Here is a 230,686-nt window from a genome sequence, read left to right on the forward strand (position 1 = left end):
CATCAGAAATGAATGTATATGTCTTGTGAGCCATCCAATCACCAAAACGTTCAACTAAAAAACGTTCAGCAATAGCAGCACCAACGGCCATCGTATGACCTTGTCCTAACGGACCAGATGTGTTTTCAACGCCTCGTTCAACATCAACTTCAGGATGCCCGGGAGTTACACTTCCCCATTGGCGAAAATTGGATAAATCATCCATGCTGTATTTTCCGGTTAACGAAAGAATGGAATACAACATTGGCGACATGTGACCTGGATCCAAAAAGAAACGATCTCTGTTTGCCCAGCTCATGTCTGAGGGGTCATAGTTTAAAAACTCTGAATACAATACGCTTACAAAATCAGCTCCGCCCATGGCACCACCAGGATGGCCAGATTTTGCTTTTTCAACCATTGCAGCCGAAAGTATACGAACATTATCTGCTGCTTTTTCAATCAACTTGTTACTCATGATTTAATTTTTTGCCAGAATTTAAATTTCAAGTTTTATGTGTTTTTTCAAACGTACGCAAAAATAAAATTATTTGCGAGCTGTAAGGAATAAAAACAAGGATACCGGTTTAGGAAAGCGAAAGCTTAACATGAACCGGTATCCCTTTTTCTCATTGTTAATGGGTTTATTGAATCATTCGAACCATAATTACTCCGTCTATTGCTGCAATTTTATCAGCTAATGCAGGATCTGCTTCTTTACGATCGACATCAATAATATTGTAGGCTATTTCAGCTTTATTACGATTTAGCATGTTTGCAATGTTGTAACCTTCGGATGCCAATAAGGTTGCGATTTGGCTTACCATATTTGGCACATTTTTATTGGCAACAACAATTCGCGCTCCACCGGTACGTTCCATCTCTGCTGGTGGAAAGTTTACCGAATTGATAATGTTTCCATTTTCTAAAAACTCTTGTATCTGATCAACAGCCATGACCGCACAATTCGTTTCTGATTCGGCAGTTGATGCTCCCAGGTGAGGAATTGAAATGACGTTTTTCATTTTCAATGTTTCTTCATCAGGGAAGTCGGTGATGTAACGAGCTACTTTGCCAGATTCAATGGCGTCTGCTAAATCTGCATGATTAACCAGACCTCCACGGGCAAAGTTCATCAATCGAGCTCCGTCTTTCATCATCTTAAATTTATCTTTGTTGATGAATCCTTTGGTGTCTTCAGTTAATGGAATTTGGAGTGTTATGTAGTCTGCATTTGCCAACAACGATTCCATCCCTTCTGCCTGCTTAACATTGCGGCTCAGTTTCCACGCGTGTTTTACAGAAATAAACGGGTCATACCCCAATACGTTCATTCCCAGAGCTTGAGCTGCATTGGCAACCAAAACACCAATTGCGCCTAGCCCAATAACTGCCAGCGTTTTACCGCGAATTTCCTGACCAGCAAAGTTTTTCTTTCCGGCTTCAACCAGCGCTGGAACTTCGTCGCCTTTACCAATGAGCGATTTTGCCCATTCGATAGAACCGGCAATGTCTCGGGAAGTAAGCATTAGACCTGCTATTGTCAGTTCTTTCACAGCATGAGCATTTGCTCCCGGTGTGTTAAATACGACAATCCCCTGGTTTGTACACTTGTCAATTGGAATATTATTAACCCCGGCTCCAGCTCGAGCGATAGCTTTCAAGCTCGACGGAAATTCCATATCGTGCATTTTCATACTTCTTACGATAATTCCATCGGGATTCGCAAACTCGCTGGCGATTTCATATTGATCTAAGGGGAAATTTTTCAACCCAACTGGATCAATCTTATTCAAGGTCTGAATCTTAAACATAGATATATATTTTCAATAATTGATTTTGCCTTTATGTAGTAGCTTTAAAAAGTGTGACAAAGATCAGAATTTTATTTAAGAATTGATATTTTTCAGTTCGCTTTTTTGAAGGATGTTAACTTTTAGATAGCTTATTGTATTAGATTATTTTTGTGTTCTGATTTGAAATTAAGTTTGCTACTTTCCTTTTCGCCAGCGTTGGCTCGGTTGCACAAAACCGGGCGCTCCTTTGCTAATCATTTTAATATCTTCGATGGAATAAAAGGCATTCGGATTATAGGTAAGCATGATCTCAGTTACCTTTTTTATTTCGTTACGTTTAATGATGGTGTAAATTACGGCCACTTTTTCGTTGGCTCCCTGAGCTTCGTGATAGGTGACTCCATAACCACTTGCTTTCAATTTCGCAATCAGGTTATCGGCACTTTTGCGTGTAATAATCTGTAATTGAACAATTCCAACGGCTAATTTTTCTTCAATAATTAAACCAACTAAATTTCCTGTAGCAAAGCCGGCACCATAAGCTACGTAAGCTACCCAATTGTCAATATTCTGAATGATCTTACTCATGGTAACCAGCCAGATGATCACCTCGAAAAAACCGAGCAAAGGAGCGATATACTTTTGTCCTTTAGAGACCATGACAATGCGAAGCGTTCCAACTGTTACATCGCTTATGCGAGCCAGAAAGATCAGAAGAGGTAATACAACGTATGAAAAAAGGTTGCCTTCGAAAAAATTTATGCTTAGGATTTCCATACCTGGTTTTTTCTAAAAATAGAAAAATATCGATTCAATACAAAAGCCAAAAAGAAAGCGAAAGTTAGAATTCGCTGGTGAAATGGAACTTAACGTCTTTAAATTCATCTTGTGCCATTTGCAAAATAAAACCTGAATCAGCCATGAAAACATCTCTTCCGCGTTTGTCAACAGCCATTTTCTGGTGTTTTCGTTTTTTGAACTCACTCAACACTTTCGGATCATCGCATTCAATCCAGCAAGCTTTGTGCATATTTAAATGTTCGAACCGGCACTTGGCTCCATATTCGTGCAACAAACGATATTCAATTACTTCGAACTGAAGCTGCCCCACTGTTCCAATTATTTTACGGCCATTGAATTGGCTGGTAAATAATTGGGCAACACCTTCGTCCATAAGCTGGTCAATGCCTTTGGCAAGCTGTTTCGATTTCATGGGGTCGGCATTTTCAATAAAGCGGAACAATTCGGGAGAGAAGCTCGGTAGTCCTTTGAAGTGGATTTCTTCACCTTCGGTTATTGAATCGCCAATGACCAGGTTGCCAGAGTCGGGAACTCCGATAATATCACCCGGATAGGCTTCCTCAATAATTTCTTTTTGCGAAGCCATAAATGCTGTTGGGCTCGAAATTCGAAGTGATTTGCCAGTTCGAACGTGCTTGTAAGGTTTGTTTCGCTCAAATTTGCCTGAGCATATTTTTACAAAGGCAATTCGGCTGCGGTGATTGGGGTCGATATTAGCGTGGATCTTAAAAATAAAGCCGGTAAAACCATCTTCCTCCGGCTTAATTTCGCGCTCTTCCGTTATGCTGGGACGTGGTGACGGTGCAATTTCAACAAAGGCATCAAGCAACTCTTGAACTCCGAAGTTATATAATGCACTACCAAAAAACACGGGTGCTAAATTTCCCTTCAAATATTCCTGATGATCAAATTCAGGATAGACTCCTTCTACCAATTCCAATTCTTCCCTCAACACGTCGGCATCGTCGCCGATATATTCTTCCAATTCGGGACTGCTGACGTCTTTAAAGTCAATACCTTCTTCAATCTGCTGTACATTGGCATCAAACAACCTCAAGCTACGATTGTAGATATTGTAAACCCCTTTAAAATCGGGCCCACTATTAATAGGCCAACTGAGTGGGCGTGTACTAATCTGGAGTTGGTTTTCAATTTCATCCAGCAGGTCAAACGTGTCTTGCGAAGGCCGGTCGAGCTTGTTAACAAAAACAATAACCGGTGTTTTTCGCATCCGGCATACATTCATCAATTTTTCGGTTTGTGGCTCAACACCTTTGGCTGCGTCAATCACAATAATAACGCTGTCAACAGCAGTTAGCGTGCGGAACGTATCTTCCTGAAAGTCCTGGTGGCCGGGCGTATCCAGAATGTTCACTTTGTAGTTGCGATATTCAAACCCCATGACGGAAGTTGCTACCGAGATACCTCTTTGGCGTTCAATCTCCATGAAGTCGGAAGTTGCACCTTTTTTGATTTTATTGCTTTTTACAGCACCCGCGACCCTGATTGCTCCTCCAAAAAGCAAAAGCTTCTCCGTTAACGTCGTTTTCCCGGCATCGGGGTGACTAACAATTCCAAAAGTTCTTCTTCGTTTGATCTCTTCTTTAAAGCCCATAAAATATATTTGAGCTGCAAAAATAGAATTTTTAAAGAATAAATGGTGACTAACTATTGGATTGATTTTGATATAAAACGCCAGAGCTTTTTGTGAAATTTTTGTCCATCGCTTCCGATACGATCAAAGTAGGATTTTGGCTGATCTGACGGAGAGAAAATTAAGGAGTCGGCAGGGTAGTATAATTCCGGGATCTCAGGATGGAACTGAACCCCAAAAACATTTGGATATTTTTTGTGGTGAATTCCTTCAATTACCTTTTTATCCATTGACCAAGCTGTAACTTCCCAACATTCATTGAGGTCTTTAATTGCTTGGTGATGGGCACTTAAAACAGGTGGAGAAACGTCATTTCTCCACTTGACTTCTTCGGCAAAAAAGCCACCTTCGGGAAGCCTTAATTGATGAAAGTTTACATTCATCAACTTATCGTTGGTAAATATTTCCTGCCAATAATTCCGATGTATTTTGTCTCTGTCAAATTCAACAATTTCTGACGGATCATCTGTGTCATAAATTTCGGCCGGGATATCTTGTACCATTTTTCCACCTGTAGCAACATTCATGGTCTGCATACCTAAACAGAAACCACAAATAAAATATTTAGGATTCTTCTCAAGTAAAGGTGTATAATCCGGGCTTTGCGAGCCTCCAAGTAAATGGAAAGCGAGAGAAAGCTCGAATAAATGCCGATAGGGGTCGGTGACTACCGCATACCGATTTTCCTCGCCATAGGTAATTGGTTGTATATCGGGGCCACCAAAAAAGAAAATCCCGAGAGTTTGTTCAAACAACACTTCAAAATTATGTGTAAAATCATTCTCAGTGTAGATGTTTTCAGGGGTCAGCAGTCCAGTCAGATGTTGTAAGTGAAATTTGCTGAGCTCGTTGTCCCGAATATAATTGATTGATTGGTTGTAATTGTAGTTTTCAAAACTGTAATAAATACCAACAATCTCAGATTCTCCAACAAAAAGAAAGTGGTTGTCAATCAAGTATTTCATCCGCTCGATATTTTGTACCGTTGGATGAGCCATCAAAATATAGGTTTTTCCTGCTTCACCGCCGTCCTTAAAATAGTCTTGAGCAACAGTCGGGAAACTGGTAAAAAGGCATGCAACGACAAGAAAAAAGAGTGTAATTTTTCTCATTCTTATAGGTTGGGTTTGTGTTGTTACAAAGGTTGAAATTAATATTTTTCCACCAGATGATGAAAAAATGTTATTAACTTACCTTTTTATTGTTATTTTTAATTCCATAAACCAGGAAAAAACGAATCCTCATGTCTTTAAAATTGTTTATGCTGAATACCTTTGGAGGTATAAAAGCCACGTCAAAAGTCGAGTCTGAGAAAGAATCTCTTTTGAAAGATTACCGCGTATTTAAAGAAGTTCAGCAGTCGGACGAGTTGAAAGAATTCTTAGAACTACAGGAAAAAGTCACTGCCGAGTCGTTTAAAAAGCTAAAAGCCGAATTAAAATCATTGAAGTTTAAAGGGAGTCCCGAAGAGCGTCAGTTAAAGCAGTTTGAAAAGCTAAGAGGAAATAAACGCCTAAAAAGGTATTATGAAACATTGGAGTCCTCCGATTTGAAACGGTTTCAGAAATTGAAAAACGGAGATAGTCTTGATCGTTATTTTGAGCTCGAAAAACAAATTTCGCGGGGCGCTGATAAGGAACAGAAAGCTGAATTCAATGAGCTGAAATCTTCTAATGATGTTAGCTTTTTTATGAAATATCCTAAAACATCTGCCTATAAAAATTTCCTTCGAATGGATCAATCGAAGGAAAAGGCAACTTATGAAGGATTGAAGGAAATTATTGAAAGTGAAGACTACCAGAAGCACAGAGCGTATTTGGAGGATCCGAAAAAATGGGAAAATACTGATGAGTATCGCGATGAACAGCGGTATGAAGCGCTGAAAAACAAACAGGAGATTGTCCTTTATTTGAAGTACGAGGACTCGAACGCTTTTGAATTTTTTGAAAACTGGAACCTTGCTTTTGAGGATCGATTTGAGAATGGAATATTGGATGAGACCAAATGGAAAACCATAAACTACTGGGCTGAAAAAACTGTAGGGCAGAATTTTTCACAGGCTGGCGATTTACAGGCTTTTGATAGTGGGAAAAATATTCATCTAAACGATCGGTGTTTAAAAATTCAGGTAAAAAAGGATAAAGTAAATTCGTTGGTCTGGAATCCAGCTTTCGGATTTGTTGAAAATGAATTTGATTACTCCTCTGATAATTTAACTACCGGAGGCTTGTTCGAGTCGAAATACGGAATATTTGAAGCAAAGATTAGATACAATCCGGGTAAAAGCTTTCAAGATGTCTGCTATCTTGCCGGTGAAGAAAATTCATTGCGATTAAACTTACTTGAAACAGGAGTAAAAAGTCAGTTTGGTGTGAGCAAGAATTCAAATGGAAGATTAGAAGATGCCTCTTTTTCTTTGTCAGGATTATCTGCTGGCAAGTTCTACATTTTTACATTGGTGTGGGAAAATAATAAGTTGACCTGGAAAATCAATGATAAGGAAATTTATACCAGCTCAATAAATGTGCCTGATTATCCGATGTTTATAAATTTGGCTGCCCTTGTTGTTCGGGAGAATGCAGATCTTCCGCATAATTTTGAGATTGATTGGGTGAAGTTTTATCAAAGAGCAAATTAAGATCAAGGTATTTTATTAATATCCCTTTTTGTTAAACAATACATATCCAAAGCTAAAAACGACATAAAACTTAGTGTCTTCTTTATCGAAATAATTGAGCGTTAAACTTACCGGACCAAGCCCGGTGTGGTAAACAACTCCACCAAGCCCCATTAATTTCAAAGTCGAAAATTGATCGGGATCGTAAAAACCTTTGTAATTGTCGCCTTCGTTAATTCTACGGTAGGGTAAAAAAGCATAACCTTCAAGCCTTAAATGCATTTGATTGGTCAGATGAAAAACCGATTTTAAGCCGGCTGCAATATATTTGTTGGCGCGATATTTCTTTAAAAACACGGTTTGACTAAACGGGGTAGGTGCAAAAGTATTTGCTGCTAGCAGTGTCGCTGTGTAATTGCTAAATACGCTTTTGTTACTATAAACTCCTTCGCCATATAGTCCTAGCCTGAAATGCCGCGAAAGCGAAAAGTAATTATCATATTTCCCCTTTAAAGTAAGAAATTCGTGGTTGGCAATAAATCCTTGGTTGAATGGAGAATTTGTGCCTGTTTTATACTTTTCAGTTCCTGTGGTATAGGTAATTCCTATTTCCGAAGAAATGCCCTCTGTGGCAAATTGTTTGTAGTTTTGTGAATTTTTTTCGAGTCTAATATTTGCCGAAAAAGCATCAAAGTTAGTTTGTTCAGCAATGTCATCTTTTTTTATTGATTCGTTGATGTAATAGGTGTCTGAAGCTACCGAATAACTTGTTCCGAGAGTGAATTTTCCGTGTGTATTTACAGGCAGTCCAATTTCAAACCGAACGTTATTTTCGTCTTGAATAACGAAGGGTGAACTAACATCTTCGAAAAAGAATTCGCTGCTGCTGGAGAAATAATCCCATCGGTTTAGGGAGAAATACCCAGACAAGTAGAATGGAGTTTTCGTTGGAAAATCAATTCGTCCGCCGGTTTTTATTGAACTGTAAAAACGACCAAAATAGATGTTGCTACTCAGGGTATAAGCTCGGTCATCAAAAAACAGGTAATCGAGAGTTAAGAATCCCTGATTGATTGGTTTTGTTGATACGTTTCCTCCAAATTTTATCTCGAGAGCCTTGGCTTTTTTTACTTTTAAGTGGACGTCAAAATAGCCGGTTTCTTTGTTGTATATGGAAACCGGACGGATTGATCTTAACTGTGGATCAGCTACCAACTTGAAATATTCTTTGCGTAGCTCATCTAATCCGATCACGTCGTTTTTGTGTTTTATACTTTGAATAATGTACTTGCGTTGCATGGGATCAGAAACTCCTTCAACTTGTACGTTTTGAAATTTGAGCCTTGGTTTACGAATATTAAAAGCTGTCCTCTTACTGTCTAATTTCTGTTGCGAAACTCTTCTTTTTACCAACATTTTAATGCTGTCCATTCGTGTTGTTGCCGTTTGGTAACCAGCTTTTTCAATGCTCAGTATTTTTCCAAAGTCCAACAAGTTTATGTTTGAAAATTTTGTTTCAAGCAAGATGCCTCTGCTTGGCGGTATGTAATAGTCCGTTTTTTGCATGATCAAATTTTCCAACTGAGCCATCACGTCATCTTCATTAGGGCGGCGTGCATTATTGGCTACTTTGTGACCAATGATGATGTCAGGATTAAACGTTTCGATGGTGTTTTTCACCGGAAAATTATTGACAATTCCACCGTCAAAAGCTAATGCTCCATCAATTAAAATGGGTTTAAAATATAAAGGGAAAGTCATTGAAGCACGAACAGCTTCTCCTAAGTCTCCACTTCGCAGCTCAATTTCTTTATTTTCGTATACATCGGTTGCAATGCAGAGGAAAGGAACCATTAGGTTATCAAAATTATAATCGCAAACAGCATTGGTCGATGAAAATAATTCCATAAATGCAAAGTCCATCTGTTCCTCGGGAATGATGTTGGTGGGAAGCAGGAGTTTTAATTTATCGTCGGTTCTTTGCAAATCCAGATTTAACCATGATGGACTCTCCTCCAGTTTGCGAAAGAAGTATCGGTATTCTTCCTGTATTTTTCCTGTCGACCAAAATTTGAATTTGTCAGAGAGAAAAAGCTTTTCCATTTCTTCGGGGGAGTATCCAGCAGCATATAAACCTGCGACAATTGCACCCATAGAGGTTCCTGCAATATAATCGATAGGAATATTATCTTCTTCCAGAGCCTTAATAACACCAATATGTGCTAACCCTTTTGCGCCACCACCACTTAGAACTAGTCCAACTGATTGTGCATTCGTTAGATGAACGAATAAAAATAGACAGAGAATGGTGAAGATCTGTTTCATGGCATTACAGGACTGAGACTAGAAGTTTTAAGGAACTTCGAATTTAAAAAAAACAAATGCTAACTAAAAGACTTGTTTCTTTAAATCATTATTATGAATCGGTCTTCATTTTTATCGACTGAAATCCTTCACCCAAAATTTCGCGGGTGTCCATTACCGTTATAAATGCATTGGGGTCTATTTGGCTGATGTATTGCTCCAGGATGGCTACTTCGCGGCGGCTTACTACGGTATAAATGATGTTTTTATCTTCGCCGCTGTACATTCCTGTTCCCTTTAAATAGGTGCCTCCGCGCTCTATGTCAACCAATATTTTATTTTTAATTTCTTCATGTTTGTCTGAGATGATCAGGAGGGCTTTATTGTAATTTGAGCCTTCAAGTATGAAGTCAATTGCCCGGCCGGTGATGTAAATGGCGAGCCACGAATAAAGTGGGATTTGCCATTCGCGGAAGGCAACAAGTCCAAATAGCACAATTACCGAATCGACATAAATCATCAATTGGCCAAGTTGTAAGCTGGTATACTTAGCAATAATCATAGCTATAATATCTGATCCTCCTGATGTCGCTCTTGACTTAAAAATCAGTCCTAGTCCAACGCCAAGCAGCACGCCTCCAAATACGCAGGAGAGCAATACATCTTCTACAAGAGGAGCGTCGCCAACTTCTCTGAAATATGTTATCATGTCCATAAAAACAGAGGTTAGGACAAATCCAATGATTGTCTTGACTCCAAAGCGGGGACCTAAAATCTTAATTCCTGCAATGGTCAGTGGGATGTTAACCAGCAAGCCGAACAACCCAATTGGGAACCCTTTTGGCCAAAACGGAAATAGTCCTTCCGTTAGGTAATGTACAACAATGGCAATACCGTACACTCCGCCCGGTACTATTTTATGCGGAGTCATAAAATAGACAAATCCCACTGCAATTAAGAGTGCTCCAATTGTAATAAAAGTGTATTCTTTAAACCATTTCAGGCTAAATATTTTTTCTTTCTGTAGAAATGCCATAATGAACTATTTTAGGTGCAAAATAACGAGTTGGAGAGCTGATAAGCTGTGATATTTATCAACAAATATAAAATAGGCAGAATTAATTTCTTCTTTGTTGGAGCTACAAAAAAGAGCAAAAAAAAGGCCTTCGATTCGAAGGCCTTTTTCTTATAATGAGTTCTGATTTTAGAATCTTCTTTCTTTGATTCGGGCTTTTTTACCAGTACGTTCACGTTGGTAAAAGATACGTGCGCGACGTACACTACCAGTTTTGTTAACGTCAATACCTTCAATAAATGGAGAGGTCATTGGGAAAATACGCTCAACGCCAATGTTTCCTGACATTTTACGCACTGTGAATGTTTTGTTTGTCCCGGCACCTTTTACCTGAATAACTACACCACGGAAATCCTGGATACGCTCTTTGCTTCCCTCTCTAATTTTGTAGTGTACCGTAATGGTGTCACCGGCGCTAAATTTTTGAAGGTTGTTTACAACCTCAAATGCTTGTTCGGCTACTTTTATTAAATCCATCGTTTTTTAGTTTTACGCAATATTACACAGCTACAGTGTAAGAGATTGCTGAATTTGGCGCAAAATTAGCATTATTTATTGGCGTACAAAACTATTTATCTCTTTTTTAGTGCCCGGCACCACCAATTACTTTAAAATGGTCACCAGTACTTTTCGTAATTGCCTTGTACCACCATTCAGGATATCCCGGTTGGTCTGGAAATGCAGGAAGTCCGTGTTCATTCGTTTCGAATTTTCCATTCTTTTCTTTTTTGATGTTTCCATCAATGTATTTTACAAGTAGGTAATGATAGAGGTCACGCCAGTCGTCTGTCATGTTATTTGCCTCGTTAGTCGAATATTCGGTTAAAAATGCACGGGCTTTGTCAGCTCCTTCTGTTTCATAAAGCAATTTTGCTGCTTGATCTATGGCAGGAGTGTAAGCTATAAATTTCCCTTCAATTTCGGATTGTAGTTCTCTGACATGCTCAATCATGGAGTCGTAACGCAGGTAGGCAAAGTTGGATACCGTATTGAAAACCCAAAAAGCAGAAGTTTCAGAGTAAGTCAGCAGATCTCCATTGCCTACAGCAAAACATTCCGGCGTTTCTGTTATTCCGCAGTACATGGGAGCGTAGCAGGTACTGTAAGTGTCGTCTACTCCAAACCAAAGGATGCCGCCAATCGGATTTGGCAGCCACGAACGACTTTGTGAGACGAATGAAAATCCGGTTTGCTGTGTCGATACAGCGCGCTCATTGCAATACTCAACCGAATCAACTTCCCAGGTTAGTCCGCGCCAGCGGTATGGTAATTTATAGGGACCTGCGCCAATGTCTTGAGTCATGTCCAGCTCGGTACCTTCAAAGTGATCACGCATCATTTCCATTACATCTTTCACGCTAAGTTTTTCATCTGGTTTTATCCACAGTGGTAAACGGTTTGAAGCGTAATTAGTAATGGTATCGTGCTCAATTATTCCTTTTGCATAGTCCGTGTATTTATCCATGCCTGAAGTTACCTGGTTGAAGCCTGCCCACACACGAGCTTCGCAAAAACGAGCTCCACCAAAGTCAACGGGAGCATAAACATCAGAAAAACTGAAATCTTTATTTTTGCCATCAAACCATCCTTTTTCACGGGCAAAAGAAATAACATCTTTGGAGTACATGCAATTTTGGGTGTCATTCAATGGGAAGCTTGTGATGCGAGCCTGGTTCGCATGTCCGCTAATGTATCCATCGGGTATCCGACGGGCTACCCATACCGCTCCTTTTTCGCCTTCGCCTTTACCAATCATTTCCATTATCCAGACTTCGTTAGGATCGGAAATTGAAAAAGATTCTCCACTGCTATAATATCCAAATTGATCGACCAATTCGGTCATGACCTTGATGGCTTCACGTGCACTTTTCGAACGCTGCAGAGCTACATACATCAAACTGCCGTAATCCATAATGGCATCAGACTGATGGTGTAATTCTTCCCTGCCGCCATAGGTGGTTTCACCAATAGCAACCTGAAATTCGTTCATATTACCAACCACACTGTAGGTATGCTCAACTTCGGGGATAACACCAAGAAATTTTCCGGTATCCCACTCGTAGATATTTCTGGTAGCTCCTTCGGGATGATCAGCTGCCGGAAAATAATATAACTCACCAAACAAAGTGTGAGAGTCCGCCGCGTAGGTAATCATGGTCGATCCATCGGTCGACGCACCTTTAGTGACTAAGAAATTTGTACAAGCCCAGCTATATGCTGAACCAATGAAAACGAGAAAAGCAATAAAACTTGTCCTTCTTATCATTCTTTTTACTTTTTATAATCTGGTTGATATTCTGCGCAAAAGGCTTCAAAAATGTAAAAAAATTACCGAACAGAAAATGAGATTACTCAAATAATTAACAATCATTTTGAAAAAGCCGTTTGAAACTAAAAGCCTACTTCTATTAATTATGATTTATAAAACTATCATTTCTTATGGGAGTCTGCTAAATTAATCCCAAATTTATAGTTTTAAAGGAAACGAAGAAAATCACTGGGGCATAAAGCGCTATATTTAAAAGTTATTTTGAATCATAAAATTGATACACGCGAAATAAGCATGTAACAATTTTTACACACTGGTGGGGTATTGCAAGGCAGTTTCATCGAAATGAGTTTGCAAATTCTATTAATTTAGAATAAACGATACAATGAAATAAAGGCCTTTTAAAATTTAAAATTATAAGTGAGATCGAAACGACCATGATCAAAATTTTGCTCACCCAAGAGGATTGTTATTTGGTAGTTCCCTGCGTTGGTGTACGATATGAAAGTACTACAGTGGAGCACGGAAATTGTACGAACTTAAAATAAAAAATATAAACACATGAAATACAAAGCTTTTCATAAAATGTCATACGGAATGTATCTGGTAGCCTCAGAGTTAGGTGGTAAAAAATCGGGATACATTGCAAACACCGCTTTTCAGGTTACTAATTCGCCGGAACAGGTTGCAATTTCGTGCCATAAGGATAACCTCACAACGGATGTAATTCGGGAGGCGGGTGCCTTTTCTGTTTCAATATTGAAAAAGGAACTGAATGTAAAGTTGATCGGTGAATTTGGGTTTAACTCGGGTGATGCTGTAGATAAGTTTAAAGATGTAGAAGTAAAAACGGCTCAAACAGGGATGCCAATTGTAATTGATGAGTGTGTGGCATGGTTAGATTGTAAAGTAACTCACACCGTTGATGTTGGATCACACTGGCTGATTATCGGCGAAGTTGTAGAAAGTGATGTGGTGCTGGATGAAGAGCCTTTGACTTATGCTTATTATCGTGAGAAATATAAAATGTTTTCACCAAAAAATTCTCCAACGTACATTGAGCAGGACACGCTAAAGAAGGAGGAAGAGGAGCGTAAACCTGAAGGAGCAGAAGAAAACACGGAGCAGGGGGACGAAGCTTCTCCCCATGTTTGTGTAATTTGTGGCTATACTTACGATCCTGAGGTTGGTGATCCAACGATGGGAATTGAGCCAGGTACTCCGTTTGAAGATTTACCGGAGGACTATAAATGTCCGATTTGTAATGCACCGAAAGACTATTTCAAAAAAGCGTAGCCTTTGCTAATGGATTGCATTTTTGGCTCCTTCAATAGCCCATTCGGGGTATTCAAAAAGGTCGATTGGTAACACTGCTGTTCCCCAAAATATCGTTAGCAAGGTTATTAGTATGATGGCGATGAGGTTCAGGAAGAATCCAGTTTTCATCATTTCCATCATAGATAACTTTCCCGTGCTGAAAATGATTGCATTGGGAGGAGTGGCCACTGGAAACATAAAGGCCATTGATGCGGCTAAGGTGACCGGAATCATCAGCAAAAGCGGATTGACCTGAATCTCAACCGCCATTCCTGAAATAATGGGGAGCATCATTTCTGTGGTAGCAGTATTGGACGTAAATTCGGTAAGCCCGGTCATTATTGACGTAACTAGCGCCACCAATTCTATGTTGGATAAAGATTTTGCTTCAGTAAGTTGGTTGCCAATGTATGCTGAAAGTCCTGAATCAATAAAACCTCTAGCCAGTGCAAAACCACCACCAAATAACAGTACAATTTGCCAGGGGATTTTTTTGGTGATTTCCCAGTTTACCAAACCTTCTCTTTTTTTTGATGAAGGAATTACAAAAAGCAGTACTGCTACGAAAATGGCTATCGTTCCATCGTTGATAAATTCAGGATGTTCGAAAACCTTACTCCATCCGGGAATTATGAAAACTCCCAGATCAATATTCTTACGAAAAAACCAAAGAAATATTAAAAGACAGAATAAAACCAGAACTCTTTTTTCGTTAACTGAAATAGGGCCAAGCTCTTTGTATTTTTGTTGAAAAAAGTCTTTTTTTAGAACAGACATTTCTTTTCCGGGTTTGTACCTGAAGTAAAGGAAGGACAGCGTCACCAGAAACATGGAAATTGTTAACGGAAGAGCAAAGACAGCCCACTGCCCGAATGAAATCTCTGGACCGGCAGGAAAAATAATTTCGAAAATCCGGACAAAAGATAAGTTCGGAGGTGTCCCCACCAATGTGCTGATGCCGCCAATTGAACAAGCGTAAGCAATACTAAGAAGTAGGCCTGTTCTGAATTTTAGAATGTGCTTTTCTCCAACAACATCAGCCAATGCTGTTACAACCGAAAAGGCGATAGGTAACATCATCATTGCCGTTGCGGTATTTGACATCCACATGGATAGGAATGCTGCAGCAAACATGAATCCAAACAAAATCATGATGGGTTTGCTGCCAGCCAGCGATAATATTTTCAGGGCTATTCGCTTATGGAGATTCCATTTTTCAAGAGCAAGTGCCATAATAAACCCACCGATGTACAAAAATATGATGTAGTTGATGTAGGAGTTCGATATGGCTTTCCCATCGAGAACACCCAGCATCGGAAAAAGAAGTATGGGTAGGAGTGAGGTTACACCTATTGGAAGTGCTTCGGTTACCCACCAGAGAGCAACGAGAACCGCAATTGCTGCCGTGTAAGTAACCTCAGGGAAGCCGGGCTTTAAATCGACAAAAAATAAGATGCTGAAGAAAATAAGTAGACCAGCAAAAAGGATCTTGAAATTAATGGATGATTTAGTTGCAGGTGCTGCCATAAGACTTAAAGATCAATATCGTTTCATTAAATTTCCAACTAATTTATGATTTTAATATTGATCTCTAAATGTTTGGATATAAAAAATCCCAACCGGATAAGGTCGGGATTTTTTATGTCATGCTTGTGTTTTTACATGTTGGTATCTTTCAGAATAACATCGTGTGCGCCGCCTTCAACAATACTTGTAGCCGAAACCAAGGTGATTTTAGCCTCTTCTTTTAGTTGTTGAATAGAGATTGAACCACAGCTGCACATTGTTGATTTCATTTTCCCTATAGTAATATCCAGGTTGTCTTTTAATTTACCTGCGTAAGGAACATAGCTGTCAACACCTTCTTCAAACTTCAGCCCTGTGCTTCCACCCATGTCGTACCGCTGCCAGTTACGTGCACGGTTCGATCCTTCGCCCCAGTATTCTTTTACGTAGCGGTTATTCACCATCATTTTGCGAGTAGGGCTTTCATCAAAACGAGCAAAGTAACGTCCCATCATCAGGAAATCGGCACCCATGGCCAATGCCAATACCATGTGGTAATCCTGCACAATTCCGCCATCAGAACAAATTGGAATGTAAGTACCTGTTTGTTCAAAGTATTCGTCGCGTGCCGCTGCCACTTCAATAATAGAGGTGGCTTGTCCACGGCCAATTCCTTTTTGCTCGCGAGTGATACAAATTGAACCTCCACCAATACCAACTTTTATAAAATCGGCACCAGCTTCAGCTAAGAAAAGGAATCCTTCTTTGTCAACAACATTGCCCGCTCCGATTTTTACTTTGCCGTTGAATTCTTGTTTAACCCATTCCACGGTTTCGCGTTGCCAAGATGAAAAGCCGTCTGAGGAATCAACACACAATACGTCGGCTCCTGCTGCCACCAATTCCGGCACACGCTCTTTATAGTCGCGGCTGTTAATACCGGCTCCAACCATTAGCTTTTTATTTCCATCCGATAATTCGTTTGGGTGTTCTTTATGGCTTTCGTAATCTTTCCTGAAAACGAAATATTGTAGGTTTTGATTTTTATCGACGATCGGGAGACTGTTTAATTTGTTGTCCCAAATAATATCGTTAGCCTCATTCAATGCAATTCCGAGTTCCCCTTTGATGATTTTATCATAAGGAGTCATGAAGTCTTTTACTTTTTTATCCAAAGAATCGCGGCTGACACGGTAGTCTCGTCCGGTAACAATACCCAATAATTTTCCGTTGGTCGTTCCGTCTGCTGTAATTCCTACAGTTGAATGACCTGTTTTCTCAATCAATTCAATTACATCGGCTAACGTGTCCTCAGGAGTCAGGTTCGAATCACTTTCAACAAATCCAGATTTGAATTTTTTTACTTTACGCACCATTTCGGCCTGCGTGTCAATTGGCTGAGATCCGTATATGAAAGATAGTCCGCCATTTCGCGCTAAGGCAATTGCCATATTATGATCGGAAACCGATTGCATGATTGCCGAGACAAATGGGACATTTAATTCCATACTAGGCTTTTCGCCTTTTTTAAAGCTTACCAATGGAGCTTTTAACGAAACGTTGTCAGGTAAACAGTCCTTGTCAGTAAGGCCGGGAATCAGCAAATATTCGCTAAAGGTTCTTGAGACTTCATTTGAGTACTTTGCCATAATATATCAGCTTTTGGATTGAAAAATTGCGCAAAACTACAATATTTTTACAAAGTTATAGGATTTTTAGTTTAAAAAGATTTAGCAATTGGGTGAATCTTTACAGAGCAGGTGACTCAAAGTCACCTGCTCTGCAGGCTGGCTTAGGCTTATTGATAAACCAAACCAAATTCATTTGCTCGCTCTTTGTTAATTATTTTTCCACTACGAAGTGCTGAATAATCACGTGCCGATGAAAATTCCGAATCAGGTGGTTTTCTGGTTAACCCATCTTTAACCGGATTACCATGGATATAATTAAAACATACTTGTGTATATTCTCTTTCTGGAAAAGAGGTGTTGATTATTGCTCCATAATTTGACTGAAACCAGGCAGGAGCTATTTTGTCGATTTGCGTGAGGCAGGTGGCTTTGGTTCGCTTTTGAAAAAGGCTGCCGGTTTTGTTTTCTTGTTTTTGGATTGCTCTGGTGTATGAACGAAGCAAGATTGCAGTTTTTATCTGGAAAGAACATGTAGTTTTTACGGTTGAAAAATATTTTTTGTGAATTGTTTTCCCGGTTATATATGTGATAAAGGAGACTCTTTTGCATGGAATAAAATTTTGCGTTGAATAATGCAAATTGCGATAACTTGATGAAAAGTCAATCGCTGGCGTGGGGGGTATTGATCCGATGACTTGGAGTGATCAGACCAATATTCAACCTTCAAAAGAAAAAGCTGCTTTCCAATATATGAGAAGCAGCTTTAATAATATGAATTTGTTATTTTTAACTTACACTATACATCATAAGTTGATGATGCGGTATCACCCCCGCGACCAGTCCAGTTGGTGTGGAAAAATTCGCCACGTGGTTTGTCTAAACGTTCGTAGGTGTGTGCTCCAAAGTAATCACGCTGAGCTTGCAGCAAGTTTGCAGGCAAGCGTTCGCTGCGTATTCCATCAAAATAGCACAATGCTGAAGTTAAAGATGGAACCGGAACTCCATGAGAAAGTGCTGTTGCACAAACTCGTCTCCAACCAGCCTGTGCTTTTTCAACTTTATCTTTAAAGTAAGGATCAAGTAGCAAATTGGCCAGATTTGGATTGTTGTCGAATGCAGATTTGATATCAGCTAAGAAAACCGAACGAATGATACAACCGCCACGCCACATCAGGGCAATGCCGCCGTAGTTCAGGTTCCAGTTATGTTCCTTGGCTGCTTCCATCATGAGGTTGTACCCCTGAGCATACGAAATGATTTTTGCACCAAATAAAGCATCTTTCAAGTCGTTAATCATTTGAGCTTTGTCGCCATCAAACTTTGTCTTTGGGCCTTCAATTACTTTTGAGGCTTCGACACGCAAATCTTTTTGCGCTGACAAACAACGTGCAAATACAGATTCGCCAATCAGGGTCAATGGAATGCCGAGATCTAGTGCTGCAACGCCAGTCCATTTTCCGGTCCCCTTTTGTCCGGCGGTGTCCAGGATTTTTTCAACCAGTGGTTCGCCATCTTCATCTTTAAAACCGAGAATATCGCGAGTAATCTCAATTAGGTAAGAGTCCAATACATCGTTGTTCCATTCTTTGAAAACCTCGTGCATTTCATCGGCATTCATGCCAAGTAGTTCTTTCATCATTTGGTAGGCTTCGCAAATAATTTGCATGTCGCCGTACTCAATCCCGTTGTGAACCATCTTTACAAAATGACCGGCGCCATCTTCACCAACCCAGTCGCAACAAGGCTCGTTGTCTTCCACTTTGGCTGCCACTGCCTGAAAAATTTCTTTCACGTGTGGCCAAGCTGCGGGCGACCCGCCCGGCATCATTGATGGCCCTTTTAAAGCGCCTTCTTCGCCACCCGAAACACCAGTTCCAATATAAAGTAGCCCCTTGCTTTCTACGTACTTTGTTCTTCTAATCGTATCGGGGAAGTGAGAGTTACCACCATCGATAATAATATCACCTTCTTCCAGATGAGGAATCAGTAATTCAATGAAGTCATCAACCGGTTTCCCAGCTTTTACAAGCATCATTACTTTTCGGGGTTTTTCTAAAGAAGCTACTAAATCTTTAATAGAGTGAGCGCCTATGAAATTCTTTCCGGCACCTCGTCCGTTTACAAATTTGTCTACTTTTTCTACCGTACGGTTGTATACCGCAACCGTGTAGCCTTTACTTTCCATGTTTAAAACCAGGTTTTCGCCCATTACAGCTAACCCAATCAAACCGATGTCTGCTAATTTTGCCATTTTTTATAATTTATTTTCTTTTTCTGTTAGTTATATTGAATGTCAAATTGAAATATTGAACCCAAGTTGTTTTAGTTTGTCAACTGTTACGTTATTTATATTTTTAGGTTTAATTGTAAAAACAGGATACTCTCTTCGTACAGGATAATCGCCGCGTAGCTTCTCAAACAGTTCAGGATTATTTCGCAATTGTTGGTCATCGTTCCTGATATCGTAAGTGAACCGAATTGCTTCACCAATGATCTCTTCCTCTGTACGATTTAAACCATCCAGATTGATTATTGTTTGATCCGGAAGATCGACTCCCTGCGGTTGCCAGTCGTCTATTCCAAGGTTGAAAAACTGACTGATTGCCTGAATGCTCATCCTAGTTCCATTGGCCTTCCCATCCTTCGAGTAGCCTGCTATGTGGGGGGTCGCCAGATCAACCAGCTGTAACAGGTTTCGGTCGATGTCGGGTTCGCGCTCCCAGCAATCCAGTACCATGCCTGAAATTTGTCCTCGTTCAATAGCCGACTCGCCGGCAAATGTGTCGACTACCTCGCCCCGGCATGTGTTAAAAATGATTGGGCAATGTTCTAACGAGTTAAAAAAAAGCGAGTCTGCCATATGAAAAGTTGCATCTTCTCCATGCATGGTCAATGGTACATGGAAGGTGATAATGTCTGAATTTGAGATTATTTCCTGAAAGTTGACAAACTGATCCGGTCCTTCTGCACGTTCCCTGGGAGGGTCGTTTAGCAGAACTTTCATACCTAGTAGCTCGCATACTTTGGCCACTTTAGAACCCACCTGACCAACACCGACAATGCCGATGGTTTTATCTTTTAGCCGAAAGCCTTTTTTTTCAGCCAGAACAAATAGGGCAGAGGCAATGTATTGTTCCACCGACTTGCTGTTACAACCAGGCGCATTCGTCCATTCTATTCCGGCTTGTTTACAGAAATCAGTATCAATGTGATCAAAGCCAATGGTTGCAGTAGCAATAAAACTGACAGTTGAATTCTTCAATAGCGTTTCATTGCAAATTGTGCGAGTTCGTGTAATCAGGGCATCAGCATTTTTTACAATTTCAGGAGTCGTTTTTGCTCCCGGTAAATAAACCACTTCTCCGAAAGGTTCTAATGCTCCTTTTATGTAGGGTATTTTATCGTCGATTACAAATTTCATTTTTTATTATAATAATCTTTTACAATTTCTTCCATCACCCAACTGGTTCGGGCTGCTGATTTTCCGGTGCTCGGACATTTTCCAACTCCTCGCAATTCATCAATTACCAGTTGAATATGATTTCCACCAACATGTTCTGGTTGGTCGAAATCGTAAAATAGCTCTCCTTGTTCTGTTTGCAAATTGAGTTTTATCGGATTGAAACAGGAAAACCACAGTTTACCCTTTGTTCCCAGAATTTCAATGGTATCTTCTTCGGATGAAGGATCAACAACGAAGCTCCAGCTTCCCGTTCCCAAAACGCCATTTTCAAATTCAAAAGATGCGGTAACAGTATCTTCAGCCGGATAATATCCAGCTCTATTTTGGGCTTGACCGCTTACTTTTGCAATTGGCCCGAAAATGAAATCCAGGAAATCCAGTTCATGAGATCCCATGTCATAAAACAAACCGGCACCTGCAATTTCTGGTTTTATGCGCCATGGAAGCTGCTCTGTGCTTAAGTTTTGTTCTTTTGAAGATGCAAAGAAACGGATGTTTACCGTTAGCGCTTTGCCAACAATATCATTATCCAGAAGTTCTTTGACTTTCATAAATAATGGTAATGCACGTCGATAGTAGGCTACAAAAATGGGCACCCCCGTTTCTTCTGAAACCTGGATCATTCTCTTACACTCCGCATAGGTTTTTGCCATCGGTTTTTCAATATAAACCGGTTTGCCTGCTCGCATGGCTTTTATAGCATATTCAGCATGCATATTTGGTGGAGTTGCCACGTATACCGCATTTACCTCAGCATCGTTTATCAGCTGGTCAGCACTGTCGTACCAACGCGATACCTGATGACGTTTGGCATAATCTTCAGCCAGTTTGCCATTTCTTCGCATCACAGCAACCAAACTCGAGTTTTCTAATTTGTAGAGTGGGGGGCCATTCTTCTTTTCTGTGACATCGCCACATCCAATAATTCCCCATTTAATTTTATCTAGATCTAGCTTCATGAAGTATGAGAAGATTTTCCGGTAACTGATAAATTAATAGTTGAATCGATCTTTAAAAGCCCACAAGCCAATTGCAGGGTTTGAGATGTAAAAGATTTCTTCTCCATTCGGTAGGCTATTGAATCCATCTTTCAGTGTTTCCGGATTGTAACGGGCAGTGATTTCATCGTAATCGCCATATTTGAATCCAACACTTTCTATTTCTTCGCGGGTTAAATTACCGGTTTTCTTGCCCGGACAGTAAGTAATACTGAAACGCCCTTCGGAAGAACCATGAATTAGGTGAGCCGCAGCACTTAAATTGTTCCGAAGCTCTTCATTTTCATCACACGATTTAAGAGTTGCCGGAGTTCCAAAGTAACCATATTTACGAATTAACCTGTCAATCTCTTTATCTTCTCCAAACTCTTTTAATGCTGGAGCTAAAACAATTAACTCGCCGTCATCATCAATAGCCATGCGTGTTCGGTATACAGATTTATTGCCCAGCCAGGTTGATTTGAATTCAGTGGGATCGAGCCAAACGACTACTTTTTTCAGTGGTTTATCCAGCATTTCAAAATTAACCTGTAACGAAAGCTTGGCTGCTTTGTCAAACACTTCATAATCGTCGCCAATAAATAAGCCGCGGGTTTTTACTTTTCCGTCCGTTTTATCGAGACCTACAACCGTTTGAACATATAAAATAGGCAGGTTTTGTGTGAAATTATCGGATGCGTAATTGAAGATTCTGCGCACTGGTGTATCAGCGTGTCCCATCATTCGTTCCATACCGTAGGCAGCACCTACGAAATGGCTCTTGTTGATTCCTTCAACACCTCCGGTTCCAACAAATACATTTTTGTTATAATTAGCCATGCCGACCACTTCGTGAGGGACAACCTGCCCAATTGACAAAATCAGGTCGAACTTTCCTTCCAACAAAAGTTTATTAACCTGAGCTGGCCAAGGAAAATCAACAGCACCTTCCGAGACTTTTTTTACAAACTCGGCGGGTACTTCGCCAACAGTTACAACATCATTTCTCCAATCATGCTCGCGAATCAATGATTTAGGTAAGCTGCCAAACATATGGCTAATTTGTCCTTCAGTCATGGGAGAGTGGGTTCCCAGTGCCGGTAAAACATCGGTCAATTTGTCGCCATAAAATTTCCACGCCAATTCAGTAAGTTCTCCTGAACGACTTGGCAGTCTGGTGTAGTCTGGTGGAATAGCCAATACTTTGTCGACCCCCTGTATTTGTTCTAACGCCTGATAAAGCCCTTTCTTCAGGTCTTCATTGGTTAGTTCGTGTTCTGTTGATCCTATTTCGTAGTATAGCATTGTAATTCAGTTTTGATTTCGAGGTATTAAGGTTCCAGTTTAAGTATGTATCAACTTGGAACCTTAAACTGATTATCTTTTTACGCGTGCATTTCCTTCCCAGATGCTCCAAACCATATCTTCATCGGCTGGTTGAGCGTAGTCGGTAAGGAATGTGGTTGCCATGGCTCCGGTTGCCCATCCAAATTGTGGCCATTTTTCAGGATTCCAATCTTTTAAAATTCCGTAAAGCAGTCCGCCAACAAATCCGTCACCACCTCCAATACGATCTAATACATTGATGGTGCGAGGCATTATTACTTGCCAGTTGTCGTCTCCTTCCAACATGATAGCTCCCCAAAGATGCTCGTTTACGTTGACTACTTCACGCAATGTCGTAGCAAAAACGGAGGCATTTGGAAATGCTTTCTTTACTCGCCCAATCATTCCTTTAAATCCCTCAATTTCTTCCTCAATGCCTTTACCTCCGGCTTCAGGTCCTTTTATGCCTAAGCATAATTGGAAATCTTCTTCATTGCCAATCAGTATATCTGAAACAGAAGCTATTTCCGTAAAGTTTTCGCGCAATTCTTTGTCACGACCTTTCCAAAACGATGCTCGGTAGTTCAGGTCAAATGAAATACGTGTTCCATATTTTTTTGCTGCTCGAGCAATTTCCAAACAGAATGTACTGGTTTCTGGCGACAGGGCTGCAATCAAGCCGGACAGGTGCACGATTTGTACGCCTTCTTGCCCGAAAATACGCTCCAAGTCAAAATCTTTTACATTCAATGTTCTTCCAACTTCTCCGGCACGATCATTTTGTACTCGAGGACCGCGAGATCCGTATCCGCTGTCGGCAATATTAAACTGGTGTCTATATCCCCAAGGGTCTCCCTGCTCCACTTCGGGTCCTTCGTAGTCCATGTGGCGGCTTTTCAGGTTGCTTTTTATGAATTTCGCAACCGGGCTTCCTTTCACAAAAGTTGTAAGCACTTTTACCGGAAGTCCGAGAAAAGAAGCAATACTTGCCACATTTGTTTCGGCACTGGTTGCCTGCATTTTAAACATATCGCTACTATGTACCGGCTGTCCGTTAACAGGAGTAATACGCACCCCCATACTCGTGGGCACAACCAGTGAATATTTGCAGTCTTTCTTTAATTCTAAGCTCATCTTTATTTTGATTTTAAATTTTGAATAACTGATTTGACAGATTGTTTGACATTCAAATAGACACCCAATATTGGGTGTTTACCTGAAATGACAGTGACTTGTTACGGAAAGCGATAAGATTATACGCCACCAAAGGCGTTGTAACCTCCATCGACCGGAATGGTAATACCCGTAATGAACCCTGAAATATCTGAGATCAGAAATAAGGTAGCACCTTGTAAGTCTTGCGGATCTCCAAATTTTCCCATCGGCGTGTTGTTTACAATCTTTTGGCCGCGAGGCGAAAAGTTTCCGGTTTTTTCATCCATTACTAAAAAGCGGTTTTGGCTGGTAATGAAAAAGCCTGGAGCAACGCCATTTACCCGAATACCTATTTTTGCAAAGTGAACGGCCAGCCATTCGGTGAAATTATTAATGGACGCTTTTGCAGCAGAATAAGCTGGAATTTTAGTCAATGGCTTGTAAGCATTCATTGAAGAGACATTCAGAATTACTCCTTTTTTATTTTTTAACATGTCTTTTGTGAAAACCATCGATGGCAATATCGTACCCTTAAAGTTTAAATCGAATACTTTGTCAAAACCGTCCAAGTCTAACCCATAAAAGGTGTCTTCCAGTTTATCCATATTTTCCTCAGTCATTTCTTCCACTTTGGTTGTGGCTCCCGGATTATTTCCTCCTGCACAGTTAATCAGGATGTCAATAGGACCAAGCTTTTCACGAATAATCTCATTGGCCTTTTCAAGCGAAGCTTTATCCAGAACATTGGCCTCTACACCAATAATTTTTGTATCGAATTCAGCAGCAAGTTTTGCTGCAGCTTTTTCAGCTGAGGCCGTACTGCTTCCACCAACAGCTATTTTTACACCAACCGAAGCCATTGCTTTTACCATTTCGCTGCCAATAACTCCCGATCCACCTGTTATTACACACACTTTACCCTTGAGGTCTTTAAAACTAATTGGTTCCATAATTATTTGTATTAAATTCCTGGTAGAAATCCAGATTTTCTTTAGTTAAAATATCAATCGAAGTGTAATTTTCCGGAGAAACTTCTTTCTTCAGAATAATATGTTGAAATAGGGTGTTTATGGCTTGATAGCCCTGTTCTTCGGGGCGCTGGCAAATTAGGAAATCTACCAGATTTTTCCGGACACTTTCTTTGTTGCCCGGAATAAGATCGTGACCTACAAGCCTGATGTTTTTGATTTTTCTTTTTTCGAGGTATTCGGCTACTTTATATACCTGAGAATTGGTTACAAAGATGCCTCGGATATTCTGGTCATTTTTTAGTTCTTTTTCAATTTGAGCAAAGTAGTTTTTTGATGAGGTATCGTTGATTTCAATGGTAATAATTTTTTTGCTTGTACCTCCATTTTGTTTGAAATAGTCGTAAAAACCTTTTTCGCGTTGAACCAAATGGTTTTGATTGTCCATTTCGGTTGCAAAGTGTATAATTAGTATTGTTGAAGCAGCTGGTACCGAAAAGTCAAGGAGCTTTGCAGCTAGCGTCCCACTTTGGAATGAATTCTGTCCGATATAACTTAGTTTTTTACTTTCCTTAATATTTGAGTCAATAAAAACGAAAGGAATCTTTTTTGATTCAAGTTCTTTTATAAAAGCCTTGGCTTCCCTAGAGAAAAAAGGAGCTAGTACAACGCCGTCATGATGGTTTTTTATAAGTTCGTTGGCTTTGTCTACGAAGGAGTTGGCATCATCCTGAGCAAATTTATAAATCTTGATCGCAATTCCGTATTGTTGAATTTCGTCGTAAGCGCGTCGCATTCCGTTTAAAGGTTTATTCCAGTATGCTTCTTCCACAGACGAATCTGGAATAAGAACAGCTAGCGAATGTGTCTTTTTTGAAGCAAGAGCACTCGCCAGAATATTCGGATGGTAGTCGAGTTCTTCAATTATTTTCATGATTTTCTCTCTCGTAGCTTTCGATACTTCGCCACGCTTATGAAGAACACGGTCTACGGTTCCAATCGAAACATTTGCTTTTTCTGCAATGTCTTTTATTCGTATTCTTTTTATTGGTTTGATGACATTTTGTGTTAAGTTATTGAACTCTCTAAAGCAAAACTATGCAATTTTTTTAAATATCGTGTGCGAACACGGAAAAAACTATTGTATAACATTTTTTGGCTGATTTTTGTTTTTTTATATGGCCAAGAAGAATAAAAATTCTAATTTCGTGTGCGAACACGGGGTGGAAGCATGTTTGTCATGTTTTGGTGAGATTGATTGATAACTAAATAAATATATACCATGGAATTAAGTAAGTACAGTTTTGGAGTGGGTGATCGTTTTTCCCACCAAGGAGAAGCTCAGTTAAGAGCAATTGTTAAAGCTAATCAGGCTGGTGTTAATGTTAGTCCGGTATGGAATAAATCCAATCGGGAGCACAGTAATGTGAAGACCAAGCCAGACGATGTGCGCACCGAAGCTGATGCAGCGGTGAAAGCATTAGGGTATGAATTACCTTATTATGTCGACGCTGATCATATTAACTTAACCACTGTAGCTCCATTCGTTAAAGGTGCTGACTTTTTTACTCTTGATGTGGCTGCTTATATTGGCAACGAAAGCTCAAAAGAGTCAGTTGATGCTTTTTTGTCTTCGTGTGAAAAGTATAAAGGAGCGCTGAAGATTCCGGGTATCAAAGATGACATTCAGGTAGATGATAGTTTGCTGGCAAAGGTTGTTGAGAACTTTTTGGCCGCAACTGAAGAAGCGGCAGCTATTTATAAATATTTAGTTGAAAAGAAAGGACAGGGAAATTTCATTGCTGAGGTGTCGATGGATGAAGTTGAAAATCCACAAACTCCGGTTGAGTTATTCTTTATTCTGAAAATGTTGGCTGATAAAGGTGTGCCTGTTCAAACAATTGCGCCGAAATTTACCGGTCGCTTCAACAAAGGAGTCGACTATGTTGGCGATTTAGACCAGTTTGCCAAAGAGTTTGAAGAAGACTTAATGGTGATTGCATATGCAGTTAAGGAATTCGGACTTCCTTCAGATCTTAAGTTGAGTGTGCACTCAGGTAGCGATAAGTTTTCAATTTATCCGATTATGGCCGACATTATCAAGAAGCATGATAAAGGCCTACACATAAAAACAGCAGGAACAACTTGGTTAGAAGAAGTTATTGGGTTAGCCCTGTCTGGTGGAGAGGCATTGGAGGCTGCGAAAGAAGTTTATGCGACAGCACTTGGACGTAAAGAGGAATTGTGCGCGCCCTACGCTGATGTGATTGATATTAAAGACAATGAGTTGCCAACGGTTGATGAAGTAAATGGTTGGGATAGCGAAAAATTTGCCAATACGTTACGTCATATTCCCGGACATGCCGATTACAATCCTAATTTCCGTCAGTTGATTCATGTCGGATATAAAGTGGCAGCAGAAATGGGAGAGCGTTACTACACTTTATTGGAAAATAATGCGGAGGTAATTGGAAACTGCGTAGAAGAAAATATTTTTGATCGTCATTTAAAACGATTATTCAATTTGTAAATTCATAGAAAATAAAAAACCGAGTATTGATGAAGAAGTTTATGGATGAGAACTTTCTGTTGCAAACAGAAACAGCTCAGAAACTGTATCACGAACATGCGGCAAAAATGCCGATTTTTGACTATCACTGTCACATTTCGCCCAAAGAAATCGCCGAAGATAAAACATTTGATAACATAACTCAGATCTGGTTGTATGGCGATCATTATAAGTGGCGCGCTATGCGAACGAATGGTGTTGACGAACGCTATTGTACCGGAGATGCCAGCGACTGGGAGAAATTTGAAAAATGGGCAGAGACGGTGCCTCACACCTTGAGAAATCCTTTGTACCACTGGACTCATTTAGAGTTGAAGAAGTTTTTTGGAATAGACAAGGTTCTTAGTCCTGACACCGCTAAGGAGATTTGGGATGAGTGTAATGCCAAATTAACGTCTGGTAGTTACTCCTGCCGCGATATTATCCGTATGGCGAATGTCGACACAATTTGCACAACTGATGATCCTGTTGATAATCTGGAGCATCACCGTGCTATTAAAGAAAGTGGATTCGAAGTAAAAGTATTACCAGCTTGGCGTCCTGATAAAGCGATGATGGTTGAAGATAAAGATTTCTTTAACGATTACGTCGACCAGTTAGCTGAAGCTGCAAATGTGGAGATTGATAGTTTCGATGCTTTTATGGTTGCCCTGGATAAGCGTCATCAATTTTTTCATGATAACGGTTGTCGATTGTCAGACCACGGCTTGGATACTGCTTTTGCAGAAGATTATTCAGAGGCTGAGATTAATGCAATTTTTGATAAAATTCGTTCACTGAAAAATTTGTCGGCGACTGAAATCCTGAAGTTTAAATCGTGCATGTTATACGAATTTGGAATCATGGATAATTCGCGCGGATGGACCCAGCAATTCCATATAGGAGCGCAACGTAACAACAATACACGCTTGTTTAACAAGCTAGGGCCAGATACAGGATTCGACTCGATAGGTGATGTTCCGGTAGCTGCTCCGTTGGCTAAATTATTGAATCGCTTAGATTTGGAAGACAAACTAAGCAAAACAATTCTATACAATCTGAATCCTCGCGATAATGAACTGTATGCCACAATGATTGGAAACTTCCAGGATGGATCGGTTCCGGGAAAAATGCAATATGGCTCAGGATGGTGGTTTTTGGATCAGAAAGATGGTATGGAAAAACAAATGAATGCGCTATCTAATCTTGGACTATTGAGCCGCTTCGTTGGAATGTTAACAGATTCACGTAGTTTCTTGTCGTATACACGTCACGAATATTTCCGCCGAACACTGTGTAACCTACTTGGTAACGACGTTGAGAATGGTGAAATTCCAGCGAATATGGAGCTATTGGGTGAGATGGTTGAGAATATTTGTTACAACAATGCAAAAAGCTATTTTAATTTTTAGTGAAATTCATACATTTCGGAACAAGAAAGATACTATTTGTATTGATTCTTTTCGAAATGTGTTTTATTTTTGCAATCGATTGCACACAGAAATTAAAGTTAATTAAAAGATGAATAAAAAAGTTGTAACGTTTGGAGAGATCATGTTGCGCTTAGCAACTCCAGGGTATTTAAGATTTAATCAGGCTGACAGTCTGAACGCCACTTTTGGTGGTGGAGAAGCTAATGTAGCCGTTTCGTTGGCCAACTACGGTATTCCTGTAGATTTTGTAACACGTCTTCCTAAAAATGACATAGCCCGCGCCTGTAAAATGGATTTGAGAGGATATGGAGTAGGAGTAGACAAGATTATTGAAGGTGGAGACCGTGTAGGTATTTATTTCCTTGAAACCGGTGCGGTAAGCCGAGGTAGTAAAGTCGTTTATGACCGCGCCCATTCTGCGATTTCTGAAATTAAGCCAGGAATGATTGATTGGGATGAAGTATTTGAAGGAGCAGGCTGGTTTCACTGGACTGGTATTACTCCTGCAATCTCACAAGGTGCAGCCGATGCTTGTTTGGAAGCAATTCAAAAAGCAAATGAAAAGGGGATCACGGTATCCTGTGATTTGAACTACCGCAAAAACTTGTGGAAATATGGTAAATCATGTGGCGAAGTAATGCCAGCGTTGGTTGCCGGAACCGATGTGGTTTTAGGTAACGAAGAAGATGCTGCTATGGCTTTGGACATCCATCCTGAAGGAGTGGATGTAACGGGTGGTCATGTTGAAGGAGCTGCTTATGAATCGGTTTCGAAACAAATTATGGCTAAATTCCCTCGCTGTAAAAAGGTAATTACAACTTTGCGTGGTTCAATCAATGCTAATCACAACAGCTGGGCCGGTGTCCTTTGGGATGGCAAGAAGCTATTCGAATCTCGTCAGTACCAGATTACTCACATTGTTGATCGTGTTGGTGGTGGTGATTCTTTTATGGGCGGTTTAATCTACGGATTATTAACCTATCCGGACGACGATCAGAAGGCACTGGAATTTGCAGTAGCTGCTTCTTGTTTGAAGCACACGATTTACGGCGATTACAACCAGGCTACTCTGGAAGAAGTAGAGAAATTAATGGGTGGTGATGCGTCAGGACGTGTTGCTCGATAAATTATTAAATAGTTGATAATGAATGATGGGGTTCAGAAGTTATTATACTTCTGGATTCCATAATTCTTTTTAATACAGAGATAAAAAAATGGCTAGATTTTCGAGAATACAAGTAGCGCAAGTGATGAAAGAAACGGGTATTGTCCCAGTATTTTATCACGCTGATGTTGAATTGTGTAAACAAGTTATTAAAGCGTGTTACGATGGTGGAATTCGGGTATTCGAATTTACAAACCGTGGTGATTTTGCTGCTGAGGTTTTTGGTGAATTAACAAAATGGTCGGCTAAAGAATGCCCTGATATGATCATGGGAGTTGGTTCAATTATCGATGAGGCAACTACCGCATTATATATTTCTATTGGTGCAAACTTTATTGTTTCTCCGTTGATTGACGAAGGAATGGCGAAAGTTTGTAACAAACGTAAAATTGCCTGGAGTCCAGGTTGTGGATCAGTAACTGAAATTGGTCGAGCACACGAGCTCGGTTGCGAAGTCGTAAAAATATTCCCTGGTTCTTCGGTTGGCGGACCTGACTTTGTAAAAGGAGTAATGGGACCAATGCCATATGCAAGCATCATGCCTACTGGAGGGGTTTCTCCGGATGAAGAAAACCTGACTAGCTGGTTCAAAGCTGGTGTGCATTGTGTAGGAATGGGATCACAGTTATTTCCTAAAGATGTGCTGGCAAAAAAAGATTTTTCCTATATTTCGACGAAATGTAAAGAAGCTCTTAGTATCGTGGAAAAATTACGCTAAGTTGGCTGGAAATTAATTAAACCAATAAATAAAAGTTTTTTATTATGTCGTTAAATCAAGTTACAGAGAAAGTGTCCAAATACCGGTGGACAATTGTGGCTATGTTGTTTATGGCAACTACTGTAAACTACTTAGACCGCCAGGTACTATCGCTAACCTGGAAAGATTTTATTGCTCCGGAGTTCCACTGGACAGACAATGATTATGGAACAATCACTGCATGGTTCTCTGCATTCTATGCTATTGGCCTTTTGTTTGCAGGTCGATTTGTCGATTGGTTAGATACCAAAAAAGGATATATGTGGGCCATCGGCGTTTGGTCGGTTGGAGCTGTTTTACACGCATTTTGTGGTATTGCTACCTCCGGAATAGTTTCTGGCCATTGGTTGGTAGGCTTTGGAGAAGCGCGTGAACACATTGAACAATTTATTAATACAACTGGTGATATTGCGAGAGTATTAAATGTGAGTGTTGTACTCTTTATTTTCGCTCGTTTAGTATTGGCAATCGGAGAGGCAGGTAACTTCCCTGCAGCGATTAAGACAACTGCTGAATATTTCCCCAAAAAGGACCGTGCTTATGCGACATCTATTTTTAACGCTGGAGCAACAGTCGGTGCGTTAGCTGCGCCTGTTACGATCCCATTATTGGCGAAACATTTTGGATGGGAAGCTGCTTTCATTGTGATTGGTGGTCTCGGTTTTATTTGGATGGGATGGTGGCAGTTTGGTTATGCTAAGCCGGATAAGCATCCTAAAGTGAATAAAGCTGAGTTGAATTATATTAACCTGGATGATGATGATCCGGATGCAGGAAAAACAGATGAAGAGATTGCTGCTAAAGGTAAGAAGATGAGCATGATTAAACTGTTGAAATACAGACAAACATGGGCTTTTGCTTTTGGTAAATTCATGACTGATGGTGTGTGGTGGTTCTATTTGTTTTGGACTCCGGCATACTTGAGCTCGGTATATGGAATGGAAACCTCTGATACGGCAGCACAATTAGCACTGTTTGTTCTATATGCAATTACACTATTTTCAATTATTGGTGGTTGGTTACCCACTTATTTTGTCGAAAACAAAGGAATGCATCCTTACGCAGGCCGAATGAAAGCAATGTTGATTTTTGCCTTTTTCCCATTGTTAGCTGTATTTGCGCAGCCGTTGGGACACTTAACATACTGGTTCCCGGTTATTATTATTGGTATAGCAGGTGCTGCACACCAAGCGTGGTCTGCAAATATCTTTACCACCGTGAGTGATATGTTTCCTAAGGCCGCAGTAGCAACAGTTACTGGTATTGGAGGGTTAGCTGGTGGTTTAGGATCAGTATTAATCAATAAAGGTTCGGGTTTATTATTCGACTTTTCGAGAGGATCAACTATGGTGCTCGATCTGGAAGTACCAATGACCAGAGATTTATTTGAGAGTGGTTCTCAATTTGTCAGAGAACCAATGAACTTCCTCGGATATGTGGGTATTGAAGCTGGTTATTTTATTATTTTCGGAATATGTGCTATTGCTTACCTCATTGGCTGGGTCGTAATGAAATCTTTGGTACCAAAATACAAACCTATTACAGATTTGGATTAGTTCTAAATTTATAAAATTTTGAAAGGTTCTTAATAAAAGCTTGCAAAGTTTATAAGAATAGAAAGAGAGTGGCTACTTGTAGTTGCTCTCTTTTTGTTTTGTGCTTGTCCGTCGCCGAAATAGGGTTGCAAAAAAAAGTTATCAAGAGGATTTCTGTTACCTTTGCACCTTCAAAAAACAAGTCGTTGGTTTACGATATATTGAAGGTAGAGTTAGGTATGCGAAATAGAATTACAGAACTGTTCGGGATAAAATATCCTGTTATATCTGGTGGAATGGTTTGGTGCAGTGGATGGAAACTGGCAGCGGCTGTCAGTAATAACGGTGGACTTGGATTGATTGGTTCCGGTTCAATGCACCCAGAAGCATTATTAGAACACATTCAGAAGATCAAAAAAGCCACCAATAAGCCTTTCGGGGTAAATGTTCCTCTGTTATATCCGCAGGTCGATGAGATTATCAGAATCATTGTTGCGGAGAAAGTACCTATCGTTTTCACCTCGGCAGGAAGTCCAAAAAAATGGACCGGATTTTTGAAGGAACAAGGCATAATTGTAGCTCACGTTATCGCCAGTTCGTACTTCGCAAAAAAGTGCGAAGAGGCCGGTGTTGATGCTGTTGTAGCCGAAGGATTTGAAGCTGGCGGACATAATGGTCGCGAGGAAACAACCACCATGACTCTAATCCCGTCGGTGCGAAAAGCAACTTCACTACCCGTAATGGCCGCCGGAGGTATTGGCAGTGGTAAAGCGATGTTAGCAGCGATGGCACTTGGAGCAGATGGAGTTCAGGTTGGAAGTCGGTTCGCCCTGACTCAGGAGTCGTCGGCTCACGATAACTTTAAAAAGTTAGTTGCCGAACTGGGCGAAGGGGCGACAAAACTATCGCTTAAAAAACTGGCGCCTGTTCGACTGATCAAAAATGAGTTTTTCAAGCAGGTTGCTGAAGCCGAGTTGCGAGGTGCCGATGCCAGCGAGCTTAAGACTTTACTTGGCAAAGGACGTGCAAAACGGGGAATGTTTGAAGGCGACCTGGAGCAAGGTGAGCTCGAAATAGGGCAGGTTGTAGCACAATTTGAAGATATTCCATCGGCCGCAGATGTGATGACCCGCTTGATTGCCGAATATGAACAAGTACGAAAAGAACTTGTTGAAGGTGCGAGCTTCAATTTTTAAAAATCAATTCAAAAAAATACGAGTTAATTTATATGGTAAAATTTTACCGCGAACAGCTTGAAAATGGGCTGCAGTTAATTATTTATCCAGATTACTCAACACCAATGGTTGCGCTGGATGTGTGTTATCATGTTGGAGCTAAAAATGAATCTCCGGAACGAACGGGATTTGCTCACTTGTTTGAGCACCTCATGTTTGGTGGCACTAAAAATATTCCGAATTACGACGATGCTTTGCAGCAAGCAGGAGGCGAGAATAATGCCTATACAACGAATGATTTGACGAATTACTATTTGACAGTCCCTAAAGAAAATTTAGAGATTGGCTTTTGGTTGGAATCAGACCGCATGTTGGAACTGGATTTTTCTCAGGAAAAGCTTGATATTCAGAAAAACGTGGTGATCGAAGAGTTTAAGCAACGCAATCTCAATCAACCGTATGGTGATGTTTGGCCATTACTACGCGAATTGGCTTACAAAGTTCATCCTTATCAGTGGCAAACCATCGGAAAAGATATTAGCCACATTGAAGATGCCAGTCTGCAAGAAGTTGAAGATTTCTTCTATCGCTTTTATGCGCCCGATAATGCCGCTTTGATTTTAAGTGGAAATGTGGATCGTGAGGAATGTCTGCATTTGGCGAACAAGTGGTTTGGCTCAATTCCGAGCCGAAATGTAAAAAAGGCGGCCATTCCATTGGAGCCGGAACAAGCAAATTTCCGGGAAATGACTGTTGAACGAGACGTGCCGGACACTGCTTTGTATATGGCCTTTCATATGGCTGGCAGGACTCAGCGCGAATATTATATTTGCGATTTGATCTCAGATGTGCTGTCCAACGGAAACAGCTCGCGCATGTATCAGCGATTAATCAAAGAGCAAAAATTATTTATTGAACTTGATGCTTATCTTTCTGGAGATCACGATCCGGGCTTGTTCATTGTTTCTGGTAAGTTAGCTAAAGGCGTTACGATTGAGCAAGCGAAAAAAGCAGTTTGGACCGAATTGGAAAATATGCAACAAGAGTTGGTGCCAACTATTGAGCTTGAAAAAGTGAAAAATAAGTTGGAGGCCAATTTAGTTTATTCCCAGATGAATTACCTGCATATGGCTCAGGAACTGGCAAATTTTGAAAACATTGATCGGGCTGAACGAATTAACGAGCAAATTGATATTTATCGTTCGGTGGCCAGTGCCGACTTGATGATAACTGCCCAGAAGATCTTTTCAGAATCCAATTGCTCACAACTCAATTATCTAGCAAAAAAATGATAGATCGTACGATACAACCAACCATTTACGAAACAAAGAAACCGATCATTATTAAGCCCGTATCTTCGCAGCTTAATAATGATATTCCAGTGCATTTTCTTCAGGCCGGAACGCAGGAAGTAACCCGCTTAGAGTTTATTTTTGAGGCTGGCCTTTGGAACGAAGATAAGCCCTTGCAAGCCGTACTTACAAATGCTATGTTGCAAGAGGGAAGTGCGAATTATTCAGGGGCACAAATTGCTGAAATCTTCGATTTTAGAGGAGCCTACATTCAGTTTGTTGCCGATCATCATTTGGGAACAATTAGCTTGATCAGCCTGAATAAGCATTTGCCTTATTTGTTGCCCATTGTCGAAGATTTAATCAAGCGACCATCGTTTGATGCAAATGAATTTGAAACGTTGGCGAAACGAAGAAAGCAACGCTTTTTGCTAGAAAATGAGAAGGTAAAAGTACTTTGCCAAAAGAAGTTTTCTGAAGTGTTGTTTGGTAAGAGTCATCCCTATTCACATACTGTTTCTGCTGATGATTTTGACCGTTTGACATGTTCTGATTTGGCGGATTTCTACCAGAGATCTTATCATGCCGAGAATTGTCAGATTATGGCTTCTGGAAATATGGATGTCAGTTTGCTGAAACTTCTAAATAAGCATTTTGGTGATTTGAATTGGAGAGGAGTGAAGCAGCTTCAACAAAAAAGAACGATTCAACAATTACAGGAAAAGCAACTTCGTGTGGTTAAAAATGACGCCATTCAATCAGCAATTCGGGTTGGGCGTTTGATGGTAAAAAAGGATCATCCGGATTATATCGGGTTACAGGTTTTGAATACTGTTTTGGGCGGATATTTCAGCTCTCGGCTCATGATGAATATTCGCGAGGAAAAAGGCTATACTTATGGAATTGGTTCTTCGGTGATGAGTTTGAATGAAGCCGGCTATTTTGTAATTGCTACCGAAACGGATAAAAAATATGTGGAGGCGACGGTTACAGAAATATTCCTGGAACTGAAAAAGCTTCGCGAAGAATTAATCCCTGAAGCTGAGTTGAGTCGGGTTTGCCAATATTTATTGGGCGAATTTGTTCGCGATTTTGATGGACCGTTTGCACAGGCTCAGTCTTTCAGAGCTGTGAATGATTTTGGTTTGGGCTACGAATTTTACGAGCAGTATTATCAGCTTTTGAGAGCTATTAAACCGGAAGATTTGCAGTTGCTAGCACAAAAATATTTCGACGAGGACGATTTTTACACCGTAATTGCAGGCGCTTAATAACAACGATTCGTGAAGAACCTTTTTTCAAATACTATTTTTTTGGCTATCGTAGCTTGTTTGTTGTGGTCTTCGGCTTTTGTCGGCGTGAAAATCGGTTTGCAATATCACACGCCATTTCAGTTTGCAGGAGTTCGGTTTACACTTTCCGGTTTGATGCTGTTTTTCTTTTTCAACAATTACCGTAATTACGTAGCACAGATTAAGGAGCATTGGCGGTTTATTTCCCTGATCGGATTGCTTCAAACGGTTATTCAATACATGTTTTTTTATTCGGGAATTAACTTGCTCCCCGCTTCTATAGCAGCACTAATTATAGGCTCTTCGCCGTTATTTATCTCGGTGGTTTCACACTTTAGTTTCCAGAATGATAAAATGAATTGGCTGAAAACCATGAGCATTTTGTTGGGAGTTGTGGGTGTAGCAATCATCAGTCTTGGACGAAGCGAATTGCCTTCTGGAATAAAAATAAGCCTGTTGGGAATTGCATTACTTTTGGCTAATAATTTTGTTTCTGGTTTCTCGAATGTCTTGGTTGCTAAAAAACCGGCACGGTTAGCTCCAATTGTTTTAAGTTCATCGTCGCTGTTTTTTGGTGGAATTGGGTTGATCATTATTTCAATTCCAGTTGAAGGTTACGGCGTAAAATCATTTGCCCCCGAGTATTTTATTGCTTTGGCGTGGTTGAGCTTCTTATCGGCAGCTGCTTTTACCATTTGGTTTGGTTTGTTGCAACGCCCGGGAGTCAAAGTCTCGGTTCTGAATACCTGGAAGTTTTTAGTTCCGGTAGCCGGTGCAATCTTAAGTTGGATGATCATACCCGACGAATCCCCCGATTTGGTTTCTATTGCAGGTATGTCGGTCATTGCGTCGTCTTTGTTGCTTTTGAATTATTCGAACCGAAAAGGCGCAAGATTGGAACGCGAAAATGCCAAGCCAATTTGATTTTGCAGTTAATCTTCTTTTTCAGCTTCTAGTTTCAGCTCGTACAGGTTTTTTGCCAACCCATCGGCTAAAGTCTTTTGCAGCATTCCTGCTAAAAAGCCTTCCATGCTTTCTTGAACAACCACTAACGTTGATTCTCTTTCCGGTTTTAGTTGCCAGTTATGAACAGCTTTTATCCACATTATTTTGCCTGTCCATCCAAGTTCCGAAGGGGAATTAGCCGTGTGGATTTCCGATTTGATTTTCAAGCCTCCAGCTTTCCAAACAAACTTTTTACCGGCAGCAGCCCGCCCATCTATCGAAGCCTTGGAAACCTCGCTTTGCCAGGTTGGCCAGTCATTGATTGACGATAATACTTTGTAGACTTTATATGCCGACGCATGAACGAGTAGTTCTGCTTCGTGAAATGCCGGTGCTTTTTTGTTGACTTCAATATTCATTTCGATCCCTTTTCAATATTAACGACTATTATTTAACAACGTTGTTTTGAGCTTGTTTTGTATCGGGTTATTCAGTTACAATCATCTCCTAAGTTTAGCAATTCTACTTTTCTGAAATCAATAGGATGGCTTTCGCCTTGCAAGGAGATTGAGCCGTTTTTCAATAAATTATTTCCATCAGGAGGTAACAGTTTTTGGTAGCTTGGATCGCGTTCGTCGAGCTGAGGTTTCGTGTACTGCATCACAACTTTACCATCAATAATATGCTTGACGATTGAGTCACCTCTGACTTCTATTTCGGCCGTAACCCACTGATTATCCAGGTAGGTTTTTGAATTCGAACTAATGCAGTGATCCAATACGAGTTTTTTGTCCATTACGACATTGGTTCCGGGAGTACAAAGGTTTAAGTTTGATCGCTCTTCTGTTTTAGTGCCTCCAAGTAGTTGAACTTCGATGCAAATGGGAAATTGCTGGTCTTTTCCCATGCTTTCAGGACTTTGTCCGTGTATCATGATTCCACTGTTTCTATTGGCCCATTGTGGTCCTCCAGGAGCCTGTTTACCAACAAACCGATACTCAACACGCATTTTATAATGCGAAAAATTGTGCTTGTAAAATAGATGCCCAAATTCGCCATCAAAGGTTTCGTACTCATCGTATCTAACCTTCAGCAGGCCATTTTCAACCCGAAACGTATGTTTGTAATTTTCTCCTAACTCATGCTTTGTTATTTTTACTTGCCAGTCATTTAAATTTTCTCCATTGAAAAGTTGAATCCATCCCTTTTCTTCTTTGGGGTGAAAAGAACAAAACAGCAGAATAGCGATAAAGGACATCGCGAAGATTTTTAGTTTGAATTGAACGTTTTTCATAATAAGTGTTTTCGTGGCCTGTTAAATTAGTGTTTTTTTCGAAATTGAATAATTCTATGTGTGCGTTATTAGAATTAACATTTTTTTCTCTCTATTATTTGCCTAATCATCGAGAATAGATTCGACATTAACCAATTGGTTAAATTTTTTGGTTGATTTATTTGGATATTGGTTTAGGTTGCCATATTTTTACCAACTGATTTAACCAAATAGTTAAACCGAAAGATTAAATGAATAAACAAAAAGATAATACGGAAGAAAGAATTTTAGACGCAGCGACTGACATCTTTATGGTAAAAGGAATGGAAGGAGCACGAATGCAGGAAATTGCAGATAAAGCAAGTATCAACAAGGCATTATTGCATTACTATTTTCGAAGTAAGGATAAGTTATTTGACGCGATACTAACCAAGATTCTGAACTTCGCGTTTCCGCAAATCGGAAAGGTTCTCTTTTCTGATCTTCCCTTTTTAGAGCGGGTTGAGCAAGTCATTGATATTTACATGACCCTCTTGTTGAAACATCAACAGCTGCCGGCATTTTTAATTAAGGAAATGAATCGGGAAGGATCCGTTCTATTTAAATTCATAGAAAAGCAGCATTTTGCGATTCAACCAATATTAAAAGAAATCCAGGATGCAATGGATCGCGGAGAAATCATTCAAATGAAGCCGGAGCATTTGGTGGTAAATGTGCTTGGGATGTGTGTTTTTCCCTTTGCAGCGAGGCCGATGATTAAAAATGTAGCCTTGAACGGTCGAGATGATTTGCTGAATGGGTTTTTAGAACAGCGCAGATTTGAGGTAAAGACATTTATAATAAGAGCTATTCAACCACAATAAACAGGTGTGTCATGAGAATTAGGAAATTAGTTATTTTACTTTGTTTTTTATTGCCGGCTCAATTACTATTGGCACAGGAACCTGTGACCATCGAGCAATGTCAGCGGTGGGCGAGAGATTATCATCCGTTGTTGAAGCAACAGGAGATTTACCAAAAAATGTCGGCATTGAAATTAGAAAACAATGCAACCAATTATTTGCCACAAATTGATCTGAAAGCACAAGCAACATATCAATCAGAGGTGACAAAAATAGGTATTTCTTTACCCAATATGAACATTCCGGAGATTTCGAAAGATCAGTATAAAATGTACCTTGATGTGAAGCAGACGATTTGGGATGGCGGTTTAACTAAAGCGAATGAAATTTTGGAACATGCGAAGGAAGAATCGAATCTTCAAGGGGTTGAAGTGGAGCTCTATAAAGTAAAAGAGCAAGTCAATCGTTTGTTCTTTACCAGCTTCCTGATTCAGCAAAACCTGGAGTTGCTGCTCAAAAAGCAAGAAACGCTGGATTCGCGTAAAAGCCAAATGGAAACTGCTGTGGAACAGGGTATGTTGTTGGCTTCTGAGTTAGACCAGATTTTGGCTGAACAAATCAAAGTAAAGCAGCAGCAAATCGAATTGCAGTCAAATCGTGAAACGGTACTTTCAACCCTATCAATTTTAACGGGAAAACCGTTGGATGATTTACAAAATCTTACGATTGAAACCGTTGAATTTACTCCTGATAATGACTTGCATCGACCGGAACTGAAGCTGTTTGAAACGCAAACGGATTTATTGGCTGCATCATCCGATTTGCTTCAAAAAAAACGCAATCCCAAGTTATTTGGTTTCGGACAAGCAGGTTACGGGCGACCGGGATTAAACATGCTTAATAATGATTTTGGTGCTTATGGCTTAGTTGGTGTTGGCCTGAACTGGACGGTGTTTGATTGGAAAAATACGAATCGTGAACGAGAAGTTATCCAGTTGCAACAGCAGTTGGTAAATACACAACAGCAACAATTTGAGCGTAATATAAATGTTGCATTAGATGGCGAATATCGCAAGATCAAACAATTAGAGAGTATTCTTAAAAGTGATCGGGAGCTCATTGAACTGCAGGAACGCATTACGCAAAGTTCTGCCTCAAAGCTCGAAAACGGAACAATAACATCATCAGATTATATCCAGGACTTGAATGCAGAAATAGCTGCCCGAATCACTTTAGAAACGCATAAAATACAAGTGGAAGCAGCGAAAATCAATTACCAAACAATTAAAGGGAATAACAATAGAAACAGATAATATGAAACGAACATGAATTTTAAGATGCATAGTTCGCAAACAAGTATATTAAAATTCATCGTGAGTTCAGTCGAATGCAATTGAAAACTAAAAACTTTTATGAGATGAAACTTCAATACTTATTCATATTGGCATTAATTGCGTTAATGTCGTGTAACGGAAACGATGATCAATCGGATGCTTTTGGAAATTTCGAAATCGAGGAAGTCATTATTTCGTCAGAAATTGCCGGAAAGCTTATCAATTTTGATCTAGAGCTGGGAGATGAGGTAAAACAAGGGCAACTGTTGGCCTTGGTGGATACCACGCAGCTGAGTCTGCAAATCAAACAACTGAAAGCTCAGAAGAAAGCTGTAGCCAGTAAAAAGGTGACTTTGAATGCTCAGGTTGACGTGCAAAAAGAACAGATTGAAACGTTGAAGACTGAACAGGAACGGATACATCAGATGTTTGCCGGTAAAGCAGCTACACAGCAGCAGGTAGATGATCTTGATGGGAAGGTGCGGATTTTGGAAAAGCAAATGGCAAGTATTCAAAGCCAGTTTGTATCGATAAACAGCGAATTGGATGTACTGGAAGCTCAGCTGGCTATTGCAAAAGATAAATTAGGTAAATGTTTTATTTCTAGCTTGATGGATGGAGTGGTTCTTGAAAAATATCTGGAATTGGGCGAGTTGGCTGCACCGGGGAAAGCTCTTGTGAAATTGGGGGATTTGTCAATGCTCGATTTGAGAGTTTTCGTTAGTGGCGCACAATTGCCAAACATCAAACTCGGGCAGCAAGTAGAGGTGTTGATTGATAAAGATAAAACCGAAAATCAGTCATTAACAGGGAAGGTATCCTGGATTTCATCAGAAGCTGAGTTTACTCCAAAAATCATTCAAACCAAAGAAGAGCGGGTGAAATTAGTTTATGCCGTGAAAGTTCAGGTGAAAAACGATGGCCGACTAAAAATTGGGATGCCTGGAGAAGTGAACTTTTAGTGATCAGTGAATAGTTTTCAGTCACAGTCACAGTCACAGTTACAGTGAACAGTTAAGCGGAATAATAAAGGACAAGTTAAATATAAAGACTATGGATTTTAAAAAATTACCAGCTTATCAAAAAGCTTTTCAGTTAGCGATGGAGATTTTTAAGATATCAAAGTCGCTTCTAAAAGAGGAAAAGTATTCTCTAACAGATCAAATTCGCAGGTCATCTCGCTCAACTTGTGCCAATCTTGCTGAAGCGTATCGCAAACGAATTTACTCTAACCATTTTATTGCCAAGTTGACTGATTCTGATGGAGAAAATAGTGAGACTGACGTTTGGCTGGATTTCGCGAAATGATGTGGGGATTTGATTGAAAATCAACACCAACTACTTCATGAAAAATGCATTGAAATTGGAAAGCTGATTAACCACATGATTAGCAATCCTGGTAAATTTGGCTCAGGTCTACCGGGTTAAATAATTACAGTAATCTGTCTTGACAACTGTCAACTTGAATTGAACGAAACTCTAAAAACTGTGATTGCGACTGAAAACTTAAAATAATAGAGCGATGATTAAAATAACCAACATATGCAAGTCTTATAACAATACCCAAGCTCTACAAGGCATCTCACTAGAGGTAAATGATGGCGAGTTGTTTGGGCTGATCGGTCCGGATGGAGCAGGGAAGACGACCTTGATGCGAATTCTGATGACTTTGTTAATTCAGGATGAAGGACAGGCGGAAATGAATGGACTGGATGTCGTTAAAGATTACAAAAGGATCCGTCAACTGGTGGGCTACATGCCCGGGCGTTTTTCGCTGTATCAGGATTTGACTGTGGAGGAGAACCTCTCGTTTTTTGCAACGGTGTTCGGAACAACGATTGAAGAGAACTACGAGCTCATTCGGGATATTTACGTTCAGATTGAGCCTTTCAAAAATCGACTGGCCGGAAAGCTTTCTGGAGGAATGAAACAAAAACTGGCACTGTCGTGTGCTTTGATTCATAAACCAGAAATTTTGGTTTTGGATGAGCCAACTACCGGAGTTGATGCTGTGTCGCGCAAAGAGTTCTGGGACATGCTGAAAAAACTTCAGAAGCAGGGAATCACAATTCTGGTTTCTACTCCTTATATGGATGAAGCAGGCCTTTGCGATCGCGTGGCGCTGATGCAGGAAGGTGAGGTGTTGAGCATCGATACCCCTGCGAGAATTGTCGAAAATTACTCAAGTACCTTATTGGCTGCCCGCTCCGACGAAATGCACCGATTAATCGAGGACTTGCGTCATTGGGAGAAGATTGACTCGGCGTATGCCTTCGGACAGTTTGCTCACGTGACTCCCAAAGATGATGAGATGGAAGCTGTGGAGTTGGAGCAATATCTGATGCATAAAAAGCATAATAACCTGCAGGTACACGAAATTGCACCCGGCATCGAAGATGTTTTTATGGCGTTGATGAGCGGGGATCGGTCGTATTGAACAGCTCAGTAAACAGTGTTAAAAGTTTACCTACGGATGTCAATGAATTATTGGTTTATAAAAAGGCGTTCAGGTATAGATTCAACATTCCGCAAAATTTGGTTGTAAAGGAGAAGATTGATGAAACAAGGAAAAATTGAGAATAGCGAACCGGATACTATGACTGCGACTGAAAACTTGTCCGCAGAGCGCACTCCTGTCATATCAGTTAAAAACTTAGTCAAAAAGTTTGGAAACTTTGTTGCGAATGACCACCTGACTTTCGATGTGTTTAAAGGAGAGATCTTTGGGTTTCTGGGAGCCAATGGTGCCGGAAAGACGACTGCGATGCGCATTCTTTGCGGGTTGAGTAGCCCCACATCGGGAGAATTGATGGTTAGTGGTTACGATGTTTATAAACAAGCTGAGCTCATCAAACGAAACATTGGCTATATGAGCCAGAAATTTTCGTTGTACGAGGACATGACTGTCGCAGAAAATATTCGATTTTATGCCGGCATTTATGGGCTCTCGGTCAGGCAACGCAAAGAAAAAGAACAAGTGATGCTTCAGAAACTAAATCTGGAATCGGTACGAGATAAACTGATTGCTTCCCTGCCATTGGGTTGGAAGCAGAAATTAGCTTTTTCAATTGCGCTGCTCCATGATCCAAAGATTATTTTTCTCGATGAGCCAACGGGTGGTGTCGACCCAATTACCCGCCGCCAATTCTGGGACTTGATTTACGAAGCCGCTGCCGAAGGGAAAACCATTTTTGTAACCACACACTATATGGATGAAGCAGAATATTGTAGTCGGGTTTCAATTATGGTGGATGGTCGGATTGCTGCGTTGGATACTCCAGACGTCTTGAAAAAACAGTTCGGTGCAGACAATATGAACGGGGTGTTTTTACAATTGGCTCGTTCAGCGACTCGAACCGATTGATTTAACCACAGAGTTGCACTGTGATAAACTTCGTGTGACTCTGTGGTTAATTATTTTAAAAGGAAAGATATAAAAAGTTAAAATTATGGATCGCTTCCTCGGGTTTGTTAAAAAAGAATTCTTTCACATTTTTCGCGATAGGCGGACAATGATTATCCTATTCGGAATACCGATCATTCAATTGATGTTGTTTGGAACGGTGATTACCAACGAGATAAAAGATGCGCGTATCGCTATTTACGACCAGTCGAAAGATGAGATGACGCAGGAAATCACCTCCAAGTTGTTGTCATCAGGTTATTTCTTGCTCGACCGGAACTTACAAACGACCAACGATATTGAAGCCATTCTCAAAAAGGGAAGAGTGAAGGAAGTTCTGGTATTTGGTCGTGATTTCAGTCGCAAGCTGAAGCGGGAAGGAAAGGCTGATATTCAGATTATTGCCGATGCTTCGGATCCAAACCTGGCAAAAATGTTGACTTCGTACACCACGGGAATTATCAACGATTATATTTTTAAGGAAATGGGCGATTTGCACCTTCCTATGCAAGTTGAGCCGGAAGTACGGATGGTTTACAATGAAAATTTACAATCTGTTTACATGTTTGTACCGGGTATTATGGCCATGATCCTGATGTTGATCTCAGCCATGATGACCTCTATCTCTATCACCCGCGAAAAAGAACTCGGTACCATGGAGATTTTGCTGGTATCGCCACTACGCCCGGTTCAGATTATCCTTGGAAAAGTAACACCTTATCTGCTGTTGTCGATTATCAATGCCGTTTTGATTTTGGGGATTGGGCATTTCATTTTTGGAGTGCCAATAAAGGGGAGCTGGGTTTTACTGATGGGTGAAAGTGTCCTGTTTATCCTGATGGCACTGTGTTTAGGAATCATGATTTCGTCGTTGTCGAAAACACAAATGGTGGCTATGTTTATTTCTGTCATCGCCTTGATGTTGCCGACTATCTTGCTGTCGGGCTTTATTTTTTCCATCGAGAATATGCCGCTGCCTTTGCAAGTGGTTTCGCACATCATTCCGCCACGTTGGTTTATCGTTATCCTGCGAAATATTATGCTGAAAGGCGTGGGTATGGCATATGTGTGGAAAGAAACACTGGTACTGGTTTTTATGGCACTACTGTTTGTTACTATTGCGGTTAAGAAATTTAAAACGAGATTAGAATAGCGTATTCAGTTGTAGTCACAGTCTCAGTTAGCTATAACTGAAACTGCTTTGACAACTGAAACTAAAACTTGAGACGATCAAATGAGAACAATAAAATATATCCTTCAGAAAGAATTCATTCAGGTTTTGCGGAACAAAACCATGTTACGGATGATTATCATGCTGCCATTGATGCAGATGTTGGTGCTGGTGTTTGCCGCAACCTACGATCTGAAGAACGTTGATGTTTATGTGGTCGATCAGGATCTGTCAGATGCAAGTCGCGGATTGGTTAACCATTTCGAGGCATCGCCTTTCTTTAATATTCATGATGCATCATTCGATCTGGAAGATGGCATGAATCAACTCAAAAAGGAAGAATCGGATTTTATTCTTGTTATACCACCTGATTTTGAGCGTTCACTGGTTCGGGATGACAAAGTTGGTGTACAATTATTAATTAATGCAATTGACGGGAATAAGGCTTCGCTGATTTATCAGTACACCCGCAGTATTATTTCGGGCTACAACAAGGAAGTTATTATGAAATGGAAAAGCCTGCCCGAATTTAACCCGCCCATGCGTGTTGAATTTTCCGATAGCTACTGGTTTAATCCCGAGCTGGATTACAAATGGTACATGGCTCCCGGAATTCTTTCGATATTGGTCACGATTATTGGCATGTTCCTGTCGGGAATGAACTTGGTGCGTGAGAAGGAGATGGGAACCATTGAGCAGTTGAATGTTACGCCAATCAAAAAATGGCAATTCATGGTTGGTAAGTTGTTGCCTTTCCTCGTTATTGCACTGCTCGATCTGGCTTTTGGCTTGGTGATTGCCCGGGTGGTTTTCAATTTACCGATTGAAGGAAGTTTGGTATTGCTGTTCGGTTTTGGAGCTCTTTACCTTGTTGGAGTACTCGGACTTGGGCTGTTTATTTCTACCGTAACCGAAACCCAACAACAGGTCATGTTTATTACCTTCTTTTTTATGATGGTTTTTATTTTGATGGGGGGAGTATTTACACCAGTTGAAAGTATGCCACATTGGGCACAGCAACTCAATCGGATCAACCCGATCTATTATTTTATCCGCATCATGCGCATGGTTTCCCTCAAAGGTTCTGGTTTTGGCGACCTGATTCAAGAATTTTTTTCGCTTACTGTAATCGGAATCTCATTCCTGAGTTTGGCGATTTGGCGCTACCGGAAAACAAGCTGACGAATTTTTGGATTTTGTCTTTTAGTGATCTGTAGACCGTTTATTGTTGCTAGTTTTTATTGGCAGAGGCAATCAAACTATCCACTATAAAATAATGACCCCTTCAATTTCATTAACCTTTTCGGTAATCTGTATGATTTGATCTGCATTTTCCATTTCGGCAATGCAGGTAATGGAAACATGCTTTAAGTTGGCCGTGTGTTTATAGGTTATTTCCCCATTGTCGGGCAATAGAGCTGTAATCTCGTCTACTTTGCCGCCATTGTTTGGTGTAATGAACTTAAACATGTATTTCAATGGCCATGTCTCGGTCTCCATGAGCCGGTAACGTAAATTCTTAAACTTATCTATTTTCATAAAAATCCTTCAACTACTAGTAACGCATCAAAATTGCGATTGTTTCTGGGATAAGTATCCCTTTATGTGCGCAAAGCTAATCAGAAAAAATATTCTACGTTTTAAAAAATCCTATTACAAGCTGAAAATATCAGAATTAACGAATCAATAAGACAAACCAACAATTCAGCACTATTATACGTTAGAATTTTAGAAATGGGTTTTAATAGGTTTTGTAATAATTCATTGAAAAAGGGGTGAAAAATTGTCTGTCACTACAACTGATAACTCATTCACAAATAGACATGGTCAAATGAATGCATAAATAGTATCTATAAAATACATCAAATCCTAACCTGATAAAATAACTATACATGGAAAATAAGAAACATTCAAGCTCCTCAGTTTACGATACCAATAAAGAGGGAAAATGTCCGTTCACAGGGCATAGTGCACAACATGGTGCGGGTGGTGGCCATTCAAATAGTGATTGGTGGCCAAAACAATTAAATTTAAATATTCTGCGTCAGCATTCTTCTTTATCTGACCCGATGGGAGAAGCATTTAACTACGCTGAGGAATTTAAGTCGCTTGACTTGAAAGCCGTTAAGGAAGATCTTTACGATTTAATGACTGACTCACAAGACTGGTGGCCGGCAGACTTTGGACATTACGGTCCATTTTTTATTCGAATGGCTTGGCATAGTGCTGGTACTTATCGCGTTGCCGATGGACGCGGAGGAGGCGGTTCTGGTTCGCAGCGATTTGCACCGCTGAACAGTTGGCCTGATAATGTAAACCTGGATAAGGCTCGTCTGTTGCTCTGGCCAATCAAACAAAAATATGGCAGAAAGATCTCCTGGGCTGACCTGATGATCCTTGCCGGTAATTGTGCGTTGGACTCTATGGGACATAAAACCTTTGGTTTTGGCGGAGGTCGAGATGATATTTGGGAGCCGGAGCAAGATATATATTGGGGGTCGGAAGGAGAGTGGCTAGCTGATAAACGTTACAAAGACGATCGTGATTTGGAAAATCCGCTGGCAGCTGTTCAAATGGGGTTGATTTATGTAAATCCGGAAGGTCCTGATGGAAATCCTGATCCAATAGCTGCAGCCAAAGATATTCGGGAGACATTCGGGCGCATGGCAATGAATGATTATGAAACAGTTGCTCTAATCGCCGGCGGACATACTTTTGGAAAGACTCACGGCGCAGCTGATCCAGACAAGTATGTCGGTCCGGAACCAGCAGGTGCAAGTATTGAAGAGCAAGGCTTGGGCTGGAAAAATTCTTATGGAACCGGCAAAGGAGGAGATACGATTGGTAGTGGATTGGAAGTTACCTGGACTAAGTCGCCTACGAAGTGGAGCAATAACTTTTTCGAGAATTTGTTTGATTATGAGTGGGAGCTGACCAAAAGCCCAGCTGGCGCTAACCAATGGAAACCCAGAGGGCAAGCCGGTGCTGGTAGCGTTCCTCATGCCCACGATCCCGAAAAACGTATCCAGCCGAGTATGCTGACAACTGACCTTTCCTTGCGATTCGATCCTGAATATGAAAAGATTTCGCGTCACTTCTATGAAAATCCGGATGAATTTGCGGAAGCCTTCTCAAAGGCTTGGTTTAAGCTTACTCACCGTGATATGGGGCCGCTTAGTCGCTACCTTGGACCTGAAGTGCCAAAAGAAGAATTGATTTGGCAAGATCCGGTTCCAGCGGTTACACATGAGTTGATTGATGATCAGGATATCGGGGAATTGAAGCGTAAGGTTTTGGATTCTGGATTGTCAGTTTCCCAGCTGGTATCTACTGCTTGGGCTTCAGCATCAACATTCCGAGGTTCTGATAAACGTGGAGGAGCTAATGGTGCACGGATTCGGTTGGCACCTCAAAAAGATTGGGAGGTAAACAATCCGGAAGAACTGGCCCAAGTGCTCGGAAAACTCGAAGCGCTCCAAAAAGATTTTAACAACGCACAGTCTGATGATAAGAAAGTGTCACTAGCCGACTTGATCGTACTGGCAGGATGCGCCGGTGTTGAAAAGGCTGCTATGAATGCTGGTCATGATGTGAAAGTACCTTTTACACCTGGACGCACTGATGCCTCGCAGGAGCAAACAGATGTGGAAGGCTTCACTTACCTTGAGCCGGAAGCTGATGGTTTTCGCAATTATCTGAAGAAAAAGTATACGGTAGCAGCAGAAGAAATGCTGGTTGACCGGGCACAGTTACTCACACTAACTGCACCTGAGATGACCGTTCTCGTTGGAGGTATGCGTGTGCTGAATACCAATTCCGATCGGTCTAATCACGGCGTATTCACCAAAGAGCATGAAGCACTCTCCAATGATTTTTTTGTGAATCTACTCGATTTAAGTACAAAGTGGAAAGCAATTTCGAAAGAGGAAGACTTGTTTGAAGGTCATGATCGCTCATCTGGTGAAGTTAAGTGGACCGGAACTCGTGTTGACCTTATTTTTGGATCGAATGCGGAGCTAAGGGCGCTTGCTGAAGTCTACGCTTGTGCAGACGCTCAGGAGAAGTTCGTGAATGACTTTGTTGCAGCGTGGGACAAGGTGATGAACCTGGATCGATTTGATTTGGACTGAATTCAATATTATCAGAATAGACTAGCAAACAAACTAACTCGTCAATTTTGCTGCGAGGTAGTTTAATACAGCATTGGGCGAAGTTCAATTATTCATCAATCAGAATATGTCTGTGCTTGTTATCTGGTAGTTTCCGTGGATCGAGCCTGTTGAATTTCACTGACTTTTAAGTTTGACAACAAAAGAGGCTTTTTCAGGAACCGGATAAGGTGAATATTTATACAAAAAAAAGGGTTATCACCGTCGTGATAACCCGTTGTCCATAATTTAGTTTAGTTAGACCAGAAAATAAATATTGGTTTAAAAAGAGAAAAGGTATCGATAATTATTTCATTATAAAGCGTTTGTTTTTCAAAAGCACTGCTAATATAGTGCATATTTCCATCCAATATTAAAAAAACCTTAAAAAATCTTAATGAATAGAAATAACACCGCTTTTTTATAAATGTAAATAATTGTTAATCAGTATATAGAAAATCAAGATATGTTATAGAATATGTTCGAATTTGATGGGATTTTATTCGAAAATCCTTCAATTTGATAGTTGCATTTCGTAATCTACTATCTTTTATGAAGATATTGACATCTTCTATTCTTATTATTTGTTATTTTTTATCTTTGCACAAAAATATTACGATGCAGTTGTACAACCGATTGAGCAAGGATGAATTAAAGAAAAATCTCATGGCTGAGACTTTTAAGCGTAAAACAATATCCTTCTACCGATATGTAAATCTGGATGAGCCCAATGAGTTTCGAGATTCTCTTTACCAAAAGTGGTTTGAATTAAATTGTTTTGGCCGAATCTATGTTGCACGAGAAGGCATAAATGCTCAAATGAGTGTTCCAGAGCAGAATCTGGCAACCTTTCTGAAACAACTGGATGAAATGCCGGAATTAAAAGATATGCCAATCAAATATGCTATTGAAGATGATGGCAAATCATTTTACAAACTAACAATAAAAGTACGTCCTAAAATTGTTGCCGATGGATTAAATGATAATGCTTTTGATGTAACCAACGTTGGCAATCACTTATCAGCAAGAGAATTTCACGATTTGGTTGATATCCCTGAAACCTTGGTGATTGATATGCGCAACCACTATGAAAGTGAAATCGGTCATTTCAAAGGCGCCATTTGTCCTGAAGCTGATACTTTTCGCGAAGAAATTGAAATGGTGGTTGATGATCTGAAAGATCAGAAGGACCGTAAAATCCTACTTTATTGTACCGGGGGAATACGTTGCGAAAAAGCCAGTGCTTATTTGAAGCATCACGGATTTATGGATGTCAACCAACTGCATGGAGGCATTATTGAATACGCACAACAGATTAAGCAATTGAAATTGGACTCTAAATTTGTTGGGAAAAATTTCGTTTTCGACCAGCGGTTGGGCGAAACAGTTAACGGCGAAGTTATTTCGAACTGCCACCAGTGCGGACGACGATGTGATACACATACTAATTGTGCGAACGATTTATGTCACATTCTTTTTATTCAATGTAACGAGTGCGCTGAACAATACGATGGATGCTGTACCGCTGAATGCAAAACGGTACTCCATGCGCCCGAGGAAGATCGCCTGTTGTATATTCAGGATTTCAAGCGTAAATTTGGCAACCGGAAAAGTTTCAGAAAGGGAATAGACAACAAACTGAATATTGATAAACGGGAATTAGAAGTTTAAGATGAGTAATTTTTGGACGGAAATAGCAACACCAATAATGGCATTGGCTCCAATGGAAGATGTGACCGACACTTCTTTTCGTGAGTTGGTGGCTCAAATATCGGAGCCCGGATGTTTGCACTTGCTGTTTACTGAGTTTACAGCAGTTGATGGAATGAATCATCCGGTAGGGAAGAAGCGGGTGTCAGAACGGTTAATTGTAAGCGAGTCTGAACGTAAATTACTTAAAGAAAAAGGCATCAAGTTGATTGCTCAAATTTGGGGCAATAAGCCGGAGGTATTTCATCGAATTACCCGAGAGATTGCCGAAGAATTTGATTTTGACGGAGTCGATATTAACATGGGCTGCCCTGTTAAAAACGTGGTAAAGCAAGGTTCGTGCAGTGCGCTGATTGATCAGCCGAAACTAGCTCAAGAAATCATACTAGCTTCGAAAGAGGCCACTCATTTGCCTGTTTCTGTAAAAACAAGAACCGGAATCCGACAGCACGAAACGGAGCGATGGATAACTCAGCTGCTTGAAACAAAACCGGCTGCCATTACGCTGCACGGTCGAATTCAGAAACAACAGTCGGATGGTGAAGCCGATTGGAATGAAATTGCCAAAGCTGTGGCTCTCAGAAATGACTTGAACCCGTCAATTCCTATTTTAGGAAATGGTGATATTCTGTCGTATGCTCAATCAGTCGAGTATTGCGATAAATATGGTGTTGACGGTGTAATGATCGGGCGCGGCATTTTTCACGACCCCTGGTTTTTCAATTCGGCAAAAAAAGTACCCGGGAAAGATGAAAAACTAAAACAGCTGGTAAATCACACCAAGCTATTTGAACGAAATTGGAGAGGCGTTAAGAATTTTAATATTTTAAAACGCTTTTATAAAATATATGCCAGTGGGTTTGAAGGGGCAGCGCAGTTAAGGGCAAAATTAATGGGTGCCAATTCATATGACGATGTATATCAAATAGTCAGCACCCATTCTCAGTTTGTAGGTAACACAGAGTATTAATTTTCGCAATCGTGATGATCGGTACAAATGGGAATATCCAAAAAGAAATTGTTGTTTTTCCAGTTTTCAATGGCTTCTTCAACCGATCCTTTGAATCCCGCTAATACTTGAATATTTTGACCTTTTAATTTATTGATGGCACCTTGTCCAATTCCTCCTGCTAAAAGGATGCTGACACCGGCTTTTGCTAAGTCTTCGGCTAAGTTGGTTTTGCAGCCGCAGGTTTTCGACGATTCCATATTTGTTCTTGAAACTACTCTTTTTGAACTGTCTACCTGAATAATAGTGAAGAAATCACAGTGTCCGAAATGATCATCAACCTTGTTGTCTTTTGTTGGTATTGCAATTATATTCATTGTTTTGATATTTAAATTACAATACAAATATAGTGAACAAATGATCACATTTTGCGGATTGAGAAGAAAATGTAGTAATTCGTATCATTTCTTAATAGAAACGATATGAAATAGCTTTAAAAAGAATTCTTCCATTCGTATGAGTTTCAATAGATTTGTGTGCTATTTTTCTTCCGGATCGAAATTTAATGACACCGAGTTCACGCAATGCCTGGTATTTTTATCGGTTAATCCTTCGCCAATAAACACATGCCCTAAATGGCCACCACAATTGGCACAGGTAATTTCAGTTCGTCGACCATCAGCATCTGTTGTTCGTTTTACCGCACCTTTAATTTCATCATCAAAACTAGGCCAGCCGCAGCCGGAATCAAACTTGTCGGACGACCGATAGAGTGGGGCATTGCAACGTTTACAATGGTATGTTCCTTTTTCTTTATTCTGATAATACTTACCGGAAAATGCCGGCTCAGTTCCTTTATTCAGAATAACATATTCTTCAAATTGATCTAACGGATTGAATTTCATCGCCTCTTATTTTTAATTGTTTTCTATTATTAAATGCCTGTATTTTTAAAGACAACCAGTAAGGAGATTTGTTTGAAAAGAACTGTATCTTGCGAACATTATTATTTTCAGAAATTATGGACATACCAACAATATATAAAGATGAACATTTGATTGTGGTTAACAAGCCTGTTGACCTGCCAGTGCATAAAAACGACTTCATGCCTAATGATGCACCGTACCTGACCAAATTGATTGGTAATGAGTATGATCAATGGGTGCACAATGTTCATCGGCTGGACTCCAAAACTTCGGGAGTGATTGTGTTAGCTTTTTCAAAGGAAGTGGCTCACGAACTTGCCCTTCAGTTCGAGCGAAAAGAAGTTGACAAGCAATACGCAGCCATTGTACTGGGCGAACTTCCTGAAGAAGGAGTATTTGACGAAAAAGTAGTCGTGAAAAAGAAAAGCAAGTTTAAAAAGAATGCCCTGACTCGGTACAAAAGAGAACGGCTTGTTCAAACAAACATATCGTATAAAGAGCATACCAATGTTTGCCTGAGCCTGGCTCAGGTTTTTCCGGAAACCGGACGTTGGCATCAAATTCGCCAGCACTTTGCCAAAAACAGACACGATATTGTTGGCGATTCACATCACGGCGACTTTACTTTAAATAAATTGATAACAGCCGAATGGGGATTTAGACGATTGATGTTGCATGCTTCAAAACTATCTTTCACACATCCCGTAAGTGGGGAGCGACTAACATTTGAGGCTGACTTACCCGGCGACTTTGACCAATTGCTGCAAGTTGTTGCTGCTAAATAGGCAGCAAGTACAAAAATGCAAAAAAGTGGCAAACTGATCCGCCCAAAATGAAAAGGTGAAAAACCAAATGAAAAAATGGCACTTTAGGAAATAGATAAAACACTGCACCGGCAGTGTAACTTAGTCCTCCAGCCAATAAAAACCAAAGCGAAGTATTGGGTACTCGCTGAATGACAGGTACAATAGCCAATAAAACCAGCCATCCCATGGCGATGTAAAGCCAGGCCGAAAGCTTTCGCCACTTCGAACGGTAAAACCAAACTTTGAAGACAATACCGGCAATGGCGAGTGTCCAGATCAAGCCAAAAATAGTCCACCCAATCCACCCCCGAAGCGAAATTAAGGAGATGGGCGTGTATGAACCAGCAATCAAAATATAGATGGCCGAGTGGTCGAACTTATTTAATTTGATTTTTAAACGTGGGTTTTTAGCACTGTGATAAAGGGTAGAGGCCAGGTAAAGAATAACCATACTCACTCCAAATACGCCAAAACTTACAATGTGCCAGGCATTTCCATAAATAGCTCCAAATACGGTTAAAAGCGTCACTCCGGCAACTGCTAAGGCAATACCAATTCCATGAGAAATGGTGTTTGCTATTTCTTCTGCGCGTACTAATTTTTTACTTCTCAATGTGTTTGTTTTAAAGAGGCGAAGTTACACAGATATTTTGCACCCCCTCAAAAAAATGAAACTTATTTGGTTGGTAATTGTATCCCAAAAGTAGACCCAACACCAGGTTCTGACTCCATGAAAACTTCACCTCCCATGAGCTGTGCTAAGTTTTTTGAAATTGCTAATCCAAGGCCGGTTCCTCCGTATAATTTAACTAGATCTTGATTTGCCTGATGGAATCGCTTGAATACTTTATGATGAAATTCTTTTGGAATTCCTATACCGGTATCTTTTACATGAAAATAAAGCATTTGATTTTGTAGTCTGGTTCGAATTTCGATGCTTCCACTATCTGTGAATTTGATAGCATTGCTTATGAAATTGCTTAAAACTTGTTTGGTACGTACATAATCTATTGAGGCTTCGAACTTGTCCGGAAGTTCATTGTAAATATGAAGAGTCAGGGATTTATTTTCAATCTCAGGTTTAAACGTTAGCCTAATTTCCTCCAATATGTGTTGGATAACAAACAGTTTCTTCGTAATTACTATTTGGCCGGATTCAATTTTCGAAATATCCAGAACGTCGTTGATCAATGCTAATAGCTGTTTTCCTGATTTCAATACCATATTTAAATAAACCCTCCTCATGTCTTCAGAAAGCTGCTCGTCCTGAAGAAGTTCTGAGAAACCGAGAATACTATTCATCGGAGTCCGTATTTCATGGCTCATGTTGGCTAAAAATGCCGATTTCAGCTGGTCACTCTCTTCTGCCTTTATTTTGGATTTGTTTAATTCTTCGTTCGTTTGGTTTAGTTGGTTGTTTATTTCCGTTAATTTTAAGTTCAAATGAGAAAGCTCAATATTCTGTCGGCTTAATTTCTCGCGGCTTTCTTTTAATTGCCGGGCATTCTTCGAGCGTTCTTCAATTTCCTTTTTCAATGCTGAATTTGCAGTTACAAGGTCGGCCGTTCGCTCTAAAACTCTCTCTTCCAACACCAAGTTAGCATTTCTCAATTGCTCTTCTTTAGCAATAAGTCTATCTTGATTTCTTTTACTTTCTAAAATAAGTTCAGTGAGCTGTGTTTGGTCTTCAATGCAAAAAATGGCGTATGGCTCTTGTGAGTCTTCCATTGGAAGAAAATTGACCGTTGTGTGGAGATATCTATCAATCTTTCTTTCACCCGTGTAAAGATTTCGATGTAGATGTGATGAGAAAATAGCCGTTGTGCCAAATTTGAGGACTGTATTGATTTGGTGCTGGTAGATAAACTGAATAAAGGATGGAAAAATTTCATCCAGCTTTTTGGTATAAACATCTTCTAAACCATAGCCGGTCCAATCTTTCATTGTTTTATTCCAAAAAACTATTTTTTGTTTTTTATCAACAATGAATATGCCGTTGAATAGATAATTAAAAGCATCAAAATTTAAAAGCTTTTTACGAGTCATTTAGCTTTTATTTTTTTTGAAATAAGTTGGCGTAGTATTGATCAATCATGGATAATAGTTCATTAAACGTTTTGATTGAAAAGACTAATAATAAATTGCCACTAATGTCAAGTTCAATTACCTTAAAGCTAGTTTTGCATAACAAGACGACCTTACCATACTCACCAGGTTCAAACTTTATAATATCGTCAATCACACCATGCCGATATTCCGGAACGGCATATTTCAATTCAATTTCAAACTGTTCGCTTAAAGTAGAAAAAACAGAATTAATAATGATGTTACTAATTTCAGTAAGAGCACTGATATTTAGGATGTCACTGCTGTTGTTTATGTGAAGATCCCGAACAAATAACTCAACTAATTTATTGGCCTTTTCGGAGGGGAAAATAAGCAATCCCGAACCTGAAAATGTTGATGAAAAACCCATCTCTACAGCAGCATAGTCTTTATCGGTCCATGTTGCTAAAAATTTCATCAAGCTTTTTTCATCGAATATATCTAAAGTGGGTGTTTCTAGAGTTACATGGTGTTCAACAATCTGATTCAACACATTCGCGCCTCTCCCAATTCCAATATTGATGATTTCAAGCAGAGCATCCCTGTGCTTTTCGCTAACTTCCATAAGCTAATTTTTAGTTGACAGTTGAAAAATCGTTGATGCTGATTTTAGAAAATCCTGATTGCTAAAAGGCTTATGCATCACGTGGCTTACCCCCAGATCAATGTATTTCTGTCTGGTTGTGGGCTGGATATCAGCAGTTAATAGAATTACGGGGATGTGTTTGTTGGTGAGTTTCAGTTTTTCCATAACGCCATAGCCATCCAGTTTAGGCATTAGTGAATCTAAGACCATACCATCGGGCTGCTCTTTCTCAATCATCAAAAGTGCCTCCTCTCCATCTTTCGCTTGAATAACATCGACGTTGGGAAAATCATTTAAAATATCTTCAATTTTCAGACGCATAACAAAAGAATCGTCCACAACCAAAATTATTTTCTTTTCCATAATGAGTTATTTCTATTCGTTAGAATGAATATTATTGATATTGATGCATTAACGCATCTTTTGAGTGAATTAAAATATTCAAACTTTTATTGTAGCCCACAATATAGTAAATAATACTCTTTTATTTAAGAAAGAATTTGTGTTGTTCAATTCTAATACGAATCGCAGTCAGACTCATTTGGAAAATCTATTTTCTGGAGTGTGTTAAACAGCTTGAATTGCTTTTTCAAGCCTGTTTTTAATATCAGTGGCGATACCACCCAAATCCTTATTTTCAATTGCCATCATCGAGGCTATTGGATTTACCGCTGCAACTTCAACTCTATTATTGCTGGTTTCCTGAACGATAACATTACACGGTAGCATTGTTCCAATTTTGTTTTCGGCTTGCAGTGCTTGATATGCGGCAGGAGGGTTGCAAGCTCCGAGTATCGTGTATTTTCGAAAGTCAACATCCAGTTTTTCCTTCAGCTTTTCTTGGATATTAATTGTGGTCAGTACGCCAAAACCTTCTTTTTTGAGTTCTTCTGTTACTTTTTCAATGGCTTCGTCAAAGGTGTAGTCGGTTACTTTTTCAATGTAGTACTTCATGATTTTTTTTATTATTAATGGTTATTTATATTCAGTTTTTTCTTTAGTAGTTGAGCATTAATGGCAACGACAATGGTGCTGAAAGTCATTAATACAGCACCAAGCGCAGGGCTGATAATAATTCCGGATTGATAAAGCACACCGGCAGCCAACGGAATCGCAACCACATTATACGCTGTTGCCCATATGAAATTCTGAATCATCTTTTTGTATGTCTCTTTCCCAAATAAAATTAAAGACGCGATATCTTTCGGATTACTGTTGACCAAAATAATATCTGCGGTTTCTGCTGCCACATCGGTACCAGAGCCGACAGCAATCCCAACATCGGCAGTTGCCAGAGCCGGTGCATCGTTAATACCATCACCAGTCATGGCTACAAATTCTCCACTTTCCTGAAATTCTTTCACTTTCGCCTGCTTTTCATCGGGTAAAATATTTGCAAAGTAACCATCAAGCTTTAGTTCTTCACTTACGCTCTTTGCTACTTTTTCATTATCCCCGGTCATCATATAGAGTTTCAATCCGCTTTCTTTCAGTGTTTTTACTGCCTCGTATGATTCTTCTCTAATTTCATCTGCCATAGCAATAAAACCAATCAAATGTTCATTAATGACAACAAAAACAACGGTTTCCTGTTCATTTTTGTTTGCCTCTTCCGGTATTTCTATATCGTTTTCTTTTAAATATCCGGGGCTCACCACTTTCACCTGTTTGTCTTCTACTTTTGCTTCAATACCTTTTCCGGTTATCGCATTGAAGTCTTTTATTTCAGGCAGATCAATTTTTTCCTGATTTACCTTCTTCATAATTCCGGCTGCCAATGGGTGTTCCGATTCTGATTCAACTGCTCCTGCAAGTCTTAAAACAGCCTCGTCATCATAATCCTTCGTTACCGATTGATAGCGTGTTACCCCGAAGTTTCCTTTGGTGAGTGTGCCGGTTTTGTCAAATGCAAGTAAAGTCACTTTACGTGAGTTTTCAAAAGCAGTTCTGTTGCGAATCAGTAACCCGTTTTGTGCCGAAATGGAGGTTGAAATTGCAACAACTAAAGGTACCGCTAATCCTAACGCATGAGGACAGGTGATTACCATGACGCTCGCCATTCGTTCCAGTGCAAAGGCAAAATCTTTTCCGGCAGCCAACCATGCACCCAGGGTGCCAAAACCAATGGTTAAGGCAATAACCGTTAACCATAAAGCAATGCGATCGGCCAAATGTTGCGTTTTTGATTTTTTATTTTGAGCTTCACGCACCATGTTCACGACCTTATTTAAATATGCATTTTCGCCAACTTCTTTCACTTTAAGTTTTAGCGAACTGTTGCCGTTAATGGTACCGCCGATAACTTCATCATTCTTTGACTTTTTAACGGGCTGCGATTCTCCTGTTACCATCGATTGGTTAATGTTGCTTTCTCCTTCAACAATAAAACCATCAACCGGAATTTTCTCTCCCGGGCGAACCAATACAAGATCGTCTTTTTCAAGTTGATCAACTTTCACATCTTCCACATCACCATCAGTCAGGCGGTGCGCTTCAGATGGCATGAGGGCAACCAATTCCTGCAGCGAATTGGATGCACCCATAACTGACTTCATCTCAATCCAATGTCCTAAAAGCATAACGTCAATCAGGGTAGCGAGCTCCCAGAAAAATGTTTTCCCTTCTAAACCGAATGTCGTTGCAGAACTGTATCCCCAGGCAACAGTGATCGCCACTGCAATCAGGGTCATCATTCCGGGCTGCTTTTTCTTAAGCTCTTTGGCTAAGCCAGTTAAAAATGGCCAGCCTCCATAGAAAAAAATAACTGTTGAAAGACCAAATAGCAAGTAGTTCGCTTGTCCAAAGGAAAAATTATAACTCAGCAGGTTTTGAATCATAGGTGACAAAACCAGAACTGGTAATGTCAACACCATGGAAATCCAAAAACGCTTTCGGAAATCCCTGATCATCATCGCATGATGACCGGAGTGATCATGTGAGCCATGGTCATGCTCGTGATGATGGCTTACATTTTTTTTATTTTGGGAATGAGAATGAACGTGTTGCTTCTCTTCTTCCGGTTGTTTCTCCTTGTGATTGGCAGATCTAGATGTTTGTTGCTGATGATCATGCTTGGGATGATGATCGTCGTGTTTTTGCGGTGATTCTTTTGAAGAATTGGACTGTTTTCCATGCTTGGCATGTTGCTGTTTCTGGGGTAACTTTTCATGCTGCTGATGTTTTTTTTGATCGACTTTATTTTTATTTGTTGAATTTCCTTGATTAGTCATGACAGGTAGATTTTACACCTAGCTAGCTAAAAAACCATGCCACAATACCTGTTCGATTCAAATCCCCTTTAATCAGCTGAATTGCCGACATACTCATTCATTAATAACGGGAGTTTGCTCCACACTTTTGTTGTTTTAGCTCCACAGGATCCCTAACTTGGATTGTTACAGCTGCCGGAACTATTCCGGCGTATGTTAACTCTGGATTTTCTCTTATTCCGAAAGCTGTTTGATTCGATAATAATGGACAACTTTTAGATATTTTTGTAAAAAACCACATCGAAAATGAAATACCTGAAAGCCTCCATAGAACTCAAAAAGCTGATAGAACAAACAAACGAGTTGTGTCTGAAGAAAAATTGCCCTGTTCTGAAAGAACGAAATTTTATCGTGTTGAAATCAGATGGTGGTGAACAGCACGAAATTAAAATGAAGGAGTTCTCAAACGAATTTCTTCAAACGACACTGGAAGAAAATAAGAATTCAAAGGCTTTTGTTTTTACTGATTTGGCTGCCACGATGGTCAAAGATCAAAAACTGACTTATTTCTTGTACAAAGGCTATCATTGCGAAATTGAAAAAGGATTGGTTTGGTTTCAGCCTATTAACGAAGAGACTTCAGAACCCTATGGTGAATTACAGTTCAGCAACCTCGAGGAAAATGTTTTTTATTCGGTTTTGGCTCCCGACTTTGAAGAAAGCACCAGCAATGCCATGGAAACCGATGAGCAAATTGAAGGTGGTAAAAGCATTGTTTTTATTATTGGTAACCTGAATGAAGAGCGTTTGTTGCACGATATTCAGCGATTGATTTTTGATACTGTTAATAATGTTCAGAAACACCAAGGGTTGAGATTTAAGATTGTTCTGAATATCACCAAATTTAACGGGGAACCAACCGCTGATTTTCTGAAGAAGCTCGACCTTATCAAAGAATATACCCACACGAGTATTCAATCAGAATATTCAAATTGCGAGTTTGTTTTTGACCTGGAAATGTAATCCGGGCTTAATCATTTCCGGATTCAAATTGCAAGAGGAGAAATATTACACTAATCTTCTAGATCAAACTATTTGCAGTCTTTCAAAGCATTTTTTCGTTTATAAAACACTCATTTTTCCGAATAAGAGTTCGTTCTACCATTAATAATTTTAATAAATTAGCGATCTATGGAACGAATTCATGCTACTTATCTTATCGAAAGCCCCTATGAGATTGAAAAAGCTGCTGCCGTGCTGGCCGGCGAACAATCCAGCGGTACTTTTGTGTCGGTGCCTGGCGAAACAGATGAACTAAAGACCCGGTTTGCAGCTCGTGTTGAAAATATTGAGTTGCTCGACCACGTGTCAGAACCAAGTATGCCGGGTGAAGTTATTGAGAATAAAACCTACCAACGAGCCAAAGTCAAGGTTTCGTGGTCTATCGAAAATTTTGGATATAATATTCCAGCAATGATTTCAACATTGCAAGGGAACCTCTATGAATTAAGGCAGTTTACCGGACTTAAACTAGATGATTTTGAAGTGCCAGAGTCATTTGCCAGTCATTTTAGAGGACCGCAGTTCGGAATGAAAGGGACCAAACAACTTGCAGGCGTTGAAGCTGAACGCCCAATGATTGGAACAATTATAAAGCCGAGTGTTGGTTTGACTCCCGAATACACAGCAAACTTAGTAAAATCATTAGCCGAAGCTGGAATTGATTTTGTAAAAGACGATGAGCTATTGGGCTCAGCAGCAAATTCTCCGTTCGATATTCGTGTTGAAAAGATCATGAAAGAGATCAATGAATTTGCAGATAAAACCGGTAAAAAAATTATGTATGCGTTCAATATCACCGGTGACTTGGAAACCATGAAAGCAAATTATGAAATCGTTGTAAAAGCCGGTGGAACTTGCGCCATGGTTAGTATTAACAGCGTGGGATGGACTGGAGTAAAACAAGTTTGCGATTGGGGCGAACTCTCCATTCATGGACACCGAAATGGTTGGGGAATGCTCAATCGTCATCCGTTATTGGGAATCAATTTCCCGGCGTACAATAAAATATGGCGGTTAGCTGGTGTTGATCAAATGCACGTAAACGGCATCAAAAATAAATTCTGGGAATCCGACGATTCTGTGGTACGCTCAATTAAATCGTGTCATACTCCATTTCTTAATAATGAATCGGTTATTCCGGTGGTGTCCTCCGGGCAGTGGGGAGGTCAGGCCTTTGAAACGTACCGGCGAACACAAACGACCGACTTGCTGTATATGGCAGGTGGCGGAATTATGGCACACCCTTCCGGCCCGCAAGGTGGTGTTAAAGCACTTCATCAGGCCTGGAAAGGTGCAGTGGACGGAATGACGCTGGAAGAGGCGGCAAAACAATACAAAGAGTTTAGTGAGTCGGTTGTAAAGTTTGGGAGCTAAGTAACGATGAAGCACACAAACAAAACATTGATTGCTTTTTATGGCGATGATTTCACTGGGTCAACCGATGCGCTGGAGTTTTTAAGTCGTGCCGGAGCTAAAACGGTTCTTTTTTTAGAAAATCCCAGCGCTGACTTACTGGATCAATTTAGAGATCTGGATGCAGTTGGAGTTGCTGGAATGACCCGTGCAATGGAGCCGGAGGAGATGGCTCAAACCTTGCAGGAGGCCTTTAACTCATTAAACGTGTTGTCGCCACGTCATGTCCATTACAAAGTATGCTCAACCTTCGACTCGTCACCCGAAATTGGAAATATTGGCACAGCAATAGTTACTGGTCGCCAGTCGTTTCAAAATAATTTTACTCCAATACTGGTTGCTGCGCCTAACTTGGGACGGTATTCGGCCTTTGGAAATCTTTATGCCCGAATGGGAATCGGAAGCGCAGGGTCCATTTATCGGCTGGACAGACATCCTTCGATGATGACACATCCAATCACACCGTCTGCCGAAAGTGATTTGCGCCATCATTTGACCAAACAGATTGACGAGCCTATGGGGTTGGTTGATCTGTTGGACATAAATAAATCAAGCAATGAATTAAGCGACAAATTGAATAGCGAAATTGCCAGAGGACATAAAATAATCTTTATCGATGCGATGTACGAAAACCAAATGGTTCGTATCGGTGAATTGTTGGACTCAAAAGCACATACTCAAAAGCCGCTTTTCTCGGTGGGCTCATCAGGCATTGAGAAAGCGCTGGGCGATTTTTGGACATCGACTGGTGTGCTTCAAACCAGAGACCAGTGGACCGGGCTGGAAGAATGTAGCCCAATGTTGGTGCTCTCGGGGAGTGTGTCGCCAATAACAGGAGCTCAAATCGATTGGGCCGTTCAAAACGGCTTTGAGGAAATAGCGATTTCTCCTGAAGTATTGGAGGGGGGAGATCAGGAGTCAAAACTAATTGCTGAATATCAGCAACAAATTGTTCTATTTCTGAAAGAAGGAAAGAATGTAATTTTACATACCTCCAAGGGACCGACTGATCCACGCTATCAGGAAACAAAAAATTTCTTTGAGCAAAAAGGATGGGACGAATTGATGATTCGTTCGCAAACAGCAAAACGTTTTGGTCGACTATTGGGACAATCAGCCAACGCAGCATTGAAGCAAGTACCTGTAAAACGATTGATTATTGCAGGGGGAGATACGTCCAGCTATGTGGCTCGCGAGTTAGGCATTAAAGCGGTAGAAATGATTGCTCCAGTATTTCCGGGAGCACCGATGTGTCGGGCTTTTGCTCCCGGTTTTCCGGTCGACCAGATTGAAGTGAATTTAAAAGGTGGGCAGGTTGGTGACGAAACTTACTTTGGCGCTTTACAAAAGGGCAGGATATAGATTAAGCAGAAAGAAAATCTAACGACAATAACGAAAAACGATTATGGGAAAAAAATTAGGTTTAGTACATACTTCAGCAACACTGGTTCCGGTATTTCAGGAATTAATCGATCAATATCTCAAAGGAAAAGATATTCAAGTGTTCAACATCGTGGATGATAGTTTAATCAAAAACACAATTGAACGTGGCGAGCTTACTGCTGACACTTCGCGCAGAGTAGTTGATTACGTAGGTTCTGCCGAAGCTGCGGGTGCCGATTATATTTTGGTAACCTGCTCTTCAATCGGACCTGCAGTTGAAACATCTGCATCGCTTACCAAAGTTCCGGTATTACGAGTTGATCAACCAATGGCAGACCAGGCAGTGCAAATGGGGAGTAAGATTGGAGTTGTCGCCACACTTTCTACAACGTTGGATCCAACAAGCGACCTGGTGCTGCGAAGAGCCCAAGCTGCGGGAAAGAAAATCGAATTGACTGCGAAACTCTGCGAAGGAGCATTTGATGCGTTGATGGGAGGAAAACCTGAAGTACATGACGAAATGGTAGCTTCGGCCTTGAAAGAATTGTCAAGTCAGGTCGATGTTATTTTATTGGCTCAGGCCTCCATGGCAAGAGTCGTGAGCCAACTTTCAGAAGAAGATAAAAAGGTGCCAATTTTGGCAAGTCCGAAAATAGCCATGGAATATTTAGCCAAAAATCTGTAACCAATGCAAAAACTGCAAAGGTATACTCTTTGGTTGGGGGTGCTTGCAGCGCTTTTATTGGTTGTCTCGTTGAGCGCAGGATATGGGAACTTGATTTCTCCATTGACCGTAATCGCGGCTGTTAGCATTACAATTGGCCTTGGTTCTATTCCGCTTTTAAAAAGTTATCAATATACAGCCTGGATCATGCTTGCCTTTGTTTGTGGCATGATTTATCCTTCGGCCTTTTTGCAGTGGGGTAGCTTCGATTTAAGAAACAAATGGCTAATCCTGATCGTGGTTCAACTGGTCATGTTCGGAATGGGAACTCAAATGAGCCTTAAAGATTTTGCAGGACTGCGCACAATGGGGCGAGGTGTGTTGGTCGGAATCATTTGTCAGTTTTCAATTATGCCCTTGACGGGCTATATTCTAACACGCATTTTTGATTTTGACCCGGAAATAGCGGCAGGAATTATTTTAATCGGGTCGTGTTCCAGTGGCTTGGCTTCTAATGTAATGGTTTACATCGCTAAAGCGAATCTTGCTTTGTCGGTAACACTAACCACTTTGGCAACTCTTGTTGCTCCAATAATGACTCCGTTTTTGATGAAAATGCTAGCCAGTACCTACGTGCAAATCAATTTCTTGGAAATGTGCATGCAGATCATAAAAATAGTGATTGTACCGGTTGGCGCCGCATTGCTGTTTGATGCCTATAAAAACTATTCGTCTTCAATCCGCAGGAAAATAAACTGGGCTTTTTACATTTCTATTGGATGGCTATTGGCTTGCTACATCTTTCTTTGGGACTTTCTGGCTAGCTTGCTATCCAACGATTCTTTGTTGGTACTCGAGTTGATGAACTTCTTGTTAGGGGCTGTCGTTGTTGGCAAATTGTATTTTCACTTGACTGAAATACTTCCCCGGGTACAGGGGTTTATGCCAAAAATATCAATGTTCGGCATTGTGTACTTCACAACAGTTACAACAGCTGCCAGCCGCGAAAATATTCTTACGGTCGGAATCTTTATTTTAATGGCTTCGATCATTCACAATTCACTGGGATATACATTTGGTTATTCGATCAGTCGTTTGTTAGGACTCGATAAAGATTCGTGCCGCACGGTGGCGTTGGAAGTTGGTCTCCAAAATGGAGGAATGGCTTCCGGATTAGCCGGTGTTATGGGAAAATTGGCTACAATTGGTTTAGCATCAGCTGTCTTTAGTCCCTGGATGAATATTTCAGGTTCGATACTGGCCAATTACTGGAAACGAAAAAAGATTTCAGAAACAATCCAATAACTCCCTATTTATCTTCCATTCACTCTAAGGGTGGGGCTTAGGTGAAACTTATTTCCTACTTTTGCGCTCCTAAGAATTGCCTATTAAAGGGTGTTCTGAAAAGCTTTTTAATGTTGAATATAGATTTTGAAACTATTGATTTGCCGGTTGTTTCCATCCTTGAGGATATTAAAAAGCAACTGGTTCTTCAAAACACACTTATAATACAGGCGCCTCCGGGAGCCGGAAAAAGTACCTTGGTTCCTCTGGCATTGCTGGATGAAAGTAGCACCGGGAAGATTATTGTGCTGGAACCACGGCGATTGGCAGCACGTTCTATTGCTGAACGAATGGCTTCGTTGCTTGGCGAAAAAGTAGGAGAGACGGTTGGCTATCGTATCCGCTTCGAAAACAGGGTGAGCGAAAAGACACGGATTGAAGTGGTCACCGAAGGAATTCTGACGCGAATGCTGCACTCCGACAATTCGCTGGAGGGAATATCCACAGTCATTTTTGATGAATTTCACGAGCGTAGCATTCATGCCGATGTGGCCTTGGCTTTATGTCGCGAAGCCCAGCAAATTCTCCGTCCTGATTTACGCATTTTGGTGATGTCGGCTACCTTAAATTTGCCTCAGCTGGTTGACTTATTGCAGGCTCCTTCTGTTACATGCAGTGGGCGCCAGTATCCGGTAGATATTCAATATACGGGAGGAAATGATGTTCGCATGCTTCCCGATTTAACCGCTCAAACCGTATTACGGGCGATAAAGGAAACAAAGGGCGACATCCTTGCTTTTCTTCCGGGTGAAGGCGAAATTCGAAAATGTGAGGGTTTGCTGAAGAAGGAAAACTTACCTGTTGAGATTCACCCGCTGTTTGGGATGCTTCCTAAAAACAAGCAATTAGCAGCCATCTTACCAAATCCTAAAGGCAAACGAAAAATCATTTTGGCCACTTCAATTGCCGAAACCAGCTTAACGATTGAAGGAGTGCAGGTGGTGATTGATTGTGGCTATGCGCGCACCTCCCGGTTCGATCCGGGCAATGGACTATCGCGTTTGGAAACAGTGCAGATATCAATCGACTCGGCTGATCAGCGAGCCGGTCGCGCCGGACGTTTGGGGCCCGGAACCTGCTTTCGGATGTGGACCCGGGCAACGCAGGATCAATTGGCCGAGCATCGCGTACCAGAAATTATGGAGGCCGATCTTGCCGATCTGGTGCTGGATTTAGCGCAGTGGGGAATTACTGATCCAAGTCAACTCTCCTGGCTCACGCCACCCCCAAAGGGTGCTTATTCGCAGGCTACAGAACTCTTACATCAATTGGAAGCGCTGGACTGTGGCCGGATTACGGAACATGGGAAAGCCATGCATCGGTTGCCCTGCCACCCGCGCATTGCACACATGCTTTTGATGGCAAAGCAACATGGCAATTTGCAACTGGCTACCGACCTGGCAGCCATGCTTGAAGAGCGTGACCCACTCGGACGTGAGGCCGGTATCGATATAAATCTTCGGATTGAAGCCTTGCGAAAGCAGCGTGCTGAAAACCGGATGAGTAAAAAAATGAGTCGCATCGATAAAGTTGCCGAGTCGTACCGCCGACTGGTCGGCTGCAACGAAAGCAATGAAGTTATTGACCCATACGAAACAGGGCTGTTATTGGTATTTGCTTACCCCGAGCGCATTGGACATGCCCGTGTTGGTAACAACGCCCAATTTCAGTTGTCAAATGGTAGTTTGGTCATGGCAGGGCATCAGGATGATTTGGCACATGAAGCCTGGTTAGCAGTTGCTCACCTAAATGCACGCGAAGGAATGGGAAAGATTTTTTTAGCTTCGCCTTTAAACCCGCGAGATTTGGCCCCTTTGGTAAAAGAACGAGACCTGATTACCTGGGACACCCGAAATGGCGGGCTAAATGCAGTGCGTGAATTGCGTGTTGGCTCCATTGTTTTACAATCGAAACCACTACCTAACCCCGATCAAAGTCATTTGCAGCAAGCTATTGTTGATGCTGTTCAAAAAGAAGGCGAGCACTTGCTTGACTTTAACAAACAGGTTGAGCAGTGGCAAAACAGGGTGCTGAGTATGCGAAAATGGCACCCGACGGGAAATTGGCCTGATGTTTCAACAGGCAATCTATTGATGACCAATAACGAGTGGCTCGTTCCTTATTTGCAGGGCGTTCGAAAGCCTGCCGATCTGAAAAAAATCGACTTAAAGTCAGCTCTTCATTATCATTTGAGTGCGGAGCAACAAACTCAACTAAACCGTTTCGCTCCCGAAAAGATCGATGTGCCCAGCGGTTCCTCAATCCGTTTGGAGTATCAACCCAACGGTGCTCCTCCCGTGTTGGCTGTTCGTTTACAAGAAGTTTTTGGAATGACTGATACGCCAACTGTAGATGATGGACAAGTGAATGTGCTGATGCATTTACTGTCGCCGGGTTTTAAGCCGGTACAAATTACTTCTGACCTGCGAAGTTTTTGGGACAATATCTATTTTGAAGTTAAAAAAGAACTGAAGCGTCGTTACCCGAAACACGCCTGGCCCGATGATCCCTGGGCTGAGAAAGCAGTTCGTGGAGTAAACAGAAAAAAGAAATAGCAGAATGAGTAACCAAAATATATTAATTGTGAGCCCGGGAAAAAACGGACAAGTGACCGGCGAGTATGGTGAGCCTCTTACGCCACCTAAAGACTGGGAATTCCTGCCGGCTGGAGATGCTGGAATTACTCGTAAAGTAACGGCACAAGGGAAGTACTGGCGGGTTCAGGTAAAGAAAGGCCGACGAACAATGTCGAAAGGAGTATGGGCGCCGGCAGCTACAATTGCAAATGCAAAGGAAACGGTTACTGCCGTTCGACAAACAGATAGTTATCAGAAGAAGAGGAAGTCGGAAATTATTCGCCGGGAGAAAAAGCAAGTGGTTTACCAGGGTGAGTTTTTTGAAGCCGTGGTTCGCTATCTCAATTTTCATTCAACTTACCGGGAAGTAGAGCAAAAAATGGCTCAGGCTATTACTAATCATGCCACTCCGGTTGGCAGTGGCACTGTTGCCCGCACGCAGCGCATTCCGGTTGAAGAGCGTGCTGCCCGCGCTGTTATTGCATGGATGCGCCATCAAACGACAGCTTACGACAATATGAAAATTGCCCGTATAAAAGGGGAGCGGCGTGCAGTACGACGAGAGCTTGCTCAGCGGTCAGTTCAGTTGCTTAACAGTTATCGGAAAGGGCAGATCATCTCAATAGATTGTCCGCTATGGAACGCCATTCATCGAAACAAATAAACAAGCAAAACCAAGCAATATGAATCGTTTATGCCCTTGTGGATCGAAGAAAGAAACCAGCACATGTTGTGAAGCCATTCTTTCAGGTAGGCGACAAGCTGCAACGGCAATCGAGCTGATGCGTTCGCGATATGTGGCGTTTACGAAAGCGGATGGTGCTTACCTGATGAGTAGTCATCATAGCCAGACACGCCCCGTAAAAGAGCGCATTGCTATCGAGAAGTGGGCTCGGTCAGTAAACTGGGTGAGCCTAACGATCCTGTCGGCCGAAGCCGGCGAAGCCACAGACGAGACCGGGAAAGTTGAGTTTCGTGCCCTTTACCTTGAAAATGGGAAACTGGAACAAATACACGAAAATTCACTTTTCAAGCGAGAAAGAGGGAAATGGGTTTATCACTCGGGCATTCATTTTTAAGAATTGCTGAAATTTGGTAGCCGGACTAGCAGCGCATACTCACACGTTGGCACATGATTGTATTTCGTATTCTTCTCCTCATGTATCTACATAACAATTCGCAGGCTGTTGTTTAGGCAGTAAATACCAAATGATCAACGAATTGATAACCGCACATTTTCGGCACAAATTACATGAATCCGTAATTTCTATAAAACTTGTTTTTCAATGTTTCGGTGAGTTTTCGTACGATTCTCCCTATCAATTTTTTATCCGTCGAAATTATTTCGATCCTTCTTCGTTTAATTCGTGTGTTGCTAAGTTTTTTATATTTTTGGGTTCCTAAAAATTTTACTATGCTGAATCGATTGCAGACGCTTTTCATACTGGTTTTTATACTGAGTTCATTTCCAGTTTTTTCGCAACAAATTCCTGTTAATCAATCCGACCAGACTCGATTGGTTGTGGTCATTAATGTGGAGCAAATGCGTACCGATTACATCAGTCGGTTTTGGAATCAGTTTCAGCAAGGCGGATTTCGCAGGTTGATGAACGAAGGAACGGTTTGTAGTAATACATCGATGGACCTGCACATCAAAAAGAACATTACCGGGGTGCCAACACTTTTTACCGGCGTTTACCCGGCTCGCCATGGAATTGTAAACGATAGCTGGTACGACCGCTTGCGCGAAAAGGAAGTGAGTGCCCTTGAAGATAACTATTACATTACCGTAGGAAGTGACTCGGAAGAAGGTCAGATTTCGTCGGCTAACCTGTTAATGCCAACCATTGGAGATGTACTCAAACTCAATTCGCAAAATGAAGCTAAGGTGTTTTCGGTTGCGCTTAATGCCAGCAGCGCTGTTCTTTCAGCCGGCCATGCTGCCGACGGTGCTTACTGGATGGATGAGTTAACCGGCCACATGATCAGTACGTCTTATTTTGTTGATCAATTTCCGGACTGGGCACGTACATTCAATGATAAGCGATTTGCCGACCTCTATCTGGATCGCGATTGGACAACTTTGCTTCCGGCAACGAGCTACACCGAAAGCCTGGAAGATGATTACATTCTGGAGCCCGGGTATTATCAAAAGTGGAACACGTTCCCGTATAACCTCAAGAAATTAAAAGATCGTGCAGGGAGTTATAAGGTGTTGAAGACAACACCATTCGGAAATACCATGGTGAAAGATTTTGCCTTAGCATTGATTGAAGCAGAACGACTGGGGCAAGACTATGTTCCGGATTTGCTGGCTCTTAATTTTTCATCGATGGACTATGAACAGGGTTCGTTTAGCCCTAACTCCGTTGAAATAGAAGACTTGTACTTACGCTTGGATCGAAACCTGGAACACCTGTTAAACTTTCTCGATCAAAAAGTAGGAAGAAACCGATATCTGGTTGTATTGAGTTCGGCGTGTTCAACAAATTATCCGGTTGCTTATTTAAAAGAAGAATTTAATATGCCGGTTGGTTTTGTTGCTCCCGAAAGCATGATCGCTCTCTTGAAATCATTTTTAAATATTAGCTATGGACAGGGCGAATGGGTCGAATTTGTTACCGATCAGCAAATCTACCTGAATCGTGAGCTGATTGAGAAAAACGGACTCGAGCTGGGTGATGTTCAGCGAAAAGCAGCCTCCTTTATTAACCAGTTCGAAGGAATAAAACTTTCGCTGCCCTCGGTTGATTTTGAGCGGGGTGACTACTTGAAAAGTCAGCTGGCAACGATTGCCGATTCATATAACTTGAAACGATCGGGCGATGTGCTTTTTATGCTGGAAGATGGTTGGCAGCCAGAATATAAATTCAAACGAACGATTTATACTGACAATGCCCGTGTTCCACTGATTTGGTTTGGTAAAGGAATTCAAAAGCGAACAACCATTAAGCCGGTTGACGGAGTGGATGTTGTGCCAACCCTGCTAAATCTATTGGGATTCGATATTCCCGACTACTGCATTGGTAAGGTTATACCGGAAGTTTCTCAATAACGGGTCGAAAAATACAGCGCCAAGGTGAACGTGATGGTTTGCCTTCTTAAATTGTACCACTGATAAGGATCTTCGGTAGTGCGTTCTTCCAACGGCTTCCATTGCCATTGCCATTCGTTGTTTTTGTAGTTGTGGTAGCCAACCTTAAAAACCAGAAAGCTATTCCATTTGATGCGGTAACGAAATCCGAGTCCATATTCGTATAGAAAACCTTTATCTTGTGTATCGTCATTAAATCGGAATCCATAGCCTCCTTCCACATAAGCAAAAGGTGTGTTTGAGCCTTTGCTCAGATAAGCATGGGTGTTGACTACCATTGGCAGCGTGTACATTCTTGGACCTTGATACTGAAGAAACCCCAGCCCTGCGCCGGCAGAAAGATGATAATTGATAAACCAATTGACGGTTGATTTTAAGCCAAAGGACGATGGACTGTAAGCGTCCGTATCAATTAAGTAGTTGGTCGTTAGCTTGTAGTTAGTCCCGTAAATTCCTTCAATGCTGTAAAAGAAACCTTGGTTTCTCACAAGGTGTGCTCGTTTAGCCTGTGCTGATTCACTCAGTAACCCAATAAACGTAAACAATAAGGCAAAAAGCAGAAGGTGCTTAATTCGTTTTTCTTTCATAGTAACAGGGTTTCAACTAAATCTATTCCGGATAATCTGGTTGCACGGTGCAAGATATTAAAAGATCGCTTCAAAAGGAATAGGTTTAAGGATTTGCAATTGTTTTTGTAAATTTGTGTTCCTGATTGATTGCTTGCGTGGTAACAAAAATAGCACAGCGAGCAGCAAGTAAAAACAGGGTGGGGCCTTCTGCAATCCTCCGGATTATGTGGAAGTAAAGAAGACAAAACAATCCAGTATCCCGTCCAAAATATCCCAAAAATTATGATTGAACAGAAAGAAATACAATTACCTGAATTTAGAAGAGGCTTTCACTTGATAACAGACCTGGTTACCCGTGAATTGCCCGATTTACCCGATAAAGGATTGCTACATGTTTTAATCAAGCATACCTCGGCGGGAATTACCTTAAATGAAAATGCTGATCCATCAGTCCGGACCGATTTTGAGTCGTTCGTGAATAAACTCATTCCCGAAAATCATCCTGTGTACACCCACACTTACGAAGGCGCTGATGATATGCCGGCGCACCTGAAATCCTCAATTATTGGTGCTGAACTGACGATTCCGATTACCAACGGCCGGTTGAATCTTGGGACCTGGCAAGGCATTTACCTGGGTGAATACCGCAACCATGGAGGCTCTCGTAAATTGGTATTGACGGTTTATAGTTAGCTGGGCTGGTAGGTTAAAATGATCAGTATTTTTTACCACCACTCCGCCAACAACATTAAGGTTGCCACATCTCCTCCTTGAAAAAGACGGAGAGGTGGTAGTTTCGGTACTCATTTTTTTGTCTGGAGCCTGCAACTAAATTAAATCCGTTGTAACTTGCAGTTTCTCGTCAGAATGTCAATACAGACCCAGAAAATGAAGAAAGTACTTATTAACGCTCTAAAAGTAGTCTTAGCTCTTTATGTTTTAGTATGTGGGTTTTTATACATTGCCCAAGAGAGATTAATTTTTTTTCCTCAGAAATTAGAGAAGACATATCAATTTCAGTTTCGTCAGAAATATGAAGAAAAAAATATTGAGACTGCAGATGGAACGATCTTAAATGGCCTGTTGTTTAAAGCGGATAGTACGAAAGGACTGATTTTTTATCTACACGGAAATGCAGGTTCTTTAAAGTCATGGGGTGGTGTTGCAAAAACGTATACCGATTTAAATTATGACATTTTTATCATTGATTATCGTGGATACGGTAAAAGTGAAGGAAAGATAAACGGACAAGAACAACTTTTTGAGGATGTACAGGAAGTTTACAGTGAACTTACAAAGCAATATACTGAAGACAAAATAATTGTGTTAGGATATTCGATTGGAACAGGTCTTGCATCCAAGATTGCTTCGACAAACAATCCCAGACTTTTAATTTTACAAGCTCCTTATTATAGCCTGACAGATCTGATGAAGCATACTTATCCGATTATTCCCGGGTTTCTTTTAAAATATAAGCTTGAAACCAACAAATATTTAAAAGATTGTCAAATGCCTGTTGTTATTTTTCATGGAAATCAAGACCGGGTTATTTATTATGGCTCTTCACTGAAACTTAAACAAGAATTTAAGGAATCAGACACTTTAATTACATTAAACGGGCAGGGGCATAATGGCATGACAGATAATGAAATATATAAGTCAGAAATAAGAAGAATATTGTCTCGTTAGTAAATAACGAACGGACAAAAGAACGATAGGCATGCGGGGTTAACAAATTGTCTTACAATATCTGTTTGCCGTTTATGAAGCATGCAATACTCAAACAATTAATCTGCCCGGGTGTTGGATAAGAAGCAATAACATCGGAAGAAATTCAGATGAAAAGTGTGGGGAAACCGGAAAAATTCTCCAGATTCAAATAACCTTAAAAGAAAAAATGATGCCTTTTGTTGAAACCGTATCCAAAATAGATTTCCCCCATAAAGTTGATCAGCAAAAAGTGAAAGGATATGCAAAAGAGTTTTTCTTGCCTCACTTCCCTCAGGCTGAACGTTTGATGAGTGTTTTCGATAATACAGAGATCAAGTTCCGAAATTTTTGCAAACCCTTAGAAACCTATGTGTCACACAATACTTTTCAGAAAAGGAACACGGAATTTGTTCGTTGTGCATTGGAATATTCGATCCAGGCTATTGAAGAATGCCTGACAAAAGCACAGCTAAAGAAAGAAGAGCTTACCGATATCATTTTCGTTTCTTCTACCGGACTTGCCACTCCAAGTATCGATGCATTAATCGTTAATCAGTTAAGGCTCAATCCTCACATCAACCGCATGTCTGTTTTCGGATTAGGTTGTGCCGGAGGAGTATCAGGGATGGCTAAAGCAAGTGCTCTGGCAACGGCAAATCCTGATGCCAGCGTGCTGCTTGTTGCGGTTGAGTTGTGCTCTTTAACTTTTCTGAGCACTGACTTCAGTAAAAGTAATTTTGTGGCGTCGAGCCTTTTTTCTGACGGGATTGCGGCTTGCATCATAAAAGGCGACAATCATAAAACGGAGCAGCAGATTAAATTCGTCGGATCAGGAAGTAAATTGTATTACGATTCGTTGGATGTGATGGGCTGGGAATTCCTGGACTCTGGGTTCAAGGTTCTTTTTTCTTCTGATATTCCGACCATCATCCACCAAAATGTAAAAGAAGATGTATCGGCTTTTTTAGCAAAATATGACCTGGAATTGAGTGATATCAAGAATTTCATTTTTCATCCGGGGGGTAAAAAAGTGTTGACCGCATATAAAGAAGCATTAGCTGTAGAAGGCGATTTTCTGAAAAATACCCGCGAAACAATGAACGATTGTGGCAATATGTCGAGCACGACCGTTTTGTATGTCCTGGATAAATTTATTAACGATGGTTTTAAAGACGGCTATGGGCTCATGCTGGCATTGGGGCCGGGTTTCTCAAGCGAAATGGTATTGTTTGAAATGAATAATCCTTAAGCCATGGCCTTCGTCCTTTTCATCTCTTTTCTGATCCTGTTGCGCCTGAGTGAGTTACTGATAGCCAGGAGGAATGAAATCTGGCTTCGGGCAAATGGAGCGGTTGAATACGGTAAAAAGCATTATCCGTTTATTGTGCTGCTTCACCTTGCGTTTATGCTGTCGTTGGTCATCGAATATCTGCTAAAACCCACAGAAACGCCTGATTACTTCTTGCTAGCTTTATTGCTGGCACTAATAGCGGTTAAAATGCACATCATCTATTCTCTGGGGAGGTACTGGAATACCAAAATACTTCATATAGCCGGCGTTCCGTTGGTCAGAAAAGGACTTTATAAATATTTTAAACACCCAAACTACTTCATTGTAATCAGCGAGATTGCTGTTATTCCTTTGATTTTTCATTTATATGTGACTGCAATTGTTTTTTCGGTGCTGAATGCAATTATGCTGTTCATTAGAATTAAAGCAGAGAATAAAATATTGAAGCAAGCGTAGTTGCACGATTCCCATTTATTCTCTTTTTCAAGAAGGAATACGCACGATTAGTTTGGGAAGCTGTTGTTGGTCAGGCTTTATTATTTTTGCAGCTCAAAAAGAGAGTTTATGAAACTTTTTGTATTCGATTTAGATTATACGCTTTGGAATGCCGGCGATACCTGGTGCGACTGTACCAACCCACCGTATTATTGGAGCAACGGTAATTTGTTGGATCAGGCAGGGCGCAGGCTGCGTTTGTATGACGATGTGCCTGACATTTTGGATAAGCTAAAAGGTAGCGGAAAGATGATTGCCGCTGCATCGAGAACAGAAGCGCCGGATTGGGCAGCGCAACTACTTCAGTTGTTCCGTATTGACCACTATTTTGATGCACAGGAGATTTACCCCGGAGATAAATTCAAACATCTCTCCCGGATTTTGAAACAAACGAATACGCACAAGAAAGAGGTCGTGTTTTTTGATGATGAATATCGCAATGTCAGCGATATCCGGTCCATGGGAATTGAAGCCGTATTTGTTGACGACGGCCTGAACTGGGAACTGGTAAAGCCTTATTTATAAACCCCAGCCAGACCTCAAAGCCAATGAGAGTTATTGATTTAATGACATGCGAAACCACATTGCCGTCTGCATCAAACGGTTGGCTTCTTCTTCAAACTGGCATTTCACATGCATCATGTTTACTGATTCCTCAAACTCTTCGACGTCAAACTCGTAGCCAAACTCAGTTAATTGCTGAATCAATTCATTTCCGGGAGTTTTGTTAACCACTTTTCGAAGCTCCGGATCAACCTGCGATTCGCGGATAAATTTCATTGCGTCATTAATAGCCATGGTGTTTTCGTTTTTTGTTTCTTAAAAATCCAATATTTCCACGAAATATAAAATCATTTTCTGCCTGAAAGGTGAAAATTTATTCAAACTTTAATGTTTGCCCCTTGATGAATGAAGATTACCATGGCCACAAACCAGTCAAAATTGGATAAAACCATTATCTTCGTTAGCCAAAATTTCAGGACATGAATGCACAACTCATACAGCGGATTGCTGATCAATTTCAAATTCGGCTTAATCAAGTAGAAAACACCATCAAATTATTGGATGAAGGGGCAACTGTGCCTTTTATTTCGCGCTACCGGAAAGAGATGACGGGAAGTTTGGATGAAGTGCAGATTGGTGATATTAAAGACGAGAAAGCTCGGCTGGAAGAGCTGATCAAACGTAAAGAGACGATTCTGAAAACGATTGATGAGCAGGATTTGCTGACCCCGGAATTGAAGGATCGGATTGACAATTGCTTTGATGCAACCGAGTTGGAAGATATTTACCTGCCCTACAAACCCAAGCGGAAAACGAAGGCTTCGGTGGCTCGCGAAAAAGGGTTGGAACCACTGGCAAAAATCATCATGAAACAACAGGAGCGGGACATTGAGAGTCGGGCAAATGCTTTTGTTAATGATGAAGTTGATTCGGCAGACGATGCGCTGGCCGGTGCCCGCGATATTATTGCCGAGTGGGTGAATGAAAATGAAAAGGCCCGGAATATGGTGCGCCGGGCTTTCGAATTGGGGGCAACAATCAGGAGCAAACTGGTTAAAGGCAAAGAGCTTGAAGGTGAAAAATACCGTGATTATTTTGATTGGGAAGAACCACTGAGAAGATGTCCTTCGCACCGGCTGCTCGCTATGCGAAGAGGCGAACACGAGGGCTTTTTACGCATTTCGATTGCTCCAAATGAAGAGGAGCTATTAGAGCGTTTGAACCGTTTTTTTGTGCGGTCGCAAAATGACTGTGGAGAGCAAATTCAGCTCGCTGTAAAAGATAGCTACAAGCGCTTGCTATCATCAGCCATTGAAACCGAATTTGCACAAGCCTCCAGGCTGAAAGCCGATCAGGACGCTATTCAGGTGTTTGCAGAAAACTTACGCCAATTGCTGTTGGCTGCACCGCTTGGCCAAAAACGGGTATTGGCCGTCGATCCGGGATATCGTACCGGTTGTAAAGTGGTGTGCCTGGATGAACAGGGAAACCTGTTGCACAACGAAACCATCTATCCGCATAAACCGCAGGAGCAAACCAAGCAAGCAGCCCGTAAAATTACTTCGCTGGTGGGTGCTTACCAAATAGAGGCGGTTGCCATCGGCAATGGAACGGCTAGTCGCGAGACCGAGCACTTCATTAAAAAGCTGCGTTATGATCGCGATATCAAAGTATTTGTTGTTTCCGAAGATGGAGCATCGGTTTATTCTGCTTCAAAAGTTGCTCGCGAAGAGTTTCCGAGTTACGATGTCACCGTGCGCGGGTCGGTTTCTATTGGCCGTCGTTTAATGGATCCGCTGGCCGAACTGGTTAAGATTGACCCGAAGTCGATTGGAGTGGGGCAGTACCAGCATGATGTTGATCAGAAGTTACTCAAAAATAGTTTGGATGCGGTTGTTGAATCGGCCGTTAACTCGGTTGGGGTAAATGTCAATACAGCGTCCAAACATTTACTGACCTATATTTCGGGCCTGGGACCGCAATTGGCGCAGAACGTAGTTGATTACCGGAAAGAAAATGGTGCGTTCAATTCCCGAAAAGAGTTGATGAAAGTTCCACGAATGGGAGCAAAAGCATTTGAACAAGCTGCCGGTTTTCTGCGTATTTCTGATGCAAAAAACCCGCTGGATAACACCGCTGTACACCCCGAATCATACCACGTAGTTAAGCAAATGGCTAAAGATTTGAACTGTTCGGTAGCCGAATTAATAACAACCGAAGAGAAGCAAAAAGAGATTGTGCTTGAAAAATATATTTCAGAATCGGTTGGTTTACCTACTTTGAAAGATATTCAGAAAGAACTGGCTAAGCCGGGACGTGATCCTCGTAAAAATATCAAAGTGTTCGAATTTGCCCCGGGGATTTATAAAATGGAAGACCTGCAGGAGGGCATGGTGCTTCCCGGAATTGTGACCAATATTACCAAGTTTGGGGCTTTTGTTGATGTGGGCGTTAAACAAGACGGATTGGTTCATATTTCGCAATTAGCCAATCGTTTTGTGAGCGACCCCAATGAGGTTGTTAAACTACACGAGCATGTTAAGGTGAAGGTAACAGAGGTTGATATCGCTCGCAAACGAATTCAGTTGAGCTTGAAAGATGTTGAGTAGGCTGAAGTGGGATTCGTTTAACCGGAAAACGAATACAGGTTTTGTCGTACTTTTCTCAATCTTCTTTATTTAGAGGCGTTTCAGCGTTCTTTTTGTTTGGCGCCGAAGCCTGATACCATCGTGCCGAAGCCTCATTTCATAAGGAATAAGCTTGCTGCCATTGTGCCGAAAGACAATTCCATTGTGCTGAAGAGCAATTCCATTCAGGATAATAGATATTCTCTATGGAATTGGGACTATCCCATAGGGGATTACTATGATTCCAAAGAGAATGGTCTTGCTGACCTTTGGAATGGTCTTGCTGACCTGTGTCAGAAAGCCTCTGCGCTATGGAATAAGAGCAATTTCTAACGATTCAATATTAGTGGTGAAGACCAGGATAAAAACAATATCCGGAATTTGTTTCCGGGCTTGTATTTTAATCGGAGTACGTGGCAGGCAGATTCTAAAGCGAGTCCGGAATGACCGCGTGACAGTGCATAACCATTCGGGGCCCCGGCTTTGAAGTAGTTGAAACAGCTGATAAGAACTGCTCCATCAAAAAACAAGTAAAGGGAACCGCAGAGGCACGAAAACGGAGAATCGTTACGTCAACATCAGACTCTTTCTTCGGGAATAACGGCCCAGCAAATAAGATAGATAAGAAGCCCCGGAAAACCAGCACTAACAACAGATAGTACCACATAAATAACCCTCAAAAGAGTGGTGTCCATGTTGAAGTACTCAGCAAATCCGGCAATAATTCCCGCAATCATCTTATTGGATGACCTCGTTAATCGCTTTTTTGTAGATGGCAAATTTTCCATTAGTCGTTCTCTTCGTCGTCAAACAAATTTTCCTGATTTTCAAATTCAGCTTCCAGGTATTCTTCAGCATCTTCTAATAGTTGCTTAATTAACGCCTCAGAATCTGGTTTGTCGCTGTACCAGTGAACAACCTGGTTCGACCAGAAATCTTCAATATCGCTTTCAACAATAAATTTTGGTTCTTCATTGTGAACGACAAAAATGGTGTCCGGTGTTTCTTGAGAATTGTCGGCAAGTAAGAATTTTGGTAACATAGCTTTTCCTGTTAAATTGTTTCATGACAAATTTATGGAAAAAACTGATTTAAATGCTGAATCCCAATAGTATTTGCAATTAAATTATTTGAAAGGAATTCTGGCATTCTGCTGTCAGTTTGAAAAATATACTGCAATTCTGCTTTTTAATTTTAACAAAAGGATTTGAAGTGCTATTTTAGCTTGCTCATAATAAACAGCTAAAATGAATAAACTAAACGAGATTCTAACTCAGATTGATGGGTATATTGGGGGTAGTCAATGGTTTGTGTTTTTATTATTAGGCACAGGACTCTTTTTTACCATTTATTTACGGTTTCCACAATTTAGGTATTTAAAACCTGCTTTACGCATTGTTCGCGGAAAATTTGATCGCGAAGGAGATGTTGGCGACACTTCCCACTTTCAGGCGCTGATGACTGCTTTGTCGGGAACGGTTGGAACGGGCAATATTGCCGGTGTAGCTTTGGCGATTCACCTTGGTGGGCCTGCTGCTCTTTTCTGGATGTGGGTAACGGCCTTGCTCGGAATGACGCTTAAGTTTGTAGAAGTCAGTATTTCGCACAAATACAGAGAGAAAGCCGAAGATGGCACAATTGCCGGCGGCCCGATGTATTATATGAAAAACCGCTTAAATATGAAGTGGTTGGCTGTCATTTTTGCGGTTGCTACCATCTTTTCATCGTTCGGAACAGGAAACCTGCCTCAGATAAATTCAATTTCAAATTCTATTTTCGCTACGTTTGGAATTAACAAGATACTTACCGGAGCTGTTTTATCTATTTTGCTGGGCTTTGTAATTATTGGCGGCATAAAACGAATTGCAAAAGTAACATCCCGTTTGGTGCCTTTAATGGCCATCATTTATTTTCTGGGTGCCATGGCTGTTATTCTTTTCAACTACGAAAACATTATCCCTTCATTTGTTTCAATCTTTAGCGATTTGTTTACAGGTACGTCTGCCGCCGGAGGATTTTTGGGTGCAGGTTTCTCGTTTGCATTTAATCGCGGAGTAAATCGAGGCTTATTTTCCAATGAAGCAGGGCAGGGGTCGGCACCTATTGCTCATGCTACAGCACGTGCTCACGAACCGATTTCCGAAGGACTCGTTGCTTTGTTGGGACCTTTTATTGATACCATTATTATTTGCACACTGACCGGCTTGGTCATTCTTTCGTCAGGCGTTTGGAGCAAGAAAATCGATAATCAATTTCAGAATGCCGATATTCAGATATTAGCTGGTCAGTACAATGAACATGACACAGCCGATCGTGAAAAACTGGCTGACTTTCTTCAGGAGAAAGCTGACCTGCCATTGTATTCAGGAAGTATTGAGGTAACTGATGGTGTTATTCAAAGCGATGTTACCGTTTTGCATTCCCGTTCGGTTGCCGATGATGTTCTGGTGTCAAAGGATGGTAGTCAGTTTACAGGAACTGTTGCGGTTGTTAACGGAAATATTGCGAACGCTGAAGAGGTTGTGCTCAACGGGAAATCACTTATTCACAGTGCGCCACTAACCACTGAAGCTTTTACTAAAAGTTGGTTCGGATCGTATGGACGTTATATCGTGTCCATTGGACTATTGCTTTTTGCTTTTTCTACGGCAATTTCCTGGTCATATTACGGAGACCGGGCCGTCAACTTTCTGTTTGGAATGAAAGGCGAAATTTATTTTCGAATCATCTATGTTATTGGGTTTTTCTTCGCTTCGTTTACTGATACCACACTTATTTGGACAATCTCAGGGATCACGATTGTTATTATGACTGTTCCTAACCTGATCGGAATTTTGCTGTTGCGCAAAGAGATGAAGTCTGAAGTAAAAAGCTTCTGGAAAGAGTATGCTGAATTTTTTAATGAAGATAAGAAGTATTCTTGATTAAAACTTATTTATATTTGTTACTGTTTAAATGAAATATGGAAACTGACCTTAAAAAAATATCACTCCTGGTTGTTGATGACAGTTCAATTAATCAACGGGTTGTCGCGATGTCATTACGAAATACCATCGAAGATATTGATGTTGCAAGTGATGGATTGGAAGCATTCAAAAAATATTGTGCAAAGCAATACGATGTCATCATAATGGATGGCCGTATGCCGGTAATGGATGGATATGAATCAACCCGAAAGATCAGACAATTTGAACTTGAAAAAGGTATTGACAAGAAATCTACAATCATTGCTTTAACAGGGAGTGATACTGATGAAGAATCACAAAATTGTTTGAATTCAGGAATGAACGCTTCACTATTGAAACCTTTTCGGTTGACCCAATTTTTGGATATTCTGAAAGAATTTAGTTGATCGTTGTTATTTCACCCCGCAACTTTCTATTTTTGCCGAACAATTGAAAAATGATGGTGAAAATATATCCTCAAAATTTTGAATCGAAGATTGGATTTGATCGGGTTCGGGCTTTATTAAAAAGCAATTGTTTAGGCGAACTAGGAAAAGCTCGTGTAGATGAAGTCTCATTCTTAACTGATTTTAAAGCGATTCAGTTAGAACTGGCCTATGCTGATGAGTTTGCCAAATTAACTCAGGAGAATGATGCCTTTCCTACCAATTATTATTTCGATTTACGCCAGTCACTATCAAAAATAAAAACCGAAGGTCGTTTTTTAGAGGTGCTTGAACTATTTGACCTGAAACGATCTTTGGAAACCATTACCGCTATCGTTCGGTTTTTGGGCAATCAAAAGGAAGAACTTTATCCCAAGCTGAAAGAACTCGTGCAACCCGTTCAGGTATTTCCGTATATCAAAGAACGTATCGATCAGATTATTTCGCAACATGGAAAGATCAAAGATCAGGCTTCGCCGGAGCTTGGGCGGATCAGGCGTGAGTTGCTCAATAAGCAAAATAATGTTTCAAAACGGCTGCACAGTATTTTAAGACAAGCGCAACGAGATGGTTTGGTTGATGAAGATACGACTGTTTCAATTCGCGATGGAAGACCTGTAATTCCGGTATCTTCGGCAATGAAACGGCGATTGAATGGGATTGTGCACGATGAGTCGGCAACCGGAAAGACTGCTTATGTTGAACCCTCCGAAGTTGTCGAAATCAACAATGAAATTAGAGAGCTGGAGTATGCCGAAAAGCGTGAAGTTGTCCGCATATTGATCGAGTTTTCCGATGATATTCGTCCTTATCTGGATGAGCTTTTTGGTTTGTATGATTTTCTGGGGACGATTGATTTTATACGGGCCAAAGCGCGCCTTGCTATTCAGATGGAGGCAATCAAACCTGCGATGGAAGGAAAACCACAGCTATTTTGGGAAAAAGCTGTGCACCCACTGTTGAAAATTGCGCTGGATCGGGAAAAAAGAAAAGTCACTCCACTCAACATTGAATTGAGCGAGGAAAAACACCTCTTGCTAATTTCGGGGCCAAATGCAGGTGGTAAATCGGTTTGTTTAAAGACCGTGGGACTGTTGCAGTATATGCTTCAGTGCGGATTACTGATTCCGATTGACGAAACCAGCCGGGTAGGTATTTTCGATCAGCTGTTTATCGATATTGGTGATGAACAGTCGATTGAAAATGATTTAAGTACTTACAGTTCACACCTGATGAACATGAAGCACTTTTTGAAATTTACCAACGATAAAACGCTAGTGCTGATTGATGAATTCGGAACCGGAACTGAACCCATGATTGGCGGGGCAATTGCGGAAGCCATTTTGGATCAGTTAAATCAGGAACGAACTTTTGGAGTGATTACAACGCACTACACCAACCTGAAGCACTTTGCCTCGTCAGCCGATGGCATTGAAAACGGAGCGATGCTGTATGATAATCACCGGATGGAGCCCCTGTTTCAGTTACAGATTGGGAAACCCGGTAGCTCTTTTGCTTTCGAAATAGCCCGTAAGATTGGCATGCCCGAATCCATTTTGGAGGAGGCAACGAATAAGGTTGGTAAGGATCATATCAACTTCGACAAACACTTGCGCGATATTGTTCGTGATAAACGTTACTGGGAGTCGAAACGGCAGCGAATTCGTAAGGTAGAGCGCAGCCTGGATGAGCTGGCTGAAAAGTATGAACATGATTTGGGCGATTTGTCGAAACAGCGCAAGAAGATCATGGACGAAGCCAAAGAAGAAGCTGCCCGTGTTTTAGCAGAAGCCAACAAGAAGGTGGAGAATACGATTCGGGAAATTCGTGAAAGTCAAGCTGAAAAGGAAAAGACGAAGGAAATCCGGAAGCAACTTTCAACCTACATAGAGCAAGTTGAAGAGGTTGAAAAGGCGGACGACGAATGGATCAATAAGAAGATTCAAAAGCTAAAGGAAAAAGAACAGCGCCGTGATAAGCGTCGCCCGGAGAAACCCGAAAAGCAAAAAGCCACTCCCAAAAAGAAGAAGGAAGAACTGGAACCGGGAGATAAAGTGAAAATAGACGGACAAAGTACGATTGGTGAGGTTTTGGAGTTGGGAGATAAAAATGCGGTTGTGGCATTTGGCCAGCTACGCACCTCCATTAGCCGCAAAAAGCTACAAAAAGTAAGCAACAATGAGGCGAAAAAGGAATTGCGCGGAACGAACCGGACATTGCCCAATGTACATCGAAAGCTATTTGAAAAGAGAAATACATTTAAATCGGAGATTGATGTTCGGGGACAGCGTGCAGAAGAGGCGATCACCAATATTCAAGCATTTCTGGATGAAGCTATAATGCTTGATGTGCGGGAGCTTCGCATACTTCACGGCAAAGGAAATGGTATTTTACGCGAGATGATCCGTAGTTTTTTGGGAGCCGATCCGGTAGTAGCATCGTACCGCGATGAGCATGTTCAATTTGGTGGAGCCGGCATTACCATTGTTGAACTGAGTTAAGCGCCGAGTAGCAAGTTTGACGTTTCAAGTTCTAATTTGGAGTTGGAGAGTTGCTCACTAGGCATTCAATTTCTTTTCCGGAATTGAAAGAATAAGCCCGTTGATGATAAACGCTAAAATAATCAGCCAGTTGGCGAAATTCGCTCCACTGTAACTGGCCCATATTTTGCCTCCCAAAGCTACGAATCCACCAACCAACATCGCTAAAATACTAAGTCGCTTATTTACTCTCAGGTTGGTTAGTGCGGCGATTAGCGGAACAATAAACGCTCCGGAGTAAAAGGCCAAAGCCAAAAGTAATGTACCAATTATCGATGTAACTTTCAGTGCGAGAAGCACACTGACTATTCCGCAAGCCATAATGAAATAGCGGGTGTTTTTCAGCGATCGATCGTTATTAATATCCGGAGTGATTAGTTCGCTTAAAATCATCGATGAAGTAAGCAGCGTGGTGTCGGCTGATGATAAAACGGCCGATAAAAGTGCAGCCGCCATAATTCCGGAAATCCATTCAGGCAAATAGAAATTGATGACTTCGATTAATGCAGCCGAACCGTCCAAATTCTCTTTTGGCAAATGACTATATGCGAAGGCCCCGACGTACGCCAAAAGAAAGGCAAAGGGGATCAGAATTGAGGCGACCAACTGCACACTTTTCTTAGCTGTCTTTTCATTCTTGGCACAAAATACGCGTGAATAAATATCCGGTCCAACCACAAACGTGCTGGAAAAAGTCAGGATTAATACAAATAAGTCGGTTCCTGAAAAATGGTCGTTGAACGGGAAACTATTACTGAATTCAGGAACGTGCTCCGGCGTTTCCCATAAAAACAGGGCAGTTAGAATAACTCCCAACAAGATGATAAACGACTGAAAAAAATCAGTTTTAATGATTGACATCTGCCCGCCAAGCAAGGTGTATAAAATGAAAACAGCACCCGAAATCAGTACTCCTGATTCGTAAGGAAGGTCGAAGAAACTAAACAAGATTTTGGCTGAGGCGATTATTTGGGCGGCAACAATACCAATCCAGGCTAATGGAATAATTACCGAAGCGGTCTTTCGTGCTGCTTCGCCGTAAAATTGCCCGATTAGGTTTGTCAGTGTAAACTTTCCCATTCGGTTCACTTTCCCCACCAGCGGAACCAATAACCACAAGCCCAGCGAGGCCGCCAAAATATACCAGGCAGCAGCCCACCCCTGATCTTTTGTGAGGTTTACGGTTCCCAAAATTGCTGATCCTCCAAGGATTGTGGCCATCAAGCTGCCGGCAACCTGCCAAAAGCCTGTTTGCTTGCCGGCGATAAAATAATCGATCGGTTTTTTTATTTTCCTCCAAGAGTAAATTCCCAACCCTATAATGAAAGTAAAATAGATGAGCAGTATGACAATTTGCATAGAATTATTCGACCTTAATGAGTTCAAAAGACAAATCAGTTTTGTTAATACCATCGACTTTGAAAAGGGCTTTAAAATCTTCTGATTCGACTTCCTGAAGCTGTTCTTTCTGGAAATCTTTCAGGTATGCAGGATTCGTCATCTGATTAACAATTGAAATATTGCCAATATCCATAGCTGATAAAAATAGTAAGATATGATTTCCTGAAAACTCTTTGGTTTTGATCATCAGCGCATAATCTTTCTGCTTCGTGTTATCACTTTCGGGTCGAAATATTTCGGTACACGGATCAGAAGAATAAATTAACTGATTGGAAGCACTTGAAACTCCAAAAGAAAAAGTCATTTCCTTGACCAGATTTTCGAACAAGCCCATATTCTTATAATTTCCGATAAAAATAATGTTATTGTTTTTCAAATCATCAGGTTGAAGATCAGATGATAATTTCACATCGATCGAGGCTCCGGTTTGGGCAAATACTTTGTAAATTTCGCTTTGACAAAATACCGCCATTTTCGATAAATAGGTCAGGCTCGACTTCGAGATCGTTTTAACTAAGTCCGGATTTTTATCCAATAAATGTTCGTAATCAACTTCGGAGTTAATACTGAAATCCCGAAATATTCCGTTTTCTCCGGTTGGGATTTGCCCATTAAACACAAAATAATCTCCTAAAACCAGCAGGGTGGACTTTTCGTTCTCAGCAAATTCTTGCCATACAGGAAGGTCTTTCCAAGGATTTTCGGTTCGTTTCGTGTCCGATAACAACAAATAAACTACGGCAACTAAGGCGATCAAAGAAATAATAAAAGGGATTAAATACGGCTTTGGTTTTGGTTTTCGATGATCTTTAGCAGAATCAAAACGGACTTTATATTTGCCCTTTTCGACGACAAAAACAACCGGATCTTTACTTCCTTCATTTTCGTAGTACTCGGTCAGTTTTTTTCGAACATTGTGGATATATACCCGGATATTCGAATCTTGCTTTTCTGTATCGGAATACTTTTTGCCAAACAATTCAACTCCAATCGTATATTCTTTCGGATTTTTTCCTTCTAAAGAAGCATTAACCAAGTAGCTTAAAAGGTCGCAGCTTATTTTCGACTTAGAGAATTGCTTACTCGAAATGACCTTGCGTAAGTATTTGTCGATTAAGGTTTTATTTGTATTCATTTTAGGTTTTATAGCGAGCTTATAACAGTTATAAAACGAGTTTGGCTCTGGCAAATATACCTAAATATGTGTAATTTGATAACTTCGTTAGGAGAACGAACAAATTTAAATTATTAATCCTAATTGAATAATAGAACCATGAAAATTCTAACTTCTTTTCTTTTTTTATTTATTTCTACTTTTTTATTTGCCAATGAAGCGGATGGATGGAACGATCTCTTTAACGGGAAAGATTTGTCGGGCTGGAAACAACTTAATGGCAAAGCCAAGTACGAAGTAGTCGATGGCGAGATTGTGGGAACCACAGTTGCCAATACTCCAAATTCCTTTTTAACCACTGACAGAGCGTATGGTGACTTTATTTTTGAAGTTGATCTGCTCGTTGACAACGAGATGAATTCGGGTATTCAGTTTCGTAGTTTAAGTGATCCGAACTATATGGATGGCCGTGTTCATGGTTATCAGTGTGAAGTGGATCCTTCAGCCAGAGCCTGGAGTGGCGGTATTTATGATGAGGCTCGCCGTGGTTGGCTTTATCCATTAGAAATGAATCCTAAGGGGCGGGAAGCTTTTCGCCGTGGAGAATGGAATCATTATCATATTGAAGCGATTGGAAACTCAATTCGCACATGGGTAAATGGTGTTCCTTGTGCTGATTTGATTGATGATGAGACAGCAAGAGGTTTCATTGCCTTGCAAGTCCATAGCATTCATGATGAGTCAGAAGCTGGCAAGCAAATTAAATGGCGCAATGTTCGAATTAAAACGGAGAATTTGCAACGCAGGCCGTGGACAGATATTCCTGTTGTTAATTTAATCCCCAATTACCTGTCGCCGCAAGAACGCGCTCAGGGGTGGAGACTTTTGTTCAATGGTGAAACAACCAATGGTTGGCGTGGTGTTGGAAAAGAAGCTTTCCCCGAAAAAGGATGGCATGTTGAAAATGGCGAATTGGTTGTGGAATCAGCGGATGGAGCGGAGTCAGGCAATGGTGGAGATATTGTTACCTTAGATGAATACAGTACCTTCGAGTTCAAAGTTGATTTCAAAATAACAGAAGGAGCAAACAGCGGAATTAAATATTTCATCACTGAAAAATATGGCTCCGATATGTCAGCTATCGGCCTGGAATATCAAATATTGGATGACGAAAGGCATCCCGACGCCAAAAAAGGAACAGATGGCAACCGGACAATCGGTTCATTGTACGATTTAATTCCCGCCCACAAAAATAAAATTGTTCATAAGCCCGGCGAATGGAATCAGGCTAGATTAGTTGTAAAAGGAACACGCCATGAAGAATGGTTGAAGGGTAACAATTTTGTTACAACCGATTTTGTTGGTGCGAGTGTTGAGCATTGGTTGAATAATAGAAAAGTGCTCGAATATGAGCGGGGAACACAAGCCTTTTATGCCTTGGTTGCCCGCAGTAAATATGCAAAATGGGATGGTTTTGGAGGATGGGAATCCGGTCATATCCTGTTGCAAGATCATGGAAATGAAGTTCATTTCAGAAGTATAAAAATCCGCAAGCTTTAAAGCTTATGAAACTAATTGGGAAATTAATAGCCGGATTTGTTTTGGTTAGCATTTTTTGTGCTTGCCAAACTGAGCAGAAACCCCTTGTTCCTGTTCAGAAAAAGGAGGTGAAGTTTAAACTTGGCGTTGCATCCTATTCGCTACGAAAGTTTAACTTAGACACGACCTTGGAATTTACCAAACAGTTAGGGGCTGATTACATTGCATTTAAAAGCTTTCATTTGAAATTAGACGCCAGCGATAGTGAGATTGCAGAAGCGATCAAAATGACAAAAGAAGCTGGTCTCGACTTATACGCCGGAGGTGTGATTTATATGCGAACTAAGGCAGAGGTTGATCAGGCTTTCGATTATGCACAAAAAGCAGGCATGGATATCATTGTTGGTGTTCCGGATCACGAGTTGCTTCCTTATGTCGAGAGCAAAGTGAAAGAATATGATATCAAATTGGCGATCCACAATCATGGTCCCGGCGATAAGCTATATCCCAGTGCCGAGAGTGCCTATGTTCTAATTAAAGAAATGGATCCCCGAATGGGATTATGCATCGATATTGGTCACACCAAACGAATTGGAAGAAGTCCGTCTGAAGACGTTCAGAATTATTTCGAGCGGATATTTGATATTCACATAAAAGATGTCACTAAAGCAGCCCCTGATGGATCGACCTGTGAAATAGGCCGTGGTGTAATCAATTTCAATCAGTTTTTAAATGACTTAGTTGAGCTGGGGTATGATGGTGTGTTAGCTTTTGAATTCGAAAAAGACGGAGATAATCCTTTTGTCGGAATGGCGGAGTCGATGGGATATGTAAAAGGTATATTATCAACAATTGAATAAACCAACAAACTAAATGATATGAGTACAAGTAGAAGAGATTTTTTAAGAAAAGCCGCAGTAGGTACTGCAGGAATAACATTGGGCGGATCAGCAATGGGAATGTCAGCAAAAAGTTATTCGCGGATTATTGGAGCAAACGACCGTTTAAATGTAGCGATTATGGGCTGCGGACGGCGTGTTGGAGCCTACTATAACGCAATAAAAGATAAAAACAATAATGTGGATCTGGCCTACATTTGCGATGTGATGAAAAGTCAGCGTGAAAAAGTTGCGAAAGATTTAGCCGGCGAAGTAACAGGAAAAGCAGAGCTGATTAATGATATTCGTGAAGTATTTGCAGATCAGAAAGTAGATGCTGTTTTCAATGCAACACCAGACCACTGGCATGCACCCGGAACCTGGATGGCGATGGACGCTGGCAAACACGTATACATTGAAAAACCATGTAGTCACAGCCCGCGTGAGGGAGAGTTGCTTGTTGCCTTTCAACAAAAATATGGCAAGGTGGTGCAAATGGGAAACCAGCAACGCTCATCAGCCGAATCAATCGAAATTATAAAGGATATTCATGAAGGTGCGATTGGCGATGTTTATCGTGCAGTTGCTTTTTATTCGAATACACGTGGCGTAGTTCCAGTGCCTAAAATTGCTCCGGTACCCGAAGGGCTGGATTGGAACTTGTGGCAGGGGCCTGCTCCTCATGAAGAATATCGTCATGATACCTGGGATTATAACTGGCACTGGTATGGTTGGAAATGGGGAACAGCCGAAACCGGTAATAATGCGACTCACGAACTGGATATTGCTCGTTGGGCCTTACAGGTTGATTATCCGGAGCATGTGGAAGTACAAGCAGCTAAGCGTCATTATCTGGATGATGGTTGGGAAATGTATGATACGATGGACGCCAGTTTTCGATTTCCTGACAATAAAGTAATTGTTTGGGATGGGAAAAGTCGTAATGGATATAACACTTATGGCTCGGGACGCGGAACAATTATTTACGGTACCGAAGGTTCTGTGTTCGTTGATCGTGGAGGTTATAAACTATTCGATCGCGGAGGAAAGCTAGTCCGCGACAGCAAATCAGCTAGCAACGAAGCCGGAACTGCACTTGGTGGTGGTGGCGATATGACTGATGCGCACATTGTTAACTTCTTTGATAATATTCGCGGAAAATCGAGCCTGCTGAATTCACCAATTGATATGGGGGCCAAAAGCCAGATGTTGACTCATTATGCCAACATCGGTTACCGTATAGGAAAATCGTATGACGTGGATACTAAAAGTGGAAGAATCTACGACCGGGATGCCATGAAACTTTGGGATCGCGAGTACGAACCAGGTTGGGAGCCCAAATTGTAAGTTTAGTTTTTGACTAAATAGAAAGAGCTAACCCCTTCATGGAGTTAGCTCTTTTGCATTTGTGTTAGCACAAATGCGTTTCACTTCTAATTGCAATTATTCAACCAATGAGATTTTGAATTTGACGTTCGAGTAAGGATTCTCCGCAATTTTATAGCTGTCGCCATCACGTTTTAATGCTATTGTTTTTATTGAATCTCCATTCGGCAAGTATACTTTAGTTTGAATACGCTCCGCTGATTTGCCAAACACCTTCAATTCGACGGTGCTCCAATCCATGTCCTTTGTTGATTGGGCTAATTTAATGTGCGGAACAACAGTCCCTTTTTTTACGAGCATAATAACGGGTAGTTCTCCCGGAGTAATGGAGTGCCAGCCTTTTGTATACGTTTCTCCGGTTTGGTAATCGATCCATTCGCCGTCAGGCAAATAAACATCGCGAGGAGCAATTTCTTCAAAAAGCGGTGCCACAAGGATATCGGAGCCAAAGAGGTATTCATTGTCAATCAACCACGATCCGGCATCATCCGGGTACTCCACAAACAATGCCCGCATCATGGGTAGTCCCTTTTCAGTGCATTCTTTTGCCTGAGCAATAATATATGGCATCAAGGTGTATTTCAAATTCACACTCTTTCGGAATTCATCCTGAAAATCCTTGCCATATTCCCAAGGCTCTTTTGGAGGCGCTCCGTGCGTGCGAGAATGAGAAGTTAACATGCCGAATGGAGTCCATCGGCGATAAAGTTCTTCCGGAGTTTTGAGCACAAAACCGCCAATATCGTGACTCCAAAACGAAAAGCCGGACAACCCCATGCTTAAGCCGGCGCGAAGCGTTCCGGCCATGGCTGTGTTCGTGTTGGCAGCGTCGCCACCCCAGTGGAGTGGGTAACGCTGGCTGCCTGCCCAGGTCGAACGTGCCCAGATAATTGCATCTCCCGTCACTTCCTTGGTGATTTCAGCCACCGCTTTATTGTAGCGCAAAGGGTAAAGGTTATGCTCGTAGAAGCCCGTTTTTCCCGATGCGTATATCCCGCTGGCAGGAGCAGCTTCGCCAAAATCAACTTTAATTACACTAACACCCTGCTTGAGCAGACCGGCAATTTTCTCCTGATACCAGTCAACTGTTGCCTGGTTTGAGAAGTCAAGAACAGCATCTTCGTAGGGTAAGTTGCCTTTTGCATTTTTTACATACAGTTCTTTATCCAAAATTTCCTGAAACAATTCATTTTTTGGAACAAAGTAGGGCAGTTGCCACAAGCAAGTTTGAAAGCCCTGTTCTTTTAAATCAGAAATCATATCAACAGGGTCGTCAAAGCGCGATTTTGAAAATTGGTAATCACAACGCCAATCATTTTCAAACCAGCCGGTGTCGAAATGAATTACATCGCTTGGGATTTTATTTTCGCGCAGTTGATTGGCTACTTGTCGGCCGTCTTCTTCCGAGAAATAGGTAATCCGGCTCATCCACAATCCAAACGACCAAAGTGGAGGCATACTGGGTTTCCCGGTGAGGTTCGTATATTCATCTAAAATATCTTTTGGTTCTCCCAAGAACACAAACAGATCCAGTTTTTCGTCGCCGATCATCAGGTTGGTGGCGGCGTTGTAATATTTCCCAAAATCGCAGGTGATTGGGGTTGACGTGTGCATAAACATACCATATCCGCGGCTACTCATAAAAAACGGAATGGGTTTGTACATGCTTTCGTTTTGTACGCCGTTAGCATCATCGGTCCACAAAACCACTTTTTGTCCGCGCTTGTTTAGTCCTTTAAATGATTCGCCACAACCAAATATTTTTTCTCCGGGCGAAAGACTAAAAGTTGCTGACATGCTTCTGGAATAATCAGAAGAACGGCGAACATACGAGAAGGGCATGATGGGGGTGTAGGTTACATTGTTGTCTTCCCGGTTTAGCGTTTTGGTCAGCAGTTTCCCATCAGCATCGTAAATTTCAAGATGCCAGGGATTCTCACGAATAATAACCGCCCCAAATTCACTTTTATACTGGTGACCACCTTCCATTTTCGAATACTCCCATGAATCGTCTTTTGGAGCAAAGCCATCAACCAGCATCAACGACGGTTCGTCTTCGTTTAATTCTTTACCTGTCTTCATTTGAATGCGGAATGCTTTGGGTGAAACAAACTCAATACTGAATGGGAGTGTTGGATCCGCTTCATATTCAACCCCGGGAAACTCATTGCCATCGACAGGTTGTAAAAAAGCCAGCATATTGTTGAAAGCCTGACGAGTTTGATAGACATGACGTTTCCAGGTTACTTGGCCTGATCCTGTTTGCGGATCGAATGAGTTCAGCTGGTCAGCAACAAAATACGTGTTGGTAAAATTCATGAAATCCTCACTAATGTCAATGGGCTGGTTCAGTAAATACTGGTTGGAAGCTCCACTGGCATAAGGCATCTGTGCATTGGATTGCCAACTTCCGGTTAAGAAAATCAGCATTGCCGTTATTTTTAAAGTTTGTCTGAAAAGTTGTTGGTGCATCATTCAATATTTATTGGTTTACGGTAATTGTTTGAGATAACTGGTTGTCGGCAGATGAACTGTTGACTAACAGGTTGAATTTTCCAGGTTCGACCACCCAATTTTGTTCTTCTTCGGAATAAAAGGCGAAGCTATTCACCGGAACTGTGATTGATACTTTTGTAGACTCGCCAGCTTGCAGAAATACTTTTTTGAACCCTTTGAGCTCTTTTGCTGGACGCATGACCGAGCTTTTAGGATCGGATACATATAGCTGAGCAACTTCAGCTCCACTTGTGTTTCCTGTATTTTTTAAACTGAATGTAAGCGTGATCTTGTCCGTTTGCATGTAGGATTTCTGGTCGGTTGTCAAATCGCTGTATTCAAACGTTGTATAAGACAATCCGTAGCCAAAAGGAAATAGAGGTTTTATATTTTTTGTGTCGTGCCAGCGGTAACCTACCAAAATTCCTTCTTTGTAATATTGATTAATGCTATCTCCGGGGTAGGATAGTTCTCCAAAATGATGTGCCGCATTGTCTTTCAATTTAGCGGGAAAACTGAATGGCAACTTGCCGGATGGGTTTGCCTCTCCACTAATTACATCCGCCAGCGCATAACCGGCATCACTGCCCAAATACCAGGCTTGCATCAATCCTTTAATGTCTTTCAGCCAGGGCATGGCAACGGCATTGCCACTTACCAAAATTACTCCAGTGTTTGGGTTTGCTTCTGTTAAGTCTAGTAGTAATTCATTCTGGTTGTAAGGCAGGTTAAACGACAGGCGGTCTCCACCCTCGCAATCCTGATGATGGTTTTTGTTTAACCCACCAATAAATAATACGACGTCAGCTTTCCTCGCAGTTTCCACGGCAGCTTGGTGCAGACTGTCCTGATCCAATGTTGATGGAACTACTCGTCCGTAGGTTGACGGGCCGGAGGCATATCCCATGGAATGCAGAATTGTGGCGTTTGTAAAACGATTTTGGATGCCTTTTAATGGTGAAATTTCGTACTGTGCTTTCAGTTCTGACGAACCTCCTCCGATAGTCATTTGCTTGGTGGCATTTTCTCCAATCACGGCAATGGTAATTTTCTTCTCCGGATCGATCGGGAAGAAGCTTTCCTCGTTCTTTAGCAGTACAATTCCTTCTGCCGCTACTTTGCGGGCTACATCATGGTGCTCCTTATTATTCATTCGGCCCATTGGACGCTCAGGGTTCATGTTGGTCCGGAACATCAGCCTAAGGATGCGACGAACTTTATCATCGACAACCGATTCGTCAATTTCACCGCTTTTCAATTTATTGTAAAAGGCATTGGCCAGGTAATATTCATCGTAGGCAAAGTCGCGTGATGCAGTTAATCCGTTGGTCCAGCTACCCATTTCAATATCAAGTCCGTTCAGTGCCGATTCATCGGTGTCGTGGGCGCTTCCCCAATCGCTAACCACAACACCGTCAAAACCCCAGTCACCTTTTAAAATGTCATTCATTAAAACCTTATTCGTTGTGGCGTGCTGTCCATTGTACTTGTTGTAGGCTCCCATTAATGCCCACACTTCACCTTCTTGAACGGCCGCTTTAAAGGCAGGCAGGTAAATCTCATGCAGTGTCCGGTCGTCAACATTCACATTGATATGACCACGCCATTTTTCCTGATTGTTTAATGCATAATGCTTTACGCAGGCAGCTACTCCGTTTTCTTGAACACCTTTGATGTATGGAACAACAATTGTGGAAGCCAGGTAAGGATCTTCGCCCATGTACTCAAAATTCCGACCATTCATTGGCGTGCGATAAATGTTTACCCCAGGTCCGAGAAGGATTTCCTTTTTACGGTAGCGAGCTTCTTCGCCCAGTGCAAATCCGTATTCGTAAGCCAACTCCGGGTTGAAACTGGCTGCCAAAGCGGTTAGGGCAGGGAAGGCGGTAATCGAATCGTTTGTCCATCCGGCATAGCCCCAGTTGTCCCAATTGATTTCGCCACGAACCCCGTGAGGCCCGTCTGACATCCAGATTTCTGGAATTCCCAATCGTGGAACCCCGGGAGAGCTAAATTTAGATTGAGCATGACACATGCTGACTTTTTCTTTTAAAGTCAACTGCTTTATGATTTTGTCAATTTTACGTTCTGTTGCAGCATCTGTTTGCTGTTGTGCAGGCACTATCTGGCTAACGACAGCCAGCATCAAAAAAAATAAGATCTTCTTCATTTTAATGAGTTTGTTTAATCCGTATGATTTGTAAGCTGCAAAAGCTTACTTAATTAGTTGAATTTGTATTGATGAAGAGATTAATCCCTCCGATTTAGCAATTAAAGAAATGGTCTCAGCATGTTCGCTCGCCTGAATAACTGCCAGGCATTTGCCGTGGAAAGCATTCATTTGGGAGCCTTTAAACGATAAATGGCTTGTTTGGTCACCGTTGTCAACACCTGCAAGTGTTGCATTCCCTTCCAATTCAAAATGAACCAGATTATCCGCATTGGGAACTAAATTTCCATCCTTGTCGAGAACTTCGACAGTTACGAAAGAGAGGTCGTATTCATCTGCTTTTATTTGTGAACGATCAGCAGTTAGTTTGATTTTAGCGGGTTCCCCGGCTGTTCTAACTTCTGTTTCCAACACAACATGACCGTTTGTGCGGGAGACTGCCTTGAGCGTGCCCGATTCAAAAGGAACCCGCCACATCAGATGAAGGTTCTCTGCGCTTTTTTGTTTTGTTCCTAATGATTTTCCATTCATAAATAGTTCAACCTCTTCGGCATTGGTGTAAGCCCAGATATCGACGTTTTGACCTTCTTCCCAATTCCAGTGTGGCAAAATGTGCAACACATCTTTATCGGTCCATTCGCTTTGGTACATGTAGTAAACATCCTTTGGAAAACCCGCTAAGTCGATAATGCCGAAGTACGAACTGCGCGACGGCCACCAATAGGGCGTTGGTTCTCCCAGGTAATCAAACCCGGTCCAAACAAAAAGCCCTGAAATAAAGTCGCGGTCTCTGACTATTTTCCAGCTTTTTTCGTGGGTGGTTCCCCAGGGAACATGGCAGTTGTCGTAGGAGGAACAGGCCTGCGATTCGTCGTGGAAGGGAATGTCCCAGCGAACAGGCCAGATAAACATGCTATCGCTCGGCATCCGGTAATAGCCGCGAGTCATTAATCCCGAAGTACTCTCTGTGACGATGAAAGGCTTGCCGGGAAAGTTTTTTGAGACATCGTCGAACCACTGATCATGATAATTGTAGCCAATCAAATCCAACGTGTTTGCTTTATAAATATGATTGTTTGGATCAGGTTCATTATTGCCCGTTGTAACTGGCCGTGTAGGATCGAGATTTCGAACTATGCGGGCTAATTTTTGCGTAAGCAGAGAGTTCACACTTAATTCGTTCCCACTTTGCGCCAATGCACTGGAATCTCGTTTAAAGTTGAGAAGTAGGTTTGCCGCTTTCAAATCCAAGGTGTCGGCATTCGCATCTGTCCATTGTTCCAACACTTCGTTACCAATGCTCCACATAAAGACGGAGGCGTGGTTCCGGTCTCGTTTGATGTGGTCTGTCAGGTCTCTTTCGTGCCAATCCGGAAAATAGCGAGCATAATCGTAAGGAGATTTCTTTTTTCGCCACATGTCAAATGTTTCATCCTGAACGATGAAGCCCATTTGATCGCACAATTGCAAAAGTTCAGGAGCAGGCGGATTGTGCGAGGTGCGGATAGCATTGCAGCCCATCTTTTTGAGTATTTCCAATTGACGTTCCAGCGCTCGTTTGTTTACTGCAGTTCCCAAACAACCTAAGTCGTGATGATTGCAGACTCCCAGTATCTTTGTCGGTTTTCCATTCAGGAAAAAACCTTTGTCGGCAGTGAACTCAAAAGAGCGGATTCCGAAGTTTGTTTCATACTGGTCGATCAGTATTCCATCTTGCGTAATTTCGGAAATTGCTTTATACAGATATGGTTCCTCCGTTGACCAAAGGTTGGGATTTTTAATGTCTAGCTTTTGGATATGCTGGTTTGTATCTCCTGCATGAATTTCGATCTCTCGTGATTCCCGAAGAACCTCTTTGTTATGCTGATCAATAATTCGGGTAATAAGAATGATGGAGGCGTCGGATTTGCTCTTGTTTTCTAGGGTCGTTTCGATATTTATGGTAGCCTCGGTTTTTGTTACAGCTGGGGTTGTAATATAGGTTCCCCATTGAGCAACATGAATGGCATTGGTTTTGACCAACCATACATTTCGATAGATTCCGGAACCCGAATACCACCGTGAATTGGGCTGTTCGCTATTGTCAACCCGAACTGCCAAGGTGTTTTTTGTGCCAAAATTAAGGAAGGGCGTCAAATCATATCGAAACGAAATATAGCCATTCGGGCGTTTGCCTAGCAGGTTTCCGTTCAAATAAACTTCGCTGTTCATGTACACGCCATCGAAATCGATATAAAACTTTTTAGTGCTATCGGCAGCATCTGCATCAAATGTTTTTCGGTACCAGGCTATTCCTCCTGGCAGTGCTCCACCTCCGGGAGTTGCCGGATTATCTTCGCTAAATTCACCTTCAATACTCCAGTCGTGAGGTAAGTTTAGAGACCGCCACTGGTTGTCAATGTAATCGGGGCTTTTATAGATTTGATTATCCGAAAGTGTGAATTTCCAGTCTGTTGTAAATCGGATGATTTCCCTTGGTTTTTTGTTCACTGATTGACACGAAATAAAAAGAAATAGTAGTATCAGGCCGTTAAAGTAGTATCTGAATTTTTTCATTGTTGGTTTAGTTTTTCCATTCGATTCGATGAAAGCAAAATTACTTCAAATTGAAGTTATTAGTATGATATTTGATTACTAAGTTAGGAGCGATTTGTTAAATGAATGGGTGGTTTGTTAAAAATAACGGGCTCATTTGTTAATCCTGTTTTAGGACTCATGCTATGCAGCTCAGTTTCTATTTATTGAAGTTCTGGCAAAGGCTCATCGTATTTGAATTCTTTATAAATTAGCCATCCATTCTTAATGTTATCATCACTCTCATTAAGAAATTACAAACGCTCACATTTCTACTTAAGTGTCAGATGTGTTGGTGTTTAGCTTTTGGGGGGCTTTTTTTCGATTCAATTGTATTTGTTATTATTAACTAATTTTAACAGGCTGGTTGACGATCATCACTTAACAGTAAATTGATCTTTTATTATCTTTGAAAACCATTATAGATCATATTTTAAAATACTTATGAATAGAATTAGATTGAATGTGGTGCTGACACTAGTTGTTGTACTTTTTGCAGAGATGGTTAGCGCCCAGGAGAAGGAGAAGAAAGAAGGTTATCATTTTTCTATAGTAAAAGAAATTCCAACGACGTCAGTGAAGGATCAATTCAGATCCGGTACATGTTGGTCGTTTTCAGGTTTAGGTTTTCTCGAAGCTGAAATGATAAGAAAAGGCGTTCCAAGTGTTGATCTTTCCGAGATGTTTATCGTGTGGCATACCTACGATGAAAAGGCCATGAAATATGTTCGTCTGCATGGGAATTTAAATTTTTCTGCAGGGGGCGCGTTTCATGATGTTACTCACGTGATTAAGAAATATGGGATTGTACCTGAAACAGTTTACGATGGCTTGAATTATGGCGAGCCCAAGCATGTACACGGCGAGATGGATCGGCTATTGAAAAGCCAGGTTGAGGGTGTTATTGAAAATCAAAATAAGAAATTAAGTATGGCCTGGCGAGAATCAATCCGAGGAACATTGGATTCATATCTGGGTGAAATTCCAACAACTTTTGAATACGAAGGAAATACTTATACACCCATGAGTTTTGCTCAGGAGTATGTCGGTCTTGATATGGATGACTATGTTGAAATCAGCTCATATTCTCACCATCCTTACTATTCTGAATTTATTATTGAGGTTCCTGATAATTGGATGTGGGATGAGGTATACAACGTTCCTTTGAATGACTTGCAAGCCATTATTGATAATGCCATTGAAATTGGATATACTGTTGCCTGGGCAGCCGATGTAAGTGAAAAAGGATTTAGTACTTCCAAGAAGGGAGTGGCTGTTGTTCCCGATGTAGATTGGATTGAAACGAGAGAGCAAGAGTTGGTAGCGTCTGCAGATACAGCGGTCAGTAATTTGTCGAAGAACAGGCAGAGCGGCAATATGACTCCTGAGAAAGATGTATACTTTGATGATGCTGAAATTGCGAAGTGGGAAAATCTATCGGAAAAAGAGAAAGTTGAAGAAATATATAAGTTAGAAAAACCAGGTCCTGAGAAGGAAATAACTCAGGAAATTCGGCAAGAGGCTTTCGACAACTATTCCACTACTGATGATCATGGGATGCTAATTGTTGGTAAGGCAAAAGATCAAAACGGAACCATATATTATAAGGTAAAGAACTCGTGGGGAGAATACAATGACTACGATGGTTTCTTTTTTGCATCGAAACCTTATATCGGTTATAAGACCATGAGCATTATGGTGCACAAGGATGCGATTCCTAAAAATATAAGAAAGAAGTTAAATTTATAATAATTTAAAAAACTCCCGCTCAAGGAGTTTTTTTTTTGTCTTTTACTTATCGATTCGATTTGCCTGTTTATCTTTGGCATCATAAATAAACGTTGGGCTTTCATTTTTAGCTTCTCGTTGATTCAATGCGAATGAAACGACTAATTTTTTGTTTTATATTGTTATTTAGTTACAGCTTATCTCATGCTCAGGAAGATTGGGGATGGTGGAACGATTTGCATGACTGGGAGGCCGGAATGCCTAATTGGCGTAGCTTTATTACAGTCAGTCCTGGGTTTTTGGGTCCCAATGCATTGCCGGTTCCGGAGGTTGCAAAAGGCATAGTCGAACAAAACAAAACCATTGAGTTTAGCAGTGATTTTCATATCAGAACCGGAGATCAAACGCAAAACCTCTCAGGACGATTTTATTATCCATTTTCAGATAAAATTGCGATAGAACTGTATGGCGTTATAGTGGAACACTATTCCATGTCTGACTCGATTAGAGATGAGCGTGCAGCCCGTGATCGGGATGGGGAAGGACTTGCTGTTGGAGATCTGTATTTTGCGACCTATGTGCAGTTGGTGAAAGGACGGAAGTTCCCGAATACGATGCTTCGCATGGCCGGAAAAACAGCTTCCGGTGGTCGGTTCGATGCCGCGCGCTACTCCGATAGCCCGGGCTACTATTTTGATCTGAGTTTTTCAAAGGAAATTCCTGAATTCATTGGAAATATTCAGGGATTACCTTTTGGGAGCTTTGGATTTTATTCGTGGCAAACCAATGATTTAGATAACTTACAGAATGATGCATTTATGTATAGCCTGGGGATAGAACTGGAAAATGATAATTGGGATCTTACCAATTCCTTAAGCGGGTACTCGGGTTATAAGAATGAACGAGATCAGCCGATGATTTATACGCTGTCGTTAAAACGAAATATCAAAAAAAATGCCATCAAATTTGAATATATTACAGGAATTCAGGATTACGAATATCAAACCATAAAACTGGCTTACTTATGGCGATGGAAGTAAAAAGATCATTTAAAAATCTGTTTACAAATTCAGGAATTGTTTCGTTTTTATGGGCATGTGTCGGATTTTTACTAATTGGCATTTGGGTGCTTGCAAGTACGAAACATGGCGATGTCGTATTATTTGTTAATCGGTATTCGAAAGAGGAGTTTGATCGTTTAGTTGGCGTAATAACCGACTTGGGATCAGGTGTTTTTGCGGCTCCGTTAATGGTTGCGTTGCTATTCTGGAAGGTTCGTGCCGGGCTGACCGGTTTAGTTAGTCTCGGATTTGTCGGAATTTTCACCAATGTTTTAAAGAGACAAGTATTTTCCGAACGGATGCGTCCATTCAACTACTTCTATTATGACGATTTTCAACGCTTCATTTATACTGCCGAGTTGAATTACCACTTTAGCTTTCCTTCGGGTCACACCATGACAATTTTTTCGGTTATGAGCGTCTTAGCAATTCTGTTTGGAAAAAGGACAGTAGGAATACTATTTTTTCTGATTGCGCTGGTGGTCGGTTTTTCGCGCATTTATCTTCTTCAGCACTTTTTCCTTGATGTTTACGTAGGATCTGTTTTTGGTATAATTAGCACTTTTTTAGCTATTTTAGTCCTAAATGGATTGTTTCGTTTGCAAAGATTCTCCTGGTTTGACAAACCAGTCTATCAGATTCAATTTAAGTAGAGGGTAGTCGGTTTATTGATCGTGATTGCCGCATCAGTATTTACTTCTTCAAAGCCGTCAATTGTTTCATCGTATTGTCATTCATCGTTTCACAACAACTAAATGACATTGAATAAACTTACGGATATTCTAGTTGTTTTTTCGTGTAATTAAAACCGTTGTAGGTGTTTCGAAAATATCTCTCGCCGAGAAGGAAATTTCAGCATTCGAGGGAAGTTGCACATCTTCAAGCCTTCTTTTTGTTGAAATAATTACTCCTTCCGGATTCTCTTCCAAAAAACGCTTGAATTGGTCGGGTTTAATTTCCGTTAGTTCTTTTTGCAAATAGAACGAATAGGAAGGATTGAATTTTTCGAAATAACGAACTTCCTTTCCTGCTAGCAAATGAAGGCTTTGGGCTACCGGATTTTCCTCATCAATTCTCGGGAAAACGAAAACCATAAAACACAAGCTGCCTAAAATAGTTGCAAGGCCAATGGTTTGAAGCGATTGCCTCAATTTACCTTTGTAGTATAAAATATAGGCAATAATAAAACCGATAGGGATGGGGAGAAAATACCAAGCCAAATAGTTAAGATGAGCGAGTGCCGGATCGAACTTAATACCAAAATACAGCGCTGGAATCAGAATAACTCCGATCGCCAGAAGTACAATTAGACTGACTTTTGGCTTTGCTTTTTGCAAATCAATATTGCTTAACCAAAGCCCAATTAAAATTGCAAAGTAAGGATATGCCGGAACAGTATAGTTGGGAAGCTTAGTTCTCGATATGGCAAAGAAAGTTACGACTGTTAGCCCTGCAACCAGGTTAATCAATACGAAGTCATCTTTTCGATTGTTAAATGCGTTTTTTAATGCTTGAACAATAAATACTGAAAAGGGGAAAAGACCAATTAAAACAAATAAAATGGTGATTAAAAAAATACCTCCATGACCTTCCATTTCGCTTGAGAAACGTCCCAGGTTGTGTTTGAAAAAGAACCCCTCAGTCCATTGTCCGTTCGTTTTTAGATGAACCAGAATATACCAGGGCAAAGCAATAGCCACAACAATTAAAGCACCTAAAAAAGGTTTCAGTTGTTTAATCGCTTTCCAGTTAAAACGTTTACTGAAAATCAGGAATAAAAGAAAGATTAAACCGGGTAACCCAATAGCAACCGGTCCTTTTGACAAAGTGCCTAATCCGACAGAAACATAGAGCAGAATCATATAAATTGTTCTTTTCTCCTTAATAGCGGCATAAAAACTGAAGATACTAGCCGTAAAGAAAAAGATGAGGTATGGGTCAGGAACGGCCAAATGAAATTGAATGCTGAGGTGAATAGAGGCCAGCAAGATAACGCTGCTCCATAGGGCAAGTTTTTCAGAATGAAATCTCCGAACAAATAAAAAACTGATTAAAATAGTGAGTGTGCCAAACAGCGCAGAAAAAAAACGGGCAGCAAATGCATTTACTCCGAAAACAGAATAACTCAGCATCATAAAAAAGTAGTGTAGGGGAGGCTTGTCTGTTCGCAATTCTTGATTAAAAGTTGGTACAATCCAATCGCCACGTTCAAACATTTCGGACGCACAGGTGGCATTTTTGGCTTCATCTAAAATATAGATACTGCTGCCTCCCAGATTGATGGTATAAATACCCATCGCAAAAATAAAGATGAACCATGGGTAAAGGGTGGGATTATTTAATCGTTTGAGCATGAGCTAAAATTGCTATTTAATGATAATTGTATTAGATTACTTTCAGCCTTTTTCTTAATTTCGCACCGCTAAATAACGAAATTTTAGGCAAAATATCCTTAAACAGAGAATCATGAAGCAATTAAGTTTGGTCATTTGTGTATACAACGAAGAGTTGAACATCAAACCACTTAGCGTACAAATAAAAGCCGCCCTCAAAGATATTGATTTCGAAGCCATTTTTGTAGATGATGGATCAACCGACCGAACACGGGAAGAAATTAAAGCGATTAATGATGAGCGTTTTCTGCTTTTGGAGTTGAAGAAGAATTATGGCCAAAGTTCGGCATTGCAGGCTGGCATTGATGCCGCTTCTGGTGAGTATGTGGCGTTAATTGATGGTGATTTGCAAAATGATCCGGCAGATATTCCGATGATGATGAAAATGGCAAAAGACGAAGCGTGGGACATGGTTGCCGGTGTTCGAGCCAACCGTAAAGATGGCGCGTTCTTGCGAAAAATACCAAGTAAAATTGCTAACTATTTAATTCGCGAGGCTACAGGGCTCCGAATGAAAGATCTTGGCTGTACGTTGAAGGTGTTTACAAACGAAGCGATTAAAAACATACACATTTACGGTGAACTTCATCGTTTTATTCCGGCATTATTGGCTTTGGAAGGTTCGACAAAACTAACTCAGGTTGATGTCAACCACCGGGCTCGCGAGTTCGGAAAATCAAAATATAACTTGAGTCGCACAACCCGAGTATTTAGTGATTTGATTTTGATGGTTTTCTTAAAGAAATACATGCAACGACCGATGCACTTCTTTGGAGGAATTGGTATTGTAACTTTAGGACTGGGTTTTCTGATCAATTTTTATTTGCTGATGTTAAAAATTTTTGGTCACGACATTTGGGGGAAACCAATCCTTATTCTTGGAATGATCCTGGTAATGGGAGGTATTCAGTTTATTACCATTGGTATTATGGCTGAAATATTGATGCGGACTTATTACGAAGGACAGGATAAAAAGCCTTATCGTGTTAAAAAGATAAAACCAACCAACGAGTACTAATTTGACGTAATTTCGGGATCAGCTGTAAAAGCCAAACTCAATGATTCAATGTGTTTCCTGAAATAAGAAATGTATGAAAACAATTGAAGACGGTTGAATACAATCGTTTTTCATTAGTATTTCATAGCGCTCAAATGTTTTCTGTACGATCCAATTTAATAAAAATCTGGAAGCCGGAAGAATATCATTTTACTCATTTCGAACTCAGGTTCTTTTACAGTTCAAGCTGGTTGTTTTCAGCCGGAATAGTGAAGTAGAAACGCGAACCCTGACCTGGTTCGGACATCACCCAAATATGACCACCCAATTTTTCGACCAGCGATTTGGTGATTGACAACCCAAGACCATTTCCTCCATAGGTGCGTGACGAATACTCTTCAACTTGCTTAAAGGCTGAAAAGATGTCTTTTTGTTTATCAGGATGGATTCCGATCCCGGAATCCTTTACAAAAAATTGCAAGATACTGTCCTCACGATATTTGTAGCCAAATTCAATGTATCCTGATTCTGTGAATTTTATGGCGTTGCTTAGTAGGTTGATTAAGATTTGCTTCAGCCGGACTTCATCAGTCTTGATATGGAAGCTATTGTCTTCAATTCCTTTGTCAAGTTTCAGTTGTATATCTTTTCCAACACGTTCCAATTGACTTTTAATCATGACCTGCAAATCATCCATCATGAAGTTGATTTTGCAGTTGGTTTTATAAATTTTCAGTTGGTTGGCCTCAATCTTACTCAAGTCAATAATATCGTTGATTAGTGTCAATAAGTGCTCTCCGCTATTGTTAATATGCCGGATATACTCTTTGCGTGTGGACAATTCTATATTATCTATCTCCAATAGTGACGAAAAGCCCAGAATGCTATTCATTGGAGTTCTGATTTCATGACTCATATTCGCTAAAAATGAAGATTTCAGTCGATCGCTTTCCTCTGCTCTCCTTTTTGCGTCAATCAATTCTTGTTCAGCTTTTATTCGTTTCGAAATATCATGTACAATTGCATAAATGTAAATACCTTTATCGATGTTAATCTTTCCACTATGAATCTCAACATTTTTTATTTGTCCGCTTTTTAGCAGATGTTTTTGTTCAAAATGACTATTCTGCTTTTCTGACTGAATAAAAAATGCATCAAGATCGATTTGTGGTAACTGACACAATTCGCTAAAATGCAGTCCTTTTAATTGGGGTTGCGAATAGCCGTAAAATCTGGCAGCTGCCTTATTCGCATTTTTTATTATCTGCGATTTGGCATCAATGAGCAGCATCATTGAATGGTTCTCATTAAAAATATTTAAGTAATTTTCTGCAAAAATTCGATAGCGTTTCTCTTGTTTGCGTTTAAAATTGAGAAAAAAGATAGCAAGAGAAAGAATAACGAACACCCCGGCAATAACGCTGGATATTTCATAGAATTTATCCTTCGAGATTTCGATTTCTCGATTAGGATCATTTAAGATAATCGCAGATTCAGGAATTAGCTCTGGATTGATGTGAAACTTTTTAACCAAATTATAATCAACAAAACTGTTTGACGACACATCTAATCTTACTCTTATAGATTGAGGAGGGGTGCCGCTCAGTATTTGTTTTGCGATTAAACAAGCTGAATACATTTGTTCATAATAACAGATTGTAGTTCCTGCGATGTATCCACTTCCAACCCCAATATCATAGGCATAGTAAATTGGACTATCTGAATTGGTTGATAATATTTCTGCGATCTGGTCAAGAGCTAGGTAGTCGTCTTTAAGTCGATAAGAGGCCAGTAAAAAGATTATTTGATTGGAAGGAATTTGTTGTATTTTTTGTCGGTATTCCTCTCGTGTGTAATTGCTGGCATTTAATGTTTCGTAATTCAGGTTCGGAAATAAGGAAATCGTTTTTTTAAAAACTTTAAAATCGGCAATAGCTGTTGTCGTATTATCTGTAATCACGTGAAGATAATTTCTTTCTGGATGTAGTTTCTGCACTAATCGCAAGGTTTTTTCGAGAGAAATATTTTGAGCAATGCCTGTTACCCATTCGTTTTGATCTTGGTTGAATGCTTTCTCTAAATCATTTACACCCCAAAAAACAATGGGTATTTCCGGGAATAACGTTGTTTGATACTCCAAACAAAATTCGAAAGCGTTGTCGTTACAGGCAATTACAACGTCGTAATTACGATGTTCTTGTTGCTTTATCTGAATCCGTTCATAGGTGCTGGTATTTAGTTGTCTATTGGGATAGCGCTTTGAATCGAGAAATTCAATATCAATAATATTGTCTGACTGCGGAAATACATCATATATAGCTTTTTCTGATTTTTGATAAATATGAAAAGTGGCATCGTATGAATAGATGACTAAAATTTTTTTTGAAGAAGCTTGACCTAGCGCATAACTAACTGTGAATAAAAAGCAACTCAAAATAAAATATGTCTTGATATTTCGCACCGTATAATTTTAGGGTAAGATTATTTAGTCAAATGGCAGGTAAAAATAGTTTTTTTAGAACAAAACTAAAATGGAAATTCAGCTTATTTTTCATTCTTTTATACCAAACGTATTCTTGGCTCCACTGAAGATCGATTTCCACCAATAATTCACAATCGATTTTTTTTGATCACGATTAAAACTAATTTCATCGGGTAGTAAAATTCGGGTTCGTGGATGTTTTGATTTTAGCATCAAACTGTTGGCAATAAAACTGGCAAATTTGGCTTCTCTGGTGTCTCCGTCTTTTGTTGCGAGTATTGATACTTTTAAGTTGTCATAGGCAAATCGGAGCATCCCTTGTGCGTGTATCTGATTTGCTTCAAATTCAAATTCGAAACGATCTAATTGTCCCGATCTCACTGAAACTCCTGCGGTGTTCTCCACAACTGGGTTTAAAATTGTTAAATCAAAAGGAGAGAGCTTTCCGGTTACTGAAAATCTATTTTCAGCTGACCGCATGTTGTATTTCATAGTGGTTTCCAACAATGCTTTTCCCATTAGCAGGCCGTTTGCATTTATGGTTAATGTTGAATTGGAATTCAGCATATCGGGTAGGTTGGTAACCGGATGAGCACTGATGTTTAGCTTTTCAAATTCAACCTTCCCGGGTAAAGGCATTTCTTCTGCTTGTTCGGTATAATATATGTTGTAGTCCTCTAGTTTTATCGAATCAATATAAAAAGGCAAGCCAATGTTCTTAATCATTTCCTGCGGGAGTTTCGATTTACTGTTTGGATTATCTGCAGTTGTTTTATCCCTATAAATTGAAAGTTGTCCTCCGCGGGCTATAATTGATGAAGCCACTAATTCCCCTTGGTTATACCATCTTTTCAGATCAATGTTTCGCATGGTTAACCGGTCAATATCCCCTTGGTAATGATCTGCCTCAAAAGAAATGGTCTTCTGAAATTGTGCTTTCGAGTATCGCGGAATAATTTGAATGTCAGATATCGTCAAATGATTATCTTGATTGTCAAAATTGATGTCTCCCAAATGAAAATTATAGTATTTGTCAGGACCTGTGAATGCGTAATTCTGTAGATTTAGCCGAACCGATTTTGCTCCCAGTAGATCGTTGGAAGCCACTGTGTCTAATTCAAAATTAGTTAGTTTTACCAGCGCTTTGGGATAGTTTTTTATTTTTCCGTCAATCAGTCGAATGAGTTGTGCTTGGTTTAGTTTGATATCTTGCGCCGAAATTCGGTTAATCAAAGGGGAGATTGTTTCCGGAATTTTAAGTTGATAAAGATTGAGTTTATCCTGATTGGTTTTATCTGAATTGATTGTCATAACCGGATTTTCAGCCACAATAGATTTAAAATGAAGAATTTTGTTGTTTATAACTTGCTCAATATCCAGTTGCTCGAATACCAGTTTGGGAACGAGTAGTTGCTGAAACCCTTGATTTTTTAGTGCAGATCTGTTTCGTAATAACAAACTTAAAACTTCCAGTTCTTGGCTGTGAGTCGAGAATTTTATTTGTTCTGCGGAAAAGTTAACGGTTCCTTTTTGTGGCTTAAATGTAATTTGATTTAGCGTTGTTGAAATATTATCAGAATTGAAGTTCGCAGGCTTGTTGGCTCCCGGACTGATTAAGCTATTGTTGGTTCCCTGCATCGATATGCTGGCTGTGAGTATTTTCTTTTCGGAAAACTGATCAGTTTCAATGACATTGATTTGACCATTACTTAAATCAAACTTTTTGATGATAAGTGTGTGCATTTCTTTTGGTAGTGGAACAGCTACTTTTTCAAAATTCACCTGACTCTTAGCTCCCCTTGTACGGTATAAATCAATTACTGGCTTTTGTATTACAAATTGGTCGACAGCTAGCCGCTGTTTAAAATAGGCTTCTTCTAAATCAACTCCTCGAAGCTTAATTTCGGGGATGTTGATATGAAAATGTACCGGAAGATCTCCTTTGGTTTTGCTCGTTATGTCGGGGTAGAGGATCGCATTTCGAATAAATATTTCTGATTGTTTTGAAGATATGCCGATTTCTTTGGCTTGCAGGTAGTGCACATCGTCAGACAATTGAAAAAGATGATCTTCAATTTTCAATTCAAAGTCGTCGGCAAATAACAGTTTATGCTTTTCGATCTCGACTTCACTTAAAGCAAAGTTGTCAAGCTCAAGACTAAATTTATTATTGAATGAAATCGTCTTTCCTTTCTTGCTATGTGTAATTAGTTGAATATTGCCGTTGGTAGTGGTGATTTTTTTTATTGAAATATTCTCAATATAGTTACTTAGCAGATCGTAGAATTCTCGAGACGAGTATTTGTTTTCGTTCTGTTTTTCAGGTTGGGAAAAAACTTCAAGGTAAATGTTGGGCTCAACAATAGAGAACCGATTGATTCGTAGTTTTTTATTGAAAAATGCCTGGTGAATATTCGTGTTATTCAAGCGCATGTAGGGGACACGAATATCATAAATCTGTGAGCGGTTTAGTTTTTTGAGTAATCGGGCGTTCATCTTAGGTTTGTCGGGCGACAATTCCAGATTTCGTATAGTTGCTCTGTTTTGATAGGTTGACACATTGATTTGCTCAATTTTTAATCGGTGGATTTGATCAACCAGCTTCATTTCGTAGTTCGAAAAATTTAAATCAATGTTCGTTGCGAAAAATAGTTTGTCGGTTCTGTTTGCACTTGTTGAATCCAGCGAGAAATCGGTTAACCTAAACGAAAAATCTGATGAGATTACGCCGGACTGCTGCGGATTGTCTTCGGCGTTAATGGTGAATTTTCCCTGATCGAATTCAACCAAGTTGGCATAGATTCCCTTAATGTAGTTACGAATGAAAAAATAAAGCAGGCTGTTTGTTTCTTTTTGAGTCTTGGGTTTGGTATCGCCCTTGTTAATTATTAATGTTGGCCGATAGGCCAAAATCGATTGCAGTGGCATTTCCCGCTTGTGAAATAATTTTTTCAGGTCGATGTCAATTAGTCGGATGCTATCACATTCCATGTCAACGGTCGTCATTTTGGTTGACGGATTTTGGTTTGGTTTTAGCTGGAGGTGGTCGGCACTTAAAAAGCTATTTTCGCTGCACACGATGATACTTGTTGCGTCGAATCGATGGATCTCATCATTCATCAACAAATAGTAATTATCAATCTCTAAGTATAGGTTTGTGGAATATAGAATTCTGTTCGGATCGGTATACGAATCTTCGCTAAGCAGCAAGCTGTCCAATTGAACGTCAAGGTCATAGAATTCCTGAATTCCGGTTTTGTTTTCCTTCTTTCGCTCAATTTTAAGCTTTTCGGCATTCATCGACAAGTGCTTTATCTTCAGTTGCCCGATTTCGCCTTTTACGAGTTGATACAAATCAAACTCTTTAATTTTCTTCAGGTTAATCCCTGGTGCATCTTCTAATGGAAATACTTGTATTTGTGCATCCATCAAGAATAACGAGTCAATCTGTACACTGTCGTTCTGAAAAATCTCTCGTAATTGATTAGACTTGATTTTGATCTCTGGAACTTCAACATAATAGCGTGTTCCTTTTACCTGGCTTGAATCAACCGGGGTAAGTTGGATATCAGTTCCAACGATATCTTTATTTTTTAGCGAATATTGTATCTTTTGAATAGACAGTTCGTGAATGCTATCGGGCAGCGATTTTTGGTAATTGTCAATACCAAAGTAGACATCATCAGCTTTAAAAAAATCCTTCTCACTATTAATGCGAACAGAATCAGTGTAAAATTTTGAAATTCCGATATTAAAATTCAGGCTAGTCAACCTGTTTGCCGAGTTTATGGGAAGTTGATCGGAGAGGAATCCTGCATTCGAAAGCTCAATTTCTTCAATCGAAATTGTTCTTAAGTACCTGTTAAAAAGCGGTGATATTTTTCGGATAAATGCAAATGGATCTTCTGACGTTTCTCGTTGAAGCGTATCTGTTTTTAGTTCCCACGAAGGCGATTCAATCTTTAGTTTTCTAATGTTCAGTTTTCTTTTAGCTAATAATTTATAAAGCCCCACCTGATTTATTTTTATTAAATCAGCCTTTATTAAATATTCAGCTTTCGACGAATTATTATCATGAATACCGATATGTGAAATCGACAGGCTTTGGCTGAAGATGTCAACAGACAAATCTTCAAAACTCAGTGAGTATGCGCCATTCGTTTTTTTTGTGAATTGCTTTTCTAATTCATCTTTTATCAATGTTTCAGCAAAGAAGAACGAGAGTGTAATAAACACAACAATTAAAGCGAACAAAGCAAGTAGTGTCCATTTAATCAGGTGTTTCACTATCTGTTTCCTTTCTTTTGTCATTCAATGTAGATTCTGATTTCAGGTATTAACAATATTAGAGACCAATTTTGTCAAAATAGTTGCGTAATCAAAGTAAAATCTGATGGAAATTGAAAACCCGCGTTCTCAGAGCATGGTCAGAGTGGCTCCGCATTCTGCTTTTCTGAATTTGATAAGAATTATAGGTTGGAAAATAATGTATGTTTTTAAGTCTGTTTTTATCATGTAAATACCCTGTGGACGTGGCTTTTCCCTTTTGATTCATTTCATAGTGGATAAGAACGAAAAGTGTTTAATAACGTATTGATTAGAATAATCCTAAAACTCATTTTTTTTACTTTTGAATCCTGATAAATTAAAACTAATGATGAAACGGATCGAAAAATTAAATTTAAAAACCGCGGATTTTGTGTGTGGTGTTCTGTTTCATTCTCTTTCGCTTATTTTTTGTGCTTTCAGGTTTCATCCTAATTCTTTTTCGAGCCCCATGAAAAAAATAGTAATGGGTGGTGTGCTTTTGCTGATTAGTTTGACTGGTTTTAATCAGAAAATTCAAGTTTTGATGGTGACCGGAGGTCATGATTTTGATAGGGAGGCTTTTGCGGAACTTTTTGATTCGATGGAGCAAATCGCTTGGGAGGAACTTGCTCAGCCCAAAGCGAATCAGGTGATGCTAGAAAATGGTCTGGAAAAATATGACGTATTGGTATTTTATGATATGTTTCAGGAAATCTCGAAAAACGAGCAGATCGCATTTTTACAACTACTTGAGAAGGGTAAACCGATGCTCTTCCTACATCATGCGCTTGTTTCTTATCAAGCTTGGGACGAGTTTCAAAATATCTTGGGCGGCCGGTATTATGACTCTAAAAGATACACGAAAACGCCGGCAAATGGTTTTTCCACTTATTTACACGACACCGACATTTCCGTTCAGTTGCTAGCCTCTGCGCATCCGATTACTGCTGGGTTGACAGATTTTTCCTTGTTTGATGAAGTATACGGAAACACCTGGGTGTCGTCCGAAGTAACCCCACTATTAGGAACCAATCATCCAGAGAGTGCACAAATCATAGGCTGGGAGCATACGTATCGATCATCAAGAATTATTTATATACAACCTGGGCACGGCAAATCAAGTTATGAAAATCCCAATTATCGAAAGCTGTTGCTCAACGCCTTGTTGTATCTGGCAAATTGAGATTCAAATTTGACCTTTACTGTTTTTGTTTGCAATTCCTTCTTCCGAGTTTGGGAAAAGCTGCTCGGTGTGTGTATTTGTGTGCTAGTTGATCGCAAATCGTGCAAAAACTTTGTAAGTCAGTTTTATTTTCTGAAAAGATATTGCCGGTTCTGATGCTTCGGTTGCAGCTACATCCTGTAGTTCAGCCATTCCTCTCACTCTGATGTTTTTTGCATAGGGTTGTCCATAATTCTCCCGTTCCTGAATGAATAAAGCAGGTCCTACATTTTGCCCTACGGCCTCCAGCAAATAGCTGGCCTTGTCTTTCGCTGCTTGTATTGCTTTTATTTTTACTTCTTTTTTGAATGCTTCCATTTTAGTGTGGTCAACACGCTCGATGTATGCATTCAAGACATCAATTTCATCCAAAATCTCCCACGTGTCGGCTAATTCGTTGGTTGTGCCTACTTCAAGTACGTAGTCTTTCGAAGCGAGTACGTCTTTGTTTTTCCGCTTGATTGTTACATAATCAGCGTCAGCATCAGCCAGCGACAGCTTGCTCAAGTCAAAATCATTCACCTTCAGGTGTTGTTTCATTTTCTTTTCCAAATCCTCGATGTTGAGTTTTTTCTTGCCATCATACCGTTCTTTTAACGTGAAATGCAGGAAAATTTGATCAGGAATAACTTCCATTTCACCTTCTCCGGTAACTTCAATATACGGGGTCGAATTTAGTGGGTTTAGCTCGCTTTGTGCTATGCCTGATGTTGAGATCAGTGCCAGGGTAAAGAATAAAAAAAATGTTTTCATCGGATTAATTTTTGTATGTATTGTTTTCATTTTTTATTGATTTATTTTGAACGTTGATAACTCTTTTTATAAGGCCTCAATTTAAGTATTATCTTTATCAAAAATATTTTTCATGACTCCTTTTTTAACGCAAGTTGCTCAATATTTGTATCGTACTTTTGGCGATGAATTAAATCGCATTGCGTTGGTTTTTCCAAGTCGGCGCGCCAGTGTGTTTTTTAATGCCTATTTAAACGAACTGGTAAAATCACCCATTATTGGCCCCGAAACAATTACCATCGACGAACTAGTTGCACGGATGTCGGGAATGCAAATATCAGACCAGATTAGCTTGATTTTGCATTTGCATCAGGTTTATGTCAGCGAAACAGGGCATGATGAGTCCTTGGATGATTTTTTCTTTTGGGGTGAAATTCTACTTAACGACTTCAATGATATCGACAAATATCAATTGGATGCCAGTGATCTGTTTCAGAATATAAAAGATATAAAAGAAGTTGAGACGCGGTTTGATTATTTAAGTGCAGAGCAAAAGAAAGCGATTGAAGCATTTTGGGGAAATATTGGGAAAGCAGACGGATCGGAAAACAAGGATAAGTTTATGGCTATGTGGAATAAGCTGCCGGCTATTTATCACCGTTTTCGAAGTGAGTTATTGATGGAAAATGCCGGTTACACAGGCTTGGTTTATCGTAAGTTGATTGAAGGCTTGACAGCGGAAAAAGTAGAAAAACTGGATGCCGATCAATTTGTGTTTGTAGGTTTCAACGCCCTGAATAAATGTGAAAATAAGCTGTTTAAGTTTTTTCAGTCAGCAGAAAAAGGTTTATTCTTTTGGGATTATGACGAACAGTTCTTAAACGATCCGATCATGGAAGCCGGGCTTTTTATCCGTCGCAATCGGATTGAATTCCCAGCCCCCAAGCACTTTGAACTGGATGCCGGAAAGCAAAAAGAGCAGAAAATAACCTTGGTTTCTGTTCCCGGTCAGGTGGCTCAAGCGCAGGTGATTAATTATAAGGAGTTGTTTGAAAATGAAATTGAAGCTGATCGTTTTGACGATACAGCCTTGGTTTTATCAGACGAAAGCTTACTGGTGCCCGTTATTTCTGCCGCCGGCTCACAGTTTAAGCAAATCAATATCACCATGGGGTACGCTTTACAGGACACACCTGTTTACAGTTTAATCTCTTTACTGATCGATTTACAAAAAAATATCCGAAAGCTTGATGGTCATACTGCTTTCTATCATCGGCCGGTATTGGCTTTGTTGAAACATCAATTAATATCCAGTGCCGAAACCAAAAACTTGGTTGTTGAAATCTTAAGCAAAAACAAGATCCATGTTCGTCAAAGTGATTTGGTACAGAATGAATTGCTTCGCTTAATATTCACACCTCAGCCGGATTGGAAGTCTTGTGCTGAATATGCGATGGCTGTTATTCGGCAACTCGGATTGCAATTTGCCAGCCACGAAGATGCTCCTGTAAACCTGGAAGGGGAGTATTTGTATCAGGCCTACCTGGCTATTCAGCGGCTGAGCGACACTTTGGAAAAGCTGAGCACTGGCAAGTTGTCTCTTGCATTATTTTTTCGGCTGCTTATTCTGCATTTGCAGCGGGTGTCAATTCCTTTTGAAGGCGAACCCTTAACCGGATTGCAGGTGATGGGTTTTCTGGAGACTCGGATTTTGGATTTTAAGAAAGTGGTGCTTTTTTCGGTCAACGAAGGAAAAATGCCCAAGTCTACGCCCGTTCATTCGTTTATCCCATATCATTTGCGAAAAGCATTTGGTTTGCCCGCCTACGAAGAACACGATGCCATGTATGCCTATTATTTCTATCGGTTGTTGCATCGTGCTAAAGAAGTGGTGCTGGTTTATAATTCCGCTAGCGATGGGTTAAACTCGGGAGAAATGAGCCGCTATTTATTTCAACTAAAATATGATTCAGAAGTTCGCCCTAAAGAGTTTTATTTCGACTTTAATTTTAAATCGTCTGAAAATGCGCCGATATCGGTTTCTGCCACTAAAGAACACCAACAAAAACTATTGGACAATTACAGTTCGAGAAAATTAAGTCCCAGTGCGCTAAACACCTATTTGGATTGCAAGTTGAAGTTCTATTTCAAACACATTGCATTTATTAAGGAATCGGAAGAAGTGTCGGAAGACGTTGATCCCCGGCTGTTTGGAAATTTGTTTCACTATGCCATGGAGTTGCTGTACGCCGATTTTGTTGGCGCTGAAGTGCAAAAAGATCATATAAGAGCCCTGCTGCTAAATAAACATAAGTTGGAGCAGGTTGTAAAAGCTGCTTTTGCAAAGGAATATTATAAAGACAAAGACCTTAATGAAATTAAAATATCGGGCAAAAATATTTTGGTGAAAGACCATCTGGAAACATACTTGACACAATTATTGAAGAACGATTTGGCGTTTGCTCCTTTTAAGGTTGTTGCGTTGGAGGGACAGTACGAAGCCCCCTTTAACATTGACTTGCCTGAGGGTGAAAAGCAAATTCTGCTTGGTGGAACAATCGACCGGATTGATGAAACGGATGGCGGAGTACGTATCATCGACTATAAAACCGGTCGCAATTTGAAATTAAATTTCAAAGGTGTTGAACAGTTTTATCAGCGCGATAAATCAGGCCGTCCGAAGGAGATTTTTCAAACACTGATTTATTCTGAAATTTTTCAACGATCGACAGGAAAAAATAATTTATTGCCTACCATTTATAAGATTGATGATTTCTTTGATGACGAATTTCATCCAGAAGTGATTTATGGCTCCGAACGCCTGAGTTATAAGCTGATTGCAGAGCCCTTTCAGCAAAGTTTAAATGAACTATTAAGTGAGATGTTCGGCGCTGATAATGTTTATGAACAAACAGAAGATGATCGAAAATGCCGAACCTGCCCGTATGACGTCATTTGCCGACGGGGTTAATTCTTTTCATCGAGTAAGTCCGGACGTAGCTTTTTGGTGCGGTCATAAGCTTGTTTCTCTTTCCACTCGTTTATTTTTTTGTCATTGCCACTCAAAAGTACGTCAGGAACTTTCAGTCCTTTATAATCTGCCGGTCGGGTATAAACCGGAGGGCTGAGCAAATTATCCTGGAATGAGTCGGTGAGGGCAGAGGTTTCATCCGAAATAACCCCCGGAATTAAGCGCACGATGCTGTCCGTCATAACAGCGGCGGCCAGTTCTCCTCCTGTGAGCACATAATCACCAATTGAAATTTCCCGGGTAATAAAATGATCGCGAATGCGCTGGTCAACTCCCTTGTAGTGCCCACAAAGAATCATGATGTTATTTTTAAGTGACAGTTGATTCGCGATTCCTTGCGCAAATTGCTCTCCATCAGGGCTCGTGTAAATAATCTCATCGTACTCCCGTTGAGATTTTAAATGTTCAATCGCAGCTTCGATGGGTTGAATGGTCATCACCATGCCAGCACCACCGCTGAAAGCATAGTCGTCAGTTTTTTTGTGCTTGTCGGTTGAGAAATCACGAATGTTGTGCACGTAAATTTCTACCATTCCTTTGTCTCGACCTCTTTTGATGATGGAGTGGTTAAACGGACTTTCCAATAATTCGGGAACAACTGTTAAAATATCGATGCGCATGGTTGTGAAATTGGTGCTGCAAAAGTAACAAGTTTTTGCAATTTGAATAGGAATAAAAAGCCAGAAACATATCCATTAACCCAGATAAGATGCCAATACGACATTAAAATGTGGCCTAATTCGGAAATAATGACATGTTTAATGACTATTCAATGGCTTTTTTGTCTTATTTCTTTTCTTGGAATAAAAGTTGAAAATGGAGGAGCAGAAACAATAATCTTAAAAACAATTAAAAATACAAACAATTAAATTTTAGGAGGAAATAAATTATGAAACTTGTAAATGTTAATCGTCCGGCTTATTACAACAATCCAGTTGATGCACTGTTAAAAGATTTTTTCAATCCAAAAACAGTGACTGATCGTTACGAAAAAGAAGAGTTAAAATACACTCCTTCAGCGAACGTTTTTGAAACCGACACTGATATTACGCTGGAGCTTTTAGTTCCGGGTTATTCAAAAGATCAGATTAAGCTATCGGTAGAGAATAATATCTTGTTGATAGAAAGCGAAGGGGTTGAGCCAAAGCCTGACGAAAAAGAAGCTGAAGAATTAAGGTATTCTCGTATTGAGTTTGAAAAGAAGAATTTTGAGAAGAAATTTAGACTCTCTGAAAAACTCAATCAAGACCAAATTAAAGCTGAAGCGAACAATGGGGTGCTTCGAATTACGATTGCGAAGAAAGAAGAAGCGGTTCCTGTAAAACGCCAAATTGAAATCGGATAAAACTGATTTTCAGGAGATAATAAACAAATGCCGTTGATTTCAACGGCATTTGTTGTTTCTGACGGTTTGTTTTTCTTACTTTATTGCTGTTTTCTTTGAGTATTCGTACTTAATATTATATTTTCGTACATCTACAGGGAGCCTAAATCTCTGATAATTACTTTGTAATTTAAATTTTGAACACATGAAACCCGAAGACCTGAAAAACTCAAATGATGAGTTAAAAGCAACATCTGACAGTTCAGATGCTGCTAATACGCCTGACAAGACCCCGGAGACCAACACTGAAAAACCGCAACCATCAGAGAAAAAAGCTGATGTTGAGGACAAAAAAGAGGAGTTTCCCGTTACTGAAGGAAAGGAAAGTGATAAAAAGGAAGAAGCTTCAGATGAAAAGCCCGATCAAACTGCACCAGATGAAAATGATCAGGATGAAGAAGCGAAGAAGGCAGAGTCTCCTGTAGAGGATGAAGTCATTCAGCCCAAAGAAGACCCCGAACCTGTAGAGGCAGAAGTTGAAGAAAAAGATGTTGTTTCGGCAGATGAGGTCACTCCGGAAGTTAAAGAGGAGCCAGTTGCTAGCGAAAAAGAGGATCAGGGAGTTCAACATGTAGACGAAACTTCTGAAGAACAAAAAGAAGAGCTTGCTGAAAAACCGGCTGTTGAAGATAAGCCATCTCGTGAGTCGGTTGATTATACCACTCTCAATGAAGTTGAATTGATTAATGCCCTTCGTGATTTACTGGAAAATCATGCAGATGAAAATATCAAAGCTGATGTGGATAGCATTAAAGTCAACTTTTATAAACAACACCGGGCAGTTGCTGACGAAGAGAAAAAGAAATTTATAGAAGAGGGTGGTGTCGAAGATGATTTTGAGCCATCAAATGCGCTTTATGAAGATGACTTACGGAATTTGATGAAAGAATTCCGTACCGCCCGGAGCAAACAACATCGAGAGCTGGAAGACGAAAAAGAGGAAAACCTTCAGCGTAAATATGAAATTATAGACGAAATAAAGAACCTTGTCAATCGCAAGGAGTCCATCAATAAAACCTTTCACGAATTTAGGGAATTGCAACAGGAATGGCGTGAGATTGGTCTAGTGCCGCAGTCAAAGTTGAAAGATTTATGGGAAAACTACCATCACCATGTTGAAAATTTCTACGATTACATCAAGATCAACCGCGAACTGCGTGATTTGGATTTGAAAAAGAACCTGGAAGCTAAAATTATCCTTTGCGAAAAAGCAGAAGAGCTGTTGGTGGAACCTTCAGTAATTAAGGCTTTCAATATTTTGCAAAAATACCACGAGCAATGGCGTGAGATTGGCCCGGTGCCGAGGGAGAAAAAAGAAGAATTGTGGGAGCGGTTTAAAGCTGCTACTTCAAAAATAAACAAAAAACACCAAGCGTATTTCGAAGACCGTAAACAGGATCAAAAGAAAAACCTGGAAGCCAAAACTGTACTTTGCGAAAAAGCAGAGGAAATTGCCAATCAGGAAATTTTGAACCACAAAGATTGGGATAAAAAATCCAGAGAGCTGATTGAATTGCAGAAGGTTTGGCGAACTATAGGTTTCGCACCAAAAAGAGACAATAATCGAATTTATGAGCGCTTCCGCAGTGCTTGCGACAAGTTTTTTGACGCTAAGCGTGAGTTTTATGCCCAAAACAAAGAGCTGCAAATGAATAACCTGCAAATGAAAACGGATTTATGTGTGCAGGCTGAATCTTTGAAAGATAGTACTGATTGGCGTAAAACAACCGAAGAATTTATTCATATTCAGAAAAAATGGAAAGAAATTGGTCCGGTTCCACGCAAACACTCTGATGCTATCTGGAAACGTTTTCGTGCTGCCTGCGATTTCTTTTTCGATAATAAATCCAAACACTTTAATCATGTTGATGAAGAACAGGTTGAAAATCTGAAACTGAAGAAAGATTTAGTCGCAGAAGTTGAAGGTTATAAATTGACGAAGGATGAAGATACCGATTTAGCTGCCATTAAAGAGTTTCAACGTCGCTGGACGGATATTGGACATGTGCCATTCAAGGATAAAGATGTTGTTCAGGATGAATTTAGAGATGCGATTAACAAGCATTTCGATAGCTTGAAAATTGACGACCACAAACGTAATTTACTGAAATTTAAGACAAAAATGTCTAACATTTCGGGGACAACGCGCGGGAATAATAAAATGCGTTACGAGCGCGACAAGTACGTTAGCAAGCTAAAGCAGATGGAAAGTGACTTAATCTTGCTGAATAACAACATTGGATTTTTTGCCAATACTAAAAATGCGGAGTCGCTTATTGAAGATGTAAATAAGAAGATAGCCGATACACAGGAAAAAATAGAATTTCTAAAAGAGAAGATACGAATTATCGACTCGATGGAAGATGATGATTAACTTCAAAATAAAAAGCCCGCTAATTAATAGCGGGTTTTTTAATGATTAATCAAATTATAATTGATGGTTTTAAAGCCCAATAATTTTTATTGATTAACTTTGTGCGTTTTTAGGAACTTATAAAAATATACGATTTTGTCAGCAACGAAGTACATCTTTGTCACCGGAGGTGTGACCTCCTCATTAGGAAAAGGAATCTTAGCCAGCTCATTGGCTAAATTATTGCAAGCCAGAGGTTACTCGGTTACCATTCAAAAGTTAGACCCCTACATCAATGTTGATCCCGGAACTCTGAATCCGTACGAACATGGCGAGTGTTTTGTAACGGACGATGGTGCTGAAACAGACTTGGATCTAGGCCATTATGAGCGTTTCTTGAACGTTCCGACCTCACAAGCCAATAATGTAACCACCGGAAGAATTTATCAATCGGTTATCAATAAAGAGCGTCGTGGCGATTATCTGGGAAAAACCGTTCAGATTATTCCTCACATTACTGATGAAATTAAGCGAAAAATAAAATTCCTCGGAAACAAGCGTAACTACGACATCGTTGTAACTGAGATTGGCGGAACTGTTGGTGATATTGAGTCGCTGCCATACATTGAAGCTGTGCGCCAGTTGAAGTGGGAGCTTGGATCGAACGCATTGGTAATTCACTTAACACTGGTGCCATTTTTAGCGGCTTCAGGTGAGTTGAAAACCAAACCAACACAGCACTCGGTAAAAGCCCTTTTAGAAAACGGAGTTCAGCCTGATGTTTTGGTATTGCGCACTGAGCATGACCTTGGAATTGGTATTCGAAAGAAAGTAGCATTATTTTGCAACGTCGATATTGATGCAGTTGTGCAGTCAATTGATGTTCCTACGATCTATGAAGTTCCGAATAAAATGTTGGAAGAAAAGCTTGATTTAACTGTACTCAAGAAATTGAAGCTTCCTTCGAAAAACGAACCAGATTTAAAAGAGTGGAACGAGTTTCTGCGAAAACATAAAAATCCGGAGCAGGAAGTTGAAATTGGGTTGGTTGGAAAGTATGTTGAATTGCAAGATGCTTATAAATCAATTGCTGAGGCTTTGGTACATGCTGGCGCATCTAACCGGGCAAAGGTTAAATTGCGCTGGATTCACTCCGAAGAATTAACTCCGGAAAACGTTGAAGAGCAGTTAAAAGATTTGGATGGAGTCATTATTGCTCCAGGTTTCGGACATCGTGGTATTGAAGGTAAAATCAAGGCCACTCAATATGTTAGGGAAAATAACATTCCATTCCTTGGAATCTGTCTTGGGATGCAAATTGCAGTCATCGAGTATGCCCGAAATGTGTTGGGTCTGACGGGGGCTGATTCAACAGAAATGAATGATAAAACAACTGCCCGGGTTATCGACCTGATGGAAGATCAAAAAGGAATTACAGAGAAAGGTGGAACAATGCGACTTGGCGCTTACGATTGCCATATTATAAATAAGCGTTCCAATTTTTATAAAGCTTATGGAAAGACAGATATCCGAGAGCGACATCGTCATCGATATGAGTTTAACAATGACTATCTGGAAGCTTTCAAACAGTCGGATATGAAACCAGTTGGTGTTAACCCTGATACTGACCTTGTTGAAGTTATGGAGATTAAAAATCACAAATGGTTTATTGGGGTTCAATTTCACCCGGAGTACAGTAGTACCGTTTTAAAACCGCATCCGCTATTTGTTGCCTTTATCAAAGCAACATTGAAAAAATAAAGAAAAAATATTTATATGGACAGAAATACGGTCATCGGGATTGTTCTTATTTTCACGATCCTGATAGGATTTAGTTACTTGAACAAGCCTTCGGAAGAAGAAATTGCAGCCGCTAAACGACGTCAGGATTCCATTGCTCAGGTCGAAGCAATGAGAGCCCAAGAGGCTGAAGCGCAAACAGAAAATGCCAAAGTTCAACAATCATCGCTTCCTGCTTCTGAAAATGGAGAAGCAACGGATTCAACGGCAGTCGCTCAAAATGTGAAAGACCAATTTGGTGCATTTGCTGAAGCTGCTATTGGTAATGAAGAATTTATCACCCTGGAGAATAACCTGATGAAAATTCAGATTTCGACTAAAGGTGGTAAAATTTACTCTGTCGAATTAAAAGACTATCAAACGTACGATTCTTTACCGTTGATGTTATTTGAAGGAGAAGATAATCTCTTCGGATTAAATTTCTTTGCACAAAACCGCAGCATTCGTACGGATGATTTATACTTTGTTCCTTCGGTAAGTAAAAAGGATATTGTCGTTAGCGGACCCGAAGTTCCGAAAGGAAAAGAAGGACGTGAAAGCTTTAATGAAGAAAGTGCTGGTGAAAATCAAACGATTGCCATGCGTTTAGATGCCGGCAACGGTCGCTACATGGAATATCAGTATACCATCGATTATAATTCCTACTTGATCGGGTTTGACGTAAAAACTGTTGGTTTTGATCAGTTGGTGTCTAAAAATACCAACTACCTGAATTTTAACTGGGCTTTTTCAGCTCCTCGCCAGGAACGTAAATCAAAATACGGTGAAGATCGCTATACAACAATTACGTATAAGTATTTTGAGGATGAAGTGGATAAATTGAGTGCTAGCGAGACATCAGAAGAAACATTAAAAACTAAAGTAAAGTGGATCAGTTTAAAACAGCTGTTTTTTAACTCATCAATTATCGCTGACACGTCTTTCCCAACAGCAGATGTGAGATTTGAGTATTTGGAAGATGATCCGAAATACCTTGCTAATTTTTATACCGACATTGCTTTACCGTTCGAAAGTAAGCCCAATGAGGACTATAGCATGCAGTTCTACTTTGGACCCAATCATTACACAACGCTTAAGCAATATGATATTTCATTGGAGCGCTTGGTTGATCTGGGATATGCAATTGTTCGCCCCGTAAATAAGTGGCTTATTATTCCGGTGTTTAACTTTCTGGGGAAATACATCAATAATTTTGGAATCATCATTTTATTGTTGACTATTTTCATCAAGCTTATTGTTTTCCCGTTTACCTATAAATCGTACATTTCGCAAGCAAAAATGCGTTCGTTGAAACCAGAAATTGACGAACTGGGCGAGAAGTTTGGGAAAGATAAGGCGATGGAAAAGCAACAGGCGACGATGGCCTTGTATAAAAAGGCGGGGGTTAATCCAATGGGAGGATGTTTGCCAATGGTGCTGCAAATGCCAATCTTATTTGCCATGTTCTTTTTCTTCCCAACTTCAATTGAGTTGAGACAAGAAAGTTTCCTTTGGGCAAACGACTTATCGTCTTTTGATTCTATTCTGAAATTACCATTCGAAATTCCGGTATATGGCGATCATGTAAGTTTGTTTTGCTTGTTAATGACCGTAACAACGATTTTTTCAACAAAATTAAACTCTCAGGCAACCAGTAGTCAGGCAATGCCGGGGATGCAGACCATGATGTATATTATGCCACTCATGTTCCTGTTTATCTTGAATAGTTATCCTGCGGGCTTAAGCTATTATTACTTTTTGGCTAACTTAATTACGATTGGTCAAATGTATTTATTCCGCACTCTCATTGACGAGGATAAAATACGGGTTCAACTTCAGGCGAATAAAAAGAAGGCAGGACCAGCTAAGAAATCTAATTTTCAGAAACGGTTAGAAAAAATGGCAAAAGAAAAGGGAATGCAACTTCCAAAATAATATTTTAAAAATGCTGTCAGTTTTGGCAGCATTTTTTGTATTTTATCATTCGTAATCAAAATAAACGAATGATGTTTCAATATCAATCTGAAATACAAAAAGTCATTGATGGCGACACTTATGTCATCGATATTGATCTTGGCCTTGGTGTTTGGGTACGCGGCGAACGAATCAGACTGTACGGTGTAGATACCCCCGAAGTTTATGGAGTAAAGAAAACCTCCGAAGAATATCAGCTTGGCAAAGCATCCTCCGATTTTGCCAAATCGTTAGTAAAAAAAGGAACTTTGGCAATTGTCGAAACCATTAAGGACGAAAAAGGCAAGTATGGTCGTTACCTGGCCGTTTTGTACATAAGAGTTCCTGAAGATATTTTGGCCGGGCATGATCAAATTCGGGCAATTGCCGATTTCTATTGCCTCAATGATTTGCTGATTGCTAAAGGATTAGCCGAACCATACATGCTATAAATTAATCCATCTATCGGTATTTATTGTTGGTTCGGATTAATTGGATTGGAATTTGTTAGACGAAAAGAATGATTGCAGAAACTCCAAAGCCTCCTTATTACGCCGTTATTTTTACATCTGTCCGTATACCGGAAGATGAGTCTCGCTATGCAAAAATGGCAAACAAACTGGAAGAAATGGCTAAACAGCAGAACGGCTTTCTGGGAATAGAATCTGTCCGTAATGATTTGGGGATAACTGTGTCTTATTGGAGTGACTTGGATTCAATCAGAAAACGGAAGTCACAGGCCGACCATTTGCTTGCACAGAAGATGGGACGCGAGAAATGGTATAAATGTTACAAAATCAGAATTGCATTAGTAGAACGGGACTACAACTTTGAAAATTAAATAGTGAATATAACAATGAAGAGAATTATTTTATCGATGGTGATTGGTGCAGGTTTGCTCGCCGGAGCATGCACCAATAAAACCAATGAACAGAAAGAAATGAAAAGTGAAATTGCTCAAAAAGCTGATGAGTTTATTGCTGTAAAACTGACCACTGATTTATCGGTTTTAAGCGAAAAGGAAAAGCAAATGCTGCCTTTATTATTTAAGGCTGCTAAAATCATGAATGAGATTTTCTGGATTGAAGCTTTTGGAGATAAAGAAGAAATACTATCCAAAGCGACAAGTCCGGCGATGGAGAAATTCATTAAGGTGAATTATGGTCCTTGGGAACGCTTGAATAATAACGAACCATTTATTGAAGGTTATGGCATAAAGCCTGCCGGAGCAAATTTCTACCCCAGAGATATGACAAAGGCGGAGTTTGAGGCCTGGGAGGAACCATCGAAAACGAGTTTGTATACACTCATTCGACGTGACGATGATGGAAGCTTGAAAGCAATTCCTTATCATGATGCATTTAAAGCGAAAATAGAAGAAGCTGTCGTCTATATTCGCCAGGCTTCCGAATTGGCGGAGGATCCGGGTTTGAAAAAATATCTGAAATTACGAGCCGATGCATTGTTGACAGATGATTATTACGAAAGTGACCTTGCCTGGTTGGATATGAAAGACAACACCATCGATTTTGTAGTTGGCCCCATCGAAAATTACGAAGACCAATTGTATGGTTACAAGGCAGCACATGAAGCTTTTATTTTGGTGAAAGACAAAGAGTGGAGCCAGAAGCTGGAGAAATTCGCGGCTTTATTGCCCGACCTTCAGAAAGCCCTGCCAACCAGCGAAGCCAATAAAAGTGAAATGCCTGGATCTGATTCTGATTTGAATGCCTATGACGTGGTATATTACGCCGGCGATTGCAATGCCGGAAGTAAAACGATCGCTATCAACTTGCCTAACGACGAGCGGGTGCGAGCCAATAAAGGTAGTCGCAAATTGCAGTTGAAGAATTCGATGAAAGCCAAGTTTGATAAAATACTGATGCCAATTACGGATCTGTTAATTGCTGAAGATCAGCGAGGACATGTAAAGTTTGACGCATTCTTTGAAAATACCATGTTTCACGAGGCTGCACATGGATTGGGCATGGGAAATACCATCGATGGAAATCAAACAGTTCGTGGAGCCTTAAAAGAAACCTATAGCTCGTTGGAAGAAAGTAAGGCTGATATTTTAGGACTTTGGGTTGTTTACAAGCTGACCGAAATGGGCGAGTTTTCCGATAAAGATCTGATGGATAATTTCGTCACCTTTATGGCTGGTATTTTTCGTTCAGTACGCTTTGGAGCGGCTAGCGCTCACGGAAAAGCCAATATGATCCGCTTTTACTATTTTCAGGAAAAAGGTGCTTTTGAACGCGATGCAACAACAGGAACTTACCGGGTAAACTTCGAAAAGATGAAGCAAGCAATGATTGATCTTTCTGATTTAGTTTTAACTGTTCAGGCTGAAGGTGATTACGATGCAGCAAAAGCCATGATTGAAAAAAAGGGCTTTATTCGAGACGAGCTTCAGAAAGATCTGGAGCGGATTTCAGAAGCCGGAATTCCGGTGGACATTGTATTTAATCAAGGTCCCGAAGCTCTTGGATTGTGACCGGAATTAAAACATTCAATAATAAGGGCGATGGAAGTTAACTTCCATCGCCCTTATTAAGTTCTTTGCGTTTATTGAATTAAAAATTGATTCATTTGGTTGTTTCAGTTAAACTTTGTTTTTCCTTTTTAAACCACATCCGATCACCAACTCGATAATACTTAAGTTCCAATTCAGGATTATTGGCTAATTCTTCTTTTGTATACGGATAGTGCATCATCAGTAAATCATCACCTTTCTCCCAATTCGCAGGGGTTAGCATTTTTCTTTCATCAGCAGTTTGTAGGGCAACAATGGTACGTTCAATTTCCAAAATATTCCTGCCTACTTCAATGGGATAAAAATTAATTGATCTTACAATATTATTTGGATCGATGATGTAAACTCCTCTTATGTCACGACTTGTGCTTGTTGGTGCATGAAGCATGCCATACATAATTGACGCTTTTTTGTTGGAATCCTCAAGTATCGGAAAAAGTATTTGTTGTTGTCCTCTTCCTTTATAATCCAGTTCTTCCAAGTGTGCTTTCCACATATTGTGTTGGGAAACATTGTCGGTAGAAATAACGGCAAATTGGACGTTCAAACTTTTTAGGTCATCTTGTAAATAGGCAAGTTCTAATAGTTCTGACGAGCATACCGGAGTGAAGTCTTTCGGATGGCTAAATAGGATTTTCCAGCTTTTTTCAAAATCATTTGGAAACGTAAATTCTCCATTAGTCGATTGTGTAGTGAATGATGGAGCCTGGGATCCAATCAAAGGGATTTGCTTATTTTGCGAATGAAGTGTTCCGACGAAAAGAATAGCAATTAATAGGGTATAAGTTCTCATGGTATGTGGTGTTAGTAATGTGGTTAAATACTGGATAAAAGTTAATATGATATTTGTTTTCAAAAGAGTGTTGTTATTGAAAAGAATAGACCGATAACGGTTCGTTTATTTTCAATAAAAGAAGATAGCGCTAATAAGATCCTTATATCTTGATTGTTGACAACGTTGCAAGTGTACGACGATGCATAATCCGAAGTCAATACGTGATTTCCACACCTTTTTGTCAATCAAATTGATTGCCGATAATCTGCACGTGTTCAACTGTTTGTTTGTGAGTTGTTTGTGCTGTTGTTTGTGTCGCTGAAAATTGAAAATTAGAAGATTGATCTTTTTTGAAAAAACAGAGTGTAAAACATATTAATAGGGTTATTGAATTAACCATTCTAATAGTCGGATGTTTTGATAAAGAATGATTTGATAACTTTATCGATTTATTATTGCCACTTTTCCTTAAAAATGTAATTTTGCGTTAAAAATAAATTAATCATGATTCAACGTATTCAAACACTTTATATACTTATCTCAACCAGTTTGATTGGTTTGCTATTTGCATTGCCATTTGCCGAAATTGCAGTAAGCGATAAGTTTTACTTGTTTAATATACAAGGGATACTACACAATGGACAAGTCATTGAAAATGGATTGCCAATCACAATTTTTACAGGCATTATTTTAGTTCTGCACGTTACAGCTATCTTTTTGTTTAAAAAGCGTATTCTTCAAATACGAATATTGGTATTCTCCATTCTGTTGATGCTGGGCTTATTTGGTATGTTTTATTTCTTTACATACTACAGCTTTAAAGGAGCTGATGTTAGCTTTAAAATTGCCGTTGTTTTCCCATTAATAGCTATTATTCTCGATTATTTAGCTATTCGAAATATTGGTAAAGATGAAGCTTTAGTTCGTTCCATTGACCGGATACGATAACTGAAGGAACTTATCGTATTAAAAATGGCATCTTCGTTTTGAGGATGCCATTTTTGTTGTACCGAAGTCTTATTTCTAATCTTGTTTCCTGTAGATGTTTTCCTGATGTGAGAAAATTGTCATTTATATCTTCTTTTCTGCTGGTCTGGATTTGCAATTCCAGCCTTTAAAATATTGAATTTGAAATCCGGAAGGAATATTGAAGGGATAGATTAGAAAAATATTGACTCGCATATATACACACGCAATAGGTCATTTCTTGGCAATATGGAAAATGCAAACCTTGTCATCCATAGCAGAGTGACAAATCTATGATAGAACGGAACAATACTGGGTAAGTCGTGAAATGACTAATTCTACAAAAAATTAAGTTGTTTTATATTTATTAAATTTGGGAGCTATATGAAGCAACATCACATATCTGTTATCGTTTCGCGTAAGCGATTTGCAAATAATATCAGAATATTAAAAGAATACGTTTACCCGGCTAAGTTGTCGGTGGTTATGAAAGCAGACGCATATGGTCATGGCCTTGCAGGTTTGGTAGAAACGGCCATTACGGCAGGAGCTGACTCGATTGGGATCTCTACCAACCCAGAGGCACATATGGTTCGTGCCGTGTCGCAAGATTTTCCGTTAATAAGGCTGCGAATGGCCTTGCCTGAAGAACTAAAGGAGTCGGTGGCGGAACTGAATATCGAGGAACAGGTTGGAACCTGGGAAGCTTCGGAATACCTTAGTTGTGAAGGAATACGGCGCGGCTTACCGGTTTCTGTGCACCTTACGCTCGATACGGGAATGGGGCGAGGCGGTTTCGGTATTAACGAGATCGACACGATCAGGCGGGTCATAGCGCTACCTGGGCTACGCATTGTTGGTGTAATGGCCCATTATGCCAATGCCGATGCCACAACGATGGATTATAGTCTTGCTCAAAATCAGAAATTTGATCGTTTTGTTGAAGCGTTGGCTTTGGAGCTACCAGACGATGTTCTTTTTCATACCCACAACTCTGCGGCAACGATGCGCCTACCAAACTTGCGACGCGATATGGTTCGTGTCGGTGCTGCTTGCTATGGGGTAAAAACATCGCACAATTTCAGTAACCTACCCGATCTGAAGCCCTGTATGATGGTAAAAACCAGGATTACGCAAGTTCGAAACATCCCGGCTGCAACAAAAATTGGCTATGGAAGCCTTTACACCACGAAGCGACCTTCGCGAATTGCCGCAATACCGGTTGGCTTTGGAGAAGGCTATCCACGTGCATTGTTCAACAAGGGTATCGTATTAATCGGTGGACATCGATGCCCGGTAGTCGGTCGGGTTTCTCTAAATATCACAACGATTGATGTTACCGATCTGCCACATGTTCCAAAATGGGGCGACGAAGTGGTGTTGATCGGCGATCAGGAAAATGAAACCATCACCTTCGAGGAAATGGCTGACAAGTTTCAAAGTGTACACACAGAAATCAATTTGATGGCGGGAAGCATGAATGAAATCAAGTACTTGTAAGTCCTCGAGTCCTGATATTGCAAATATGTCTGGTAGCTAAAAAAACACTTTATCCTCGCTAGTCGAAATTCGCAATCCCGACCTTTTGAAAAATAGAATTAATATTTGGAAGGAATCTTGGTTCAGCCGATGGGGATTCGGGTTATCTGCAGATTTGTACTATCATCGGATTCGATAGTCAAAGCGATATGATACTAAATGAAATAGTGCCATTGTGCTGAGGATACCATTTTTAGAATAGCAACTTTCTGTCAAAGTTGACCAACTTTTTTTTCCAGTTTCCTGATGGCTGTTAGTATTGTTTCCATTTCTGGTCGTGCTTCCGGGAACTCCCTGCTGGTATAAGCATAAAATCGCCAGATTTCCATGATGTTACCAGACTCAACGGTGTAAGGTTTATACTCCGGATTGAGCGATTTTAGCAGGATGGTTCCATCTGAGTTGACAGTCACCATTTTAAATACAAAGTCCTGTTGACCTTCCAGAATAACAATGCAGGGCGTATCTGTTTTCAGGGTTGACCAATCGGCCACATACTGTGCGATAATATCACTCCCTTCAGGAACCGGAAGCATAGAATCCCCTGTTGATGGGAAGATTCGAAATGTTCCCTGATTGGGCAGGTTCGGAACCGAATATTTTGGCAGGGCTGCAATAAACTCAGGATCGTTGTAGCCAGCCATGTATCCTGCTTTTGCCTTTATTGGCACATACTCCACATTTTCATTATTCGACTTGTCTACTGAAATGGCTAATACTCGCAGGTTACCCCCGCGGATGTAAACATCGTTTCCTGCTTCCAGATCCCTCACCTTCAGTTCACCCAATTTTGAAAGGTCAATTTTCAATAAAGTATCAATACTTATTTTGAAAAATTCAGAGAATTTCAGGTAGTCTCCCGGTTGCGGCGACTTGGTATTGCCGGCCTCAATGGCAGCAATCTTTGCCCGCGTTAATCCCAGCGTTGATGCAAGTGCTTCCTGGCTTATTTTCTTTCGTTCCCGAAGGAATTTGATATTTCCAGCAAAGAAAATTTTTTGTGAATTATTTTTCATTTGTTATATTTAGAGACATCTGGTTGTTATTATTAATAACAAAATTAAGGTTTTTTTTTAATTATGCAAGAGTTGGCCGGGAAAAAGGAAATTATCAAACAACTGAGAGACAGGATACTTTCGATGGAAGGATTCAGTACGGGAAAGGATAGTCAGCAGCTTGATTTTGGACTGGGAAAAATGAATGCGGCATTTCCCGGAGGAACTTTCCCTGTTGCTGCAATGCATGAGTTTGTGAGTCACACCGAAGCTTGTGCGGCTGCTTCAAATGGTTTCTTGGCGGGCTTGCTGGCTACACTCATGAAAAAAGGAGGCTTTTGCTTGTGGATAAGTACCGGACGTAAATTATTTCCTCCTGCCTTGAAATTCTTTGGCATCGAACCAGAGCAGCTTATTTTTATTGATGTCAGGCGGCAAAAAGATGCCCTTTGGGTGATGGAGCAGGGCGTAAAATGCAATGCGTTGACGGCTGTTGTGGGGGAATTTCGGGATATCAGTTTTGCCGACTCCCGTCGCTTGCAATTGGCAATAGAAGCGAGTCGGGTAACCGGGTTTTTGCACCGGCTACATCCACGTTTCGAGAATACGCTGACGTGTGTATCCCGTTGGAAAATCAGACCGATAGCCAGCAGGGAAAACGATGGTTTGCCAGGAGTGGGCTTTTCTTGTGTGGAAGTTGAATTAGAAAAAATAAGAAACGGGCGACCAGGGATTTGGCAGTTTGAGTGGCAAAACGGATCATTCAACCAGGTGGCTCCTCAAAGATCGGTTGTTTCAAAATCCGGAGAAGCTAAAAAGAAGCAAAGTTATGCCTAAGCGTTATTTATACATCTGGTTTCATTATTTGGCAACCGATCGGTTGGCAAAAATTAATCCAGAGCTGCAGAGGACACAATTTTTGTTGTATGCTTCCGAGAAGGGGCAGATGCTTGTTCGTGCAGCAAGCCAGGCATTATTGAAAGAAGGCATGGTCCCGGGTATGTTGGTGGCTGATGTCCGTGCAATACTCCCTTCGGTGGAAGTATTCCCTGAAGACCTGCAGGCAATGCAGAAATTGCTGAATGATTTGGCTGAATGGTGTTTTCGTTATACCCCAACAGTAGCGACAGATGCTCCGGATGGACTAATACTGGACATCTCCGGCTGCCCGCATTTGTGGGAAGGGGAAGTCCCTTATCTTGATGAAATTACGCACCGGCTTCGGAAAGGTGGATATGATGTACGTGTGGGTATTGCTGATACTGTTGGAGCGGCATGGGCTGTGGCTCGCTACGGAAATCAGACTATCATTGAGCCCGGGAAGCATGGCGAAGCACTGCTTACGCTACCTCCGGCTGCTTTACGGCTGGATCGTATCACTTTGCAGCGTATGGGAAAGCTCGGCTTTCGACAAATCGGGCAGCTCATCCGTATTCCTCGGAGTAATTTACGCCGACGTTTTGGAGACAGCCTGCTTAACCGATTGGAACAAGCATTGGGAACAGTTTCAGAGCCTCTGGTTCCTGTTCTGCCGACTCCGGTTTATCAAGAGCGATTGCCCTGCATTGAGCCTATCCGAACGGCAAAAGGGATTAAAATTGCGCTGGAACGTTTGTTGGAAAAACTATGTGAACGTTTTTTTAGGGAAGGAAAAGGCATGCGAACAGGTATCTTCAAGGGGTATCGCATCGATGGAGAAATTGTGCAAATCGATATTGGCACCAACAGGGCATCGCGCAATGCGTCACACCTTTTCAAGCTATTCGAGTTGAAAATACCTGAGCTTGAACCGGCACTTGGGATTGAAGTTTTCACACTGGAGGCTACGTTGGTTGAAGAGCTTAGCGAAACACAGGAAGCTTTGTGGAGTGTTGGGAGCAACAATCAAACGGCCATTGCTGAATTGTTGGACAATATTGCCGGTAAGGTGGGAGCACAGGCCATTCACCGCTATCTGCCGCAGGAACATTATTGGCCGGAGCATTCGATAACAGATGTTGGCTCGCTGGAAGCTAAGCCCCAAACCGCATGGTGTACCGATCGCCCTCGTCCACTTCATCTTTTACCTGAGCCGGAGCCAATTGAAGTGATGGTGATGCTTCCGGATTATCCTCCACTACATTTCCGCTACAAAGATGAAGTTATTCGCATTGCTCGTGCTGATGGCCCCGAACGAATAGAGCAGGAGTGGTGGATTCAGAGTGGGCCCCCAAGAGATTATTATCGGGTTGAAGATGAAAACGGGGCTCGCTATTGGCTGTTCCGACTTGGATTGTACGGCCATGGAAAAAATCAATGGTTTTTGCACGGCTTTTTTGTATGAATAGCTAACGTGAGCACAATGACTGTGACCGAAAACTTGAAAATGAAATGAATTATACGGAATTACAAGTAACATCGAATTTCACCTTTCTTCGGGGCGGCTCACATCCAGAGGAACTAGTTGAACAGGCTGCAAAGCTGAGCTACAAGGGCATTGCAATCACCGACCGCAATACCCTGGCAGGCATTGTTCGTGCCCATGTGGCAGCACGAGAAAACTGTATTCGCCTTATTCCTGCCTGTCGCCTCGACCTGTTGGATGGTCCCAGTTTACTGGCCTACCCGACGAACAAGGAAGCCTATGCCAATTTATCGGCATTGCTTACCGCAGGCAACCTCAGAGCCGAAAAAGGGGAGTGTCACCTCTATTGTGCTGATGTGTATAAATATGCTGCCGGTATAAAATTTATTGTAGTGCCGCCGACTTCGCTCAATGCTAATTTCGACTTTCAACCTGAATTTATAACAGCCCTGAAAGAATATAAAGAAATGCTGGGTGATGAACTGTATCTTGCAGCAGCCTTTTCGTATCAGGGAAACGACCATAAACGACTATTTCGTCTTTCTCAGCTCGAAGCCCGATTGGGAATTCCGATGGTTACGACCAATGATGTGCATTACCATGAGTCTGGGCGCAGGGAATTGCAGGATGTGCTAACCTGTATTCGCGAGAAATGTACCATTCATAATGTAGGCTTCAAACTACACCAAAATGCGGAGCGTTACCTAAAACCAGTTTCTGAGATACGCAGACTTTTCCGCGAGTATCCCCAGGCTGTTTGGCGTTCGCAGGAAATTGCTGATGCCTGTCAATTTTCGTTGGATGAGTTAAAATATCTCTATCCGGAAGAAATAACGAGCGAAGGACGAACGCCCATGGAAGAGTTGGTTTACCTCACCTGGAAAGGAGCTCATGAGCATTTTGGCGAACAGATTCCCGCAAAAGTTAAAGAAACCATCGACATGGAGCTGGAGTTTATTGGTCGGAAAGACTATGCTTCCTATTTTTTGACGGTGTACGACTATGTGCGCGAAGCCCGCTCGCGGGGAATTCTTTGCCAGGGGCGTGGTTCTGCCGCGAACTCGGTCGTTTGCTATTGTCTTGGTATTACCTCGGTCGATCCCTCTAAATTTAAATTGCTATTTGCCCGGTTTATGAGTGACGAACGCAATGAGCCGCCCGATATTGATGTGGACTTTGAGCATGAGCGTCGGGAGGAGATCATGCAATATATTTACGAGAAATACGGGCGCGATCGGGCGGGTATTGTAGCCACCGTAACACAAGTTCATTGGAAGGGAGCTGTGCGCGATGTGGGGAAGGTAATGGGTTTGTCTACCGATGCAATCAATGTACTTTCGAAATCGGCCTATGAGTTTACTGATGATTGGTCTACCGGGAAAGCAAAAACATCTGGAAGTTTTAATGCCAAAGATCCTCTTCTGCGAAAGGTGTTGGAACTCACCAGGCAGTATATCGGATTTCCTCGACAATTAGGACAGCACACGGGTGGATTTGTCATAACGCGGGGAAAACTGCACGAACTGTGTCCTATTCTGAATGCCCGCATGGAAAAGCGCACCTGCATCGAATGGAATAAAGACGATGTTGAAGCATTGGGTTTTATGAAAGTTGATGTGTTGGCTTTGGGAATGCTGACCTGCATCCGAAAAGCATTCGACCTCGCCAGGCAGCACTATAACTTGGATCTCACCTTAGCCAATATCCCCCAGGACGATCCAACGGTTTACGAGATGATTAGTCATGCCGATACGATTGGGGTATTTCAGATTGAAAGTCGGGCGCAGATGTCGATGCTGCCACGCTTAAAACCGCGAACTTTCTACGATTTGGTGATTGAAGTGGCCATTGTGCGACCGGGGCCTATTCAGGGCGATATGGTACATCCTTATTTGAAAAGACGAACTGGTGAAGAACCGGTGGTGTTTCCATCAAAAGAACTGGAGGATATTCTGGGACGAACATTGGGTGTGCCTTTGTTTCAGGAGCAAGCTATGGAGATTGCGATTGTAGCGGCTGGTTTTAAACCTGCTGAAGCTGATGGACTGCGACGAAGTATGGCCACTTTTAAAGCCAAGGGAAAGGTAAGCCGTTATCGGGAAAAACTGGTGAATGGTATGGTGGCGAATGGTTATGAGCAGGACTTTGCCGAGCGGGTGTTCAAGCAGCTTGAAGGTTTTGGAAGTTATGGTTTCCCGGAAAGCCATGCGGCTAGTTTTGCTCTGCTGGTTTATATCTCATCCTGGCTAAAGTGTCATTACCCCGATATTTTTGCAACAGCTCTGCTCAACAGTCAGCCCATGGGGTTTTACCAACCGGCACAACTTGTTATCGATGCCCGAAAGCATGGTGTGATTGTTCGTCCGGTAGATGTCAATTATTCGGCGTGGGATAATGCTCTGGAAGAAAAAGATGGCCGTTACTGTGCGGTGCGATTGGGCTTCCGTCAAGTAAAGGGACTCCGAGAGGAAGATGTGCTGACACTCGTTTCAGAGAGAAGCACATTTTTTCGAAGTACAAACGAACTGCTTGATGCCGGTGTTTCGCCATCTGCTTTGGAAAGACTTGCCGATGCCGATGCTTTTCGCTCTATTGGTCTCGATCGGCGACAAGCACTGTGGGAGGTGTCGGCTTTAAACGATCATCTTGCTGGAATATTCACAGGAACGCCTTCGCAAAGTGCAACCGAAGAATCTGCAGAACTGCCAGTCATGACTGATGGAGAACACGTGATTCAGGACTACGCCAGTACAGCACTTTCACTAAAAGCTCACCCGGTGAGTTTCCTTCGCCAAAGGCTGACGCAGTTGCAAGTTACACCAACATCGAAATTGAGTAAAATGAAAAATGGTCAGTTTGTGAAAGTATGCGGACTAATAACAGTGCGGCAACGCCCTGGAACAGCCAAAGGGGTTCTGTTTATAACGATTGAAGACGAAACCGGTTTTGCCAACTTGGTGGTTTGGTCTAAAGTGTTTGATAAATATCGTAAAGTGATTTTACAATCCCGCTTACTAATGGTTGCAGGGAAACTACAAATTGAAGGCGAAGTCATTCATGTGGTGGTCAATTCCTGCTTCAATTTAAATAATTTGATGAGGTTGGATGTTGACGGCCGTAATATTGGTTCGACACAGAAACCGGTAAGTTCGGAGGAAAAGAGTGGGGAAGAAGAAAAATCGTCAGGTAATCGAATTGTGCAGGGTGAACTTTTTCGCTCACGGGATTTTAAGTAGCAAAGCCTGATGATAATGTTTCCATTCTGCTACTCAAATTACTATTGGATTGCTTCAATCTTTGCATTCAGCAAGACCATGTGGGCAGCACGGACTTTTTGTCCGTCAGTTAAACGACTGCCGGAATTTAATCCTTAACAATCTGAAAACAGTTGACCGTTTTGGCTGAAGATTTTGAGTCTGTTTTTTTATCTTATTGCAAAGGAAAGGTTCATGCGCTTTCTATTAACGAATAAAATGGAAAAGGAGATTAATGCTGTTGCAACCATCATCCCGGCTATCGGAACTCCATCGGTCACATTCAATAAGCCGATTCCTCCCGTAGTTAATCCTGCAATTCCGATGCGGATGGTACCTACCAAGGCAGATGCGCCTCCCAACTTTTTCTGAATAGGAGCAAGAGCCAGTGCAATACCATTGGGAGAAGTAAATCCCAGACACAATAAAATAAAAAACAAAAATACAATAATGGTATTTCTTCCGTACCATCCGTTTAATGTTCCGATGTAGAATAGCGCTGCAATAGACAGTTGGCAAATCAAAGCAAATTCAAATATTTGCTGACTCCTGAATCTCTTCAACACAATAATATTCAGCTGACTTCCTCCTATAAAGCCAACCGAGAGCATCGCGAAAACAATACCGAAGCTTTGTGCTGTCATGTGATATTTTTCCATGAAAATAATAGGCGACCCGGCGACGTAGATAAACAGCGATGAGAATGAAAAAGCCCCAGCTAAAGCATAGGTAATAAATTGACGTTGATTCAGTATTACCCAGTAATCTTTTGCCAAATCTGATATCTTCAAACTTGAATTTTTATCAGGAATATAGTTAACCGGAAGGGCAAAATAAACAAGGCTCATGACTGCTACGGCCATTAACGAAAGAAATACAAAAATCCATTGCCACCCCACATGGGCAGTAATGTAACCTCCAAGAGTTGGGGCAAGAAGCGGTGAACTGCCAATGACTAAAACCAGTAAAGAAAAAACCCTGGAACTTTCCTCTGGTGGGAAAAAATCGCGCACCATAGCTAATGCAGACACAGATGCAACAGATGCCCCCAGTGCCTGAATAAACCGAAATACGATAAAGGAACTTGAATCCCAGGCAAAAATACAGGCGATACTAGCCAGAATGCTAATCACTAATCCAAAATAGAGGGGTGATTTTCTACCATATAAATCCAGTAGCTGACCATAAATTACCTGTCCCGTCGCAAAACCTATAAAAAAAGTGGTTAGCGAGAATGTCATCCTTGCTGACGTCGTGCCGAAATAATCGGCAATATGGGGCATGGCAGGTAAATAAGTGTCAATTGAAAAGGGCACATATGCCGTTAATATACCAAGGATTATTATTGTTTTTGTTTTGCTTTGTCCTGTATTACTATATTCTGAAGGCTGATTCGTATTCATCGCTGTAATAAACATGTAGATTCAACGAAAGTTTTGTTCATATCTGCTAAAAATAGAACTTGTTAGTTATCCTTAATCCGTGTCTGAGGTTAACGCCGTACTAAACAATCAGAAAACAGTTGACCGTTTTTTTATTGGGTTTATGCCGCAGTCTATTGCTACCCAAAGGGCCTGTCTGTCTGAAATTGGAAAACCTTTGCTTAAAATTTGAGGGATCGTCATAAAAGATATCAATATCAAATATGACACGATGTAAAATAAAAAAACTCCTGCCAACTATTGTTGACGGGAGTTTGATGTATTTGTTTAGTGATCCCACCGGGATTCGAACCCAGATCTTAAGAACCGGAATCTTAAATTCTATCCATTGAACTATGGGACCAAAAGCGTGTGCAAAAATAGTAAAACAATCGTTTTTTAACAGGATTTCTAATAAAAACTTAAAAAGAACGTTAAGCTTCTAATATTGTTAATAAACTACTTTATTAAAGAGTAGATTAAAAGACAAAAGGTTTATTTTTGTAGCACCATGGAAGAATTATCAGTTGTAAAAGAAAACATACAGGCTGCACGTAATTTCTTTGAAAAATACACAGCCGTATTTTTAAAGCAGTCAGACCCCAAAATGGCTGAAGTTCTCGCTTTAAAAAGAGAACACTCTTTGCAAGTCTCCAAAATTAGCGGCGTTGTAGCTACTAATCTGATGCTTGAAGAGGAAGATATTTTGTTAGCCGAAATAATTGGTTTATTGCATGATGTAGGCCGTTTTGAGCAGTTTGTTCAATATCAATCTTTTGATGACGAGCAGTCGGAAAATCATGCTCAACTAGGGGTTAATATTTTGAGAGAACAGACATTCTTCAAGAATTTGCCCGAGGTAAAGAAAAATTTGATAACTCAGGTTATTCTCAACCACAACAAAGAAGGCATTTCGTTAAAGGAGGATAAGCTGATTGTTACTTATAGCCAGATTCTTCGCGATTCTGATAAGCTTGATATTTGGGAAACCTGTGTTAAAAACTTGAATCGCGATGGTTCTTTTAAGCTCGATGCCATTAGTCATGGCTTGCCGGCAGCAGGCACAGTTAGCGATAATATTGTAAAAAGCATTAAAAGTCATAAACCGGCCAAACGCAAGGATATGGAATCGGTTAATGATTACAAGTTGGCTATTATGTCAATGGTTTTTGATTTGAACTTTCGTGTTAGTTTTCAGTTGTTGAATGAGAAGCAATTGATTAAGAAGCTGTACGAATCGATGTCGAAAAAAGATGTGGTGATTGATGCGTACCGGGAGCTTCGACTATACATCGAAAATAAATTTATTGTGTAGTCGGACGTAAACAGAAAACCGACTGTATAAGTAATGGAGGGTAAGTGATGGGAAACCGATTGGTTTGCATATGCAACATGGTGTCAGAAAAAGAAATTATTTCAGCCTTGAAAAAAGGAGCTACTTCAACCGAAGATATTCAATATGCAACGCGCGCAGGAACCAGCTGTGGCAAATGTTTGATGACTATTGATCAAATCGTTCAGGAATATGAAATGGAAGAGGCCATTAACAATCCTCAGCGAAAGCTTGATTTATAGTTTGATTTTTGAATTGAACATGGTGCTACCTAGATTTCAACCAACTGATTTTTGATCGCATACATCACCAGTTGGGCAGTATTTTTACTTTCGCTTTTTTCCAAAATATTGGATCGGTGTTTGTCAACTGTTCTTTTCGAAATATAAAGCTGATCGGCAATTTCCTGATTTGAAAATCCCTTGCAGATTAAGATTAAAATTTCAATTTCGCGTTCCGAGAGTATATGTTGCTTTTCGTGATGCTGCGACTTGGTTCGCAGACTGCTGACCAGGGTTTGCAACAATTCCGAAGAAAAATAAGTGCCTCCTTCAACAACCGTTTGCAGGGCAGTTTTAACTTCGCTGATGTCCGAGTTTTTTAGTAAAAAACCTTTGACCCCGGCATCTACCATTTTGTAATAGTAGTCCTCTTCGCCATACATCGATAGGGTGATGATCTTGATATCAGGATACTTACTAACCGCTTTTTGAGCCGCTTCAATACCATCCATTACAGGCATGTCAATGTCCAACAACACCAGATCAGGAACTTGCGTTTCCAGCAAGTCTAAAAATTCTTGACCATTAGCAGCTTCAGCACTTATCTGATAGCCAGATAGGTTGTTGAGCAAAATTCGCAGGCCATTTCTAAACAGAGTATGATCATCGACCAGGATGATATTGTATTGTTCTTTAGTCATTTTTTGTTTTTACATTGATGTTTACCTGTGTCCCTTTTTCCAGTTCACTATGGATGTTAATTTCTCCTTTTAAAGAGTTAATCCTTGAATATATATTCGAAAATCCCATGCCGCCAATCATCGGTTGCTGGTCAAGTTTTTCCTTGTTAAAGCCTTGCCCATCATCGTGATAGAAAATACTGATGTGGTTCGCTTCCTTGAGAACTGATAGTTGAACATTTTTTGCATTGGCATGCTTAATGGTGTTGTTAATTAGTTCGCAAATAACCCGATATAAAACAACTTCAGTATTATTGTCGAAACGCTCGTTTCCCATATTCGATATTAATTCAATCTGAATAACTTTAGTGACATTAATTTTGTTTATAAAATTGCGTAAAGCTCGCAACAAACCAAAATTATTTAGCACATGTGGACTGAGGTTATCCGATATTTCTTTTAGTGATTTGATGGCCTCATTAATGACCATCTCGGTATTTTCAACAATTTCCTTTGACGCTTTGTCGTGTTCGAGTTGTGCCAGCGAAGAGACCGACATTTTTACTGTTGAGAGCAATGGTCCCAATCCATCGTGCAAGTCTTTAGCAAACCGTTTTCGCTCTTTCTCTTCGGTTTGAATAATGGCATTCAGAAACATTTTTTCCGTCAGCCTACGCGAATCTTCAACGCGTTTCATGTACTTAAAAATGCGCTGGATCATGAATACTCCGATGGCAAAACTCAGGGAAATAACAACGCCAAACCAAATGGCAACTTCGCCCAAATCCTGCGGCTCAAAATTGCTAATGAACGGCAAAAACTCCATTGTGCGGCTAATGGCCACGAAGATAAACCCAATGGTCAGCAATATCCACGAAAAATTATACTTGGTGACTCGTGTCAGTTTAATAGCCACTCCTGCAGCGAAAAATTGCAGAATGATGGAAATTCCCAATAAAATTTGAAGTACCATGATCGTTGAATTAAAGCTTCTTGCAAATGTACGATTGCCAGTGAGCTTTTCAAATATTGAATTGCTGTTACCACTACTCGTTTAAATTTGTATCTTGCATCTAGAGTAAACAAAAGTTAAACTTTAAATTTCGAATATGAGTTTTTTACGCATTTTATTTGCCATTATTTTACCGCCGCTGGGTGTGTTTTTAACTGTTGGAATCAGAGGCGCTTTTTGGTTAAACATCTTATTAACCCTGTTAGGCTTTATCCCCGGAATTATACACGCGGTATGGATTATTGCTAAGCATGACCAGGTATGAGTGGTATTGAAATCATCTTGTTTTCCTTAGCAGTGCTTTTCGTGGCTGCTACACTTGCTTCGCATTTAAAATGGACGGCTTGGTGGATTCGTGTAACTGATTTTCCCCGTTTGCAGATTACTATCTCCATGCTACTCATCTTTATATTGAGCTTGGCTTTTTATCGTTTCAATGAAGCCTGGCAAATAATTATTAGCAGTTTATTGCTGCTGAGCATCGCGTATCAGGTGGTGAAAATCAGTCGTTACACCATCTTTTCGCCAAAGCAGGTTGTGGCTTATCATGGAAATGATCAGGAGCAATCCATTTCGCTAATGGTTAGTAATGTGCTACAAACCAATAGAAATTCGTCAGAATTACTCAAACTGGTTGAAGAACTGAAACCCGATTTGCTGCTCACTGTCGAAGCCAACGATTGGTGGGAAAAACAATTGAGCCTCATCGAAAAGGATTATGTACACACTATAAAAAAGCCATTGGATAATTTGTATGGCATGATTTTATACTCTAAACTGGAGCTGAAAGATGCGCAAATCAACTACCTGATTGACGACGATATTCCTTCCATTGAAGCACAGGTGAGGCTACGATCGGGCCAACTTATTCAAATTTACTGCTTGCATCCCAAGCCTCCGTTTCCAACAGAAAGTGATACAAGTACCGAGCGCGATGGAGAACTGTTACTTGTTGGTAAAAAAATTGAAAAGGAGCGCACTCCTGCTTTGGTGTTCGGCGATTTTAACGATGTGGCCTGGTCCAAATCAACCCGCATGTTTCAGAAAGTGAGCCAGCTGCTGGATCCCCGGATTGGGAGGGGATTTTTTAATACCTTCCATGCACAACATTTTTTGATGCGTTGGCCACTGGATCATATTTTTCATTCTTCCGATTTTAAGTTGATTAAAATTAAGCGCTTAAAGTCCATTGGTTCCGATCATTTCCCGATGTATATCAGTCTTCACTTTGAGCCGACTTCCAAACAGTTGCATGAAGAACCGCAGGCAGACCGGCAAGAAGAACAAGAAGCCAAGGAGAAAATCAGAGATGCAGACCCAAAAAAATACCAGCAATTGGCTGCGCCTGAAAACGGCTTGGGAATTACACCGAATCGTTAAATAGTCTCATTTATCATGTATTTTTTGACAACATCGGTTAATAGCCGTTCTCAATTTTTAATCGACCTTTTAGCATAATTCGCATGTCAAAATTAAAAGTTTACAAAGCTTCAGCAGGTTCCGGAAAAACCTTTCGTTTGGCGTTGGAGTACCTGAAAATCGCACTGGCGAATGAATGGAACTACAAAAATATTCTGGCGGTAACCTTTACCAATAAGGCAACCACCGAAATGAAGGAACGGGTAATTGAGGAGCTGTACGTGTTGTCGAAAGAGCGACCTTCAGCGTATTTGCCTTTGCTGATGGAAGAGATGAAACTGGGGGAGGTAGAAATTGCTGATCGTGCCCGCATCTGTTTAAAACGTATTTTGCACGATTATTCGCGCTTTTCAATCAGCACAATCGATAGTTTTTTTCAACGTGTCATTAAGTCGTTCAATCGGGAGTTGGGCATCAATACCGCTTATCAAGTCGATTTGGAAGATAACCTGATTTTGGAAGAGGCCGTTGATGAATTGCTGCTTTCAATTGAAGAAAATCCGGAATTACTGGAGTGGCTGAAAAAATTTGCCAATGAGAAGATTCGCGAGGGGGGCGGCTGGAACCTGAAAAACGATATTCTCAAACTTGGGGTGCAGATATACAATGAAACCTTCAAGGCATTGAATAAAACCCTGCATGAAAAAATTAATGATAAGCAATTTATTAATGCCTATAAAAACGAACTGAACACAATCATTCATCAATTTGAAAATAACCTGAAACGAATTGGACGAGCAGGACTACAAGTGATGCAGCAACATGGCGTTTCAGTAGATGATTTTAAGTACAAGAAGACCGGGGCCTCAGCTTCTTTTCAGCGGTTGGTTGACTTGAACCTGGATAGCTGGCCCGGCAAACGGGTTGTTGAAGCAGCCGACGATCCGGAGGTGTGGACAAAGAAAAATGACGAAGCGAATGTGTTGGAAGCTGCCGCTGCCCTGCAGTTGTTGTTGTGTGAGGCCGTTGAATATTATTTCAAAAAATTACATGAGTATAACAGTGCCAAATTGATTGTCAATCAGCTCTACACGCTGGGTATTTTGGTCGACTTGCAGGCCATGGTGCGTAAAGTGACTCATGAAAAAGGAGTCGTATTGATTTCCGATTCGGGCACCTTGCTGAAAAGTATTATTGATGATTCGGATGCGCCGTTTATTTATGAAAAAACCGGCGTTTTTTACAATCACTTTATGATTGACGAATTTCAGGATACCTCGGGTTTGCAGTGGGGAAATTTCAGACCATTAATTGGAAACTCACTAGCCGAAGATAATCTTGGTATGGTTGTGGGAGATGTGAAACAAGCGATTTATCGCTGGCGAAATGGAGATTGGAATTTGCTGGCACAGGAGGTAAACAACCAGTTTCCTGCAAATGGGGTAGAAGAGGAGACCCTGCAAATGAACTGGCGCAGCACCGGAAATGTCATCCGATTTAACAACCGTGTTTTTCAGATATTGCCACAACTCTTTCAGCAACACGTCAATAATGAATTGGAGGAAAACAGGCTGAAAGGTACATTGATGACTGAACAGATTGAAAAAATATATAGCCAAAGCCTGCAGCAAATTGCGAATGCAAAAACAGCTGACAGCGGGGCTGTTCGCATGCGTTTTTTTGATAAACCCAAAGATGAAGAAAAGGAAAACTTACTCGAAACAGTTTTAGATGAGCTGGTTGCTCGTATAAAAGAAGTGCAGGGTATGGGAGCAGGTGCTCGCGAAATAGCAGTGTTGGTGCGTAAAAAAGACGAAGCCAAGTTAATTGCAGACCGCTTGCTAAAAGAAAAATCAGCCAATGAGTCTGATTATAATTTCAATATTTTGTCCAGCGAATCGCTGTATGTGAAAAACTCTTCAGCCGTTAGTTTTGTGCTTGCTTTGCTGCAATTATTAGCCGATCCGAACGACGCGGTAGCTCTGGCACTTGCCAATCATTTGTACTACAGTGAATTGTTTGATCAGCTTCAGATTATTCATCGAGTTCCTGATTTAGCAACGCCAGGTTCCGATCAGTTAAGCATTGGTTTTGATTCATTAAACAAGCCGGATCGAACCAGTTGGTTTGAAAAATTAAAAGATGATAAAAATATTCTATCTGATTTCCTGAATAGCGCCTATTTTTCAGAAACGCTTAGCGGGCGGAATATTCAGGAGATTATTTTTAAAATTTGTGAGCTTTTCAATTTGTTTGAATTGCAGGAAGAGTTGGCCTATTTGCAAGCATTCATCGATCAGGTGGCCACCTTTATGAAAAACAGAACGACTGATATTGCTGCTTTCCTGATTTGGTGGAATGAGCAAGGTAAGAAAAAGACCATTGCGGTTTCTGAAGCGTTGGATGCCATTCGCATACAAACAATTCACAAAGCCAAGGGATTGGAGTACAATTATGTGTTTATTCCTTTCTGCGATTGGAAGATTGAAGTTTCGGCTCAACACGCACCAATGCTATGGTGTCGCCCCAAACTACCGCCGTTTGACCAGTTGGAGCTGGTTCCCGTTAAATTTGAAAAACGAATGGGTGAATCCATCTTTTTTGAAGAATATTTTCAGGAAAAAATCAGTAATTATATCGACAACTTAAACATGCTTTACGTGGCTTTCACAAGGGCTCGAACAGCTTTGTTTACCTGGTCGGTGACTTCAGGTAAGTTTGGCAATATTGCCGATGTTTTGTTTCAGTCGATGGAAAAAGCCGATCATTTTGCACATGATGGTGCTACGGAACTTTTTTGTGAATTGAACGAGTACTTCGACGAAGAAACACAGACTTTAACCTACGGGGAAATTACGAGTTCAACTAAACGAGAGGAAGTGAAAGACAATCGGCTGCAATTGAATGAATTTCGCTTTGTCGATTTTCATGATTATTTAAACCTCCGGAAGCGAAATGAGCATTTCTTTGTAGAAGGCGAACTGGCATCAACAAAAATTAATCAGGGCCGGATTTTTCATGAAGTGCTGGCTAACATTTCAACCATGAGCGATTTGAATTCGGCAGTAGACGACTTGGTATTTAAAGGACTAATTCCAACTGATGAAGGTGAAAAGATGAAGATTCAATTAAAAGAACTAATCACTGATCCTGAGGTGTCAGGTTGGTTTGATGGTACTTTTAGGGTGATGAATGAACGTTCGATATTGACCGGTACCAAACTGAAACGCCCGGATCGTATCATGCTAAAGGATGATGAAGTGATTGTGGTGGATTATAAATCGGGCGAGAAAGAGTTGGACAAATACCATTATCAGGTTGGCAGCTATGTGAAAGAGCTTAAACGATGTGGGTACACCAATGTTGCCGGCTATATTTGGTACACGCAAACCAACAAACGTGTAAAAATAGACGGGTAACTGGAGATGGAAGAACAATAGAAAGCAATAAAAAATGGTTGGAAACAAGGCGATACCATACATCTTCAACCATTTTCTCCCATCATCAGCGTTGAATTATTGATTCGTTATGAATAGGTGTTGAACCATGCTTTCAACCTGGTGACTTAGTTAATGTGGATACCGGCACTAAAACCAATCCAACCTTTTAAGGTCGTTCGCTTTCCTTTATGCGAGTAAATGGAGTATGGGGCAAAATTACTTTCAAATGGTTTGCCATTAGTAATCTTATTGTTAGTAATCATCAGGTTAAAGTTAGGACCGGCAAAAACATCTAAGTGATTTCCAATTTTCTTGGTGAAATTAATTTTGAATTGATTCAGGTCATTGTAGGTGTTTGTCCAGTTTTTGCCCTCGTTAATATGGTAGTTCATGAGTTCCAGTTGCGTTTTAAATTTCTCTTTATTAACGATGTGAGTTCCCACTCCATAGCCAAATCCCCAGTTGAATTCGTCGCCTAAAAATTGACTACCAACGGCAAAAATATTGTAGAACTTATCCACGCCAATTTTAAATAGAGCCTGAGTATTTAAGGCTTCACTTGCTGAGACTTCCAATTCATAAAAACCATGTCGGACAATACTTAAGAAGCCAATAGGGAGGCCACTTTTAACAGTGTCTGAAACATTAATAACTCCCAGTTGAAGCCCATCAACTTGCTTGGCAACATTTAAGAATCCGGCTATCTGTGCTCCATCAATGGTTCCTTTTGCCAGGTTAGCAAAACCAGCCAACTGAAGCCCTTTGGCATCATTCATCGAAATGTTGGAAAACCCGGCAATTTGCACTTTCTGCATTTTTTCTTTCGAATAATTTAAAAACCCAGCCAGTTGCGTGCCATTCACTTCGCCAAGCGTAATATTAGAAAAACCTGCCATTTGAAAAACCTTACCATTTCCCTTTACAATATTGGCGAACCCCGATCCTTGGATTCCTTCAACATCTTCACAAAAATTTGCGAATCCAGCCATCTGAATTGCTAAGGATTTACCGTTGGTGAAGTTTGCGAACCCGGCAAATAATAATCCATTGGCCTCAGCATAATTGAAGTTGGCAAAGCCGGCCCATTGAAAACCTCTGGCTACACTTCTGTTAAAATTGGCAAAGCCCGCGTATTGAAAACCAGTGAAATCGCCATTTACAGAATTCAAAAATCCGGCAAACTGTGCTCCGCGAACAAAATCACGTTCGGTATTTGAGAATCCCGAAAACTCAAAGCCGGCTAGTCCTCCCGAATAGCCTGAAATTAAATTCACAGAGACTTTATTAATACAATTTCCAGCATTGCTGCCATTTGTACTTACCGGAGGGAACAGTCCAAAGGCAAAAGGTACTTTTTTGTAATTGCCATAGCTTTGGGCAAATAAGTTAGTGACTATAAGTATTGAAATCAACAACGTGAAATAAATCTTCTTCATCTGATTATGATTGCTTGTTTTCTATTTATGTCATGTGGAACTCGTTTGCCGACTGCCCTATACGGGTGAAATATTCTACCCGCTCGTTTTATATCCTGATGGGGTCTGAGTTCTCAGCTATAATCCTATTGACAGGAGAAAAAGCAAAGGGTTGCAGATTCAATGGAAAAAAAACTGAAAAAATAGAACCAATCGAATGAAGTCACATCTAAGTTGATCTCCAACTCAAATATCACTTGGCTATTGTATACCGCCAAATATCATTGTTAAATCGGATAAATAGATCGCCCTTATAAATGACCGGATGAGCATATCCATGCACCGCGGGATAGGCAGGCGTTTGAAAGCGGCTGATGATATCAAGTCCGTCGGCTTTTGGTTTGGCCAATCCAACTTCCGCATTCTCAGTGAAAATATAAAATTTACTGTCGGCCATGATGAGCGAGCCAGGCTTAATTTCGCGGGTTGTGAAAACTTCTTCGCCGGTTTCCCAATCCACTACTGCCCAATGTTTTTTGCGATCAGCAGTACCATAAATTAATCCATCGACAACCTGTATCCCGCTCATTTTTGAATCAAAATCAACATTTTGCCAAAGGGTATCTAATTGTTGTTTTTCATCGTTAATCTCAAACATGACGGAGCCTTCGCCGTATCCGGAAGAGTAAAAAATTTGGCGGTCTTTATAGACTGGCTCATTCGCATGATTGCCTCTTTTCTCGGTAAGAGGATGCTTAATTTTTATTTCTCCGGTTTCCGGATCAAAGATAATCAGGTTAAAATTTAAGTTGACCATGGCCAGTGTATCTCCATTGTGCTCAATTAATCGCGAACTGCAATAGGCATTCGTATTACCATCAATTGCTGTTTCCCAAACAACTGATCCATCTTCTTTATTCAATGCACACAATGAAGTCTCTGAGCCGCCCGGCTGCAAAATGACCAGGTTTTTATAAACTAAGGGTGATTCGGTGTAACCCCATTTTATAAGGTCGCCACCATATTTTTCAAAGATATTTACATGCCAGATTTTATCGCCTGATTTCATGTCGATGCACACCGCATCGCCATAGGCTCCCGAGTAATAGAGCTTTCCATCAACAAGGGTAGGAGTGCCCCGCGATCCCGGAAATTTAAAGGTGAAATCCTGACCGTATTTAGTTTTCCAGGCCATCTCTCCATCGTGTTTGAAGTAGTAGATGTAGCCTGTTGAATCGAGCATTCCGGCGACAAATATGCCCTCCTCGGTAATAGATGGAGAACCATAACCTTCTCCAATTCCGGTGTATGTTTGTTTGATCGGAAGTGAGTCATTGGGCCAACTATCCATTAAGTTTTTGTCCGGGTAGCGCGCATCAAAATTGGGGCCATGCCACCGTTGTGCTTGTCCGAATAGTAGTGAAGGCAACGCAATTAATAGTGCAAGTAAAGATCGTTTCATGGTTGATATCGTTTTATTCCGAGTGTGAATTCAGACATTAAACTAGCGATTCCACTTTTTTATCGCTTCAATATTTTTGTCATTAATCATGTTTTTAGCTTCCGGCTTATAGAGAAACTCTAATTCGTCAGCAAAATAATCGTAAATTTTTCCGCGAACCATTTTTAGCAGTGAATTTAATAAATGATTTTGCTCGGTAAAGGCCTCCGGCAAAATAACCACTGTCGCAGGTAGCCATCGTTGTGGAAACATTTCTTCGTATTCACCTCCTGTTCGGTATTTATTGATTTCATCTTGAATAATTTGAATACTAGCTTTATTTCCTTCGTCGGTGCCAGGTTCAATTCCTTGTTGCTTCAACTCCAGGTTGATGGCTGAAATGTTTGGGATAATCATGCCACTGGTATATGGATTCTGGTTATTGTAAAGCATACACTGGTCAATGAATTTCGACTGATCGACAAATGCTTCTTCAATCCCTTCGGGACTGAACTTTTCGCCATCATTCCCAATCAGCAAACTTTTAAAACGTCCTAAAACATACAGGAAGCCATCGGTATCAACATAGCCCATATCGCCTGTATACAACCAGCCATCTTTTATCGTTTCGGCTGTTGCCTGCGGATTATTCCAATAGCCGAGCATTACATTGTCGCCTTGAATGACAATTTCACCTTTCTCTCCGGCGGCTAGCTCATTCCCTTCGTTATCAATAATCTTTAGTTTCATGTGTTTAACGGGCTTACCCGAAGAACCAAACTTGATAGCATGTAATGCGTTTGAGGATATAACTGGCGAAGCTTCTGATAAGCCGTATCCCTGGCACATGGGCATACCAACAGCGTAGAAAAATCGTTGTAATTCAATATCTAAAAGGGCACCACCACCAATGAAAAGTCTCAGGTTGCCGCCAAATCCTTCGCGTATTTTTGAAAACAAAATTTTATCATACAAAGCCAACAATGGCTTATAAATAAAGCGCATTCCTTTACCCCTGTCGTGACCAAAACCATTGTATTTATAGGCAATCTCCAATGCATGATTAAACAGCTTTTCAATCGTTTTGCCTTTTTGGCGAATGTTGGTTTCAATTCCTTTTCTGAAATTTTTCGCAACCGCCGGCACGCTCATCAGGATGTAGGGCTTAATTTCCTGAATGTTTTTTGGGATATTTTTCAGCGTTTCCATTGGCGTTTTTCCAACCTCAAGTGATGCTATACTTGCACCATTCGACATTAAACAGTAAAGGCAAGCGGTGTGTGCAAATGAGTGGTCCCATGGTAAAAAAGCCAGTGTTTTCCATTCAGATGTAATATTCATTAAGGTGTTGGATTGAATCGTATTGGCAGCATAATTCAGATGAGATAGCATGATTCCTTTGGGGTCGGCAGTTGTACCTGAAGTATAGGAAATATTTGCCAAATCGTTTGGTTGTATCCCATTGTAGCTCGCTTCTAACTTCTCCGGGTTTTCCTTTAAAAACGCGATACCGCTTTCAATAATATCAGCATATTGAATATCATTTTTTCGGGCATTTTCCTTATGATCGAGATAGATCACTTTTTCAAGATTTGGGAGCTCACTTCGTATTGCCTCTATTTTATCGGCTTGTCCTTTTGACGCGATCACCATTCGGGCACCGGAGTGCGCTAAACGAAATTTTAGCTCTCCTGCTTCAAGCTTAACCGATAGTGGCACGTTAACAGCGCCGACATAAAGCATACCCAATTCACTGATAATCCATTGATTTCGTCCTTCGGCAACCAGCCCGATGCGTTCTCCTTTTTTTACTCCCATTGCCAAAAAACCAGCAGCAAGTTTCAGTACCTCTTCGCGGGTTTGTTTATAGGTTGTTCCTTGATATTCTCCTTCTTTCTTCTCCCACAGGTAAATATTCTCAGCATATTTCTTTACACTCGTTTCGAAGAGCTCAATAATCGTTTTCATTCAAAAAGCGTTTAGTTTTCAACTGTCAGTAAAATTCAAAAATACAATTTTTTAGTTCTAATTAGCTTAATTTATTGACCGGGGCAGTTCATCTGAAACAATTGCGCATCAAAAAGAAACCCCCGATGCGTTTGAACATTGAGGGTTTCATGATCTGTTGATCGCAGCTTATTCGGTTAGTCCAAACTTATAAACTGTCTGCTCTTCGTATTTATCGCCAGGAGCAAGTTCGGTAGAAGGGAAATTATCATGGTTTGGAGCGTCAGGATAGTGCTGTGTTTCCAATGCGACTCCTGCATATTTTCCAAATTTCTTTTTACCATCAATTGTTAGCTCTGGTATCCAATAGCCGGTATAAACCTGCATGCCGGGTTGGGTGGTGTACACTTCCAGCTGACGTCCGCTTTTAGGCTCCTTTAGTCGGCCTGCAAATACAAACTTACCTTCTTCATTGTCCAGTACATAATTTAAGTCGTATCCATCAGGAAGACTGTCAATGTCTTGTCCCAGTTTTTTGTTCGATGTAAAATCAAATGCTGTTCCTTCAACCGGAACAATATTGCCCGTTGGAATCAGATCTTTGCCTTCCGTTATTTTGTTCGCATTTAACTCCAACTCATGATTTTTAATATCCTCTTTTCCTCCGGTAAGATTGAAATAGGAGTGGTTGGTTAAATTCACAATCGTCTTTTTATCCGTCTCCGCTTCATATTTTATTGACAATTCATTGTCGTTATTCAACGAATAGGTACAAGTGGTTTTCAAGGTGCCGGGATAACCTTCTTCGCCATCAGCGCTGGTGTACGAAAGTTTTACGCCAACCTCATCCTTGTTTTCAAAAGTTTCAGCCGTCCACTGTTTTTTGTCGAATCCTTCCAATCCGCCATGTAAATGATTTGGGCCATTATTAATTGCTCCGGAGTATTCAACGCCGTCAATCGAATATTTTCCATTGGCGATGCGGTTTCCATGACGTCCGATTAGGGCTCCAAAATAGGGATAGTTGCCCAGATATTCGTTACTTAAATAACCCTCCAGCGTATCAAAACCACACACAATATTGGTTAGGTTTCCTGCCTTATCCGGCGTTTTTACAGAGGTAATTATTGCTCCGTAGTTGGTGATATTAATCTCAACATTGTTGTCATTACTCAATGTGAAAAGTTCGGCTTGATCTCCACTTGGTAGATTTCCAAATGATTTACTGGTTAATTTCATTCGCTTATTATTTAGATTTACAGATTAACATAGAGTACAAATTTAATAAATGAAACGTACTGGTAGGTACTGGTTGTTTAAATTTCAATAAAAATTGTAATTTTGAAATTCTTAGCCAAATAAAAATCAAGATTGTGAAAAATATTCAGATTGACGACACTCTTGGTATTCCAAAATACCGACAAATTATTAATTCTATTTATCAAGGCATTCTCAGTGGGAATTTAAAAGTTGGCGATAAAATTCCTTCATTAAATCAAATATGTGTCGAATTTGAGCTGTCACGCGATACCGTTATGGTCGCTTTCAACGAGTTAAAAGCCAAAGGGATTATTAATTCTATTCCAGGTAAAGGCTACTACATCAATAGTACAGAGGTGAATGTTGACCAACGAATTTTTTTGTTGTTTGACGAGTTGAATGCGTTTAAAGAAGATGTTTACACTTCGTTTTTAAATAGTTTGGATACGAAATCAAACGTTGATATTTATTTCCATCATTTTAATTTTCAGGTTTTTAAAGATTTAATTTCCGAGGCTGCGGGCAATTATACCTCGTATGTGATTATGCCCGCTACTTTCGATCAAACGTCCGATATTATTTCAATTTTACCTAAGGATAACGTTTATATTCTGGATCGTAAAAAGGAAGATTTGTCCGACTACCCGGTTATTTATCAGGATTTTGAAGGTGATGTATTCCGGGCTCTGGAAAATGGAAAAGACTTACTTGAAAAATACCGAAAACTCGTTATGGTTTTTCCTGGTGGCAAAGAGCCTGAAGGAAGGATGATTGGATTTGAAAAATTCTGTAAGAAAAACAAGATGAAATATGAAGTTGTTCGAAGTTTGATTGATCGGACGATTGAGAAGGGAGAAGCCTATTTTGTTCCGTCAGACCGGAATTTGGTTAAGTTGGTGAAAATGGCCGATGCTAATTGTTTTAAACTAGGTGAAGATTTTGGTATTGTTTCTTTTAATGATACGATGTTGAAGGAAGTCGTTGCCGGTGGAATTACAACCATATCAACCGACTTTCAGTTAATGGGACAAAATCTGGCCAAAATGATATCAGACCGGTCTAAGTCTCAAATAAGTAATCCCGCACAGTTAATCCGTAGAAAGTCTCTGTAATATGTTTTATAGCATGTGTATTTAAGGAAATACAAGAAGCAATATTCTATAATTTTGCCTACCAGTACCCACCAGTTGGAAAAAGTAAGAAATATGAAAAAATTTAATAGTCTGGATCACCCGCATAAGCGGTTAAACCCTCTAACAAACGACTGGGTGTTGGTTTCGCCCCATCGTTCGAAAAGACCCTGGCAAGGGCAAGTTGAGAAAGCAACAGTTGACGAACGCCCTAAATATGATCCCTCTTGCTATCTGTGTGCAGGGAACGAAAGGGCAGGAGGTCATAAAAATCCTGATTACAAAGGCACTTTTGTTTTTACCAACGATTTTAGTGCATTGCTAACCGATTCACCCGAAGGCGGTGTTGATGAAGGCAGCCTTTTTCAGGCAAAAAGCGAAACCGGCATTTGTAAAGTCATTTGTTTTAGTGACAATCATAGTTTGACGATTCCAGAGATGGAAGTAGCGGATATTCGCAAAGTAGTTGATGTTTGGTGTGAGCAGTTTGATGAGCTGGGCAGCACTGATTTTATAAACTATGTACAGATCTTTGAAAACAAAGGATCTATTATGGGGTGTTCCAATCCTCATCCACATGGGCAAGTTTGGTCTTCGTCAACCGTTCCGGTTGAACCGGATAAAGAGTCGGTAACGCAAAAGGCCTATTTTGAGAAAAATGGAAATACTCTTTTAGGAGATTATCTGAAAGCTGAATTGGAAAAGAAAGAGCGGCTGCTAGCTGAAAATGATCATTTTGTGGCACTGGTTCCTTATTGGGCCGTCTGGCCATTTGAGACAATGATCATCAGTCGTCGGGCGGTTCAAAATATTCTTCAGTTAACCGATGAAGAAAAAGATGGCTTAGCGGATATTTATAAGCAACTTACTGTGAAGTACGATAATTTATTTGAGACTTCGTTTGCCTATTCAGCCGGACTACATCAGGCACCAACCGACGGCAAAGATTACCCGGAGTGGCACTTGCACATGCATTTTTATCCACCCTTATTGCGTTCGGCGACAGTGAAAAAATTTATGGTGGGCTACGAAATGCTTGCTACACCACAACGAGATATTACAGCAGAACAGGCAGCTCAACGATTACGTGATTTATCTGATATACATTATAAAAAACAAATTAATAAATAGAAAATCTTACAGACTTATGACAAAAATTAATCAATTAATTGAGAAAATAGATGGTGGAAATAATCCATTATTTCAGGAATTATACGGAACCGACAAATCAACGCTAACTGCACAAGCTGCCCGCTATGCGAGCTTGATGAGTGAATTTGAGAAGACATATGGTTCCGATGATGTTGATCTGTTCAGTTCTCCCGGGCGTACCGAAATTGGTGGAAACCACACCGATCATAACTACGGTCGAGTATTAGCAGGTGCAGTCAATTTGGACATGGCAGCTGTTGCAGCTAAAAACGGTAGCAATACCGTTCGGATTAAATCAGTCGGATATCCTGAATTTCAGGTTGATCTTTCAGATTTAAGTATTGACGAGTCACAGTTTTATACTTCATCTTCATTAGTAAAAGGTATTTGTGCCCGCATGAAAGAAGTGGGATACGAAATTGGCGGTTTCGATGCCTGTATTGATGGACGCGTGCCAAAAGGTTCCGGACTGAGTTCATCTGCTTCATTTGAAGTATTGGTGGGAGCTATTGTCAATAATCTGTTTAACGACGGAAAAATGGGCGGTGTCGAAAATGCAATCATCGGACAGTGGGCCGAAAATAATTATTTCGGAAAACCTTGTGGTTTGATGGATCAGACAGCATGCTCGGTTGGTGGCTTAATTACCATCGATTTTAAAGACCCTTCGAAACCAATTGTAAAAGAGGTGGACTTTGATTTTGTTTCTACCGGCTTTTCATTGGTCATTACCGATGTTGGTGGCGGTCATGATGATCCTGCTTCTCAAGCTGAATACGCTTCATTACCAACTGAGATGAAAGCTGTTGCCGCGGAACTTGGAGCAGAAGTGCTGCGCGAAGTTACACTGGAACAAATCGTAGATAAAATTCCTGAAATTCGTAAAAAAACAGGTGATCGTGCTATTCTTCGGGCTTACCACTTCCAAGGCGATAATCAACGTGTCGTAGATCAGGTAGCCGCATTGGAAAGCAATGATTTCGAAGCATTTCTGAAAATGGTCGTGGAATCGGGCTATAGCTCATACATGTACAATCAAAACATTTTTGACGTTGTTCATAAAGACGATCAAGTGGTGTCCTTAGGTTTGGCTATGAGCGAAATGGTGCTGAAAGGCTCAGGAGCATGGCGTGTTCACGGTGGTGGATTTGGTGGAACTATTCAGGCTTTTGTACCGCAAGATAAACTGGATGAGTACGTTAAAACGCTGGAGCATATTTATGGCAAAGGAAAATGTCATACCTTGTTCATCCGTGCTAAAGGATCAGTTAAGCTAGAACTCTAGTCAGTAGAACTAACTCTAAAACTATACAAAATGAGTAAAAACAAGTATTTGTTTCCATTGATAGTCATGTCGGCCTTATTCTTTATGATCGGCTTTATGACTACCATGAACAACTCGATGATTGACTTTCTGAAAGAGGCTTTTAGATTGGATTCGCTTCCAAATGGTAAGGTATTGAAGCAATTGCCAAATTCGTTTTTTTACGGAATCTATGCCTTGTCTATTCCCATCGGTTTCCTAATTCACCGGATTGGTTATAAAAAAGGGGTGTTGTTGGGAGTCGGTTTATTAACTATCGGGGTTTTAATGTGTATTCCACTCGTCGCAATTGGATATATTCCATTTCTTTTTGGAGTAGCCGTTTTTGCATTCGGTATCGTTATTTTACAAGTGGTTGCTAACCCTTATGTGAATGCACTCGGACCAGAAAAAACAGCTGCCAGTCGTTTGACCTTGGCTAACTTCTTAAATTCGGTTGCAACAGTTATTGCTCCCATTTTTGTTTCGTTGCTGATTATTTCGGATACAGGTGCAATGGAACCTACTCAAGTACAAAAGCCATTTATTGTGCTCGCTGTCATTGCTGCGGTAATTCTCGTGCTTCTTTTCTTTATGAAACTTCCTGAAATTGAAGATGAAGATAAAGACATGGCTGTGAAGCCAAAGAAATACAAGTCGAGTGCATTTAAATATACACATGTTTGGTTAGGATCATTGGCTATTTTCTTTTACATGGGAGTAGAAATTGGCATCCCTAGTTTCTTTGCAGATTATACGAGAGAGTTGGGACTTAACCTGACAGTTGTTGAGCGTACCGATTGGCTGAAATACTATTGGGGAGGCTTAATGGTTGGACGACTTGCCGGTATTTTTATTCTACGGAAATTTACGGCACGTCAAATTCTTTCTCTTTGTGCCATTGGTGGTGCAATCTTTGTTGGTTCTTCACTTGTGCTTGGAGCAAATGCTTCACAAATCGCTCTGGTATTGTTCTTAGGAACCGGATTGTTCCATTCAATTATGTGGCCAACAATCTACAGTCTTGCTTTAGAAGATTTGGGACCGCACGCCAAGGTGGCTTCAGGTGTCATCTCAACTTCAGTTATCGGTGCTGCAGTTCTTACTCCAATGATGGGGGCAATACAGGATAATCTGGGATTGGTTGCTGCGGTTAGTACAATGTTTGTCTATTATACCTATCTGATTTTCTTTGCCACAAAAGGTTCGAAAATTAGATAATACATACTACTCAATTAGGATGAAGGTCGGCAATTTAATTGCTGACCTTTTCTTTTTAATGAACTATTTACCCCCGCGCCAATCTTTTCGCATTTACTCTCTCATTGGTCTTGACTTTTTAATAAAAATGATAACTTGCCTTGCTATAAATAGGTGCAATTTATGTATGACATAATAGGTGATATACATGGGCAGGCAAGCATGTTAAAAGATCTGCTCAAATCGATGGGATATAAGGTGCAAAAAGGAGTTTACAAGCACGAATCACGAAAGGCTGTTTTTTTAGGCGACTTTATAAACCGCGGGCCAGAAATTCTGGAAACCGTAAGAACAGTGAGAGCAATGGTTGAAACTGGTAATGCCCTGGCAATCCTGGGAAATCACGAGTTAAATGCAATTATTTTTGAATTGAAAGATAAGGCAGGAAAACCCTTGTTTAAGCGATTGCTGAAATACCGCATGCCGTTGACCCAAACATTCAAAGAATTTGTTCATATTCCAGACGAATACAAAAGTCATATCAAATGGATGCGCACCCTTCCCATGTTTTTGGAATTGGATGGTATTCGGATCGTACATGCGTGTTGGGATGAGCAGAGCATCGAAATTGTGAGGAATAATTATACCGAGGGAAGATTGAAAAAGAGCGTACTCAAGCAGATTAGTAAAAATAGTAATGAAGTGTCGAAAGCCTTTTGGCAAACCTGCAAGGGGGTTGACTTTAAACTTCCGAATGATTTATTAGTTTACGACGAAACAGGACAGGCTCATCGAAGATTTCGAACCAAATGGTGGTTAAACCCAAAAGGGATGAAATTCCAGGATCTTTCGCTGGAGAGCCGATTTGATTTACCGGCATATACCATTCCACCCGAAATTAGCGGAGAACGTATTCCCTATGGAGAAGATGAGCCAATCGTATTTTTTGGTCACTATTGTCTGAAAAATGGCGATAATATTTTTACTCCGAACCTTTGTTGTTTAGATTCCTGTGTGAGTCGTAAGGGGAAATTAGCTGCTTATCGGTGGTCAGGAGAAAAAAAATTGATTCCCGAAAATATTGTGAAATAGTCGATATTGTTGATAGTATATTGAAAACTAGATGGCTAAATTTTTATCGAAAATCAGTTCGAATAGTAATTCTAAATTTGGGATGATTTTTTTAATGTTTCCTATTGCAGAGAAAAAAAGAAAGTATATATTTGCAGAGCCTTTTGAAAATAGCATTTCACAAGGGTTTTAGAGAAAAAGGTGGCGTAGTTCAGTTGGTTAGAATATCGGCCTGTCACGCCGAGGGTCGCGAGTTCGAGTCTCGTCGTCACCGCAAGAAAAAGTTCTAAAATTATTAAAATGACATTTCAAAGTGAATGAATTTCGGTTCAAACATTTCGAGAAAAAGGTGGCGTAGTTCAGTTGGTTAGAATATCGGCCTGTCACGCCGAGGGTCGCGAGTTCGAGTCTCGTCGTCACCGCATTTTAAAGCTGCTCAAATCGAGTAGCTTTTTTTGTGTCACCTTTTTTGTGTTATGTTTATTGGATCACATTAAAAAGTAGGTGGAGAACAAATTAATTTGATCTTTGTGTTTTTATTTTTTGATGTCAAATGAATTCACACCATAGTCAATAAAAAGCATTGGTGGAAGCCCTTCTACCCAAAAAATTAGTTCAATATTTTGAGGTAACCAACGTAGAGATTGCAGATGATTCTTTAATCTTCTCAAAAATGAAACAACTGAAAGACAAAGAATAAAAGGAAAAGATTGAAAGCTTCAGACGACCAAAAGTATTTAATGAAGGTTCCTGGAACAAAAGTGTGAGTTTGTCCTGAGACGGGGAAGGACAAACTCAAAATACGTTAACCATCTTTAATTTAAAACCCAATGAGCAACGACTTTATAACGAAAAGCATAATTGTAAATTCCATTGGTGTGATTTATACGCCGCACACAACGATCGAAAATATGCCTATACAGCCAGTGGGTGCCGATGGAGTTAAAGGTGTGATTGAACTGAATCCCGATTTGACAGAAGGACTAGCAGATCTTGACGGTTTTTCGCACTTAATTTTAATTTATCATCTACATGAAGTTGATGGTTTTAAACTAACGGTGAAGCCGTTTATGGACGATAAGATGCATGGTGTTTTTGCAACTCGCTCACCAAAACGCCCCAATGCCATTGGAATTTCAACAGTGAAACTAGTGCAGGTAACCGACAATAAGATTCATTTTGAAGGAGCTGACATGCTCAATGAAACGCCACTGATTGACATCAAACCTTTTTTTAGACAAACCGACAACCGGACAGATGCGGTTTCGGGGTGGTTGGATGAGAAAGATGAGCGGAAAGCGCATAACCACCGATCAGACGACCGTTTTAAGTAAAAAAAACAGACCAATAGGTTGATCTGCTTTCCTCCATCTCTATGTTTTAAACATTATAGCTTTTGGTTAATTTTATCTTCGAGCTTAATGATGTCGGCTGCAAATTTACGGATACCTTCAGACAGCTTCTCTGTAGCCATGGCATCTTCATTCAGCAACCAACGGAAATCCTTTTCGTCTATAGAAATTTTAGCTTCGTTGTAGCCGCCCAAGTCGTTTTCGCTCAACTTCTGTTTTAATTCACCTTCTGTTTCTTCAAGTTCTTTCAATAGTTTCGGCGAAATGGTCAACAGGTCGCAACCAGCCAATTCTGTAATTTCTCCAATGTTTCGGAAACTGGCACCCATAACCTCCGTTTTATATCCATATTTCTTATAATATTTGTAAATGTCGGTTACCGACAATACACCTGGGTCTTCAGTTGCAGGAATGTCGTCAACTCCTCGGCTTTGTTTGTACCAGTCGTAAATACGCCCTACAAATGGTGAAATCAACTGCACTTTAGCTTCTGCGCAGGCAATAGCCTGAGCTTTACTAAACAGCAAAGTTAAATTGCAATGAATATTTTCTTTCTCCAGAATTTCTGCCGCTTTAATGCCTTCCCATGTTGATGCAATTTTAATCAGGATTTTTTCTTTCGGAATCCCGGCATCAGCATATAATTTAATGAGTTGATGTGCTTTTTTCACCGTTGCATCAGTGTCAAACGACAGGCGGGCATCCACTTCTGTAGAAACGCGCTTGGGAACAATTTTCAGAATTTCAATACCAAAATTCACCGATAGTTTATCCATACATAAACTGAGCTGTTCCTCTTTTTTTTCTGCGTTTTCTTTTGCATATACAACAGCCTGGTCAATCAGGTTTTTGTAACGATCATCGTCGGTAGCTGCTAAAATAAGTGAAGGGTTGGTTGTTGCATCTCTCGGAGTAAAGGCTTTTATCGATTCAAAATCACCCGTGTCTGCAACGACTACCGTCATTTTTTTCAATTGTTCCAGTAAATTCATTTTAACTTTTATAATTGATTATACCTTTATAACAGTTATTCGCTTATAGAGTTTAGTGTAATTAACTTACATTATCCATTTGCCCGTTCAAACAAAACAAAGGAGTAAGTGTTGCTAAATGATGGAAAGAACCATTTGAAAAATTAAAAAAAATCAATTCCAAGTATATGTCAAAAACGCTCAGTACTAAAGAGAAAGCTGTTCATATAAATATAGATTCAGACTACTATGGATCGATTGCTGAAATTGGTGGAGGCCAAGAAACTGCGCGACATCTATTTCAGGCTGGAGGAGCTTCAAACACTGTTGCCAAAACAATTTCAGCATACGATAAGAGCTTTAGTGATCATTTTTATAACCAAGGTGCTCCAGCAAGATATGTGGCAGAAGACCGGGTGAAAAAGATGGTGGAATACGAATATAAGGAGTTGCTAAAAATTCTGGATGATAAGATTGACCAGAAGTTTTTTGCATTTGCGAATACCGTAGAAACCCTCAATTATAACAAGACCAACCAGGGAAACGGTTGGCTTGGAATGGCTATTGAAGGCTCGGAACGTAATAACCCCAACCGCATTTTTGTGCATGTGAAGTTGCTCGAAAACGATACAATTCTACAGCAATATAGCCTTGGCAACTTAGGTGTTAATTTGATTTATGGAGGATTATTTGAATGGAAAGATCCTAGAAATATTTTATTGGCCCTGTTGGACAACCTTGGAACCGATCGGTTGGAAGTAGATTATATTTATGTGGAAGGACCAGACATGGAGTGGGTGGATAACCGCATCCTGAACCTGATGCTGGTTAACCACAACATGACTCCGGCAATCATGTTCGATAAGTCGGGCAAAGTGCAACAGCCTTCCGACATGCTCTATAAAAAGAATGTCATGCTAATGCGCGGTAACTTCCGGCCTGTGACTAATTTGGTGATCGAATTCTTTGAAAAGAGCATGGATCTTTTTAAGCGTGATGAAGATTATAAACCAGATAACACCATTGCTTTTTGTGAAATCTCACTCAATAGCCTGATGCAAAATAAAAAGGTTGATGAAAAAGATTTTCTGCAACGGGTAGATCTTCTCAATATGGTTGGGCAAAGTGTGATGGTTTCCCGTTTTAGCCGTTATTTTGAGCTGGTTAATTATTTCACCCAGTTTCAAATGATTAAACTGCGAATTGCGATGGGTATGCCAACGTTCGATATGATTTTCGATAGCTCGTTATACACCGATCTCCGGGGAGGTTTACTCGAATCTATTGGCGCTTTGTTCCATGAAAATGTCAAGATTTACTTGTTTCCCTACATCAATCCAAAAACAGGAAAAGCTATTTATCCTGATGAGGCGCATTTCTCAGGCTCCAAAAGACTTTTATGGCAATACCTAAACGAAACGCGTAAAATTCTTCAGCTCGAAGATTTGTCAGAACACGTCATTCAACACACGCCTGGTCATATAGCCGAATTGATTCAAGCAGGAGATGAAGAGCTGAAAAACTATGTGCCAGAAAAAGCGTTTGTACATATTAAAGAAAATCAGCTGTTTGGATTTAATAGCTTATAATATAAGTAAAAAAGGGAAGAGCAGTATTTGTTAATCGAATAATCACGACACTGGTACGAAATAAAAAATATTTTGGCGTTAAGCTAGAGCCTATATCTTCGTTTTAATCCTTTGATTTACTTGGTTGACTTAGGTGGACTGGAACAGCGTCTGGCGCATATTTGAATCAAAAGAAAATAAAAGTTGCATAATTCTTCCAGTCTTATCTATGGTAAATATATCTCAGATTCTCAGGACATATCATTTGATAAATATTTTGAATTAGGCACTTAAGATAGCGAGTTATGCTTATCGTTTTCAAGATAATGCGCGATTGTTTTCGCTTCCTGAACAAACTATCCGGGGATTAAAGCAATTGGCTGAAAAAACGGATAAAAAAGTTAAAACAATCTATTTCAGAGGTAGAGACTGAGATGCATGAATGTATCAAGTCTAATCCAGTATTGCTTCGTCAGTACGAATTACTATGTTCCAACGAAGGGATAGGGAAAAAAACGGCTATAAAAATGATAGTCACGACCAATGCATTCCGAGATTTCCCATTATGTTTATAAAGGGCCTGATTCTGTAGCTTTATTTAGGACAGATGTGAGAAAAGCTATTATAATGCATAAATGATGCAACTCTTTTGCAACAAAGCCACGTATAATAGAAATAGATAGCGTATCTTTGCAATCTGGATTAAGTTTTCTCTAAACTTTCCATCAAAAAGGCAGATTAAATAATCGTTCCATGTTTCAGTGAAGCCCGGAATAACTAAAAATGATATGATGAATGCAGAATTTGATTTGAGTAACTGGAGCAGTGTAGCGAATGAGTTAAAAAGAAGATATCCCCATTTGACCAATGCTGATTTGATGTGGAGGCATGAAACCAAAAGAGATTTCTATAAAATGATCGCTTCAGAATTAGGAATGACGACCAATGAACTGGAACAAATCATTACACAGCTGGAAAGTAAAAAACAATAAATCAGAAGGTGAGTTTTAAAAAAAAATGCGGAAATGATTTGTTTTCAAAATAAGTAACCGTATCTTTCGCCAAATTAATTTTATCAAGATGAATAAAGGAACAGTTAAATTTTTTAATGAGTCGAAAGGCTTTGGTTTTATTAAAGATGCCGAATCAACAAAAGAGTATTTTGTACACGCAAACGGATTAAAAGAAAACATCAGCGAAAATGATGAAGTAACTTTTGATTTGGAAGAAGGCAGAAAAGGATTAAATGCAGTCAATGTTAAACTAGCATAGTTTAGGTTACAACCCATTTAAATTACAAGCCTCGCGAATAGCGAGGCTTTTTTTGTGCTTTGAAATCTGGTGACGACTTCTTAATTTTTTTAAGAAAATAGTTATTATTGAATTGAATCCTGATCTCTTCAGCAGTCAATATTAACGAGAACCCAGTTTTTTTCGATACGCTCCATAAAGTCATCAAATTTCTCGTGCCACTTGTTTGCAAATAACAAGCACTGGATTTTTATTGATCCATCAGAAATACGATATACAACCGGATGATGACGATTGGGAAAGATTGTTTCAGCATCGTCAACCACCAATAGCTTTAGTTTGGTACATGGTATTCCGGTATTGCTTAAAAGTTCATTAATTCGTTTGGGCGTTCCAATCAAGATATCAAGTCCTTCATAAATGGTATCCTTTTGATATTGTAAGTTCCCTTGATCGAATACAGTAAACGTACGCAGATTGGTGTGCTTTCCCAATAGTTCGAATTGCTCTTCTAGTTCAAAGGCTTTTTCTTTGTTTTCAACTAACACAATTGCTCGAGGTGCCTCTTCAAAGGCTTCTTTTAGTTGTTGAATTATGCCAATAACAATTGTTGTTGTCTTTCCTGATCCTTCTGGCGCAACCACAAGCAGGTCTGCACCCGATTTTATTTTAGGAATACAATTCGCTTGAATTTCTTTAGGCTCTTTATCAAACCCTTGATCAATAATGCCTGATACTAATTCAGGATATAGCTTTTTTAATTTCATTTATTTTCCGATGATAACACATAACTAATTGCCTGCCAGTTAATTATAGTGTAGAGTGTGTGGCAAAGATACAAAATAGATTAATCTATTTTGTATCTTTTTACTATTCACTTTTTCATTTTCAGAATTTCTCCATAGTTCACGGTATTACCGAAAATACCAATAACCGGACTTTTAGCCACTATTTCTCTGCGGGAAAGCCGGCCTATGGTGGTACGGGTCACTTCCTGATCGGGAAAGCTGGCTTTGTACACCAATCCAACTGGGTAGTCGTCCGGGTAACCCTGCTCGAGGTAGTTGGTGGCAATTTCGTGCATATGCGAAGCGCCCATGTAGTAAACGGCTGTATCAGAATTGGGAATCTTGTAGCTACTCTTGCCGTGCGCTGTTCCAAAACTCACCGACGAGGCAATACCGCGGTGGGTGAGCGGAATGTTGCCTAATGAAGCAGCAGCTATGGCAGAGCTGATTCCCGGTACAAATTCCACGAGGATGCCACGTTCCTCCAAATAGAAACGCTCTTCGCTGCCTCGGCCAAAAATGAGCGGGTCGCCACCCTTGAGGCGGACAACCATTTTGCCGCTTTGAGCCGCTTGATACAACACCTCGTTAATTTCGTCTTGCTCCTTGCTGTGGTTGCCGCGGCGCTTGCCTACGTAATGTTTTTCGCCCCGGTAACGCGCCAGGAATTCGTGATCGAGTAGGTCGTCGTAAAAAATAATGTCAGCTTGAAACAACAGTTGTTCGCCGCGTCGGCTCAGTAGGTTGGGGTTTCCCGGGCCAAAACCAACCAAATACACCTTACCGGCCAACTGCTCTTTTTGTTTCAGCAGCTGTTCGCGCTCGCGTATAAAGTGCTCAATTTCCTGCGAAAGCAGAACTGTTTTCTTTACCTCTTTGTTTTTCGAGTTTATGGCTGCCACAAAATCATCGGTTTCAATCAAAGCTGAAGAATGAAAGCCGGACACCGCTGCATCATCTGTGCGGTTGCACAATATTCCACGCGACTCGCAATCGGCCTGAATTTGGGCATTTACTTCGGGCGAATCGGTGCAAGCAAATACCAGGAAAAGCCCATCGATATGCTTTGGCTGATAGGTTTCACGAATGCATTGAACAGCCGGGTTCGCTTCAATTTCGGGTACTATTTCGGGAGCTACCACACAAATGTTGGAACTGTAGCGAACCAAGCTTTTGAGTTTTTGAGCAGCTACCTGGCCGCCGCCAATCAAGCCGATTTTTTTACCGGCCAGATTTAATGAGATGGGTAAGAAAGACATGGTTGTATGGCATTAATGCACGCCTTTAGAGCGTGTATAAATTCGTTATTTAAAGTTTTGTTTTGTGCGGCAACCCGGAAGTGGCCGGGCCTTAAACCGCGGAAATTAGAGGCATCACGAATCAGGAATCCATGGCGCTTCAACAGCTGCTTTTTTAACTCGGCCGCCGTGGCCTGCTCCAACTCGCATAGAAAATAATTGGTGGGCGAGGGGAATACACGAAATCCGGCGACCTGTGCCAGTTCCGCTTGCATGCGTTTTGACTCTTGTAATCGATGGTCTAGTGCAACTGTGGGCTGCTCTGGCAGATCCAGAATATACTCACCGGCCTTCAATGCCAGAGCATTTACAGCCCAGGGCATGTGGCAAGCCTGAAGCTTTTTAATAATTTGCGGATGTGCCAACAGGTAACCGATCCGGATTCCCGGAATGGCAAACAGTTTGGTGAAGGATTTGATCACCACCAGATTTTGATGCTGACCAACCAGGGAAGCCATGCTTTCTGCCGCCTCGCAAAGGTCGATGTAAGCTTCGTCAACCACCAAAAGGCGCTTGGGGTTTTGTTCCAGAAAAGCAACCAGTTGTTGCGGCCTAAGGTAACGACCATCGGGATTATTCGGGTTGCCAATCCACACCAAATCAGACGGCTTGACGTTGTTGAGTTCGTTCAAATCTTCAACAAACAAAATTTGATGATTGTAGAGCGTGCAGGCATCTTCGTACTCGGCAAAAGCCGGTGTGCGAATAGCCGAGCATTGCTTCTGAAAGGCATGGGCCAGCAGGTAAAAAGCCTCGGTAGAGCCGCTCGTTACTAGAATATAGCCGGGACTTAAGTTGAATTTGTCAGCTAGTTTTTCACGCAATAGCCGGCACTCGGAATCCGGGTAATTACGAATGGCCCGCAGCTGCGTTTGCAGGTAATCCAACAAGTCGCCGGTTTGCGGATTATCAAAAACATTGGTGCTGAAATCGGCTTTCAGCAGGTGTTGTAATCCTTGAATGTTGTTACCGTGTCCGTTTATCATGTTTGTATTGCTTTCACTGTTTCATTCAGTTGTTGCACAAGCTCCTCCATATCCGAAAAAACAAGCGGATAATTTAGCCGGGGGCGGGATAAGATGTGCACCACGATACCAAGTTCCTGTGCTGCCTGGCATTTTTCGGTAAGCCCGCCGGCTTCGCCCGATTCTTTTGTGACCAGTTGCGTAATCTCGTATTCCTGCATCAAAGCCCGGTTGGTTTCCATGCGCATGCGCCCTTTCATGGCAATGAGTTGGTGAGCCTGTAGTCCGGCAGCCTGGCATTCGTCCAGACTTTTGCTTACCGCCAGAACCCGGGCAATAATCCGCTCGCGCAGCTCCGGGCAAAAGCGATACACATTCTTCGAGCCAATTGTTAGCAGAATGTTGCCGTTGGTTTGCTTCAGGGATTCTATTACTTCGTCGTAGTTGGTATAATATTTGGCCCCGGGCACTTGAAGCTGTTCCCGTTCATATCGCAGGTAAAGGCGTTTTAGTCGTTCGCAAACAGCCATCGCCTGGGTTGAAACAAGTTCTGCAAAAGGGTGACTGGCGTCAACTACAGCGGAAATGGCTTTCTCAATCAGTAGTTGCTCCATTTCTTTTTCACTCAGTTGTCGCTCAATGACCTCACAGTATTGCAGCGCCGCCAGATGTGCTCCATAGGACGTCGTGGTACTAATCAGCACCCGATGGCCTTCGCACCGAAATCGCTCAGCAAGCTTGTTGGCATCACTTGTTCCTCCGATAATCCAAATCATAAGCGATACCCCCGGATGGTGATCATTTTTCCGTTAATGACTTGCGTTTGCGAGTTCCCGATAATTACGGTCGTTAGCATATCAACATCGGCATTTTTTAATTCGCCAAGGGTAGTCAGTACAACCTGTTGGCCTTCTCGCATGGCTTGTTTGACGATTCCCACCGGTGTTTGCGGCTTCTGATATTCCAGCAAAATGTCGATGGCGGTATCCAGCTGTTTAATGCGGGTTTTGCTACGCGGGTTGTACAAGGCAACAGCAAAATCACCTTCTCCGGCTGCCCGAATTCGCTTCTGAATTAGTTCCCAGGGCGTTAACAGGTCGCTTAAACTAAGGGTAACAAAATCGTTCATTAAAGGCGCTCCGAGCAGTGATGCTGCCGATGTGGCCGCACTGATACCGGGAATAATGTCGACCGATACTTCGGATTGGCGCTCAGCTACAATCTCGAGCATAATTCCGGCCATGCCATATATTCCGGCATCGCCACTGCTAATCAGGCTCACCACATTGCCGGCTTCGGCCAGTTCCAGCACTTCCACACATCGATCAACCTCTTTTTTCATGCCCGACGATACAAATTGTTTATCGGGGAAAAGCGATTTAATCAACTCGATGTAGGTTTTATAGCCTGCAATAATGTCGCTCTGTTCAAGCGCCTGCATGGCTCGCGGACAAATGTAGTCCTTATCTCCGGGGCCGGTGCCCACCAGTATTATTTTTCCTTGCATTGATATGGTTTTGTTTCGAATACGGATAATGTCATTCCTGTTTGTTTGGCTTTTTGAACCAAAAAATTTCCGTTTTTTCCACCAGCCAGGTAGGCAGCGGTGCTGCTCACCGATGTAACGCCGGTAATTTTTTTTACAAAATCGGAGCCTTGAAACAGGTGCTCGACGGTTTTTAATGCCGAGGCTTCGTAAAATTGTGTTTTGCAGTCCAGTTTTTTTGCCGCTTCAAGAATTGCCCGTTCTGAGCTTTTAATGTCGATAGAGCAAACCGCTGCAATACTGCGTTTGTCCAATTGCAACTGCTCCAGCTGTTGCCCGATAAAAGCCCAAAGTTGCTCAGGCGAGCTATTCTTTTTGCAGCCAATGCCCAAATAAATATTTTTCGGAATTAGTTGCACAGCAGGTAACCCAGCAGGAATAATCGTTCGGTTCGAGACGATGATCCGTGCTTTCGGTTCACCTTGACATGCCGGAAGTTCAACTGCTCCTAACCAGTTTTCCGCATCACAAAGTTCAACCGCTTGTCGATTCACAAAGCAGGCAGTTACCTGCTTGGCATTTTCCATCGAAGCAATAACCAGCCCGGCGTGCTGGGCCAACATATCTACTGATGGTAATTGGTTGACATCAGAGGCGGTCGTGATAACCGGATTGGCCTCAATTAAGCGGGCAATACGAGTTGTCAGTTCATTGGCTCCCCCCAGATGGCCGCTCAGCAGGCTAATCACGTGTTTGCCTGCATCGTCGAGCACGACCACTGCCGGATCGCTTGTTTTATTCTGTATCCAGGGTGCGATGCTACGAACCACGATTCCGGTAGCCATAATGAAGATCAAACTGTCATAATTCTGAAACAGTTGTTGGCAAAACTGACTGAGCTTTCCTTCAATCGGGCGAAAACCAGCGGCTTTCCATTTGGTTAGTGTAAAGCAGTCGGCTTCCGGAAAATGTTGCATGATTTCCCTGGCCAGTTGATTGCCCTGTAAACTGATGGATATGATGACTACTGACTGCTTCATTTGCATGCGTTAATTGGAAACGTCATCTTGCTTTCCTTTGCGGTACTCGTGTGTGAAATGAGAGGCATAGAGCAGCGAGTTTTCAAATTTGTCACCCAAAAAATCGCCCACCAAAATCATGGCCGTTTTGGTAATTTTTTCCTCTTTCACCTTATGTGCAATGTCGGCCAGCATACCTTGCACGATCTTCTGATCGGGCCAGCTAGCGCGCTGAATTACGGCCACAGGCGTTTGTATTGGATAATGCTTCGTTAGCTTCTCAACCAATTTCGAGATCATGCCTACCGACAGAAAAATAGACATGGAAGCACGATGGCTGGCCAACAATTCAATCTTCTCGAGTTCGGGCACAGGCGTTCGACCCTCCATACGTGTGCAAATAACGGTTTGCGAAATACCCGGAACCGTAAATTCGCGTTGTAGGGCTGCAGCCGAAGCCACAAAAGAGCTAACTCCGGGAATGACACGATGCGGAATACCAAGTTTGTCGAGTTCCTCAATTTGCTCGCGAATACTTCCGTAGATGGAAGGGTCGCCGGTATGTACCCGGGCTACTGTTTGGCCTTTTTCGGTTGCTTTGCGCATGGTATCGATGATGCTTTTTAGGTCCATTGTGGCGCTGTTGAACACTTTGGCGTCGGCTCTGCGATCTTCAATTACAGCCTCGGGAACAAGAGAGCCGGCGTAAATAATCACATCGGCGTTGCGGACTGCCTTTTGCCCCTTAATGGTGATGAGTTCCGGATCGCCCGGCCCTGCACCTATAAAAATTACTTCTGACATGGTTTTTCGTTTGAGTTTTTAAGTAGGATGGCCGTTGAAAAATAGGGGACCTTTTCCTTTAAAATAGTGATATCGGTATAGCACTTTTGGCTAGGTTTTCCGGCATCGGTCATCATCGTAAATTGGTAGTCGTTTTGCTCCGACAAGTAGTTGAAAAGCTCCTGGTGATAGGCTGAAACTTTCATGCAAACCACAGCTTCAGTCGACCGGATGATTGTTTTTGCCGCTTCGTCGAAAGAGGAAATCACTGCGAGCTTATCTTCACCCTTCACCAATGGCTGCGAAAGCAAACTGCTGATGGCTGAAAAAGAGTAAATGCCAGGTACCGTTTCCACCTGAAATTCAGGGGGCAAATAATCGAGAATATAGCTGTAAGTACTGTAGAGCATGGGATCACCCAAAGTAAGAAAAGCTACATTTTGGCCTTTACGCAGGTGTTCCTGAATCAGCTCTGCATTTTCGCGGCGCGCTGCCCGGCGTGTGTCCAGGTCCGGAGACATGGAAAATCCCATAGCCAATATGCTGGCTTTGGACGACAAGTGTGGCCTGACAATTTCCAGTGCAGTACTGGTCTGGCCTTTCGAATTGGGCACACAGATCAGGTCGGCGGTTTGTAACACTTTCACCGCTTTAAGGGTGAGCAAATCCGGATCACCCGGCCCTAAGCCAATTCCGTAAAGAGTTCCGTTGGTTGTATTCATATTGATTTTGTTTTTGTCGCTGTAAACAAAAAGATCGGATTTTGAGCTTTCAGTATTGCCACAGCCGATTGCGTATCGACTTTGCTAATTGCAATCTGGCTCAGCTCAAACGACCATCCTTTGCTTTTGAAATAGTTATGTGCTCGCAGCATGGTGTCGATAACAATTGCTGTTAAAACGATGATGCTGTCTGCAGGAGCTTTCCTATCGATTAAATCGAGAATCTGTTCCAGTTGGCCACCGCTGCCACCAATGAAATATTTGTTGATCGTTTCCAGCTTTTCCATGCCAAGTGGAGCTTCAGTTTCAATGATTTCGAGATTGACAACGCCATGTTTTTCTGCATTCAGTTTAATCAGCTCAACCGCCTCCGGTTTTCGCTCCAGTGCAATCACTTGTCCTTCAGTTAGCCGAAGCGCTGCTTCAATGGAGACTGAACCGGTGCCGGCACCAATATCCATAAACCGATCGTTGGGCTGAAGTTCCAGTTTGCTTAATACCAGCGTCCTGACCTCTTCCTTGGTCATAGGCACGGAGCCGCGTATAAATGATGAATCTTTCATTTTTATTGCATCGGTGTTTTATTTGTTACTCTTTCAATAATGACGGCACACAGCGAGAAGGAAAAATCTTCGTTAAGCACCTGCTCTGCCGTTGCCGTTATAATTTGCTCGTCGGGATAGGAGAGACGGTTACCAATATGCATGGTTGCCTTGCCATAACCTTCGTCCACCAGCATCCCGGCTATTGTTTTCCAGCTATTCTGACGATCGGTAAGCAGGAAAATCGATTCGTATGCTTGTAGTTTCATTATAAAGTCAGTCGTTGTTCCGTGTAAAGATGTTTTGAAGGCATTCTCATACCCCATTCCAAGTTTTGCATATAAATACTGAAAGGAACTGATGCCCGGTATGCAGCGAATAGTCCGGTCGCTTATAGTTTGTTGCAGAAACCGACGGAGCGAGTGGAAACCGGTGTCTCCCGAAACCAATACGACTATTTTCGCTTCCTCGCGATTGGCTAAATCCTGTTTGAGCTGCTCCAGTTTACCGGTGAACAGCAAATCGGTTTTGCCATAGCTTTTAAAAGCTTCCAGTTGGCGGCGCGCACCCACAAGCAGGTCTGCTGCTTTCACCTCCAGGTGAACAGCCGGGAGAATGTAATCCGGATGTCCCGGGCCAATTCCACAAATGCACAGTTCCTTCGTTTTACTCATCATTCCACTTGTTTAATTGATTCATAGCTTGCGAAGTACAACCCAACAGACCTTGTTTCTGCGAGAGTAAAATGACTTCGACCGTCAGCTCACCAAAAACACGTTGTTCTGCACGTTCTTTGATTCTTTCTGAGAATGCTGGCCAAAATTTGTCGTCGGTTATAAAATCGAGTGCCTCTTCGGTTGTGTTTGCATTCATGATTTGTGAAAAGGCATCCGGGTTTTTGCTGAATTGGAAATAGTGCGCTGCCAGAATTTCGTTACGGGCATCGGCTACCTTGCTATGCGTTTGAAAAATGCCGCCAGCCAGTTTTACGAGTTTGCCCAAATGACCAATCAATACCAGTTGCTTAAAACCTCGGGCAACCGCCTGTTCCAGCATAAAACCGATGTAGTTGCTGGTGATAACAACCTGCGCTTCGTTAACCGGCAGGTTCGCGCTCGAAAATGCGGTGCTGTAATTTCCCGGGCTGAAAATGGCTTTGTTCCAACCCAATGCCTTTAGTTGATCCAGCTTCAGAACCAGCGAGTCTTTCAAAGCTTCTTCGGACATGGGACGAACAATCCCGGTGGTGCCAAGCACCGATAAACCACCAACAATACCCAAGTTTGGGTTGAAGGTTTTACGGGCAAGTTCTTCGCCTTTCGGGATGCTGATCTCAACGGTCACAGCCATATCGGGAGGCAGAACTTCAGCAACCGACTCCCGTATCATTTTTAAGGGGACGGGGTTGATGGCTGCCTGGCCGGGTGCAATGGCTAACCCCGGTTTGGTCACCGTGCCTACACCTTGTCCACCAATAATTTTAACGCCGCTGTGAGAACCAGTCCTTACCCGCGCAACGATCTCCGCACCATGGGTGATGTCCGGATCATCGCCGGCATCTTTTATTGTTGAAGCAAATCCTTCTTCCGGCGAAAACGAAGCTTTTTCAATTTCGAGCCAAACTTCATCCTTATTGGGCAGTTTTACGCCAACCTCGTGTATGCTTTCCTGATGCACCAGCATCCAGGCAGCAGCTTTAGCTACCGCCGCAGCACAGGTCCCTGTGGTTAATCCGTTACGCAATGTTCGTTGTTCTGACATCTCCGGCTTTGGCTAATTTCGTTTTATCAGTTCGTACAAAATGGCATTCAGCATGGCAACGCCTACGGTACTGCCGCCTTTCCGGCCACGAATCAAGAGATAGGGAAGTCCGGATTCCTTCAGCATTTGCTTGGATTCGGCTGCGCCCACAAAACCTACCGGAACACCAATTACCAGGTCGGGTTTAATTTTACCTTCGGCATACAACTCGCATAACCGAACGAGTGCTGTAGGCGCGTTTCCGATTACAAAAATGCGAAAGCGATCGTCTTCAACGGCCTTGTTGATCCCGCAAATGGAGCGGGTAATTCCTTGTGCTTTGGCTTCTGTAACAACTTCTTCATCATGCACAAAACATTGCAGCTCGCAACCCAGTTTTCGTAATGAAGGCTTACTTACTCCGGCTACGATCATGCTGGTATCCGCATAAATCCTGCAGGATTGTTGCAAAGCCTTTTTGCCGAGTTCAACCGCATCAGGGTGGGCTTCGAACAGCTGTGCATACTCAAAATCGGCAGTGGTGTGAATAACCCGCTTCACGATGGAGTCGTATTGCTTCGGTATCTGAAGGTGCGAAAGCTCGCGGGAAATAATCTCCATGCTGTCGCTTTCAATTCCCATTGGATTTAAATTCACGTAGTTGCTTTTTTCCATAGTGTACTAATTGCTTTTAGAAATTCGAAATTGGCGTAAAAGTGCACGTGGGCATAGGCTGCGAGGCAATTCTCGCGACTAAGACCACATTCCCATTCAACGGATCTGTTGGGTTTACTCAGATGATAAGTTTCTGTGTAGTTCTTGTGTGTTTTCTTTTGAACCAGTTGAGACCGGTGAAATTCATGGCAGGACGTAACTGTGTTGGCATAGTTGATTTGCGCATAACCAAAACGTTGTAGCCGGGTAGTGATTTGTGCCGAAACATTAAAAACTCCACACATGGGCGTTTCCTCATTCTCCTGCGAAATGATGCTGTCTGTCAGATACATTAATCCGCCGCACTCTGCATAAACCGGCATGCCCGATTCTATTTTTTGCTTGATTTCCTGCATCAAAGCTCTGTTCTGCTGTAGTTCTACGGAAAATACTTCAGGATAACCTCCACCGAGGTATAAGCAGTTGCAGGCGGAAGGAAGACAAGAGTCGTACAATGGGCTGAAATAATACAATTTGGCTCCCAGCTTTTCCAATAACTCCAAATTATCCTGGTAATAAAAGCTGAATGCTTTATCGTGGGCCACTCCAATGTGCAGGTCGGATAAATCCAGATCCGGAAGATCAATTGCAACAGGTGAAGGTTGATCGATTTCGGTAACTTTTAACAATGCGGAAATATGGATGGTTTCTTCCATTGTTTGCCGAAGAAGATCTACTTTACGGGGAAGCGTATCAACCTCATTGGCCTGTATCAAACCCAAATGACGACTTTCCAGCCCGATTTCTTTTCGGGTAGGCAGGTAGCCAATGCAGGCAATGCCTGTTTCCTCTTTGATAAGTGTTTGGAGAAATTCAAACTGTGCTTTGGATGACACGTGATTCAAGATCACACCGCGCACATTGGACGGATTTTTTAGTTCGGCAAATCCTTTGATGATTGCGATGACCGATTGGTAAAGTCCTTTACAGTTGACCACAAGAACGACAGGCAAATTCAGTTTTTGCGCCATTTGCCAGGTTGAACCCGAGCCTTCTTTTTCCAAACCATCGTACATGCCCATAACACCTTCAATCACGGCAATATCGCTATCTACCGAGTGTTTGTGAAACAGGTGTTGCAAGCACTCATCATCCATTAAAAAGCTATCAAGGTTGTATGATGGCACTCCGGTAACCCAACGATGAAAAGCCGGATCAATATAGTCGGGACCGGTTTTAAATGGTGCCATGCGCATGCCTTTCGATTGCAGTAAAGCCATCAGTCCAATGGTGACTGTTGTTTTTCCGCATCCGCTGTTTGTGCCTGCAATTATAAATCCGTGCATAAATTTTTTGTTAGTCTGTTTACTAATTCGGCTTCATTTTCCGGAAGCTCTTCGGCTTCCATACCTGGTTGATGCATTCGGGCCAGCTTGACCAATAAGGGTTGTTCCAATCCTGCTTCCGCCAATGTTTCAGCATCGCTAAACACCTGTTTGGGTGACCCGATACTGAGTACCGCACCTTCTTTCAGCAGAATTACCAGGTCGGCCCAAACGTAGGCCTGATTCACGTTGTGCGTTGAGATGAGCAGTGTTTTCCCTTTTTTGTTTTGGGCATCGAGTAATTCAAAGGTGGCACGAGAACTTTGCGGATCAAGATTTGAGGCTGGCTCGTCACAAATAATCAATTCGGGCTCCATGGCTAAAACTGATGCCAGGCATATCCGTTTCTTTTGGCCAGAGCTTAACTGATGGGGCGAATGATGTTTCAATTCCAGTAGATCGAAATAGTCCAGGTACTTTTCAACTTGTTCCCGAATCCATTTTTTATCTGAATACAGGTTATTCAGGCCGAAAGCGACTTCTTCGTAAACCGAAGGAGCAATGAGCTGATTGTCGCTTTCCTGAAAGACAATGCCAACTTTTTGCCGTAACTCCTGCAAAGCTTTCCGGTTGTAGCGGTATTGTTTTCCCCGATAGTGAAGTTCACCATTCGTGGGTTTGTAAATTCCATTCAACAAAAGCAGCAGCGTCGACTTTCCGGCGCCATTAGCCCCAAGCAGAGCAATTTTTTTGCCTTCAGGAAGCGAAAGATCAACTTCTGCTATTGCCTTCTTACCAGAAGGGTAACGATAGCTTGCTGCTTTTAATTCAATCAGACTACCAACCATAATTGCCGCAAATTAGAAGCAGGAAGGCCGACATCGATGCCAGACCAACTGGTATTAGTAACTGAGAGATCGCATAAGGTCTTTCTTCTTGCAAGAAACAATAATTTTCTCCTGCACAACGTGCCTGCATGGCCGTTTCGAGCTGCCTGGCGTTTTGCATAGATTGATGAAATACCGCTGCCATTAAGCCGGCAAAAAGTGGAATACGCTTCATCTTTTGGGAATAGCCCAGGCGGCATTTTTGAGCCCGATGCATTTCAAAGCCGGTGTTCCTTAGGTTTTCAATAAACTTAAACGTGATGACGAATAAATCGATCAGCAAGGCGGGAATCCTAAACTTTCGCATTAGCTCTGCAATCTCAGATATCGTATTGGTTAGAAGCATAAAATACATGATACTGATTAGCGCTAAACTTCTACTTACCAGTAAGGTTGCCAGTTGTATTCCGTGAGCTGAAAAGCCAATCGACAGCTTGCCTAAAGAGACGAATGCTTTAGTTGCCGGAATCTCCAGGACAATCGCCATACATCCGACCAGAATAAAGACGATCGGAATCCGATACAGACGAGCCAAATTTGATAAGCGAATCCGACTGACGTATAGCAGGAACAGGTTAATCACCAAAAACATCGTAAAATTAAAGTAAACGGAGCCCGAAACCAATGTCAAAACCATAGCCGGAGCCCAGTACAAGGCCCGAATTGTCGGCGAGAGTTTACTCAAACGATGATCGTGTTTATAGATTTCAGTAATCCACATTACACTTTCTTTTTGCTTTGCTTCCAAATGAAATAACTAATTACACTGAGGCCAATTATTGCCTGAAGTGCGAACAATACAGGCTCGGCCCAGGGCTGATCAAACTCGAGCAAATGATTGGCCCAGGGCTGGTACTTTGGCGCTATTTGCTTAATTAGCTCAACGGACTGATCGTCAGCTCCAATGAAACCGGGGAACAGCTTGGTAGCAAAAAACTGGATCAGCAATACCAGCAGACAGCCGCTAAGCAGGTATATGATTGTTTTTCGTTTCATAAAGATTCGGATTGAGTTGTTCAATTTCTGCTTTACTTGTTCGCTGTATGTACCGAAATGCCAAAACTGTAAAAATGGCTTCAATAACAGCCAGAGGCAGCTGCGTTACTACAAAAATGGATAGAAACCTGATTAGGTTGCTACCAAAAGTTGCGGTAGAATCAGCAAAGGCTGCTGCCAGTTGGGCCGAGGTGCAACTATAAATAACCAGGTTCGAAACGAATGAAGCTCCGCCAACAGCCAGCCATTGCGGTGCTTTTACTCCTTTCAGAAAACGATAAGCCCAAACAGCCGAAAAAGCGCCGCAAACCGCCATTGAGAAGCCATTGGCCCCTAATGTTGTTAAACCACCATGGGCAAGCAGAAGTGCCTGAAACAGCAGCACGATCAACCCGATTACCGACATACTCGATGCGCCAAATAACAATGCTCCCAGAGCAATACCTGTTAAGTGAGAACTGCTTCCGGCTATGGACGGCAACTTCAATGAGCTTAATATGAATACATAAGCGCCAACTGCCGCAAAAAGCAATTTGGCATTCGGATGAGCTTCAATCGTTGTCTTTAGCCGGGAGAAGCCGGCAACTAAAACAGCCAGGTAAACGATCCACCAACCCATGCACCACGAAACCGGCAAAAATCCCTCGGCAATATGCATGCTGTTAGCAACACCCGGAAACAAAAGGCTGATCCCCAGATAGGCAATCTTTTTCTTTGTCATTAGGCAATCTCCTGTACTTTTCGGTACATGATTTCAGCCATCAATGGTTCGCGGCCAATTGGTTTGCTAAAATGAAAATCCAAATGGGGGTATTTTTCTTTTAGTTGCGTCAGAATATCCGGTATATCTTGTTTGATGTGATTTCCGTTGAACAGGAAGTAGGGGATAACCAATACTTTATTGATATCTGAATGAGCAATTTCGCCAACAACTTCTTCCAGCGAAGGTGATGCCAGCTCCATGTGAGCTCCGTATACCGTTCGCTCGTCCAATTTCTCTTTCAGCAATTTTACAATGAAATTGAAATCTTCAACTGCCTGATTTGATTTACTACCATGGCCAACAATAATAACCGCTTGCTTTTGCATTTTTCTGTTTATTAAAATTATTAAACTCATCAAACGCAATGCCCGGAAAATAGCTACGAAAATTGTTTCGAAACCAGAAAAGAAAGTTTGTAAATGAATGCCAAAAGTTGGTGTCCATTCGCCTTTATTCCCGAAAGCATTGTAATTCACTATTGGCAGGTCTTCTGGCTCGTCCTTTTTTGAGGCCTTCCCGTTTGGAAAACCAAACAGTGGCAAAAGTGTTCTCAAAAACTGATTATGGACTTACAGCTGCGGGTACAGCTCCGGAATTTTCTGTTGCAGAAGCACCGGATTCCCATATTAAGGTTTCTCCTGATAAAGAGAAATCCACCAACTGGCAGCAAAAATAGATAAAAATCGATTTACAACAGTATGCCAATGGCGGAAATTTATTGTTCAAAAAAAGATCTGAATAACTGATTTTTCTTATCTGTCTGAGGAATAGAGACTATTCGAGTGAACAGCCTGACAATTTAGAATCAATATTATTTTGTTGCAATAGGGAGGTTATTAGCATCACACGGCATGTAATATTCTGAAATAGCTTGACTCTTTGCGTCAAGCTATTTCAGAATATTACAATTTATCCAACTTAATAAGTGTTGATAACTAGTGAATTGAAAAATGGTTTAACAGAAGTTATTTTAGCTAGGATTTGGTAAGTTTATAAACAAAAAATATTCTAACAAATGAAAATTGACAAAATAAAGGATCTCATCCAATCTTGCCATGTTAATTTCCTTTTGGGCTCTGGCATTTCTCGGCCATTTTTAAGTAGACTCGGAAATATTGAGATTCTATTAACGAAACTATCCAAAAGGAAAGATTTGGATCAGGGTAAAATCGAAAGAATAAAATCTTCAATATACAAGGTGTATTTTGCGGAAATAATGTGGCCTAATCACCCTGAATACGAATTCATTGAAAAGAAGGATGAAGAGTTAAAAGGGACGAAGGAAGCTTTTGATTTGGTTATAAAAAATTATCACAACTTTCTTAACTACCTCAATGAAATAATGCTTTTTCGATATAGTACCATTTTGAATAAACAGGTTAATCTTTTCACTACTAACATCGATTTATTTTTAGAGGACGCCCTTGATGAAACGGGGTATGAGTTTAATGATGGGTTTAGAGGACGAATGACGCCAGTCTATGATTTAAGCAACTTCCAAAAATCATACGCTAAAACTAGTTTGCATTACGATAATCGTTCTGAAATACCGGTTTTCAACCTTCTAAAATTGCATGGTTCTGTAAACTGGAAACAAGATGAGGGAGAGATTTGCCTGTCGAATCTTACTAATATGAAAAAAGTGAAGAAGGCAATTGACTCCCTTTGTAAGGAAGCGTTCTTAGATCTAAAAGGAGTAAAGTTATTGAAGCATTTAACTGCACAAATTGAAGATGGTGATGACATGACATATGATGGATGTTTCGAGAACTTCATAAAGGCCTATGAAAAACTAATCATTGTAAATCCCACCAAGGAGAAATTCGAAAGAACTCTATTTGACGAAAAATATTACGAGCTTTTACGGATATATGCTAACTCTTTAGAAAAAGAAAATGCAATACTCTTTTGTCTCGGATTCTCTTTTGCCGATGAACATATACGGGAAATCACCTTACGGGCTGCAAATTCTAATCCGACGTTGCAGATAATTGTCTTTGCTTACGATTCAGAGGCAAAAAATGCAATTAAAAAGGAATTAAAAATTGGAACTCAGAAGCCTCGAAACAATAATGTCAAGGTAATTGACCCGATGTCATTTATACGTTCAAACTATAGTGACCCAGAGGACATTGAAGAAGCCAGAAATAGAATTGAAATATTTGATTTTGAGACACTTTTGGATGAAATTTTTCACCCAGTAAGTAAGAGAATAAGAATTAAAACGAAAGCTAATGATATCGCAGAATAATAACACCGAGGTATCATTAAAAAACTCCATATTTAAGGTTGGTCGTGTCTTTTCCATAGAAGGAAGGACTGTTAAGGTAAAAGTAGATAAGCAAAAAAATGCGTCACATTTGCTCTACAAAGGGGAGTTAATCAAAAACGTCTCAGTAGGAAGCTATATTAAGATTGCGAAAGGATATACTTTTTTGATCGGCAAGGTTGATGGAGAGTATATACGAGAAGATAAGGCCGTTTCTGCAGATTATGGAAAGGATGAAGATCGAATAGATCGGATTCTTAATGTAATGCTCCTCGGATATATTGAAAACGGAAAATTTGAAAGAGGGATAAAAGAACTTCCATTGATAGAAAATGAGTGTTTCCTGATTGACAAAGAGGAATTTAATCTGGTTCATTCGTTTGTTAAAGGAGATGATATCTCTATAAAAATAGGAAGTTTATCGAACGAACCCACTCAACCCATTTTTGTGGGAATTAATAGTTTGTTTGCTAGTCATATTGGGATATTTGGAAATACAGGAAGTGGAAAGTCATACACCTTGGCTAAGCTTTATCGGCAATTATTCCAACAAGCAATCAGCTTTGAGGCTTTCAAGAAAAATGCAAAGTTTATATTGTTTGATTTTAACGGCGAGTATAATGATCCGGATGTAATAATAAAGGATAAGAAGGTTTATAACCTTTCGACGAGGAATAAAAAAGAAAAAGATAAACTTCCTCTGTCTGTAGATGATTTATTGAATTTAGATCTTATTTCGATAATGGCTAATGCAACTGAAAAAACACAGCAGCCATTTTTAAGTCGTGTTATCAAGAACTACAAAAAAACATTTGAAAAGGATGAACCTGAGAAATATTTTATTGGAATGTTAAAAAACAAAATTTACGATGTCTTTTCTATGTCCGATAAAATTAAAGCGTTTCTATTATTAGACTATTTTCAGGCTTTACTACTCGGAGATGAAAATCGAGAAATAACGCTTGCCGATGATATTGATTGGCACAATAACGATAATAGAGGCTTTTTTATCAAACCATTAGCTGATCACAAATATCTGTCAAGCAACCAAACAAATATTAATAAGACTAAACTTTTTAAGCAGATTCAAGATTATAAGATGCCGGAGAATATAGTCTCTTGTATTATTGATTTTGCCTATTTTCAACTTATACAAGATGTATTGAACAACCGAGCACAAAACGAACACATTGCACCCGCAATAAATAAACTGAAGAGCTTTCAAAGAGAAATAGAGGAGGTTATTGATACCACGAGCAGAACCGATATTTGGGATAATCAGAATTTTATAGTGATCAACCTGAATGAGGTGAATTTAGGAATGAAAAAGATGCTTCCAATGCTAATTTCGCATAAAGTATATTCGGAGCATAAGCAGCATAAAAAGGAAGCGAAGTCTCTCAATGTCATCATCGATGAAGCGCACAATATTTTATCCTATGTATCCCAAAGAGAAAGCGAAACATGGAAGGACTATCGTCTTGAAACTTTTGAGGAAATAATAAAGGAGGGAAGGAAGTTTGGGGTTTTCCTTACAATTGCAAGCCAACGTCCTTCTGATATTTCAGCTACAATCATCTCACAATTACATAATTACTTTATCCACCGATTAATCAATGAGAAAGATTTGCAGATGGTTGAAAATACGATTTCATATTTAGATAAGGCTTCTGCAGAAACCTTACCAATACTCCCGACAGGTACCTGCGCAATGGCAGGGCAACTAGCACAACTCCCCGTAATTGTAGCAATCGATCCAATAGAGAATAAGGTAAATGAACCTCACAACAAAACATTGGATCTAGTTAACATCTGGACAAAAGAAAGTGCGGTGAATGGGAAAGAAATGCTAAAAGAAACCAACGGGGTAAAAACAAAAAAGAAATAGCCTAATGAGAAAATTAGTTCAATCAATTCACCATTATTGTAAAAAAGTTAAGCGGGCAAGAAATATAAAAAGGGCTAAAGACAAGATCGCCCCGTATTTGAAAAAAGACTATGGTGTTGAGTTAAATTATAAACTTTGGATAACGAAAGGTGCGCGATTCGTAGCCAGTGAACGAAATAGTGACTTAGAGAGGTTGTCATCAAAAACAGTGGGATATTTGTCTGCTTATCTGATAATTGTAAACCTGATCCATGTTTATAACATACCTTATTTGGAGATTCTCTCTTTGGTGGAAGTAGGATTTGTTACTGCGGCACTTTCGATTTTGATATTAATTTATAGCCAATTTGAAAACGCAAATAAGTATTCTCTTAAGGCGGATCGATTCCATCAATGTGGTCTCGAAATAGGAGAGTTATATAACGATTTAAGAATGGCAAAGACATTTTCTAATATTTCAGATCGAGAAACAGAAATAAGAAGGATATCGGAAAAATATGATGCTGTTCTGAAGAAGTACGAGAATCACGATTCCATAGATTTAAAAATGTTTGAAACAGCAAAACCCCCATATTTTGAACTAAGTCGACTTGGTGTTAGAAGAATTAAAGCTGAAAAATATTTCAAAGTAAAGTTTAGGTATCATCTGATGATTTACGGTCCTTTCATTTTGTTTGCAGTAGTCAAACTGTATCAAATGTACGGTATTTAACGGCTCACGCCCTTTCAGGGCTACCAACGTCCCAAAATCTCTGGCAACAGGGCGTTGCCCTGCCCTGATGCTATAGCACCTTTGGTGCAAGGAAAGAAAGAAGTTGGATATTACAGTTAGGAAATGAGACGAACGATTCCTTATACAAAATAAGGCCAAAGGCCTTTCAGCACCAGCCCGCGACACCGCCGTGGGAATACGGAACCAGGCGATGGCCGACGCCCTGAAGGGGCAAAAGAAGATTCGCGCGAGAATGCACCGTTGACGACATATGTTCTTAAAAACCGGCCCACCTATTTATTTTAATCTCCATATACTTTATATTTGTGCATCATCTTAACAAAAATTAATTATGAAAAAATTTTTATTTGCAGCTATCTGCGTATTGACGTTATCGTCGTGTTATAACAACCGGATTTTGGTTGGCGACGTTTCTGAAAATGATCCGGTGATTGAAGTGCAAAAACAATGGAATAGCCATTGGCTTTATGGTTTAATCCCGGGTAAAAAGACAAATATGGACGCCGACCTTTTTGTAAAAGGACGTCAAAACTATGTCGTTAAAACAAACATTTCGTTCGTGAACGGATTAATTGGATCAATCACCTGGGGAATTTATTGTCCAACAACAACAACTTTTTATGTTCCGTTAGATGAGGCCCAATAAATTAGAATTTTGAGCAATACACTCATCGAAAAGCCTGTTTCAAACAACAATTGTTTAGAACAGGCTTTTTAAATCGTACAAACTCTACGGAGTTGTTACTTTCCGATACAAAAATTCTTAAAAATATGCCCCAATACTTCATCATTTGATATTTCACCAGTGATCTCACCGAGGAAATGTAGACATTCGCGGATATCCTGGGCCAGGAAATCTCCGCTAATGCCATTTTGTAATCCGTCGATAACCCGTATTACGGCTTGATGAGCATTGTTCAGTGCTTCATAGTGCCTGAGGTTTGATACAATAATGTCTGTACCTTCGGGCTGTTGCAAGTTGGCATTTTCTTTCAGCAAGTCAATCAACGATTCGAGGTTTTGTTGCTTTTTTGCCGAAATAAAGACCATATCTTCATTTTCGCCCAATATAAAGGCCGCTAACATCTCCTTAATCTTTTCGTTGCCACCAATGTCGGCTTTGTTACCCACAATAATCAGCTTCTGATCTGAAATACGTTTCCGAATCATTTCCACGCGCTGTCTGATTAAGTCAATGGGGTTAGAGAGGTCGGTAACCAACAATACAATATCTGCCTGCTCCAGCTTGCTGTAGCTGCGCTCAATCCCCAGGGTTTCAATCTGGTCAACCGTTTCACGGATTCCCGCCGTATCAAAAAAGCGAAAGGCCGTTCCGTTAATATTCACCACATCTTCAATCACATCACGTGTGGTTCCATGGATATCCGAAACAATGGCTTTTTCTTCATTCAAGATCGCATTCAACAGGGTCGATTTACCCACATTCGTTTCGCCAACAATAGCGACCGGCACGCCATTTTTCAGCACATTTCCCAGTTTAAATGAACTAGCCAAACTATTTAGGAGTCGCTCTATTTTCTCCGTGAGCTCAACCAATTGTTTGCGATCAGCAAACTCGACATCTTCTTCACTAAAATCAAGTTCCAACTCCACCATGGCAATAAAGTGCAGCAATTGGTCGCGAAGCTTTTTAATCTCGGAAGAGAAACCTCCACGCATCTGCTTCAAAGCCATTTTATGGTTGGCAGCATTGGTTGATGCGATCAGATCAGCCACGGCTTCGGCCTGAGAAAGATCCATCTTTCCATTCAGAAAAGCTCGTTGGGTAAATTCGCCTGGACGAGCCATTCGTGCTCCACTTTTCAGTAACAATTCCAATATTCGCTGTTGAATGTATACGGCGCCGTGGCAGGTAATTTCGACGACATCTTCACCTGTAAACGAATGAGGGGCACGAAATAACGCGACCACCACTTCATCAATGATTTCGGCCTCTTCGCGGATTGTGCCCACGTGCAGGGTGTTTGCTTTTTGTTCGGCTAGCCTCTTGTCTTTAGCAGGCGATTGAAAAACGCGGTCAGCAATTTCAATGGCATTTTCACCCGACAAGCGAATAGTAGCAATGGCGCCAACTCCCGGAGAAGTAGCGATGGCACATATGGTGGATTGATCAATCATAAACGTCTATATTTTGAAGTGGCAAAAGTACAAAATGTAAAGGTAGGAGCAAGGCACAAGCACGGCTTCTCTAGAGTGATTGCTTATTTAATGGATTTAAAATGCTTGAAATAGATCACAGGCAGATCTTTTATTTTCGGTTGTTCCTGTTCAAGCCACACATTTAACATGCGCTCGGCAATGAATCCCATCACACGTTCTTGATATCCTTGATAATTGGATAGCGCTATCCGCTTTTCAAATTCAAACAAAATATCAAATAACCACTCCATGCAACGGTCAAAATCGGCTCGTTTCATGATGAACATGTTGTTTGCATAGAGGCGCTTTTTAGATAATACGCGATGAAATGCATCAACATAGTCAGGATACTTTTCCTTTAAAATTTCATCAAGTAGGCAGAGGTCTGTTTTATTGTGGTAACGCTCGTAGTGCTTCTTAACCGTATATTTCAGTTTTCTTTTCATCGGCATTAGCACATCATACTCATGCAATAAATCAATGATTTCCTGTTCTGTCAAAACATCCTCGATAAATTCTCTAACGTTACGGGTATAAATTAACCCATGACGCTTATACTGAATGCCAACAAAACGATATAACACCCGCTTAAATTTGTAGTAGGCCGGTTCCGGCTTATTGGTAAAAAAACGTCGGTAATGCACCACCCCAACAATATCCTGCATGGTATTTTTCCAAACCCAATAAGTACCGGTTAGCTCGCTGTAGTATTTATTCCTCTCTGAAATCGATTTTCCAGTATCATCGCCTTTCATGTGAACTGCGGCATGGGAGATGGCATTACCAGCCATTATCGGAATGTACGGGGATTTGTTGATTACAACCGGTGCTTCTTTGTAAAAAAATGTATATAATTCTATCTTTTTTGACATGATGCTATTTATAAATCACGCTCATCATTAAATCTTATTAGCCTGCGAATACCATGAACTTCCAATTGTTTTCATTCTGTAATGTATTTCTTCCTCCGACAGTACCTCAGGATTTTCGTACCAAGGTAAATGCCTTGCCATATATTTCCCACTTGTTCGCAACGTTTTTCCCCATTGTTGATTCTTTGTCATCGGTTTGTACAATGCAAACGTTGTATCAATATCAGCTTCAAAGATATTTTCAGAAATCTGCTTTTCCCAAAATTTGCTTTCCCACTGAATTACCTCTTCTTTGTTCGGATAATAGTCTGGAATATCGTCAATTTTTAAGCCAAAGCCAACTTTAGTATATGCGGGGTATTTGATTAATAATTCCTGAAAGTACCTTACTGCATCCAACGGACATTCCTCAATAGGAAGAATATCCGGATCGGTGTAAACATAAGGAAGGCCTCTAAACCACAGGTGTATAATTGTATCCCAGATAGACTTATAACCAATATTGGCATTCATTTGTATTACTGTATGGTTGGTTTTTTGATAATACTCCACCAATTCGGGATAGCTTGAATTATTATCAATGATATAGATATTTTTCATTCCAGCCTTTTCTAACCAATCAATCAGCTTTCTTAAACAAATAATTCGGTTATAATTATTGATGACTACCGGTATTTCTCGATAATCGATATTATTGCCTGTTAAATGTTTTAAAAACCTTCTTTTTACAAATGGTTTTTTCAAAGTGCGAACTAGTTTAGAATAAGTTCTGGCAACTTTACGATGTTCGCTAAAAGGTATGCTATAGTTTATGATCATAAATTAAAATGTACAAACCACAAAAATAAGCAAACCTTTCAAACTCTTCAGATAAATCATATTTTTTACTGAGAAGTGATGATTCTATAGTTAAGACAACATTTAAGAGTTGCTCGCTACAACAAAATTTAATCCGCTATCTATTGTACTTACTGCTTATTAGTTTTATTCCGACTGCTTCTATTGGATTTAAATCATAAAAAACTACTTTAGTGCGTTACTCTGTTGATTCATTAAATTTATTCGATCAAAATGCCTTTGAAAATTGGTTTCGATTCGAAACGCGCTTTCCACAATACCCGAGGATTGGGTAATTACTCCAGAAATTTGATTAGTGGACTAGTCAACTATTATCCAGAAAACAGCTATTATTTGTTCGGTGAGTCAGCTAAAAACGCAGAGTGTGTAAATTGGCACAAGCAAATCTCAAATCAAACGACTTTGATTAATCCAGGTTCTTCGATAACGGGTAAAGCTCTTTGGAGAAGCTACTTTTCAGAAAACGAGATCAGAAAACAACAGCTGGATATTTTTCATGGATTAAGTCACGAGATTCCCTTCAAGAAAAAAAACAAGCATACCAAATATGTGGTCACAATTCACGATCTTTTTGTGTTTCGGCTGAAAAATGAGTTCAAATGGATCGACCGGAAGATTTATCTGGCGAAAATAAAATACAGTTGCAGGCATGCCGATCTAATTATCGCTGTAAGTGAACAAACAAAAAAGGATTTGATTGATTTGCTACATGTGCCGGAAGAAAAGATTGTGGTGAATTATCAGTCGTGTTCCAATTTATATTACGACGAAAAGAATAATGAATGCAAACAGCGCGTCAAAGACACCTATCAATTACCCGATCGGTTTTACTTATTTGTTGGTGCATTGGTCAAGCACAAAAATATAGAGCGAATCATCGAAGCAATAGCTTTGTTGCCTTTGGAAATTCAATATCCGCTGGTTATTGTTGGCAGGGAAAATAGTTATAAAAACGAGCTGATTGCCATCGCGAGTAAATTCAAGCTAGAGGAGAAAATTCAATTTGTGGATTTTGTTACTGGTGAAGATTTACCTGTGTTTTATCAATTGGCTGAATTACTAATCTGGCCATCTCTCTTCGAAGGGTTTGGAATTCCAATTATAGAAGCGCTGTTTTGCAAACTTCCGGTAATTACCAGTAATGTAGGCTGTTTTAGTGAAGCAGGCGGGGAGGGGGCTCTTTATGTTGACCCGGAGCAGACATCTGCAATTGCTTCAGCCATTGAGTTCGTTATTACAGATGATGCACTGTATGCGAAACTGCGAGAGAAGGGGCATGCACATGTTCAAAAATTCCATATTAAAAATACCTCTCTACATTTAATGGAACTGTATAAAAGTCTCCTAAAGTAAATTTCTTTCTGGTCGATAAGAACCGGGTTCAGAACTGAATGTATTCAAGCTATTTATAAAAAAAATATCACCAATTTATCGCTGGCATAGATCAAACCACTATATTTGTTCAGCAAAATTAAAATACACAAAAATGAAATTATTAGAAGGTAAAACGGCTATTATTACTGGTGCCTCAAGAGGTATCGGGAAAGCCATTGCATTAAAATTTGCCGAAGAAGGTTGTAACATTGCGTTTACCGACCTTGTTGAAGATGAAAACATGAAAGCCACTGAAGCTGAATTGAATGCAATAGGCGTAAAGGCTAAAGGCTATGCATCAAATGCAGCCGACTTTGCAGATACAGATCGTGTTGTTTCAGAAGTGGTTAAGGATTTTGGACAAATTGATGCCTTGGTAAACAATGCCGGAATTACGAAAGATACTTTGCTGATGCGTATGACTGAAGAACAGTGGGATGCTGTAATTACAGTCAACTTAAAATCAGTATTCAACTTTACAAAAGCTGCTCAAAAAACGATGTTGAAACAACGTTCGGGCTCAATTGTCAACTTAAGCTCTGTTGTTGGAGTTAGTGGAAATGCAGGACAATCAAACTACTCAGCATCAAAAGCCGGGATTATTGGTTTTACAAAATCAATTGCTAAAGAGCTTGGTTCACGGGGCATTCGCAGCAATGCTATTGCTCCCGGATTTATTATTACTGAGATGACAGCTAAAATTCCGGAGGATGCCAGAAAAGCATGGGAAGCAAATATTCCGATGAAAAGAGGAGGTACTCCTGAAGAAGTTGCGAAAACGGCACTCTTCCTTGCATCTGATTTGTCGAGTTATGTAAGCGGACAAGTGATCAATGTTTGTGGTGCAATGAATACCTGATCATTCAGGAAAAAATATTTTCAAGCCGACACCTGTTAATGTGTCGGCTTTTCTTTTTTTTACATTTTTATGAAACGAGCACTTTTCCTTGGTTTAGCCACTTTAGACATTCAGTACTATGTTGATGTTTTTCCGGGCAGCAATGTGAAAATAAAGTCTGCACCGCCTGAGTTTTTTGTTGGAGGACCTGCGACTAATGCTGCTGTTGCATTCGCTGCATTAAATGGAGATGCAAATTTAGTAACGGCCATTGGCGATAATTCATTCAAATCGGTCTTTAGTGGTGACTTTGAAAGATGCCATGTAAATTGCCTTGATGTGCAAAAGGATCAGCAAATACAACCGGTTTTAGCAACAGTAATTACCTCTTCTAATGGCGATCGCACAATCTTTACGCATCATCCTGAAAAGCTAAAAGCGAAGTTGGATTCAAAAAAGCTTTTGGATGAAATCAATCCGGAAGTGGTCATGATCGATGGGTTTTATCCGGAAATAGCAATTGATCTTGCCTACGAAGCAAAGCAAAGGAATATTCCGGTTGTTTTTGACGGTGGCAGCTGGAAGTCTCATCTGCCCGAATTATTACCTTTTGTCGATTATGCCATCTGTTCAAGTGATTTTCATCCGCCGAAAACGGAAACGCCCGAGGATGTTTTTGCTTTTCTTGATCAATACAAAATTTCATATAAAGCCATTTCCCAGGGACAAGAACCGATCTTATGCCAGTCTTCGGTTCAAGCGAGTAGCATCGATATCCCTAAAGTAGAAGTGCTGGATACATTGGGAGCAGGAGACTTTCTGCACGGTGCATTCTGCTATTATCTCCTAAGCCAGCAAAACTTTGAAAAAGCACTTGCAAAATCAGCTTTGTTTGCTTCAAATACTTGTTTGTACAGGGGAACACGCGATTGGCTAATTAATCAGTCGTAAGGTCTTTCCTTTCATTTTGCTTTTTCATAACTTGTATAAATTATAACGAAGTGCGCGATTCATGACTAAACGGAGTATTGGTGTTCAATTAGGAATTTATGTTTTAGCCGCGGTGATTGCGGTAGTTTCCTTAATTGTGTTTTTGAACTATAAACACAGTAAGGAAATTCTAATGCAAAAAATTGAGGAAGGGGCGATTCACCAATCGAGCTTGATTATCAATCAAATTTCGATTAATGTGGTTAATACTCAGGAAATAGCCAGAAATGTTGCGACTCAGGTTCTTTATTACCAGGCAAATGGCGATTTACAATTTTTTTTGCATGAAGTGCTTAAAAACAACCAGGTCATTAATGGCTTGCGTGTTATGCTTTTTCAAAATGGAGACACCACCACGTATTCAGCGTTCCGATACAGCCCGCAAAACTTGATTAAAGTTGACAAAAATGATCGTAATTGTACGGTATTTCAAACACCTGATCTTTTAAGTCAATTGGCCAAAACCCCACAAGGATTTTGGTGTCAGCCATATTACTGTCCCGACGACTCATCGAATCTGCTTATTTCATATTATTTGCCTGTTTACAATCAGCAAAATGATACTATCGGAATTGTTGCCGGAGATATTAACCTGAAATTTTTAAGCAACGCTATTGCAAACATTCCAATTAAGAAAAATGGGTTCGCATTTATTATATCGAAAGAAGGCGATTTTTTGACTCATCCAAACGAAGATTGGGTTATGAAAAAGAATATTTTTGAGATTGACTCGAAAATATTTACTGAAAACCGGCAAGAATATATTGAAGGCTTAGAGAATAATCAAATGGGGTCGGGTTTTGCCTATCCCGAAATGCTTAATTACGAAAGAAGCTGGTTTTATTTTGCCCCCGTGGTCGCCACCAGCTGGAAAGTAATCATTGTAATTCCGACCAATGAATTATTTAATGAGTTAGATGAAATTTTTGAAGAAATCGTGCTGGTTTCTATGGTCGGAATCATTCTCATATTATTAATCATTATCTTCCTTTTTAAACGCATGTTTTCACCTTTGTCGCAGGCTGTAAAATCGATCCAACGCTTCAGTTTTGGTGATCATTCGCTGCGACGCCGGGGTAGAAAAAATGAGATAGAATTGTTGAATGAGAGTTTGCAAGCACTTCAGGATCAATATGGAACTTATATGAGAGAGCAATTGCAGGTTCGAAAAGATAAGCGCAAATATGAGAAAGATCTGAAGTCGGCAAAAGAAATACAGCGTACAATTATTCCTCAGGATTTTAGCGTGTTAAGTAAACACAAGGAAATTGAATTATATGCGATTTTAAAGCCTGTAGAAAGTATTGGAGGTGATTTGTACGATTTCTTCTTTATTGATGAAAAACACCTGCTTTTTACAATGGGCGACGTGTCGGGAAAAGGAATACCAGCAGCATTATTTATGGCAGTGGCCAATACCATGATTAAAAGCAAGTCCACCGAACTGTCGGCTGCCGGCATCGTCGACTCTGTCAATCAGGAACTGAGCAAAGAAAATTCGAATCAGCATTTTTTAACTCTCTTTCTCGGTATTTTAGATATTGAAACCGGCATTTTAGACTATTGTAATGCGGCACACAACTATCCATTTTTGCTGGAGAAAAGTAAGGGAGTCAAACAACTTGAGCATACCCATGGGTTACCTATTGGTGTATATTCAAACAAAAGTTATGAATCGGATTCTATCGTTTTGTCGAAAGGTGAAACCCTTGTGTTATATACAGATGGAGTTACAGATTGCAAAAATCCGTTGGACGAATTCTACGGACAGCAGCGGCTGCTATCTTATTTGCAAGGCGCAACCGATTATCCATCAAAATTGTTGATTGACAGTTTAATGGTGGATTTACAGAGCTTCAGGAGTAATGCGAAACAAGCTGACGATATAAGTGTAATGGCGATTAGATTTAACGGTAAATACACATAGTTTCTTGAACGCACTTAAGATCCCGTTGTTATTAGATGTAAAACAAACTTCTATTAATGGATATATATTTAAGAATTGGAACGATCACGGTTGGCGTTGTTGTCGGATTTATCATCGCTTTTGGAATTATTGCCTATGTGAAAAAGGTAATTCGCAAAGGAACCGATCATACAATAGGATTAAAAGTATTAAGACTAATAAGTTTCCCTTTTACCGCTCTCATTATTTTACTCTTCGGATCGGTGCTTGCACCAATTACCGGGCTATTGGGTGAGAAATTCTCTCCAGATATTCGGATTTTTAGTGGTATTTTATATACAATCATAATTGCATGGCTCATAATTAATGCCATAAAGGGAGTGAAAGTCTATTTTCTGGGTAAATATGACATCACATCAAAAAATAATTTAAAAGCCCGTAAGGTTTATACCCAATTGACAGTGCTTGAACGGATGCTGATCTCAATCACCTTGATCATCTCGCTCGGAGTGATTTTGATGATGTTTCCACAGATTCAAAAAATCGGAGTTAGCCTACTAGCCAGTGCCGGTATTGCTGGTATTATCATTGGGTTTGCTGCACAACGAAGTATTGCACTTATCTTAGCCGGATTTCAGATTGCAATTACTCAACCTATTCGAATTGAAGATGCGGTGGTCGTGGAAGGAGAGTGGGGGTGGATTGAAGAAATCACGCTGACTTATGTTGTGGTTCGTATTTGGGACAAGCGCAGACTAATCCTGCCAATCACTTATTTTATTGAAAAGCCGTTTCAAAATTGGACAAGGACATCTGCCGAAATTATGGGAACAGTTTTTATTTATGTTGATTATGGATTTCCAGTTGATTCAATGAGGAAAAAATTAACTGAAATCCTTGAAAATACTGACCTTTGGGATAAAAAAGTTAATGTACTTCAGGTGACTGACTTAACAGAAAGAACGATTCAACTAAGAGCTTTGGTTAGTGCCTACGATTCGCCAACTGCTTGGGATCTTCGCGTGCATGTGCGAGAACAGCTGATTAAATTTGTTCAAGAAGAATTTCCAGAATTTCTACCTAAAGCACGGATCAATCTGGATGAAAAGGAACCAACAAAAACAGACAAGTAAACGAATCAAAATTTATATAAAAAAAGCTGGTTAATTAACCAGCTTTTTTTGCTTTTACTTAGTCGTTGTATCTTTAGTCGTTAAAATTTTGACTTTTATCTTTTCCAATTTCTTATCAAAGCCAATCGAAATGGTGTCACCTTCTGTTATCGAAGCTTTAATAATAACTTCTGCCATTTCATCTTCCAGATATTTCTGAATAGCTCTTTTTAAGGGTCTTGCGCCATATTGCGAATCATAGCCTTTTTCGGCAATAAAATCTTTTGCGGCTCTCGAAATTTTCAACTTGTAATTTAACGATTCTACCCGAGTATAAAGGTCTTGCAACTCAATATCAATAATTTTAAAGATATCTTCTTTTGAAAGCGTATTAAACATGATCACATCATCAATCCGATTCAAAAACTCAGGAGCAAAAGCTCGCTTCAAGGCCTTCTGAATAATGTATTTTGCATGATCGTTTTCGTCCTCTGAAGACTTTGGAGTCGAAAAACCAACTCCGCGACCAAAATCTTTCAGCTGACGCGAACCAATATTGGAAGTCATAATGATGATCGTATTCTTAAAGTCGATATTACGCCCCAAACTATCAGTCAAACGACCTTCATCAAGCACTTGCAATAATAAGTGAAACACATCAGGGTGAGCTTTTTCAATCTCATCCAATAGTATAACGGAATATGGCTTACGACGAACTTTCTCAGTTAACTGACCGCCTTCTTCGTATCCAATATATCCGGGAGGAGCACCTACTAAACGAGACACGGCAAATTTCTCCATATACTCACTCATATCAACCCTGATCAGAGAATCAATACTATCAAATAGATATCGGGCGATTACTTTTGCCAACTGAGTTTTACCAACTCCGGTTGGTCCAAGAAAGACAAAGGATCCAATCGGCTTATTCGGATCTTTCAGTCCGGCACGGTTACGTTGAATCGCTTTAACAATTTTAGCAATCGCATCGTCTTGTCCAACAACACTGCCTTTCAATTTATCACCCATGTTCATCAGGCGGATTCCCTCAGCTTGAGCAATACGTTGTACTGGAATCCCTGACATCATAGCAACCACTTCTGCAACCTTTTCCTCTTCTACAACTTCGCGATGGCTAATTAGCTCTTTTTCCCAAGCTTCTTTTTCCTCGTCGAGCAATTGGAGTAGATTTTTTTCTTTATCGCGATGGTTTGCTGCAACCTCAAAATTCTGACTTTTTACCGCTTTGATCTTTTCTTCCCGGGTGTTTTCAATCTTCTCTTCCAGCTTAACAATTCGATCGGGAACATTAATATTTGAAATATGTACTCGTGAGCCAGCTTCGTCCAATGCATCGATGGCTTTGTCCGGTAAATACCGATCAGTAATATAGCGTGCTGTTAACTTAACGCAAGCTTCGATGGCTTTGGGTGAATAATAAACATTGTGGTGGTCTTCATAACGTTCTTTAATGTTATTCAGAATTTCAATTGTTTCATCCACCGAAGTTGGATCTACCATCACCTTTTGAAAACGACGTTCCAAGGCTCCATCTTTTTCAATTTGCTGGCGGTACTCGTCCAACGTAGTTGCTCCAATGCATTGAATGTCACCACGAGCTAAAGCCGGTTTCAGCATGTTGGCCGCATCAAGCGAGCCTGTTGCTCCACCTGCTCCAACAATGGTGTGTATTTCATCAATGAATAAGATAACATTGTTCACTTTTGCCAGCTCATTTAAAATGGCTTTCATGCGTTCCTCAAATTGTCCCCGGTATTTTGTTCCGGCAACTATCGATGCGATATCAAGACTGACCACTCGTTTATCAAACAATACTCTTGAGACTTTCTTTTGAATGATCCGAAGAGCTAACCCCTCAGCGATTGCTGATTTACCGACACCTGGTTCTCCAATTAAAATCGGATTATTCTTTTTACGGCGCGAAAGTATTTGAGCTAAGCGTTCAATTTCTTTTTCACGACCGACGATGGGGTCAAGGTTATTTTCTTCGGCAGCTTTTGTAACATCGATTCCGAAATTATCCAATACCGGGGTTTCTGATTTTGCACCTGCTCCTTTCTTTGAAGAAGAACTTCCCCCCTGAGGAGGTTGCTTTGAAAAAGGATCATCCACATCATCTTCGTCGCCAAAGTCAGATTTTCCTTCAGGTTGTTTGTAATCTTCTAATCTCGATTTCAAAATATAATAATTTACGTGAAAATCACTCAATAACGATGAAATCTGGCTATCTTTATCTTTTAATAAAGCTAAAAGTAAATGGCCGGTATTTATCGTGGTACTATTGAAAGCCCTTGCTTCCAGATACACTAGCTTAAGTGCTTTCTCTGCTGATTTTAAGAGTTGAACGGATGCTTGTGAATCAATTGTATTTTCGGTTCGAAGCGTTGTTTCTATCGCTTCCTTTATTTCTGACAAATTAACTCCTAAATTCGTAAGAATATCAATTGCAATCCCTTCTCCTTCTCTCAAAATCCCCAGAAAAATATGCTCAAGCCCAATCTGTTCATTTCCTAACCGGATAGCTTCTTCACGACTATAGGTAAGAACATCTTTTATTCTTGGTGAGAATTGAGAATCCATATTAATGTACTTTTGAATTATTAACTTATTTCCTTATTAACAAATACTATTCCGAAATGTTGGTTGCATTCCGAAGCTCTTTGCGTTGTATTTAATGCTAAAATTAATCAATATTTATCTACTCTTAGGCTAATTGGCGCGGATTTTTAAACATGATAATGTTAAAATCTTATTGAATACGGGCAATTATTAACCGCTTTGAATAGCTGGTATTACTAGTATTTTTATATTTTTGTATGTCAAAAAAATTTCAACATAAAATTTCTTTAAAAGGAGGATTAAATGGCTGAAGGCGAAAAAATTATAAAAATAAATATTGAAGAGCAGATGAAGTCTGCTTACATCGATTATTCGATGTCAGTCATTGTTTCAAGAGCATTGCCTGATGTTAGGGATGGATTAAAACCCGTGCATCGTCGTGTCTTGTTTGGAATGAGCGAGTTAGGGATACTTTCAAACCGTCCGTATAAAAAATCGGCAAGAATTGTCGGAGAGGTGCTTGGTAAGTATCACCCTCATGGCGATTCTTCTGTTTACTTTACGATGGTTCGTATGGCGCAACATTGGTCAATGAGATACCCATTGGTAGACGGACAAGGAAACTTTGGCTCAGTGGACGGAGATAGCCCGGCTGCAATGCGTTACACGGAAGCAAGACTGACTAAAATTGCCGAAGAGACATTACAGGATTTGGATAAAAATACGGTTGATCTACAACCAAATTTTGATGAATCACTAAATGAACCTACGGTTTTACCAACCAGAATCCCTGGACTTTTAGTCAATGGAGGATCGGGAATTGCTGTCGGAATGGCAACAAATATGCCACCACACAACCTTTCTGATACAATTGATGCCATCGTGGCATACGTTGACAATCCGGAAATTGATATTAAAGAGCTTATTCCAATCATAAAAGCTCCTGATTTCCCTACCGGTGGAATAATTTACGGATACAAAGGCGTTGAAGAAGCTTTTGAAACAGGCCGTGGACGAATTGTTTTAAGAGGAAAAGCGCATGTGGAAGTTCAACCCAATGGTCGTGAAAAAATTGTAATTACCGAGATTCCTTACCTGGTTAATAAAGCAGAAATGATTATGAAAACTGCTGAATTAGTCAATGAAAAGAAAATTGAAGGAATTTCGAATGTCAATGATGAATCCGATCGTGACGGTATGCGGATAGTTATCGACATTAAGAAAGATGAAATATCGAATGTTGTTTTAAATAAGCTATATAAATACACTCAGCTTCAAACCAGTTTCAGCGTAAATAATATTGCATTGGTTAAAGGACGGCCAAGAATGCTGAACCTGAAAGATCTGATCCATTATTTTGTAGAACATCGACACGATGTTGTCGTTAGAAGAACCCAGTACGAACTGGAGCAGGCTGAGAAAAGAGCTCATATCCTGGAAGGTTTGATTATTGCCAGCGACAACATAGATGAAGTAATCGCATTGATTCGAAGTTCAAAAACTCCGGATGAAGCCAGAGAGCGCCTTATTGAGAAGTTTGAACTGTCTGAAATTCAAGCTAGAGCTATTGTTGAAATGCGATTGCGCCAATTAACAGGGCTGGAGCAAGACAAGTTGCGTTCTGAGTACGAAGAAATCATGCAGTTTATTGAGCATTGCCGCGAAATTCTGGCGAACGAAGAATTGCGAATGAGCATTATTAAAGACGAATTGCTTGAAATTAAAGAGAAATACGGAGACGAACGTAAAACGGAGATTATTCCTAATGCTGAAGAATTCAATCCTGAAGACTTCTATGCTGATGAAGAAATGGTAATCACGATTTCTCATTTGGGCTATATTAAACGTACACCGCTAACTGATTTTAAAATTCAAGGCAGGGGAGGCGTTGGTTCAAAAGGTGGTTCAACACGAGATGAAGATTTCCTTGAGCACATGTTTATTGCGACAATGCATAATACTCTGCTTTTATTTACTGAAAAAGGGAAATGTTTTTGGTTGAAAGTGTATCAAATTCCAGAAGGCACAAGAACCTCAAAAGGACGCGCGATTCAAAACTTGTTGAACATTGAACCAGATGACCAAGTACTCGCCTTTAATAAGGTTAAGCGATTGGATGACGAAGAATACATTAACAACAATTATATCATCCTTTGTACCAAGAAGGGTATTATAAAGAAGACCTCATTAGAAGCTTATTCTCGACCTCGCCAAAATGGGGTGAATGCAATTACCATTCGAGAAGGAGATCAACTGCTAGAGGCACGCCTGACCAACGGAAGCCATGACATTATGATCGCCGTTAAATCGGGGAAAGCTATTCGCTTTCATGAAGATATTGTTAGATCAATTGGAAGAACAGCATCGGGAGTACGAGGTATAACCCTTGGAAATGAGAATGATGAGGTTGTTGGCATGATCTGTGTAGAGAATGAGTCAGAAGACGTTCTTGTTGTTTCTGAAAAAGGATATGGAAAACGATCAAGCATCGAGGATTACCGAATTACCAATAGGGGAGGTAAAGGTGTTAAAACGATTAACATCACTGAAAAAACCGGAAGCCTGATTGCAATTAAAAGCGTTCTTGATGAAAATGATTTGATGATTATTACACAAAAAGGCTTGACGATAAGACTTCCAATTTCAGCTTTGCGCGTTATGGGCAGAGCTGCTCAAGGAGTAAGACTAATCAACCTGAAAGGTGAGGACAAAATCGCCTCGATAGCTCGGGTAACATTCGAAAATACGAGTGATGAAGAACTTTCAGATGAGATAATAACCGACGATGAACCAACAGGACCAGAAGATGAATCATAATGCTTTATTAGTCATAGATTTGTACTGGTTTATAAAAAAATTAAATTTGTAGAAAAATCTAAAATTAATAATTACTAAAAGATGATGAAGAGAACATTTATTCTAATTGCACTTATAATTTCAGTTTCGGCTGTTTTTGCACAGAAAGGTAAGGTGTCAAGCGCTCAAAGCTATAAAGACGCTGGTAAGCTTGACGAAGCCTATACAACGATTGAGGAAACAATTAACCCGAGTAATGATAAATCTGATAAAACCATTGACTGGCCCAGAACATGGGAAGTTCGAGGAGAGATTTTTCAGGCTATATTTAGCTCTGACAACGAGAATTACAAGAAGTTATCAGAGAACCCATTATCAGAAGCTTTAAAGTCGTATAAAAAGGCATTAGAGTTAGACGATAAAGATCGTAATGATAACGCAGTGAAAATTAAACTTACGCTGTTGATTTCGGATTTCACAAATCAAGCCGTACAGGCTTTTAACGAAAATAACTACGAGCTAGCTTTGCAATCATTTAAGCAGATTCTTGAGATTGAAGATATGCCATTGATGAAAGACGAAGAAAACCCGCAAGCCGTAGATACAGTGATTATTTTCAATGCTGGTTTAGCCGCTTATAATGCTGAAAAATATGATGAAGCCATTAAGTATTATGAAGAAGCTGCAAAACACGATTACAATGGAGCACGTACTTTTGAGTTGATTGCGTCTTGCTACGTTATGCAACAGGACACTGCAGCTGCATTAGAAACCTACCAACGAGGATTTGAGAAATATCCGGAAACCAGTTCAATTTTGGTAGGTATGATTAACATTTACCTGAACTCAGATAAGGTAGATGATGCGATGAAATACCTGGAGTTAGCAATTGAACAAGATCCTGAAAACGCTTCATTTCATTTTGCAAAAGGTTCGCTGTACGACAAAATTGGAGATATTGAAAAAGCGACAGAAGCATATAAAAGTGCAATTGAATTGAAAGACGATTTTGCTGATGCTTATTACAATCTGGGGGCGATTTATTATAACGAGGGAGTTAAGCAAATAGAGGTAGCAAATTCGGTTCCAACTAATGAACCAGAAAAATATGAAGAAGAGAAAAGCAAAGCTGATGTCCACTTCAAAAAAGCAATTCCACCAATGGAAAAAGCCGCTGAGTATTCTAAAGATGCACCGCAAACTCAAATGAGTTCATTAGAAACGTTAAAGACTTTGTATTATCGTTTGAAGATGATGGATAAGTTTGATGAAGTAAATGCTAAGCTTGAAGAACTGAAGCAATAGAGAATTAAGACTTATATTTCAAGGAGGGAAATTTTCTCTCCTTTTTTTAAACGTATAAAAATAACATAATATCAACTATAAGACAAACACAGAAGATTATTTTTAGCTCAGATTTAGCATTTTAATGACTTCTAAGGAAGAGCAAGTAAAAACACCTTAACCATTCATAAATACAAACAAAGAAAAAGATTAGCGCGCATCTGAGATATACACTAGCTAAACATCATCAATCAAACAGCACAATAAGATTTAAATAAACCAATCTCGTATTTCTGTCCATCCTATAAGGATGCACCAAATATTAAATTCTAAAGGAGTTCAGTGAGAAAGGCAAAAATACACATCACTCTTTTTAAGGAATTCAAGAACTAAGACACAAAAATCCAATCAAAAGCTAAATACACAAATGTAAATATATGTGATGATTTCTAATAACACACTAGTAGCCATGTTGATAGATGTGCACATATGTAACTCTGCAAGATCATAACAGCTTTATCTGATTCTTATAATAAGACTTTGTATAGTTCATTTAAAAAAAAATAGAGCGTGGAATTACTTTAATTCCACGCTCTATTTTACTTTTTATTTGATTGATCGTTAAAACCCTGACTTCTTCAGAGTTTCAACCCATTTGTCAATTCTTCCTTTTGATAATCGTGCTTGATTTTCCTGATCAAGACAAAGACCACTCCACTCATTATCACCTCTTTCAGCTCTTGATTTTTCGTAATTATATCCCTCGCGTGAAGTATGCCCGACAACTTTAGCACCCCTTGACTCAACTAATTCGGCAAAAATACCTACACCATCATTAAAATTTTCCGGATAAAACTTTTGATCTCCTAAGCCAAATATAGCAAACGTCTTGCCCGACAAATCCATGTCCTCAATCGCCGGAACAAGCTCATCCCAATAGTTGGGTAATTCTCCGTCCCACCAAGTTGCAACACCTATAATATACTTGTCAAACTGAAGGAAATTCTCTTCAGTTACCTCTTCAGCATTCACGACTTCGAGATTTTCATTGTCTAAAGCTTGTATAATCTTTTCGGCTACTTTAGAGGTTTTATTTGTATGAAAGCTATAAAATATACCTATTTTGCTCATGATCTTCCTTTTAGTATGCAATTAACTCTTTAGCTACAGCCACAATTTTATCGGTATCGGGCAGAATGGCTTTTTCAAGAATCCTGTTAAATCCTACCGGAGTATAAGGTGAACCAACCCTTTTCACTGGTGCATCTAGGTATTCAAACGCTTCCTCCATAATCATAGAAGTAACTTCAGAACCAAAACCAGCAAAAACTTTATCTTCATGAACAACCATTACTTTATTCGTTTTCTTTACAGAGTCAAGAACTGTCTCTTTATCTAGTGGAACAATCGATCTTAAATCGATTACTTCGACGTCAATTCCTTCTTCTTCAAGTTTTTCAGCAGCTTGCAAACTGTAAATTAATGTATTTCCATAGGTTACCAGCGTAATATCGCTGCCTTCTCTTCGAATACGGGCTTTTCCAAACGGGACTTCAAAATCATCAGGAATTGGAGTTGCAGCCTGTGGTGCATTATATAGTGCTTTAGGCTCCATAAATACGGTTATTCCTTTCGATCTGATTGCAGTTCGCAATAATCCTGCTGCATCATCTGCAAACGTTGGGTAAACTATCCGAACACCTGGCATTGTTGCCAAGGCGCCTTCAATATTTTGAGAGTGATACAAACCACCGCCAATGTAACCTCCAGAAGCTAATCGAATAGTCATATTAGGAACGAACTGTCCGTTTGAACGCCAATACTCATGGCTGGATTCAACATACTGTTCCATTGCCGGCCAAAAATAATCAGCAAACTCAGCTCCTTCAATAACGATTCTGATTTTATCGTTAAAGCGGCTCATTCCATTTGCTGTTCCAACAATAAAGTCTTCGGCAATTGGAGCACTAAATACTCGTTGCTCTCCAAATTCCTGCTGCATTCCTTTTGTTACATTGAATGCACCGCCTTTTTCTTTATTGGCAACATCCTGTCCCCAGATAAACGTGTCCGGATTCGCACGAAATTCTTCTTTCAGCGTTTTATTGATCGCTTCAACGAGTTTAACTTTATCGCCATCATGATTATGAACTCCGTCAGGATATTTCTCTGCTGGATAAGGCTCCGGCATTACAAAATCAAAAATACTTTCGGGATCCGGATCTGGAGCTTTCATCGCTTTTTTGTGAGCAGCTTTGACAATGCCTTTGGCGTTTTCCTCAATAGACTGAAGTTCTTCTTCGGTAAACCGGTTATATTTTAGCAACATCCGGCGAAATTTCGCCAATGGATCATAAACACGAACATAATTACGCTCATTTTCACTGCGATACAGCTCATGCCGATCTGAATTCGAGTGCGATTCAATACGAACACAATTGGCTTGCAGAATAACAGGCTCTCCAACTTCAAGAACATGTTTTTTAGCTTCAGCCATCGCATTCATGGAGTCAAAAACATCTTTACCATTGCAATGAATGATTCTTAAATTTTTGAATCCGATAAAATTATTAGCTGCTTTTCGGTTGGCTGTTTGCATGTGCTTGGGAACTGAAATTCCGTAGCCATTGTCCTGCAATACAAATATTACAGGAAGCTTCTCACGCGAAGCCCCGTTAATTGCTTCGTATACATAGCCTTCGCTCACCGAAGACTCACCATGCGACGTAATAGCAACTCCCTTTTGTCCATAATACTTAATCGCTCTGGCAACTCCTACTGCATGTAGATCGTGATTTCCGGTACATGATGAGACATTGTGAATATTCCATTCCGGCTTAGCGAAGTGGTTGGACATGTGCCGTCCACCGCCAGCCACATCAGTAGCCTTTGAAATTCCATTCAATAAGATTTCCTCTTCGGTTAAACCGGCAGAGAAACAAGTCATCATGTCCCGGTAATATGGGAAAAGATGGTCGGTTTCTTTGTCAAAATGTTGACCAATTGCAAACTGTATTCCGTCATGTCCGGCATAAGGAGCATGATATGACCAGCCAATGGCTTGTTTGAGGTAGTTGGGAGCTCTTTCATCAAGTCTGCGGCCCACTACCCATTTGGTATACCACTTCTCAAGAGTTTCCTTATCTACATTCTTTATTGTGTAAATCTTGGGATAAATACTGCTCATGTGTAATTTATATTTGTCTGTTTATGTCGAATTCTTCTAGAAGATCGGCGATCCGTCTCACAAATGCACCTCCCATTGCTCCATCAATAATTCGATGGTCATAAGAAAGAGAAAGGAACATTTTATGTCTTACTACAATCGCGTCTCCTGTCGGAGTTTCCATAACGGCAGGTTTTTTTTCTATTGTTCCGGTAGCCAGAATTGCTACTTGTGGTTGATTAATAATTGGCGTGCCAATAACATTTCTGAAAGAACCAAAATTAGTAATTGTAAAGGTTCCCCCTTGGTAATCTTCTGGTCCTAATTTGTTATATCGTGCACCTTCAGCTAATTGATTCAGCTTTTTGGTGATACCAACCAAGTTCTTTTGCTCGGCTTCTTTAATCACCGGTACAACCAGGTTACCATCGGGTTTGGCCACAGCGATAGCTACGTTGGCCGATTTATGCAGGTAAATCTTATTATCATCAACCGAAGAGTTTACAACGGGGAATTCAATTAAAGCTTTTGCGACAGCCTCAGTAAACACAGGCATGAATGTGATTTTCTCACCATACTTTTCCTGAAACTCATTTTTAACTTTATTTCTCCACAGAACCAGATTTGTCACATCCGCTTCAACAACAGAAGTAACATGAGGTGAAGTTTGTTTTGACCGAACCATGTGATCCGCAATTAATTTGCGTACCCGGTCCATTTCAATAATCTGATCACTAGCTCCAATTGAAGGACTAACTTTTGGTGCCGAAGGTTTTGAAGCGGGTTTACTCTCAGCCGGAGCTGATTTTCCAGCTTTTTTGTCTTCAATAAATTTCAGCAAGTCATTCTTTTGAACTCTTCCATTCTGACCAGAACCTTCAATACTTTCAAGCTCTTCCAGCGTAACATTTTCTTTTTCAGCGATACTTTTCACTAATGGTGAGTAAAACCGATTTGAACTTGATTTAATATCAGAAGCTTTAACTGCCGAATCTTTTTCGGTCTTTTCTTTATCAGCAGACTCTTCATTATCTGCTGTTTTATTCGTTACTTCTGGGGTTTCTTTTACATCTTCTGATTCATCTTCATCATCTTCCCCATCTATTTTAATAATAGCCACAACTTCTCCTACCGGAACGACATCGTCTTCCTTAAAGAGAATTTTGGATACTATTCCATCAACAGGCGATGGAATTTCAGAATCTACCTTATCTGTTGCCACTTCAAAAATCGGATCATCTTCTTCAATTGTATCTCCTTCTTTGACGAACCATTTTGTAATCGTAGCCTCCTGAACACTTTCACCCAGTTTTGGAATTAGGATCTTGAACTCTGACATACTTTTATTTATTTAACATTTGATTATTCTCGAAAATTCAATTTATTCAACAAGCTAGGAATTGAAAAGTTCAAGATGCAAAGCGGATACGAAATAATCTTAATCAATAGGCTGAATAAGCCATTGAGTCGCATTTTATGATAAAAAATATTTTGGGAGGAAATTAATAGGAATAATTATTATTGAATAACAATTCTATCGAAAACACCTATAATCTCTTTCGAATTGTTAGCTTGTCTTAATTCTTGTTCCACTGAGTCGGTTTTTTGATTGAATATCGCAATCGATTTATTTATTATTTCAATCATTTCTTTTTCGACTTTTTCTAAGGACAGAATATCTTTTTTCATACACTTACGGTAGTGGTTTGTTAGTTTCTGAACAGAATAATACAAGTCTGGCTTTTTTATTTCTACTGAAGAGATATAACTGGGAGGTCCGCAATTAACTTTTTTTGTATAGATCTGATTGAATTGCTCCAATTTAACAGAAATAGTTTTTCCTAATAATTTATCATGCATACACTCTTTAATTTCCGGTATTTGGCATGATGCTCCTTGAAATTGAAAAACTTCCTGTGCCCAGGTGGATAGTGTGATAAATAAGCAAGCGGCGCAAAACAATAACTTCATAAATTCGTTCCTCCTCAAATCGATTTCCTGTTAAATTTAGAAAAAAATGGGATAGATCAAGAATTCTGGATTGAATAATGCTAAAGAACATTAAATCAAATGGTCAATTATTAATTGCCAAAGGAAGAATATCAATTGGATAGTAGTTAAAGAGATCTTGCTGCGGCCATTCTTTAATCCGCCCTGTTAAACCTTGCATAAAGCGATTAATCTCGTACGGGAATTTAGACCCTTTCCAGCTACTTGTATTTGAAAGAAAGATCCAGTTAAGCCCATTTTTTTGTCTTTTTAACATGGCCACCGAACCTGCCATGCTTCCAGTACGCGCCCATGTGCCATAATCGTTTGTTGCTCTCCATCCCAGTGGACCTTTAGCATAGGTATTATCGGTCATTTCCAGAATTGAGCCATCTTTTAATACATCCTTAACTTCTGGATGCCCATCGATTAAGACCAGTAACCGGGCAAGCTCTACCGAAGAGCAAATCCAACCTCCTGCAGCTCCCAATAATTCGATTGGATTACCGCCATCCGATTTTGGAACTTTTAAACCTTGTCCGGCAAAATCAAATATTTGCAAACTTCCTCGTTGTTCAAAATAGTCCACTTCATTGGGATATTTGTATGTTCTGTCGCTGTGGCCGATATGCATGTCCAATATGCCATTGGGAATTAAAACTTCTTCACGAACAAAATCTTCATAGCTTTTACCACTAACCGCTGAAATAACTTCTCCTAAAAACATATAACCCATGTTCGAATACGAAACTTGTGTTCCTGGTGGAAATGAGAGACGTCGGCTGGCAATATATTTCGAGTAGGTTTCCATTGTTGCAGGTGGCGTGTCGCCTACTTTATCTGCAATACTCAGCGAATGAAAAGCTGGATCACCATAACGTTGAGACCAGCCACCTGAGTGAGCTAACAGGTTTCGTACCGTAATATTATAAAGTTTTGAGTCGCGGACATCTCGGAAATACTGGTTATCAATGACAGCACCGGGGCCAAACACCTTATCAGAAAGATTTAGTCTGCCGTCTTCAACCAGTTTCATGATAGCTACTGCAGTAATCAGTTTTGAAACGCTAGCAACTCGAAACAAACTACCAGGTTGTACTTTATTTCCTGCGTTATCAGCCTTGCCAAATCCTTGAGCATAAATAAGTTTCTCATCTTTTATGATCGCTATTGAAACACCATTGAGTTCCCAGCGCTGGATGAACCTTTCGACCTGCTTTTTGATATATTTTGACTGGTTGAAATCTGATAGGTCGTTTTGTATGCGAAAATTTAATCCTTTCAATTCAAGTTCATAATAGGCCGGAACTTGCTTTTTCCTGCTAATTCGTGTCGAACCAAAGGACAATAAAAAAATGATAATAAATATAGAGTATCTCAAATATCGCATAAGTTACAAATCTGAATCAGGTGTTGTTATATTTGTAAACAACCAACTAAATCACTGGCATTCTGTATTTTATTCAATTCTAAATAGTTATTAATTCCATCTACAATCTGAACAGGAATAGTTGGGTCGATAAAAATAGCTGTGCCCACTTGTACGGCCGAAGCACCAGCTATCATAAATTCAATTGCATCGGTCGCGTTCATTATTCCACCCATGCCAACGATAGGGATTTTTACGGAATTGTATACTTGCCAAACCATTCGTAATGCTATTGGTTTAATTGCAGGCCCCGAAAGTCCACCGGTAATCGTAGACAAAACAGGCTTGCGGCTATTCGCATCAACAGCCATTCCTAAAAACGTATTTACTAAGGATACTGCGTCCGCCCCCTGTCCTTCAACTGCACGTGCTATTTCAGTTATATCGGTAACGTTTGGAGAAAGTTTCACAATTAATGGTTTATCGTATACTTTTCGAACCGCTCGAACAACAGCTTCGGCAGATGGGCAACTCACTCCAAAAGCCATCCCTCCTTCTTTTACGTTCGGGCAGCTAATATTTAACTCTATAGCCGGAATTTTGTCCAACGCATTGATCCGTTCGGTTAATTCCACATATTCTTCTATGGTAGAGCCATTTACATTGACTATAAACTGGCTGTCAATATCTTTGATGTTGGGATAAATATTTTTTTCAAAGTTGTCTACACCTTTATTTTGAAGCCCCACAGCATTTAACATCCCTGAGGGGGTTTCAGCCATCCGGGGATAGTCATTTCCTTGTCTTGGCTTTAGGGTAGTTCCTTTCATAACAACGCCGCCAAGTTTCGATAGGTCTACAAAGTCTGCAATTTCTTCACCAAAACCACACGTTCCCGATGCTGTTAAAACCGGATTTTTAAATACAAGATCTTTAATTCGAATACTTAAGTCTACCATGTTAGTTTATTAATATTAAATACCGGTCCATCGGTACATACACATTGATTACCTTCAATTGTTTTTTCAACACAACACAAGCACACGCCGAAACCGCAAGCCATCATATTTTCGAGAGAAACCTCGCAAGACACTTGATTTTTAGCAGCTTCCTTTGCTACAGCTTTCATCATTAAATCGGGTCCACAAGTGTAAATTCTGTCAAAAGCAGTCAATTCACTTTTAAAAACAGGATGATGGGTTACAAATCCTTTTTCTCCCAGGCTACCATCTTCGGTTGTGTGGTAAAAATTTCCAACGTGTTTATATGCAGTAATATCTACATGATCTTGTTTACTTCTTGCACCAAGTAATACATGAACATTTTGGGGATCTAAACCGCATATTTTAGCCAAAAACAACATGGGGGCAACACCACTACCTCCACCTATAAGCAACACTTTTTCGTCTTTTCCAGGTATTGAAAAGCTGCTGCCAAGCGGATAGATAACGCTAATCTTATCTCCAGCCTGATAGGTCGTTAGTACGTTTGACCCTCTTCCCAATATTTTTACCAATAATGAGAAGGTGTTATTTTCGTAATCGACATCAAGTACTGAAAATGGGCGTCTTAGAAATATTTCAGTTGATTTTTTTATCTCTACATTAACAAACTGCCCTGGAAATATTTGAGGCAATTTTGTAGATGACTTTAAATCCAGTCTGAAATTATCATGATTTAATTGGGTGTTTTTAATCAGAAGTAGCTCCTCTACTGTCTTTTTCATTCGTATATTCTTTGAACGTTACTATAAGGGTAACACATGTAATTTGTTATCGAGCTATCGAAAATAAGGGCATCGATTGTCAATAACGCATTTCATACGATACAAATTTGCTCGCAAATATAACCAGAAAAATTTATTTCGAGGGACCGTACTCTCTAAAAGTTTGATCGGTATAGAAAACCACAATACGTTCAATTGTTTTTTCTGTTTTCTTAGCAAAATCGGGAGTTTCAGCTTGCTTTTGTTCGTTCTCTGAAAGTATTGGCTCAATGGGCTTTTTAATTGATGAGGTAGAAATTTCCTCCTTTATTGGTGGTGAGTCAACATTGGATACCGGACTGTTTTGTGGGAACAATTGCGGAGAACTTTGTGGTGCGCCAGGCTCAAGCATGTCACCATCACCCATTATGAGCCATTTAGCATTGATTTCCGGATATTTCTCCAGCATTTTAGATATAAACTGGAAGCTCGGTTTATTTCGTCCGTGCAGCACATGGGTAACGTTTGATCTTTGTACACCAATTGAATCAGCAAGCTCTGACGATGTGATGCCTTGATGATCCATAAATCGTTTTATCCGGGTGTTCATTTATTAGAATTTTACTTTTATACAAAAGTAACAAATCAGAATCAAATCAGGAAACAAAACTTAACAACAACGTTGGCACTTTTGTAAATTAAGCACCTTTTACAATTGGGTGTTAATGTAAATAGTGTTCGTTTTTTACTGTAGTTAATACCTGTATATTCATGAACAGAAGTTAGTTATGAGGGTAAATGAGAGTCATATACGGCACGTAGCTCTGATTATGTGACATCAAGGTTTAAATAACTTTAAGTAAAAGCTTATTAATCGTTGGTTATTAATTATTTAAGCGCGACAGTATCGCTTGTTGACTGTTTGGTCGGTCCTTGGTTTTTGGAGTTTTCGGAAGCATTCCTTTATATTTACAAATGTTGCTTTATTGGGTGTTTCTTAATTATCTCCACACAGTATAGTATACATTTGTATTACTTTTCGTATTGCTATTTGTGAATTATCCTGAATTTACAAATGAAAAGACACAAAGTCTAAAAAAGATAAAAATCCTGTATTGATTTATGTGTAATCGACCGGTATGTCGAAAATATTGAATTCTCAGAGACTTCAGATGACTCTGCAGTAAACGCTTCGTGTTAGTTTTAAGCAAGTTACAACGCCTGTTGTGTCTGTAAATCGTTTGAGTTTTGTAATAAAGCTGCAAAAATCGAAGGTTAATTACACATTTATCATGATCTGATGTTCTTCACTATTTTTTTGTGAAAAAGCTAAGCATGTACCCTGTTATTAAAAATAGCTTTTTTAAATTCGTTGTAGTCAATTCATATTTTCAGTTACCATGAGAGGAATTCCAGCGACAGGTATATTTATATTTTTTCTAATAATTTTCGCAATTGAGATTTTTGCTTTTTTGGCTCTACGCACATTATCGACGTCCCAAAAATCAAGGAAACCTTTTACGTATATTTATTGGCTTTTGAGTACAGTACTAATGGGAATTTTAGCTTTTGGCTTTTCGAATCCTTCGAAAATACGAGAGGCGAATAATTATGATTTTTTCTATTTCGTCATCTCAGTGTCTTTTCTAATCCTGACTCCCAAGTTTTTATTGGCTGCTAGCTACCTTATTTCTCTTGTTCTTCGCTTGTTTAAAGCAAGATATTTCAGTCGCATTTTATTAATGAGCTCCCTTATTATTAGCCTTGGACTCATGATTAACATTGGCTATGGAATTACATTTGGGCGAAAAACGTTAAGAGTGATTAAACAGGAAATATATCTCGACTCGCTTCCTGATGCACTGGATAAAACAACAATTGTTCAGATATCCGATATTCACCTTGGAGGCTTTAAAGATGACAGCTTTATTCGGCGGGCGGCTGATGAAATTAACAGCTTTCATCCTGATTTGATTTTATTTACCGGCGACATGGTTAATAATTACTACCAGGAAATGCTAGGTTTTGAAGATGAATTTGCAGCCATGAAAGCAAGCTTTGGTAAATATGCCATTTTGGGCAATCACGATTATGGAGATTATTCTAACTGGGAAAGTAAAGAGCAAAAGCAAATCAATCATCAAACGTTAGAGGGCATGATTGAAGATGCCGGCTTTGAGCTGCTCTTGAATGAATCCGCAAAAATAGATATCAACAATGAATCGGTAGAAATTATTGGTGTCGAAAACTGGGGGCACCCTCCTTTTCCTCAATATGCTGATTTAGATATGGCGATGAAGAATACGGAAAAACAATCCTTTAAAATTCTGATGACTCATGATCCTGCGCATTGGGCTGATCGGGTTATTGAAAAAACGGATGTACCTTTATCGTTGAGCGGACATACTCACGCAGCGCAATCAGGAATCCAGTTTGCCGGCATCGAGTTTAGCCCCATGTACTTTATTCAGAAATATTGGGGAGGCCTTTACAAACATGGCAATCAGTACCTCTATGTAAACCGCGGCATAGGATGTGTTGGTTTACTTGGCCGGATTGAAATGGCCCCGGAAATAACCGTACTCACTCTTCGGTCAAAGTGAATCGAAATTGACTGAAAATAGAAATTGGAAATAGAAGCTTTGTTCTTTAGGATGGTATGCATTGCGGATACCAATTGTTACAGGAGTAATGATACGCAATAGGTGTCCTTCGCCCAACAAGTCGATTCCTACAGAATTCATATCTCTCGAAAAAGATCCAATATATTCGCCTTGAGCAGAATAGCTATTTCCTTTTACATTGGCAAAATCATAAAATAGCGATGTTCGCAGACGCTTTAAATAAATAAATTTCCCAATACTCAAATCCGGATAAAGTAATGGCATGACATAGTCGATTCCCGTTGAATACATTTTTGTATTCTGAAAACTATTATATCCTCGCGGAAAGCGCACCTGATTACCAAAAGAAGAACCTTGTTCATTAGTTTGAAAACCATTATAAATTTTGATCCCGTGATTTCGGCAGATGCCTGGAAAAAACAAATTGGATTGAATTGCTGATAAAGATCCAATGTCACTTTTGCTTTTTAGTCCGTTGCGAAGAGTAAGTTCTAATGTTTGAGCAAACCTGGGTACCAAATCAAGCTCGGCAAGGCCTGTCGAATTCTGAAAATACAATTGATAAGCTATTGAATGGTAAAGTCCGCTGGGAAATTCCGGAGGTGTGGTATTTGTGTGCGAAATACGTTGATAAGAATACTCCACTTGCGGACGAATGTATTGTGAAAATCGTCCCTGGCTAAAGTGTAACGGAAAGGAAACACCCCCATCAAAACGAAGTTGATTCCATGAAAATTGCTGTATAGTTGTATCGCTATCCACCACATTACCTACTTGATCGACGGTATTTTTGATTTGAAAATATTGAGATTTTCGCTTCCCATAATTGAATTCAGCATCTAATACCGGGAAAAATCCTGAGTAGGTAAATCCTGCAATATATTTTCCTGTTTCTTCTTCCAGATTATACTCGTAGCCTAAACGAGTTTCAGCAGTTCCCAGTTTGTTTTGCGAAAAGAGAGAGATGCCCGGCTTAATATCATAATCATTCACATTAACATATGCGGGAGCCCAGCTATGAAAATTAAAAAGGTGAGCCGCTTTTCGATATGGTTTTGTGTCATAGCTAGCTTCTTCTTTTCCTGAAAAATCAATTACTTGCTTTTCTTGTTTGGCCAGTGTATTTGCCAACTCGTATTTTTTCAGCTGGATTTCTTCAAATGGTATATTTAGAAAACTGTCTGAAGATAGAACAGCCAATTGGTAACCACCTGACGAATAGTTGCTGAACAGTAATTGATTTTCAATAATGGCCGGATAATCTGCTCCAAACCGAACGGAGGTCAGCTGCTTCGTTTCATGCGATCTCAAATTGAAACTGTAAATATTATCAATACCGGTAAACGAACCTGTAAAATAAATTTTACCATCGTGGTAGTACGGGCTTCTAATTTCATGAAAGCCACCGTCCAGTAATGTTTCAAATTGTCCATTGTCGATTGGGATGCTTGTTAAAGATTTACCTTTAGAAGACAACGAAACAAAGTAGAGCATCTGTCCTCGATCGTCCCAGCAAGGAGTGAAAATAAACTGATTTTGAGGCAGCTGAAATTGCTTGAGCCTCTCTCCTGTTTTCAGATTAAAGATTGACAAAAAATAATGATTTGTTTTGTCAACTTCCACAGCTGCAAAACGGGTAAAATCAGGCGACAGCGTCGGGCTAAATAGGTTATTTTCAACTGAAAATACTCTCTTTACTTTTGTTGTTTGATTATAAATAACAATCACCGATCGGTCGGCATGTGTCCACCTCACATTGCGACGTCTCTCTGACCATATCAGCATGTTTTCACGACCAGAAAAAGACTCTTGAAAAATGCTTCCGGGAGTAAAGATTGTTTTTTCCTTATCAGAGCTTATTTCTACAATTCGACTCAAGTCAGATCGATCTCGTTTCAATGCAATAATTGTAGAGTCGTTTGCCGGAAAAGCCTGCGTGTAGTTGGAGTAAAATTTTGATGCCTTCGTAATGAACGTCGATGTTGTCAGTGTCAGGGAATTGATTTCTTCATTCCACTTTTCTTGATAATCCTGAAATAAATCCTGATACAAATCTCGCTGATTGAAACCGGTTTCTTGTTTCAAAATACGATTGACCGGATTGATAGACAATGGCTTTTGGGCAACTTCGCTAAGCACTTTTGACCAAATATCGGAACCATATTTTTTACGGCTTCCTCCAACCATCCAATAGCCAAATTTATAGCGGTTTGGCACAAAATCTTTGTACGATCCGAGCGAAGCTTTGTTGTATGAGTATAAACCATTCTCAACAAGCTGAGCTTTGTTCTCCATTAAGAAGGAAGCAAGTCTCCCCCGCCCCGAATTGCTTAAAGCTGTCTCGGCTACCACTGCATCACCTTCAATAAACCAAAATGGCAAATAAGCTCCAACCACTGCTGCCGCAGCTTGTTCACCGAACAAAATTGGCAATAAGGCTGGTAGTTCATCCTGAATTTTATCCATCTGCACCACATGCCGGAACTCATGAATGGCGAGTTCTTCCAGCCAATCCTGTGCGTAAATTTTCTGGTGTGGAGTTGTGAATAATTCCATCCGTTTTGGAGCCCAGGCAACCAAGCCATTTGATTGCACGGTGTGTGTATGCAGTATTACAGAAATCTTTCGTGGTGAATAACCTAAGGTTTGATAGCCATAGTCATAAGTTTTTTTTAAAACGTAAGCCAACTGTTGAGCTTTTTGCTCGTATTCTTCAGGATAAATGAGCTGGAAATGTTCGGTATTAATTTGTCTCCATTTTATTTTTGCCGGCTCCTGCCCTGTTGAAAAATATTGCGAATAGCCTGAGACAGGACCTATCAGAAGTGTGACGACGATAATTACAAAAAACTGTTTCATGCGGGTTTCAATACTCTAACTGATTCGTAGAACTAGATAGACTAGCCAAACGAGAATGAAAACTATTTATTTTTCGAATTGAATATAAACAAAAAACGCCGGATAAAAATTCCGGCATTTTCAATATCTGTTGAATTAATGATTGTGTTTCATTCCAAATAACCTTCATTCTTATTTATTGCTGCCTGATAAAGGGATGCAAATGAAGAGTTTACCCAGATAATAGCCGGGAAGATTCCAACAATAAGAAGAGCCAATCCGCAAATGATGATAAAGAAAGAAAAGATTCCCATTCCAAAGATTGTCCAGCCAATTCCACGGGTTAATTTCCAACTTTGCTCGATGGCCTGTATCGCATCCAATTCTTTATCCATTACCAAATAAGAAACAAATGACAACCGGCAAATAAGAATAATTCCCGGAATAATAAAAAATATAAAGCCCATAGCCACTAAGGCACTTTTTAACAAGTTAGCCAGAATAACGTTCAAATAGTTATGAAACCCGGCTATCAATTTTTGAAATTCTATGTCGTTATCACGAACGGCATCAATATAAATCAGTTTGGCACTGTATTCAAAAACCGGTACCACTAAAAAGTAATACGCGATGCCGAAAAGAATCAGGAAAAAAGCACCTATCGATAGCAATATGTTGTCGCCATTGAAAGGAAAACTGTGAATAAAACCATAATCTCCTGAACTAGAATTTATTTTAAATCCGGCAGAAGGCCCCGTTACCATGCCAACAACAATTACAACCAAAAGCAAATACAAGAAATACTTTTTCATTATTTGCCATCCGTTGCTGAAACTGCCGCCTAAAGTTGGTCTTAAACTCACGTAATTGATTAGTTCCATTACTGAAGGTTTTAATATTTATTTCAAAACTACTGCGTTCAATATTAATATCCTTCATACTAAAGTCGTGTTTTGCACCTTCACGACTAAAGTCGCAGCTGAAACCAACACTAAAAGTCTCTCGCGCAGGAGAATCATTATAGGTGAGTTTCATGCGTTGCACATGAAAGAGAAACATGAAAAAAGCTTTTGTATTTAATAATCCTACTTTGGTATGAGTGATGAATGGAGCCTTTTCACTATTTTGGCTAACAATATGAGAATCGGGATTTTTATATTTTGTTTTATTATTTCAGTTGGGTTGACCGCCTTGGGATTAATGACATCGTACCGACTGAAAAGGCTGGAAGAGAAACCATTTGCCTCTTCCTTATTTTATTACACTATTTTTCTGGCAGCTTTTGGCTTTTACAGCATCTGGAGTAATCTGGTCGTTGAGTTTTTATTAGATCATGTTATCACCTCCAAAGACACTTTAGTAAATATTGTTGGTATCTTCCCACTCTTAGGATTTCCACTTTTAATCGTAGCCTGGTATTTATTCATTCAATTTAGTGTTGAATTGGTTGGTTTTAAATTGAAACCTTACGTGAGCATTGTCTATTTTTCAGTTTGCATTCTACTATTTTTCTTTCTTGCCAATTATTTCAAAAATCAGCTCATCCAAGATGAAGCAATCAAACTATCATTGATCGTTACGGGTTTTGCAATAACACATTTATTAGTTGTTGGAGTGGGCTGTATTTTGATACTAGCTGGAAGTAAAAAACGGATGGAAGTAAAAAAAGAACTAATAGTTGCAGTTATATTCATTCCTGTTTTATTAGCGAAAATTGCTTTATTCATGGTCTCTTCGCATTGGATTATTGTCGTCCTGTTCATCGTTTTTTATTACAGTCACCCAGCTATTATTGCTAGTTATTTGTACTTTAAGAGATCATCAGGAAAACCAATAACTGATAATGAATTTGCATTGTTTTGCCATGAGTTTGAAATATCAAAACGCGAGTCTGAAATCATTCAGGAAATTTGTCAGGGGAAAACCAACCAGGAAATTGCAGACAGTTTGTTTATTACCATCCAAACAGTGAAAGATCATGCATCAAGAATTTATTTAAAAACCGGGGTTAAAAATCGAATTCAGTTGTCAAATCTTGTTGGGGAAAAAATAAAACCAGAGCCTGCAAAAAGCAAACCCTGATTTCAGCCTTGGAGCTATGAGAATAAATCATCTGATAATCAAAACACATGGGCTTATAAAAAGGTTGACTCCGTGTTGTTAACTTTCATGAAAAAATTAAAATTGTTCCAATCAGTTACGAATATCTCCGAGTTTACACTTAAGAATACTAAATTTGAAGACCTAAAAAAATAATGTAGTGGAATTTTATTTCAACTCAACATACACATTTGGTCTATTTCTCTTCTGCATTGTTATTGCAGGCTTAACCAGTTTTATATTATATAGAAAGACGAAGAAAGACAGCCCATTAACAAGTCTCCAGATTTATTTACTTAGTGCGTTGCGATTCGTCTCCGTTTTTCTTATCGTTGCTTTATTTCTCGAACTAGCTATCCAACGAATTAAGCACGAGAAGTTGCAGCCTGAGTTGATAATCGGAGTTGATAACTCCGAGTCGATTAAGCAATATAGCAGCAATATAAAGGATATAGTCGATCAATTAAATAGCGAGTTGAAAGGCCACTCTCCTACTGTTGTTTTATTTGACAGTCAAGTAAATAAGGCAAATACTGATTCTCTTCAATTTGATGGAAAAAGGTCTGATTATAGTAATTTTCTGAATGAGATTAACCAAAACTATTTAACGTCGAATATTGGTGCTGTACTCATTTTAGGAGACGGCATTTTTAATGCCGGCACTGATCCTGTTTATGCCGCTAATTCGATCAGCTATCCGATTTATACAATTGGTTTTGGCGACACAACTACTCGTGTAGATGCTGCCATTCGAAAAGTAACTGCCAATCCAACGGCTTATTTGGAGACAAACTTTCCCGTTGAGATTGACTTAAGTTTCAAAAAGGCCGCTGGTAAAATTGTAAACCTCATTGTTGAGAACAAGAACAAGACGGTTTATTCACGGGCTATTCGCATTCAGTCTGAGGATTATTTCTTCACTGAAAATATTAGCCTGAAACCCACAAAGGAAGGCATTACGAAATATTCGGTTCGCATTGATGAAGTTGACGAAGAGGAAAATTTAGCTAACAATACCTACGATTTCTCAGTCAACGTCATTTCTGAAAAGCAAAAAATACTCATGCTGGTTCACGGACCACACCCCGACCTGGGAGCCATTACCGAGGCACTAAAAGCAAAAAATAGCTACGAAGTTGAAACCCTTACCAGCTTATCAGACGATTTTGATTTTACGGATTATAACCTGGTAATTGTTCATCAGTTACCTGATGCCAGTCAGCAATCCATTACCATGCTGGAGAAGCTAAAGCAAAGCAAGCGTCCTTTTCTATTCATCTTTGGGAGAGAAAGCTCCATCGCCAGATTTAATAACCTGCAAACTGGCCTACAAATAAAAGCTACAAATACTTTTGAGCAAATTACACCTGAAGTAAACGATCAGTTTAGTTTATTTCGGTTTAATCCAAATCAAATGAGGGATTTGAAAAATCTGCCCCCATTGTTGGGGCCCTTTGGCGAAACGACAATCGACAACTCTTTTGAAACTTTTGCTGATCAGCTCATCCAAACGGTCAATATGGAGCGTCCCTTAATTGCTTTTGGCAAAGTTGAAGGACAAAAGCGAGGTTTCATTTTAGGAGAAGGTTTGTGGCGGTGGCGGATTCACAGCTACCTAAAAGATCGTTCACACAATTTATTTGATGAGTTCATCTTAAAAGCTGTTCATTACCTCATATTAAGAGTTAATGAAGATAACTTCAACCTGTTTTATAAGAATGAATACGCTGAGGATGAAGCGATAACCATGCAGGCAGAGCTTTTCAATGAAAGCTTTGAGCTGGTGAATTTTCCAGATTTAGAAATTGAAATATCAGATGATGCAGGACGAACTTACCAGGCTGTGTTTGATAAAGTTGATGACGAATACAGACTAAATATTGGTCGATTGCCCTCGGGAAGCTACTCTTTTAATGCCAGTACAAAACTTGGCGAAACCGAATATGTTGAAGAAGGGAGCTTTTATGTGAAAAAGATTCAAATTGAATTAACTGATACCAAAGCTAACTTCCGGTCTTTAAATCAAATAGCAGAAAAGACTGGAGGTGAGTTTTATCTTCCCGAACAGATCGGTGAACTAATTTCGTCATTAGAGAGTTCAAATCAATTGAGGGCACAAAAAATAGAGACGCAGGTTTATCAGGAGTTCCTTTCAATGAAATGGCTATTTTTAGTCATCTTATTTTTGCTAGTTTTGGAATGGTTTTTGAGAAAATATTGGGGTATTTACTAATTGTGGACCAATAACATGAAATTCAATAACTTCTATAAAATATTAGGTTTATCGGTTTTGGTTTTATTGCTGGCATCTTGCGCCAGCACGTATAAAACAGTTTATATTGAAGTTGCAAAGCCTTCTGAATATATCCTTCCGAATGACATTGTTAGTTTAACTTTAATGAACAGGGGGATTTCAAACGAATTTAAAAATTTCCCAACAGACAGCCTTCAGGTCTATTTCTACAAACAAGGGTTTGATGTTGATGCTGCAGTTTTGGATAGCGTTGCTGCCGACACGACTTTGAAAGTACTTGCCGAGTTGCTGTTTGAATCAGGAAGATATGATGTTGTCGTTCCTGAAAATAGAAATATTCCGCGTGACATCAGTTATTATCGTATTCCGAAACCATTGGACTGGGATTATGTAACTGAAATTTGTGATACTTACAATACTGATGCATTGCTTGTCATTGAAAGATATATGAATAAAATAATGACAGATTATTTGCGCTACGATGGTATTTATGAAGCAACCATTGACTCAAAGTATGATGCGATTATAAAGATTTACGATCCGAAAAAACAGGAAATTATTAAGCAGATCATGGTCGATGATACTGTTTACTGGTATGCAAATGATTATTCACAAAAGACATTATTTACCTCCAAATTGGTACCTGTCAAACAAGCTTTAATTGAAACAGGGATACAAATCGCACTTGAATTTGATAAATTGCTTTCACCACAATGGCAAACCCAGGCAAGAGGTTACTTTGACCTAAAAGATGCTAATCAGGCTATTATTGATTCCTCTATCCGCAAAAATGACTGGACTGCAGCCTACAATCACTGGAAAGAACTTGCAGCGCATACAGATAATAAAACAACTAAAAGTAAATTGGAATATAATTTAGCAATTGCCTCCGAAATGCTTGGTAATATTGAAGAAGCTGCCCAGTGGGCAACGAAGTCTTATAAAACACAATATCGTAAGCAAACGGAAAATTACCTTTATACACTGAAAAGGCGAATAAAAGCTATCGAGGAATTTAAGAAGTTTTCACCTGACTCGTAATCAATTCTTATAAATAACAGGTGGACGTTTTAAAGCACGTACAATTAGATAAATTCCTCCAAGTATAAATGGAATACTCAACCACTGTCCCATATTCAGAACCATTCCTGATTCAAAAGCTTCCTGATCTTCTTTGATAAACTCGATTAAAAACCTTGCGAGAAATATCATCACAAAAAATACACCCACAATAAATCCTTGCCGATTTCGCAAATCAGTTTTCCAGTAGGTATATAACATGACGCCAAAAGTAAGCAGATAAGAAAGTGCTTCATAGATTTGGGTTGGATGCTTAGGCACTGTTTCTCCGTTTCTCTCAAATATGATTCCCCAAGGCAGATTGGTTTGGATTCCATAAATCTCAGAATTCATCAGGTTTCCTGTACGAATAAGTGCTGCAACTAAAGCGGTTGGAACCACAACCCGATCCATAATCCAGATAACAGGACGTTTGGACACATTTCTACTCCACAGAATAAGAGCTACAATAATTCCCAATGCGCCACCATGACTTGCTAAGCCACCGTGCCACACCTTCAATATTTCGCCGGGATGTTGTGAATAATAATCCCATCCGTAAAAGAAAACATGCCCTAATCGTGCACCAATTATGGTAGCAACAATCAGGTAAATAAAAAGACTTTCCAGCCATTCCAGCTTAATATTTTCAAACTTAAACATGCGTTCACCCTGATAGTAACCGCCCAAAAATCCAATGGCAAATAATAAACCGTACCAACGAACAGATAATGGCCCTAAACTAAAAATTTCAGGATCGACATTCCAATGAATAAAGGCTAGAAATTCCATCTATTTTGATTTTTTATTCCGCGTTTTTGCCGTGACAGCTTTTATATTTCTTTCCACTTCCACAGGGACATGGCTCGTTACGTCCGACTTTTTTCTCAACACGCACGGGTTGTACTTTTTGTTGTTCTTTACGACCTTGAGCATCGCCTCGGCTTCCGGATCTTGATTCCGTTATATCTGATTTTTGGGTTGAGTATTTACTCATATCAGTACGCTTGTCAACGTCCGCTTCACGTACCTGATTCGGATCAGAAATTGGAATGTGCCCTTTCATCAAGGTTGAGACAATATCTTTATTGACTTTTTGAACCATTATTTTAAATAAGTTGAATGACTCAAACTTATAAATCAATAATGGATCTTTTTGCTCGTAGGTTGCATTTTGAACGGACTGTTTCAAATCATCCATCTCACGCAATTGCTCTTTCCAAGACTCATCGATAGTTGATAAAACAACTTGTTTTTGGTAAGATTTAACCAACTCTTTTCCCTGATTATTATAGGCTTTCTCCAGATTGGTGATAATTTGGAAAATACGTTTCCCATCAGAAATTGGAACAACGATATTTTGATAAACCTGTGATTTTTTCTCAAACACATCTTTGATGACCGGATAGGCTTGCTTCGAAATTGATTCAACTTTACGAGTAAAGGTGTCAATCATCACCTGGTATATTTTCTCGACAATTTCGTCAGGCTTCAAACTAATGAATTCGTCAGCTGTTACCGGCGACTCAATAGACATTAAACGCACTAATTCCAGATTGAAATCTTCAAATTGATCACTTCCGTAAAACTCATTCACCAGGTTTTCTATCGAATCGTACATCATATTGAGCAGATCAACGTCTAATCGCTCGCCAAACAGTGCATGATGACGTTTTTTGTAGATTACCTCACGCTGTGAGTTCATCACATCATCATATTCCAGCAGACGCTTACGAATACCGAAGTTGTTTTCTTCAACTTTACGTTGGGCACGCTCAATCGATTTGGTAATCATGGAGTGTTGAATAACTTCGCCTTCTTCCAATCCCAGACGGTCCATAATTCCGGTAATCCGATCCGAGTTAAACAGACGCATCAAGTCGTCTTCCAACGATACGAAGAACTGTGAGCTACCGGGATCTCCCTGACGACCGGAACGACCACGTAACTGACGGTCAACCCGTCGTGAGTCATGTCGTTCGGTACCAATAATCGCTAAACCACCTCTTTCTTTTACCTCTTTACTCAGTTTAATATCGGTACCACGACCGGCCATGTTTGTAGCAATAGTTACCATTCCGGCTATACCGGCATCGGCAACAATGTCGGCTTCCCGTGCGTGCAACTTTGCATTCAGTACATTGTGCTTTATTCCACGGATTTTTAACATCCGGCTTAATAATTCTGAAATTTCAACAGAAGTGGTACCAACCAATACCGGGCGGCCGGCTTTATTGAGTTCCACAATATCAAGAATAACAGCATTGTATTTTTCTCGCTTCGTTTTGTATACCAAATCTTCCCTGTCATCACGAACAATTGGACGGTTTGTAGGAATAACAACAACCTCCAGTTCATAGATGTCCCACAACTCTCCTGCTTCCGTCTCCGCAGTACCGGTCATACCACTTAATTTATGATACATCCGGAAGTAGTTCTGAAGTGTGATGGTTGCAAATGTCTGTGTTGCAGCTTCAACTTTTACATGCTCTTTGGCTTCAATTGCCTGATGCAGCCCGTCAGAATAACGACGGCCTTCCATGATACGGCCTGTTTGCTCATCAACAATTTTAACTTTATTATCCATCACCACGTACTCCACATCTTTTTCGAACATGGCGTAAGCTTTCAATAACTGGTTGATGGTATGAACACGTTCCGATTTTACAGCATAGTTTTGTAACAGCTCGTCCTTTTCCTCCAGCTTTTTTTCGCGACTCCGTGATTCATCATTTTCGATTTCCGCAATCATTCCACCCATATCAGGCAAAATGAAAAATTCAGGATCGTCAACATCACTCGAGATCAAGTCAATTCCTTTATCGGTAAGCTCAACTGAGTTTTGTTTCTCTTCAATAATGAAGTAAAGCGGATCAGTGACAACATGCATATTTTTGCTATTGTCCTGCATGTAGTAATTCTCCGTTTTTTGCATGGCTGCCTTAATTCCTTCTTCACTCAGGAATTTGATAACGGCCTTGGTTTTTGGCAATCCTTTATGAGCACGAAGCAATAATAATGCTCCTTCTTCCTTTTCTTCTTTGCTTGGGTTTTCCTTTGACAGCAGGCGCTTTGCATCGGTAAAACATTGCATCACAAAATTTCTTTGAGCAGCGACCAGCTTTTCAACTTTTGGTTTTAGTTCATCAAATTTTTGAATATCCCCCTTGGGAACAGGACCTGAAATAATTAATGGAGTCCGTGCATCATCAATTAAAACAGAGTCAACCTCATCGACGATAGAATAATGATGCTTTCGTTGGACTAAGTCTTTTGGATTGATGGCCATATTATCACGCAGATAATCGAAACCAAATTCATTGTTTGTTCCGTAGGTAATATCAGAATTATACGCCTTACGTCTTTCGTCGGAGTTTGGGCGGTGCTTGTCAATACAATCTACACTTAAACCATGGAACTCAAAAATTGGTCCCATCCATTCCGAGTCACGTTTTGCCAAATAGTCGTTAACCGTAACAATATGAACACCTCTTCCGGCCAATGCATTCAAAAACACCGGTAAGGTCGCAACCAATGTTTTTCCTTCACCCGTAGCCATCTCAGCAATTTTTCCTTGATGAAGCACGACTCCTCCAATTAACTGCACATCGTAGTGAACCATGTCCCAGACAACTTCAGTTCCTCCGGCTATCCACCGATTCTTCCAAATGGCTTTTTCTCCTTCTATGGTAATGCTATCTCTTCCGGCTGCTAATTCGCGATCAAAATCTGACGCGTTTACAACAAGCTGTTCATTGTCTTTGAATTGTCTGGCCGTTTCTTTCACTACCGCAAAAGCCGCCGGTAAAACCTCATTCAGAACAACTTCAATCTTTTCATTGATTTGCTCTTCAATTTTATCAATCTCCTGGTATATTTTTTCGCTCTCCTGAATATCAACTTCTTCAACCTTTTCCTTAAGTGACGCAATTTCGTCGAGATCCGGTTGAATCCGATCCTGGATGATTTGTTTTATTCGAACTGTCTCACCCCTTAATTCGTCAATTGAAAGCTTGGATATTCTTTCGTATTCTTTTTTTATCTGTTCAACTATTGGATTAATCTCCCGGATGTCCCGATCTGATTTATTGCCTAGAAATTTTCCTAAAATCTTATTTACAAATGTCATTATCTATAAATTCTTATTAATATGTACAAACGCACACAAAAGTAGTTAATCTATGTAAGTTTATATATTTGTGCTTTGTTTTTTTTCAATAATAATCATGCCATAAAGGGAATTGGAGTTAATTACGCCAATATTACATGATAAGATAATTATGCTGCCATTAAAGCACAAAGCAGAAAAGAAACAGAATGAAGTTTGATCATGCTTGTTTGTGATGAATCGCAGATGATTTTCATGTTCGTTTCAGATCATATTTCATCTAAAAAAAACGAAATAATGAGTGACTTTAGCAATAGATGTTTTGTTTGTGAGAAAGAGATAAAATCAAAGCTGTTGGCAAGAAATGACGAACTAAACCTTCCTGTTTGCGAGCAATGTAAAGGGAGTGATCGCGAAAAAGCCAAAGTTAGTGAATTAAGAGATGGTTTGGCTGACGGATTTGTTTGTGGATGTATCTAAAAAAAAAGCTACTCCTGGGGGGAAGCAGCTTTTCGGATTGATACTGTTCAATCAATAAAATTATTAATTCAACAGGTGCTTATAACTTGGATTTACTAAATCTGGCAAATAGGAGGCAATCAGCTCCAGAGCCTCTTCACTTGTCGGCTGATTGGAAGTTAAAATTCGTTGGCGATCGAGCTCAGAATCGTTAATTACTTTGCGTGTCAACTCCTCGGGATAATTGCTGTAAGATGACTTTACCCATGATGCTCCAAAACCTTTTTTATTGCATAAATATGCAACTTCAAAATGCTCTGCTCTTACCACATAGTAATTGCATCGTTTGGTTTTATGTAATGTGATAACGATGGGTGATTCATTCTTGTCGTATGACAATACCCATGCGTCATCAGCACCTGTAGTAAGCGCTTTGGTGGTTACTTTCGAAATTTCGTAATCACTAAAAGTTCGGTCAATTTCACTTGCTTCAACCGCTAAAGTTGCGAAGCTAAATACAAAGATTGTAATTGCTGTAAAAATTTTGTTTTTCATGACTTTGGATTTAATCGTTACTGTTAAAATTGTTTCGTTACAGGAGTTTAAACTCCATTTTGTTTTCTGCTTGTTTAATTAATAGACGACGAAGAATTCCAGATATTACACTTGAAGATCCTAAATTCGGCTTACTTTCGACGAACAACGATATTAGACAGGTAAACGACGTGAAATCGTCAATAAAAAAATTGAAAAAAGATTGTGTGGGAATGGATATTTATTCGGAAATAGATGCTGTTCGATCTTGAATATATTTTTCAAGTCGATTAAGTCCTTCAATAATATTCTCTAAAGAATTGGCGTATGAAAATCGGAGAAATCCTTCTCCACCTGCCCCAAAGTCTATCCCCGGAGTAACACCAACATGAGCTTTATTCAAAATATCAAAAGCAAGCTCGTATGAGTTTGGTGAAAGATGCGAAGCATCGACAAAAACATAAAAAGCGCCAATGGGCTCAACCGGAATATTGAATCCAAGCTCCCGTAATCGCTTAATCATATAGATCCGACGCTCATTGTAAATCCGTTTCATGTTTTCGACCTCACTAACGGAGTCCTTCAATACTGCAATTCCTGCTCTTTGAGCTACTGAACTGGCGCAAATAAAAAGATTTTGCTGCAACTTCTGCATCGGACGGATGTATTGCCTGGGAGCAATTAAATACCCAAGACGAAGACCAGTCATGGCATAAAGTTTCGAAAATCCGCTTAGTACAAATGCGTTGTCGGTATACTCCAAAATAGAATGTGCACGCCCATGATAAACTAAGCCATGATAAATTTCGTCAGAGATAATCGTGGTATTTAGTTCGGCCAGGGATTTCAACACGTCAGGCTTTAACAAATTTCCCGTTGGATTCATCGGACTATTTATTAATATTCCTTTCGTTCGTTTAGTTATCTTATTCTGGATAGCCGAAGCATGAAATTGAAAGCCATCAGTAGGATTTACAGGAACGTGAACCGCTTTAGCACCGATGTAATGGATGAAGTTAGGATAGCAAGCATAGCCCGGGTCGGATAAAATTATTTCATCATCTTGCTCGCATAAAACCGAAAGAGCCAATAAAATAGCCGGAGAACTTCCGGATGTTACGATAATTTGACTGGGATCAACACGAACCCCGTATTCATTAAAATAGTGTCGCGAGACTTCTTCTCTCAACTCCGGATCGCCCAAGCTGTGCGTGTAATGAGTGCGGCTCTCATGAAACGCTTGCTTGGTTGCCTCAATGGCACAAGCAGGCATATTAAAATCCGGCTCACCAACTTCCATGTGGATAACGTTAGCTCCTGCCCTTTCCAGTTCAGCTGCTTTTTCAAGCACCTCCATCACAATAAATGGCGTTATTTCGTTTACTCGCGACGCAGTCATTTTACTTCTTGGTTTTCAGCTCTCGAAATTACTGAAGATATCGAATATTGCAAGCTCTATAAATTCCATTTTTAACTAACCAGAAATTTAGCTAAATTCTTTCGGAGGTAATTGAGTAGCCAAGAAAAAGTTGGTGGTTACTCTGCCAGATATGCAGGTTCCCCTCTTTCAATTCGATAAGTGAATTCCTGAAACGAGCATGTAAAGGCCATTACACACAGTAGAATCATTATAAGCGGGTTCCATCGAATACCGTTGAAAGTTTTAAATTATAATGAGATGAAAAACAAATTTCAATAGTTTACCGAGCTTCGATATAAACTTAGAACGTCTGGTTAATTCTTATTTAGCACATTGTTTTGTGCATTAAAACTAAAAAATATCCTAATTTAGTCCATACGATAATAAGGCGTTATGATAAAATACAGTTTACTCTTTCTGTTCGTGAATTTGTTGTTTTCAACTGGTTTTTGCCAGTTGAAAACGGAGGTATTGTGTACCCAAAATGCTGAAAACAGTTCGGAAGTATGGGAAGTTTTAAGTTTAGGGGTTCATCAATTCGAAGCTGACGTAATGCCAATTTATGGAGAATTATACGTTACGCCAACCATGCCTGACAGTGCCAATCATGTAAAACCCACTTTGCGAGATGCTTACCTACTTCCGTTATTCAATCAGTTTAAAAAGAATAATGGTAACATCATTCCGCAACACACCGACATTAGCTACCTGATATTAGACATTGGTTATGAGCCACAAACCGTAATTCGCCTATTGCGACAACAACTGCGCACCATGCAGGATATGCTTGTATTTAAGGCCGATGGAAAGTGGCATCCTGGGAAATTACAGATTTTGATAAAAACTCCGTTTGGAGGGATTTTAAATCAGGAACAGTTGATTTTAACCGGCGTGACCGGCTCCGGGAAAGATTTAAGTTCAGACCTTCCTATTGAAGTGATGCCTATGATTGAATTACCTTTTTCGGATTTGACCACCTGGAATGGTATTGGGAATATTGCATTTGAAGAGTACCTTAATGTAAAGAAAATGGTTGCTGAAATCCACCAATTGGGCAGAAAAGTATATGTGTCGAAATGTCCTAAAAGTGACGATGCCTGGGACATGTTGCAAAAAGCCGAGGTCGATTTTATTGGCACTCTTCACGTAGAAGAGTTAGTGCAATACTTAACAGAAAATACTAAGGAATAAAGGGGTGTTCCTGATTGCTGATGCTAAAACTACCGCTTACTTTGAATTTATCCGAAATCTTGTATTGCAAAAACATTGATGCTCCCCTGATGCTCATGTCCTGAACTGAAGGATTGGCCGGCAGTGGATTGAAGATTGAATTGCCCGCGAAACTATTCCCTCCGAAAATAAGCTTATCACTTAGTTTGTAGTCGGCATAACTGGTAACCGACAATGCATTCAGGAACGGGTTATAAAAAGGAATTTGATTGGAAAGACTAATCGATTTGAAACCTGCATAAGTATTTAAATTGGTAAAAAGTGAAGGTTGCCAGTTCATTTCGTTTGGAATAGCAGGAGTTTGATTAAACTGCAATTCACCAAAAGTTGAATTCGGTGAAAAGTTAAACAACTCCATGTAGATAAACTCGTACTCCAAATTAATCGGGCTCAATTTAGTTGAGTCAGACTGCGCAAAAGTGGCACTTCCTACCAAAAGGAAAAAACCTATACAAGCTAGTTTCTTGAACATCATTAGCTTATCGTATTTAAAATGTCAATTAATCTTTCCAATCAGAAATGTTACAACAATTTAATTCCCAGGCTCACTACAAAGCTCTTACTACGAACATCACTGTCAATGTATGGACCCGAATATAAATCGCCTGAGCTGTTTTCCATGCGTACATCAAGAGTCAAAAACATAAAATCGGCGCCAACTCCATATTGCCACCCAAAAAAATGATCTTTAATTTCATCTTCACTAAGTACATTACTGTTCAGTTTCTTATCTGTAAAATATGAAAATAAAGGCCCCGCATTGGCTCTTACTTTAAGAGGTCCCTTATCAACAACATTTATACCTAAAAGTACGGGAACATCAACTGTTTTTAAATCAAAGGAATTAACAGCCTGAGACACACTTCCAGTCATATCCTCCAATGTTCCTCCTTTCGAACTGTAATAGATTTCGGGCTGAATATAGATTCGACCTAAAGTTACCCGAGCAAAGGCACCAACGTGGTAATTATCAACATTTCCTTCGTTTATGGCGTTCATATCAGTAACCAATTTAGAATTACTGTAACCTCCCTTTAGTCCCAGGTTAATGGGCGACTGAGCCATCGCAGGGATTAAGAATGACGTGAATAATAGAATAATTGCAATTTTTTTCATGGCTAATAAATTTTGTGTTGAGTTATATAAACGATTAAAACTTTCAATAATTGCCAAAAGTAATCGTTATATTCAATTGAGCTAAAATATGACTTTTTATTAAGTCGTGATTAATTAACCAATAAAAAAAATCAGATTATCAGGTCGCAGGCTTCGGGTGGCATCCAGTGTTTATCTTTCCCATCCCATTTCACATTGCACCCAATCGGATTGGTAACAGGAGTGGAAATTTGCTTTCCAGAGGTTAATTCGTTTAGTGTTCTATCCAGGTCATTCACCTTGACGTTCGACGCATCTTTTGGCGAGTCTACTCCCCTTCCGGTATATACCAACCGTCTATTTTCATCAAACACATAAAAATGCGGCGTTCTTAAAGCTCCATATTGCTTGGCAATCTCCTGACTTTCGTCGTACAAATATGCCCAAGGAAACTGATGCTCTTTCATTCGCTGAACCATGTGCTCAAAATCATCTTCCTGGTACGTGCTTGCACTGTTCGAATTAATTCCAACAAATTGCACACCTTGATCTTTGTATTTCTCGGCAGTGTCTCGGGTTAGTTCATCACTTCCTATTACATACGGGCAATGGTTACAGGTGAAAAAAACCACCAAATACCTAGCGAACTCAAAGTTTGCCAGTGAATATTTTTTTCCGTCAGTTGCGGGTAAATTAAAATCGATGGCTTCGGCGCCTATCTTAAGTGTAAAACTCATAAATACTGGTTTTTAGCATTAATAATTACCAGTGTAACAAATGGCTGACTAAACTTGTTGGATCTTTTTTCGTTACAATACTAACACATGTATAAATGGTTGTGATAGAAGTATTATCAAATTTGATTAAACGTAAAAAAAAAACATCTCAAATTTGGATATAAGAGAAAAAAATTTCTATTTTTCAACAGTGAATACCGAACGGTATTTTTGTGAATCAGTTATTAATTATTAGATCTGTAAAATTAAAATGAAATCGAAAAAGAGCTCCAAGAAAATTCAAAAACACACTGATTTTGAGGATACTGAATTTAGGGGCAAATCACCAAAAAGTGTAAAGAAAGATCGAGGCTCAAAACGCCGACTCACTATTTATGATGAATTTGATGATGAAGTTGATTTTAATACTACAAACTCTGACGAAGATTTATACGAATAACCAGATACATTCCCTTTAAATAATTAGTTTATTACGTTGAGCTTTTTCCTATTCAGGAAAGCTTCTATGTTTTTTACTGCAAGGTTCATCAAGCGCTGCCGGGCTTCTTTTGTTGCCCATGCAACATGAGGGGTGATAAAAGTGTTTTTTGCACGAAGCAGCGGATTATCAGCAGTTGGGGGCTCTGTCGAAAGTACATCCAGACCGGCAGCAGCCAAATGTCCTTCATTTAGTGCGTTCGTAAGATCTTGCTCCTGAATTAGCGCGCCTCTGCCGGTGTTGATTAATATTGCATCGGGCTTCATTTGAGCAAATCGGTTTTTATTCATAAACTCCCGGTTGCTTTCGGTAAGGGGGCAATTTAAGCTCACAACATCTGATTTTTCAAGTAATTCATCAAGCTCGCATTGCCGGCAATACGAGAGGACATTTTTTTTTGGAGAACGGTTTTGGAATAACACGGTCATTCCAAAGGCATGCCCAATTTCAGCTACTTTTTGGCCAATTCTGCCGAACCCAACAATACCAAGCGTTTTTCCTGCTAGCTCGATTTGAGGACTTAACCAAAATGAAAAGTCCGGCGAATTAACCCAATCGCCATTCTTTACTGCATTGGCATGAAGTTGAACGCGATTAACGATATTTAGAAGATGAGAAAAAACCAACTGTGCCACCGAATCGGTGCTATAAGCCGGAATGTTGGTCACGGTAATGTTGGCATTGCCGGCAGCTTCCAAATCAACAATATTGTAGCCTGTCGCTAAAATGCCGATGTATTTTAACGAAGGGCACGAATTAATCACCGCTTTATTTAAAACTGCTTTATTTGTCAAAACAAGTTCAGCATTTCCGATTCGTTCAACAATTCTTTTCGCAGGGGTACGATCATAAACTGTAAACTCACCAAATTCTTCAAATGCTTTCCAGCTCAAATCTCCGGGGTTTAACGCATATCCGTCCAGCACAACTATTTTCATTGGGGTTAATTTAAAATTCGAATGAAATTAATTAAAATCAGCGACGTATTAAAGTAATCGCACTATCGATAGTGGATATTCAGGCTATCTAGCTCAGCCTTTTTTATCGACGGGGATTTGCCTGCTTCAAATTTTTGCAATACCAATTCACCAACTTTTCTTGCTTCTTCTTCAGTTTTAAAAAACTGATGCCCCATTACTGTAGGTATTATTTCCTGCTTAATAAAAACATGGGTGTCCTTTTTCAAGACATAGCCCCATCCATTTTTTACAGGCATAATCTCCAGGTGTATTGTTGTTTTGGATTTGCAGCTATGAAGCAATAATCCTGCACTAAGCAGGATTATCACAACGTATTTCAATGGATAGAAGTAATCTTTAGTCATATTCATTCATTTCGGCATAAGGTTCAAAACGTAATACGTCGTCAAAGTAATAACTACTATTTCTTCCTAACAACACATATCCGATACCATCAATAGTAAAACCTATAGCTTCAGTGCGTTCGGCTCCACCTTCTCCATCTTCATATATTTCTGTTTTTTCGGTCCAAAGGTCGGTTGCCGGATTGTATTCCCAAACATCTCCCCCTGTTGTACTTCTGCCTCCTGTCGCAATATAGCCTTTCTCGTTCACTACAAATGCTGCTGCATTTATTCTGGTAATGTCATACTCATCATCAAAGTCTTCATCCGTCGCATCAGAAATCTTGCGAAGAGTTGTCCAACTATTAGTTACAGGATCATATTTTGAGAAATCACTATTATAGGTTCCGTTATTTATTCCTCCAACTACATATCCTTCTCCATTAATAACAAAGCTCATAGCATCACGTCTCTTGTAGGGAATACTAACAACTTCGGTCCATTGACTGGTTGATGGATCATATTCGTAAAAATCTTTATTGTAACTACCATCGTATCCGGTTCCAACGAATCCTTTGTCACCAATACTCATTGCTATGGCTCCATATCTTGCTGATCCAGGAAAATCATCAATCTGAGTCCATTCATTAGTTGAAGGATCAAAAGCGTAAAAATCTTTCAGCTTATTGGTTCCGTCATATCCAGTTCCGAAAAAGACTTTCTCTGAAGCACTAAAACCCACAGCTCCATTTCGGGCAGCCCCTGGAAAATCGGTTTTCTGAGACCAATAATCATTTATAGGATCGTATTCCCAAAAATCAATTCGACGATCTTCTCCATCGTATCCTAATCCTACATAAGCTTTATCGCCTAATGCCACCCCAACAGCATCTGATCTGCCGTCATCACTAAATTCTCCCAGTTTAACCCAGTTCCCTACTAAATTTTCATCGTCATCATCTTTGCACGAATATAGACTTATTACAATCGACATTGCGATTCCAATCTTTACTACGGACTTTAACCAAATCATTTCTGTTATTCTCTTTTTAATCATGGCTCTATTTTATTCTGTTTTGATGCCAAATTTATACGGATTGAATGGGTGAAAAAAAAATGATAGACTAAGATTGGGTATGTAACTACCAATCGGGTTTATTAGGTGACCAACATCTAGTATGTCGACATAAAAGATCTAAATGTTAATAATTATCAAGCTTTTTAACACCACTTAACGGAAGAAAAAGATCAATTGGCAATTCGTCTGAATAATACGCCAGAACGAAGATCAATTAACGATCTAAGTCTATTATTATTTCTAGAATATAGACGAAACTATTGCTTTGCATCAAACAAACCGTTGTCCAAAAGAAGTTACAACGTCGTTCAAAGTAAATCCATCATCACAATATGAAAAGAGCAACTGCCGTCTTATTTATTTTAACTACACTTCTAACTGCCTGCGAACAAGACACTGAGTCTTTTAATCTGGGACTTGACTTGGTTGAATCCAAATCAGAGATTAGCGTTGTCGACAGCTTTAGTGTGAAATTGTCGACGATAAAACTTGATTCGATTCCAACATCCGGAACTGATATTTTATTGGTTGGCCAACTTGAAAGTGAAACAACAGGCCAATTTGAAGTTAACGGATATTTCAACTTCGATAGGCAATCATCTCTGTTAGCTCTTGATGAAGAAGCCATTTTTGACTCCATTACAATACAGCTTAATTATGCCGATTACACAAAGGGAGACACAGCACAAATGCAGTCTATTGCTGTGTTCCGTCTAACACAGCAGATTGAATTTCAGGAAAATGATTATTCAGAACAATACTTGTTCAACACCACGAGCTTTCCGTGCGAAACCGTTCCTTGCGGGCAGCATGATTTTATTTATCAGTCCGAAAATGACTACATTGAATTTAGGCTAGATGATGAGTTTGGCAAAGAACTTGTCGCTCTGGCAAGGGAAGACGACGCTGAAGAGTTTATTAATAATGATAACTTTAAAGAATACCTGAAGGGTTTTGTTCTTAAACCCGGAGAAAATGCACCGCAATCAGTTATTGGCTTTAGTTCAGACTCAGTTTTAATCAATATGTACTTTCATACGGTTGGATTGGAGACAACTGAAACTACGATTCAGTTTACCCTGGCAGATGAGAATAGCCAGTTCAACGGAGTAAAAGCTGATCGCGAAGGAACTGCTTTTGCAGACCTCTCAAGTCAACGCGAAGAAATGAATTCGAAAGCGACCGGCGATGTGAGTTATATTCAAGGTGGTGCCGGGATCATTGTGCGAGTAGATTTTCCAAGCTTGAACGACATTTTTGCACTCAAAGACAGAGTATTGCTCAAAGCAGAATTAATTCTAAGACCTGCCCCCGAATCCTATTCAGGCGATATGCCGGAAGCACTGGACTTTTATGAAACCGATCGGGTAAATCAAATTGGAGATCAGCTAACATACACTTCGAACAACGCTGAATACTCACTTCAAGCATATTTAAACGAAGATGAACTGTACAATGAGAATTCCTATTACACTGTCGATATCAGCAG

At 40.2% G+C, this 230,686-nt stretch carries 191 protein-coding genes, 3 tRNA genes and 1 riboswitch (2 of these 195 only partly in view); of the genes, 97 read left to right on the top strand and 97 right to left on the bottom strand.

The genetic code is table 11. From position 1 onward, the window contains the following. The 5 genes from GR929_RS01350 to GR929_RS01370 all read right to left on the bottom strand — a co-directional run. On the bottom strand, positions 1–457 hold the start of the coding sequence (locus tag GR929_RS01350; RefSeq protein ID WP_159517112.1) for a transketolase family protein. It extends 1,568 nt beyond the left edge of the window; only the first 457 of its 2,025 coding nucleotides appear in the window; the start codon lies at positions 455–457; its stop codon lies beyond the left edge, outside the window. A gap of 166 nt (positions 458–623) precedes the next feature. Beyond that, complete coding sequence (locus GR929_RS01355; RefSeq protein WP_159517113.1) at positions 624–1,793, bottom strand: phosphoglycerate dehydrogenase; 1,170 nt, start codon at positions 1,791–1,793, stop codon at positions 624–626. Between the two features lie 177 nt (positions 1,794–1,970). Continuing rightward, positions 1,971–2,552: a DUF2179 domain-containing protein gene (locus GR929_RS01360; RefSeq protein ID WP_159517114.1), complete on the bottom strand. Its 582-nt coding sequence runs from the start codon at positions 2,550–2,552 to the stop codon at positions 1,971–1,973. Positions 2,553–2,616: 64 nt separating this feature from the next. Further along, the gene (locus GR929_RS01365) at positions 2,617–4,191 is read right to left on the bottom strand and encodes a peptide chain release factor 3 (RefSeq protein WP_159517115.1); all 1,575 of its coding nucleotides are present in this window, start codon (positions 4,189–4,191) and stop codon (positions 2,617–2,619) included. 53 nt (positions 4,192–4,244) lie between these two features. Further along, entirely contained in the window at positions 4,245–5,342 is a 1,098-nt protein-coding gene (locus tag GR929_RS01370; protein WP_159517116.1) for a gamma-glutamyl-gamma-aminobutyrate hydrolase family protein, read from the bottom strand. A 131-nt stretch (positions 5,343–5,473) separates the two neighbouring features. On the opposite strand from GR929_RS01370, the gene GR929_RS01375 reads away from it, so the two are divergent. Beyond that, entirely contained in the window at positions 5,474–6,868 is a 1,395-nt protein-coding gene (locus tag GR929_RS01375) for a glycoside hydrolase family 16 protein (protein WP_159517117.1), read from the top strand. A gap of 15 nt (positions 6,869–6,883) precedes the next feature. Here the strand turns inward: GR929_RS01375 and GR929_RS01380 are convergent, their stop codons facing one another. From GR929_RS01380 to GR929_RS01395, 4 genes are all read right to left on the bottom strand, one after another. Beyond that, positions 6,884–9,172, bottom strand: a complete 2,289-nt coding sequence (locus tag GR929_RS01380; protein WP_159517118.1) for a patatin-like phospholipase family protein — start codon at positions 9,170–9,172, stop codon at positions 6,884–6,886. A 91-nt stretch (positions 9,173–9,263) separates the two neighbouring features. Further along, entirely contained in the window at positions 9,264–10,187 is a 924-nt protein-coding gene (locus tag GR929_RS01385; RefSeq protein WP_159517119.1) for a YitT family protein, read from the bottom strand. A gap of 168 nt (positions 10,188–10,355) precedes the next feature. Next, positions 10,356–10,703: a 50S ribosomal protein L19 gene (gene rplS / locus GR929_RS01390; RefSeq protein ID WP_159517120.1), complete on the bottom strand. Its 348-nt coding sequence runs from the start codon at positions 10,701–10,703 to the stop codon at positions 10,356–10,358. A 106-nt stretch (positions 10,704–10,809) separates the two neighbouring features. Next, positions 10,810–12,492 (bottom strand): dipeptidase, encoded by a 1,683-nt coding sequence (locus GR929_RS01395; RefSeq protein WP_159517121.1) that lies wholly within the window; start codon positions 12,490–12,492, stop codon positions 10,810–10,812. A 564-nt stretch (positions 12,493–13,056) separates the two neighbouring features. Between GR929_RS01395 and GR929_RS01400 the strand changes: the two genes are divergently transcribed. Beyond that, positions 13,057–13,791 carry a flavin reductase gene (locus GR929_RS01400; protein WP_159517122.1) on the top strand — a complete coding sequence of 245 codons (735 nt, stop codon included), beginning with the start codon at positions 13,057–13,059 and terminating at the stop codon, positions 13,789–13,791. Between the two features lie 6 nt (positions 13,792–13,797). Here the strand turns inward: GR929_RS01400 and GR929_RS01405 are convergent, their stop codons facing one another. The 10 genes from GR929_RS01405 to GR929_RS01450 all read right to left on the bottom strand — a co-directional run bounded on the left by GR929_RS01405 (position 13,798) and on the right by GR929_RS01450 (position 25,895). Then, on the bottom strand, positions 13,798–15,339 hold the full coding sequence (locus GR929_RS01405) for an SLC13 family permease (protein WP_159517123.1): 1,542 nt from the start codon (positions 15,337–15,339) through the stop codon (positions 13,798–13,800). Between the two features lie 131 nt (positions 15,340–15,470). After that, the gene (locus GR929_RS01410) at positions 15,471–16,967 is read right to left on the bottom strand and encodes an IMP dehydrogenase (RefSeq protein ID WP_159517124.1); all 1,497 of its coding nucleotides are present in this window, start codon (positions 16,965–16,967) and stop codon (positions 15,471–15,473) included. Between the two features lie 149 nt (positions 16,968–17,116). Next, positions 17,117–17,452 carry a hypothetical protein gene (locus GR929_RS01415; protein WP_159517125.1) on the bottom strand — a complete coding sequence of 112 codons (336 nt, stop codon included), beginning with the start codon at positions 17,450–17,452 and terminating at the stop codon, positions 17,117–17,119. Between the two features lie 293 nt (positions 17,453–17,745). Then, positions 17,746–19,200, bottom strand: a complete 1,455-nt coding sequence (gene gnd / locus GR929_RS01420; RefSeq protein WP_159517126.1) for a decarboxylating NADP(+)-dependent phosphogluconate dehydrogenase — start codon at positions 19,198–19,200, stop codon at positions 17,746–17,748. Between the two features lie 42 nt (positions 19,201–19,242). Beyond that, the gene (pdxB, locus tag GR929_RS01425; RefSeq protein ID WP_159517127.1) at positions 19,243–20,370 is read right to left on the bottom strand and encodes a 4-phosphoerythronate dehydrogenase PdxB; all 1,128 of its coding nucleotides are present in this window, start codon (positions 20,368–20,370) and stop codon (positions 19,243–19,245) included. Further along, entirely contained in the window at positions 20,367–21,371 is a 1,005-nt protein-coding gene (locus GR929_RS01430) for a Gfo/Idh/MocA family protein (RefSeq protein ID WP_159517128.1), read from the bottom strand. The genes pdxB and GR929_RS01430 overlap by 4 nt, the downstream gene beginning before the upstream one ends. A gap of 33 nt (positions 21,372–21,404) precedes the next feature. After that, on the bottom strand, positions 21,405–22,694 hold the full coding sequence (locus GR929_RS01435) for a lactate racemase domain-containing protein (RefSeq protein ID WP_159517129.1): 1,290 nt from the start codon (positions 22,692–22,694) through the stop codon (positions 21,405–21,407). Between the two features lie 72 nt (positions 22,695–22,766). Further along, entirely contained in the window at positions 22,767–23,849 is a 1,083-nt protein-coding gene (locus GR929_RS01440; RefSeq protein ID WP_159517130.1) for a PfkB family carbohydrate kinase, read from the bottom strand. A 119-nt stretch (positions 23,850–23,968) separates the two neighbouring features. Then, on the bottom strand, positions 23,969–24,820 hold the full coding sequence (locus GR929_RS01445; protein WP_159517131.1) for an SDR family oxidoreductase: 852 nt from the start codon (positions 24,818–24,820) through the stop codon (positions 23,969–23,971). Then, positions 24,807–25,895 carry a LacI family DNA-binding transcriptional regulator gene (locus tag GR929_RS01450; RefSeq protein ID WP_317162831.1) on the bottom strand — a complete coding sequence of 363 codons (1,089 nt, stop codon included), beginning with the start codon at positions 25,893–25,895 and terminating at the stop codon, positions 24,807–24,809. The genes GR929_RS01445 and GR929_RS01450 overlap by 14 nt, the downstream gene beginning before the upstream one ends. A 225-nt stretch (positions 25,896–26,120) precedes the next feature. Here GR929_RS01450 and GR929_RS01455 point away from each other — a divergent pair, with 225 nt between their 5' ends. From GR929_RS01455 to GR929_RS01495, 9 genes are all read left to right on the top strand, one after another. Beyond that, positions 26,121–27,368 carry a tagaturonate epimerase family protein gene (locus GR929_RS01455; protein ID WP_159517133.1) on the top strand — a complete coding sequence of 416 codons (1,248 nt, stop codon included), beginning with the start codon at positions 26,121–26,123 and terminating at the stop codon, positions 27,366–27,368. A gap of 29 nt (positions 27,369–27,397) precedes the next feature. Next, entirely contained in the window at positions 27,398–28,798 is a 1,401-nt protein-coding gene (gene uxaC / locus GR929_RS01460) for a glucuronate isomerase (protein WP_159517134.1), read from the top strand. 109 nt (positions 28,799–28,907) lie between these two features. Beyond that, a complete protein-coding gene (locus tag GR929_RS01465; protein WP_159517135.1) occupies positions 28,908–29,945 on the top strand; it encodes a sugar kinase in 1,038 nt (345 codons plus the stop codon). Positions 29,946–30,033: 88 nt separating this feature from the next. Continuing rightward, entirely contained in the window at positions 30,034–30,702 is a 669-nt protein-coding gene (locus tag GR929_RS01470; protein ID WP_159517136.1) for a bifunctional 4-hydroxy-2-oxoglutarate aldolase/2-dehydro-3-deoxy-phosphogluconate aldolase, read from the top strand. A 44-nt stretch (positions 30,703–30,746) separates the two neighbouring features. After that, complete coding sequence (locus GR929_RS01475; protein WP_159517137.1) at positions 30,747–32,297, top strand: MFS transporter; 1,551 nt, start codon at positions 30,747–30,749, stop codon at positions 32,295–32,297. A gap of 218 nt (positions 32,298–32,515) precedes the next feature. Then, positions 32,516–33,472: an NAD(P)H-dependent flavin oxidoreductase gene (locus GR929_RS01480; protein ID WP_159517138.1), complete on the top strand. Its 957-nt coding sequence runs from the start codon at positions 32,516–32,518 to the stop codon at positions 33,470–33,472. A gap of 32 nt (positions 33,473–33,504) precedes the next feature. Continuing rightward, positions 33,505–34,743, top strand: coding sequence for a M16 family metallopeptidase (locus tag GR929_RS01485; protein ID WP_159517139.1), 1,239 nt, complete (start codon positions 33,505–33,507; stop codon positions 34,741–34,743). Further along, positions 34,740–36,014: a M16 family metallopeptidase gene (locus GR929_RS01490; protein ID WP_159517140.1), complete on the top strand. Its 1,275-nt coding sequence runs from the start codon at positions 34,740–34,742 to the stop codon at positions 36,012–36,014. Before GR929_RS01485 ends, GR929_RS01490 begins: the two co-directional genes overlap by 4 nt. 42 nt (positions 36,015–36,056) lie before the next feature. Beyond that, positions 36,057–36,959, top strand: coding sequence for a DMT family transporter (locus GR929_RS01495; protein WP_159517141.1), 903 nt, complete (start codon positions 36,057–36,059; stop codon positions 36,957–36,959). Between the two features lie 8 nt (positions 36,960–36,967). On the opposite strand, the gene GR929_RS01500 is transcribed toward GR929_RS01495, so the two are convergent. Further along, a complete protein-coding gene (locus GR929_RS01500) occupies positions 36,968–37,399 on the bottom strand; it encodes an SRPBCC family protein (protein ID WP_159517142.1) in 432 nt (143 codons plus the stop codon). 71 nt (positions 37,400–37,470) lie between these two features. After that, the gene (locus tag GR929_RS01505) at positions 37,471–38,274 is read right to left on the bottom strand and encodes a 3-keto-disaccharide hydrolase (protein WP_235934006.1); all 804 of its coding nucleotides are present in this window, start codon (positions 38,272–38,274) and stop codon (positions 37,471–37,473) included. Between the two features lie 230 nt (positions 38,275–38,504). On the opposite strand from GR929_RS01505, the gene GR929_RS01510 reads away from it, so the two are divergent. The 8 genes from GR929_RS01510 (at position 38,505) to GR929_RS01545 (ending at position 46,185) form a co-directional block, all read left to right on the top strand. After that, on the top strand, positions 38,505–39,116 hold the full coding sequence (locus GR929_RS01510; protein WP_159517143.1) for a TetR/AcrR family transcriptional regulator: 612 nt from the start codon (positions 38,505–38,507) through the stop codon (positions 39,114–39,116). A gap of 11 nt (positions 39,117–39,127) precedes the next feature. Continuing rightward, on the top strand, positions 39,128–40,408 hold the full coding sequence (locus tag GR929_RS01515) for a TolC family protein (protein WP_159517144.1): 1,281 nt from the start codon (positions 39,128–39,130) through the stop codon (positions 40,406–40,408). 104 nt (positions 40,409–40,512) lie between these two features. Next, positions 40,513–41,391 carry an HlyD family secretion protein gene (locus GR929_RS01520; RefSeq protein WP_159517145.1) on the top strand — a complete coding sequence of 293 codons (879 nt, stop codon included), beginning with the start codon at positions 40,513–40,515 and terminating at the stop codon, positions 41,389–41,391. 91 nt (positions 41,392–41,482) lie between these two features. Then, on the top strand, positions 41,483–41,737 hold the full coding sequence (locus GR929_RS01525; RefSeq protein ID WP_201300874.1) for a four helix bundle protein: 255 nt from the start codon (positions 41,483–41,485) through the stop codon (positions 41,735–41,737). A gap of 214 nt (positions 41,738–41,951) precedes the next feature. Next, positions 41,952–42,866 (top strand): ABC transporter ATP-binding protein, encoded by a 915-nt coding sequence (locus GR929_RS01530; RefSeq protein WP_159517146.1) that lies wholly within the window; start codon positions 41,952–41,954, stop codon positions 42,864–42,866. A 120-nt stretch (positions 42,867–42,986) separates the two neighbouring features. After that, entirely contained in the window at positions 42,987–43,793 is an 807-nt protein-coding gene (locus GR929_RS01535; RefSeq protein WP_235934010.1) for an ABC transporter ATP-binding protein, read from the top strand. Between the two features lie 85 nt (positions 43,794–43,878). Beyond that, entirely contained in the window at positions 43,879–44,985 is a 1,107-nt protein-coding gene (locus tag GR929_RS01540; RefSeq protein ID WP_159517147.1) for an ABC transporter permease, read from the top strand. An 81-nt stretch (positions 44,986–45,066) separates the two neighbouring features. Then, positions 45,067–46,185 carry an ABC transporter permease gene (locus tag GR929_RS01545; protein WP_159517148.1) on the top strand — a complete coding sequence of 373 codons (1,119 nt, stop codon included), beginning with the start codon at positions 45,067–45,069 and terminating at the stop codon, positions 46,183–46,185. An 84-nt stretch (positions 46,186–46,269) separates the two neighbouring features. Here GR929_RS01545 and GR929_RS01550 read toward each other — a convergent pair whose 3' ends face one another. Beyond that, complete coding sequence (locus GR929_RS01550; RefSeq protein WP_159517149.1) at positions 46,270–46,542, bottom strand: DUF493 family protein; 273 nt, start codon at positions 46,540–46,542, stop codon at positions 46,270–46,272. A gap of 353 nt (positions 46,543–46,895) precedes the next feature. Between GR929_RS01550 and katG the strand changes: the two genes are divergently transcribed. The 3 genes from katG to GR929_RS01565 all read left to right on the top strand — a co-directional run bounded on the left by katG (position 46,896) and on the right by GR929_RS01565 (position 51,831). Next, complete coding sequence (gene katG / locus GR929_RS01555; RefSeq protein ID WP_159517150.1) at positions 46,896–49,133, top strand: catalase/peroxidase HPI; 2,238 nt, start codon at positions 46,896–46,898, stop codon at positions 49,131–49,133. 636 nt (positions 49,134–49,769) lie between these two features. After that, complete coding sequence (gene trhO / locus GR929_RS01560) at positions 49,770–50,822, top strand: oxygen-dependent tRNA uridine(34) hydroxylase TrhO (protein WP_159517151.1); 1,053 nt, start codon at positions 49,770–49,772, stop codon at positions 50,820–50,822. Position 50,823: 1 nt separating this feature from the next. Next, positions 50,824–51,831 carry a tRNA dihydrouridine synthase gene (locus GR929_RS01565; protein ID WP_159517152.1) on the top strand — a complete coding sequence of 336 codons (1,008 nt, stop codon included), beginning with the start codon at positions 50,824–50,826 and terminating at the stop codon, positions 51,829–51,831. Here the strand turns inward: GR929_RS01565 and GR929_RS01570 are convergent. Continuing rightward, positions 51,828–52,187 (bottom strand): NifB/NifX family molybdenum-iron cluster-binding protein, encoded by a 360-nt coding sequence (locus tag GR929_RS01570; RefSeq protein WP_159517153.1) that lies wholly within the window; start codon positions 52,185–52,187, stop codon positions 51,828–51,830. The genes GR929_RS01565 and GR929_RS01570 overlap by 4 nt on opposite strands. A gap of 162 nt (positions 52,188–52,349) precedes the next feature. Continuing rightward, complete coding sequence (locus GR929_RS01575) at positions 52,350–52,715, bottom strand: methionine-R-sulfoxide reductase (RefSeq protein ID WP_159517154.1); 366 nt, start codon at positions 52,713–52,715, stop codon at positions 52,350–52,352. Positions 52,716–52,804: 89 nt separating this feature from the next. Here GR929_RS01575 and GR929_RS01580 point away from each other — a divergent pair, with 89 nt between their 5' ends. Continuing rightward, on the top strand, positions 52,805–53,521 hold the full coding sequence (locus GR929_RS01580) for an RluA family pseudouridine synthase (protein WP_159517155.1): 717 nt from the start codon (positions 52,805–52,807) through the stop codon (positions 53,519–53,521). Here GR929_RS01580 and trhA read toward each other — a convergent pair. The 6 genes from trhA to GR929_RS01610 all read right to left on the bottom strand — a co-directional run bounded on the left by trhA (position 53,514) and on the right by GR929_RS01610 (position 59,464). Then, positions 53,514–54,155 carry a PAQR family membrane homeostasis protein TrhA gene (gene trhA / locus GR929_RS01585; protein WP_159517156.1) on the bottom strand — a complete coding sequence of 214 codons (642 nt, stop codon included), beginning with the start codon at positions 54,153–54,155 and terminating at the stop codon, positions 53,514–53,516. The two genes, GR929_RS01580 and trhA, sit on opposite strands and share 8 nt — an antisense overlap. Positions 54,156–54,217: 62 nt before the next feature. Next, entirely contained in the window at positions 54,218–55,588 is a 1,371-nt protein-coding gene (locus GR929_RS01590) for an ATP-binding protein (protein ID WP_159517157.1), read from the bottom strand. 7 nt (positions 55,589–55,595) lie between these two features. Further along, positions 55,596–56,213, bottom strand: coding sequence for a hypothetical protein (locus tag GR929_RS01595; RefSeq protein WP_159517158.1), 618 nt, complete (start codon positions 56,211–56,213; stop codon positions 55,596–55,598). A 3-nt stretch (positions 56,214–56,216) separates the two neighbouring features. Beyond that, complete coding sequence (locus GR929_RS01600) at positions 56,217–56,597, bottom strand: response regulator (protein ID WP_159517159.1); 381 nt, start codon at positions 56,595–56,597, stop codon at positions 56,217–56,219. A 204-nt stretch (positions 56,598–56,801) separates the two neighbouring features. Continuing rightward, positions 56,802–57,188 carry a DUF302 domain-containing protein gene (locus GR929_RS01605; RefSeq protein WP_159517160.1) on the bottom strand — a complete coding sequence of 129 codons (387 nt, stop codon included), beginning with the start codon at positions 57,186–57,188 and terminating at the stop codon, positions 56,802–56,804. A gap of 14 nt (positions 57,189–57,202) precedes the next feature. Continuing rightward, on the bottom strand, positions 57,203–59,464 hold the full coding sequence (locus GR929_RS01610) for a copper-translocating P-type ATPase (RefSeq protein ID WP_159517161.1): 2,262 nt from the start codon (positions 59,462–59,464) through the stop codon (positions 57,203–57,205). Positions 59,465–59,749: 285 nt separating this feature from the next. On the opposite strand from GR929_RS01610, the gene GR929_RS01615 reads away from it, so the two are divergent. The 9 genes from GR929_RS01615 to GR929_RS01655 all read left to right on the top strand — a co-directional run bounded on the left by GR929_RS01615 (position 59,750) and on the right by GR929_RS01655 (position 70,940). Next, on the top strand, positions 59,750–60,466 hold the full coding sequence (locus tag GR929_RS01615; RefSeq protein ID WP_159517162.1) for a hypothetical protein: 717 nt from the start codon (positions 59,750–59,752) through the stop codon (positions 60,464–60,466). Positions 60,467–60,634: 168 nt separating this feature from the next. Beyond that, a complete protein-coding gene (locus GR929_RS01620) occupies positions 60,635–61,879 on the top strand; it encodes a ribulose-bisphosphate carboxylase large subunit family protein (protein ID WP_159517163.1) in 1,245 nt (414 codons plus the stop codon). 6 nt (positions 61,880–61,885) lie between these two features. After that, positions 61,886–63,280, top strand: a complete 1,395-nt coding sequence (locus GR929_RS01625) for a four-carbon acid sugar kinase family protein (protein WP_159517164.1) — start codon at positions 61,886–61,888, stop codon at positions 63,278–63,280. Between the two features lie 43 nt (positions 63,281–63,323). Further along, entirely contained in the window at positions 63,324–63,986 is a 663-nt protein-coding gene (locus GR929_RS01630; protein WP_159517165.1) for an aspartate/glutamate racemase family protein, read from the top strand. A gap of 3 nt (positions 63,987–63,989) precedes the next feature. Further along, a complete protein-coding gene (locus tag GR929_RS01635; RefSeq protein ID WP_159517166.1) occupies positions 63,990–65,270 on the top strand; it encodes a bile acid:sodium symporter family protein in 1,281 nt (426 codons plus the stop codon). Positions 65,271–65,380: 110 nt separating this feature from the next. After that, positions 65,381–67,864: an ATP-dependent helicase HrpB gene (gene hrpB / locus GR929_RS01640; protein ID WP_159517167.1), complete on the top strand. Its 2,484-nt coding sequence runs from the start codon at positions 65,381–65,383 to the stop codon at positions 67,862–67,864. A 4-nt stretch (positions 67,865–67,868) separates the two neighbouring features. Further along, entirely contained in the window at positions 67,869–68,549 is a 681-nt protein-coding gene (locus GR929_RS01645; protein ID WP_159517168.1) for a DUF2293 domain-containing protein, read from the top strand. Positions 68,550–68,568: 19 nt separating this feature from the next. Continuing rightward, a complete protein-coding gene (locus tag GR929_RS01650; protein WP_159517169.1) occupies positions 68,569–68,964 on the top strand; it encodes a YchJ family protein in 396 nt (131 codons plus the stop codon). Between the two features lie 335 nt (positions 68,965–69,299). Beyond that, the gene (locus tag GR929_RS01655) at positions 69,300–70,940 is read left to right on the top strand and encodes an alkaline phosphatase family protein (protein ID WP_159517170.1); all 1,641 of its coding nucleotides are present in this window, start codon (positions 69,300–69,302) and stop codon (positions 70,938–70,940) included. Here GR929_RS01655 and GR929_RS01660 read toward each other — a convergent pair. Beyond that, positions 70,934–71,566, bottom strand: a complete 633-nt coding sequence (locus GR929_RS01660) for a hypothetical protein (RefSeq protein WP_159517171.1) — start codon at positions 71,564–71,566, stop codon at positions 70,934–70,936. The two genes, GR929_RS01655 and GR929_RS01660, sit on opposite strands and share 7 nt — an antisense overlap. A 264-nt stretch (positions 71,567–71,830) precedes the next feature. On the opposite strand from GR929_RS01660, the gene GR929_RS01665 reads away from it, so the two are divergent. From GR929_RS01665 to GR929_RS01685, 5 genes are all read left to right on the top strand, one after another. Beyond that, the gene (locus tag GR929_RS01665; RefSeq protein WP_159517172.1) at positions 71,831–72,241 is read left to right on the top strand and encodes a secondary thiamine-phosphate synthase enzyme YjbQ; all 411 of its coding nucleotides are present in this window, start codon (positions 71,831–71,833) and stop codon (positions 72,239–72,241) included. Between the two features lie 195 nt (positions 72,242–72,436). Then, on the top strand, positions 72,437–73,237 hold the full coding sequence (locus tag GR929_RS01670; protein ID WP_159517173.1) for an alpha/beta hydrolase: 801 nt from the start codon (positions 72,437–72,439) through the stop codon (positions 73,235–73,237). Positions 73,238–73,445: 208 nt separating this feature from the next. Next, positions 73,446–74,507: a type III polyketide synthase gene (locus GR929_RS01675; protein ID WP_159517174.1), complete on the top strand. Its 1,062-nt coding sequence runs from the start codon at positions 73,446–73,448 to the stop codon at positions 74,505–74,507. A 3-nt stretch (positions 74,508–74,510) separates the two neighbouring features. Beyond that, positions 74,511–75,005 carry an isoprenylcysteine carboxyl methyltransferase family protein gene (locus GR929_RS01680; RefSeq protein WP_159517175.1) on the top strand — a complete coding sequence of 165 codons (495 nt, stop codon included), beginning with the start codon at positions 74,511–74,513 and terminating at the stop codon, positions 75,003–75,005. Between the two features lie 108 nt (positions 75,006–75,113). Further along, on the top strand, positions 75,114–75,569 hold the full coding sequence (locus tag GR929_RS01685; RefSeq protein ID WP_159517176.1) for a magnesium-dependent phosphatase-1: 456 nt from the start codon (positions 75,114–75,116) through the stop codon (positions 75,567–75,569). Positions 75,570–75,599: 30 nt separating this feature from the next. Here GR929_RS01685 and GR929_RS01690 read toward each other — a convergent pair whose 3' ends face one another. Further along, positions 75,600–75,842 (bottom strand): Nif11-like leader peptide family natural product precursor, encoded by a 243-nt coding sequence (locus GR929_RS01690; RefSeq protein WP_159517177.1) that lies wholly within the window; start codon positions 75,840–75,842, stop codon positions 75,600–75,602. A 185-nt stretch (positions 75,843–76,027) separates the two neighbouring features. On the opposite strand from GR929_RS01690, the gene GR929_RS01695 reads away from it, so the two are divergent. Beyond that, entirely contained in the window at positions 76,028–78,157 is a 2,130-nt protein-coding gene (locus GR929_RS01695; RefSeq protein ID WP_159517178.1) for a Tex family protein, read from the top strand. Between the two features lie 596 nt (positions 78,158–78,753). Here GR929_RS01695 and GR929_RS01700 read toward each other — a convergent pair. Further along, positions 78,754–78,963 (bottom strand): PspC domain-containing protein, encoded by a 210-nt coding sequence (locus GR929_RS01700; RefSeq protein WP_159517179.1) that lies wholly within the window; start codon positions 78,961–78,963, stop codon positions 78,754–78,756. Continuing rightward, on the bottom strand, positions 78,963–79,217 hold the full coding sequence (locus GR929_RS01705) for a hypothetical protein (RefSeq protein ID WP_159517180.1): 255 nt from the start codon (positions 79,215–79,217) through the stop codon (positions 78,963–78,965). The genes GR929_RS01700 and GR929_RS01705 overlap by 1 nt, the downstream gene beginning before the upstream one ends. A 205-nt stretch (positions 79,218–79,422) precedes the next feature. Between GR929_RS01705 and GR929_RS01710 the strand changes: the two genes are divergently transcribed. Genes GR929_RS01710 through GR929_RS01720 form a run of 3 tightly spaced genes read left to right on the top strand, consistent with a single transcriptional unit; the run spans position 79,423 to position 84,067 of the window. After that, positions 79,423–81,099, top strand: a complete 1,677-nt coding sequence (locus tag GR929_RS01710; RefSeq protein WP_159517181.1) for an alanine/glycine:cation symporter family protein — start codon at positions 79,423–79,425, stop codon at positions 81,097–81,099. A 38-nt stretch (positions 81,100–81,137) separates the two neighbouring features. Continuing rightward, a complete protein-coding gene (locus GR929_RS01715; protein ID WP_159517182.1) occupies positions 81,138–81,527 on the top strand; it encodes a response regulator in 390 nt (129 codons plus the stop codon). A gap of 50 nt (positions 81,528–81,577) precedes the next feature. Further along, the gene (locus GR929_RS01720; RefSeq protein WP_235934013.1) at positions 81,578–84,067 is read left to right on the top strand and encodes an endonuclease MutS2; all 2,490 of its coding nucleotides are present in this window, start codon (positions 81,578–81,580) and stop codon (positions 84,065–84,067) included. Between the two features lie 57 nt (positions 84,068–84,124). Here GR929_RS01720 and GR929_RS01725 read toward each other — a convergent pair whose 3' ends face one another. Together GR929_RS01725 and GR929_RS01730 are read right to left on the bottom strand one after the other, a co-directional pair. Then, complete coding sequence (locus GR929_RS01725) at positions 84,125–85,465, bottom strand: sodium:solute symporter family protein (RefSeq protein WP_159517183.1); 1,341 nt, start codon at positions 85,463–85,465, stop codon at positions 84,125–84,127. 4 nt (positions 85,466–85,469) lie between these two features. After that, a complete protein-coding gene (locus tag GR929_RS01730; protein WP_159517184.1) occupies positions 85,470–86,642 on the bottom strand; it encodes a hypothetical protein in 1,173 nt (390 codons plus the stop codon). A gap of 138 nt (positions 86,643–86,780) precedes the next feature. Between GR929_RS01730 and GR929_RS01735 the strand changes: the two genes are divergently transcribed. The 3 genes from GR929_RS01735 to GR929_RS01745 are packed head-to-tail and all read left to right on the top strand — an operon-like array spanning position 86,781 to position 90,385. Next, positions 86,781–88,181 carry a 3-keto-disaccharide hydrolase gene (locus GR929_RS01735; RefSeq protein ID WP_159517185.1) on the top strand — a complete coding sequence of 467 codons (1,401 nt, stop codon included), beginning with the start codon at positions 86,781–86,783 and terminating at the stop codon, positions 88,179–88,181. A 5-nt stretch (positions 88,182–88,186) separates the two neighbouring features. Further along, positions 88,187–89,020 carry a sugar phosphate isomerase/epimerase family protein gene (locus GR929_RS01740; protein ID WP_159517186.1) on the top strand — a complete coding sequence of 278 codons (834 nt, stop codon included), beginning with the start codon at positions 88,187–88,189 and terminating at the stop codon, positions 89,018–89,020. A gap of 18 nt (positions 89,021–89,038) precedes the next feature. Next, positions 89,039–90,385, top strand: coding sequence for a Gfo/Idh/MocA family oxidoreductase (locus GR929_RS01745; protein WP_159517187.1), 1,347 nt, complete (start codon positions 89,039–89,041; stop codon positions 90,383–90,385). 96 nt (positions 90,386–90,481) lie between these two features. Here the strand turns inward: GR929_RS01745 and GR929_RS01750 are convergent, their stop codons facing one another. From GR929_RS01750 to GR929_RS01760, 3 genes are read right to left on the bottom strand one after another with little or no spacing between them, the layout of a single operon-like run. Next, on the bottom strand, positions 90,482–92,854 hold the full coding sequence (locus tag GR929_RS01750; RefSeq protein ID WP_159517188.1) for a glycoside hydrolase family 31 protein: 2,373 nt from the start codon (positions 92,852–92,854) through the stop codon (positions 90,482–90,484). Positions 92,855–92,906: 52 nt separating this feature from the next. Continuing rightward, positions 92,907–95,090, bottom strand: a complete 2,184-nt coding sequence (locus tag GR929_RS01755; RefSeq protein WP_159517189.1) for a glycoside hydrolase family 3 C-terminal domain-containing protein — start codon at positions 95,088–95,090, stop codon at positions 92,907–92,909. A gap of 45 nt (positions 95,091–95,135) precedes the next feature. Continuing rightward, a complete protein-coding gene (locus tag GR929_RS01760; protein WP_159517190.1) occupies positions 95,136–97,646 on the bottom strand; it encodes a glycoside hydrolase family 2 TIM barrel-domain containing protein in 2,511 nt (836 codons plus the stop codon). A 462-nt stretch (positions 97,647–98,108) separates the two neighbouring features. On the opposite strand from GR929_RS01760, the gene GR929_RS01765 reads away from it, so the two are divergent. The 3 genes from GR929_RS01765 (at position 98,109) to GR929_RS01775 (ending at position 101,106) form a co-directional block, all read left to right on the top strand. Then, positions 98,109–99,413, top strand: coding sequence for a C1 family peptidase (locus tag GR929_RS01765; protein WP_159517191.1), 1,305 nt, complete (start codon positions 98,109–98,111; stop codon positions 99,411–99,413). 131 nt (positions 99,414–99,544) lie between these two features. Beyond that, positions 99,545–100,432 (top strand): hypothetical protein, encoded by an 888-nt coding sequence (locus GR929_RS01770; RefSeq protein WP_159517192.1) that lies wholly within the window; start codon positions 99,545–99,547, stop codon positions 100,430–100,432. After that, positions 100,417–101,106 carry a phosphatase PAP2 family protein gene (locus tag GR929_RS01775; RefSeq protein ID WP_159517193.1) on the top strand — a complete coding sequence of 230 codons (690 nt, stop codon included), beginning with the start codon at positions 100,417–100,419 and terminating at the stop codon, positions 101,104–101,106. The genes GR929_RS01770 and GR929_RS01775 overlap by 16 nt, the downstream gene beginning before the upstream one ends. Positions 101,107–101,235: 129 nt before the next feature. Here the strand turns inward: GR929_RS01775 and GR929_RS01780 are convergent, their stop codons facing one another. After that, complete coding sequence (locus GR929_RS01780) at positions 101,236–102,807, bottom strand: ArnT family glycosyltransferase (RefSeq protein WP_159517194.1); 1,572 nt, start codon at positions 102,805–102,807, stop codon at positions 101,236–101,238. Positions 102,808–102,919: 112 nt separating this feature from the next. Here GR929_RS01780 and GR929_RS01785 point away from each other — a divergent pair, with 112 nt between their 5' ends. After that, entirely contained in the window at positions 102,920–103,864 is a 945-nt protein-coding gene (locus GR929_RS01785) for a glycosyltransferase family 2 protein (protein WP_159517195.1), read from the top strand. A gap of 214 nt (positions 103,865–104,078) precedes the next feature. On the opposite strand, the gene GR929_RS01790 is transcribed toward GR929_RS01785, so the two are convergent. Next, entirely contained in the window at positions 104,079–106,304 is a 2,226-nt protein-coding gene (locus tag GR929_RS01790) for an ABC transporter substrate binding protein (RefSeq protein ID WP_159517196.1), read from the bottom strand. 90 nt (positions 106,305–106,394) lie between these two features. Continuing rightward, positions 106,395–110,636: a DUF748 domain-containing protein gene (locus tag GR929_RS01795; protein WP_159517197.1), complete on the bottom strand. Its 4,242-nt coding sequence runs from the start codon at positions 110,634–110,636 to the stop codon at positions 106,395–106,397. Between the two features lie 466 nt (positions 110,637–111,102). Between GR929_RS01795 and GR929_RS01800 the strand changes: the two genes are divergently transcribed. Then, the gene (locus GR929_RS01800) at positions 111,103–111,816 is read left to right on the top strand and encodes a ThuA domain-containing protein (RefSeq protein WP_159517198.1); all 714 of its coding nucleotides are present in this window, start codon (positions 111,103–111,105) and stop codon (positions 111,814–111,816) included. Between the two features lie 84 nt (positions 111,817–111,900). Here the strand turns inward: GR929_RS01800 and GR929_RS01805 are convergent, their stop codons facing one another. Beyond that, the gene (locus tag GR929_RS01805; RefSeq protein ID WP_159517199.1) at positions 111,901–112,608 is read right to left on the bottom strand and encodes an SIMPL domain-containing protein; all 708 of its coding nucleotides are present in this window, start codon (positions 112,606–112,608) and stop codon (positions 111,901–111,903) included. Positions 112,609–112,720: 112 nt separating this feature from the next. Here GR929_RS01805 and GR929_RS01810 point away from each other — a divergent pair, with 112 nt between their 5' ends. Then, positions 112,721–115,558 carry a PD-(D/E)XK nuclease family protein gene (locus tag GR929_RS01810; protein ID WP_159517200.1) on the top strand — a complete coding sequence of 946 codons (2,838 nt, stop codon included), beginning with the start codon at positions 112,721–112,723 and terminating at the stop codon, positions 115,556–115,558. On the opposite strand, the gene trmD is transcribed toward GR929_RS01810, so the two are convergent. Further along, entirely contained in the window at positions 115,555–116,238 is a 684-nt protein-coding gene (gene trmD, locus GR929_RS01815; RefSeq protein WP_159517201.1) for a tRNA (guanosine(37)-N1)-methyltransferase TrmD, read from the bottom strand. The genes GR929_RS01810 and trmD overlap by 4 nt on opposite strands. 269 nt (positions 116,239–116,507) lie before the next feature. Between trmD and GR929_RS01820 the strand changes: the two genes are divergently transcribed. The 7 genes from GR929_RS01820 (at position 116,508) to GR929_RS01850 (ending at position 125,584) form a co-directional block, all read left to right on the top strand. Beyond that, on the top strand, positions 116,508–116,963 hold the full coding sequence (locus GR929_RS01820) for an Hsp20/alpha crystallin family protein (RefSeq protein ID WP_159517202.1): 456 nt from the start codon (positions 116,508–116,510) through the stop codon (positions 116,961–116,963). A gap of 184 nt (positions 116,964–117,147) precedes the next feature. Further along, the gene (locus GR929_RS01825; RefSeq protein ID WP_159517203.1) at positions 117,148–119,376 is read left to right on the top strand and encodes a DUF349 domain-containing protein; all 2,229 of its coding nucleotides are present in this window, start codon (positions 117,148–117,150) and stop codon (positions 119,374–119,376) included. 135 nt (positions 119,377–119,511) lie between these two features. After that, positions 119,512–121,116, top strand: a complete 1,605-nt coding sequence (locus GR929_RS01830) for a CTP synthase (RefSeq protein ID WP_159517204.1) — start codon at positions 119,512–119,514, stop codon at positions 121,114–121,116. Between the two features lie 15 nt (positions 121,117–121,131). Beyond that, on the top strand, positions 121,132–123,069 hold the full coding sequence (gene yidC / locus GR929_RS01835) for a membrane protein insertase YidC (RefSeq protein ID WP_159517205.1): 1,938 nt from the start codon (positions 121,132–121,134) through the stop codon (positions 123,067–123,069). Between the two features lie 68 nt (positions 123,070–123,137). Then, positions 123,138–123,539, top strand: coding sequence for a thermonuclease family protein (locus tag GR929_RS01840; protein WP_159517206.1), 402 nt, complete (start codon positions 123,138–123,140; stop codon positions 123,537–123,539). A 68-nt stretch (positions 123,540–123,607) separates the two neighbouring features. Next, positions 123,608–123,928, top strand: coding sequence for an antibiotic biosynthesis monooxygenase family protein (locus tag GR929_RS01845; protein ID WP_159517207.1), 321 nt, complete (start codon positions 123,608–123,610; stop codon positions 123,926–123,928). A gap of 15 nt (positions 123,929–123,943) precedes the next feature. After that, positions 123,944–125,584, top strand: coding sequence for a dipeptidyl-peptidase 3 family protein (locus tag GR929_RS01850; protein ID WP_201300875.1), 1,641 nt, complete (start codon positions 123,944–123,946; stop codon positions 125,582–125,584). 91 nt (positions 125,585–125,675) lie between these two features. On the opposite strand, the gene GR929_RS01855 is transcribed toward GR929_RS01850, so the two are convergent. Then, on the bottom strand, positions 125,676–126,416 hold the full coding sequence (locus tag GR929_RS01855; protein ID WP_159517208.1) for a peroxiredoxin: 741 nt from the start codon (positions 126,414–126,416) through the stop codon (positions 125,676–125,678). Positions 126,417–126,902: 486 nt separating this feature from the next. On the opposite strand from GR929_RS01855, the gene GR929_RS01860 reads away from it, so the two are divergent. Continuing rightward, on the top strand, positions 126,903–127,346 hold the full coding sequence (locus GR929_RS01860) for a DUF4293 domain-containing protein (RefSeq protein ID WP_159517209.1): 444 nt from the start codon (positions 126,903–126,905) through the stop codon (positions 127,344–127,346). 402 nt (positions 127,347–127,748) lie between these two features. Then, positions 127,749–128,864 (top strand): alanine racemase, encoded by a 1,116-nt coding sequence (gene alr, locus GR929_RS01865; protein WP_159517210.1) that lies wholly within the window; start codon positions 127,749–127,751, stop codon positions 128,862–128,864. A 251-nt stretch (positions 128,865–129,115) separates the two neighbouring features. On the opposite strand, the gene GR929_RS01870 is transcribed toward alr, so the two are convergent. Further along, the gene (locus GR929_RS01870; protein WP_159517211.1) at positions 129,116–129,919 is read right to left on the bottom strand and encodes an XRE family transcriptional regulator; all 804 of its coding nucleotides are present in this window, start codon (positions 129,917–129,919) and stop codon (positions 129,116–129,118) included. A gap of 63 nt (positions 129,920–129,982) precedes the next feature. On the opposite strand from GR929_RS01870, the gene GR929_RS01875 reads away from it, so the two are divergent. The 3 genes from GR929_RS01875 to GR929_RS01885 are packed head-to-tail and all read left to right on the top strand — an operon-like array spanning position 129,983 to position 135,478. Continuing rightward, a complete protein-coding gene (locus tag GR929_RS01875; protein WP_159517212.1) occupies positions 129,983–130,735 on the top strand; it encodes an ImuA family protein in 753 nt (250 codons plus the stop codon). Beyond that, positions 130,728–132,221 (top strand): Y-family DNA polymerase, encoded by a 1,494-nt coding sequence (locus GR929_RS01880; RefSeq protein WP_159517213.1) that lies wholly within the window; start codon positions 130,728–130,730, stop codon positions 132,219–132,221. Before GR929_RS01875 ends, GR929_RS01880 begins: the two co-directional genes overlap by 8 nt. Before the next feature lie 47 nt (positions 132,222–132,268). Next, entirely contained in the window at positions 132,269–135,478 is a 3,210-nt protein-coding gene (locus GR929_RS01885) for an error-prone DNA polymerase (protein WP_159517214.1), read from the top strand. A gap of 188 nt (positions 135,479–135,666) precedes the next feature. On the opposite strand, the gene GR929_RS01890 is transcribed toward GR929_RS01885, so the two are convergent. Beyond that, positions 135,667–136,899 (bottom strand): multidrug effflux MFS transporter, encoded by a 1,233-nt coding sequence (locus GR929_RS01890; protein WP_159517215.1) that lies wholly within the window; start codon positions 136,897–136,899, stop codon positions 135,667–135,669. 310 nt (positions 136,900–137,209) lie between these two features. Then, a tRNA-Arg gene (locus GR929_RS01895) sits at positions 137,210–137,281 on the bottom strand. Positions 137,282–137,428: 147 nt separating this feature from the next. Between GR929_RS01895 and GR929_RS01900 the strand changes: the two genes are divergently transcribed. Together GR929_RS01900 and GR929_RS01905 are read left to right on the top strand one after the other, a co-directional pair. Further along, positions 137,429–138,232, top strand: coding sequence for an HD domain-containing protein (locus GR929_RS01900; protein ID WP_159517216.1), 804 nt, complete (start codon positions 137,429–137,431; stop codon positions 138,230–138,232). A gap of 47 nt (positions 138,233–138,279) precedes the next feature. Continuing rightward, complete coding sequence (locus GR929_RS01905) at positions 138,280–138,492, top strand: (2Fe-2S)-binding protein (RefSeq protein WP_262886035.1); 213 nt, start codon at positions 138,280–138,282, stop codon at positions 138,490–138,492. A gap of 29 nt (positions 138,493–138,521) precedes the next feature. On the opposite strand, the gene GR929_RS01910 is transcribed toward GR929_RS01905, so the two are convergent. Then, positions 138,522–139,172 carry a response regulator gene (locus GR929_RS01910; protein WP_159517218.1) on the bottom strand — a complete coding sequence of 217 codons (651 nt, stop codon included), beginning with the start codon at positions 139,170–139,172 and terminating at the stop codon, positions 138,522–138,524. After that, positions 139,165–140,124, bottom strand: a complete 960-nt coding sequence (locus GR929_RS01915) for a sensor histidine kinase (RefSeq protein WP_159517219.1) — start codon at positions 140,122–140,124, stop codon at positions 139,165–139,167. The genes GR929_RS01910 and GR929_RS01915 overlap by 8 nt, the downstream gene beginning before the upstream one ends. A 136-nt stretch (positions 140,125–140,260) precedes the next feature. On the opposite strand from GR929_RS01915, the gene GR929_RS01920 reads away from it, so the two are divergent. The 3 genes from GR929_RS01920 (at position 140,261) to GR929_RS01930 (ending at position 144,941) form a co-directional block, all read left to right on the top strand. After that, positions 140,261–140,428, top strand: a complete 168-nt coding sequence (locus GR929_RS01920; RefSeq protein WP_159517220.1) for a YqaE/Pmp3 family membrane protein — start codon at positions 140,261–140,263, stop codon at positions 140,426–140,428. Beyond that, entirely contained in the window at positions 140,425–141,543 is a 1,119-nt protein-coding gene (locus GR929_RS01925) for an endonuclease/exonuclease/phosphatase family protein (RefSeq protein ID WP_159517221.1), read from the top strand. Before GR929_RS01920 ends, GR929_RS01925 begins: the two co-directional genes overlap by 4 nt. An 83-nt stretch (positions 141,544–141,626) precedes the next feature. Further along, the gene (locus GR929_RS01930; RefSeq protein WP_159517222.1) at positions 141,627–144,941 is read left to right on the top strand and encodes a UvrD-helicase domain-containing protein; all 3,315 of its coding nucleotides are present in this window, start codon (positions 141,627–141,629) and stop codon (positions 144,939–144,941) included. Positions 144,942–145,087: 146 nt separating this feature from the next. Here GR929_RS01930 and GR929_RS01935 read toward each other — a convergent pair whose 3' ends face one another. From GR929_RS01935 to GR929_RS01950, 4 genes are all read right to left on the bottom strand, one after another. Continuing rightward, entirely contained in the window at positions 145,088–146,398 is a 1,311-nt protein-coding gene (locus tag GR929_RS01935) for a hypothetical protein (RefSeq protein ID WP_159517223.1), read from the bottom strand. Between the two features lie 232 nt (positions 146,399–146,630). Next, the gene (locus GR929_RS01940; protein WP_159517224.1) at positions 146,631–147,839 is read right to left on the bottom strand and encodes an outer membrane protein assembly factor BamB family protein; all 1,209 of its coding nucleotides are present in this window, start codon (positions 147,837–147,839) and stop codon (positions 146,631–146,633) included. Between the two features lie 42 nt (positions 147,840–147,881). Next, a complete protein-coding gene (locus GR929_RS01945) occupies positions 147,882–149,786 on the bottom strand; it encodes an AMP-dependent synthetase/ligase (protein WP_159517225.1) in 1,905 nt (634 codons plus the stop codon). 168 nt (positions 149,787–149,954) lie between these two features. Continuing rightward, positions 149,955–151,004 (bottom strand): aldose epimerase family protein, encoded by a 1,050-nt coding sequence (locus GR929_RS01950; protein ID WP_159517226.1) that lies wholly within the window; start codon positions 151,002–151,004, stop codon positions 149,955–149,957. A 134-nt stretch (positions 151,005–151,138) separates the two neighbouring features. Between GR929_RS01950 and GR929_RS01955 the strand changes: the two genes are divergently transcribed. From GR929_RS01955 to tsaA, 8 genes are all read left to right on the top strand, one after another. Continuing rightward, positions 151,139–152,137, top strand: a complete 999-nt coding sequence (locus tag GR929_RS01955) for a GntR family transcriptional regulator (protein WP_159517227.1) — start codon at positions 151,139–151,141, stop codon at positions 152,135–152,137. A 93-nt stretch (positions 152,138–152,230) separates the two neighbouring features. Further along, a complete protein-coding gene (locus GR929_RS01960; protein WP_159517228.1) occupies positions 152,231–153,286 on the top strand; it encodes a UDP-glucose--hexose-1-phosphate uridylyltransferase in 1,056 nt (351 codons plus the stop codon). A 16-nt stretch (positions 153,287–153,302) separates the two neighbouring features. Next, entirely contained in the window at positions 153,303–154,592 is a 1,290-nt protein-coding gene (locus tag GR929_RS01965; RefSeq protein WP_159517229.1) for a galactokinase, read from the top strand. Between the two features lie 30 nt (positions 154,593–154,622). Then, on the top strand, positions 154,623–155,831 hold the full coding sequence (gene gluP / locus GR929_RS01970; protein ID WP_159517230.1) for a glucose/galactose MFS transporter: 1,209 nt from the start codon (positions 154,623–154,625) through the stop codon (positions 155,829–155,831). Positions 155,832–155,993: 162 nt separating this feature from the next. Continuing rightward, a complete protein-coding gene (locus GR929_RS01975) occupies positions 155,994–156,902 on the top strand; it encodes a metallophosphoesterase (protein ID WP_159517231.1) in 909 nt (302 codons plus the stop codon). Between the two features lie 179 nt (positions 156,903–157,081). Next, positions 157,082–157,155: transfer RNA gene (locus tag GR929_RS01980), tRNA-Asp, on the top strand. 74 nt (positions 157,156–157,229) lie between these two features. Continuing rightward, positions 157,230–157,303: transfer RNA gene (locus GR929_RS01985), tRNA-Asp, on the top strand. Positions 157,304–157,711: 408 nt separating this feature from the next. Further along, positions 157,712–158,215, top strand: coding sequence for a tRNA (N6-threonylcarbamoyladenosine(37)-N6)-methyltransferase TrmO (tsaA, locus tag GR929_RS01990; protein WP_159517232.1), 504 nt, complete (start codon positions 157,712–157,714; stop codon positions 158,213–158,215). A 53-nt stretch (positions 158,216–158,268) separates the two neighbouring features. On the opposite strand, the gene tal is transcribed toward tsaA, so the two are convergent. Next, positions 158,269–159,225, bottom strand: coding sequence for a transaldolase (tal, locus tag GR929_RS01995; RefSeq protein WP_159517233.1), 957 nt, complete (start codon positions 159,223–159,225; stop codon positions 158,269–158,271). A 167-nt stretch (positions 159,226–159,392) separates the two neighbouring features. Here tal and GR929_RS02000 point away from each other — a divergent pair, with 167 nt between their 5' ends. From GR929_RS02000 to GR929_RS02010, 3 genes are all read left to right on the top strand, one after another. After that, entirely contained in the window at positions 159,393–160,793 is a 1,401-nt protein-coding gene (locus tag GR929_RS02000; protein WP_159517234.1) for a TonB-dependent receptor, read from the top strand. 767 nt (positions 160,794–161,560) lie between these two features. Then, complete coding sequence (locus GR929_RS02005; RefSeq protein ID WP_159517235.1) at positions 161,561–161,764, top strand: hypothetical protein; 204 nt, start codon at positions 161,561–161,563, stop codon at positions 161,762–161,764. Between the two features lie 88 nt (positions 161,765–161,852). Then, positions 161,853–162,044: a cold-shock protein gene (locus tag GR929_RS02010; RefSeq protein ID WP_159517236.1), complete on the top strand. Its 192-nt coding sequence runs from the start codon at positions 161,853–161,855 to the stop codon at positions 162,042–162,044. 128 nt (positions 162,045–162,172) lie between these two features. On the opposite strand, the gene GR929_RS02015 is transcribed toward GR929_RS02010, so the two are convergent. From GR929_RS02015 to GR929_RS02100, 18 genes are all read right to left on the bottom strand, one after another. Beyond that, positions 162,173–162,790 (bottom strand): DEAD/DEAH box helicase, encoded by a 618-nt coding sequence (locus GR929_RS02015; RefSeq protein WP_159517237.1) that lies wholly within the window; start codon positions 162,788–162,790, stop codon positions 162,173–162,175. 107 nt (positions 162,791–162,897) lie between these two features. Then, a complete protein-coding gene (gene cobA, locus GR929_RS02020) occupies positions 162,898–164,070 on the bottom strand; it encodes a uroporphyrinogen-III C-methyltransferase (RefSeq protein ID WP_159517238.1) in 1,173 nt (390 codons plus the stop codon). Then, positions 164,046–165,095 (bottom strand): pyridoxal phosphate-dependent aminotransferase, encoded by a 1,050-nt coding sequence (locus tag GR929_RS02025; protein ID WP_159517239.1) that lies wholly within the window; start codon positions 165,093–165,095, stop codon positions 164,046–164,048. The genes cobA and GR929_RS02025 overlap by 25 nt, the downstream gene beginning before the upstream one ends. Beyond that, positions 165,092–165,850, bottom strand: a complete 759-nt coding sequence (cobK, locus tag GR929_RS02030) for a precorrin-6A reductase (protein ID WP_159517240.1) — start codon at positions 165,848–165,850, stop codon at positions 165,092–165,094. The genes GR929_RS02025 and cobK overlap by 4 nt, the downstream gene beginning before the upstream one ends. Then, entirely contained in the window at positions 165,847–166,581 is a 735-nt protein-coding gene (gene cobJ, locus GR929_RS02035) for a precorrin-3B C(17)-methyltransferase (protein WP_159517241.1), read from the bottom strand. Before cobJ ends, cobK begins: the two co-directional genes overlap by 4 nt. Further along, a complete protein-coding gene (gene cbiG / locus GR929_RS02040; protein ID WP_159517242.1) occupies positions 166,566–167,600 on the bottom strand; it encodes a cobalt-precorrin 5A hydrolase in 1,035 nt (344 codons plus the stop codon). The genes cobJ and cbiG overlap by 16 nt, the downstream gene beginning before the upstream one ends. A 9-nt stretch (positions 167,601–167,609) precedes the next feature. After that, complete coding sequence (cobM, locus tag GR929_RS02045) at positions 167,610–168,383, bottom strand: precorrin-4 C(11)-methyltransferase (protein WP_159517243.1); 774 nt, start codon at positions 168,381–168,383, stop codon at positions 167,610–167,612. Further along, on the bottom strand, positions 168,371–169,084 hold the full coding sequence (cobI, locus tag GR929_RS02050) for a precorrin-2 C(20)-methyltransferase (protein ID WP_159517244.1): 714 nt from the start codon (positions 169,082–169,084) through the stop codon (positions 168,371–168,373). The genes cobM and cobI overlap by 13 nt, the downstream gene beginning before the upstream one ends. Next, positions 169,081–169,647, bottom strand: a complete 567-nt coding sequence (cbiT, locus tag GR929_RS02055) for a precorrin-6Y C5,15-methyltransferase (decarboxylating) subunit CbiT (RefSeq protein ID WP_159517245.1) — start codon at positions 169,645–169,647, stop codon at positions 169,081–169,083. Before cbiT ends, cobI begins: the two co-directional genes overlap by 4 nt. A gap of 2 nt (positions 169,648–169,649) precedes the next feature. Further along, positions 169,650–170,303 carry a precorrin-6y C5,15-methyltransferase (decarboxylating) subunit CbiE gene (gene cbiE / locus GR929_RS02060; protein WP_159517246.1) on the bottom strand — a complete coding sequence of 218 codons (654 nt, stop codon included), beginning with the start codon at positions 170,301–170,303 and terminating at the stop codon, positions 169,650–169,652. Continuing rightward, on the bottom strand, positions 170,293–171,387 hold the full coding sequence (gene cbiD, locus GR929_RS02065; RefSeq protein WP_159517247.1) for a cobalt-precorrin-5B (C(1))-methyltransferase CbiD: 1,095 nt from the start codon (positions 171,385–171,387) through the stop codon (positions 170,293–170,295). Before cbiD ends, cbiE begins: the two co-directional genes overlap by 11 nt. 12 nt (positions 171,388–171,399) lie before the next feature. Continuing rightward, positions 171,400–172,041 carry a precorrin-8X methylmutase gene (locus tag GR929_RS02070; protein WP_159517248.1) on the bottom strand — a complete coding sequence of 214 codons (642 nt, stop codon included), beginning with the start codon at positions 172,039–172,041 and terminating at the stop codon, positions 171,400–171,402. After that, positions 172,020–173,366, bottom strand: coding sequence for a cobyrinate a,c-diamide synthase (locus tag GR929_RS02075; RefSeq protein WP_159517249.1), 1,347 nt, complete (start codon positions 173,364–173,366; stop codon positions 172,020–172,022). The genes GR929_RS02070 and GR929_RS02075 overlap by 22 nt, the downstream gene beginning before the upstream one ends. After that, entirely contained in the window at positions 173,351–174,193 is an 843-nt protein-coding gene (locus tag GR929_RS02080; protein ID WP_159517250.1) for an energy-coupling factor ABC transporter ATP-binding protein, read from the bottom strand. The genes GR929_RS02075 and GR929_RS02080 overlap by 16 nt, the downstream gene beginning before the upstream one ends. Continuing rightward, complete coding sequence (gene cbiQ, locus GR929_RS02085; protein ID WP_159517251.1) at positions 174,183–174,953, bottom strand: cobalt ECF transporter T component CbiQ; 771 nt, start codon at positions 174,951–174,953, stop codon at positions 174,183–174,185. The genes GR929_RS02080 and cbiQ overlap by 11 nt, the downstream gene beginning before the upstream one ends. Further along, positions 174,953–175,228 carry an energy-coupling factor ABC transporter substrate-binding protein gene (locus tag GR929_RS02090; RefSeq protein ID WP_159517252.1) on the bottom strand — a complete coding sequence of 92 codons (276 nt, stop codon included), beginning with the start codon at positions 175,226–175,228 and terminating at the stop codon, positions 174,953–174,955. Before GR929_RS02090 ends, cbiQ begins: the two co-directional genes overlap by 1 nt. After that, entirely contained in the window at positions 175,197–175,949 is a 753-nt protein-coding gene (locus GR929_RS02095; protein WP_159517253.1) for an energy-coupling factor ABC transporter permease, read from the bottom strand. Before GR929_RS02095 ends, GR929_RS02090 begins: the two co-directional genes overlap by 32 nt. Further along, on the bottom strand, positions 175,949–176,317 hold the full coding sequence (locus GR929_RS02100) for a sirohydrochlorin chelatase (protein WP_159517254.1): 369 nt from the start codon (positions 176,315–176,317) through the stop codon (positions 175,949–175,951). The genes GR929_RS02095 and GR929_RS02100 overlap by 1 nt, the downstream gene beginning before the upstream one ends. A 137-nt stretch (positions 176,318–176,454) precedes the next feature. Further along, positions 176,455–176,667, bottom strand: a riboswitch (cobalamin riboswitch). Between the two features lie 339 nt (positions 176,668–177,006). Between GR929_RS02100 and GR929_RS02105 the strand changes: the two genes are divergently transcribed. The 4 genes from GR929_RS02105 (at position 177,007) to GR929_RS02120 (ending at position 181,527) form a co-directional block, all read left to right on the top strand. Then, positions 177,007–178,242, top strand: coding sequence for an SIR2 family protein (locus GR929_RS02105; RefSeq protein ID WP_159517255.1), 1,236 nt, complete (start codon positions 177,007–177,009; stop codon positions 178,240–178,242). Beyond that, on the top strand, positions 178,226–180,148 hold the full coding sequence (locus GR929_RS02110; RefSeq protein WP_159517256.1) for an ATP-binding protein: 1,923 nt from the start codon (positions 178,226–178,228) through the stop codon (positions 180,146–180,148). Before GR929_RS02105 ends, GR929_RS02110 begins: the two co-directional genes overlap by 17 nt. Positions 180,149–180,152: 4 nt before the next feature. After that, positions 180,153–180,860: an SLATT domain-containing protein gene (locus tag GR929_RS02115; RefSeq protein ID WP_159517257.1), complete on the top strand. Its 708-nt coding sequence runs from the start codon at positions 180,153–180,155 to the stop codon at positions 180,858–180,860. Between the two features lie 352 nt (positions 180,861–181,212). Then, the gene (locus GR929_RS02120; protein WP_159517258.1) at positions 181,213–181,527 is read left to right on the top strand and encodes a Bor/Iss family lipoprotein; all 315 of its coding nucleotides are present in this window, start codon (positions 181,213–181,215) and stop codon (positions 181,525–181,527) included. Between the two features lie 95 nt (positions 181,528–181,622). Here the strand turns inward: GR929_RS02120 and mnmE are convergent, their stop codons facing one another. From mnmE to GR929_RS02135, 3 genes are all read right to left on the bottom strand, one after another. After that, positions 181,623–183,020, bottom strand: a complete 1,398-nt coding sequence (gene mnmE, locus GR929_RS02125; RefSeq protein ID WP_159517259.1) for a tRNA uridine-5-carboxymethylaminomethyl(34) synthesis GTPase MnmE — start codon at positions 183,018–183,020, stop codon at positions 181,623–181,625. Positions 183,021–183,103: 83 nt separating this feature from the next. Next, complete coding sequence (locus GR929_RS02130) at positions 183,104–183,913, bottom strand: DUF4422 domain-containing protein (RefSeq protein ID WP_159517260.1); 810 nt, start codon at positions 183,911–183,913, stop codon at positions 183,104–183,106. 27 nt (positions 183,914–183,940) lie between these two features. Further along, positions 183,941–184,513 (bottom strand): glycosyltransferase family 2 protein, encoded by a 573-nt coding sequence (locus GR929_RS02135; RefSeq protein WP_159517261.1) that lies wholly within the window; start codon positions 184,511–184,513, stop codon positions 183,941–183,943. 471 nt (positions 184,514–184,984) lie between these two features. Here GR929_RS02135 and GR929_RS02140 point away from each other — a divergent pair, with 471 nt between their 5' ends. From GR929_RS02140 to GR929_RS02160, 5 genes are all read left to right on the top strand, one after another. Beyond that, the gene (locus GR929_RS02140; protein ID WP_159517262.1) at positions 184,985–186,124 is read left to right on the top strand and encodes a glycosyltransferase family 4 protein; all 1,140 of its coding nucleotides are present in this window, start codon (positions 184,985–184,987) and stop codon (positions 186,122–186,124) included. Between the two features lie 133 nt (positions 186,125–186,257). Then, positions 186,258–187,004: a 3-oxoacyl-[acyl-carrier-protein] reductase gene (gene fabG / locus GR929_RS02145; protein ID WP_159517263.1), complete on the top strand. Its 747-nt coding sequence runs from the start codon at positions 186,258–186,260 to the stop codon at positions 187,002–187,004. Between the two features lie 69 nt (positions 187,005–187,073). Continuing rightward, the gene (locus GR929_RS02150; protein ID WP_159517264.1) at positions 187,074–187,934 is read left to right on the top strand and encodes a PfkB family carbohydrate kinase; all 861 of its coding nucleotides are present in this window, start codon (positions 187,074–187,076) and stop codon (positions 187,932–187,934) included. Positions 187,935–187,995: 61 nt separating this feature from the next. Next, a complete protein-coding gene (locus GR929_RS02155) occupies positions 187,996–189,900 on the top strand; it encodes a SpoIIE family protein phosphatase (protein ID WP_159517265.1) in 1,905 nt (634 codons plus the stop codon). A gap of 56 nt (positions 189,901–189,956) precedes the next feature. Beyond that, positions 189,957–191,012: a mechanosensitive ion channel family protein gene (locus GR929_RS02160; protein WP_159517266.1), complete on the top strand. Its 1,056-nt coding sequence runs from the start codon at positions 189,957–189,959 to the stop codon at positions 191,010–191,012. Between the two features lie 54 nt (positions 191,013–191,066). On the opposite strand, the gene GR929_RS02165 is transcribed toward GR929_RS02160, so the two are convergent. Then, entirely contained in the window at positions 191,067–193,592 is a 2,526-nt protein-coding gene (locus GR929_RS02165; protein ID WP_159517267.1) for an ATP-dependent Clp protease ATP-binding subunit, read from the bottom strand. A 282-nt stretch (positions 193,593–193,874) separates the two neighbouring features. On the opposite strand from GR929_RS02165, the gene gyrA reads away from it, so the two are divergent. After that, a complete protein-coding gene (gyrA, locus tag GR929_RS02170; RefSeq protein ID WP_159517268.1) occupies positions 193,875–196,388 on the top strand; it encodes a DNA gyrase subunit A in 2,514 nt (837 codons plus the stop codon). Between the two features lie 81 nt (positions 196,389–196,469). Further along, on the top strand, positions 196,470–197,672 hold the full coding sequence (locus tag GR929_RS02175; RefSeq protein ID WP_159517269.1) for a tetratricopeptide repeat protein: 1,203 nt from the start codon (positions 196,470–196,472) through the stop codon (positions 197,670–197,672). Between the two features lie 600 nt (positions 197,673–198,272). Here GR929_RS02175 and GR929_RS02180 read toward each other — a convergent pair. The 8 genes from GR929_RS02180 to GR929_RS02215 all read right to left on the bottom strand — a co-directional run bounded on the left by GR929_RS02180 (position 198,273) and on the right by GR929_RS02215 (position 206,490). After that, positions 198,273–198,782, bottom strand: coding sequence for a flavodoxin (locus GR929_RS02180; protein ID WP_159517270.1), 510 nt, complete (start codon positions 198,780–198,782; stop codon positions 198,273–198,275). A 10-nt stretch (positions 198,783–198,792) separates the two neighbouring features. Next, entirely contained in the window at positions 198,793–200,838 is a 2,046-nt protein-coding gene (locus GR929_RS02185; protein WP_159517271.1) for an alpha-ketoacid dehydrogenase subunit alpha/beta, read from the bottom strand. A gap of 7 nt (positions 200,839–200,845) precedes the next feature. Next, complete coding sequence (locus GR929_RS02190) at positions 200,846–202,156, bottom strand: dihydrolipoamide acetyltransferase family protein (protein WP_159517272.1); 1,311 nt, start codon at positions 202,154–202,156, stop codon at positions 200,846–200,848. Positions 202,157–202,335: 179 nt separating this feature from the next. Then, on the bottom strand, positions 202,336–202,788 hold the full coding sequence (locus GR929_RS02195) for a hypothetical protein (RefSeq protein WP_159517273.1): 453 nt from the start codon (positions 202,786–202,788) through the stop codon (positions 202,336–202,338). A 103-nt stretch (positions 202,789–202,891) separates the two neighbouring features. Beyond that, the gene (locus GR929_RS02200) at positions 202,892–204,196 is read right to left on the bottom strand and encodes a serine hydrolase domain-containing protein (protein ID WP_159517274.1); all 1,305 of its coding nucleotides are present in this window, start codon (positions 204,194–204,196) and stop codon (positions 202,892–202,894) included. 26 nt (positions 204,197–204,222) lie between these two features. Next, the gene (locus GR929_RS02205) at positions 204,223–205,134 is read right to left on the bottom strand and encodes a dihydroorotate dehydrogenase (RefSeq protein WP_159517275.1); all 912 of its coding nucleotides are present in this window, start codon (positions 205,132–205,134) and stop codon (positions 204,223–204,225) included. Next, on the bottom strand, positions 205,128–205,901 hold the full coding sequence (locus GR929_RS02210) for a dihydroorotate dehydrogenase electron transfer subunit (RefSeq protein ID WP_159517276.1): 774 nt from the start codon (positions 205,899–205,901) through the stop codon (positions 205,128–205,130). The genes GR929_RS02205 and GR929_RS02210 overlap by 7 nt, the downstream gene beginning before the upstream one ends. Before the next feature lie 133 nt (positions 205,902–206,034). Then, positions 206,035–206,490, bottom strand: coding sequence for a helix-turn-helix domain-containing protein (locus GR929_RS02215; protein ID WP_159517277.1), 456 nt, complete (start codon positions 206,488–206,490; stop codon positions 206,035–206,037). A 928-nt stretch (positions 206,491–207,418) separates the two neighbouring features. On the opposite strand from GR929_RS02215, the gene GR929_RS02220 reads away from it, so the two are divergent. Then, entirely contained in the window at positions 207,419–208,483 is a 1,065-nt protein-coding gene (locus tag GR929_RS02220; protein WP_159517278.1) for a metallophosphoesterase, read from the top strand. Here the strand turns inward: GR929_RS02220 and GR929_RS02225 are convergent. Both GR929_RS02225 and GR929_RS02230 read right to left on the bottom strand, forming a co-directional pair. Continuing rightward, the gene (locus GR929_RS02225; RefSeq protein ID WP_159517279.1) at positions 208,475–211,363 is read right to left on the bottom strand and encodes a TolB family protein; all 2,889 of its coding nucleotides are present in this window, start codon (positions 211,361–211,363) and stop codon (positions 208,475–208,477) included. The two genes, GR929_RS02220 and GR929_RS02225, sit on opposite strands and share 9 nt — an antisense overlap. A 149-nt stretch (positions 211,364–211,512) precedes the next feature. Continuing rightward, a complete protein-coding gene (locus tag GR929_RS02230) occupies positions 211,513–212,223 on the bottom strand; it encodes a hypothetical protein (RefSeq protein ID WP_159517280.1) in 711 nt (236 codons plus the stop codon). 214 nt (positions 212,224–212,437) lie between these two features. Here GR929_RS02230 and GR929_RS02235 point away from each other — a divergent pair, with 214 nt between their 5' ends. From GR929_RS02235 to GR929_RS02245, 3 genes are all read left to right on the top strand, one after another. After that, positions 212,438–213,424 carry a helix-turn-helix domain-containing protein gene (locus GR929_RS02235; protein ID WP_159517281.1) on the top strand — a complete coding sequence of 329 codons (987 nt, stop codon included), beginning with the start codon at positions 212,438–212,440 and terminating at the stop codon, positions 213,422–213,424. A gap of 178 nt (positions 213,425–213,602) precedes the next feature. Beyond that, the gene (locus tag GR929_RS02240) at positions 213,603–215,675 is read left to right on the top strand and encodes a hypothetical protein (protein ID WP_159517282.1); all 2,073 of its coding nucleotides are present in this window, start codon (positions 213,603–213,605) and stop codon (positions 215,673–215,675) included. Between the two features lie 15 nt (positions 215,676–215,690). Next, positions 215,691–216,737 (top strand): DUF6340 family protein, encoded by a 1,047-nt coding sequence (locus GR929_RS02245; RefSeq protein WP_159517283.1) that lies wholly within the window; start codon positions 215,691–215,693, stop codon positions 216,735–216,737. Here the strand turns inward: GR929_RS02245 and lgt are convergent, their stop codons facing one another. Together lgt and secA are read right to left on the bottom strand one after the other, a co-directional pair. Beyond that, positions 216,738–217,547, bottom strand: a complete 810-nt coding sequence (gene lgt, locus GR929_RS02250; protein WP_159517284.1) for a prolipoprotein diacylglyceryl transferase — start codon at positions 217,545–217,547, stop codon at positions 216,738–216,740. A gap of 13 nt (positions 217,548–217,560) precedes the next feature. Beyond that, positions 217,561–220,884: a preprotein translocase subunit SecA gene (secA, locus tag GR929_RS02255; protein WP_159517285.1), complete on the bottom strand. Its 3,324-nt coding sequence runs from the start codon at positions 220,882–220,884 to the stop codon at positions 217,561–217,563. A gap of 276 nt (positions 220,885–221,160) precedes the next feature. On the opposite strand from secA, the gene GR929_RS02260 reads away from it, so the two are divergent. Then, entirely contained in the window at positions 221,161–221,343 is a 183-nt protein-coding gene (locus GR929_RS02260) for a hypothetical protein (RefSeq protein WP_159517286.1), read from the top strand. A 63-nt stretch (positions 221,344–221,406) separates the two neighbouring features. Here GR929_RS02260 and GR929_RS02265 read toward each other — a convergent pair whose 3' ends face one another. Both GR929_RS02265 and GR929_RS02270 read right to left on the bottom strand, forming a co-directional pair. Further along, positions 221,407–221,877: a hypothetical protein gene (locus GR929_RS02265; protein ID WP_159517287.1), complete on the bottom strand. Its 471-nt coding sequence runs from the start codon at positions 221,875–221,877 to the stop codon at positions 221,407–221,409. A 220-nt stretch (positions 221,878–222,097) separates the two neighbouring features. Next, positions 222,098–223,255 (bottom strand): pyridoxal phosphate-dependent aminotransferase, encoded by a 1,158-nt coding sequence (locus GR929_RS02270; protein ID WP_159517288.1) that lies wholly within the window; start codon positions 223,253–223,255, stop codon positions 222,098–222,100. A 414-nt stretch (positions 223,256–223,669) separates the two neighbouring features. Between GR929_RS02270 and GR929_RS02275 the strand changes: the two genes are divergently transcribed. Further along, positions 223,670–224,467 (top strand): PI-PLC domain-containing protein, encoded by a 798-nt coding sequence (locus GR929_RS02275; RefSeq protein WP_159517289.1) that lies wholly within the window; start codon positions 223,670–223,672, stop codon positions 224,465–224,467. Here the strand turns inward: GR929_RS02275 and GR929_RS02280 are convergent. From GR929_RS02280 to GR929_RS02290, 3 genes are all read right to left on the bottom strand, one after another. Next, positions 224,457–224,981, bottom strand: a complete 525-nt coding sequence (locus GR929_RS02280; RefSeq protein WP_159517290.1) for a hypothetical protein — start codon at positions 224,979–224,981, stop codon at positions 224,457–224,459. The genes GR929_RS02275 and GR929_RS02280 overlap by 11 nt on opposite strands. Before the next feature lie 47 nt (positions 224,982–225,028). After that, on the bottom strand, positions 225,029–225,622 hold the full coding sequence (locus GR929_RS02285; protein ID WP_159517291.1) for a porin family protein: 594 nt from the start codon (positions 225,620–225,622) through the stop codon (positions 225,029–225,031). 131 nt (positions 225,623–225,753) lie between these two features. Further along, the gene (locus GR929_RS02290; protein WP_159517292.1) at positions 225,754–226,338 is read right to left on the bottom strand and encodes a thioredoxin family protein; all 585 of its coding nucleotides are present in this window, start codon (positions 226,336–226,338) and stop codon (positions 225,754–225,756) included. Positions 226,339–226,588: 250 nt separating this feature from the next. Here GR929_RS02290 and GR929_RS02295 point away from each other — a divergent pair, with 250 nt between their 5' ends. Beyond that, positions 226,589–226,777 carry a hypothetical protein gene (locus tag GR929_RS02295; protein ID WP_159517293.1) on the top strand — a complete coding sequence of 63 codons (189 nt, stop codon included), beginning with the start codon at positions 226,589–226,591 and terminating at the stop codon, positions 226,775–226,777. Positions 226,778–226,800: 23 nt separating this feature from the next. On the opposite strand, the gene GR929_RS02300 is transcribed toward GR929_RS02295, so the two are convergent. The 3 genes from GR929_RS02300 to GR929_RS02310 form a co-directional block, all read right to left on the bottom strand. Further along, a complete protein-coding gene (locus GR929_RS02300; RefSeq protein WP_159517294.1) occupies positions 226,801–227,754 on the bottom strand; it encodes a D-2-hydroxyacid dehydrogenase in 954 nt (317 codons plus the stop codon). Between the two features lie 62 nt (positions 227,755–227,816). After that, the gene (locus GR929_RS02305) at positions 227,817–228,140 is read right to left on the bottom strand and encodes a DUF4907 domain-containing protein (RefSeq protein ID WP_159517295.1); all 324 of its coding nucleotides are present in this window, start codon (positions 228,138–228,140) and stop codon (positions 227,817–227,819) included. Next, complete coding sequence (locus GR929_RS02310) at positions 228,133–229,176, bottom strand: Kelch repeat-containing protein (RefSeq protein WP_235934017.1); 1,044 nt, start codon at positions 229,174–229,176, stop codon at positions 228,133–228,135. Before GR929_RS02310 ends, GR929_RS02305 begins: the two co-directional genes overlap by 8 nt. Positions 229,177–229,529: 353 nt before the next feature. Here GR929_RS02310 and GR929_RS02315 point away from each other — a divergent pair, with 353 nt between their 5' ends. Beyond that, a protein-coding gene (locus GR929_RS02315; RefSeq protein WP_159517296.1) for a DUF4270 family protein crosses the window boundary here: on the top strand, positions 229,530–230,686 show its 5' portion. The gene runs 169 nt beyond the window's last position; 1,157 of the gene's 1,326 nt are visible here — the first part of the coding sequence; the start codon lies at positions 229,530–229,532; its stop codon lies off the right edge, out of view.

The organism is Sunxiuqinia indica (genome assembly GCF_009847015.1).
GTDB lineage: Bacteria > Bacteroidota > Bacteroidia > Bacteroidales > Prolixibacteraceae > Sunxiuqinia > Sunxiuqinia indica.

Coding starts and splice junctions, on each gene's coding strand:
- GR929_RS01545 (WP_159517148.1), top strand. CDS start 45,067: ATGAGAACAATAAAATATATCCTTCAGAAAGAATTCATTCAGGTTTTG.
- GR929_RS01950 (WP_159517226.1), bottom strand. CDS start 151,004: ATGAAATTAACCAGTAAATCATTTGGAAATCTACCAAGTGGAGATCAA.
- GR929_RS02285 (WP_159517291.1), bottom strand. CDS start 225,622: ATGAAAAAAATTGCAATTATTCTATTATTCACGTCATTCTTAATCCCT.
- GR929_RS01920 (WP_159517220.1), top strand. CDS start 140,261: ATGAGTTTTTTACGCATTTTATTTGCCATTATTTTACCGCCGCTGGGT.
- GR929_RS02265 (WP_159517287.1), bottom strand. CDS start 221,877: ATGAAAAACAAAATTTTTACAGCAATTACAATCTTTGTATTTAGCTTC.
- GR929_RS01720 (WP_235934013.1), top strand. CDS start 81,578: ATGATGGTGAAAATATATCCTCAAAATTTTGAATCGAAGATTGGATTT.
- hrpB (WP_159517167.1), top strand. CDS start 65,381: ATGTTGAATATAGATTTTGAAACTATTGATTTGCCGGTTGTTTCCATC.
- GR929_RS01360 (WP_159517114.1), bottom strand. CDS start 2,552: ATGGAAATCCTAAGCATAAATTTTTTCGAAGGCAACCTTTTTTCATAC.
- GR929_RS02230 (WP_159517280.1), bottom strand. CDS start 212,223: ATGGAACTAATCAATTACGTGAGTTTAAGACCAACTTTAGGCGGCAGT.
- GR929_RS02175 (WP_159517269.1), top strand. CDS start 196,470: ATGATGAAGAGAACATTTATTCTAATTGCACTTATAATTTCAGTTTCG.
- GR929_RS01490 (WP_159517140.1), top strand. CDS start 34,740: ATGATAGATCGTACGATACAACCAACCATTTACGAAACAAAGAAACCG.
- GR929_RS01965 (WP_159517229.1), top strand. CDS start 153,303: ATGACAAAAATTAATCAATTAATTGAGAAAATAGATGGTGGAAATAAT.
- GR929_RS01570 (WP_159517153.1), bottom strand. CDS start 52,187: ATGAATATAATTGCAATACCAACAAAAGACAACAAGGTTGATGATCAT.
- GR929_RS02135 (WP_159517261.1), bottom strand. CDS start 184,513: ATGAAAAATATCTATATCATTGATAATAATTCAAGCTATCCCGAATTG.
- GR929_RS01915 (WP_159517219.1), bottom strand. CDS start 140,124: ATGGTACTTCAAATTTTATTGGGAATTTCCATCATTCTGCAATTTTTC.
- GR929_RS01935 (WP_159517223.1), bottom strand. CDS start 146,398: ATGAAGAAGATTTATTTCACGTTGTTGATTTCAATACTTATAGTCACT.
- GR929_RS02080 (WP_159517250.1), bottom strand. CDS start 174,193: ATGGTTGGTAGTCTGATTGAATTAAAAGCAGCAAGCTATCGTTACCCT.
- GR929_RS01890 (WP_159517215.1), bottom strand. CDS start 136,899: ATGAATACGAATCAGCCTTCAGAATATAGTAATACAGGACAAAGCAAA.
- GR929_RS01735 (WP_159517185.1), top strand. CDS start 86,781: ATGAAAATTCTAACTTCTTTTCTTTTTTTATTTATTTCTACTTTTTTA.
- GR929_RS02100 (WP_159517254.1), bottom strand. CDS start 176,317: ATGCAAAAGCAAGCGGTTATTATTGTTGGCCATGGTAGTAAATCAAAT.
- GR929_RS02300 (WP_159517294.1), bottom strand. CDS start 227,754: ATGAAAATAGTTGTGCTGGACGGATATGCGTTAAACCCCGGAGATTTG.
- GR929_RS01480 (WP_159517138.1), top strand. CDS start 32,516: ATGCGAAATAGAATTACAGAACTGTTCGGGATAAAATATCCTGTTATA.
- GR929_RS01445 (WP_159517131.1), bottom strand. CDS start 24,820: ATGGAACCAATTAGTTTTAAAGACCTCAAGGGTAAAGTGTGTGTAATA.
- GR929_RS01515 (WP_159517144.1), top strand. CDS start 39,128: ATGAGAATTAGGAAATTAGTTATTTTACTTTGTTTTTTATTGCCGGCT.
- GR929_RS01680 (WP_159517175.1), top strand. CDS start 74,511: ATGGCCTTCGTCCTTTTCATCTCTTTTCTGATCCTGTTGCGCCTGAGT.
- GR929_RS02010 (WP_159517236.1), top strand. CDS start 161,853: ATGAATAAAGGAACAGTTAAATTTTTTAATGAGTCGAAAGGCTTTGGT.
- GR929_RS01760 (WP_159517190.1), bottom strand. CDS start 97,646: ATGAAAAAATTCAGATACTACTTTAACGGCCTGATACTACTATTTCTT.
- GR929_RS01635 (WP_159517166.1), top strand. CDS start 63,990: ATGCAAAAACTGCAAAGGTATACTCTTTGGTTGGGGGTGCTTGCAGCG.
- GR929_RS01740 (WP_159517186.1), top strand. CDS start 88,187: ATGAAACTAATTGGGAAATTAATAGCCGGATTTGTTTTGGTTAGCATT.
- GR929_RS01535 (WP_235934010.1), top strand. CDS start 42,987: ATGAAACAAGGAAAAATTGAGAATAGCGAACCGGATACTATGACTGCG.
- GR929_RS02190 (WP_159517272.1), bottom strand. CDS start 202,156: ATGTCAGAGTTCAAGATCCTAATTCCAAAACTGGGTGAAAGTGTTCAG.
- GR929_RS01880 (WP_159517213.1), top strand. CDS start 130,728: ATGCCTAAGCGTTATTTATACATCTGGTTTCATTATTTGGCAACCGAT.
- cbiQ (WP_159517251.1), bottom strand. CDS start 174,953: ATGTGGATTACTGAAATCTATAAACACGATCATCGTTTGAGTAAACTC.
- GR929_RS01975 (WP_159517231.1), top strand. CDS start 155,994: ATGTATGACATAATAGGTGATATACATGGGCAGGCAAGCATGTTAAAA.
- GR929_RS01500 (WP_159517142.1), bottom strand. CDS start 37,399: ATGAATATTGAAGTCAACAAAAAAGCACCGGCATTTCACGAAGCAGAA.
- yidC (WP_159517205.1), top strand. CDS start 121,132: ATGGACAGAAATACGGTCATCGGGATTGTTCTTATTTTCACGATCCTG.
- GR929_RS01765 (WP_159517191.1), top strand. CDS start 98,109: ATGAATAGAATTAGATTGAATGTGGTGCTGACACTAGTTGTTGTACTT.
- GR929_RS01775 (WP_159517193.1), top strand. CDS start 100,417: ATGGCGATGGAAGTAAAAAGATCATTTAAAAATCTGTTTACAAATTCA.
- mnmE (WP_159517259.1), bottom strand. CDS start 183,020: ATGATTGATCAATCCACCATATGTGCCATCGCTACTTCTCCGGGAGTT.
- GR929_RS01725 (WP_159517183.1), bottom strand. CDS start 85,465: ATGCAAATTGTCATACTGCTCATCTATTTTACTTTCATTATAGGGTTG.
- GR929_RS01665 (WP_159517172.1), top strand. CDS start 71,831: ATGATTGAACAGAAAGAAATACAATTACCTGAATTTAGAAGAGGCTTT.
- gnd (WP_159517126.1), bottom strand. CDS start 19,200: ATGGCAAAATTAGCAGACATCGGTTTGATTGGGTTAGCTGTAATGGGC.
- cobJ (WP_159517241.1), bottom strand. CDS start 166,581: ATGCAAGGAAAAATAATACTGGTGGGCACCGGCCCCGGAGATAAGGAC.
- GR929_RS01620 (WP_159517163.1), top strand. CDS start 60,635: ATGGAACGAATTCATGCTACTTATCTTATCGAAAGCCCCTATGAGATT.
- GR929_RS02185 (WP_159517271.1), bottom strand. CDS start 200,838: ATGAGCAGTATTTATCCCAAGATTTACACAATAAAGAATGTAGATAAG.
- GR929_RS01805 (WP_159517199.1), bottom strand. CDS start 112,608: ATGAAAACATTTTTTTTATTCTTTACCCTGGCACTGATCTCAACATCA.
- fabG (WP_159517263.1), top strand. CDS start 186,258: ATGAAATTATTAGAAGGTAAAACGGCTATTATTACTGGTGCCTCAAGA.
- GR929_RS01505 (WP_235934006.1), bottom strand. CDS start 38,274: ATGAAAAACGTTCAATTCAAACTAAAAATCTTCGCGATGTCCTTTATC.
- cobM (WP_159517243.1), bottom strand. CDS start 168,383: ATGTCAGAAGTAATTTTTATAGGTGCAGGGCCGGGCGATCCGGAACTC.
- GR929_RS02260 (WP_159517286.1), top strand. CDS start 221,161: ATGAGTGACTTTAGCAATAGATGTTTTGTTTGTGAGAAAGAGATAAAA.
- GR929_RS02150 (WP_159517264.1), top strand. CDS start 187,074: ATGAAACGAGCACTTTTCCTTGGTTTAGCCACTTTAGACATTCAGTAC.
- GR929_RS02140 (WP_159517262.1), top strand. CDS start 184,985: ATGCCTTTGAAAATTGGTTTCGATTCGAAACGCGCTTTCCACAATACC.
- GR929_RS02275 (WP_159517289.1), top strand. CDS start 223,670: ATGATAAAATACAGTTTACTCTTTCTGTTCGTGAATTTGTTGTTTTCA.
- GR929_RS01400 (WP_159517122.1), top strand. CDS start 13,057: ATGAAATACAAAGCTTTTCATAAAATGTCATACGGAATGTATCTGGTA.
- GR929_RS02000 (WP_159517234.1), top strand. CDS start 159,393: ATGTCAAAAACGCTCAGTACTAAAGAGAAAGCTGTTCATATAAATATA.
- trhO (WP_159517151.1), top strand. CDS start 49,770: ATGCAGTTGTACAACCGATTGAGCAAGGATGAATTAAAGAAAAATCTC.
- GR929_RS01700 (WP_159517179.1), bottom strand. CDS start 78,963: ATGGAAAATTTGCCATCTACAAAAAAGCGATTAACGAGGTCATCCAAT.
- GR929_RS02160 (WP_159517266.1), top strand. CDS start 189,957: ATGGATATATATTTAAGAATTGGAACGATCACGGTTGGCGTTGTTGTC.
- cobA (WP_159517238.1), bottom strand. CDS start 164,070: ATGTCTTTCTTACCCATCTCATTAAATCTGGCCGGTAAAAAAATCGGC.
- GR929_RS01530 (WP_159517146.1), top strand. CDS start 41,952: ATGATTAAAATAACCAACATATGCAAGTCTTATAACAATACCCAAGCT.
- GR929_RS01810 (WP_159517200.1), top strand. CDS start 112,721: ATGACTCCTTTTTTAACGCAAGTTGCTCAATATTTGTATCGTACTTTT.
- GR929_RS02075 (WP_159517249.1), bottom strand. CDS start 173,366: ATGCACGGATTTATAATTGCAGGCACAAACAGCGGATGCGGAAAAACA.
- GR929_RS02235 (WP_159517281.1), top strand. CDS start 212,438: ATGAGTGATGAATGGAGCCTTTTCACTATTTTGGCTAACAATATGAGA.
- katG (WP_159517150.1), top strand. CDS start 46,896: ATGGAAAATAAGAAACATTCAAGCTCCTCAGTTTACGATACCAATAAA.
- GR929_RS01930 (WP_159517222.1), top strand. CDS start 141,627: ATGTCAAAATTAAAAGTTTACAAAGCTTCAGCAGGTTCCGGAAAAACC.
- alr (WP_159517210.1), top strand. CDS start 127,749: ATGAAGCAACATCACATATCTGTTATCGTTTCGCGTAAGCGATTTGCA.
- GR929_RS01750 (WP_159517188.1), bottom strand. CDS start 92,854: ATGCTGATTTTCTTAACCGGAAGTTGGCAATCCAATGCACAGATGCCT.
- GR929_RS01845 (WP_159517207.1), top strand. CDS start 123,608: ATGATTGCAGAAACTCCAAAGCCTCCTTATTACGCCGTTATTTTTACA.
- GR929_RS01380 (WP_159517118.1), bottom strand. CDS start 9,172: ATGAAACAGATCTTCACCATTCTCTGTCTATTTTTATTCGTTCATCTA.
- GR929_RS01850 (WP_201300875.1), top strand. CDS start 123,944: ATGAAGAGAATTATTTTATCGATGGTGATTGGTGCAGGTTTGCTCGCC.
- GR929_RS01705 (WP_159517180.1), bottom strand. CDS start 79,217: ATGTTACCAAAATTCTTACTTGCCGACAATTCTCAAGAAACACCGGAC.
- GR929_RS01525 (WP_201300874.1), top strand. CDS start 41,483: ATGGATTTTAAAAAATTACCAGCTTATCAAAAAGCTTTTCAGTTAGCG.
- GR929_RS01905 (WP_262886035.1), top strand. CDS start 138,280: ATGGGAAACCGATTGGTTTGCATATGCAACATGGTGTCAGAAAAAGAA.
- GR929_RS01945 (WP_159517225.1), bottom strand. CDS start 149,786: ATGAAAACGATTATTGAGCTCTTCGAAACGAGTGTAAAGAAATATGCT.
- GR929_RS01670 (WP_159517173.1), top strand. CDS start 72,437: ATGAAGAAAGTACTTATTAACGCTCTAAAAGTAGTCTTAGCTCTTTAT.
- lgt (WP_159517284.1), bottom strand. CDS start 217,547: ATGGAATTTCTAGCCTTTATTCATTGGAATGTCGATCCTGAAATTTTT.
- GR929_RS02215 (WP_159517277.1), bottom strand. CDS start 206,490: ATGAACACCCGGATAAAACGATTTATGGATCATCAAGGCATCACATCG.
- GR929_RS02165 (WP_159517267.1), bottom strand. CDS start 193,592: ATGGATTCTCAATTCTCACCAAGAATAAAAGATGTTCTTACCTATAGT.
- GR929_RS02245 (WP_159517283.1), top strand. CDS start 215,691: ATGAAATTCAATAACTTCTATAAAATATTAGGTTTATCGGTTTTGGTT.
- GR929_RS01590 (WP_159517157.1), bottom strand. CDS start 55,588: ATGACTCGTAAAAAGCTTTTAAATTTTGATGCTTTTAATTATCTATTC.
- GR929_RS01660 (WP_159517171.1), bottom strand. CDS start 71,566: ATGAAAGAAAAACGAATTAAGCACCTTCTGCTTTTTGCCTTATTGTTT.
- GR929_RS01575 (WP_159517154.1), bottom strand. CDS start 52,715: ATGAAATTCAATCCGTTAGATCAATTTGAAGAATATGTTATTCTGAAT.
- GR929_RS01485 (WP_159517139.1), top strand. CDS start 33,505: ATGGTAAAATTTTACCGCGAACAGCTTGAAAATGGGCTGCAGTTAATT.
- GR929_RS01730 (WP_159517184.1), bottom strand. CDS start 86,642: ATGAATACAAATAAAACCTTAATCGACAAATACTTACGCAAGGTCATT.
- GR929_RS02115 (WP_159517257.1), top strand. CDS start 180,153: ATGAGAAAATTAGTTCAATCAATTCACCATTATTGTAAAAAAGTTAAG.
- GR929_RS01375 (WP_159517117.1), top strand. CDS start 5,474: ATGTCTTTAAAATTGTTTATGCTGAATACCTTTGGAGGTATAAAAGCC.
- GR929_RS01615 (WP_159517162.1), top strand. CDS start 59,750: ATGAAATACCTGAAAGCCTCCATAGAACTCAAAAAGCTGATAGAACAA.
- GR929_RS01440 (WP_159517130.1), bottom strand. CDS start 23,849: ATGAGCTTAGAATTAAAGAAAGACTGCAAATATTCACTGGTTGTGCCC.
- GR929_RS01925 (WP_159517221.1), top strand. CDS start 140,425: ATGAGTGGTATTGAAATCATCTTGTTTTCCTTAGCAGTGCTTTTCGTG.
- GR929_RS01630 (WP_159517165.1), top strand. CDS start 63,324: ATGGGAAAAAAATTAGGTTTAGTACATACTTCAGCAACACTGGTTCCG.
- GR929_RS02090 (WP_159517252.1), bottom strand. CDS start 175,228: ATGAAACGAAAAACAATCATATACCTGCTTAGCGGCTGTCTGCTGGTA.
- GR929_RS02195 (WP_159517273.1), bottom strand. CDS start 202,788: ATGAAGTTATTGTTTTGCGCCGCTTGCTTATTTATCACACTATCCACC.
- GR929_RS01610 (WP_159517161.1), bottom strand. CDS start 59,464: ATGACTAATCAAGGAAATTCAACAAATAAAAATAAAGTCGATCAAAAA.
- GR929_RS01675 (WP_159517174.1), top strand. CDS start 73,446: ATGATGCCTTTTGTTGAAACCGTATCCAAAATAGATTTCCCCCATAAA.
- GR929_RS01885 (WP_159517214.1), top strand. CDS start 132,269: ATGAATTATACGGAATTACAAGTAACATCGAATTTCACCTTTCTTCGG.
- GR929_RS01800 (WP_159517198.1), top strand. CDS start 111,103: ATGAAAAAAATAGTAATGGGTGGTGTGCTTTTGCTGATTAGTTTGACT.
- GR929_RS01840 (WP_159517206.1), top strand. CDS start 123,138: ATGATGTTTCAATATCAATCTGAAATACAAAAAGTCATTGATGGCGAC.
- GR929_RS01595 (WP_159517158.1), bottom strand. CDS start 56,213: ATGGAAGTTAGCGAAAAGCACAGGGATGCTCTGCTTGAAATCATCAAT.
- GR929_RS02200 (WP_159517274.1), bottom strand. CDS start 204,196: ATGCGATATTTGAGATACTCTATATTTATTATCATTTTTTTATTGTCC.
- GR929_RS01695 (WP_159517178.1), top strand. CDS start 76,028: ATGAATGCACAACTCATACAGCGGATTGCTGATCAATTTCAAATTCGG.
- GR929_RS01470 (WP_159517136.1), top strand. CDS start 30,034: ATGGCTAGATTTTCGAGAATACAAGTAGCGCAAGTGATGAAAGAAACG.
- GR929_RS01385 (WP_159517119.1), bottom strand. CDS start 10,187: ATGGCATTTCTACAGAAAGAAAAAATATTTAGCCTGAAATGGTTTAAA.
- GR929_RS02305 (WP_159517295.1), bottom strand. CDS start 228,140: ATGACTAAAGATTACTTCTATCCATTGAAATACGTTGTGATAATCCTG.
- GR929_RS01785 (WP_159517195.1), top strand. CDS start 102,920: ATGAAGCAATTAAGTTTGGTCATTTGTGTATACAACGAAGAGTTGAAC.
- GR929_RS02130 (WP_159517260.1), bottom strand. CDS start 183,913: ATGTCAAAAAAGATAGAATTATATACATTTTTTTACAAAGAAGCACCG.
- GR929_RS02155 (WP_159517265.1), top strand. CDS start 187,996: ATGACTAAACGGAGTATTGGTGTTCAATTAGGAATTTATGTTTTAGCC.
- GR929_RS01520 (WP_159517145.1), top strand. CDS start 40,513: ATGAAACTTCAATACTTATTCATATTGGCATTAATTGCGTTAATGTCG.
- rplS (WP_159517120.1), bottom strand. CDS start 10,703: ATGGATTTAATAAAAGTAGCCGAACAAGCATTTGAGGTTGTAAACAAC.
- GR929_RS01690 (WP_159517177.1), bottom strand. CDS start 75,842: ATGGCTATTAATGACGCAATGAAATTTATCCGCGAATCGCAGGTTGAT.
- GR929_RS02120 (WP_159517258.1), top strand. CDS start 181,213: ATGAAAAAATTTTTATTTGCAGCTATCTGCGTATTGACGTTATCGTCG.
- GR929_RS01405 (WP_159517123.1), bottom strand. CDS start 15,339: ATGGCAGCACCTGCAACTAAATCATCCATTAATTTCAAGATCCTTTTT.
- GR929_RS01770 (WP_159517192.1), top strand. CDS start 99,545: ATGAAACGACTAATTTTTTGTTTTATATTGTTATTTAGTTACAGCTTA.
- GR929_RS01370 (WP_159517116.1), bottom strand. CDS start 5,342: ATGAGAAAAATTACACTCTTTTTTCTTGTCGTTGCATGCCTTTTTACC.
- GR929_RS01755 (WP_159517189.1), bottom strand. CDS start 95,090: ATGAAGAAGATCTTATTTTTTTTGATGCTGGCTGTCGTTAGCCAGATA.
- GR929_RS01855 (WP_159517208.1), bottom strand. CDS start 126,416: ATGAGAACTTATACCCTATTAATTGCTATTCTTTTCGTCGGAACACTT.
- GR929_RS01825 (WP_159517203.1), top strand. CDS start 117,148: ATGAAACCCGAAGACCTGAAAAACTCAAATGATGAGTTAAAAGCAACA.
- GR929_RS02295 (WP_159517293.1), top strand. CDS start 226,589: ATGAAATCGAAAAAGAGCTCCAAGAAAATTCAAAAACACACTGATTTT.
- GR929_RS01780 (WP_159517194.1), bottom strand. CDS start 102,807: ATGCTCAAACGATTAAATAATCCCACCCTTTACCCATGGTTCATCTTT.
- GR929_RS01900 (WP_159517216.1), top strand. CDS start 137,429: ATGGAAGAATTATCAGTTGTAAAAGAAAACATACAGGCTGCACGTAAT.
- GR929_RS02310 (WP_235934017.1), bottom strand. CDS start 229,176: ATGATTAAAAAGAGAATAACAGAAATGATTTGGTTAAAGTCCGTAGTA.
- GR929_RS01650 (WP_159517169.1), top strand. CDS start 68,569: ATGAATCGTTTATGCCCTTGTGGATCGAAGAAAGAAACCAGCACATGT.
- GR929_RS02290 (WP_159517292.1), bottom strand. CDS start 226,338: ATGAGTTTTACACTTAAGATAGGCGCCGAAGCCATCGATTTTAATTTA.
- tsaA (WP_159517232.1), top strand. CDS start 157,712: ATGAGCAACGACTTTATAACGAAAAGCATAATTGTAAATTCCATTGGT.
- GR929_RS01960 (WP_159517228.1), top strand. CDS start 152,231: ATGAAAAAATTTAATAGTCTGGATCACCCGCATAAGCGGTTAAACCCT.
- GR929_RS01540 (WP_159517147.1), top strand. CDS start 43,879: ATGGATCGCTTCCTCGGGTTTGTTAAAAAAGAATTCTTTCACATTTTT.
- GR929_RS01795 (WP_159517197.1), bottom strand. CDS start 110,636: ATGACAAAAGAAAGGAAACAGATAGTGAAACACCTGATTAAATGGACA.
- GR929_RS01715 (WP_159517182.1), top strand. CDS start 81,138: ATGGAAACTGACCTTAAAAAAATATCACTCCTGGTTGTTGATGACAGT.
- GR929_RS02105 (WP_159517255.1), top strand. CDS start 177,007: ATGAAAATTGACAAAATAAAGGATCTCATCCAATCTTGCCATGTTAAT.
- GR929_RS01565 (WP_159517152.1), top strand. CDS start 50,824: ATGAGTAATTTTTGGACGGAAATAGCAACACCAATAATGGCATTGGCT.
- GR929_RS01745 (WP_159517187.1), top strand. CDS start 89,039: ATGAGTACAAGTAGAAGAGATTTTTTAAGAAAAGCCGCAGTAGGTACT.
- pdxB (WP_159517127.1), bottom strand. CDS start 20,370: ATGAAATTTGTAATCGACGATAAAATACCCTACATAAAAGGAGCATTA.
- GR929_RS02270 (WP_159517288.1), bottom strand. CDS start 223,255: ATGACTGCGTCGCGAGTAAACGAAATAACGCCATTTATTGTGATGGAG.
- GR929_RS02025 (WP_159517239.1), bottom strand. CDS start 165,095: ATGATAAACGGACACGGTAACAACATTCAAGGATTACAACACCTGCTG.
- GR929_RS01625 (WP_159517164.1), top strand. CDS start 61,886: ATGAAGCACACAAACAAAACATTGATTGCTTTTTATGGCGATGATTTC.
- GR929_RS01645 (WP_159517168.1), top strand. CDS start 67,869: ATGAGTAACCAAAATATATTAATTGTGAGCCCGGGAAAAAACGGACAA.
- cbiE (WP_159517246.1), bottom strand. CDS start 170,303: ATGATGAGTAAAACGAAGGAACTGTGCATTTGTGGAATTGGCCCGGGA.
- GR929_RS01710 (WP_159517181.1), top strand. CDS start 79,423: ATGAATAAACTAAACGAGATTCTAACTCAGATTGATGGGTATATTGGG.
- GR929_RS02225 (WP_159517279.1), bottom strand. CDS start 211,363: ATGAAACAGTTTTTTGTAATTATCGTCGTCACACTTCTGATAGGTCCT.
- GR929_RS02070 (WP_159517248.1), bottom strand. CDS start 172,041: ATGGAAAAAAGCAACTACGTGAATTTAAATCCAATGGGAATTGAAAGC.
- GR929_RS01875 (WP_159517212.1), top strand. CDS start 129,983: ATGCAAGAGTTGGCCGGGAAAAAGGAAATTATCAAACAACTGAGAGAC.
- GR929_RS01870 (WP_159517211.1), bottom strand. CDS start 129,919: ATGAAAAATAATTCACAAAAAATTTTCTTTGCTGGAAATATCAAATTC.
- GR929_RS01510 (WP_159517143.1), top strand. CDS start 38,505: ATGAATAAACAAAAAGATAATACGGAAGAAAGAATTTTAGACGCAGCG.
- cbiG (WP_159517242.1), bottom strand. CDS start 167,600: ATGAAGCAGTCAGTAGTCATCATATCCATCAGTTTACAGGGCAATCAA.
- GR929_RS01410 (WP_159517124.1), bottom strand. CDS start 16,967: ATGGCAAAGTACTCAAATGAAGTCTCAAGAACCTTTAGCGAATATTTG.
- GR929_RS01550 (WP_159517149.1), bottom strand. CDS start 46,542: ATGAAAATAGATAAGTTTAAGAATTTACGTTACCGGCTCATGGAGACC.
- uxaC (WP_159517134.1), top strand. CDS start 27,398: ATGAAGAAGTTTATGGATGAGAACTTTCTGTTGCAAACAGAAACAGCT.
- cobI (WP_159517244.1), bottom strand. CDS start 169,084: ATGAATACAACCAACGGAACTCTTTACGGAATTGGCTTAGGGCCGGGT.
- GR929_RS01435 (WP_159517129.1), bottom strand. CDS start 22,694: ATGCTATACTACGAAATAGGATCAACAGAACACGAACTAACCAATGAA.
- gyrA (WP_159517268.1), top strand. CDS start 193,875: ATGGCTGAAGGCGAAAAAATTATAAAAATAAATATTGAAGAGCAGATG.
- GR929_RS02280 (WP_159517290.1), bottom strand. CDS start 224,981: ATGATGTTCAAGAAACTAGCTTGTATAGGTTTTTTCCTTTTGGTAGGA.
- GR929_RS02015 (WP_159517237.1), bottom strand. CDS start 162,790: ATGAAATTAAAAAAGCTATATCCTGAATTAGTATCAGGCATTATTGAT.
- GR929_RS01365 (WP_159517115.1), bottom strand. CDS start 4,191: ATGGGCTTTAAAGAAGAGATCAAACGAAGAAGAACTTTTGGAATTGTT.
- GR929_RS01910 (WP_159517218.1), bottom strand. CDS start 139,172: ATGACTAAAGAACAATACAATATCATCCTGGTCGATGATCATACTCTG.
- GR929_RS01455 (WP_159517133.1), top strand. CDS start 26,121: ATGGAATTAAGTAAGTACAGTTTTGGAGTGGGTGATCGTTTTTCCCAC.
- GR929_RS01600 (WP_159517159.1), bottom strand. CDS start 56,597: ATGGAAAAGAAAATAATTTTGGTTGTGGACGATTCTTTTGTTATGCGT.
- secA (WP_159517285.1), bottom strand. CDS start 220,884: ATGACATTTGTAAATAAGATTTTAGGAAAATTTCTAGGCAATAAATCA.
- GR929_RS01820 (WP_159517202.1), top strand. CDS start 116,508: ATGAAACTTGTAAATGTTAATCGTCCGGCTTATTACAACAATCCAGTT.
- GR929_RS02095 (WP_159517253.1), bottom strand. CDS start 175,949: ATGACAAAGAAAAAGATTGCCTATCTGGGGATCAGCCTTTTGTTTCCG.
- GR929_RS01685 (WP_159517176.1), top strand. CDS start 75,114: ATGAAACTTTTTGTATTCGATTTAGATTATACGCTTTGGAATGCCGGC.
- cbiT (WP_159517245.1), bottom strand. CDS start 169,647: ATGAAAGATTCATCATTTATACGCGGCTCCGTGCCTATGACCAAGGAA.
- GR929_RS01475 (WP_159517137.1), top strand. CDS start 30,747: ATGTCGTTAAATCAAGTTACAGAGAAAGTGTCCAAATACCGGTGGACA.
- GR929_RS01860 (WP_159517209.1), top strand. CDS start 126,903: ATGATTCAACGTATTCAAACACTTTATATACTTATCTCAACCAGTTTG.
- tal (WP_159517233.1), bottom strand. CDS start 159,225: ATGAATTTACTGGAACAATTGAAAAAAATGACGGTAGTCGTTGCAGAC.
- GR929_RS01940 (WP_159517224.1), bottom strand. CDS start 147,839: ATGAAACGATCTTTACTTGCACTATTAATTGCGTTGCCTTCACTACTA.
- GR929_RS02205 (WP_159517275.1), bottom strand. CDS start 205,134: ATGGTAGACTTAAGTATTCGAATTAAAGATCTTGTATTTAAAAATCCG.
- GR929_RS02210 (WP_159517276.1), bottom strand. CDS start 205,901: ATGAAAAAGACAGTAGAGGAGCTACTTCTGATTAAAAACACCCAATTA.
- GR929_RS01430 (WP_159517128.1), bottom strand. CDS start 21,371: ATGAAGCTAGATCTAGATAAAATTAAATGGGGAATTATTGGATGTGGC.
- GR929_RS01605 (WP_159517160.1), bottom strand. CDS start 57,188: ATGAAGTACTACATTGAAAAAGTAACCGACTACACCTTTGACGAAGCC.
- GR929_RS01395 (WP_159517121.1), bottom strand. CDS start 12,492: ATGATAAGAAGGACAAGTTTTATTGCTTTTCTCGTTTTCATTGGTTCA.
- gluP (WP_159517230.1), top strand. CDS start 154,623: ATGAGTAAAAACAAGTATTTGTTTCCATTGATAGTCATGTCGGCCTTA.
- cbiD (WP_159517247.1), bottom strand. CDS start 171,387: ATGTCAGAACAACGAACATTGCGTAACGGATTAACCACAGGGACCTGT.
- GR929_RS02180 (WP_159517270.1), bottom strand. CDS start 198,782: ATGAGCAAAATAGGTATATTTTATAGCTTTCATACAAATAAAACCTCT.
- GR929_RS01355 (WP_159517113.1), bottom strand. CDS start 1,793: ATGTTTAAGATTCAGACCTTGAATAAGATTGATCCAGTTGGGTTGAAA.
- trmD (WP_159517201.1), bottom strand. CDS start 116,238: ATGCGCATCGATATTTTAACAGTTGTTCCCGAATTATTGGAAAGTCCG.
- GR929_RS02110 (WP_159517256.1), top strand. CDS start 178,226: ATGATATCGCAGAATAATAACACCGAGGTATCATTAAAAAACTCCATA.
- GR929_RS01465 (WP_159517135.1), top strand. CDS start 28,908: ATGAATAAAAAAGTTGTAACGTTTGGAGAGATCATGTTGCGCTTAGCA.
- cobK (WP_159517240.1), bottom strand. CDS start 165,850: ATGATTTGGATTATCGGAGGAACAAGTGATGCCAACAAGCTTGCTGAG.
- GR929_RS02005 (WP_159517235.1), top strand. CDS start 161,561: ATGATGAATGCAGAATTTGATTTGAGTAACTGGAGCAGTGTAGCGAAT.
- GR929_RS01655 (WP_159517170.1), top strand. CDS start 69,300: ATGCTGAATCGATTGCAGACGCTTTTCATACTGGTTTTTATACTGAGT.